At 53.5% G+C, this 230,686-nt stretch carries 217 protein-coding genes, 1 other RNA gene and 3 pseudogenes (1 of these 221 running past the window's edge); 91 read left to right on the forward strand and 130 right to left on the reverse strand.

Going from position 1 to position 230,686, the window contains the following annotated elements; genetic code table 11:
* Positions 1-102: 102 nt before the first annotated feature.
* The 8 genes from DKB71_RS34625 (at position 103) to DKB71_RS34660 (ending at position 5,734) form a co-directional block, all read left to right on the forward strand.
* A complete protein-coding gene (locus DKB71_RS34625; RefSeq protein ID WP_408602220.1) occupies positions 103-765 on the forward strand; it encodes a LexA family protein in 663 nt (220 codons plus the stop codon).
* A 52-nt stretch (positions 766-817) separates the two neighbouring features.
* A complete protein-coding gene (locus tag DKB71_RS34630) occupies positions 818-1,762 on the forward strand; it encodes a hypothetical protein (protein ID WP_408602221.1) in 945 nt (314 codons plus the stop codon).
* 63 nt (positions 1,763-1,825) lie between these two features.
* Complete coding sequence (locus DKB71_RS34635) at positions 1,826-2,509, forward strand: metallophosphoesterase (protein ID WP_408602222.1); 684 nt, start codon at positions 1,826-1,828, stop codon at positions 2,507-2,509.
* Positions 2,510-2,611: 102 nt separating this feature from the next.
* Positions 2,612-2,803 (forward strand): hypothetical protein, encoded by a 192-nt coding sequence (locus DKB71_RS34640; protein ID WP_408602223.1) that lies wholly within the window; start codon positions 2,612-2,614, stop codon positions 2,801-2,803.
* 337 nt (positions 2,804-3,140) lie between these two features.
* The gene (locus DKB71_RS34645; RefSeq protein ID WP_408602224.1) at positions 3,141-3,794 is read left to right on the forward strand and encodes an adenylate kinase family protein; all 654 of its coding nucleotides are present in this window, start codon (positions 3,141-3,143) and stop codon (positions 3,792-3,794) included.
* A 133-nt stretch (positions 3,795-3,927) separates the two neighbouring features.
* Positions 3,928-4,104, forward strand: a complete 177-nt coding sequence (locus DKB71_RS34650; protein WP_408602225.1) for a hypothetical protein — start codon at positions 3,928-3,930, stop codon at positions 4,102-4,104.
* Complete coding sequence (locus DKB71_RS34655) at positions 4,101-4,856, forward strand: sulfite oxidase-like oxidoreductase (protein WP_408602226.1); 756 nt, start codon at positions 4,101-4,103, stop codon at positions 4,854-4,856. Before DKB71_RS34650 ends, DKB71_RS34655 begins: the two co-directional genes overlap by 4 nt.
* Before the next feature lie 125 nt (positions 4,857-4,981).
* Complete coding sequence (locus DKB71_RS34660) at positions 4,982-5,734, forward strand: hypothetical protein (RefSeq protein WP_408602227.1); 753 nt, start codon at positions 4,982-4,984, stop codon at positions 5,732-5,734.
* A gap of 25 nt (positions 5,735-5,759) precedes the next feature.
* Here DKB71_RS34660 and DKB71_RS34665 read toward each other — a convergent pair whose 3' ends face one another.
* Positions 5,760-6,077, reverse strand: coding sequence for a hypothetical protein (locus DKB71_RS34665; protein WP_408602228.1), 318 nt, complete (start codon positions 6,075-6,077; stop codon positions 5,760-5,762).
* A 119-nt stretch (positions 6,078-6,196) separates the two neighbouring features.
* Between DKB71_RS34665 and DKB71_RS34670 the strand changes: the two genes are divergently transcribed.
* Positions 6,197-7,327, forward strand: coding sequence for an ADP-ribosylglycohydrolase family protein (locus tag DKB71_RS34670; protein ID WP_408602229.1), 1,131 nt, complete (start codon positions 6,197-6,199; stop codon positions 7,325-7,327).
* A 50-nt stretch (positions 7,328-7,377) separates the two neighbouring features.
* Here DKB71_RS34670 and DKB71_RS34675 read toward each other — a convergent pair whose 3' ends face one another.
* The 4 genes from DKB71_RS34675 to DKB71_RS34690 form a co-directional block, all read right to left on the reverse strand.
* The gene (locus DKB71_RS34675; RefSeq protein WP_408602230.1) at positions 7,378-8,031 is read right to left on the reverse strand and encodes a hypothetical protein; all 654 of its coding nucleotides are present in this window, start codon (positions 8,029-8,031) and stop codon (positions 7,378-7,380) included.
* 40 nt (positions 8,032-8,071) lie between these two features.
* On the reverse strand, positions 8,072-8,542 hold the full coding sequence (locus tag DKB71_RS34680) for a hypothetical protein (protein ID WP_408602231.1): 471 nt from the start codon (positions 8,540-8,542) through the stop codon (positions 8,072-8,074).
* The gene (locus DKB71_RS34685) at positions 8,539-9,132 is read right to left on the reverse strand and encodes a hypothetical protein (RefSeq protein ID WP_408602232.1); all 594 of its coding nucleotides are present in this window, start codon (positions 9,130-9,132) and stop codon (positions 8,539-8,541) included. The genes DKB71_RS34680 and DKB71_RS34685 overlap by 4 nt, the downstream gene beginning before the upstream one ends.
* Before the next feature lie 65 nt (positions 9,133-9,197).
* Positions 9,198-9,569, reverse strand: coding sequence for a DUF4031 domain-containing protein (locus tag DKB71_RS34690; protein WP_408602233.1), 372 nt, complete (start codon positions 9,567-9,569; stop codon positions 9,198-9,200).
* Positions 9,570-9,786: 217 nt separating this feature from the next.
* On the opposite strand from DKB71_RS34690, the gene DKB71_RS34695 reads away from it, so the two are divergent.
* Positions 9,787-10,845 (forward strand): hypothetical protein, encoded by a 1,059-nt coding sequence (locus tag DKB71_RS34695; protein WP_408602234.1) that lies wholly within the window; start codon positions 9,787-9,789, stop codon positions 10,843-10,845.
* A gap of 62 nt (positions 10,846-10,907) precedes the next feature.
* On the opposite strand, the gene DKB71_RS34700 is transcribed toward DKB71_RS34695, so the two are convergent.
* The gene (locus DKB71_RS34700; protein WP_408602235.1) at positions 10,908-11,183 is read right to left on the reverse strand and encodes a hypothetical protein; all 276 of its coding nucleotides are present in this window, start codon (positions 11,181-11,183) and stop codon (positions 10,908-10,910) included.
* Positions 11,184-11,690: 507 nt separating this feature from the next.
* Here DKB71_RS34700 and DKB71_RS34705 point away from each other — a divergent pair.
* The 8 genes and pseudogenes from DKB71_RS34705 (at position 11,691) to DKB71_RS34740 (ending at position 18,268) form a co-directional block, all read left to right on the forward strand.
* Positions 11,691-12,965: a DUF4116 domain-containing protein gene (locus tag DKB71_RS34705; protein WP_408602236.1), complete on the forward strand. Its 1,275-nt coding sequence runs from the start codon at positions 11,691-11,693 to the stop codon at positions 12,963-12,965.
* A 126-nt stretch (positions 12,966-13,091) separates the two neighbouring features.
* Entirely contained in the window at positions 13,092-13,346 is a 255-nt protein-coding gene (locus DKB71_RS34710) for an Lpp/OprI family alanine-zipper lipoprotein (protein ID WP_408602237.1), read from the forward strand.
* 171 nt (positions 13,347-13,517) lie between these two features.
* Complete coding sequence (locus DKB71_RS34715) at positions 13,518-14,090, forward strand: non-canonical purine NTP pyrophosphatase (protein WP_408602238.1); 573 nt, start codon at positions 13,518-13,520, stop codon at positions 14,088-14,090.
* A 131-nt stretch (positions 14,091-14,221) separates the two neighbouring features.
* Positions 14,222-15,244 (forward strand): annotated as a pseudogene (recA, locus tag DKB71_RS34720) (recombinase RecA); the annotation flags it as partial.
* A gap of 488 nt (positions 15,245-15,732) precedes the next feature.
* Entirely contained in the window at positions 15,733-16,080 is a 348-nt protein-coding gene (locus DKB71_RS34725; protein WP_408602239.1) for a hypothetical protein, read from the forward strand.
* Between the two features lie 88 nt (positions 16,081-16,168).
* Entirely contained in the window at positions 16,169-16,525 is a 357-nt protein-coding gene (locus DKB71_RS34730; protein ID WP_408602240.1) for a hypothetical protein, read from the forward strand.
* A 133-nt stretch (positions 16,526-16,658) separates the two neighbouring features.
* Entirely contained in the window at positions 16,659-17,936 is a 1,278-nt protein-coding gene (locus DKB71_RS34735) for a mechanosensitive ion channel family protein (RefSeq protein ID WP_408602241.1), read from the forward strand.
* A 56-nt stretch (positions 17,937-17,992) separates the two neighbouring features.
* Complete coding sequence (locus DKB71_RS34740) at positions 17,993-18,268, forward strand: hypothetical protein (protein WP_408602242.1); 276 nt, start codon at positions 17,993-17,995, stop codon at positions 18,266-18,268.
* Positions 18,269-18,324: 56 nt separating this feature from the next.
* On the opposite strand, the gene DKB71_RS34745 is transcribed toward DKB71_RS34740, so the two are convergent.
* Complete coding sequence (locus tag DKB71_RS34745) at positions 18,325-19,083, reverse strand: metallophosphoesterase (RefSeq protein ID WP_408602243.1); 759 nt, start codon at positions 19,081-19,083, stop codon at positions 18,325-18,327.
* Positions 19,084-19,262: 179 nt separating this feature from the next.
* On the opposite strand from DKB71_RS34745, the gene DKB71_RS34750 reads away from it, so the two are divergent.
* Together DKB71_RS34750 and DKB71_RS34755 are read left to right on the forward strand one after the other, a co-directional pair.
* Positions 19,263-19,718 (forward strand): hypothetical protein, encoded by a 456-nt coding sequence (locus tag DKB71_RS34750; RefSeq protein WP_408602244.1) that lies wholly within the window; start codon positions 19,263-19,265, stop codon positions 19,716-19,718.
* 66 nt (positions 19,719-19,784) lie between these two features.
* On the forward strand, positions 19,785-21,308 hold the full coding sequence (locus DKB71_RS34755) for a hypothetical protein (protein ID WP_408602245.1): 1,524 nt from the start codon (positions 19,785-19,787) through the stop codon (positions 21,306-21,308).
* Between the two features lie 14 nt (positions 21,309-21,322).
* On the opposite strand, the gene DKB71_RS34760 is transcribed toward DKB71_RS34755, so the two are convergent.
* Positions 21,323-21,547 carry a hypothetical protein gene (locus DKB71_RS34760; RefSeq protein WP_408602246.1) on the reverse strand — a complete coding sequence of 75 codons (225 nt, stop codon included), beginning with the start codon at positions 21,545-21,547 and terminating at the stop codon, positions 21,323-21,325.
* A gap of 175 nt (positions 21,548-21,722) precedes the next feature.
* Here DKB71_RS34760 and DKB71_RS34765 point away from each other — a divergent pair, with 175 nt between their 5' ends.
* Complete coding sequence (locus tag DKB71_RS34765) at positions 21,723-22,127, forward strand: hypothetical protein (RefSeq protein ID WP_408602247.1); 405 nt, start codon at positions 21,723-21,725, stop codon at positions 22,125-22,127.
* Positions 22,128-22,152: 25 nt separating this feature from the next.
* On the opposite strand, the gene DKB71_RS34770 is transcribed toward DKB71_RS34765, so the two are convergent.
* Together DKB71_RS34770 and DKB71_RS34775 are read right to left on the reverse strand one after the other, a co-directional pair.
* Positions 22,153-22,650 (reverse strand): DUF4326 domain-containing protein, encoded by a 498-nt coding sequence (locus DKB71_RS34770; protein ID WP_408602248.1) that lies wholly within the window; start codon positions 22,648-22,650, stop codon positions 22,153-22,155.
* Positions 22,651-22,679: 29 nt separating this feature from the next.
* On the reverse strand, positions 22,680-23,456 hold the full coding sequence (locus DKB71_RS34775) for an SIMPL domain-containing protein (protein ID WP_408602249.1): 777 nt from the start codon (positions 23,454-23,456) through the stop codon (positions 22,680-22,682).
* Between the two features lie 256 nt (positions 23,457-23,712).
* On the opposite strand from DKB71_RS34775, the gene DKB71_RS34780 reads away from it, so the two are divergent.
* The 3 genes from DKB71_RS34780 (at position 23,713) to DKB71_RS34790 (ending at position 25,024) form a co-directional block, all read left to right on the forward strand.
* On the forward strand, positions 23,713-24,240 hold the full coding sequence (locus tag DKB71_RS34780) for a CYTH domain-containing protein (RefSeq protein ID WP_408602320.1): 528 nt from the start codon (positions 23,713-23,715) through the stop codon (positions 24,238-24,240).
* 51 nt (positions 24,241-24,291) lie between these two features.
* A complete protein-coding gene (locus DKB71_RS34785; protein ID WP_408602250.1) occupies positions 24,292-24,522 on the forward strand; it encodes a hypothetical protein in 231 nt (76 codons plus the stop codon).
* Between the two features lie 76 nt (positions 24,523-24,598).
* The gene (locus DKB71_RS34790; protein WP_408602251.1) at positions 24,599-25,024 is read left to right on the forward strand and encodes a hypothetical protein; all 426 of its coding nucleotides are present in this window, start codon (positions 24,599-24,601) and stop codon (positions 25,022-25,024) included.
* A 6-nt stretch (positions 25,025-25,030) separates the two neighbouring features.
* Here the strand turns inward: DKB71_RS34790 and DKB71_RS34795 are convergent, their stop codons facing one another.
* Positions 25,031-25,951 (reverse strand): hypothetical protein, encoded by a 921-nt coding sequence (locus DKB71_RS34795; RefSeq protein ID WP_408602252.1) that lies wholly within the window; start codon positions 25,949-25,951, stop codon positions 25,031-25,033.
* A 158-nt stretch (positions 25,952-26,109) separates the two neighbouring features.
* Between DKB71_RS34795 and DKB71_RS34800 the strand changes: the two genes are divergently transcribed.
* Together DKB71_RS34800 and DKB71_RS34805 are read left to right on the forward strand one after the other, a co-directional pair.
* Positions 26,110-26,481, forward strand: coding sequence for a hypothetical protein (locus DKB71_RS34800; protein WP_408602253.1), 372 nt, complete (start codon positions 26,110-26,112; stop codon positions 26,479-26,481).
* A gap of 70 nt (positions 26,482-26,551) precedes the next feature.
* Positions 26,552-26,905 carry a hypothetical protein gene (locus DKB71_RS34805; protein WP_408602254.1) on the forward strand — a complete coding sequence of 118 codons (354 nt, stop codon included), beginning with the start codon at positions 26,552-26,554 and terminating at the stop codon, positions 26,903-26,905.
* Positions 26,906-26,941: 36 nt separating this feature from the next.
* Here the strand turns inward: DKB71_RS34805 and DKB71_RS34810 are convergent, their stop codons facing one another.
* Genes DKB71_RS34810 through DKB71_RS34820 form a run of 3 tightly spaced genes read right to left on the reverse strand, consistent with a single transcriptional unit; the run spans position 26,942 to position 28,734 of the window.
* Positions 26,942-27,433, reverse strand: a complete 492-nt coding sequence (locus tag DKB71_RS34810) for an NUDIX hydrolase (RefSeq protein ID WP_408602255.1) — start codon at positions 27,431-27,433, stop codon at positions 26,942-26,944.
* A 10-nt stretch (positions 27,434-27,443) separates the two neighbouring features.
* Positions 27,444-28,163: an NUDIX hydrolase gene (locus tag DKB71_RS34815; protein WP_408602256.1), complete on the reverse strand. Its 720-nt coding sequence runs from the start codon at positions 28,161-28,163 to the stop codon at positions 27,444-27,446.
* Position 28,164: 1 nt separating this feature from the next.
* Complete coding sequence (locus DKB71_RS34820) at positions 28,165-28,734, reverse strand: adenylyltransferase/cytidyltransferase family protein (protein WP_408602257.1); 570 nt, start codon at positions 28,732-28,734, stop codon at positions 28,165-28,167.
* 245 nt (positions 28,735-28,979) lie between these two features.
* Between DKB71_RS34820 and DKB71_RS34825 the strand changes: the two genes are divergently transcribed.
* The 3 genes from DKB71_RS34825 to nadE are packed head-to-tail and all read left to right on the forward strand — an operon-like array spanning position 28,980 to position 31,730.
* A complete protein-coding gene (locus DKB71_RS34825) occupies positions 28,980-29,627 on the forward strand; it encodes a nicotinamidase (protein ID WP_408602258.1) in 648 nt (215 codons plus the stop codon).
* A gap of 1 nt (position 29,628) precedes the next feature.
* Positions 29,629-30,882 carry a nicotinate phosphoribosyltransferase gene (pncB, locus tag DKB71_RS34830; RefSeq protein WP_408602259.1) on the forward strand — a complete coding sequence of 418 codons (1,254 nt, stop codon included), beginning with the start codon at positions 29,629-29,631 and terminating at the stop codon, positions 30,880-30,882.
* A gap of 23 nt (positions 30,883-30,905) precedes the next feature.
* Positions 30,906-31,730 (forward strand): ammonia-dependent NAD(+) synthetase, encoded by an 825-nt coding sequence (gene nadE, locus DKB71_RS34835; protein ID WP_408602321.1) that lies wholly within the window; start codon positions 30,906-30,908, stop codon positions 31,728-31,730.
* 92 nt (positions 31,731-31,822) lie between these two features.
* Here the strand turns inward: nadE and DKB71_RS34840 are convergent, their stop codons facing one another.
* From DKB71_RS34840 to DKB71_RS34850, 3 genes are all read right to left on the reverse strand, one after another.
* The gene (locus DKB71_RS34840) at positions 31,823-32,875 is read right to left on the reverse strand and encodes a hypothetical protein (protein ID WP_408602260.1); all 1,053 of its coding nucleotides are present in this window, start codon (positions 32,873-32,875) and stop codon (positions 31,823-31,825) included.
* A 165-nt stretch (positions 32,876-33,040) separates the two neighbouring features.
* On the reverse strand, positions 33,041-35,065 hold the full coding sequence (locus DKB71_RS34845) for a hypothetical protein (protein WP_408602261.1): 2,025 nt from the start codon (positions 35,063-35,065) through the stop codon (positions 33,041-33,043).
* A 181-nt stretch (positions 35,066-35,246) separates the two neighbouring features.
* On the reverse strand, positions 35,247-35,726 hold the full coding sequence (locus DKB71_RS34850) for a hypothetical protein (RefSeq protein WP_408602262.1): 480 nt from the start codon (positions 35,724-35,726) through the stop codon (positions 35,247-35,249).
* A gap of 148 nt (positions 35,727-35,874) precedes the next feature.
* Between DKB71_RS34850 and cheY the strand changes: the two genes are divergently transcribed.
* The 4 genes from cheY to DKB71_RS34870 all read left to right on the forward strand — a co-directional run bounded on the left by cheY (position 35,875) and on the right by DKB71_RS34870 (position 39,103).
* Positions 35,875-36,270, forward strand: a complete 396-nt coding sequence (cheY, locus tag DKB71_RS34855) for a chemotaxis response regulator CheY (RefSeq protein WP_408602263.1) — start codon at positions 35,875-35,877, stop codon at positions 36,268-36,270.
* Between the two features lie 225 nt (positions 36,271-36,495).
* On the forward strand, positions 36,496-37,857 hold the full coding sequence (locus tag DKB71_RS34860; RefSeq protein ID WP_408602264.1) for an SPFH domain-containing protein: 1,362 nt from the start codon (positions 36,496-36,498) through the stop codon (positions 37,855-37,857).
* 104 nt (positions 37,858-37,961) lie between these two features.
* A complete protein-coding gene (locus DKB71_RS34865; RefSeq protein WP_408602265.1) occupies positions 37,962-38,591 on the forward strand; it encodes a hypothetical protein in 630 nt (209 codons plus the stop codon).
* Positions 38,588-39,103, forward strand: coding sequence for a hypothetical protein (locus DKB71_RS34870; protein ID WP_408602266.1), 516 nt, complete (start codon positions 38,588-38,590; stop codon positions 39,101-39,103). Before DKB71_RS34865 ends, DKB71_RS34870 begins: the two co-directional genes overlap by 4 nt.
* Before the next feature lie 154 nt (positions 39,104-39,257).
* On the opposite strand, the gene DKB71_RS34875 is transcribed toward DKB71_RS34870, so the two are convergent.
* The 8 genes from DKB71_RS34875 to DKB71_RS34910 form a co-directional block, all read right to left on the reverse strand.
* Positions 39,258-40,844 (reverse strand): IS200/IS605 family accessory protein TnpB-related protein, encoded by a 1,587-nt coding sequence (locus DKB71_RS34875; RefSeq protein WP_408602267.1) that lies wholly within the window; start codon positions 40,842-40,844, stop codon positions 39,258-39,260.
* Positions 40,845-41,640: 796 nt separating this feature from the next.
* Positions 41,641-42,321, reverse strand: coding sequence for a Bax inhibitor-1/YccA family protein (locus tag DKB71_RS34880; protein WP_408602268.1), 681 nt, complete (start codon positions 42,319-42,321; stop codon positions 41,641-41,643).
* Between the two features lie 113 nt (positions 42,322-42,434).
* A complete protein-coding gene (locus DKB71_RS34885; protein ID WP_408602269.1) occupies positions 42,435-44,138 on the reverse strand; it encodes an inverse autotransporter beta domain-containing protein in 1,704 nt (567 codons plus the stop codon).
* A 106-nt stretch (positions 44,139-44,244) separates the two neighbouring features.
* Positions 44,245-44,439 carry a hypothetical protein gene (locus DKB71_RS34890; protein WP_408602270.1) on the reverse strand — a complete coding sequence of 65 codons (195 nt, stop codon included), beginning with the start codon at positions 44,437-44,439 and terminating at the stop codon, positions 44,245-44,247.
* Complete coding sequence (locus tag DKB71_RS34895; RefSeq protein ID WP_408602271.1) at positions 44,426-45,817, reverse strand: exodeoxyribonuclease VII large subunit; 1,392 nt, start codon at positions 45,815-45,817, stop codon at positions 44,426-44,428. Before DKB71_RS34895 ends, DKB71_RS34890 begins: the two co-directional genes overlap by 14 nt.
* Before the next feature lie 11 nt (positions 45,818-45,828).
* Complete coding sequence (gene smpB / locus DKB71_RS34900; protein WP_408602322.1) at positions 45,829-46,302, reverse strand: SsrA-binding protein SmpB; 474 nt, start codon at positions 46,300-46,302, stop codon at positions 45,829-45,831.
* An 83-nt stretch (positions 46,303-46,385) separates the two neighbouring features.
* Positions 46,386-46,779, reverse strand: a transfer-messenger RNA (tmRNA) gene (ssrA, locus tag DKB71_RS34905).
* A 357-nt stretch (positions 46,780-47,136) separates the two neighbouring features.
* On the reverse strand, positions 47,137-48,387 hold the full coding sequence (locus DKB71_RS34910; RefSeq protein WP_408602307.1) for an RNA-guided endonuclease InsQ/TnpB family protein: 1,251 nt from the start codon (positions 48,385-48,387) through the stop codon (positions 47,137-47,139).
* Between the two features lie 94 nt (positions 48,388-48,481).
* Between DKB71_RS34910 and DKB71_RS34915 the strand changes: the two genes are divergently transcribed.
* Positions 48,482-49,552 (forward strand): hypothetical protein, encoded by a 1,071-nt coding sequence (locus DKB71_RS34915; RefSeq protein WP_408602272.1) that lies wholly within the window; start codon positions 48,482-48,484, stop codon positions 49,550-49,552.
* Positions 49,553-49,591: 39 nt separating this feature from the next.
* Here the strand turns inward: DKB71_RS34915 and DKB71_RS34920 are convergent, their stop codons facing one another.
* Positions 49,592-50,263 carry a hypothetical protein gene (locus DKB71_RS34920; RefSeq protein WP_408602273.1) on the reverse strand — a complete coding sequence of 224 codons (672 nt, stop codon included), beginning with the start codon at positions 50,261-50,263 and terminating at the stop codon, positions 49,592-49,594.
* 126 nt (positions 50,264-50,389) lie between these two features.
* Complete coding sequence (locus DKB71_RS34925; RefSeq protein ID WP_408602274.1) at positions 50,390-51,517, reverse strand: hypothetical protein; 1,128 nt, start codon at positions 51,515-51,517, stop codon at positions 50,390-50,392.
* A gap of 124 nt (positions 51,518-51,641) precedes the next feature.
* Between DKB71_RS34925 and DKB71_RS34930 the strand changes: the two genes are divergently transcribed.
* The gene (locus tag DKB71_RS34930; RefSeq protein ID WP_408602275.1) at positions 51,642-52,283 is read left to right on the forward strand and encodes a hypothetical protein; all 642 of its coding nucleotides are present in this window, start codon (positions 51,642-51,644) and stop codon (positions 52,281-52,283) included.
* Positions 52,284-52,285: 2 nt separating this feature from the next.
* Positions 52,286-53,587 carry a hypothetical protein gene (locus DKB71_RS34935; protein ID WP_408602276.1) on the forward strand — a complete coding sequence of 434 codons (1,302 nt, stop codon included), beginning with the start codon at positions 52,286-52,288 and terminating at the stop codon, positions 53,585-53,587.
* Positions 53,588-53,629: 42 nt separating this feature from the next.
* Here DKB71_RS34935 and DKB71_RS34940 read toward each other — a convergent pair whose 3' ends face one another.
* The 7 genes from DKB71_RS34940 to DKB71_RS34970 form a co-directional block, all read right to left on the reverse strand.
* Positions 53,630-53,914: a hypothetical protein gene (locus tag DKB71_RS34940; RefSeq protein WP_408602277.1), complete on the reverse strand. Its 285-nt coding sequence runs from the start codon at positions 53,912-53,914 to the stop codon at positions 53,630-53,632.
* A gap of 64 nt (positions 53,915-53,978) precedes the next feature.
* Positions 53,979-54,713 carry a hypothetical protein gene (locus tag DKB71_RS34945; RefSeq protein ID WP_408602278.1) on the reverse strand — a complete coding sequence of 245 codons (735 nt, stop codon included), beginning with the start codon at positions 54,711-54,713 and terminating at the stop codon, positions 53,979-53,981.
* Between the two features lie 59 nt (positions 54,714-54,772).
* A complete protein-coding gene (locus DKB71_RS34950) occupies positions 54,773-55,921 on the reverse strand; it encodes a hypothetical protein (protein WP_408602279.1) in 1,149 nt (382 codons plus the stop codon).
* An 8-nt stretch (positions 55,922-55,929) separates the two neighbouring features.
* Entirely contained in the window at positions 55,930-56,193 is a 264-nt protein-coding gene (locus tag DKB71_RS34955) for a hypothetical protein (protein WP_408602280.1), read from the reverse strand.
* A 48-nt stretch (positions 56,194-56,241) separates the two neighbouring features.
* Positions 56,242-56,856, reverse strand: a complete 615-nt coding sequence (locus tag DKB71_RS34960; protein WP_408602281.1) for a hypothetical protein — start codon at positions 56,854-56,856, stop codon at positions 56,242-56,244.
* Positions 56,857-56,902: 46 nt separating this feature from the next.
* Entirely contained in the window at positions 56,903-57,820 is a 918-nt protein-coding gene (locus DKB71_RS34965) for a hypothetical protein (protein WP_408602282.1), read from the reverse strand.
* A gap of 76 nt (positions 57,821-57,896) precedes the next feature.
* A complete protein-coding gene (locus DKB71_RS34970) occupies positions 57,897-58,742 on the reverse strand; it encodes a hypothetical protein (RefSeq protein ID WP_408602283.1) in 846 nt (281 codons plus the stop codon).
* 185 nt (positions 58,743-58,927) lie between these two features.
* On the opposite strand from DKB71_RS34970, the gene DKB71_RS34975 reads away from it, so the two are divergent.
* The 6 genes from DKB71_RS34975 to DKB71_RS35000 all read left to right on the forward strand — a co-directional run bounded on the left by DKB71_RS34975 (position 58,928) and on the right by DKB71_RS35000 (position 64,417).
* The gene (locus DKB71_RS34975; protein ID WP_408602284.1) at positions 58,928-60,931 is read left to right on the forward strand and encodes an AAA family ATPase; all 2,004 of its coding nucleotides are present in this window, start codon (positions 58,928-58,930) and stop codon (positions 60,929-60,931) included.
* Between the two features lie 123 nt (positions 60,932-61,054).
* Positions 61,055-61,867 (forward strand): hypothetical protein, encoded by an 813-nt coding sequence (locus tag DKB71_RS34980; protein ID WP_408602285.1) that lies wholly within the window; start codon positions 61,055-61,057, stop codon positions 61,865-61,867.
* Between the two features lie 207 nt (positions 61,868-62,074).
* Complete coding sequence (fliM, locus tag DKB71_RS34985) at positions 62,075-63,085, forward strand: flagellar motor switch protein FliM (protein WP_408602286.1); 1,011 nt, start codon at positions 62,075-62,077, stop codon at positions 63,083-63,085.
* Positions 63,086-63,173: 88 nt separating this feature from the next.
* On the forward strand, positions 63,174-63,548 hold the full coding sequence (locus tag DKB71_RS34990) for a hypothetical protein (RefSeq protein ID WP_408602287.1): 375 nt from the start codon (positions 63,174-63,176) through the stop codon (positions 63,546-63,548).
* Positions 63,529-63,927 (forward strand): hypothetical protein, encoded by a 399-nt coding sequence (locus DKB71_RS34995; protein ID WP_408602288.1) that lies wholly within the window; start codon positions 63,529-63,531, stop codon positions 63,925-63,927. The genes DKB71_RS34990 and DKB71_RS34995 overlap by 20 nt, the downstream gene beginning before the upstream one ends.
* A 205-nt stretch (positions 63,928-64,132) precedes the next feature.
* Positions 64,133-64,417, forward strand: coding sequence for a hypothetical protein (locus DKB71_RS35000; protein ID WP_408602289.1), 285 nt, complete (start codon positions 64,133-64,135; stop codon positions 64,415-64,417).
* Positions 64,418-64,493: 76 nt separating this feature from the next.
* On the opposite strand, the gene DKB71_RS35005 is transcribed toward DKB71_RS35000, so the two are convergent.
* Positions 64,494-65,375: a metallophosphoesterase gene (locus tag DKB71_RS35005; RefSeq protein WP_408602290.1), complete on the reverse strand. Its 882-nt coding sequence runs from the start codon at positions 65,373-65,375 to the stop codon at positions 64,494-64,496.
* Positions 65,376-65,484: 109 nt separating this feature from the next.
* Between DKB71_RS35005 and DKB71_RS35010 the strand changes: the two genes are divergently transcribed.
* The 4 genes from DKB71_RS35010 to DKB71_RS35025 all read left to right on the forward strand — a co-directional run bounded on the left by DKB71_RS35010 (position 65,485) and on the right by DKB71_RS35025 (position 70,754).
* Positions 65,485-66,405 (forward strand): hypothetical protein, encoded by a 921-nt coding sequence (locus DKB71_RS35010; protein ID WP_408602291.1) that lies wholly within the window; start codon positions 65,485-65,487, stop codon positions 66,403-66,405.
* A 65-nt stretch (positions 66,406-66,470) separates the two neighbouring features.
* Entirely contained in the window at positions 66,471-67,940 is a 1,470-nt protein-coding gene (locus DKB71_RS35015; RefSeq protein WP_408602292.1) for a hypothetical protein, read from the forward strand.
* Positions 67,941-67,950: 10 nt separating this feature from the next.
* Positions 67,951-69,546, forward strand: coding sequence for an FMN-binding glutamate synthase family protein (locus DKB71_RS35020; protein ID WP_408602293.1), 1,596 nt, complete (start codon positions 67,951-67,953; stop codon positions 69,544-69,546).
* Positions 69,547-69,848: 302 nt separating this feature from the next.
* Positions 69,849-70,754 (forward strand): hypothetical protein, encoded by a 906-nt coding sequence (locus DKB71_RS35025; protein ID WP_408602294.1) that lies wholly within the window; start codon positions 69,849-69,851, stop codon positions 70,752-70,754.
* Positions 70,755-70,758: 4 nt separating this feature from the next.
* Here DKB71_RS35025 and DKB71_RS35030 read toward each other — a convergent pair whose 3' ends face one another.
* Complete coding sequence (locus DKB71_RS35030; protein ID WP_408602295.1) at positions 70,759-72,561, reverse strand: hypothetical protein; 1,803 nt, start codon at positions 72,559-72,561, stop codon at positions 70,759-70,761.
* Positions 72,562-72,696: 135 nt separating this feature from the next.
* Between DKB71_RS35030 and DKB71_RS35035 the strand changes: the two genes are divergently transcribed.
* On the forward strand, positions 72,697-73,431 hold the full coding sequence (locus tag DKB71_RS35035; RefSeq protein WP_408602296.1) for a hypothetical protein: 735 nt from the start codon (positions 72,697-72,699) through the stop codon (positions 73,429-73,431).
* A 31-nt stretch (positions 73,432-73,462) separates the two neighbouring features.
* Positions 73,463-74,404, forward strand: coding sequence for a tetratricopeptide repeat protein (locus DKB71_RS35040; RefSeq protein ID WP_408602297.1), 942 nt, complete (start codon positions 73,463-73,465; stop codon positions 74,402-74,404).
* Positions 74,405-74,437: 33 nt separating this feature from the next.
* On the opposite strand, the gene DKB71_RS35045 is transcribed toward DKB71_RS35040, so the two are convergent.
* The 27 genes from DKB71_RS35045 to DKB71_RS35175 form a co-directional block, all read right to left on the reverse strand.
* Positions 74,438-75,304 (reverse strand): ADP-ribosylglycohydrolase family protein, encoded by an 867-nt coding sequence (locus DKB71_RS35045; protein ID WP_408602298.1) that lies wholly within the window; start codon positions 75,302-75,304, stop codon positions 74,438-74,440.
* A 61-nt stretch (positions 75,305-75,365) separates the two neighbouring features.
* Complete coding sequence (locus DKB71_RS35050) at positions 75,366-76,835, reverse strand: hypothetical protein (RefSeq protein WP_408602299.1); 1,470 nt, start codon at positions 76,833-76,835, stop codon at positions 75,366-75,368.
* 58 nt (positions 76,836-76,893) lie between these two features.
* Complete coding sequence (gene trxB / locus DKB71_RS35055; RefSeq protein WP_408602300.1) at positions 76,894-77,841, reverse strand: thioredoxin-disulfide reductase; 948 nt, start codon at positions 77,839-77,841, stop codon at positions 76,894-76,896.
* Positions 77,842-77,899: 58 nt separating this feature from the next.
* On the reverse strand, positions 77,900-78,499 hold the full coding sequence (locus DKB71_RS35060) for a peroxiredoxin (RefSeq protein WP_408602301.1): 600 nt from the start codon (positions 78,497-78,499) through the stop codon (positions 77,900-77,902).
* Positions 78,500-78,592: 93 nt separating this feature from the next.
* Positions 78,593-78,922, reverse strand: coding sequence for a hypothetical protein (locus DKB71_RS35065; RefSeq protein WP_408602302.1), 330 nt, complete (start codon positions 78,920-78,922; stop codon positions 78,593-78,595).
* A gap of 101 nt (positions 78,923-79,023) precedes the next feature.
* A complete protein-coding gene (locus DKB71_RS35070; protein ID WP_408602303.1) occupies positions 79,024-79,296 on the reverse strand; it encodes a hypothetical protein in 273 nt (90 codons plus the stop codon).
* A gap of 24 nt (positions 79,297-79,320) precedes the next feature.
* On the reverse strand, positions 79,321-80,496 hold the full coding sequence (locus tag DKB71_RS35075) for a hypothetical protein (protein WP_408602304.1): 1,176 nt from the start codon (positions 80,494-80,496) through the stop codon (positions 79,321-79,323).
* 54 nt (positions 80,497-80,550) lie between these two features.
* Positions 80,551-80,742 (reverse strand): hypothetical protein, encoded by a 192-nt coding sequence (locus DKB71_RS35080; RefSeq protein ID WP_408602305.1) that lies wholly within the window; start codon positions 80,740-80,742, stop codon positions 80,551-80,553.
* A 496-nt stretch (positions 80,743-81,238) separates the two neighbouring features.
* Positions 81,239-82,069: a hypothetical protein gene (locus tag DKB71_RS35085; protein WP_408602306.1), complete on the reverse strand. Its 831-nt coding sequence runs from the start codon at positions 82,067-82,069 to the stop codon at positions 81,239-81,241.
* 69 nt (positions 82,070-82,138) lie between these two features.
* A complete protein-coding gene (locus tag DKB71_RS35090) occupies positions 82,139-82,969 on the reverse strand; it encodes a hypothetical protein (protein WP_408601191.1) in 831 nt (276 codons plus the stop codon).
* A gap of 142 nt (positions 82,970-83,111) precedes the next feature.
* The gene (locus DKB71_RS35095) at positions 83,112-84,260 is read right to left on the reverse strand and encodes a hypothetical protein (protein WP_408601192.1); all 1,149 of its coding nucleotides are present in this window, start codon (positions 84,258-84,260) and stop codon (positions 83,112-83,114) included.
* Between the two features lie 51 nt (positions 84,261-84,311).
* Positions 84,312-86,141: a LysM peptidoglycan-binding domain-containing protein gene (locus DKB71_RS35100; protein ID WP_408601193.1), complete on the reverse strand. Its 1,830-nt coding sequence runs from the start codon at positions 86,139-86,141 to the stop codon at positions 84,312-84,314.
* Positions 86,142-86,212: 71 nt separating this feature from the next.
* Positions 86,213-86,374 carry a hypothetical protein gene (locus tag DKB71_RS35105; protein ID WP_408601194.1) on the reverse strand — a complete coding sequence of 54 codons (162 nt, stop codon included), beginning with the start codon at positions 86,372-86,374 and terminating at the stop codon, positions 86,213-86,215.
* Positions 86,364-87,209 carry a hypothetical protein gene (locus tag DKB71_RS35110; RefSeq protein WP_408601195.1) on the reverse strand — a complete coding sequence of 282 codons (846 nt, stop codon included), beginning with the start codon at positions 87,207-87,209 and terminating at the stop codon, positions 86,364-86,366. The genes DKB71_RS35105 and DKB71_RS35110 overlap by 11 nt, the downstream gene beginning before the upstream one ends.
* 66 nt (positions 87,210-87,275) lie before the next feature.
* Positions 87,276-87,545 carry a hypothetical protein gene (locus DKB71_RS35115; RefSeq protein ID WP_408601196.1) on the reverse strand — a complete coding sequence of 90 codons (270 nt, stop codon included), beginning with the start codon at positions 87,543-87,545 and terminating at the stop codon, positions 87,276-87,278.
* Between the two features lie 199 nt (positions 87,546-87,744).
* Entirely contained in the window at positions 87,745-88,782 is a 1,038-nt protein-coding gene (locus DKB71_RS35120) for an AI-2E family transporter (RefSeq protein WP_408601197.1), read from the reverse strand.
* 281 nt (positions 88,783-89,063) lie between these two features.
* Entirely contained in the window at positions 89,064-89,498 is a 435-nt protein-coding gene (rnhA, locus tag DKB71_RS35125; protein WP_408601198.1) for a ribonuclease HI, read from the reverse strand.
* 7 nt (positions 89,499-89,505) lie between these two features.
* A complete protein-coding gene (locus DKB71_RS35130) occupies positions 89,506-89,997 on the reverse strand; it encodes a hypothetical protein (RefSeq protein ID WP_408601199.1) in 492 nt (163 codons plus the stop codon).
* A 70-nt stretch (positions 89,998-90,067) separates the two neighbouring features.
* Positions 90,068-90,541, reverse strand: a complete 474-nt coding sequence (locus DKB71_RS35135) for a hypothetical protein (RefSeq protein ID WP_408601200.1) — start codon at positions 90,539-90,541, stop codon at positions 90,068-90,070.
* Between the two features lie 54 nt (positions 90,542-90,595).
* Complete coding sequence (locus tag DKB71_RS35140; protein ID WP_408601201.1) at positions 90,596-91,441, reverse strand: hypothetical protein; 846 nt, start codon at positions 91,439-91,441, stop codon at positions 90,596-90,598.
* A complete protein-coding gene (locus DKB71_RS35145) occupies positions 91,426-92,712 on the reverse strand; it encodes a hypothetical protein (RefSeq protein ID WP_408601202.1) in 1,287 nt (428 codons plus the stop codon). The genes DKB71_RS35140 and DKB71_RS35145 overlap by 16 nt, the downstream gene beginning before the upstream one ends.
* Positions 92,709-93,329 carry a condensin complex protein MksE gene (locus DKB71_RS35150; RefSeq protein ID WP_408601203.1) on the reverse strand — a complete coding sequence of 207 codons (621 nt, stop codon included), beginning with the start codon at positions 93,327-93,329 and terminating at the stop codon, positions 92,709-92,711. The genes DKB71_RS35145 and DKB71_RS35150 overlap by 4 nt, the downstream gene beginning before the upstream one ends.
* Positions 93,322-97,011 carry an ATP-binding protein gene (locus tag DKB71_RS35155; RefSeq protein WP_408601204.1) on the reverse strand — a complete coding sequence of 1,230 codons (3,690 nt, stop codon included), beginning with the start codon at positions 97,009-97,011 and terminating at the stop codon, positions 93,322-93,324. The genes DKB71_RS35150 and DKB71_RS35155 overlap by 8 nt, the downstream gene beginning before the upstream one ends.
* A gap of 120 nt (positions 97,012-97,131) precedes the next feature.
* Positions 97,132-97,512 (reverse strand): hypothetical protein, encoded by a 381-nt coding sequence (locus tag DKB71_RS35160; protein WP_408601205.1) that lies wholly within the window; start codon positions 97,510-97,512, stop codon positions 97,132-97,134.
* Between the two features lie 36 nt (positions 97,513-97,548).
* A complete protein-coding gene (locus DKB71_RS35165) occupies positions 97,549-99,150 on the reverse strand; it encodes a hypothetical protein (protein WP_408601207.1) in 1,602 nt (533 codons plus the stop codon).
* Positions 99,150-99,776: an exonuclease domain-containing protein gene (locus tag DKB71_RS35170; protein ID WP_408601208.1), complete on the reverse strand. Its 627-nt coding sequence runs from the start codon at positions 99,774-99,776 to the stop codon at positions 99,150-99,152. Before DKB71_RS35170 ends, DKB71_RS35165 begins: the two co-directional genes overlap by 1 nt.
* A 10-nt stretch (positions 99,777-99,786) precedes the next feature.
* A complete protein-coding gene (locus DKB71_RS35175) occupies positions 99,787-101,028 on the reverse strand; it encodes a hypothetical protein (protein WP_408601209.1) in 1,242 nt (413 codons plus the stop codon).
* Between the two features lie 138 nt (positions 101,029-101,166).
* On the opposite strand from DKB71_RS35175, the gene DKB71_RS35180 reads away from it, so the two are divergent.
* The 4 genes from DKB71_RS35180 to DKB71_RS35195 all read left to right on the forward strand — a co-directional run bounded on the left by DKB71_RS35180 (position 101,167) and on the right by DKB71_RS35195 (position 103,640).
* Positions 101,167-101,766 (forward strand): YfbR-like 5'-deoxynucleotidase, encoded by a 600-nt coding sequence (locus DKB71_RS35180; RefSeq protein ID WP_408601210.1) that lies wholly within the window; start codon positions 101,167-101,169, stop codon positions 101,764-101,766.
* A 9-nt stretch (positions 101,767-101,775) separates the two neighbouring features.
* The gene (locus DKB71_RS35185; protein WP_408601211.1) at positions 101,776-102,348 is read left to right on the forward strand and encodes an HAD family hydrolase; all 573 of its coding nucleotides are present in this window, start codon (positions 101,776-101,778) and stop codon (positions 102,346-102,348) included.
* 54 nt (positions 102,349-102,402) lie between these two features.
* Positions 102,403-102,951 (forward strand): hypothetical protein, encoded by a 549-nt coding sequence (locus DKB71_RS35190; protein ID WP_408601212.1) that lies wholly within the window; start codon positions 102,403-102,405, stop codon positions 102,949-102,951.
* Positions 102,952-103,028: 77 nt separating this feature from the next.
* A complete protein-coding gene (locus DKB71_RS35195) occupies positions 103,029-103,640 on the forward strand; it encodes a TerD family protein (RefSeq protein ID WP_408601213.1) in 612 nt (203 codons plus the stop codon).
* Between the two features lie 53 nt (positions 103,641-103,693).
* Here the strand turns inward: DKB71_RS35195 and ligA are convergent, their stop codons facing one another.
* Positions 103,694-105,709: an NAD-dependent DNA ligase LigA gene (gene ligA / locus DKB71_RS35200; protein ID WP_408601214.1), complete on the reverse strand. Its 2,016-nt coding sequence runs from the start codon at positions 105,707-105,709 to the stop codon at positions 103,694-103,696.
* Between the two features lie 133 nt (positions 105,710-105,842).
* On the opposite strand from ligA, the gene DKB71_RS35205 reads away from it, so the two are divergent.
* Positions 105,843-107,729 carry a hypothetical protein gene (locus tag DKB71_RS35205; protein WP_408601215.1) on the forward strand — a complete coding sequence of 629 codons (1,887 nt, stop codon included), beginning with the start codon at positions 105,843-105,845 and terminating at the stop codon, positions 107,727-107,729.
* Positions 107,730-107,786: 57 nt separating this feature from the next.
* On the opposite strand, the gene DKB71_RS35210 is transcribed toward DKB71_RS35205, so the two are convergent.
* Genes DKB71_RS35210 through DKB71_RS35225 form a run of 4 tightly spaced genes read right to left on the reverse strand, consistent with a single transcriptional unit; the run spans position 107,787 to position 112,060 of the window.
* On the reverse strand, positions 107,787-108,671 hold the full coding sequence (locus DKB71_RS35210) for a hypothetical protein (RefSeq protein ID WP_408601216.1): 885 nt from the start codon (positions 108,669-108,671) through the stop codon (positions 107,787-107,789).
* Between the two features lie 30 nt (positions 108,672-108,701).
* Complete coding sequence (locus tag DKB71_RS35215; protein WP_408601217.1) at positions 108,702-109,943, reverse strand: hypothetical protein; 1,242 nt, start codon at positions 109,941-109,943, stop codon at positions 108,702-108,704.
* Positions 109,940-111,637: an ATP-binding protein gene (locus DKB71_RS35220; protein ID WP_408601218.1), complete on the reverse strand. Its 1,698-nt coding sequence runs from the start codon at positions 111,635-111,637 to the stop codon at positions 109,940-109,942. Before DKB71_RS35220 ends, DKB71_RS35215 begins: the two co-directional genes overlap by 4 nt.
* 18 nt (positions 111,638-111,655) lie before the next feature.
* Complete coding sequence (locus DKB71_RS35225; protein WP_408601219.1) at positions 111,656-112,060, reverse strand: hypothetical protein; 405 nt, start codon at positions 112,058-112,060, stop codon at positions 111,656-111,658.
* A gap of 54 nt (positions 112,061-112,114) precedes the next feature.
* On the opposite strand from DKB71_RS35225, the gene DKB71_RS35230 reads away from it, so the two are divergent.
* Positions 112,115-112,693: a hypothetical protein gene (locus DKB71_RS35230; protein WP_408601220.1), complete on the forward strand. Its 579-nt coding sequence runs from the start codon at positions 112,115-112,117 to the stop codon at positions 112,691-112,693.
* 450 nt (positions 112,694-113,143) lie between these two features.
* Here the strand turns inward: DKB71_RS35230 and tmk are convergent, their stop codons facing one another.
* The 4 genes from tmk to DKB71_RS35250 all read right to left on the reverse strand — a co-directional run bounded on the left by tmk (position 113,144) and on the right by DKB71_RS35250 (position 117,593).
* Positions 113,144-113,788 carry a dTMP kinase gene (gene tmk, locus DKB71_RS35235; protein ID WP_408601221.1) on the reverse strand — a complete coding sequence of 215 codons (645 nt, stop codon included), beginning with the start codon at positions 113,786-113,788 and terminating at the stop codon, positions 113,144-113,146.
* Positions 113,789-113,887: 99 nt separating this feature from the next.
* A complete protein-coding gene (locus DKB71_RS35240; protein WP_408601222.1) occupies positions 113,888-114,517 on the reverse strand; it encodes a hypothetical protein in 630 nt (209 codons plus the stop codon).
* A 107-nt stretch (positions 114,518-114,624) separates the two neighbouring features.
* A complete protein-coding gene (locus tag DKB71_RS35245) occupies positions 114,625-115,260 on the reverse strand; it encodes a hypothetical protein (protein ID WP_408601223.1) in 636 nt (211 codons plus the stop codon).
* Positions 115,251-117,593: a patatin-like phospholipase family protein gene (locus tag DKB71_RS35250; RefSeq protein ID WP_408601224.1), complete on the reverse strand. Its 2,343-nt coding sequence runs from the start codon at positions 117,591-117,593 to the stop codon at positions 115,251-115,253. Before DKB71_RS35250 ends, DKB71_RS35245 begins: the two co-directional genes overlap by 10 nt.
* 420 nt (positions 117,594-118,013) lie before the next feature.
* Between DKB71_RS35250 and DKB71_RS35255 the strand changes: the two genes are divergently transcribed.
* Positions 118,014-118,406 (forward strand): histone-like nucleoid-structuring protein, MvaT/MvaU family, encoded by a 393-nt coding sequence (locus DKB71_RS35255; RefSeq protein WP_408601225.1) that lies wholly within the window; start codon positions 118,014-118,016, stop codon positions 118,404-118,406.
* Positions 118,407-118,442: 36 nt separating this feature from the next.
* Here the strand turns inward: DKB71_RS35255 and DKB71_RS35260 are convergent, their stop codons facing one another.
* The 4 genes from DKB71_RS35260 to DKB71_RS35275 form a co-directional block, all read right to left on the reverse strand.
* A complete protein-coding gene (locus tag DKB71_RS35260; protein WP_408601226.1) occupies positions 118,443-119,297 on the reverse strand; it encodes a hypothetical protein in 855 nt (284 codons plus the stop codon).
* Between the two features lie 120 nt (positions 119,298-119,417).
* Entirely contained in the window at positions 119,418-119,756 is a 339-nt protein-coding gene (locus DKB71_RS35265) for a hypothetical protein (RefSeq protein WP_408601227.1), read from the reverse strand.
* A gap of 65 nt (positions 119,757-119,821) precedes the next feature.
* Positions 119,822-120,607, reverse strand: coding sequence for a hypothetical protein (locus tag DKB71_RS35270; protein WP_408601228.1), 786 nt, complete (start codon positions 120,605-120,607; stop codon positions 119,822-119,824).
* A 5-nt stretch (positions 120,608-120,612) separates the two neighbouring features.
* A complete protein-coding gene (locus DKB71_RS35275) occupies positions 120,613-121,566 on the reverse strand; it encodes a hypothetical protein (protein WP_408601229.1) in 954 nt (317 codons plus the stop codon).
* A 125-nt stretch (positions 121,567-121,691) separates the two neighbouring features.
* Here DKB71_RS35275 and DKB71_RS35280 point away from each other — a divergent pair, with 125 nt between their 5' ends.
* The 4 genes from DKB71_RS35280 to DKB71_RS35295 all read left to right on the forward strand — a co-directional run bounded on the left by DKB71_RS35280 (position 121,692) and on the right by DKB71_RS35295 (position 127,655).
* The gene (locus tag DKB71_RS35280) at positions 121,692-125,048 is read left to right on the forward strand and encodes a DEAD/DEAH box helicase (protein ID WP_408601230.1); all 3,357 of its coding nucleotides are present in this window, start codon (positions 121,692-121,694) and stop codon (positions 125,046-125,048) included.
* Positions 125,049-125,633: 585 nt separating this feature from the next.
* The gene (locus DKB71_RS35285) at positions 125,634-126,206 is read left to right on the forward strand and encodes a hypothetical protein (RefSeq protein ID WP_408601231.1); all 573 of its coding nucleotides are present in this window, start codon (positions 125,634-125,636) and stop codon (positions 126,204-126,206) included.
* A complete protein-coding gene (locus DKB71_RS35290) occupies positions 126,193-127,086 on the forward strand; it encodes a prepilin peptidase (RefSeq protein ID WP_408601232.1) in 894 nt (297 codons plus the stop codon). Before DKB71_RS35285 ends, DKB71_RS35290 begins: the two co-directional genes overlap by 14 nt.
* Before the next feature lie 230 nt (positions 127,087-127,316).
* Positions 127,317-127,655, forward strand: coding sequence for a hypothetical protein (locus DKB71_RS35295; RefSeq protein WP_408601233.1), 339 nt, complete (start codon positions 127,317-127,319; stop codon positions 127,653-127,655).
* Between the two features lie 53 nt (positions 127,656-127,708).
* On the opposite strand, the gene DKB71_RS35300 is transcribed toward DKB71_RS35295, so the two are convergent.
* Both DKB71_RS35300 and DKB71_RS35305 read right to left on the reverse strand, forming a co-directional pair.
* Positions 127,709-128,746: a dUTP diphosphatase gene (locus DKB71_RS35300; protein ID WP_408601234.1), complete on the reverse strand. Its 1,038-nt coding sequence runs from the start codon at positions 128,744-128,746 to the stop codon at positions 127,709-127,711.
* Between the two features lie 21 nt (positions 128,747-128,767).
* Positions 128,768-129,127, reverse strand: coding sequence for a hypothetical protein (locus tag DKB71_RS35305; RefSeq protein ID WP_408601235.1), 360 nt, complete (start codon positions 129,125-129,127; stop codon positions 128,768-128,770).
* 237 nt (positions 129,128-129,364) lie between these two features.
* On the opposite strand from DKB71_RS35305, the gene DKB71_RS35310 reads away from it, so the two are divergent.
* Positions 129,365-131,908, forward strand: coding sequence for a hypothetical protein (locus DKB71_RS35310; RefSeq protein WP_408601236.1), 2,544 nt, complete (start codon positions 129,365-129,367; stop codon positions 131,906-131,908).
* A gap of 388 nt (positions 131,909-132,296) precedes the next feature.
* Here DKB71_RS35310 and ftsZ read toward each other — a convergent pair.
* The 11 genes and pseudogenes from ftsZ to DKB71_RS35365 form a co-directional block, all read right to left on the reverse strand.
* Positions 132,297-133,253, reverse strand: a pseudogene (gene ftsZ, locus DKB71_RS35315) (cell division protein FtsZ); the annotation flags it as partial.
* A 260-nt stretch (positions 133,254-133,513) separates the two neighbouring features.
* Positions 133,514-133,756, reverse strand: coding sequence for an acyl carrier protein (gene acpP, locus DKB71_RS35320; protein WP_408601237.1), 243 nt, complete (start codon positions 133,754-133,756; stop codon positions 133,514-133,516).
* A gap of 147 nt (positions 133,757-133,903) precedes the next feature.
* Complete coding sequence (locus tag DKB71_RS35325; RefSeq protein WP_408601238.1) at positions 133,904-135,205, reverse strand: hypothetical protein; 1,302 nt, start codon at positions 135,203-135,205, stop codon at positions 133,904-133,906.
* Between the two features lie 140 nt (positions 135,206-135,345).
* A complete protein-coding gene (locus tag DKB71_RS35330; protein WP_408601239.1) occupies positions 135,346-137,895 on the reverse strand; it encodes a type IV secretory system conjugative DNA transfer family protein in 2,550 nt (849 codons plus the stop codon).
* Between the two features lie 129 nt (positions 137,896-138,024).
* Complete coding sequence (locus tag DKB71_RS35335; RefSeq protein WP_408601240.1) at positions 138,025-139,395, reverse strand: IcmP (DotM); 1,371 nt, start codon at positions 139,393-139,395, stop codon at positions 138,025-138,027.
* A 2-nt stretch (positions 139,396-139,397) separates the two neighbouring features.
* On the reverse strand, positions 139,398-139,934 hold the full coding sequence (locus DKB71_RS35340) for a hypothetical protein (protein ID WP_408601241.1): 537 nt from the start codon (positions 139,932-139,934) through the stop codon (positions 139,398-139,400).
* A complete protein-coding gene (gene parM / locus DKB71_RS35345) occupies positions 139,931-140,947 on the reverse strand; it encodes a plasmid segregation protein ParM domain-containing protein (RefSeq protein WP_408601242.1) in 1,017 nt (338 codons plus the stop codon). Before parM ends, DKB71_RS35340 begins: the two co-directional genes overlap by 4 nt.
* Before the next feature lie 141 nt (positions 140,948-141,088).
* Positions 141,089-141,889, reverse strand: coding sequence for a guanylate kinase (locus DKB71_RS35350; RefSeq protein WP_408601243.1), 801 nt, complete (start codon positions 141,887-141,889; stop codon positions 141,089-141,091).
* A gap of 10 nt (positions 141,890-141,899) precedes the next feature.
* Complete coding sequence (locus DKB71_RS35355) at positions 141,900-144,011, reverse strand: single-stranded-DNA-specific exonuclease RecJ (protein WP_408601244.1); 2,112 nt, start codon at positions 144,009-144,011, stop codon at positions 141,900-141,902.
* 104 nt (positions 144,012-144,115) lie between these two features.
* Positions 144,116-146,761 (reverse strand): annotated as a pseudogene (locus DKB71_RS35360) (ribonucleoside-diphosphate reductase subunit alpha); the annotation flags it as partial.
* A 135-nt stretch (positions 146,762-146,896) separates the two neighbouring features.
* Positions 146,897-147,517: a hypothetical protein gene (locus DKB71_RS35365; protein WP_408601245.1), complete on the reverse strand. Its 621-nt coding sequence runs from the start codon at positions 147,515-147,517 to the stop codon at positions 146,897-146,899.
* A gap of 63 nt (positions 147,518-147,580) precedes the next feature.
* Here DKB71_RS35365 and DKB71_RS35370 point away from each other — a divergent pair, with 63 nt between their 5' ends.
* Complete coding sequence (locus DKB71_RS35370; protein WP_408601246.1) at positions 147,581-149,953, forward strand: ATP-dependent RecD-like DNA helicase; 2,373 nt, start codon at positions 147,581-147,583, stop codon at positions 149,951-149,953.
* Between the two features lie 19 nt (positions 149,954-149,972).
* Positions 149,973-150,449, forward strand: a complete 477-nt coding sequence (locus DKB71_RS35375; protein ID WP_408601247.1) for a restriction endonuclease — start codon at positions 149,973-149,975, stop codon at positions 150,447-150,449.
* A gap of 51 nt (positions 150,450-150,500) precedes the next feature.
* On the opposite strand, the gene DKB71_RS35380 is transcribed toward DKB71_RS35375, so the two are convergent.
* Positions 150,501-151,904: a hypothetical protein gene (locus tag DKB71_RS35380; RefSeq protein WP_408601248.1), complete on the reverse strand. Its 1,404-nt coding sequence runs from the start codon at positions 151,902-151,904 to the stop codon at positions 150,501-150,503.
* A 77-nt stretch (positions 151,905-151,981) separates the two neighbouring features.
* On the opposite strand from DKB71_RS35380, the gene DKB71_RS35385 reads away from it, so the two are divergent.
* Both DKB71_RS35385 and DKB71_RS35390 read left to right on the forward strand, forming a co-directional pair.
* Positions 151,982-154,102 carry a RecQ family ATP-dependent DNA helicase gene (locus DKB71_RS35385; protein WP_408601249.1) on the forward strand — a complete coding sequence of 707 codons (2,121 nt, stop codon included), beginning with the start codon at positions 151,982-151,984 and terminating at the stop codon, positions 154,100-154,102.
* The gene (locus DKB71_RS35390; protein WP_408601250.1) at positions 154,083-154,790 is read left to right on the forward strand and encodes a hypothetical protein; all 708 of its coding nucleotides are present in this window, start codon (positions 154,083-154,085) and stop codon (positions 154,788-154,790) included. The genes DKB71_RS35385 and DKB71_RS35390 overlap by 20 nt, the downstream gene beginning before the upstream one ends.
* Here DKB71_RS35390 and DKB71_RS35395 read toward each other — a convergent pair.
* From DKB71_RS35395 to rdgC, 4 genes are all read right to left on the reverse strand, one after another.
* On the reverse strand, positions 154,744-155,172 hold the full coding sequence (locus tag DKB71_RS35395) for a hypothetical protein (protein WP_408601251.1): 429 nt from the start codon (positions 155,170-155,172) through the stop codon (positions 154,744-154,746). The two genes, DKB71_RS35390 and DKB71_RS35395, sit on opposite strands and share 47 nt — an antisense overlap.
* Positions 155,172-155,897 carry a hypothetical protein gene (locus tag DKB71_RS35400; RefSeq protein ID WP_408601252.1) on the reverse strand — a complete coding sequence of 242 codons (726 nt, stop codon included), beginning with the start codon at positions 155,895-155,897 and terminating at the stop codon, positions 155,172-155,174. The genes DKB71_RS35395 and DKB71_RS35400 overlap by 1 nt, the downstream gene beginning before the upstream one ends.
* Before the next feature lie 13 nt (positions 155,898-155,910).
* Positions 155,911-156,366, reverse strand: a complete 456-nt coding sequence (locus tag DKB71_RS35405) for a hypothetical protein (RefSeq protein WP_408601253.1) — start codon at positions 156,364-156,366, stop codon at positions 155,911-155,913.
* Positions 156,367-156,472: 106 nt separating this feature from the next.
* On the reverse strand, positions 156,473-157,396 hold the full coding sequence (gene rdgC, locus DKB71_RS35410) for a recombination-associated protein RdgC (RefSeq protein WP_408601254.1): 924 nt from the start codon (positions 157,394-157,396) through the stop codon (positions 156,473-156,475).
* A 240-nt stretch (positions 157,397-157,636) separates the two neighbouring features.
* Here rdgC and DKB71_RS35415 point away from each other — a divergent pair, with 240 nt between their 5' ends.
* Positions 157,637-158,338 (forward strand): sigma-70 family RNA polymerase sigma factor, encoded by a 702-nt coding sequence (locus DKB71_RS35415; protein ID WP_408601255.1) that lies wholly within the window; start codon positions 157,637-157,639, stop codon positions 158,336-158,338.
* A 112-nt stretch (positions 158,339-158,450) separates the two neighbouring features.
* Positions 158,451-159,173, forward strand: coding sequence for a hypothetical protein (locus DKB71_RS35420; RefSeq protein ID WP_408601256.1), 723 nt, complete (start codon positions 158,451-158,453; stop codon positions 159,171-159,173).
* A 57-nt stretch (positions 159,174-159,230) separates the two neighbouring features.
* Here the strand turns inward: DKB71_RS35420 and DKB71_RS35425 are convergent, their stop codons facing one another.
* Both DKB71_RS35425 and DKB71_RS35430 read right to left on the reverse strand, forming a co-directional pair.
* Positions 159,231-160,046 carry a hypothetical protein gene (locus tag DKB71_RS35425; protein ID WP_408601257.1) on the reverse strand — a complete coding sequence of 272 codons (816 nt, stop codon included), beginning with the start codon at positions 160,044-160,046 and terminating at the stop codon, positions 159,231-159,233.
* Positions 160,046-160,765 carry a hypothetical protein gene (locus DKB71_RS35430; protein WP_408601258.1) on the reverse strand — a complete coding sequence of 240 codons (720 nt, stop codon included), beginning with the start codon at positions 160,763-160,765 and terminating at the stop codon, positions 160,046-160,048. Before DKB71_RS35430 ends, DKB71_RS35425 begins: the two co-directional genes overlap by 1 nt.
* A gap of 109 nt (positions 160,766-160,874) precedes the next feature.
* Here DKB71_RS35430 and DKB71_RS35435 point away from each other — a divergent pair, with 109 nt between their 5' ends.
* Entirely contained in the window at positions 160,875-162,893 is a 2,019-nt protein-coding gene (locus DKB71_RS35435; RefSeq protein ID WP_408601259.1) for a hypothetical protein, read from the forward strand.
* Positions 162,894-162,931: 38 nt separating this feature from the next.
* Here the strand turns inward: DKB71_RS35435 and DKB71_RS35440 are convergent, their stop codons facing one another.
* The gene (locus tag DKB71_RS35440) at positions 162,932-163,846 is read right to left on the reverse strand and encodes a hypothetical protein (protein ID WP_408601261.1); all 915 of its coding nucleotides are present in this window, start codon (positions 163,844-163,846) and stop codon (positions 162,932-162,934) included.
* Positions 163,847-164,059: 213 nt separating this feature from the next.
* On the opposite strand from DKB71_RS35440, the gene DKB71_RS35445 reads away from it, so the two are divergent.
* Together DKB71_RS35445 and DKB71_RS35450 are read left to right on the forward strand one after the other, a co-directional pair.
* Positions 164,060-164,341: an HU family DNA-binding protein gene (locus DKB71_RS35445; protein WP_408601262.1), complete on the forward strand. Its 282-nt coding sequence runs from the start codon at positions 164,060-164,062 to the stop codon at positions 164,339-164,341.
* A gap of 131 nt (positions 164,342-164,472) precedes the next feature.
* Positions 164,473-165,141 (forward strand): hypothetical protein, encoded by a 669-nt coding sequence (locus tag DKB71_RS35450; protein ID WP_408601263.1) that lies wholly within the window; start codon positions 164,473-164,475, stop codon positions 165,139-165,141.
* A 29-nt stretch (positions 165,142-165,170) separates the two neighbouring features.
* Here DKB71_RS35450 and DKB71_RS35455 read toward each other — a convergent pair whose 3' ends face one another.
* The 3 genes from DKB71_RS35455 to DKB71_RS35465 all read right to left on the reverse strand — a co-directional run bounded on the left by DKB71_RS35455 (position 165,171) and on the right by DKB71_RS35465 (position 171,892).
* Positions 165,171-166,145 (reverse strand): ParB/RepB/Spo0J family partition protein, encoded by a 975-nt coding sequence (locus DKB71_RS35455; protein WP_408601264.1) that lies wholly within the window; start codon positions 166,143-166,145, stop codon positions 165,171-165,173.
* The gene (locus DKB71_RS35460; RefSeq protein WP_408601265.1) at positions 166,145-166,978 is read right to left on the reverse strand and encodes a ParA family protein; all 834 of its coding nucleotides are present in this window, start codon (positions 166,976-166,978) and stop codon (positions 166,145-166,147) included. The genes DKB71_RS35455 and DKB71_RS35460 overlap by 1 nt, the downstream gene beginning before the upstream one ends.
* A gap of 3,369 nt (positions 166,979-170,347) precedes the next feature.
* Positions 170,348-171,892, reverse strand: coding sequence for a DNA primase (locus tag DKB71_RS35465; protein WP_408601266.1), 1,545 nt, complete (start codon positions 171,890-171,892; stop codon positions 170,348-170,350).
* A 141-nt stretch (positions 171,893-172,033) separates the two neighbouring features.
* Here DKB71_RS35465 and DKB71_RS35470 point away from each other — a divergent pair, with 141 nt between their 5' ends.
* Positions 172,034-172,666, forward strand: a complete 633-nt coding sequence (locus DKB71_RS35470; protein WP_408601267.1) for a 5' nucleotidase, NT5C type — start codon at positions 172,034-172,036, stop codon at positions 172,664-172,666.
* A 103-nt stretch (positions 172,667-172,769) separates the two neighbouring features.
* Positions 172,770-173,912 (forward strand): DsbC family protein, encoded by a 1,143-nt coding sequence (locus tag DKB71_RS35475; RefSeq protein WP_408601268.1) that lies wholly within the window; start codon positions 172,770-172,772, stop codon positions 173,910-173,912.
* Between the two features lie 91 nt (positions 173,913-174,003).
* On the opposite strand, the gene DKB71_RS35480 is transcribed toward DKB71_RS35475, so the two are convergent.
* On the reverse strand, positions 174,004-174,738 hold the full coding sequence (locus DKB71_RS35480) for an exonuclease domain-containing protein (RefSeq protein ID WP_408601269.1): 735 nt from the start codon (positions 174,736-174,738) through the stop codon (positions 174,004-174,006).
* Positions 174,739-174,797: 59 nt separating this feature from the next.
* The gene (locus DKB71_RS35485; protein WP_408601270.1) at positions 174,798-176,336 is read right to left on the reverse strand and encodes a replicative DNA helicase; all 1,539 of its coding nucleotides are present in this window, start codon (positions 176,334-176,336) and stop codon (positions 174,798-174,800) included.
* Between the two features lie 127 nt (positions 176,337-176,463).
* On the opposite strand from DKB71_RS35485, the gene dnaE reads away from it, so the two are divergent.
* From dnaE to DKB71_RS35500, 3 genes are all read left to right on the forward strand, one after another.
* Complete coding sequence (dnaE, locus tag DKB71_RS35490) at positions 176,464-180,078, forward strand: DNA polymerase III subunit alpha (RefSeq protein ID WP_408601271.1); 3,615 nt, start codon at positions 176,464-176,466, stop codon at positions 180,076-180,078.
* A 104-nt stretch (positions 180,079-180,182) separates the two neighbouring features.
* Positions 180,183-180,824: a hypothetical protein gene (locus DKB71_RS35495; RefSeq protein ID WP_408601272.1), complete on the forward strand. Its 642-nt coding sequence runs from the start codon at positions 180,183-180,185 to the stop codon at positions 180,822-180,824.
* Positions 180,825-180,915: 91 nt separating this feature from the next.
* The gene (locus tag DKB71_RS35500) at positions 180,916-181,983 is read left to right on the forward strand and encodes a hypothetical protein (protein WP_408601273.1); all 1,068 of its coding nucleotides are present in this window, start codon (positions 180,916-180,918) and stop codon (positions 181,981-181,983) included.
* A gap of 77 nt (positions 181,984-182,060) precedes the next feature.
* On the opposite strand, the gene DKB71_RS35505 is transcribed toward DKB71_RS35500, so the two are convergent.
* Positions 182,061-182,492, reverse strand: coding sequence for a hypothetical protein (locus DKB71_RS35505; protein WP_408601274.1), 432 nt, complete (start codon positions 182,490-182,492; stop codon positions 182,061-182,063).
* 199 nt (positions 182,493-182,691) lie between these two features.
* On the opposite strand from DKB71_RS35505, the gene dnaG reads away from it, so the two are divergent.
* The 3 genes from dnaG to DKB71_RS35520 all read left to right on the forward strand — a co-directional run bounded on the left by dnaG (position 182,692) and on the right by DKB71_RS35520 (position 188,483).
* On the forward strand, positions 182,692-184,557 hold the full coding sequence (dnaG, locus tag DKB71_RS35510; protein ID WP_408601275.1) for a DNA primase: 1,866 nt from the start codon (positions 182,692-182,694) through the stop codon (positions 184,555-184,557).
* A gap of 52 nt (positions 184,558-184,609) precedes the next feature.
* A complete protein-coding gene (locus DKB71_RS35515; RefSeq protein ID WP_408601276.1) occupies positions 184,610-186,922 on the forward strand; it encodes a DEAD/DEAH box helicase in 2,313 nt (770 codons plus the stop codon).
* Between the two features lie 370 nt (positions 186,923-187,292).
* Positions 187,293-188,483, forward strand: a complete 1,191-nt coding sequence (locus DKB71_RS35520; RefSeq protein ID WP_408601277.1) for a hypothetical protein — start codon at positions 187,293-187,295, stop codon at positions 188,481-188,483.
* Positions 188,484-188,537: 54 nt separating this feature from the next.
* On the opposite strand, the gene DKB71_RS35525 is transcribed toward DKB71_RS35520, so the two are convergent.
* A complete protein-coding gene (locus tag DKB71_RS35525; RefSeq protein WP_408601279.1) occupies positions 188,538-189,008 on the reverse strand; it encodes a hypothetical protein in 471 nt (156 codons plus the stop codon).
* Positions 188,972-189,745 carry a hypothetical protein gene (locus tag DKB71_RS35530; RefSeq protein ID WP_408601280.1) on the reverse strand — a complete coding sequence of 258 codons (774 nt, stop codon included), beginning with the start codon at positions 189,743-189,745 and terminating at the stop codon, positions 188,972-188,974. Before DKB71_RS35530 ends, DKB71_RS35525 begins: the two co-directional genes overlap by 37 nt.
* A gap of 101 nt (positions 189,746-189,846) precedes the next feature.
* Between DKB71_RS35530 and DKB71_RS35535 the strand changes: the two genes are divergently transcribed.
* Entirely contained in the window at positions 189,847-190,575 is a 729-nt protein-coding gene (locus DKB71_RS35535; protein ID WP_408601281.1) for an EAL domain-containing protein, read from the forward strand.
* Positions 190,576-190,611: 36 nt separating this feature from the next.
* Here DKB71_RS35535 and DKB71_RS35540 read toward each other — a convergent pair whose 3' ends face one another.
* From DKB71_RS35540 to DKB71_RS35560, 5 genes are all read right to left on the reverse strand, one after another.
* Complete coding sequence (locus tag DKB71_RS35540; RefSeq protein WP_408601282.1) at positions 190,612-191,034, reverse strand: hypothetical protein; 423 nt, start codon at positions 191,032-191,034, stop codon at positions 190,612-190,614.
* A gap of 7 nt (positions 191,035-191,041) precedes the next feature.
* The gene (locus tag DKB71_RS35545; RefSeq protein WP_408601283.1) at positions 191,042-193,321 is read right to left on the reverse strand and encodes a DNA topoisomerase 3; all 2,280 of its coding nucleotides are present in this window, start codon (positions 193,319-193,321) and stop codon (positions 191,042-191,044) included.
* A gap of 65 nt (positions 193,322-193,386) precedes the next feature.
* Entirely contained in the window at positions 193,387-194,028 is a 642-nt protein-coding gene (locus DKB71_RS35550) for a lytic transglycosylase domain-containing protein (RefSeq protein WP_408601284.1), read from the reverse strand.
* A 2-nt stretch (positions 194,029-194,030) separates the two neighbouring features.
* Positions 194,031-194,711 carry a DUF1064 domain-containing protein gene (locus tag DKB71_RS35555; protein ID WP_408601285.1) on the reverse strand — a complete coding sequence of 227 codons (681 nt, stop codon included), beginning with the start codon at positions 194,709-194,711 and terminating at the stop codon, positions 194,031-194,033.
* A 47-nt stretch (positions 194,712-194,758) separates the two neighbouring features.
* The gene (locus tag DKB71_RS35560; RefSeq protein WP_408601286.1) at positions 194,759-195,094 is read right to left on the reverse strand and encodes a hypothetical protein; all 336 of its coding nucleotides are present in this window, start codon (positions 195,092-195,094) and stop codon (positions 194,759-194,761) included.
* A 90-nt stretch (positions 195,095-195,184) separates the two neighbouring features.
* Between DKB71_RS35560 and DKB71_RS35565 the strand changes: the two genes are divergently transcribed.
* The 6 genes from DKB71_RS35565 (at position 195,185) to DKB71_RS35590 (ending at position 202,150) form a co-directional block, all read left to right on the forward strand.
* Positions 195,185-197,311: an ATP-dependent helicase gene (locus tag DKB71_RS35565; protein WP_408601287.1), complete on the forward strand. Its 2,127-nt coding sequence runs from the start codon at positions 195,185-195,187 to the stop codon at positions 197,309-197,311.
* 85 nt (positions 197,312-197,396) lie between these two features.
* Entirely contained in the window at positions 197,397-198,380 is a 984-nt protein-coding gene (ruvB, locus tag DKB71_RS35570) for a Holliday junction branch migration DNA helicase RuvB (protein WP_408601288.1), read from the forward strand.
* Between the two features lie 39 nt (positions 198,381-198,419).
* Positions 198,420-198,980: a hypothetical protein gene (locus tag DKB71_RS35575; RefSeq protein WP_408601289.1), complete on the forward strand. Its 561-nt coding sequence runs from the start codon at positions 198,420-198,422 to the stop codon at positions 198,978-198,980.
* A 95-nt stretch (positions 198,981-199,075) separates the two neighbouring features.
* Positions 199,076-199,378, forward strand: coding sequence for a hypothetical protein (locus DKB71_RS35580; protein ID WP_408601290.1), 303 nt, complete (start codon positions 199,076-199,078; stop codon positions 199,376-199,378).
* A gap of 11 nt (positions 199,379-199,389) precedes the next feature.
* Positions 199,390-201,255 (forward strand): AAA family ATPase, encoded by a 1,866-nt coding sequence (locus DKB71_RS35585; protein WP_408601291.1) that lies wholly within the window; start codon positions 199,390-199,392, stop codon positions 201,253-201,255.
* Entirely contained in the window at positions 201,248-202,150 is a 903-nt protein-coding gene (locus DKB71_RS35590; protein ID WP_408601292.1) for a hypothetical protein, read from the forward strand. The genes DKB71_RS35585 and DKB71_RS35590 overlap by 8 nt, the downstream gene beginning before the upstream one ends.
* A 67-nt stretch (positions 202,151-202,217) precedes the next feature.
* Here the strand turns inward: DKB71_RS35590 and DKB71_RS35595 are convergent, their stop codons facing one another.
* The 5 genes from DKB71_RS35595 to DKB71_RS35615 form a co-directional block, all read right to left on the reverse strand.
* The gene (locus DKB71_RS35595) at positions 202,218-202,649 is read right to left on the reverse strand and encodes a hypothetical protein (RefSeq protein WP_408601293.1); all 432 of its coding nucleotides are present in this window, start codon (positions 202,647-202,649) and stop codon (positions 202,218-202,220) included.
* An 87-nt stretch (positions 202,650-202,736) separates the two neighbouring features.
* The gene (locus DKB71_RS35600; RefSeq protein ID WP_408601294.1) at positions 202,737-205,565 is read right to left on the reverse strand and encodes a hypothetical protein; all 2,829 of its coding nucleotides are present in this window, start codon (positions 205,563-205,565) and stop codon (positions 202,737-202,739) included.
* Positions 205,566-205,636: 71 nt separating this feature from the next.
* A complete protein-coding gene (locus DKB71_RS35605) occupies positions 205,637-206,758 on the reverse strand; it encodes a hypothetical protein (RefSeq protein WP_408601295.1) in 1,122 nt (373 codons plus the stop codon).
* Positions 206,755-208,104, reverse strand: a complete 1,350-nt coding sequence (locus tag DKB71_RS35610) for a hypothetical protein (protein ID WP_408601296.1) — start codon at positions 208,102-208,104, stop codon at positions 206,755-206,757. Before DKB71_RS35610 ends, DKB71_RS35605 begins: the two co-directional genes overlap by 4 nt.
* A 1-nt stretch (position 208,105) precedes the next feature.
* Positions 208,106-208,783, reverse strand: coding sequence for a hypothetical protein (locus tag DKB71_RS35615; protein ID WP_408601297.1), 678 nt, complete (start codon positions 208,781-208,783; stop codon positions 208,106-208,108).
* Between the two features lie 68 nt (positions 208,784-208,851).
* Here DKB71_RS35615 and DKB71_RS35620 point away from each other — a divergent pair, with 68 nt between their 5' ends.
* A complete protein-coding gene (locus DKB71_RS35620; protein WP_408601298.1) occupies positions 208,852-209,349 on the forward strand; it encodes a hypothetical protein in 498 nt (165 codons plus the stop codon).
* 51 nt (positions 209,350-209,400) lie between these two features.
* Here DKB71_RS35620 and DKB71_RS35625 read toward each other — a convergent pair whose 3' ends face one another.
* From DKB71_RS35625 to DKB71_RS35640, 4 genes are all read right to left on the reverse strand, one after another.
* Positions 209,401-210,540 carry a hypothetical protein gene (locus tag DKB71_RS35625; protein WP_408601299.1) on the reverse strand — a complete coding sequence of 380 codons (1,140 nt, stop codon included), beginning with the start codon at positions 210,538-210,540 and terminating at the stop codon, positions 209,401-209,403.
* A gap of 222 nt (positions 210,541-210,762) precedes the next feature.
* On the reverse strand, positions 210,763-212,481 hold the full coding sequence (locus DKB71_RS35630; RefSeq protein WP_408601300.1) for a DNA topoisomerase: 1,719 nt from the start codon (positions 212,479-212,481) through the stop codon (positions 210,763-210,765).
* Between the two features lie 14 nt (positions 212,482-212,495).
* Positions 212,496-212,990 carry a hypothetical protein gene (locus DKB71_RS35635; RefSeq protein ID WP_408601301.1) on the reverse strand — a complete coding sequence of 165 codons (495 nt, stop codon included), beginning with the start codon at positions 212,988-212,990 and terminating at the stop codon, positions 212,496-212,498.
* A 14-nt stretch (positions 212,991-213,004) separates the two neighbouring features.
* Positions 213,005-213,484, reverse strand: coding sequence for a hypothetical protein (locus DKB71_RS35640; RefSeq protein ID WP_408601302.1), 480 nt, complete (start codon positions 213,482-213,484; stop codon positions 213,005-213,007).
* Between the two features lie 101 nt (positions 213,485-213,585).
* Between DKB71_RS35640 and DKB71_RS35645 the strand changes: the two genes are divergently transcribed.
* From DKB71_RS35645 to DKB71_RS35665, 5 genes are read left to right on the forward strand one after another with little or no spacing between them, the layout of a single operon-like run.
* The gene (locus tag DKB71_RS35645; RefSeq protein WP_408601303.1) at positions 213,586-213,810 is read left to right on the forward strand and encodes a hypothetical protein; all 225 of its coding nucleotides are present in this window, start codon (positions 213,586-213,588) and stop codon (positions 213,808-213,810) included.
* Between the two features lie 11 nt (positions 213,811-213,821).
* Positions 213,822-214,946 carry a hypothetical protein gene (locus DKB71_RS35650; protein ID WP_408601304.1) on the forward strand — a complete coding sequence of 375 codons (1,125 nt, stop codon included), beginning with the start codon at positions 213,822-213,824 and terminating at the stop codon, positions 214,944-214,946.
* Between the two features lie 9 nt (positions 214,947-214,955).
* Complete coding sequence (locus DKB71_RS35655; RefSeq protein WP_408601305.1) at positions 214,956-215,594, forward strand: hypothetical protein; 639 nt, start codon at positions 214,956-214,958, stop codon at positions 215,592-215,594.
* A gap of 2 nt (positions 215,595-215,596) precedes the next feature.
* Positions 215,597-216,070, forward strand: a complete 474-nt coding sequence (locus DKB71_RS35660) for a hypothetical protein (protein WP_408601306.1) — start codon at positions 215,597-215,599, stop codon at positions 216,068-216,070.
* Complete coding sequence (locus DKB71_RS35665; protein WP_408601307.1) at positions 216,067-218,565, forward strand: DotA/TraY family protein; 2,499 nt, start codon at positions 216,067-216,069, stop codon at positions 218,563-218,565. Before DKB71_RS35660 ends, DKB71_RS35665 begins: the two co-directional genes overlap by 4 nt.
* Before the next feature lie 136 nt (positions 218,566-218,701).
* Here the strand turns inward: DKB71_RS35665 and DKB71_RS35670 are convergent, their stop codons facing one another.
* The 3 genes from DKB71_RS35670 to sbcB form a co-directional block, all read right to left on the reverse strand.
* Positions 218,702-219,082: a hypothetical protein gene (locus DKB71_RS35670; RefSeq protein ID WP_408601308.1), complete on the reverse strand. Its 381-nt coding sequence runs from the start codon at positions 219,080-219,082 to the stop codon at positions 218,702-218,704.
* A gap of 337 nt (positions 219,083-219,419) precedes the next feature.
* Positions 219,420-220,391 (reverse strand): thymidylate synthase, encoded by a 972-nt coding sequence (locus DKB71_RS35675; protein ID WP_408601309.1) that lies wholly within the window; start codon positions 220,389-220,391, stop codon positions 219,420-219,422.
* A gap of 63 nt (positions 220,392-220,454) precedes the next feature.
* On the reverse strand, positions 220,455-222,098 hold the full coding sequence (sbcB, locus tag DKB71_RS35680; protein ID WP_408601310.1) for an exodeoxyribonuclease I: 1,644 nt from the start codon (positions 222,096-222,098) through the stop codon (positions 220,455-220,457).
* Between the two features lie 127 nt (positions 222,099-222,225).
* On the opposite strand from sbcB, the gene DKB71_RS35685 reads away from it, so the two are divergent.
* Positions 222,226-222,585 carry a hypothetical protein gene (locus tag DKB71_RS35685; protein WP_408601311.1) on the forward strand — a complete coding sequence of 120 codons (360 nt, stop codon included), beginning with the start codon at positions 222,226-222,228 and terminating at the stop codon, positions 222,583-222,585.
* 45 nt (positions 222,586-222,630) lie between these two features.
* On the opposite strand, the gene DKB71_RS35690 is transcribed toward DKB71_RS35685, so the two are convergent.
* The 8 genes from DKB71_RS35690 to DKB71_RS35725 all read right to left on the reverse strand — a co-directional run.
* Positions 222,631-223,605, reverse strand: a complete 975-nt coding sequence (locus DKB71_RS35690; protein ID WP_408601312.1) for an ATPase, T2SS/T4P/T4SS family — start codon at positions 223,603-223,605, stop codon at positions 222,631-222,633.
* A gap of 127 nt (positions 223,606-223,732) precedes the next feature.
* Positions 223,733-224,290 carry a type 4 pilus major pilin gene (locus tag DKB71_RS35695; protein WP_408601313.1) on the reverse strand — a complete coding sequence of 186 codons (558 nt, stop codon included), beginning with the start codon at positions 224,288-224,290 and terminating at the stop codon, positions 223,733-223,735.
* A gap of 313 nt (positions 224,291-224,603) precedes the next feature.
* The gene (locus DKB71_RS35700) at positions 224,604-225,161 is read right to left on the reverse strand and encodes a type 4 pilus major pilin (protein ID WP_408601314.1); all 558 of its coding nucleotides are present in this window, start codon (positions 225,159-225,161) and stop codon (positions 224,604-224,606) included.
* A 261-nt stretch (positions 225,162-225,422) separates the two neighbouring features.
* Positions 225,423-225,689, reverse strand: a complete 267-nt coding sequence (locus DKB71_RS35705; protein WP_408601315.1) for a prepilin-type N-terminal cleavage/methylation domain-containing protein — start codon at positions 225,687-225,689, stop codon at positions 225,423-225,425.
* 3 nt (positions 225,690-225,692) lie between these two features.
* Complete coding sequence (locus DKB71_RS35710; RefSeq protein WP_408601316.1) at positions 225,693-225,908, reverse strand: hypothetical protein; 216 nt, start codon at positions 225,906-225,908, stop codon at positions 225,693-225,695.
* 203 nt (positions 225,909-226,111) lie between these two features.
* A complete protein-coding gene (locus tag DKB71_RS35715; protein ID WP_408601317.1) occupies positions 226,112-227,164 on the reverse strand; it encodes a type II secretion system F family protein in 1,053 nt (350 codons plus the stop codon).
* A 2-nt stretch (positions 227,165-227,166) separates the two neighbouring features.
* Positions 227,167-229,662, reverse strand: a complete 2,496-nt coding sequence (locus tag DKB71_RS35720; RefSeq protein WP_408601318.1) for an ATPase, T2SS/T4P/T4SS family — start codon at positions 229,660-229,662, stop codon at positions 227,167-227,169.
* A gap of 288 nt (positions 229,663-229,950) precedes the next feature.
* Positions 229,951-230,686: the 3' portion of a hypothetical protein gene (locus DKB71_RS35725; protein ID WP_408601319.1), read on the reverse strand. Its footprint extends 170 nt past the window's final position; only the last 736 of its 906 coding nucleotides appear in the window; its start codon lies beyond the right edge, outside the window; the stop codon is at positions 229,951-229,953.

Genomic DNA, 230,686 nt, shown 5'->3' on the forward strand with positions numbered 1-230,686 from the left:
GGTAAGCGCTGTAAATCTGTCAATTAATGGCATATGATTGATCCCATTACTTTGACTGGCGCCCCTACGGGCGCCGACCTACAGCCTTATTGCCGGATTCTCATGAGAAAATTAACGCCACGCCAAGAGATGGTTTACAACTTCCTGAAGCAGTTCATCCTGGAAAATGGTTTTCCGCCGACCTGCAAAGAGATTGCTACCGCCATGGAATTCAAGTCCCCTACCGGGGCCCACGATCATCTAGCTAGACTTGAGAAATACGGCTTTCTCCGGATCATCAAGGGCATCAGCCGGGGGATTCAGATCATTGAAGATGGCTCGCCAGTGCAGCCAGCGCCGGTGGCAGGCGATGCCGCTCCATCCACGTCGTTCAGGTCAGCCACCGTCACTCAGATTCTAGACCCTAGAAATGCTGACTTGAGACGCAAAATCCTTTGTGAGAAAACGCGTTTCTACTTCGAGCATCACGAGTTCGTGGAGAATCAAATTCTTGCAGAGGTTACTCGGGTCGATGGTGCCCACGCAGCCGTAAGCAAGACCAAGATGTACTATCACTCGCTCGCTGAAAGCATGCTCACAGGCTCGCCAATGGTGTTCTGGCCACAGATCAGTCCTGCTACAGCGTCCAACGCGGCGTTTGATAGCCAGGCTGACCTGCAAGAGTTCGTTGACCATGTGCGTGACCTGTTCCTGGGTAAACCTGAGGGTTATCTCAAAGACGCACAGGCTCGCCGGCTGGAAAGACCTGGCCGCATGGCCGCGTAATGATTGCCAGCCTTGATCCGGCGCTGCCAGACTGAGAAGAAAAGGTTCAACCATGACTCCAGCTGAGCAGCGTCTCATCAAGCAAGTGCGTAATAATCCGCTCTGCCTTGAGGACATTCCACGCGATCAAATCACCGCAACTGTTGCCAAGGTGATGATCCAGGAATGCCCAGATGTTGAAACGCTGAATCTCGTCCCCGATCATCTCAAGGATCAGCAGTTTTATCTCGACTACCTGTCGAGCAAGGCGATTGAGCTCGATCCGGAAAGGCTCCTGAACGTCCCCAAACCATTTCAGACCGAAGAGCTGCTCTTAGAAGCCATGAAGCTCGACGGCAAATCTGTGGCTTTTATCGATAAATCCCAGATGACCGAACCTGTGCTTGTGGCGGCGGTGTATCAGAATTCTGAGGCGCTTTTCGACATTCCTGGGGCACTTCGCAGCCCTGCGGTGTACAAGTCGGCGCTGAACAGCTGTGACGGTTTTCACGTCTGGGACACATTCCCTGAAGAACTGCGGTCTGAACACTCATTCCAGCTAAAAGCCCTGCATGCAGCCATCCGCCAGGGTGCGTACGATGAGTTTGCCGATGAAATCATCGCCCGAGGCATGTCCGACGAGATAAAAGTCGAGGCGCTTCGGTACCGGCACCAGATGCTGGCAAAATTCCCGGTAGAAGAGCGTATCGAGCTCGTCCGCCAATACACCAGGACACACGACTTCCCCTGGAGTTGGTTTGAGGATAGCGACGACGAATTCCCAGAAGAGCCGCTCGAGCTATTCAAACTCGCCGTCAAAGAACCTTCAGTGGCCAAGCAGATAGCGATCCTTCAGCGCATCGATGGTTGCTCGCTTGAAACGCTGATGCCTATGGCTCGCGGGCCAAAGCAGAAACAGCTCTTGCGAGGGATCTACGGCACCATGGCAGTGGCTTCGCTCCTTAAGCCTGTCGACAACGTCAAAGGTCACTGGTTTAGAGAGGAGCTCGGGGTCTAAGGCCAGTCGCCCACTCCCCGTAGGGGTGCTACCATTCGGGAAATACCAATGGATTGGCACCTCATGATCTGGTTTCTCGGCGATCCACACGGACGGTTCGACTACATCATCTCGGCGATCAAGCGTCACAGGCCTAAGGCTGTCGTGCTTTTGGGGGATATGGAGTGCCCTCTCCCATTAGATCGACTGTTCCAATCGATTCTGGATCTCACAGAACTGTGGTTCATCCACGGCAATCATGACGCGGATGATCAGACGTACTGGGACAACCTCCACTGCCAAGGCCTCAGCCACCGAAATCTGCATGGCAGAGTCGCAGAAGTTGCTGGCATTCGCATCGCCGGCCTCGGCGGAACGTTCGATCAAGCCATTTGGTTACCGGGCCAGCCAGATACCGGCATCCAGAGTTACCAGGACTTCGTAGCATCGCTGGAGGCCAGGCGCACCCCGGAGCCAGTGCTTGAGTCGAAAAAGCAGCGGTTCCTGTCCTCGATTTATCCCGACGACTACTTTGGGCTGGCGCTTGAGTCCGCAGATATCTTAGTTACCCACGAAGCACCGAGCTGTCACCCGTACGGTTACGCGGAGATTGACGAGCTGGCGCAGTACCTCGGTGCCCGGCAAGTCTTCCACGGTCACCACCATGACAGCCTCGACTATCGGGCTTCCTGGCCACATTTAGGCTTTGAGGCCTACGGGGTTCCCTTCAGGGGCATCATGTCCGAGCAAGGCACCCTGATCGACTAGCGCCATCAACGCGTCTTGCCAGTGAGCTTGTGGGCGCCTCCCTCCTCGTTGTTCAGGCCCGCTCTCCCTTGGTAGGCTGAAAGAAAAAGCAGGAGCCTCACCATGGCGCAGAGCAAACCGACTTTTCCATCCCTCAAGGAATGGAAGAACCAGAACCTCGACACCCTGATCGACGAGTTCAGCAAGAAGTACGGCAACAAGATCGACGAGATGGCTGACTTCTTTGAGCACCAGTACGACCAGGCCAAGGCCAAGCATGTTCAGTCCCATGAACCAGCGTGCCCATTGCCTTAACGTACACGACCTTCTGATCTGTATTTTCCAGAGCCATCTGCCACTGTTTCGAACTCAGTGGCAGCCTCAAAATACACCCACGCAACGAACTCGCAATGTATGAGGTCACAATGGGCAAGATGGCGCTATTCCTGGGCGGTTTTCTGGTGCTAACAGTTTTGATTGGTGCCCTGGCTACGATCCCTCCCCCTTAACCGAAGCAACAAACGCATATAATTGACCTCCGTCTGGCTTCTGGACTGGCGACTTAAGAGCTGCCAATATCCCAATCGTCTGCAACCCTTGCTGTATGGGAGATGTACGGGGTTGCGCAGTCACCAGACTTGAAGGATTCATCATGCTGAAGAAAATTGTATTGTTGGGCGCCCCTGGGGCTGGCAAGGGTACTCACGGCGAAGTTCTTTGCCGAGAGCTCAACATTCCCCGGATTTCGACCGGCGACCTGTTGCGTGAAGCCGTACAGAACCGCACAGAGATCGGTTTGCGGGTCGAGGCGCTTATGCCGACCGGGCAGCTCATCTCTGACGAGATCGTCATGGAGCTGCTCGCTGAGCGCCTTCAGCGCCCCGACTGCGCTGAAGGCTTTTTGCTCGACGGATTCCCCCGTACTCAGGCCCAGGCCCGCATGCTGCAAGACGGCAGTGTGGCTGTTGAAGCGGTCATTGAACTGATCGTACCGGATGATGTGATCATCGACCGCATGGCTGGACGTCGAATCCACGCCCCTTCTGGCCGGTCGTATCACCTGACCCTGCGACCACCAGCCAAAGAAGGTGTCGATGACGTCACTGGTGAACCGCTGACCTGCAGACCAGACGATGAAGCTTCTGTTGTGATCAAACGCTTGGCCATCTACCACGACCAGGTCGGCCCGATCCTCGGTTTCTACCGAGGACTACCAGAAGCCCTGCGCCCACGTCTGGCCACGGTAGATGCGGATCGCAATATGCCGGAAGTGCAGGATGAGCTTTTCCGGTTGCTCGATGCATAGACCAGGCCTCACGAAGAACAAGATCAGGGGGCGTCGAGGGTTGACCGGGCCGGCGCCCACTGTTTCGTCTGTACTGCCACCCCGGCACTCACGGGCCATTGGTTTGGCAGGCGGCAGTTCCCCGACGCAGGTCATGCCCGACCTATTACAGCCATTTAACGGCGAACGTATCGTTCATGTCACCGTTGAGCAGTTGAACAGCGACCTGTTGCGGCGGCTGCAAGGCAATCAGATCATTTATCTTTGGCCATCCGGGGTGCCTGCCGGTACCGAAGGCACGCCGACAAAACAAAGAGACGTAGGCGCATGAGCGAAGACACGAAGCTAACCAAAGCGAAGATCCGCTTTGCCGAAGAAGGTCGCTTTCTCACGGGTACCACCTCCACTCCGGATGACGACAGAATCCCTCCCGGCCAGGGCCTAGTGAAGGGCTTCCCGGTGCTCGATCTCGGCATCAAGCCAGATATTGCTCCTGAGCAATGGTCGCTACGAATCTACGGCGCCGTTGAATCTGAGGTGACCATCAGCTGGCAGAATCTGACCAACAACCTGCCGCAAACGGATATCGTCGTCGACATCCACTGCGTAACGGCCTGGACGCACCTGGACTGCAGCTGGCGCGGTGTATTGACCAATGATCTGATGAAGCTGGTCGCTCTCAAGCCTGAGGCAAAATTCGTGATGATTCATGGCTCGGATGGCTACAGTACCAACCTGTCCCTGGAAGACTTCTTGGAAGAAAGCTGTCTGATCGCCCACACCATGAAAGGCGAACCACTCGAACTCGACCACGGGGCGCCGGCGAGACTTGTGCTGAGCACGCTGTACTTCTGGAAAAGCCCAAAATGGATCAGCGCCATCGAATTCCTGACTGAAGACCAACCTGGATACTGGGAGCAGCGGTCTTACCACAATCGTGGAAACCCCTGGAATGAGGAGCGCTACGGCACACCGGTTAAGCCGGCACCGGCGCCAGCACCAGTAGAACTTGCTGAACCAGAACCATTGCCGGCCAGGCGCAAACCTAGTTTCTGGGATGACCTTAAGCAATTTCTGTCCTGATCGAATTATTTTGGCCCAGAACCGTTGACACCGGACGAGGCAATACATAGCATCCGTTTTCGTTTCCAATCCCGCCATAAAAGGAGCAGCCCATGTCTATCTGTTAACTCATATGAGAACTAGACATGCTGGTATTCAGCCCACGCTTCACCCAAGTTTCCATCGATGACCAGGTGCTCACCGACCTGGACGTTCTCCTGCACATCGATGACGAGTTCACCGTTGCCGATGGTGAGCAGCACCTCTTCAACCTGATGTCGATCAGACGTCTCCTCCTCAAATACCCAAACCTGCAACTGCTCAATGGGTGGTCGAAAAGCCTCATCGAGCACGGGCAAAAGCTCGAAATGGCCGTGGTCAGAGACCTACCTGGCACGAGGAAATCCAAGCAGTACGCCCAGTTGTCACTGCAAAAGCACAGCGTACTGAGCCGTTTCGAACTGACGCCGTATTTGAGCGTAACACCCAGGGAAAATGTCCTCGACCTCCAGGGGCAAGTCAGCACGGGAACCGGCATACGGTTCAAAGACGTTTCCAAAGTGGATTTCTACCAGGCTGTCGACTTCTCGGGGATGGGTGACGGGGAAAGCGTGAGCTTGTCGATGACCCGCCTAGCGGATATCTGCTACGCACCCATCGTGTTGGAGCTGGCAACACACGAAGTGATCGAGATAACCGCCAACCAATCCAGGACGGAGCTGGACTACGCGAATACCAAACGGGAAACGATCACCATGGCCAGCACCGACATCTGCCTAAGGGAGGTGATCCACGCCGTGCTGATGGACATCAACCTCGACGATGAGGAGGACTTCAACGAGGAGATGGATCACCTGCGCCGGATGATCAGGTGCCTCAATCCGGATAGCCAAGAGTAACGGTACTGAGCCGGCAGCAAGAGCCTCAGCTTCTCGTGCTATTGCATCCTTGCGCCGGCATCTCAAAGACAATCTGGACTGCAATGCTTGGCTGGTTAAAGCTCGGGGCTCCAGCAATATTGATCTCGCTAACCTTTGCACTTGGACAATGCCTGTCCAAATACTCTTGCGGAGTGACTCTTTCTTTTTTCCATAGACCATCCAAGACGATTAATGGAGCACTCGACACACTGGTCACCACATAGAAGCCCTTCTCTGGCTCACCCCCAACCTGGTAAGCACAGACCGAAGTGGCAGTTACCATAGATAGCGCAACCGCCAGTAATTTCAATGCTGTCTTCATGTTCAGCCTCTGATTGAGAAAACCTACGGCCACAAGAGAGTACCCTGGCCGAGAGCTAGTCAATATACTCCATTTGTTAAAGGTCTTCAGGCCAGTCACCAACATTTTTGAGGTCAACAGTGAACACCAAAGACGCAAGCGCCCCCGTCAATGCAGAAGAGCCCGTAGGGCCGCGCTGGGTGCATGGAAAGGTTTGCGCCGACGCTTATGAGGATCTGCTCATTGCGACTGCCCTGGGCGATAGCCTGGGCCTACCGTACGAGAACATGGGCGGTAAGCGCGTGCGCAGAATCACGAAAGGCCGGCTCAGGCAAAGATTCCTGTTTGGCCGATTCGGTGTGATCAGCGATGACACCGAGCATGCGCTGATCACCGCTCGCGCCCTCCTCGACTCTGCTGGGGACGAAAACGAGTTTGAGCACCAACTCGCCAAACGACTTAAGCGCTGGTTGCAGGCCTTACCGCCAGGTGTTGGCAAAGCCACGCTGATGGCGATCATGTGCATGTGGTTCAAAGCGCCAGCCAAATGCGGGCGACCATCCGCAGGTAATGGCCCTCTGATGCGGGCGCCGGTCATTGGCCTATTCCATGCCGGTGACCAGGATGCACGAGACCGGTTCATAAAGGTCTCGACCAGGATGACTCACTCAGACCCTAGAGCCCTGTTCATGGCTTCTGCGGTTGCCGACATCGTGGCTGCCTCGAACAAAAAGCCTCAGACCTGGCCCGAAATGAGCAAGATTTTCAGGGAGTGCGCGGAGCGTCACGCAACAGAAGCGGACGTGAATCACACCAAGGAGCTCATGAGATTGCTTGAGGTGCTTGATGACTCTCATGCAAAGGTTGCCTCGATTTTCTTTGCAATGGCCAACATCGACTGTGGAAACGGGATTGATGGTTATGTCTATCGCAGCGCCCTGGGGGCAGCGTACATCGCCAGCCATACCCCAAGCGTCCACGATGCGATTCATAACGCGATTCAGCAAGGGGGAGACACCGACAGTACTGCGGCCATCACCGCTGCCCTGAGCGTGTCTGGCGGGGCTCCTTTCATGCGTGGACTAATCGACCATTTACGTGACTGGCCTGTATCGAAGACATATCTTGAGGATCATGCAAAAGCATTGGGCCTACGGGAGAAATGCGAGATCCCTGAGCCGGCCTACGCACCTCAGTTGATCAGAAACCTTGGGGTCGTCCTGTTGGACATGGGCCACATCATGAGGCGTTTTTTGCCACCTTACGCATGATGGTTCCCGGAGAAACAAAAAGGCCCCGATAAAGGGCCTCTTTTGAGCTGTCAGTCGCCACCGCCACCGCCGTCTCCACCATCACCTCCACCTCCACCGCCACCGTCACTATCACCATGGCTATCACCGGAGACCTGGTGACCTGGCAGTACTGGATCACCGCTGGAGTCTCCATTTTTTCTATAAGGCCGGGGAAGGCCAAGCACTCTAGCCTTGGCAATTTGAGACTCTTCAAAAATCCATATTGCACGTTCAGGGGTCAGCTGTTCTGTATGGGTAGTCAGGCCTTCACCTTCCAGGTTGCGGTAATAACCAACACCCACCAGCGCGAACTCATCATCACCTCTCATGACCAGAGCTTGCCGGATCAGGTGCTTGCCATGACCTAGCTTGTCCTCCACGCAAACGAGGATTTTCTCCGAGCTTGATGGCTCAGGAAAGACTTTATCGAACTCAGCCTCATAGTCGTTGAAGGCGGTGAGCATCTTCACCTGCCGCTCAATGTTGCTTTTCTGCAGGTTCAGATACTGATAGCAACTCAGGGCATAGACTGCGGTTACCGCAACCAAGACGATGGTTACAAAGCTCAGTGGATAGTTTACACAGACACCAGCGAAGGCCAGGAAGCCAAACGTCATGATTGTCTTCTCACCGGCTAAGCTGGCGTCATACATTTGATGGAAAAATTCAGGTGAAGTCTTCACGTACATCCTCCGTGGTCGAAAAAACCGCCAACATTATGCATCAATTGACAGCTTTACGCTTACCCGGCCTTCCACCGACCTCCGCATCGATTTTCGCGAGCACCGAAGCTAGCTCGTCAGCCTTTCCTTCATCACCGCTTGCAACCGCCGCCCTGTAACTCGACATAACGCTACCGCGAGTCGAGGCCAACAGGTCAACCAGGTCAGATCGGTCTTTCATCATGGCCTTGTATTGCTGATAGGCATGGTAGGACTGCCCCATGCTCACACTCTTCTGGATCGCGGCGATCTCTTCCCGCGACAGAGGCGAAAGCAGTTGTTCGGTACAAACGAACAACTGACCCTGGTCATGATCAAACCCAAGTGAGAGATCGTGCACGTCCAGGGATGGCGAGCCCCCGATTCGGCCTGGGCTGAAGATTGGGATCTTGAGCTTAAGCTTTCTGACGCGACCACCCATGCTTGGCATCAGCGATTCAGCGAAATCAATCAAATCACCCAGTGTTCTCATGTCGACTCCTCAGCTACGGGGTTTAGCGTAATCGGTGCTCTATTGAGCTCATTCCACTCACTCGGGGTGTTGGCCGCAGCGTCACAATCGCTACAGCTTACAGAGTGCATCGCTATCACCAGCGTGATCCGACTGTGACATGCTTTGCAAGGTGCAAAGCCTTGGTAAGGCCATGGCTTTGGAAACAGGTGGTCAATCTCTGTGGGTGCCGGCTGCTGTGCTTTGAAGGCAAAAGGGTTTGCCATGAGCAGCTTTTGCACCCTTATGTCGTGCTCAAGGCAAAGTTCGTTGATAGCAGGATCAATGGAGGGTTGCTTGAGCAAAAGAGCCAATGCTTTGTTCGTCGTCCGGATGCTTTCGACCAGGGTCATATCAACTGTTACAGCAACTGGCTTTGGAGTGGGCTCATTGGTGATCTGATCGAGCAGATCCAAGGCCTTCTGAACATGCGAGATCTGTGCGGCTGACATCTGAGCGCGGTTCAGATGGTCAAAGCCTGTTGCCTTTGGGTTAGTCCCATCCCTGATGGCGCGAATGGCCACTTTCAGCGATTCTCTGGCGCTATCCACCAGTTTTTTCGTGTCGTTCATCCTGGATGCTGCTCCACTGGAAATGATGCCTGGCCAGCCTTCATGGGTTGGCACAGATGGAAAACTTAAAAGAGGTCACCGACGTAGCCGGGCTCATCCTCCGGCCTTGGCTTTTTGATGATGTATTGACTCATCTCGCGCACAAACGCCTCGTCGTCTTTGTACTGCTCCAAAGCCCTGAGGAGATTCCTCTGCCCTGACTCAGTTCGGTACGACAGCTCTCTGAACGTTATGGCCTCAGCGCCAGCGGCAATCGCCGCCTCTCGTTGGGGAGCCGTAATGTCATAGTGTGGATGGCCACGCGCATCGTGGAACCAACAGCGTTTGATCCCAACCTTCTTGCAAAAGGCATGAAGCTCCTCAAGAGAGTCCGCCGCAAGGTGGAACCGGGGCTTGGATCGGTACATGATGGCGGCGTCGTCAACGAAAACTGCCATTTCACTCCCTACGCACTGTCAATAAATGCAAAATAGTGGCTCAGCGTGCAAGCCCCGAGTAAGCCGACTTGCGTGGGTGATGGTAAAGCCGTCTCGAAGAAAAATCGATGCCAAATCACGGCAAATATTGGCACTCACACCATCAGAAGCGTTTTCAAGTTCTGAATGTCAGTGATATCATAAGGTCATCACTGGAACAATGGATGGAGTTCGTTTAATGGAAGTAGCGGCAGAGCGGGAAAAGCTAGAGTCAAAGATTGCATTGTACCGATGCGGATGGTGGCTATTCATGGTTCTCATGGTCGGCCCTGCATGGTACCTAGCCTCAACCGTTGAAGGCGTTGGATTCTCCAAAGCGGTTGAGATTATCCGTGTTGGATTGTACGGCCTCCATTTCCCAGATTTTCTGGTATCGCTGGTTAGCTATCCAGTCACGGTGCTCGCTACCCTCATACCTGGGTCAAGTGCGCTGCTATTTGCCGTCATGGGACTGTTCTTTTCCTATGGCGCGTTTTTCTTCGCGTTTTTGTACTTTGCCCTGGTGCAGCCCCCAAATTTCTACGCCATGAAGTCTAGGCTTGACCCTGACTGGCAAGCAAAAGAAGACGAGGGTGTTATCGTCAAGCCACTGGCCAGGCCGGTCATGTTTTCCGGCTTCATTGTGTTCTTGCTTCTGACGTCTCTCGCAGGCGAGGTTTTCTATGGCTACAATCGAGCCTCGATAGCCGATGACTACACAGGCACCCTCTTCCTGTATGATGCCAAGGGCAAGAAGACCCCCATCGACGTCAACGTGAAGCTGGCCGTGATCGATCCGGGCATGGTTTACGACAGAAAGCCTGGGGTGAATTCCCGTAGCCTTCACATCGAATTCGACAGTAAAAACGAGAAGTCACTCCAAGCGCTAAAAAGACTGGGGATCGACGAGAAGCTCTTCGCTGAAAACGCTAAGAACCTGCCTTACGACAACGCAGTCTGCTCCTTCACACAAGGAACCTCTGAACACGATGCGCCAGGCTACACATTTGGCACACGGCTGGTTCGCAGCTATCACATCAAAAACAAAAACGATGACTATGACGTCGTAAAATGCCCGACATCGATGCATTTTGGGGTAATCGACTTCAACTACGCTCAGTTCGCCATTGCAGACATCTCCAAGAGCTTCATCATCGTCGCAGACCTAAAACGCGATAGTCGCATCAGCTTTATCCAGCGGATGATCATGGGCCACCGGTACGACGATAATCCTAGAAAATTCTGGGACTCGTTCTAACAGGCCTCCCAAAGAAAAGCCCCCTTTCGGGGGCTTTTTTGTGGCTCACAAATCCAGGTGCTTCAGAAGCCAGGAGCACTTTCGGCTTTGTGCTCACGCTCTAGCTTGCCATTCCAGAACCGCTTGAGATCATCATAGCGGGACGAAAAAGTCGTCGGCTCGCCGCCTGGGACATACACCATCCGAATCTTTTCCCAGTTATTGCGATCTGCAGTATCCAGGTAGATCGCCTGAGCGAATAGCTCGGCTGCATGCGCGTGTAGCCTCAAGAGCTCATCGTAAGCTGAGTGAGTGTCTCTAGCCAGGCGCTGCCCGAAAGAGTCGATCAGCTCAGACATTCTCACATCGATACGTCGGAGGTGATCCAGGACGTCGAGGCTGTGCTTGGGGCTAACGATCTCTTGCGCCGGCCCGTCTGCAACACGAATGTGAAATTTCCTTTCTGGCTTCCCGGAGTCGTCTAACCTGAAGAAGCTCTTAAAATAGTCGTATGGTTGACTCACTGTTAAAACCCGGTACCTGTGGAAAAACGGGCGTCAATATATCAGTAATCATTACAGATGGAGCATTTTTCACAGACCTTTACATTGGCATTATCTATCAATCGTAATGATTCGATAGATCCTGTACACAACCAGCTGATTTGTATAGAATTTTTTTTCCAAATGATGGCAAAATGGATCCTATCGATGATAGTATGATGATACCAAGCTAATGGACTAGGAGTTGTTGCGTGCAAAAATTGAACATGGATGTCAACAGCAATGCATTTTCAGTAAGTGGAAGTGCAGATTCGGCTACTCACAAGCATTTCAAAATACGTTTTATCTAAGTGTGAGTTTGCGATGATGCTGCCATCAAAAGATCGAATAGCCAAAGTAGCTTCCTCCCTAAAGTACGGCTTCTTCGACTTCGAAGTCGTTGCACCGTATCGCACTGATAGTCCATTTTGGGGCTGCCTAGAAAAGCTCGATGGCGCATCAGTTGAACAGCTTGTAAAGCCACAGATGTGGCAGTTCTCACTCGCAATTGCTAGTGTTTTTGAAGTTGAACTTAGCGAGGTTGTCCAGTGCCTTGGTACTGTTGCCAAACTCAGCGCACGAACGACCGATAACGCATGGATCAATGCACTTCGGAGATTCAAGTGCACTTTGCAGGATATCCCCGTTGCCGACAGAACTTTTGGCGTTTGTCGGCAAGCAATCAAAATCAACCCACGCGAATTCTACTACGTTCCAGAGCAATTAAAGTCTAGGGAATTATGTGCCCTTGCAATGAAGAAAGAGCCTGTAATGCTGTTCTTTCTTCCGCTTCACCTGCAATCTAAGTCCCTCTACAGAAAAGCAGTCCGCACGGATGGAAAGCTGCTGACTAGCGTCCCTATCGCGTATCGGTGTGAGGAAGTCTACCTAGCTGCGGTGAGACAAAACGGGCTCAGCATCGAGTACATCTCTCCCCTGGAAATCACCCCAAAGATTGCCAGAGCGGCTGTGCGTAGCAACGGCGAAGCCCTCCAGTACGTGCCTTTTCACCTTGTCACCAAAAGCCTTTGCGATGAAGCGATTAGGTGCGAGCCGTTCGGAGCCGCACTACCCTTCGTCCCAGCTGCCTATAGAACAGAGCGCATGATTCTAAGAGTGCTGAAATCAATGCCTATGGCTCTTAAGCATGTTCCAGCCGAGCAGCAGAGCGAACTAGTGCGGTTGGCGGCTGTGAGCTCTGACGGCATGGCAATTCAGTTCATAGAAATGTGTCAGCAATCCCAAGAAGTCTGCCATAAGGCGCTGGCGAACAACATTCACTGTTGGAAGTATGTGAATCATAGCTACCGTATTTCCGGGCTTCTGCTTAGCGTCAAGATGCGACACAACAGAAAGTACCCCAAGGACATCCAGGATGCTGTAACTAAGCTCGTGGGAAAGAAATGCGAACTGTCTCAGCTGATGGCTAAAGCGTATCTTTCACAACTGGAGCCTCGCGTTGTAGCGCAGCAAATAGGCCCTACAATACGGCGAATCGTTGCTTTGGCTGAAATTTTTGACGGCAGAACATTGGCCGAGATATACCAGCACAACTACAAGATCAGAGCCGCAATTTTCAGGTATTCTCTTGGAGTGTAACGGGCTGTAACCAGTTTGTTGCAGCCCTGCAAAAATAAATCACCCTCGCCCGATTTACTTAGATTTGGATTCCTGTAAGAATAATTTCTAGGCTTATCTGCCTACACCTAATAATAAGGAATACCGATGAAGCGCCTTCTGCAATTCTCCGCTTTGGCCCTGGCTGCCTCCATGGCTGTTGGTTGCACCTCCACCATCTCCAAGGAGACCGAAGCTCGCCTGGTCGCCAACGAGGACGCCACCGCCAAAGCCCAGGTGACCGCTGACTCCGCAGCTCGCAAAGCTGACGAGGCCATCGCCGCCGCTTACGCAGCCAAGCAAGTTGCCGACGAGGCCAACGAGCGCGCTTCCCGCATGCTCGAAAAAGCCAGCCGCAAGTAAGCTGGTTCCTCGAAAAACGGCGCCTGGTGCGCCGTTTTTTTAGCCGCCCCGTTTGGGGCCAAAGCAACGATTCCTCTCCAATGCTCTGCCCGGAAACTTTGACCATAAATTGACAATGAGGCTAGATAACGTATACTCATTGCCCCCTTCCAAGTTACTGTAGGTTCACCGATGGCAGCCCCACTGCTCAGTGATGTAATTCTCACCACTTCGAATCCTCAGAAGATCCATGAGTACCAACGATTTTCGGGCTCTCAGTTGCGTATGGAGCCCGGTAAGGATCTGGATGAGGTTGACGGCACGCCTGACGAGATCATCATCCACAAAGCGCTGGCAGCAGGCCCTGGTCGCATGGTTGAAGACGCCATCATCGTCATCGATGGACAGCCTATGACCGATATCCGCTGGCGGTTGGACGAGCTGCTGAGTGGCGGTGTTCCAGCGAATACCCCTGTTGTCTGGGAGGTGCGCCTGGGAATCCTCCATGAAGGTGTTGTCTACGCCTACCTGGGTCAAACGCACGGTACCGTTGTTCCATACGACGTACCCGGCTTTGGGATCGACCCGATTTTTCACGTTACTGATGCCGGCGCGACCTTTGCCAAGCTTGATCAGGAGGATCGTAAGGATCCCTGGTCGGCACGCCAATTCGCGATGGAAAGCATGATCAATCAAACCCCGTACCTCACCGTCGACGCCTCCTGTATCGAGCCGTGGGCTGGCGCAATGCAAAACCAAGGCTGACGTTGATTGGTCGTCAAACGATCAGCAATTAATGCATCAAATTAACATCAAATTTGTTGACGACCTGTCAATTTATGGCAATAATTGAAGCCACAAACAGGTCATCAGATTTACCGGAGCGCACTATGTCTATGGATCCAAACAAGCTTAAAGCCCTGCAGTCGGCCCTGACTTCGATCAACACGCAGTTCGGCAAAGGTGCCATTCAGCGCCTGGGCGATGCCCCACGTGAACGCATTGATTCGATCTCGACTGGCTCCCTAGGCCTCGACGTTGCGCTCGGCATCGGCGGTTTGCCAAAAGGTCGTATCGTTGAGATCTACGGCCCAGAATCGTCGGGCAAAACAACCCTCACCCTGTCGGTGATCGCTCAAGCTCAGAAGATGGGCGCCACCTGCGCTTTCATCGACGCCGAGCACGCCCTGGATCCTGAATACGCCGGCAAGCTGGGTGTGAACGTCGACGACCTGCTGGTTTCCCAGCCAGATACCGGCGAGCAGGCACTGGAAGTCACCGACATGCTGGTGCGCTCCAACGCCGTTGACGTGATCATCGTCGACTCCGTTGCCGCTCTGGTGCCGAAGGCTGAAATCGAAGGCGAAATGGGTGATATGCACGTAGGCCTGCAGGCCCGCTTGATGTCCCAGGCGCTGCGTAAAATCACCGGTAACATCAAGAACGCCAACTGCCTGGTAATTTTCATCAACCAGATCCGTATGAAGATCGGCGTGATGTTCGGCAGCCCGGAAACCACCACCGGTGGTAACGCGCTGAAGTTCTACGCCTCGGTTCGTCTGGATATCCGCCGCACCGGCGCAGTGAAAGAAGGCGATGAAACCGTTGGTAGCGAAACCCGCGTCAAGGTCGTGAAGAACAAGATGGCTTCCCCATTCCGTCAGGCTGAATTCCAGATCCTGTACGGCAAGGGTATCTACCTGAACGGCGAAATCGTTGACCTGGGTGTGGCCAACGGCATCATCGAAAAATCTGGCGCCTGGTACAGCTACAACGGCGACAAGATCGGCCAGGGTAAAGCCAACTCCGCGAAGTACCTTGAAGAAAACCCTCAGATCAAAGCTGAGATCGAGACCAAGCTGCGCACCAAGCTGCTCAACGTGAACGCTGCGATTGAACCTGTCGCACCGAGCAAAGCAGCTGTGCCGGACATCAGCAGCTACGGTGGTCAGAAGACAACTCAGCGCCCTGTCGAGTCATCCAAGCCGTCGACCGATCAAGCAGGATCGCAATTTGACCGCCTGACTGGTAGCCCGAACGAGCCAGCGGCTGCAGTACGCTCTGAGCCGGTTGCGACTCAAACCCAGCAATCGACCAGCACTCCGGTGTCGACGACTCCGGTTGCAGCTTCGGCATCTGCCGCGTCTGCGGCGCCAGCAGCTGGTGCTTCGAATGATTCGTGGTTCGACACCGCATTTGACAAAGGCGTCCTCACCCAGAGAGGCCCTTGGGTCTACTTCGACGGCGAGAGCCTGGGTAAAGGCAGGGAAGCGGCCAAGGCTGTCATCAAAGCCGATGCAGACATGCACGCAGTAATTCTCGGTCTGATTGCCTGATACGACGCAGTTCACCTACAGCCCTTCGGGGCTGTAGTACGTTTAAAGCCTGAAAAATTGGAGACCTTGGGATGAAAGTAACGTTGAGTGATCTGCACCGGCTGCTGAGAGTCATGGCCAGAAACCTGGTTAAAGGCTCCCTGCACCAGGGCGGCGCCCATTACACGATGGAGGAATACGGATCTTTGGTGAGCCAGGCGCAAGTTCGCTCCGTTGAACTACAGCGTTTGACTCAGGCCCGAGCTGCCGATACCTGGACTGACGGGGATGGCCCGGTGCTGTGGTGGATGCTACCGGTCAGCGAAGCACCCTACGTAGGAACCCCCAGCGACCAGAACTGGCCTGGTACACACACCCACTGGACTCCCCTGCCGGCGCCTACGCTCGAAAGCGTTGCGAAAACGTCAACAATTCAGTAATAATGACAGTTCAGATTTTGGAGACGCCATGATCAAGTCGATCCATGACAGGTACTCCCGATTGTGATGCCACAATCGAGGAAACACCATGTCCAAAACGATCCGTCGCGGGAAACCTTCCCGTAACTACTCGCGCTACACCAAGCTCGGCGTGATCCACCACGAGAACGATGGATTCGTCAGCTGCTACGACAAAAGCTACATCAGTCTCTGGGAACAATTCGACGGGCAGAGCTACGCGAATTACCTCGAGGTGAAGATCCGCGATTATCACCGTGATGGCCGACAAGGTCAGTTCAGCGGGGTACCGCGAGAAGTTCGACGTACCGATGTCCACGCGCAAAAGCTGAAGCATCAACGTGCAATTCGCCGGGCTGTGCAGAGCAACGATTTCGACGTTGTGCTGGCACCGCTGGTCAAGTTCAACAGCTGGCACTACTACTGATCGAAAGCCCGGCCTTCTAAAGAGGTCGGGCTTTTTCATTTCGGTACACTTGACCCGAGTGTCAAGCATCATTTGTGATAAATTGACGCATCCTGCCAAGATCGGCAGTTCTACGCGCAAGGGAAACACTTTCATGCTTGACCATCTGTACCAGGGCATTGCCTGGCTCAAAGGCTATCCTGAAGCCTACACAGCCAGCTTGGGGGTTGCTCTGTTGCTTGTCGCCGGCTTCAGCACCTGGATCCTGAAAGTAATTTGCATCAACGGCATTTACGGGCTCTTCAGCAAAACTCCCCTGGTTCAAACGTTCAAGCAGCTTCCCACACAGGTCATAACGAACATCCTCCATGTGATCCCCGCCATGATCATCATGTATGGGGTGCCGAACATCCCTGGCCTGCCGAAGACTTTCAGTACTGTCGTGGAGAACGTCAGTAGCGCATTCATCGTCATGACTATCGGGTTCGCGGTGTGTGGTGTGCTCGATATGATCAACACTGCCTACCAAACACGCACCAGAGCAACACAGCGTACGATCAAGGGCTACATTCAGATCGCCAAGATTGTGATCTATTGCCTGACCGGAATCCTTTGCATTGCGGCCATGATCGACAAGTCCCCGCTGATCTTGTTTTCCGGTCTTGGCGCCATCGCAGCCGTGGCCATGTTCATCTTCCAATCCACCATAACCAGCTTTGTTGCCAACCTGATGATCTCCACGACAGAGGTGATCCGCCTGGGCGACTGGATCGAAGTTCCTCAGTACAACGCCAACGGAGATGTCATCGATATCGCGTTAAGTTTCATCTCAATTAAGAACTTTGACGCCACGATCACGACAATTCCGATACGCCACTTCGTAGACGGGTCGTCGTTCAAAAATTACAGGGGAATGCGTGAGAGCGGTTCTCGGCGGATCATGAGAAGCATTTTCATTGATCAGAACACCATTGGATTTTTGAGCGGCCAAGATAAGATTGCCCTCTCTCGTTTCACACTCCTCAGGGACTACCTGAGCGTGAAAGAAAAAGAGATTACAGAGTGGAACAAGCACTTGGTTGAAGCCGGCATGGATGAGGTGAACACTCGCAGGATTACCAACATCGGTACGTTCCGGGCTTACCTAGAGCACTATCTGAAGAGTCACCACGGCATCAATCAGTCGATGACGCTTATGGTGCGCCAGCTCGATCCAACTCCCACCGGCCTCCCTCTACAGCTCTACTGCTGGTGCAACACCACCGTGTGGACGGATTACGAGCGAATCACTTCAGATATCTTCGATCATGTGATTGCGATCCTCCCAGAGTTTGGGCTCAGCGTTCACCAGTCGCCTTCTGGCGTCGATATCAGAGCGCTGAAGGGTGATTTGCCAGCCGAGCTAGGGCTGAGTCACGTGCGCAGCGCCTAAGAGCTCACAGGGCCTGCAAAGCAGGCCCCTTATCTAATCCACAAGGACACACTTATATGACCGTACTTACCGCTCACACCCTTCGAAATCATGAGGACGGCATGGCCTACATGATCGAATGCACTCTGGCCACAGTTGCTGGTCTGCTCCTCAAGAAAAAACCACCAAAATTTGAGCTAAGCCGACAGATCACCATCGCTCAGAAAGGGCTCGACTGCCTGGGTAAGAGAAAATATGACAATAGCTGCCCGCGCTTGGTGAAAATCACCGAGCAATTCGATAATAGTGTCCAAGCTTGGGCGGATGACTTCCGCTCGCGCAGTCAACTTTGATCAAAAAGGGTGGTGGCCGTACATGGGTTACCACCAGCATGGCCATTCCCCGCTGATCACGCCTTCTTTCTGAACGTGTCTGTGTCCACGATGAACGCAGGATCGAAATTTATCATCTCCCCTGGATAGCCCCGCTGGTTCGACACAACGCGTGTACCGTACAAGTCGAATTCGGATCTCTGGTGGTTGTGGCCATGCACAAAGAGATCGATCCACTCCCCCATCAAATCTTCCCAGCGGTTAGCGAACGACGCGTCCAGGTGCGTGCCGGCCTCAGGATGGCCCTTGAGCGCCTCCGTCGTCGGTGCATGGTGCACAATCCCCACGGTGTGCCCACTGAAAGGCTCGCTTAACTTCTCCCTGAACCAGGCTTTGGACGCCAGGCACTCCTTGGCAAAGTCATTGGGGTTGATCCGACCGTACTTCGACGTCCTGATCAGTTTGAAGTCTTTAAGCTCCCGAGCGTAAATCGCGGCCATGGGGGCATTGCCAGTGGCCGTGTAGTCCGTCCAGCCCGTGGCGCCGAGGAAGCGCACGTCATCGATGATGACCTCGTCCCGGTCAAGGATCTGCACGTTCGGTGTCTTGGCAGCGGCCTCTCTCAGTTTTCTAAGCGAGTGCACCAGCTGCCCGCCGTAGTACTCATGGTTACCAGGTACGTAGAGCACAGGGCACTGGAAATGCTCGGCAGCCCAGGCTACGCCACGGGCCTTAACGTCAATATCGCCGGCGAGAACAACCACATCCACATCCGTCACCGGAGGAATGAAAACCTTGAACTCATTATGCAAATCCGACAGCACCAGAATCTTCACAGCACACCTCTAAACGCCAGCTTGCATCGAATATATGCCATGTATTGCCAGACGCAAACCTGTACAGAGAGCTCGTTCCTTCGGCGAAGCCGCCTATGCTTAAAAACACTGCTATTTCCACCAAACAAAAAAATGCGTCACAATGACACCACCACCCAATCGTCTTCGCAGGCCACTCAATGGATGTCTTCAAGACCGCTGCAGAAAAAGCACTTACCGCTGGCGCTTCCAAGGGTCTTGGCCACGCATTGTCGCTCAGCTCGTCGACGCTTATGCGCAAGATCCCAGCTGCTCTGATTGTTGAGTCTGTGATTGCGGTCGGAAGAGAGTCGCTGGCGGTTGTTCGCAAAGAAAAAACCATCCTCCAGGCCGCAGATTGCCTTGCCGAGAAAGGCGCTGAGATGGGCGGCGCAACCGTAGGTGCTGCGGTCGGTATCGCTGCCGTGTCTGCCGTGGGGGGTGGCGTCATCATTGCAACCTCAGTCTCCATCGGCACTGCTTACTGCCTCGGGCTGGCCGGGCAAAAGGCTTACCAGACCGCAAGAACCAAGATCAGCGAGAAGGTTAACCAGGGAGTGCTGGCATCAAGCTCTGATACACCCCCTATCTCTCGCATCAAGAATCCAAAGGATTGACCGCACAGGCCGGCATTGCCACAGCCCTTGCTGCCCAGGAATAATGGAAAGAAAAAAGGGTTTGGCATGAGCAACGTATCACCCGAAACACAGAGAAGTCGCGATTGGTCGGTTAAGCGTGGCGTGGAAAGAGCCATGAAACTGTGCCAGCTCGCAGAATCGATGCCCGAGTCCTGCGGCTACCTACCCGCACCGAGCAAGGGTTCTGGTGAGTACAAGAGCTACTGGACTCCCGAGGCCCTAAGGCGAACTATCGAGCTCGATATCATCAGGCAGGCCCAAGAGGTGAACCCCCAGGCGCTTGCGGTCTACAGGGATCACGGTATTCCTCTCGCGATCTTCGAGCGCTATGACAGGTTCCTGGACAACCAGGATCTGTACAACCCGCACGCACGCGAGATCCTGGATCGCGGCAACGAATTCCCGAACCCTCTCGAAGCCTATGGTGCAGCCATTCTCGGCTATGCCAATAAGAGCACTGGTGAGGGTGCCGCTGTTACCAATGCTGATCTCGAAGAAACACTCACAGTTTTGGGTCAGATGGGGGCAAAGCGGTACCTCCCTGATCCTCAATACGCCTCAAAAATGCTGAGGCAGATGGAATTCAATTTCGGGCTGCATCGCAAGAACCCTGAGCGCTACAGGTTCGGTATCGACAAGTACCTCGAAGCTGGTGGCCCTTCGCTTTGCCTGTCCTACGACACGAATCTGTCACAGGAAGAAAGCATCAGCAAAATCATGCGCCGGCTTAAAAACCTGGATGGCAACGTCGGGCAGCATTGCAGCGCAGATGGCTCGGTCGTAAGGGAAACTCAACCGAGTATGGCTCAGGCAATCGACCGTCAGTTTGACCACACTGATTTCTTGTCTGTCACCATGGACGTGGAGATCAGAAGGGGCAATACCGATATTGATCCAGTCCTGGTGTTCAATCGGTTTATCCGGGCGCTAACCAGCGGCGACGTCAGTGCTGTGAAGCACCTGGCCGAGAACACTAACCTGGGTGAGATCCTCAAAGCGATCCATGAGCAATCCAACATCGTCCGGTCACCCGACAAGATTCTCCAGGCCGAGAAGCCGGTCTTCACGCCTCTGATGATCCTGCGTGCCATCGATGGCTCATCCAGGGTTAAGGAGAAGCCTGAACTGATGGTAGAGCTCTTCAACGCGGCATCTGACGCTGGATTGAAGTATTTCCTCGAGGATGAAAAGCACGTCCTGGCCTTGGCGAAGGGATACAAGCAGAAAGGCATGCTGAACCTGAACAAGTTCGAACCCATCCAGGATCTACTCAGGACTCACCTCACAGGCGTTACCTTCGAATCGGCAATGCAACTCTGCGAAAGACATCCGAAGCTAGCTAATCCTGCAGCACTGGATCACGCAAAAACCATGCTTCAAGCTGACAAGAAATCAGCAATGGCTCTCACCTCCGACAGCACAATTGAAAAGATTTTTGCTGCCAATTTCAGTGAGGCGTATCAATCAGTGCTTAAGCTCGCTCCCGAAGACGCGATGCTCAGTGAATGCCCACTCTCGAAATCGTTTGAGTTCCGAGGGAAAGCGTTTACCCAAGCGCTCGGGGTTTAAGTACCAGCCGGCAGTCAATTGATCTGCTGGGTTCTGACCGTTTTTTGCACCAGCTTCATACGATCCATTGCCTTATTGAGTTGGGCCTTCGCCTTGGCAAGGCCCTCCTTCATCCCTTCCTCGGTCTTTGACTGCTCGCCGTAAAAGAGAGCCCTCATCACATCGAGAAGGTGGGCATCGATTATACGAAAATCACTTTCAAGCACTTCGCGTGGTGAAAGGTCTGGGGTCTGGGACATAAACTTCTCCGATCATGTCGGCACTTTTTATTATTCGCCCAGTCTATGTGGTTTCCCGCGTCGAAACGATCCATATCTGCAAAACCGGCCAAGCCATTTGGACTTGCAGCATGGTCTGTACGGATATACAGTGTACCTACGCCCGCATCCATCCATTCAGCGACAGGAGGTTCAAATGCTGGCCAAGGCGTTACTCGCGTTAGTCATCACTGTGGTGACAGGCGCAATCCTTCAGGGGCACATGCCCATGGAGGTGTTTGCCATGCTCGACTTCATCATCCTGGTGATCTTGTTCGCCCCTAAGGCTGATGAAACCATGTTTGACCGTCAGTACACTCGCTACACCGCCTGGAAGGCCGGTAGACCGCCCAGGAGCGAGCCTGAGACACCATCCGAGCCTTGGCATGCCAAAGCGCGTCGAATGCTCAAACGAAAGCCCAGAGCAGCTGAGGCTCCACGCCAAAGCAGTTCCAGGCGCTCGACTCAATCCAGAAAGTCCCCTGACTGGGTTGACCCCTACTTAGATCCCCCAGAGATCAAGGTGCGGGAGAAAACCAGCGACAAACAAAAAGCGGCCTAGGGCCGCTTTTTTATTTTCAGAAGGACTACCCGAAGAGATCGAGCTGCCCCTCTAAGGCACGCCGGTCATTAAACGTCTCGGCGATCCTTGGCCCCTCCTCCATCGGCAGCTTGGGTATCGCGTCGTAGGGCTTTGGCTCCGCGAAGAAATCGTGTTGGATCTCCTCTGGTTGTTTTGGATACAAAGCTTCTTCCTTGGTGATCTCTCCCAGGAAGGCGCGATAGATGTCTCCGTGGCACGCATGCGGCTTACAGAAGCAGCCGAGGATCTTGCCGCGCAGCGATTCAAGGTTGTCCAGGATCCAGAGTCGACGCTCCGGTTCAATTTCCTTGATGTTCGGGATGCTTGGGTAATCAGTTCCTTCCAGCCAGGCCCAGCACGCCTCCATCGCCTCACGGCGGGTAGCAACGATTACGGTGGCCACCTTCGAGCCAGGCAACCCAAAAGGGTTACCAAAGTGCATCTGGTTCTGCCCTTTAGGCCGACCAATGTACTCGTCGTACCTGGCCGTTCCGATTTTCACAACCCTCGTCAACATAGGCTTCGCAAACCTTATCGATGCAGAATTTGGATGGTGCCCGATACTGACACTGAAAGTTTAGAGTCGCCAGCAGCAACTTGAGGTTCTGGTGCACTACGGGACTTGCTGCTGTATGCCATCATTGGGCGCACTCCGTATTGGCCGTCGTAGGCCGGCGAAACATCGCCTACCGAAACATTGACCAGGCCGTAATCGCTACCTCTCAGGAGCTTGGTCGTCACTTCAGCCTTTTGGGAGAACTGAAGAATTGCCTGGGCAGTCAGCTTCTCCTCGACGGCTTTGCGAGCCTGGTCTGAGACCTTAAACGAGATGCTTTCCATCTGTAGGTCAGCTGCGAGTTCGCTAACCAGGGACGAGAGTGCTTTGAAGTCTTGAGATTCAAGATCAATCTCAGCGCGATCACGCCAGCTCACGATCACACCAGGTGCTTCCTTGGCATAGATCGGTGTTGTGCTACGACCGCCACTTGAAATTTTGATGCCCTTCAGCTTCGCCTTACCAGCTTCAGTGCGCTGAAGCTCAAACAGACGATCCATGGCTTGGGTGGTTTGATCAAACGCCTCTTGCGACGTCTTGGAGTCATGCTCAGCGAACAGACGCACCATCATCGTGTCGTTACTGAGCACCTGGTCAGCCTTGGTGGAGAGGTGAACAAGATTGACCTTCGCAGCCTGGCTATTTTCCGAGACGACTTTGGGCGCCGGCGCCGGGGCTTCAGCAGCGATAGCGCTACCTGCTGCCATAGCAGTAGCGAGGAAAAGCATGGACAGCTGTGGGAAACGCTTCATGGATAGCTCCAATTATTTTGATTCCATTCTGACAAAGAGGGATCATGGTCGCAACATATGGCATGAATTGCCATGTCAACCTTGGAGCACCGATTCGATGATGCAGAACCAAAACAAAGCCCTTGGCGTTATCGCCTTCACTCTTGGCGGTTTGCTGGGCCTGATGATGACGGTCGACTATTTCATTGGTCGTGGCATTGATCCTTCTAGCTGCGTCCTCGTGCTCATCATGCTGTTCGTTGGCCCCTATTTTTACATAGCTGCTCGGTCTACCTGTGACCAGAAAGCGGATGTTGAGATCGAGCGCAAGTTTCTGGTCAGCGAGGGCTTCCGTAAGCACATCAAGAAAACCCACGTCATCCGCCAGGGTTATCTGTGTGACGATCCTGCCAGAACGGTCAGAGTCCGTACCATGGACAAAAAGGCCTACCTGACGATCAAAGGCGCCGGCAACGAATCGGGCACGTCCAGGTTCGAGTTTGAGATCCGCATTCCCTACGCTGCGGCATTGAAGCTGGCGGAAATTTGCCTGCCAGGCCACGTCGTGAAAAATCGCCACATCGTGAAGGTCGGCAAGCACACCTTCGAGATTGACGAGTTCCAGGGCGCCAATGAAGGCCTGATCATCGCCGAGATCGAACTGGTAACCGAAGACGAAGTATTCGAGCGCCCTGATTGGCTGTTGGCAGAAGTGACCGGCGATAAGCGCTACTACAACTCGGCTCTGCTCAAGACCCCGTTCAAAGAGTGGCCGAAAGACGATCAAGCAGCTTCCGCCGTCTAAGATCCTGCTATCCTCTGTGGCTAAGGATGTCTGAAGCCACAGAGGTTTTCGATGCTAGTACCTGATCAAGCGATGCTGATTTTTGCGACCGGCCACTGCCGCGAAATGCTCGAGGACGCCCTCGGATGCACCCAGCAGGCCTTGATCGACGATCTTATAGGCCAAGGCATCATCCCCGACACCATCCCTCCCCTACACGCACTCAGGGCGAAAGCCAGGCTCCACGCTGTCCAGTTGTTTGCAAAGGCTGAGCTTTTGAGGATTGCCGGCGTTCGCGATTGAGTCTGTCGGCCCGCACTCGCTATCATGGGTAGATCAGTATCCTACAGAGGATTCTGCCTCCGACCAGGTGCATAAGATGTCCGAAATCAAGTTGCCAAAAAACCATGCGATGACCAACAACCCGCGAATCCAGGCAATACGGGACTTTCTGTACGAGCCTGACGGTGCAGCCGATTTGTCTAAATTCCAGCTCGGCGCTGGCCAGCAAAAAGAACGGAATGAGCTTTTTGCTGCGGTCAGACATGAAATCCCTTGGTTTTTGTCTCCTGGAGTGGGGATCGGCAACAAGGAAGAGAAGAGCAAACGTGCGGTCGAGCTGCTCGCTGCTGTCATCGATGGTGTATCCCACGCTTACCCTGAAGAGATGAAGCACAGTGCTCAACTTGAATTTCTAAGCAATGGCTTTACCGAGCGAAGCGCAGTGCTTAAGACTCTGATCGTCATGGCACCGCAGTTCGAGCACTTCAAAGGTGACCTGTTCAGAATCGATCTGGGCGTATAGGTACCACTACGGACGGAGCTCAATGCTCCATTGTCCCGATGCAATCTGAGCCTCGGCCTCACTGAAGGCAGAGCGACCGTTTTTAAAGCGGGTAAGCTCTGCCTTTAAAGCACGCAGATCGTTGGGACTTAACTGGAAATACTCCTGATACCGCCCTACATCGAGCAGCGAAGCGCGGTATTTCCAATGCGTGTACTTCTCGACATAACCGGCGCTATCAATGGCCTGCAGGATCCTCCCCTGCACTGGCGCCTGGTACGTTAGCGACATATCCCGAATGACCTCTAACAATCGCTGCGCAACACTCCTGCGCGTTCTGCCGACCTTATGAAACACGACACCATCAGCGGTGGATAGCTCAATGAGGTAAAGCGTGGCTGAGAGGATCTGCTCTTGCCTTGCGGCCTCCACGTCAAAATGAGCCGGATGAAGATGACCTCCAGCCACAAGGTCGCGCTTTTCCCTGAGGCGATGCTGAAGGCGCGTGCGGAGCCATGGGTCGAATTTGCTTAGCGAAAGCAAACCCGGCACCACTTGGCCCGTATCGGTGAGTTGATAACCGCCCCTGTAGGCGGGCTCAATGAGCCCGTAGTCTTCCATGCGCCTGGCATGACTGTCCGGACGCCGATGTCTAAGCGACGGGTAATACGGCTTGTCGGTCTGCTGCAAAAGATCCGCGACGATACTCGCCGGGAGCGATAAGCTAAAGTGATCCCAGCCGGGTATGAGTGTCAGGGAGCGTCTGGATTCCCTACAGGTTAAGCCGTCATGGCGAAAATGGTGAATCCTTACCTGGCCTCGTACCGCCACCAATGGCCGTGAGCAGAATGGGCAGACCAAGTCGCCCCTGCCGCTGAATTGGGTGTGGATGTGAACCAGCTCGCCGCTCTTTGCTTTACCAACCGTCAACAAGGGTTCCTGAGCCATCTTCAAGTACACCTATCAGGTAATGGTGTCACCTTCTGGACTATAGAACGGGCTCGCGGGACAAGGAAACTCAAGTCTAAGAACCTTGGCTCGGATTGCTCCCTCGGGCGCTCATTCCCTATCCTGTCTTGTATGAGATACAGCGCTTAGGGGACAACATGAGCAAGCCAGTCGTACTCGGCAACACCGCAAGACAAGTTATGGACGCATGGGCTGAGAAAATCGTGTCGGGCAAGGCTTTGCCTGATCACATTGTCGGTCGTCTCGACACCGGTGGTGGGCTGATCGAAAGGGAGTTTATTTTCGAGGTCTACGAGAAAGTGCCGATATTTGCCGTCATGCAAAACGGTAAAAATATTCGATCCGCCTCATCAGATGAATATACCGAGGTGGAAAACGCGATTACCGCAGGTAGGTTCCACATCTCCGAGTTCAACCCGTCCTATGGAGCCACGGTCGTCATCCATGAATGCACTGGTCGGCCATTGGCGCCGAAGCATCCTGAGCAAGATAACGGGCCCAGCTTCTAGGGATATCCGATTGATCCAGGCGATGCTCCACCCATACGCTGAGAGGATAGATCCTTGCTTTGGAGCAATTATGAGAAAGCCAGCCGTACTCGCCGACAAACCTGAAGCAGTCCTGACTGCCTGGCTTGAGCGCATCACTGTTAAAGGCGCTCAACCAGGTCATGTGGTCGGTCAGATCATGCCCGGCGACAGGTTCGTGTGGGAAGTAAGGGGTAAGCCTGAGCTCGCCGTCCTTGAGGGTGACATTGGCATTCGCCAGGCTTCGCCGGCAGAGTACAACGAGGTTGTTGATGCCATCGCCAAAGGACAGTTCCAGATCTCTCAGTACAACCGAGGGACTGACAGCACCGTCGTGATCCACAAGGCGACGGGACTCCCATTGCAACCAAGACGTCCAGAGCTCGACGACAGCCCTAGTCCGTAAGAGCTAGGGCCAGGCAGCCTTCGGCTGAAGGTGCGACTACAGCATTGCCCAGGCAGACAGGGTATGCGAGTCAGTGATCTTGCCGCCACGAATCAAGGCTTTCAGCTCGTCTCCGGTGAAAGCCTCGGTGCCTTTTGTCTCCCCGTCCGTAGTGGTCGTAACCTGCACCGCATCTACAGCCAGATAAACCTCAACGGAGCTACCGATCAACGAGGTGTTGGTGTGCACTTTGCCCAGGAGCGCCCAAGATTCTGACGCATAGCCTGTCTCTTCCAGCAGCTCGCGCTTGGCGGTCTCGAGCAGGGTTTCGTTCGGCTTACGGCCACCACGTGGCAGTTCCAGGGAATCCTGGTCGATGGCACCACGATAGTGATCAACCAGCAGGTACTGGCCCTGAGTGTTCCTGGCAAGGATCACAGCGGCATTGACCTCGTGCTCTTCCTTCACGATGAAGTACTTACCGCGCTTGATCACGTCAAAGAACGGGGTTTCCAGCAGGGTTTCAAAAGCTTGAGTTGGTGCGTTCATGTTTTACGCCTTAGTCATCTGACAGTGCACGATCAAACTCGAAAATCACTTCCGGCTTGAGCTTGAGGTATAGGTTTTGTGGCCGGCCCATGGCTAGCTGGACGGTTTCGTCAGTCAGCGCGATGAGCTCCGCCTCGATCATTTTCTTAACGCGCTGAACAATGCTGGTCTTGCCCTTGGCCGGGTTGGCGCCCCTGACGACAGAGAACAGCGTGACCACGTCAGTCATGGTGAACTTCATCGGCAACATCGAAAAACCGATGCTGGTGTAACGGAATTTACCGGCGAGACGCGATCTGATTTTAGAAACCAGGTCGTTATGATCGAACGCCAGTAGGAACCCCTTCTCGCTTACAGAAACCAGGTCAACCCATTTCTTGTCGCCTTCTCCTTCGGCTTCGACCGAGTCATCAACCATGGCCATGTAAACCGTAGTCGTGGCCCAGCCCCTTGGATCACGGACAGCGTTGCCGACAGTTACGACCTGCTCGCAATGGCTGACACTGAAGCCAACCTTACGGGATCCCAGGAGCCGCTCAATCGCAGCTTCAAGGCTTTGATCCTCGGTGTCCCCGTTGATGATCAGTCCAGGCAATGCCCACTGACCGAAATAAGGCTCATCAGGGTTTTGACGCTGGTGCACCAGAATTTCAGCACGGCCAAGCTCGCGATTGAATCGAAGGATTCCGACATCGACCGACTGGATGGGGCCTCTTCGTTCTTCGCTCACTTTATGCACTCCTCAATTGTTGATCAGACGAAATCCGTCCAGTATCAGCGAAAACAAGGTAGTCCGCCACGCTCAGGCCTGGGGCTATCCAATCCGATGGGATGTCCCCACCAGCCTTTAAAGCGTCGCGGATCATCGTGCTGTGAACGTTGATGGTCTCAGGCATCGTAATGACCGAGAACTCGTCCATGATGGCCTGGTACCCATAGAACGTGTGGAACACCTTTTGGTTGTCCTCACCCATCACCAGGGCAACATCCTTCTTGTCCAAGCTGAAGCGTTCGGCGATGAAGCGAAGCAGGTCAATGCTGAAAATCGGTGACTTCTGCTTGAACAGCTCGCGCTCACAGGCGTCGACGACCAGGCGCGGTTCGTTGAAAACCCCGACGATCTCCTCAAGCCACTGAACACGAAGGTCAAAATCCACCATTTGCTTACCGAATGGGTGGGCAAACGAAGGCACAACCAGTACGTGATCTGCCTGGCACAACAGTGACGCCATCACCTGCGCGTGTCCTGCGTGTGGAGGATTGAATGCCCCTCCGTATACCGCCAATTTCACTCTGTTCATGCCGCCCTCCTTTTGAGACATAATACGCGTCACGTTCTTTGTCGTCAAACTAATCATCGCGAATTATGGTTTCAGGCAATTCTCCATAATCCTGCAAACCACCTATATAGAGGCGCTGCACAAGGGTGACTCCGCAGCTATATAGAGGCATGGAGAGACACTCGGAAATATTTTCAATCCGCCTGTTGACTACTTAATACGTCTCGCGCATTATGTATCTCAAGACGACAGCGGAGGCACATGAAATGAACTACCCAATTTCCCAGATCGCTAGTTTTGACGTAGATCCACAGTGCGGCTTCAGCCCGCTGTGTCCAGATGAACTGCCGGTTCCTGGTGGTGACGAAATCGTCCCAGCGCTGAACTTCATGGCCACCCTCGCCGGCTTCCGGGTTGGTAGCAAAGACGCCCACAGCCCGAATGCAAAATGGGTTGTCGCTTCTCACGCTGAAATGGGTTCTCCAACAGGCCTTCCGCACGCAGACAAGACCTGGGTTCCACACTGCGTTGTTGGCACTCCGGGCTTTGAACTCCTCCCTGGTCTGCCGAAGGTCACTGAATATGGTTTCATGATCTACAAGGGCCTGGAGCTCGACTTGCACCCATACGGCGCTGTCTACCACGACGATGCCATGACCACCGGGGTAATCGAAGTACTGCGCTCGAGGGGGATCAAGCGAGTGATCGTCGGCGGACTTGCTCTCGAATATTGCGTGAAAATGACGGTGCTGCAATTGCTTACCGCTGGGTTTGAAGTGATCCTGTTCCTTCCGGCCTGTCGAGCCATCAGCCAAGCAGATGCTGAGCTGGCGCTGACCGAAATGAAAAATGCCGGTGCGATGCTGGCGAACAATAACGATGAATTGACCAAATTTGCTGGTGAGGGGAAATAAGATGAAAAGTGAAAGTGCTTACAGCTACAGCAGTCAGCCCCAGCCTCTGATCCAGAGCTTGCTTGACACTGACTATTACAAGATCACCATGCTGCAGGCGGTAGTCCACCAGTTGCCTCACGTCGATGATGTTGAGTACAAACTAATAGTACGCTCCAAGGAAGATCTTACGTACCTGATCCCCGAAGTGCGTAATGAACTGGAAAACCTGGCTAACCTGGAGGTTCGTGAAGATGAATCCCGGTTCCTCTTTGACTCCCGGTTTCGCGAATACCTGACTCCTGATTTCCAACGCTTCCTGAGCCTGTTTCGCTTCAACCTGCGCTACGTCCACGTGTCGAATGAAAACGGTCAGCTGGCTATCCGTGTCCGTGGCCCGATGGCGCACTGCATGCTGTTCGAGATCCCTGTTCTGGCCACAGTGAGCGAACTGCGAAACCGCCACAAGTACCCAGATGTCCAGCTTTCCCAGGTGCGTGAACGCCTGTACCAGAAGTTCGAGTGGCTCGAAAAGAATGCTTCCAAGGAAGAGCTGGCGGACTTCCGCGTTTCGGACTTTTCGACTCGTCGTCGCCTGTCCCACCTGGCCCAGCGTGAAGTCGTCGACATCATGCGCCGTGACTTCCCCGGTGTGTTTGTCGGCACCAGCAACCCGTCCCTGGCATACGAATTCAATCTGCCTCTGATCGGCACCATGGCCCACGAATGGCTGATGGTTCACCAGCAAAGTGACTGCCGTTTGAGCCACAGCCAAAAAGCTGCACTGGAAAACTGGGTCAAGGAATATCGTGGGCGCCTGGGTATCGCCCTCACCGACGTCTTCTCGACCGAATACTTCCTGAATAAGGACTTCGACCTCTACCACGCTAAGCTCTATGACGGATTGCGACACGATTCGGGCTCGCCGTATCAGTGGGCCGATTTGGTGCTTGCCCGATACTCTGAGCTTCGAGTGGATGCCAAGGCGAAGGAATTAATGTTCTCGGATGGACTCACCTTCGAGAAGGCGCTGAGCATTCACCGACATGTTAACGGTCGAGCCCGTGTCGGTTTCGGGATCGGTACCAACCTGGCGTGCGACGTCGAAGGCGTAGAGCCTCTGAGCATCGTGATGAAGCTGGTACGAGTTCACGGCGAGCCGGTTGTTAAATTCTCCGACGATCCAGTCAAGAACGTCTGTGAAGACCCGAGCTTTCTGCAATACGCCGCAAGTGTTTTCGGCATCAAAGAAATCAACGACAAGGTGACCATGTAATGAGCGCTAATCTGCAATCCGATATGACCATCACCCCGGCCACCCGCATCGCCCACGAACTGAAGGTCAATCAGTGGACTGATGATGCCAAGGACGCGGCCCAAGAAATCGTGACCCGCGTAGAGTTCCTTAAAGAGCGCGTACGGGCCACTAACACCAAAGGCCTGGTGCTGGGTATCAGCGGCGGCGTCGACTCCACCACGGCTGGCAAGCTCTGCCAGATCGCGGTTGAACAGCTGCGGGCCGAGGGCTACGAAGCGAAGTTCTACGCGGTACGCCTGCCCTTCTACGTCCAGCGCGACGAAGAAGATGCTCAGAAGGCGCTGCGTTTCATAAACCCGGATGAAACCCTGACCGTCGACATCGGCCAGTCTGTGGACGCCATGATGGGCGCTTTGAGCGGCCAACACTCTCGCGACGAGCACAAGATTGACTTCGTGAAAGGGAACGTCAAAGCACGTGCTCGCATGATCGCCCAATACGCAATCGCCGGCGACAGAGGCTGCCTGGTTGTTGGCACGGATCATGCTTGCGAGGCTGTCTTTGGTTTCTTCACCAAGTTCGGCGACGGGGCGGCAGACCTGACTCCAATGTCAGGTTTGGTCAAAGGCCAGGTTCGTCAGATCGCGCTGGCGCTGGGTGCGCCAACTGACCTGGTGCTGAAGACCCCAACCGCCGACCTCGAAGACCTCGACCCAGGAAAGCCTGATGAATTGGCCTACGGCTGCACCTACGATGACATCGACAACTTCCTGCTCGGCAGGCCTGTCTCTGATGAAGTAGCCAACTTAATCATCGACGCATACGCCAGAACCGCACACAAACGTGCCCTTCCATACGCGCCGTAAGCGATGGTCGTTGTGCACTTTTTTAGGGGGTAGAAACGGTAGGGTAGAAAAATCGAGGCGCTAGGCGCCTCGTTTTTTTGTCTGCAAAACGCTTAATGAACCGTATTACCAGAAGCACCAATCTGACTCATACCCCAAGCTGTGATGAGCTTGAGGTCTTCGTCATAGAGCTTCAGTGGCTTCGTGGATGTCAGCATATCCTTCAGCCCAAACGCATCTGAGAAAATCTGGTCGATGCTCTTGGAGCCCATGTACAGTGGAAGCTCTGCCCACTGGCCGTTCTCGTAAGCCAGGCCCCATATGGTCGCCATCCCCTGGCCATCGCTCTTGCGGATGGCGTGTGGTCGATGAGCTACCAGCAAAGCCCTTCCCTTCTGGATCGAATCATTTTGGTAGTGCTCAACAAAGCACTTGAACGCCGGAATCAACGACCCGAATTTTGGATTGTCAAACATGAATGGCGCCAGGAATACCGGAAGCTCTGAAGTGCTATCAGCGATGTAAAACGAAGGCCTGCCTGGCACATACCTTTCAAAATACCTTTTGCTATCAACCTTGAATCCGAGGTAATTGAAGGCGAAGGCATATGATTTTGCGCTGATTGGGCTGAAGAGCCACATCCTCTCCATTGGGGAAATGTCGACGCCATAACGCATAAGACTGACGTCAGGTGCTACCTGATAGCCAGCTGACGGAACCTTCTCATCGGTTTTGGGGAAGTAGGGTTCAGGCTTGAACTTCCCATCAAACATCTGCCCCTTTGGGAATGGGAACGCCCTGGGTGACGCGTGTCGACTGGATATGAGTTGCTCGACCACCTGCGCGGTGAAAGCCATGGAGAACCCATGGGTCAACAGCACACGGTTGAAATGAACCATCAGGTTAACGGTGTCATCAAGCTCCCGGTAGAGCCATTGGTTTTTTATTTTTTCCACCGCCTTCAGGTATACGTTCTCTCCGAGCTCCTTTTTGTCAGCCAGCATGGCCTCACGTTTACCGATCTGCTTGTGCAAACTTTCTGTGGTCGGATAGCCGCACATCTCTGCGTAAATACCCAAAGACTGTTGATTGGTCAGGCCGGTAAATTCAGAAAATCCCGCCGCCCAGTCCTCCGTATCCTTGATGCTAAGCGCTAAGCTGATCATTCTGCCCCCTGCCCCATTGGATGCCCAAAGCATCAAATATAGGCCATCACGAGGCCTGGAGAATGGTTTCAGATCAAAATGACTTCAGCATTCGTCGCGTACGTTCTCTGGTAGCGATTACGAATCTCAGGAGTTTGGCCCTGGATCCTCCAGGGCCTTGATAGGTCAATTCGTCTGGACTGAGTCCAAGTGCTCACCACAGTACGCAATAACCAGCTTGCCTTCGATCACTTCGAAGTACAGCCGGATCGAGTGCTGGGTGCCGTAGTTCCGGCCAATACCAATGTGGCGCTCGAACAGATGCGTCTCCCCGTTATACGAGAACTCGCGAAGGGATCGCAGCCGGCGATTTTGGCGAACGCCATCCGATTCCTTAGCCTTGTACGACTTGCCAAAGATCTTCCGCGCCTCGGCATCCGGCACACCGGAGTTGAGCGCATCGAGGTAGGCGAAGACCAGCCGGTCAACCAATTTGGCCAACTGGAAGCCGAGCTGAAGGTTGTCCGCTTCCAGTGCGGAGCGTTTCGCGCTAGGAAGAATCACGACCCGGTCGGGAGCAAGCTGCTCGAAATACAACAGCGTCTCGATAGGCTTGGGTTCCCGGACACCCGTGATGATGGCATGCAAATCGACAGGGATATCCAGCTCAGGCTCATCATCAATGGGCTCATGCGGGGTGAAAGCCATGCGTTGTTTGAGCAGGTGGTTCTCTTCCTTGACCAGGCTGATCTCATTGCTCAGCTTCTCCACAGTAGCCTGCACAGCCTCAGTCGCTTTGACCTGGTTATCCAGTGTGGCCTGGAGCCTTTGAGACTCCGTTTGAACTCGTTCGAGATCCTGACTTAGATCAGGGTATGTCGGAGTGACTGGAACAACCTCAGCTGTGCCCTCAACGATCCGAGCGATATCTTCCCGCAGGCCAATGCTGCACTTCATGATTTGAGCAAAGAGCGTTCCAAGGGAATTTGAAATTCTCTCAAACGTCCCAGTGTGTACCTTAAGGTCGGCAGTGAGCGAACCGAGCACTTCGACGTCCGAGGCCGGCTTTAGAATTTCCTCGGAGATTGAGGCCTTAAGGGACTTGATTGCACGAAGCGACTCCTCAAAAGGTGCTCCATCATGACTTACGAGCGTTGAAGTCGCCGAGCGGTCTGTCGTGTATTTATCGACGACGGCAGCAAGATCTTTCGAAAGCGGAGGAAATTCTGGCAGAGGCGTGAGGGTTTCAAGGCTGCTGAGGGCCTCAATCCAGCTGGCTTGCTTAACCATCAACCCGGACATTTCAACTTCCTGGTTGAGTCTGCGAATAGCCCTCATCAGGTCATTTTCATCACGCTGGATTTGGTCACGCATGGCGATGACAATGCCGGGTTTGCGGTTCTCACACATGCTCAGCAGAATCTGTGCTGAACTCACCAGCTCGTGACCGGAAAAATTGCCGCCCCGTGCCGGCGTGCTCTCACACAAAAACTTCAGGCAGTTGCGCCAGAATTCAGCGAACGGGATGTTCTCGGGAGGGTTTCTCAGATCGACCTTCACCACCAACTGGAGATCTTCTTTGTAGGCTCTGTTGAAGCCAAGGACAAATCCCGATTGGCGCTCCATCAGCCAGTTGTACTCTTCGATGAAGTCATGGACGAACTCGCCATCCTCCATGTGGAGGTTGCACAGCGCGGCGTTTACGACGAAGTCAGCAAGATCTCGCTCTACCCGACCCAAGCCACGGTAGAAATCGATGTTTGTATAGGGGGCAAGCAGATCGACCATCTGCTTAACAACCTTCTGTGAAAAGTCCAGTGCGTACTTCCTGAAATCTATTTTCCAGGATGGGGCGATTTTCCCTTTGTGGCCGGCTAAAGCTTTTGTGTGCGCCGATAGAACCCATCCACTCCAGTCGTTTGGGTCTAGTATCCCTTCGCTCCTCAGCATCGCTCTCGACTCATGTGAGCAAAGCATCATGGCGATCATCGACTCAGAACCGATTTTACGGCGCATCTCGCGTGGGTAGTCGGTCAAGCCATCATGTTTTTTGAGCTTGTCAGCAAGGGCACGTATTCCATGCTTTCCACCCAGCACCATGGCCCACAGCTGTTCGCTGCTTGAGGTTAGCAAAAAACGGTCAGGCATCAGGCAGCGGTGTACACCGTGCTCTAGCGCTACTTCATTCAGTTCGGCTTTATCGTTGAACATCGGTAACCCTCAGGTTAGAGAAAATCGTGAGATTAAGACGCGGAATCGGGCAATTTGGCCGAAGGGTCATCATCTCGACTATGAGGGAAAGAGGCAAGACATTACATTGACGAAAGCCCCTGATTCATTGATTTTTCTTGGTTTTTCCGGCTATACCAGCAACTCACACACCCAGGATAAGTCACGGGCTGACTGAAGGCTCAGAAAATGACTTTTCAGGTACCAGCGTGTGACGCTCTACGAGCATTTGCTCCAGCGCGACCTTTGTCCATTTCGCTGCCCTGGGCACACAAGATCCCAACGCATCCCGATAGTCAGGATGTCGCAGGCTTAGAGGGTCTTGGAGGTACGCTTCAGCGCCGAGATCTTTCACGTCTGCCTGATCGTGGTTAAGGTCAATGACCTGGCCGTCCAAGACGACGAACACGTGCTCATCATTCCCGGCAAGCCGGCCACCGAAAATCTCCCTAGCGATCAGAGCGGCAAATTTGCAGCTACCTGAGCGGTCATCCAATGCAGGGACTCCCCTCTCCTCGCAGCGCTCATTCCAAAGGCGGGCGGTGACCTCCCTGGCAATTGACATCGTCTGCTCGTTGAGCGGCGCATTTGCCGGGTAACAGCGCATCAGATCAGCACGCGACATGCGCTTAAAAGTTGGCATGGATATACCTCTTATATATCAATTTAATACAACTATCAGTTTGATATTGAGTTGGTTGGCCAATGTAGAAATTTCGCTCCACGGCCTAGTAACTACTTGAGAAATAACATAGATTCTCCATTTTTAACATCCAGCCAGTGGGCAGATTATGATCAATAAGAACATGCGTTTCTTGGTCGTCGACGACTTTTCAACGATGCGCCGTATTGTGCGGACGATGCTGCGCGATTGCGGCTTCACCAACGTGGAAGAGGCAGAAAACGGCGCCGATGCGCTGGCCAAGCTCAAGGCCAGTAAGTTCGATTTCCTGGTCTCTGACTGGAACATGCCAGTCATGACGGGCATTGAGCTCCTAAAGGCTGTGCGAGCCACTGAGGGGCTGAAAGATCTGCCGGTGCTCCTGGTTACCGCCGAGGCTAAGCGAGAGCAGATCATCGAGGCTGCCCAGTCCGGCGTGAATGGCTATGTGGTGAAGCCCTTCAATGCCGTGACCTTTGATGAAAAGCTCAACGGCATCTTCAAGCGCCTGGGTTGGGCCGAGTGACAACTTGATGGCAATTTATAGTCATTGGCTAGTGTCAAATTGACTGTCAATTAACAGCATTAGTTAAGGTTTTAACACCGGCATTTAATTGCATATGTCGGTGTTTTCATTTGCTATTTATTGACATATGATCCGCCGGGAAATTTGACAACTTACATATCTTGGTTAGATGCAGGCATTTTGATGCCCTCTAGCTGCAATATCACACTGTCCGGTGGGTAACTTATGTCGATGTACGATAAACCTGAAATGTCTGGTTTTGCCAAAAAAGGCTTGAAACTTGCGGGTCTTGCGGCCATTGGTCTTGGTGCTTACCTGACCATCTTCAACGGCTTCTTGTACTACAACGAAGCGGGCTATCAGGCGCACATCCGGACGGTATGGGGTGAAGAAAAAGTCGTCGACACACTGGGTTACGCCATTAAAGGCTGGGGCGCAGTAACAGCATGGCCTCGAGAGATGACTGCTCAGTCTGTTTCTGATATCGCTACTCTGAAAACGAAGGGCGACATCGACGGACTAGGTGCATCTTTGATCACCTCTTTCCCAATCACGTTCCTGGGCGGCGTTACTGCCACTGTCGACTCTAACGTGCGCATCATTTTGCCGAAGGGCGACCAGTTCCTGGCTATCGCTCGGGGCTACAGAAACCCTGAGAACTTCATCATGCAGGCCTTGATTCCGAGCATGAAGAATACGTTGCAGTCCACTGCTCAGATGATGACGGCGGACGAGTTTTACTCTGGCGGTCGCTCTGAGTTTGCAAGTAATTTCCGGGATCAAATTTCCGACGGTATCTTTCTCGTAAACCGCCGCGAGATCACTAAGCACAACCCTAAAGCATCAAAGACAGCGATCTTGCAGGCGGGCACTGAGCAAGGTGAGTATGGGGACAACAACACAACTAAGTTCGTAACTGAGAAAGTTCTTCGTGATGGTCTACCAGTAAGACTTGATCAACAGTTTCGTAAGTTAGGTGTAGTTGTGGCAGAAGCAAACCTGCTCGATATAGATCCGAACAAACAATTCAAGGATCGGATGGTTAATGCGCAAAAAAGTCAAGCGGATCTTTCTCTCGCAAGACTTGATCGCGCAAAAGAAGAAGAGCAAAAGCGTCTAGTTACTGCTCGTGGTGAACGTGAAGTTGAAGAAAAACGTCAAAACGCTTTGAAAGAACAGGTTGAACAGACGACTTCAGCTGAAACTAAGCGCCAGTTAGCACTTATTGACGCTGGCCGTGAAAAAGAGCGGGCCGAGATCGAGAAACAAACAGCTGCCATTTCCTACGACAAAGCAGTGATCGAAGCCCGCACTACCAAAGAGCTGGCGGACGCTGAGGCTTACGCCAAAAAGGCCCTGATCACAGCTGACGGCGCGTTGAAGCAAAAGCTGGACGCTTGGGTTGAAACCAACAAAGCGTGGGCTGACGCGGCTTCCAAGGCCCCTGTGCCTGGCATCATGATGGGCGCAGCCGGTTCTTCGGGCGGTGGCGCTGGTTCCCGCCAGGCTGATCTGAATGACTACATGCAGATCATCGCGGCCAAGAGCCTGAAAGACCTCTCGCTGGATCTCGCCGTTAAGCAGTAATCGGCACTAGCGATAAGAAACCCAGACTTCGGTCTGGGTTTTTGCATTCAGATGCGTAAAATATGGACTTCAGCCGGGATCACTTCATAAACAATGAGACGTTAATGCCTAGTTTGAAAAAAATAGCTTTTGTCGGCGCCATTTCATTCGCCGTATCCGGGCTGGCTTCGATGGCGATTTTTGCCCTCGGAGACAAGATTCAGAATGATCACCTGGAGCAAGTGAACGCCCTCACCGACCGGTCAATCGAGCTATACAAAAAGGTGACCGAAGAAGGAAACAAGGAGGCTGCGCATGAACTGCAGGAGATGGCCAAGACCAATTTTTTCGGAGCTGTGATCTTTACGGCCCGCCTTGAGAGCAAGGCCGGAAATATCCAGGTTCGTGACCAGTACATTCGAAATTTTGTGAAAACCGGATCGGATCTCGATCTCTACCTGGTACTCAAGCAGTTCGATTTCGTTTTCGATGATGCTGGTGCAGCTGAGTACATCCGCAGAGCCTACGACACCAACGGCAGATACAACGCTGAGGCCATGAAGGAACTCGAAACGTTGTTCGTTCTCCAGGAGCGTGAGGCTCTGAAGGGATGCTACGATAGCCTCTCAGCGAGGTTTAAGTCCCTCGAAGACGATCAGATTGATCGGTGGGAGCTATGGCGCTCCATTGCACATCAGCGCTTTGGTTGGCCTAAAGGCTCCTGCACACTTCCACCCACGCAGGACGCAGCATGATCAACATCAAAACAGAAAGTCACGGGCTGTGCCCTTCCTTTCCGGCCACCTCTATCGATACACCCCGCATAGCGTTTGTAGAGCCTGTAGCAGGCCGCCAGCCGGTTCCTATCAGAGAGGGAGGTCTACTTATCGTTCCGGCCTCAGATCTCAGCCTGGAGGCCGTCAGAGGCGAATGGTATAGCCCGCTGCTGGGGTGGGGTGAGCCATTCTGCAGTTGGGCAAAGTCTAAAGCCCTCAAGCGGTCAATCCGCCAGGGTGAATACCCAAATTGCCCGTTATCGTTGACTGACGCGAAAGTCGTTTTAGCCTTCTTCGAAGAGTTACGACGCGCCGGCTGCAAAGAACTTACCATCAGCTGCGAATACGGCAAGAGCCGCTCGGTGACCACGGCCAACGTTCTGAACTCGTATCAACGCGGGGTTATGGTTTCTGTTGAGCAGGCCGCAAAGGCGACCCATTTCAACACGATGTTCTCCATTGCTATCCCCGATGTGTGGCCGGACAAATAACTCCACCAGCCTCTGGCCTGGGAATGAGTACATCTAAGAATCAGGCCATCAAAATGTAAACCGCTCCTAAAATCCCGATCAAACCTACTCATTTCGGTTTTTGGGGTCGACCCCCGAGCGCGCTTTGGGGTCTGATGGCTGAGGCACGTTGCGTCTAGAAAGGTAGACTTTCCAGACTGGCTGATATTTGGAGGCGGAACAATTTTGTCCGTTTCCTAGCTTCAACCCGCGTTGACGTGTACCACTTTCCGTACGCTGACATGGCCTTTTTGAGACACTTGGCTTCATCTTTCCGGGCATCCTCTGGCGCCTGGAAAGTGCAAGGTCGACGCATGACAGGTACAACACTTTGGCGCGGCAGGCGATCTTTCAGGCCCATGCCGCGACGAGCAATTACCAGGCCTGCGGCCTGGTGAACACTGTTATCTGTTTGGTTCAGGTACTTCAGTTTGCCGATGAAACTGGTGTAGGCCGGGTTGATCACGATCACCTCGACACCTTCCTTGAAGGCGCGGGTTTCCAGGATCACACGGAATTTGCGGTACACCAGTGCGCTGACCACCTTGTTCAGCTTGGTGTCGCCGGCCCGGCCCTTCTGTAAGCCCTGCTTTTTCACCCGGAAATCTAGATCCTCGATCACCAGCGGCTTGCCGGCGAGCTTGGCCTGGGCTACGACCTGCACCGCTGCCATTTGCAACGCGGTCGCGGTCTGCGGGCTGGTGACGTCATGGTCAGTGCGAAACACCAGGTCGGCGCAGCCGACCTTGTTGCCCTTGCGGTCGACCTCGGTCACTGCCAGGTGGTGGTTGTTCAGGTCGATGCCGATGGCGCCATTGATCCGATCAGTGGTGATCGTCTGGCCACTACGTTCGGTGGTAATCAGCACGCGCCAGCCACGTTTTTCGTCGCGGACGAAGCGATAGCTTAGGGCCTGCCCAGCCGCTTCCAGGTAACGCGATTCCTTGTCCAACGGCCCAACAAACTCAGGGTCTTTGGCCCGCAGGCGGTAGTCCGCCTGCAGCTGCTTGCGCAGCCGATTCGACTGCAAGGCTTCATCCAGCCAGCGCCGGTCATGACTGAAAGCTACGTCGGTGACGTAGCAAAACTGGCCATGCTCGGCCTGCAAGGCGTCCGGTAGGCGGATTTTCAGGGTGTACAGGTCATCATCCTGCGGCAGCAGCACGCAGCCCTGGCAGCCGCTGTTCTCGTCTTTGGAGCCGAGCACGAAGAACTGGCTGCTGCGCTCCCGGCGCCACAGGTGCTGCCACTCCGCGTGGCTGGTCAGGCCGTTCTCGACCAGGTTGAACTGCTGGCGGAACAGCCTGCGGCTGCCCATGCAAATCGACGGGCGCTTGGCCTCGAGCTGGCGCTCGAAGTCGACTTGGCGGGCCCGCAGGCGCTGAATGCGCACCTGGTGCTGGCGGATATTGTCCAGCAACCGGGCCTTTCTGCCCGGCAACAGGGCCCTGTCCAGCAGGGTGCGTTTCTGCTCGATGCGCTTGGTTTGCCCGGCGATTTTGGCCCGGCACTCGGCGATGTAGTGTTCGAGGTTGCTCAGCTGCGAGTCGATCTTGCCATCGGCATTTCGACTCAGGGCGTTGAACTGTCGCCCGGTGATTCCGTGCTGCTTGAGGAAAGCGTTTTTGTCGACTTTCTCTCCCTTCGAACGGTTCGCTATCGCCACCCGCTCCAGACGCGAATAGAGCTCGGCATAGGCGTCCAACGCGGCGATCACGGACACGTCAGTACCACGCGGGAGGCGTGTCTGAATCGTCGTGGTTCGGGTTGGAAGCTGTATATTCATACAGAAACCATAACGATGAATTGTCAGGCTGTCAAATCCTATGCAGCAAGCTGCCGATTTTTCCTGGAACGTGCGCCGTAGAGCTTTGCGGAGAACACGGTCATGAGTTCGATGACATCGGCGACAAGTCGGTTTTCGACAGATGTATTGACCGCTTCTTCGAGAATAACCACTTTGGAACAATGAGTAGGTTTCAACGGAAATTCACGCTACTGCTCAAGCCCTCCTGGCGAGGCATCAACCGCTGAATGAGTACGCCAAAAACGTAAACACCTTAGGCGCATTGGGTGGTGATCTTACGCATCTCAAAACGACCCAAAAGTGAACGTGTAAACAGCTGTCTCAGGTCTCAACCCCGGTGAACACCGGGCATTATCGCCGCTGCTCCTACGCCCTGTTTACGTTTGCTCATTTGGCAGGATAAGTCCCGTGGTTTACGCCAATCGCGAATGCAAAATATGCTGTTTTCCCGCTTTGACAAACCAGAATGTAAACCAGAAACCCAGCGCTCCAACGGATAGGTCGCCATAAATCTTTTGGCTAATATTGACACCCCAAAGAGAATTGGGTACATTACTCGGACAGGCCCAAGGTTTTCTCCGTTTCCTAAGCCTGTATGCCAAGTCCGTTCCCCAAGCTTCCACGGATAAGGTTGCTCCACTCGCTTACCTGCGAACCCTGCTACACGAAATAAGGCGCCGAAAGGCGCCTTTTTTCGTTGCTGATCAAGCCGTCATTTGTTGCCTGAGAATGAGCTCAGAATGCTTAGGAGGCTTAAAAAAAGGTTATATATTGACACGTATAACGAGACACACGCTAAAACGTAGTTCGTTTGCCCGCCATGAATGATCGCGCTCGTCTCGAACAGAATCGCAGCACAGGAGAACAGGACGAAGCCGACTGACAGCGCCAGATGCAGACCAGGGATCTGGAAGATCATGCCCAGGATGACGCCGGCCAGTAGCACGACGAAGCCTGCGACCAGGAACCCACCCAGGAAGCTCATGTCCTTACCGGAGCGTGTCACATACGCTGACAGCGATAGGAAGGCGACCGCCGTCATCAGGAAGGCGTTGGCGATGAGCGTTCCGCCGTTACTCAGGTGCAGGACGCTGTTCAGGATCGGGCCGAGTGAGTAGCCCATGAACGCCGCGAGCAGGAAGGTGAACAGGATCGACTTCCCCGAGTCCTTGGTCTTGTGGATCATGAACAACAGGCCGTAAAAGCCGACGAGGGTGATGATAACACCCGGATGCGGAAGACCCAGCTGCTGAGAGATCAGCGCCGCGATGGCAGTTACGCCAAGGGTGGCAGACAGAAGCTGGTAGGTTTGGCGCAGAACTTTGGAAAGCCCCGCGCTATCAAGATTGTGCGCAGGAGCAGAACCCCTGGCTTTACCAAAATGGGTGGCCATTCTATTGGATCTCCACAGTTGATGACCGAAACACGGTCTCGCTAGTGTCAGTCTATGGATGCCAGGCGTACGGATCAAGCAACGTTGTGTTACCGATTTTCACAGAACAATTGCTAGATATTGGTTTCGAACACTTCCCCCGGTGTGATCGGATTGCGGTTATCGAGTGCCAGGGCGGAGTTCGACTCTATGATGGTGCCGAGCTGGGCAGAGGCACCCTGCGGCTCTTCGACGGTGATCAGAACCTTCTGCGTGGAGCTGCTTGCCACCTCAAGGATTGCCCTGCCGTCCCTACCCGTCTTCACGTCCTTCGACATGACGTCTGCATCCCCGCTGACCCGCCACCGGATCTCGCTGTCGGGCACAGGCTGCCCATCAGGCCCTTTAAGGGTCGCAGTGAACCCTACAATCGTCGAGCCCAGTAGTGCACTGACACTTACTGATCGTTCGATAGTGAGCTTGAGGGAATCAACATAAACCTGGAGAGGGTTGGACTGCACAAGGTTGCCGGCACCGTCAGTCCCGACTGCTTTGAGCGTGTAGCTATTGGACGCCCCTGCCCTGTATGGCGGAAGCCTCAGCCCACCATTGGCCCCGCCGCCGTAAACGGTTGCATAGGGGCCAGCAGTGCCCACCCACGTCACATTCTGAATCGAGCTACCAGATACTGTGATCGGAAACGACATCACTGAGCCGGCGACCCCATGCAGCTCTGTTGGGATTTTTATCGACCCTTCTGCGTTGCGATGGTAGTCCAACACAACGTCGTTTCGCCTGGCAATGAGGTCATAGCGTGCATTCGATAGCAGTCGACGTGATTTCACTGCTCGAGGAGAAAGTTGTTTTTCAATCGGCGTCCCCAGCTCGAAGCTCAGTCCCACCGTGATGAACGTCTCCGAAAGCCCGTCCTGGCCACGTTGGTAATCAGCACTCAGCGATACAAGAGGAATGGGTGTATAGCTCATACCCACCGTGGTGGATCTCGGGTTCTTCTGGGTCAGCGTATTACCAAAAAGCCCGACATCAGACCCGTAGTACTGCTCATAGATAAGTTTGGAGCCGAGCTGCGGGTATTCAGGGAGGAATGCCTCAGCCCTTAGATCCCAGCCTGTCGCGGAGCGCTCGCTGCTGCTTGCTAAAACACTGTCCCGATCCTCGCTCAACCGGCGATAAGCGTTTCCAGAAAGCTTGAGGTAATCAGTCCAGGCCTCAGCACCCAGACCAAGCCGTGAGTTACGGCCTGTGATGTCCCGGTCGTAAAACGTGTTCATCCCGAGCATCCAGCGGTCAACTGAACGGCGTAGGCCCAGCCCTACATTGGCGATACTGCGGTAGTCGTCGGCACCGAGGCTTGATCGTCTCATCCCCATCTGGGTGAAAAACAACTGCTCATTGGTATCTACAAGAGGGAGAAGCAAATCGAAACTGCCCGTGCGGTATCCGTCCACCCCGCTACCCATGGCCAGCTCTGCGGTTGCATGATGCCTGGAGAACCACTCCCTCACAGCTGAGCTGGCGCTAGAGTTCGCAAGACCGGCCACAGCATCCTGTAGCTCCTCGACGCCATTGGCCTGGCGATTCAGTCGGCTCCCTATTGGACGCCAATCCAAACCATGCCACAGGTCGTGGAATACTCCCTGCCGTCTTTCCGGAGCTTGCATAGCCTCAGCGCCGGGCTTGTAACCAAGATTTGGAATCGAATAGGCGTCTTGATCATCGTCGATGACCAGGCGATCCTCACCGCCGCCAGAGAATATGGAAGCGTGTGCAGTACCCGGTGTCGTGACAAAAGGAATGGCGGTGGCAAAGGTCAGCAAGCGTAGTATCCCGCCGACCCGTCTGGGAATGGTCACAATCAAAAGCTCGGAATATCGCCCGGCGCTACTTTGTGGGCGACGGGCTTCTCAGTGAATTTTGGCAGGATTATTGGAAAAGGGAGTCCAGCACAGCCACGCCCTCTTCTACCGCCTTGATCCTTTCGCTCAAATACTTGAGGCTTTCGAATCCCTCTTGTACGAGTGGCAATACCTTATCGATATCTTGCTCAATCGCACCGAGCTGCTCGACGCCGGCGCTCAATCGATTGAGGTGGCTCATGTAATCTTCACTTTTGCTCATGCTTGACCGCCTTTACTTCAACACTGATGGTGCCGTCATGCAGGGTCACGTCAAGGTGATCTCCGACACTCAGGTCTGATACGTTACGAATGTACTTCTCTTCGGTTTTTACGAACCCGTAGCCCCTGGCGAGGATCTCGACCGGGTTGATGCCCCTTAGAAACGCTGCGTTCCTCTCAACGTTCCTCTGAGCCTCTGTAAGGCTCGCTCTCGCATTCCGGAACAGATCCTCACGCAAGCGGTTGATCGTGTCCCTGTGGAGCTTTGTGACCGTGTGAGCACGATGGCTGAGCGTACGCGCCAGATCTTTTACCTGGGCGTCAGCATGATTAACCGACTTTGTGGCGCCGTTGACTAATGCAACGTGCTTGGCATTCACCTGGGCCTTGGCCTGCTCCAGTTGGCGGGTAGCCTTTGACACCAACAAGCTTCGCAGCATTTGGCATTCTGACTTCGAGCGGGTAACCACCAGGTTGGCCAGGGAGAGTAGCTTCTGGAAATCGGCCTTCGCTCGTTGCGCGTTCCGTATGATCGTGGTGCTGATATGAGCACCCAGAAGGCTTGGTGTGGCGAAGCTGTGATTTGCGACTTCGTCGATGAGTACCTTGTCCCTCTCGTGGCCAATGCCGACCATGATTGGAACAGGAAATCTGCAGATAGCCCTGCACAGGCGCAGTTCATTGAGCTGATAGAGCCCGGCTTTGTCGCCCCCGCCACGAATCAGCACTACGGCGTCGAAGGGTTCTACCGTCTTGTGGATTTCCAAGATTTTGACCAACTGACCAATGATTTGGTCGCCTACGTTGTTACCCTGGAAGGCCGATGGGAAGTAGTGAAACTCACACAACCCTAGAGACTGAAGCTTGTCGGCGCCGATCCTGAAGTCACCAAGACCCGCAGCCTCAGCCGGGGCGATGACTGCCAGGCGGCAGAATTCAACGGGGCTTTTGAGACTGCGGTTCAGATCCCATTCACCTTTGGCTTTCAGGCTGGCACGAAATTCATTGAGACGGGCCTCCATGTCACCAACGGTGAAGGTAGGATTTATGTCCTGGATATCAAGTGACAACCCATAGATTGGATGGAACGTCGGGCGGGCCTTGAACAGAATCTTCATGCCCTTGGTAAGGGGCCGGCCAGTTACCTTTTCGAACTTGGCCAGCAGATTGACGTTCTTCTCCCAGATGGTGCCGCGCCCTTTGGCGACTTCCCTCCGGTTAGCGTCATACTCGACGAGCTCGAGGTAACGGTGTTTGCCGTTACCCACCATCAACACTTCGGCAGTCATCCACAAGCCGTCAGTGAAGAGCATGCCCACGGCTTCTTTGACAAGGCCCAAGACCTGACTTATCGGTGTGCCGGCAACGTCCTCACTCATCGAAAAGCCCCTTAACCCTTACGGGCCATCTTGGTGGCTTGCTCAATCTGCTTTGCAGCATCCCGCGCCTTCTCGGTGTCACGCTTGTCGTGGTTCTTCTTGCCCTTGGCCAGGCCGATGGTTGCTTTTACCACGTGCCCTTTCCACTGAAGCGAGAGCGCCACACACGCGTTTCCGCGTTGTTCTACGGCGGAGACGATGCGATCCAGCTCTTTGCGGTTCAGCAGGAGCTTGCGAGTGCGCAGTGGATCGGTTTCCACATGCGTGCTGGCGGTCTGAAGCGGCTGAATGCTGCAACCGATCAGAAACGCCTCGCCGTGCTTGAGCACTACGTAGCAGTCGACGATCTGCACCTTGTTGGCGCGGATGCTTTTGACTTCCCAGCCCTCTAGCTGGATGCCTGCTTCAAAGGTCTGCTCAATGGTGTAATCGTGTCGAGCCTTACGGTTCTGCGCGATCATGGACTGCTGTGTTTCCTTACTCATATTTCGGAATCTCTTGAGATCAGCCATTTGTTATCGGGCGGAAACAAAAAAGGCGCCTTGCGGACGCCTAGTTTGTTGAATTTTGGTGGAGTCGGGGGGATTTGAACCCCCGTCCGCCAGTACTCCGCTGTCGGTACTACATGCGTAGCCATGTCTACTAAGTTAATCCGCAGCCGCCCGATTGGCAGGGTGCTTTGGACGAGTTACGTACTTTTTAGCCCCGTTGTCCGCAACGTACTCGGGTGGCGATCCTGTTCTGCATGACGATCACTTCGGGTTTACAGGCATCCCCTAGTGATCGCTGGCACCGAAGTAGCCAGAAGGGCGTGTCAGCTACCGTTAGGCAGCGAGACGGGCACCCTCGAAGGTATTGTCATTGGCAACTATAAGAAGTTGCAACAGTGGATTTACGAGTTCTGTTACCAACTCGGCATGCACCTAAAGTTTCATCACCGGCGTCGAATCCAAAACGACCCCATGGACGGAACTATAATCATGTATTGCCCGACCGTCAATAGATGATCTATTAATTTTTTCGCTTGGCTGCTGATATCATCGAAAGTAGAGCATTCGAGGACAGGCAATGACCAGCATCAGACCCAACCGCAGGATGGAAAACGGTAAATATGTCGTCTACAACAAACTCTTATTCAGCGGCGTCCTGTTCGCCGGGGGACGCGACGGGTCTGAGGTCAGACCCACAGACGAAAGCTTTGCCGAGATCAAGCATCTCGCAACCCAAGAGGGCACTGCCTTGATGGCATTGACATCCTCCCCCACCTCGACCTGTTGGTCGCCGCCTATTGGCGGAAAGGAGGGGGATTCTCTACGGCGTCAGGCTGCTTGCGCGGCCTGCTCGCTTCGATGGGTTCCTGCTGCTGACGGCCTGACAGCGCCGTTCACTTCACAGATTATCTGGCCAATGTCCTGACCTTTGAACGGTTTCAATCCGCGCTCACGGATGTTCTTCGCCGCAACCAAATCAGCATTCTCGGTGTGGCCGCAGGCCACGCAGAGAAACAGGCTCTGGCTTTTTCGATTGTCGGCACTGATGTGCTCGCAGACCGGACATTTCCGGCTGGTATTCGCCGGTGGTACCGCCACCAGCCAACCGCCTTGCCAGGCCGACTTGTAATCCAGCTGACGGTCAAATTCGCCCCAGCCCTGATCCAGGATCGCTTTGTTCAGGCCAGATTTGGCTCGGACATTGCGCCCCGGTTCTTCCAGGGTGCCACTGGCAGACCGACTCATGTTGTTGATCTTCAGGTCTTCGACACACAGCAGCGCGTGGTTTTTGCTGATGCTGTGGGACATCTTGTGAAGGAAGTCGTTGCGCACGTTGGCGATCTGGTTGTGGATCCTCTGAACGCGGGCTTTCGCCAGTTTCCAGTTACTGCTGAATTTCACCTTGCGGCTCATCTGGCGTTGGGCTTTGGCCAGGCGGCGCTCATGCTTTTTGAAACTATTCAGAGGCTGCACAACCTGTTCGGCATGCCCATCCCACAAGGTAGCGAAACGTTCGATGCCGACGTCGATACCCACCGCTGTCGCGGATGGGTGGCGCACCTGCGACACCGCTCGCTCTGTTTGGATCGAGACGTACCAATGACCGGCCTTGAGGCTGACGGTGCAGTTCTTGACCAAGCCTTCGACCTTCTGGCTTTTGCGATAGCGCAACCAGCCCAGTTTCGGCAGGCAGATACGCTCAGAAACCTGGTCAAGCTTGATCGATTTCGGTTGAGGAAAACGAAAACTGTCGCGGGCACCTTTCTTTTTGAAGCGCGGAAAATCTGCACGTTTTTCGAAGAAATTGGTGTAGGCCCGCTCCAGATCCTTGAGTATTTGTTGCTCTATGTCGACAGAAGCTTCGGCGAGCCAGGGCGTTTCTGAGCTGTTGCGCCAAGTGGTCAATTCTTTGCAAAGGCCGGCATAGCCCAGTTTCTTCTGACCTTCGTTGTGGAGAGATTGCTGAAGCGCCAGGCCCTTATTCCAAACCACGCGAACGCAGCCAGCGAACTTGCGTAGCAAAATACGCTGTTCTCCGGTTGGCTCTAGCCTGAATTTGTATGCCTGAAGTCGCTTCATCATTAATACTGTTTGGATATACAGGTCAAGCATATCACCGCTTCGCGGTGTGCGCTATCCCTCACCGCCCTGAAGGACGGAGCTTCCCGCGCTCTTGGTGAAGCTTGAGCACGACGCGATCAGCTGGGCAGTGAGCAACATCCACGATCAGCAGTATTTCGAGCAAATCCAATACCTGCTCAACTCCCATCGGCTTATGCACTCCCCTACCAGGTCGCAATGTCATGAGCAGGCTGAACGTGACGGTGCTGCGCTGGCCGCTGACTCCGTGGGATTCATCGCTGGCTTAAGCGAACGCGAAGCCCAATATCTCCAGAAGGAACTGGTCATTAGGGACGATAGCGCTTTCTTGACTCTCAAGGACATTTCAACAGCCCTTGAAGAGCTCACAGACGAGGTAAGCCGTCACGGCTTTAAGATAAGGGCTGTCTACGACCACTACCAGACAAGTAAAGACGCGTTCACCCCTGACCAGGCGTTGGCTATCAAGCGTGCGGTTGGTTTGCGCTGCCTGGCCGGCAAGACGGCTTTCAAGCAGATTCGCTCAATGCTCAGGGAAAAGCACAAGCTCTCTGAGAGTCAGGTGCAAAATGAGTTTGCCGATGCCCTTGGCACGCTTGAATGGCTTAAGCCACGCGATTTGGACTTCACAGAGGCCGTCTACGACGGAAGGATCACGATTGCCCGGTTAGCTGCGTTGCGTCCTCTCGCCTCTATCCTGGAAAAGCTCATCGATGCTCCAGCGCGGCCTTTGACTGCAAAACACCTCTGTCACCACCCTTCCCTTATTCTGACCTTGGCGCAAACCTGCAGCGGTGAGCTTGCCACGCGGGCGGCACTCTATGTTTCCCAGGCACTGATGAACCCAAAGCTGCATGGCAATACCGCGCTGCGTCCACTGATTGAGAGGTTGGAGGGGTATAGGAGCCATCCAGAAGTGCACTTCAACCTGTGCATGCTCAAGCGAGCGAATGGCTTGATGACGACGGAGGATCTGAGGGGGAGGCTTAAGCCATACAAGGATGCTGCATTGGTAACCGGCTTGAACAAAGTCTTCAAACACCCGGCAGACCTGACCATGGCGCTAAATGAGCTAGCGATTGCCATCCCGCCTGCACTGCTGCGGCGGAATGGGAAGTCGTTTACGCAAGATCTTGGTGTGTAGAGAGGTCGTAACTCCAAGGCCAGCGGCCTTGGCTATCGCTTAAAGCTTACTGCCCAGCACCTTGGCAATCGCCTCAGTGCGCTCCATGTTTTGTCTGATTAGACACTTCGTCAGGTCTTCGAAGTAATAGTCAGGGTTGATCAGGGCGCGAATGTCGTCGGACAGGGCGTCGATCTCAGGCTGAAAGAGGCTTGGCTGGGTTTCCAGGTAAAGCGCGATGGTTTCAAGCGGGAGGTGGCGATAGACCTGGGTCACGTTCCCCTGGGCTCTCAGACGCTTTACCAGGAGATCGAGGGCACCAGGAAAGGCGTTGCTTGGTGCTACACCCTGGAGGAACTCAGCAGGATCGAAATCCCACTTTTCCCCGCCCGTAACGATACGCTCTGCCAACGCTGCCCGGATCGGTGCGTCCAACTGCACCCATGCTGCACCGTCAAAAATCATGCAGCTGTAGAGCAACCTGACCGGCATGCCCTTCTCTTCGACCCAGTCAATCAGCTGCTGGTTGCCAGCGGCACTGTAGATCAGCATTGCCAGGATACGTGGAGAGGTGCTGCCGCTGGAAAGGTAAGCCTGAACGTTTTCCTTGCAGGTGCGCTTTTGCAGCATAGGATCGATCAGATTATCAAAAGCCTCCTCGTCCAAGACCACCGGGTCATTAGGGTGAAAAACCTTTGAGAGTGCCCGATCCAAAAGCTGAAAATCGTACATAAACCGCCCATTAACTAAGGGATCCCCACCAGGGTCGCAGGTGGGGTTCATTTCTATGACAACCATTCTAGAGCAATTCAAACATTGAGCAACAATTGTCAATCAACCAGAGCCGACACCGCTCTGTTATAGCGAGAATTCCAGGGGTTCCAGCTCTTTGGTCACCTTCACTTCGGGTACTGCTTTGATGCTGCCCACGAGAGAAGATTTGGTCAGGCCACAAGTGTCTTCCAAGGACTTGCCGTGCTCACTGGATAACACCCAGTCCCCACTCAGCAAGACAACAGATTCGCCTAGGCCCTCAACAGAAGCGGATCCGTTGAACCACTCGTTTAAACTGATCAGACCACCTGTCAGCACGTTATCCGAGAGAGGGTCGATGGTTTTCAGGTCATTGGGGGTCAACGTGCCGACCCAGCAAGGAAGTACCCCACCATTCCCACCCGCGTTATCAAAGAAATCATCCAGTTCGCTGAGGTCTTTGAACACAGGCCCAAGTGCATTGATAGCTGGGTCAAGCGTCGGATCTTTGATTCCGGAGATCCAGGCATCCATCAGCTCGCTATTGCGGTGGTCGAACCCCTTGAACTCCATGAAATCAGGAATCGATACTCGCAGCAGGTTCAATAAAGCCTGCTCACCACGACCGGGATTCTTGCAGTCTTGAATTTCTTCAGCGGAAATGTCGAAGTCCGAAAGACCGTCTTTTCCTGGTGTGTACCCAGGAACGAACAGCATAGGGATCTGCAGCTTGCCAATGGCATCGTAAACCGTCGACCAGTCGTGTCCTTCCATTTTCTCCCTGGTAACGGAGCGGACTTCATCAAAGAGCTCGTCAATGTCAGCGACTGGGCCATCATGCTCCTCCATTGCCTCGTCAATCGCTTCATAGAGCTTTGTGAAATCGGTGTCCTCGTATAGGGCATAGTCATGCTCATTGTGCTCACAGTCCTCTCCATTCAGAGCTAACGCAAGCGCATCCCCCAAGACATCCTTCCACTGTGTGTAAGGTGTGTCGCTGCTGATGGCTTCCCGAGCGTCCTTGCGATACTGCGCCAAGGCTTCACCAACGCCATCAGCCAGCGTCCTCAGCTTTTTCTGGTCGAGATCGTGATCGATATGCTCAAAGCGAAGACCGTACTTATCTTGCGCATAAGCGTCGATAAATGGGGCCAAGCCGGTCACCCACGATTGCGAGCACATCGGATCTTCGATGATCATCTCGTGGCCATCAAACTCAAATTCGAGCGTCATCTAAACACCTGTTATCCAAAAGATTTCTACCAGTATGCGTGTGGCGCAATTTAATCATCAATAAGTATTGCGGCAGCTACAAATCCATACCTAAACTGTAAGATATCGCATTCAGGACACCATAATGACCAGCCTCAAAGCACTGCCCCAGGAGGTTCTCGAAGAACTTTATCTGACCATCCCTAAATCCATCCCTCGGGACGACATCGTCAATGCCCTGGTTGATGACGAAGGGAAGCGGCTGGAGCTTGAGAAGGTCGATGGACACACGATCCGGGAGCACCTGAGCGACTACAAGCAGCGCCTGCTTGGGTTTAGCACGATCAGCCTGGCTGAATTGGCATACGAGACGTGCGTGCTCAACGACACGTTTGACCCTGCGACGAACCAGGTATGGCTTGACCGTGCCGGCAAGTACAAGGTTAATCCAAATGACATTTACCGTCATTTGTTCGCCGATGGCGTGTACGCCCTCAATGAGAAGATCCGTGGGTTCGCTGGTACTGCCGCAGAGCGCCGCGATATCAGGCGCCAGATCGAGCACATTTGCTCAGAAGGACGCGGTACCGTGAGCCTGGGCATGGGTGAAGTAGCAATCACCTTCAGCGCGGACAAGAAAATGGCCAAGGTCAGCAAACAAAGCAAAGATATTGACGATGTGATCGGTCATGTCGACCGGGTCAAGGGGGCTTTCTCCCAGTTCGTCGAGCATTGCCTACCAAACACACGTCGTGAACGCGATTTCACGCCAACCATGGGGTTCTAATCATGCGGCTGAAAGAGAACGAAGAGCGGTACATCCTGGAGAGTGCCCTGCCCCTGCTGCGTGCAAAGCTCGACAAGATCAACGAGAAGCTTCAAGCCGCCAAGATTCCGCAGATCTCGCTCACAGCCGGCGAACCTCACATCAGAAAATTCCGCTCAGGTATGTTCTTCGGCGGTCTGCCTGTTGTGAAGGTTGAGCTTTCCAGGGCCGTCGCCGCGCCTATTGGTGAAGTGAAAGTTCTCGCATTGACGAAGATCGATAACAAGACCGAGTTCATGGAGCACAAGACCTTTACGAAGCTGACCCCAGAACAGGATGAGAAAATCCGACTCGCTGAGGCGCCATGCTTGTGCGATCACTGCAATCGGAATCAGAAGAGGGTCTACATTTACACCCTTGAAACCCCGGACGGCGTGAAACGTGTTGGCAGTGGCTGCGTAGAAGGCTACACCGGCTTTAACTTCAAGATCTGGCAAGCCGCATACGAGAAGGCGGTGGAAGCCGTCGACAAGTACGTAGAGATCGATTTTGCTGCTGTGCAGGCGCATTCGGTTCTACCCGTAGATGCCTTCATGTGCGAAGCCGCATTGCAGACTGCAAAATACGGGTACCAGACAAGAGCCGACCACGGTATCTCCACCGGGCAGGAAAGCTTCAGCGAGCTTACCGTGAAATTCGATGCCCTAGAGGCCGGCGAGTTTTCATACCCGCCTGAGACTGTCGAGCTGGTCGAGAAGGTTAAGGACTTCTTCCGCGAAACTGAGTTCGACGTGACAAAGCGTGATATCGACTACTACGCCAACATGCGCGCTCTGATGCAGTTCGGGCATCTGACTACCCGCCAGGCCAGTCTATTGGGCAGCACCATTGTCCATTACCAGACCCAAATGGCGAAGAAGGCGAAGGTCAAGGATGGACAAGAACTCGGTAACGAATTCTTCGGCACCGTGAAGGATCGCATCCCCCTGAAAAACCTCAAGGTCGATAGCGTATGGGCTGATCACGGTCAATTTGGCCTGACGACCAAAATCACGATGTTCGACGATAAGAATCGCATGTTCGTGTGGAAGGCATCTGGTGGCTTTGACGTCAAAGCGGGCGATGTTGTTCACCTGGTAGGCACCATCGCAAAGCATGAGACCTGGCACTCCAAGAAATTGGGCAAGGACATGCTTGAAAACTCGCTGCAGCGCTGCAAATTCCACACTCTGGAAGAGATCGATGAACTGATCAGCGCGGCAAACTCGCCGAAGGCCAAGCGTAAATCGAAGGCGCAAGCTGTAGAGCTTCAGCCAAGCGTGTAGAAGCGCAAAAAACCAAAAACCCCGCCTGGCGGGGTTTTGCTTTTACAGCTTCGGATCTTCGGCAATCCCCATCGCTCTGAGGAGTACGCTCTGGTGGCCATTGTGCTGAGCCTCCCGGATGAGATCTCGCAAGAAGCTGTCGATGTCACCTGACCGGAGCAGCATGCGCATGTGGCGTAATTGGTGACCCATCGCCAAATGCTCGTTTGCACCCAAAGCGCGGTAACTGCTCGGCGTATCCTGGACAGCAAGGAGCATGGGGACTTTATGACTTGAACACAGTGTCATCAAATGCGAGATGCACTCTTCAATTTCCGCATTCGGCATTGGCCAACTCCCCTTCTTTTTTACATCATTCTACCGTTTATCGGGGGAGTTATAAAGGAAATGGTCACACACCAAGTTCATGCTGAAACAGCTTAACTTTCATCTCTGGAGATAAGTGTTTACGCCAGTTTTTTGAAAGCTCCATGTGTTCCTGAAGTTTCAACAGATGGTGCAGGTCAGAAGTATTTTTGAGAAGGCGCTGCTTCTGTGGCGCCGTCATCACCCCGGACGCAACGACAAAGTAGCCTCTGATATCGCTTTCATCTGCGCGCTTCACCAGATCAAAGCCATCGGCGTAGTCAGGAAAACTGAATACTCGTTTCCACGGCAACTTGTGACTCTTAGCCACGCGAAGGATGAATTTCTTGGAGAACTCGTTCGGCTCCCGCGTGTAGTCATCGAAAACCCTTCGAAACAGGTTCTCGCCTGGCATAGCGCCTCTGTCGAAGGCCTCAGACGCCATCTCCCAGTTTTTTATCTGTACCGGGAAGATCAGCGCCCTCAAACCTTCATCGGGGCGCATGCGCTTCGGTAGCGCGTCTGAGAGCTCATGGAGATGGTCAGTGCGGAAGGCTTGGGCCTGAATGTCGTCGATGATCTCCCAAAGCGAGTTTCTGGCCTTTGGAACCTTCAGGTATGCCTTCAGGAAGACCCAGGCGTCATGCATGGCGGCAGCGAACATCACAGCCTGATACGACGTATCATCGGTTAAAGTTGAAACAAGCTGTCGCATAAAGGCAGATTTTTCTGCCTTCTCTAGCGTTCCAAACGTTTGCAACGGCACATGATCGACAAACATGGAACAATTCCCAGCAATCCTTTGGTCGAGGATAGGAACCATGCTTTCAGGTGTCAATACTAGACACCCAGGTCTACCCTGAATTTAATGGCCTTGTCGGTAAACTTTTCAAGTAAACGCACAGGAATCGCATCTTTTACGATCAAGTGCTCACGCTCCTCCAGCTTAAGCGAATTGATGTACTCTTTAGCAAATCCTCGTTTTTCCATTTCCTCGATATGGTCAGCATCGATTGAGTAAGGAATAATCACGTTTCGGATTTGCTTCACATCCGAGTACTCGTTCTGGATCATCCGCATGTAGTGATTTTGTTCTGTTGGGCTGGAGTATCGATCCGGCCCTTTCATTGACGTGATGCGATCCAAGTACTTGGCGTGTTGGGGAGTACCAAGCAATTTGGTCTTCAATGCGAGCGTAAACAGCTCACGTGGCGCTGGGCTGTCCGTGTAATTGAACAGGCGCGGTAACGGCAATGGAGGTAGATCGTAAAATTGCATCTCCCCTACCAGCTTGCTGTAGTACCGCTGCAGGTGCGGTGACATTTTGGCCGGGCTCTCGGGAATCATGGCAATCACTTCACTCCAGGAATCCCCCATCGACCTTGCCATGTCTCTGAACATGTTGTGCCCGTGCTGTTCAACACCTATTCGATGTTCATCGTGACGGGCATGCTTCTCCTGGTGTTTGGTATAGCGCGTAAAGCCAGAAAATATCCCAAGCACGGCAAGATCTCGCTTTTCAGGATCCATGGCGCCGGCAAGCCAGTTGCCAGACAACAGGCCAGGAACCTTTAGGCAGCGGACAGGATCAAGTGCGAGGAGCCCATTGAGCGTCTCGAATGAGTCGGTCGCGCTGAATGAGAAATTCGTCGTGCGCTCTCGATGGGCGCTTTGATTCCTGAAGTCAAAATTCTCGAAGAACCTCATTGGCTCGGCGTGTATGGCTTCAGCCCATACCTGCATGCAGCCTTTGTGTTCGTCGAAACGACCTTTTTCGCAGAGCTCCTGAAGAAAGCTCTCTACCCGATCCAGTGCTTTACCGTGATGCAACCAGAATGGAGCCTGCCGCTGAAACGCGGTGACAACGCCTTTTTGGTGCTTCAGCGACTCAAGCTCATCAGTCCTGATTTTCAGGTTCCCCATGCGCTTGTCGTAGAGCTTTTCCATCTCAAGGGCGTACAGAGGATGCTGAGTTATGTTCCAGGACATGATGGACTCTATTTCGGTGATCTGTTCCTTACAATGTACGGGCTGAGCAGCCATCGCCACAACCCGAGCAGGTTGGTCAGGATGAAGGTGCATTCAAGCACGAGCAGCCCATGGGCCTGTGACAGGAAAGCGTAACCAGCAATGCAGGTGCTACTGATCAGGAAGCTGATCCAACCAAAGGCTGAATACTTCGTGTTGCTGGCCACAAGTGCCGCACCGAACACGCCGGCGACGGTACCTGTCCACTCCAGGATTTGAACGAGATCAGTCATGATGTTCTCAAAAGCAAAAGCCCCTCGCGGGGCTTTTGCTGGGTTTGCTTACTTAGTACCAGGGCCGGCACCACCTGGTGCACCTGGGGAAAGAGTATCCAGCTCGTTGTCGGTGTCGTGCTCAAGCTGCTTGTTATTCTTCACGTCCTTAAGCGCGTCGTTGACTGCGCCATCGGCAGCATCGACCTTGGCCACGGCGCCATTAGCCGCAGCAATCATGGCGGGGTCGCCAGTGCCGAACTCCGGAGTGGACTTGCGACGAGTGATGAAATCAACGAGCTTTTTGAGCAATCGCATGATGGCTTTGATGGTTTCCTCAACCAGAGGCATACCTAGCTTGCCATTCATACCATTCATACCCTGCATCGACTGGGAAGCCATCATCGAACGCAACCGGTCGGCTTCCGTCGACGTGGTTTCGATTGTCTTCTTGTCGGCTTCAGGATCGACATCAGTACCGTTCTCTGCAGCATCGGCCACGCCTTGCTCGGAACCTTCCAGCTCCTCCTCAAGTTTCTTTTTCATTTTTGCGAGGTCATCGAGCGCTGGATTTGACGCGAGGTCACCACCGATCTTGCTGGGATCCGTACTGGCGGGAACATCACTGGTGCCAGCCATGTCATTCTGCTTGGTCGGCGAAGTCGGTTCAGCGGTAGTGCTCATGTGAAACCCCTTTTCTTTACATTACAGCACAGGCAAACAGATGGACTCAATTGTCACCTGACGATTCATCACCTTGTTCGCTGTCTGCATGCATGGTCTGCTTGGCTTTCACTTCATACGACCATAGACCAGCATCAAGCCATCCACGACTCATCATGGTGAACATCGGGCGTAACACCTTGTCACTCGCTGACGGGAACGTCTCGGCCATCTTGGAGAAGTCCAGGAACATGAACTTCCATAGCTGGCAATAGTTTCCATTCGTTTTGGCGCTGCCGATCTGGTACCGGGTTTCTGCATCCAGACCACCCAGCCATTCTCCGGCGAATTTGGAGAACACCAGCTGTGCATCAGAGTCATTCACACCAATCGGTAAGGATCCGGCCATCATGCGCTTGGTAGCATCGATCTCGTCATCCAAGGCCTGGGTGAACACGGTGTCATCAACTTCTGCGACCCATGGCGCGTCAACCGACATCAATATGCTGAAGTCAGCCGGGATGTAGCGACACATTGACGGATCATGCTTGCTGTAGAACTTGGCCACCTGCGACATAAGCTTCGCTCGGTTAACCAGCGCGTCCCTTCCCATCACCCCCGGCGTAAGCCTGATTGACGCAGTAAGGGCTGCCAGCGACTGCTTCGCGTACTTGTCCGGGGCGTCGGTGACGTCATCAGCCTTAGCGCGTTCATACGCCATTTCAACCAAGCGTTGGTACACCTGCTTGTCGGCAAGGAATTTTTTGCTTTTGGAGACCAACTCATCCGCCAAAGCAGACTCGACCGGCATCATCGCTTCGACCAGGGCTGCCTGAGTTTTTTCAATGAGAGGAAACAGCGCAGCAGAGTAAGGAGCTCGGGGGTCTTTTGCTGCGCTGTTTTCAGGTTTGGCTTGGCCGGCTTCGGGTGTAGTGTCTGCCGCTACGGCAGGAGAACTCACTGCCGAAGCAAGTAAGATGGCCAACAGGGTCTTTCGGATTGTAGGTGCCAAGAAATGACCCTCTCCACAGCGTGAAAAGAGCCATTATTCCCCTGGATACCTAGCGCGTCAATTGATAGCCAATCCCGTAGGCGGGCTTTTTGGCTTCATCGGAGCGAATAACCGCTTTGACCCCAAAGTCTTCCATGTTGAAGCCGAGGCTGTTGACCAGGCGCATCTTCGATGTGAATTCGCGGCACTCGCCGATGAGATCTTCTTTCGAGATCCTTTTCTTGGCGATCTGACCCGCAAGAACAGCACTCGCGACACCCTGGACTTGCTCGATTTCAGTCGTGAAGAACTTCTCGACCCATGGCTTGTGATCCATGTCGTCTTTACCGAGGCCCAGAGACTTCAGACCAAAGCGCCTGACCATCGTCGCCATCCCTTCCTGCATGCGTTCCTTAAACTTCGCGTCTGGATCGAAGGCCTTAACCATCTCTTTCCACAGCGTTGGAACACTGCCTGGCATGCCAGCGGTTACGGCGCGGCTCAGGAAGTGGCTGACTGCGCCCATTCTTGCGCCCTGGTCACGGTACATCTGCGCCAGTTCATCGGTCGTGATCAGCGCGGAGTGGTCTTTAAGGAAGACGCGCTCCTTGGAACCAAGCGTGTGCAGGTACTCAACAACCCCGTGGCTGTTGGATGCCTCGGCCAGGGCCAGGAAGACTCTGCGATGGTCTGCCGGCGCACCGTTCATCCCGCCAATGGCCTGGATGAATACCTTGCGCTGCTCGTAATGCTTTGGGTTCTTCCAGACGTCGGAGTTGAAAACCGAGACCAGAACTTCGTGAAGATCCTTCAGCGAATTGTTGTCGTAGACCTCTGGCAACCGGTGGGATTGCAGGCGAAGGAAGATCGCTTCCACTTCGTCGTCATCAAGCCTGAATGTTCTATTTGTATGCATATTTATCACCCCTATCAGCAGTATGTCTGAGGATATCGGGCCAATGGAACCAGTTTTTTGCCACTTTTTTGAAAATTCCCAGGGCTCCCTTTAAGCCACCCTACCCTGAAGCCTATCTATAACGGTACGCATATATTGACAGCCCCTTGAATCAGTGAATAATCCGGGCATTCCTGGAGATCCTAATGTCACCATTCATGAAAAGAGCGTTAAAGGCCCTGGCCGTAGGCTTGCTGGTCGGTACCATTGGCCTGGCAGGCAATGAGGCTTGGAAATACTACAACCCCGTAGTCGATCCCGCAGATCAAACCGTCGCGTCGTATGACATTCGTCCCGCTGATGAGCTCTTCCTGATGAAGGGCAAGGCTCTGGACAACGTCAGCCAGATTGTCGTTGTTGCAGGAAGCCTCTTCAACGAGAAGCAGATCCTGATCAAGAGCTCTGACAGCAGTCGGGTTCTGTTCTACCCTGCGCTGTCGTACGAGGCCTACAACCAGTATCAAGAGCTGGTGCTCAAGCAATTGATCGGTTCAAAGCCTGATATCGACTATCGGGTAACCGGCTCCCTTTCCGGTGTAGGCAAGATGCTGGGCATCCCGTATGACCCGGTTGGTGAGATTGCGAAGCAAACGGCCAAGAGTGCCGGCGATGCACTGATGCCGATCGTTTCGATGATCCTCATCTTCGTCATAGTGTTCACGATCATCATTTCCCTTCAGGGCAATAGTCTTTCGAACAAGATGGAGAAGACTGACCCGAAAGACATCAAAGATGACCTCGATGACCTCGTAGGCATGAAGGATATCGTCCAAGAGGTTCTGCAGCTTGAGGAGATGCTCCGGAACAAAAAGCTGTTTGCCGAGTTCGGTATCGACAAGCCTCAAAACCTCATGTTCACAGGCCCGGCAGGTTGCGGCAAAACCATGCTGGCGCGTTGCTTGGCCAAGCGCCTGAACCTCAACCTCTACTACGGCTCGGGTGCCGGTTTGGAGAGCGGTTATGTCGGGGGCGGCCCGAAGACACTGAAGCGTCTCTACAAGAAAGCGCTACGACACAAAGAAGGCGCAATCATCTTCCTGGACGAGGCTGAAGATCTTCTTAAAGCCCGTAATTCCCCAGATCGCCGGCGCCACGAGAACGACACGTCCAACACGTTCCTGTCCCTTCTGGACGGCGTTGCAAAAGACACCAAGGTCATCTGGATTGTCGCAAGCAACTTCTCCGAGCAAACCGCCTCGATGGATCCGGCCATGATGCGCCGCTTCCCTCACAAAATTAACTTCCGCCTACCTAACCAGGCTGAACGTCTTGAGCTGCTCAAGCGACTGATCGAAAAGCGTGCGCCATCGAAGGTTGATATCGACATCAATCTCAACCACCTGGCCACCATCAGTGCGGGCATGAGCCCGGCCACCCTGGATACCCTGATCTCTCGGGCCAGTTTGATCGCGATTCAAGAGAAAAGCCTGATCTCTCAGGATCGCCTGGTCAGAGCCTTCGAGCGCGTAGCGGTTGGTTTGACTGATCGCGCAACAACTGAAGGCATGGAAGAAGATCGTCGTATCATCTCCGTCCATGAGGCCGGTCACTTCATCATGAGGCTTCACAACACCCTCTTGAAAATCAAGGGTGATCTGACCAAGCTCCCAGAGCGCTTGGACACCATCAAGATTTCGACCGAGGCTGTCTCTCAGCACAACGCTCTTGGCTTTGTCCTATCCAAGAACAAGGACAAGCCGCTCAGCAGCCGGGATGAGTACGAAGATACCCTGACGGAGCTTTACGGTGGCGTGGCGAACGAGGAAGTAACTTTCGGTGAAGCTTCAGTCACTGCCGGAGCTCGCGACGACATCGCCAAAGCAACCAGCTTGCTGGACACAATGTATAACGAGGTCGGCTACTACAGTAACGCCAAGCTCAATCTGAAGGTTCTTGGCAAGGCCGGTACGGACGTTGGCCAAGCTCGCCTGGAAGAGATCAAAGACTCTTCGGTAACGCTCTACCTTCACTGTAAAAATGTGCTTACCGGCTACGTAGATCTGACCCAAATCATTGCTGACTCCTTGATGGACAACTACGTGCTGACGCACTCGGAGTTGATCACCATCATCGGCAAGTACTTCGACGAAAAACCGGATTCCTTGGCGATCTACCACGGGCGAGATCTGTTTGAAGAGGCTCTAGCCTAGGTCTCATCAGAACCCTACCAAAGCGGCCTACGGGCCGCTTTCTTGTTTTCGACATCCGGACTCAGCCATGGCATGATATCGTTCTGATACAAAAATCCATTGCATGAGGCAGAAGGAAAATTTATGGCCGCAAAGCACAACCAGGCCAAATACGTACTGTATCCACGCATGTCGGATAACGTACTCGAGCAGATGCGCCGGGGCGGCGAACAATTCAACAGAAAATCGTCTTTGAAGGAAGTCCTCAAGACCTTAGTCGTTGAATTACCTGACTTTATTCACAGTTTAGACTGGAAAATTTTGTCAGAAGAATACTTCGTCAAACGCCAGGGCTCGCATATCATCCTCCCTGAATCCACTACCCTACTCAACACGATCTTGAAGGGTGAGATTCCAGAGCCGACGAAAAAATTCTTCCTGCCATTCGATGGCTTTACCGTTGCCGCGCCAAAGCGATATTCCTTCAAAGGTATCGAGCTGCCCGGCTTTCAGGTGGTGATGATGCCCTACCTCAAAGCCAAGCAATTCACTATCCATCCTTGGCACGATTATCTTGAAATACCCCGCCCAGATGGTGTCATCTCCGACGAGGCCGGCGAATCAGATCGCTGCCTGGCGCTGACCTATCGCGATGATTCGGACATGGGGTATGTCAGATCCCTGGTGACTGAAGACAAATTCGGGAAGATTCTTCGTTGCGAAACCATGGAAGAGTACCGCGAGATCGTGGGTGATATTTCCACCTTCGAAACCTACACGCTGAACGAGCGTGAACTCTCCATCCAGTGGCTCGCCTTCAAGCTGGTGATCGGTATAGGCACCCGTTTTGGCGCAACAGATGGTGAATGCATTACCCCTGGGTTCCCAGGAACTACCCCTCCCCAGCTCCTCAATCGACGTCCTGAACACAACCCTCAGTACAGCACGTTTAGATGAGTTCCAGGGCCGGCTTCCCGTGGCCGGCCCGAGCTTTAGAGGGCTCGCCCGCAGCCGCGCTTTGCGCTAAAGTAGCGACCTTATCAGCATTTCAGCAGAACTCATCGTAAGAGTTATTGCAGGGATGCACGCCATGCCGGCGCTTTTGGAGCATGGACTCGATTTGAGTTCGCCCAAAATTTTTGGAAATTACCCGGTGAGAAACTGATGACCCAGAACATGCTATCTCAGGAAGAAATTGACGCGTTAGTGCTGGGAGATGACCTTCCTGATGTCGCAGTAGATAAGACCTCCTCCAGCAGCAACGTGAGGCCTTATGACGCAAACACCCAGCACCGTGTAGTCAAAGAGCGGCTCCATGCCCTGGACGTCATCAACGAACGCTTCGCTCGGGAATTTCGCAGCGACCTCTTCCACCTACTACGCCGCACCGCCGACATCACCGTTGAATCCATTCAGTACCAGAGCTACCTGACCTTCTCGCAGTACATGCCCACCCCGATGAACTTCAACCTGGTGGCGATGAAACCATTGAGAGGTAATGCCTTGATGGTGTTTCCTTCAAACCTGGTCTATGGGGTAGTCGACAACTTGTTTGGCGGCGATGGCAAGCTGATCATGAAGTCTGAAGGCCGGGACTTCACCCCTACCGAGCACCGTATCATTGGCCTCCTGCTGGAGAAGGCCATCCGTTGCTACGAGCACGCCTGGAATGGGGTGTATCAGATCAAGATCGAGGTCATTCGCTCGGAAATGCAGCCGCAGTTTGCTAACCCGACGAGCTCATCGAACGAAGTGGTGGTGAACTCCACATTCAATCTGGAAGTGGGGGATTTGCGTACAAAATTCAACATCGCCATCCCTTACCTCATGATCGAACCTTTGCGTGCCCTGCTCAATGGCCCCTTGGAGACCAACCCTGAGGAAGAGCGGCACTGGCAGGAACATCTGGCTATCGAGCTTCACGAAACTGAAGTCGAGATCGAAGCTCCCCTGCTCGACATCGACATGACTCTGAGGGCCTTCACTGAGCTGAAGGTGGGTGACTTCATTCCGGTCGATATCCCTGAAATTGTTACTGCAAACGTACAGGGTATACCGGTTATGCGGTGCGAATTTGGCACCCTGAATGAGCAGCGGGCCCTGGTGGTTCAAAGCCTCGTTGACCACCGGGATGACCTGAAAGCCAGTTTGTTTGACCTCATGCCTAGACAATAGGGCTATATTGACAAGTCAAGGCAAAGGGGTTTCACGAGAATTCACTCATTTGCTACGCTTGAAATATTGGAATTGAGGAGTGCTTACCATGGCAACCATGAAAACCCCACGCAACAACCTTGAAGTGAACGTAATGCGCGGCGACAACGACATGCTCGAGGAAATCGATGCTGTCTACGAGATCTGCGATGCTGAATTCGGAAACGATCCTCGCATCCATGAAAAGGTCTCGGGCTTCATTCGCGAAAATCGTCACCCAGAACCTGCAATTGCTGAGTACCTGGTCGCCGAAGTCGCACGCCTCGCCAAGCGCGATGGCCTGGCGTCCGGCACCAAGCCTGAGAACTTCAAAGCGATTGCCGGCCAGTGCGCCGCTGACTTTAACGAAACGCTCGGCGTCGACATTCGTCGTGAACAGAACCGCAGCAAACGAGTTGTCGACCATGCACCAAGCCCGTTCTGAAGGATCTAAGGGTCAGACCCAGGGTTACACAGCCCTGGGTTTGATCAACACGCATGCCGATGAAGCCAAGCGTGCTGAATATCCGATCCTGCAGGTTGTCCGGGATCCAGGTACTGGGCGCCTTTACGCCCACGAACCTGAAACGGATCTCTCCACCTTAGGCCTTGAGCCGGGCGATGACTTTGGTTTGACTCCAAACTCACGATGGGAGCACAGCAATGGTTCGGCATACCTCTGCCACGGGGTGGCAGCTGTGACCGGTAGCATGAGGCAGGCCCACCCTCTTCTGGTGGTCTACGAAGACAGCTCGAACGGAAAGCTCTGGGGGAAGAGTATCAAGCGCTACCTCCAGGGAATGACTCAGGTTTCCCAGGGTTGATGGCTACCTTGATTGAGGTAAATTGACACTTGAGAGCCGACCCATTTGCCTCCAGTGGCGATAAATGGTGAGGGAACCCCATTGTTGACTGGATAACAGTGTCGGGTGAGACCTCAAGTAAGCCGCACGAAAGTGCGGCTTTTTCATTTTCCAAAGTAAAACGATGCTGTATATTGCCAAAAAACAATAATAACAGCGTTGTGTTATGGAACTCTTCAAGCAAAAAGAACTTCACTCCATTGTGTTTGGCTTGCGTGTGCACAAGCCTGATCGCGATGAGTCTCTGTGCATTGTCATCGTGACTCTGTTTGCGATGCTGATACTGAATATGGCATTCCCGATGCCGATCACCTGGTTCTTCGTCGGTGTGATCATCATGACGTCAGCGTCTTTGGACTTGATCTCCCCACAAAACAAGATCTCATCCTTCCTGTCCGGGCTGATCATTGGGCTCAGCGTAGCCCAGCTGAATTTTCTCATTCTGCGTTGAGTCCTGATGTCGCAACCACGGTTATGGCAAATTATCAGCCACCAATAATTTGCCCATAAGCCACGGTCTAGAGCGCTTACACCGTTAGAACTAAGCCTGGCCGGTAGTGCCGATCTGGCTCGTTAGGTGGGTAGACCTTCATGTTGCTGACGCAGTGAATACCCGACACTTCTTTGTCGTGGTTGTAGTGCGTGTGTCCGAAGACCAGAAGGTCTGGCTTGTAACTTTCAATGATGGTTTTGTTCTGGCTTAAAAAGTACGGGTGCAGGGGTAATGAGCCGTGCGCCAGTTCCGGCATCATGGGGAAATGCGCCATCAACACCTTTTTGCCAGGCGTCGAGTTGTGCCATCTCTTGTAGGCCCCCACACTTTCGATGTTCAAGTCGATCATATCGCGGGCCGTCAGCAGATGGTGGAAGGCCTCCCCACTGTTCTGCCAGTACTGCTGCCCCCTGGTCAAACCGTTCGCACGGTTCAAGGCATGCAGCTTCTTTTCCGCCTCTGCCGGCGACAGCTCGCAACCCAGAATGAGGAAGAAGTCGGCGATCATCTTTTCAGTCGCGAGCGCTTCCTGCATATGGTCGCTGCCCAGGGCGGCAAAGTTCGTCCACCAAGTGGTACCCCAGAAGCTGACATCTCCAATGGTCACGCCGTCATCCTGGAGGAAGTAAAGGCCCGGCTCCAGAGCGAATTCAAGACGCCAGCGATCCTCCAGATCCTGCATCGAAATGCCTACGGCCTTCGTGTGGTAGTACTCATGATTGCCAGGGGTTACCAGCACTGGGCAATCCAGTGCATCGCGTATCATCCGGCAGAGCCGCAACAGGTCACCACCGTTGGTGGCATCGCCGGCGACCAGAAAGACGTCCACAGCGCCTCGCGGTGGCAGCAGATCATAGATCTCGGGCAGCGCATCCGGATCTTCAAGGTGGCAGTCAGAAATGAGCCCGATTCTCACAGGAAATCCCTTGTGTTTTGGGGTTAAAACCTGACCGGAACGCTAGCTTAATTTGCATGTATTGACAACCCAGGCTAACATCGCGGCTCGCTCACCTGAGGCCTGGAAAATGCTTGACCTAAACGCTGTGGAACAGCAAGATTTTTCCCTTACATTAAAACGACTCAACGCCCTTAAGGGTAAGCTGCCAAAGGCTATCGCGGACTTCATCAAAGAGTCCGAGATCCTCTCGTACGTAATCCAGTTCGACCCTTCTCCTAACCTCAGCTACACCAAGTGGCTGATGACGCGTCTATACCGCAACCCCGCGAACATCGCCGGCGAAATCCAAATCAGCAACGCTGGCTCGAACCGCGTCCGTACGCTCCTGGCGGAATTTGACGGTATCAAGCACAAGCTCGAGGTCAAAGACCGCGACATCTTCAACTACAGAACCATCGAGCAGTTGGAAGCTGTGCTGATCGAGCAGCGCAAAGGCCGCTTCAAAGCATCGAAGAAATACCTGAAACATTTGGATATCCACGAGACACTGCTGGATACCCTCGTGCACACCTGCGACGGCCTATCTGTTCATCGCCCGCGCAGCATTGAAGACGTCATCGTCATGACGGGTGGCGACCAGGCTTTCGACCTGCGTGGCGATGCCGTCTACAGAATGCTGTCCCGTATCGGCGAGGTCTACGTCTTCAACACCGACTACGGCCCTCTGGTTGGCGCCCTGCCGGCCCAAGGCGAGAAAGGCTACGTGGTCGACTGCACTGGCGAAGCGGCCATGTTCGAGGACGCTCTGAACCTTCACCAGGATGTCGACTGGGAACGTGCTCCAGAGATCCTGAGCTTGATGATCAAGATCGATCCAGCACTGCCCTTCGACATGGAGCTGGAAGTTGTCGAGCCCTACCAGGTTGCTCTGACCCAGTTCCCGCTGATCCTGCATGAAGATCGTGCCATCCCGGACGAGTTCCTGCACGAGTTGATGGAAGATCCTGTGATCGGTAAGGCCATCAGCGAGAGCCTTGAGGCCCGCTGAATCACTGTGAAATCCATAAGGGGGCGTCTGCCCCCTTTTTAATAACCATAAATTGACAGGTACCCATGACCAGATCGCTCAAGCCCCCGTTCCCCTTAGAAAACGTCGACGCCTCGTGGCTACCTCCTAAGATGGTCAAGTACGTAGCTGAGTACTTCAAAAATTTCATGTTTGACGAGGAAGAGTTCCTCTATCACGCAACCAGCCCGCACGTAAAAAAGAGCTGGGCCCAAAAGCGTGTCGTCGAGATGCACCAAAAGCTGAAAGAGAAGGGATGGCTTGAGCTGTGGTGCCTTTCCCTGATGGCTTATGGGCTTGATCCCGACGTGATGATCAAAGATGGGCACTACGAGAGCGGTTACATAAGCGTCGGCACGACGGCACTCGATGTGATGCTGCCAGAAACCGCGTTCTTGCATTCAAATGCAAAGCTGTTGGAGCTCTTGGACACCAATGCCACGAAGCTTATACAGCACGCGATTGCTGGATTCAGTGCACCTCGATCTCAAAAATTCAGCTTCGAACACGAGACGCAAATCCGGGCGCTGCTGGCGCTGGCGATCAACCAGAAGTCTGAGAACTTACCCGAGCTCGTTGAGGCGGCGACCGCTCCACCGATGACAACCAAGGCGGTTGCGGAGGCGTTTGCGCTGTACGGCTCCCCTTCTTTGCAAATCCTCACGGTCGCAGGTATTCAACTCACGGAGTGGAAGCATGCACTGAAGGGGGAAGGCACAAGACTGTCGAGAGGGTTTATGAGTGACTTCATCAGCTGTCTCGTGAACTGTGCATATTACTGGATCCTCGCCGGCACACCTGTCACCGACGCCGTCAGCGAAGTTCAACGCCGGCTTGAGTGTCTCGTACCTCTTCTCTTCCCAGGGCGTAAACCAGACGCCTACAAGGCCCACATACGCAATCAGCTGGGTCGTCTCCTTGCCAGGCATCCCGATGCCTGGGGCTGCTTTGGCTTTAAGGCCAGCGAACTGCTAGGGCCTTCCGTGCTTGACCATCTGGAGAGCCGTCGCGACGAAAATGCCTACACAGACGTCCTTGAGGGATTTCTGAGTGGCAGGACTGGCAAGGATTTCCAGAAGTTTGGCATCAAACAATTCAGCAAAAGTCATCCTGAGATCCGAGAACCCATCAACGTCGTACGCACAGGCTCGCGGTCGTCAGCCTGGTCGAGTCCGGATGGCAAGTATGACTCTGTCGCCCCACTGCTAAACCTGATGAAAGACCATGACATGTACCACCCCGTGCTAAAAGGCACGACTTCAGTGGACATCCTCACTGAGGGTAACTGCTTGAAAATACTCATGGAATTTCTGGAGACAGGGAGTCAACATAGCAAGGATGGATCCATGAGAGCCATTGAACGCTTCCCAGGTCTTGTCGATACAGTCCTGCCCAAAATCACGACTAAATCGCAAGCCAAGCGGATGGCGTCAATCCACCTCATGACCGCTGCACAACTGGCCACCTTCTCGCTTGAATTGCGAGGGGCCATTTTCCATACATCACTAGGCTTATAAGAAGGGTTAAATGTTGAACATGTTTCTCCGGCACCTGGTCTTCTTGATCTGTTTGTCCGGTGCGCTGCTTTGTGCGGCTGGTTGGGTGTATGGAGACCTGAGTTTCTGGTGCATGACGCCCTTCCTGGCGCTTAGCTTGCTCGGTATCTACGATCTCGTCCAGACCAAGCATGCGGTATTGAAGAACTATCCGTTGACCGGGCACATCCGCTACATGCTCGAGGGCATTCGAAGTGAGATCCGGCAGTACTTCATCGAGGGCGACCACGAAGAATTGCCGTTTAGCCGTTCTGCCCGTTCGATGGTGTACCGCAGAGCCCGTAACATCAATGCGGATAAGAGCTTCGGCACCCTCGACAACCTGTATGACCCAGCTCACGAATTCATCGCTCACTCTACTGCACCCGTTAAAGTCGATCCTGCGAGCCTTCGCGTTGTCATCGGGGGGCCTGACTGCAAGCATCCTTATTCGGCATCGCTTCTGAACATCTCCGCAATGAGCTTCGGTAGCCTTAGTGCCCGCGCCGTCCAAGCCCTGGGTAAAGGGGCAAAACTTGGCGGATTCGCCCAGGACACAGGCGAAGGAGGCCTGTCGAAGTATCACTTGGAAGCTGGAAACGACGTTATCTGGGAAATCGGTAGCGGCTACTTCGGTTGCCGCAATGAAGACGGCACTTTCAACCGAGACACATTCGCAGATAAAGCGAATGATTCGCGGGTGCGGATGATACTCATTAAGATTAGCCAGGGCGCAAAAGCCGGAAAAGGTGGAATTTTGCCTGGCGCCAAGGTGAGTAAAGAGATCGCAGAGGTGCGTGGTGTGCCAGTCGGGAAGGACTGTATCTCGCCTGCCGCTCACTCCGCGTTCGAAGGCCCTGTCGGGCTTATGGAGTTCGTAAAGGAGCTTCGCGAGCTGTCTGGCGGCAAGCCGGTGGGTTTTAAACTCTGCGTGGGGCGCATGGTTGAGGTTGCTGCGATGGTCAAAGCAATGCTTCATACCGGCATCACACCAGACTTCATCGTGATCGATGGCTCTGAAGGCGGTACAGGTGCTGCTCCAGAGGAGTTTTCTGATCACGTAGGCATGCCACTGCGTGACGGCCTTCTCGTCGTCCACAACCTTCTCAGAGGCGCCGGCATCCGCGACAAAGTCAAACTCGGGGCTAGCGGCAAGATCATCAGTGGATTCGACATTGTCAGGATCCTTGCTCTGGGGGCAGATTTCTGCAACTCAGGGCGCGGATTTATGTTTAGCCTTGGCTGCTTGATGAGCCAGAGTTGCGGATCTGGCAACTGCGGAGTGGGTATTGCTACCCAAGATCCTCGCCGTCAGAAAGCACTGAATGTCGAACTCAAAAGCGGCATGGTTGCCAACTTTCACAAGAACACGATGTACTCGCTTGCTGAGATCATGGGCGCTGCCGGCATCAAGGAAACGAGCCAGATCACCCCTGACAGGATCATGCGACGGGTGTCGGACAGCCGCATCATCCCCTACTCCGTTATGTACAACATCCTGCATCACGGGGAGTTGCTGGAGGGGCGTGGAGCACATCCGGAATATCGAGAGCTGTGGGCTGCGGCCAGGCACGACAGCTTCGAATGATCTGATCTGTAGTTGCTGATCACACCCCAGGCCATGTCCTGGGGTTTTTCATTCCGGCGTCGACCACAGGATGTTAAGATAAAACCTCGAGTGTGCATAAGCCTCCCCGCTCGCAAAAACCAGATGAGGCCCGCGTAGCGCCGCCCAGGGCCAGTCCGTAAAGGACAAGTACTGGGACGGTTAGGCAGCGGCTAACCACGAACATCGATGCGTAGCCGACCAGTGCCTGGCACTGAATAGCGATTGCACTGCACCTCAGACATGACAATAATGCGCATATATTGACAGTCGACTCGATGCGCATGCCTGTGACCCCTTTTCAGCTCTTCCAGATTACCGGGAACGAATGCAGAGCTCTGCCAGCCTTCCGGCCCGAGTTCGAGCGCCAACTCCAGTCCCTCGTCGAACATCACCTGACCACGCTTCTCAAAGCAACTTTCCTAGCCTCTGAATACAGCACAGGCAGTGAGCACGGCGGCAGGATCGATACTCTCTCCGTGGACGAGTACGGGGCGCCTCTGATCATCGAATACAAAGTGGACGAGGATCGGTCTGTCATCAACCAGGGGCTTTTCTACCTGGATTGGTTGGTGAAGCATCAAGCTGAATTCCAGCTCCTGGTGCAACAGGTGTGTGGTTTTGAAGCTGCACAGAAGATCGACTGGTCAGGTGCTCGCGTTCTGTTGATTGCCGAGTCGTATGCCAAGTACGACCTCGAAGCAGTGGCTCATCTCGACGCGAATATCGACCTGGTCACCTATTCCTGCTTTGCAGGTGGGCTACTGTCACTGGATACGGTGGCATCGAAAAGACGCCCGAACTACCTGATCAATCGGAAGCCGGCAACTCCAAAGCGTCCTGTTGTATCAGTGGCAGATTCTCTGGCCAGAGCGCCAGAAGAGAAACGTCGCTTGTTCGAAAAGTTCGTTCGCGGGCTTGAAGAGATTGCCAGCGACCTCCTGGTTGCAGACAAAGGCTCCTACTTCGAGTTCGGCCAGCTCTCACCGCTGGGACAGATCAGCATGACCACCACCCAGTACCCAAAGCTCCTCTTGGAGCTTTTCTGCAGCGTTGGCGAGTTGGAAGACCCCAAGCTGAACCTGAGGTCGACCAGGAAGGGATGTCAGTGCCGGCTCACCGACGATCTGGCGTGTGAGCAGGCACTTGAGTTGGTGCGATCACTCTACGCCCGTGCAGAGCGCCTGTAAGCGCTTAAACGTTCAGTTCTAGGGTGAACAGTTTGCCCACCTGATTGAGCGGCATCAGGTCAACAAATGGCTTCAATTGCTCACTGCTGAAGATCTCCCTGATCCTTTCGTACTGCTTAGGCGTTTTTGCCGCCTTGACTGACGCTTCAGGCCCGTAGTGCTCAATTAGGGTCTTATACAACCCACTGCCGTTGGCCTTCGTTGCCAATTTCAGGGCTTCATAGCAGTCTTTTGGACGATCAATATTTGACGGCCAGGCATTCATGCTGATCAGTTTGCGGTAGTAATCGAGAAAGAGCCTGTCTTCTTTCGGCGCCTCAAACACGCAGCCTTCACTTCCATTAACGAATTTATACCCGCCGTCGTAGAGGACATTCAGCTCTTCTGCCGTGATCAAAAAGCCTCTTGCTGGATCATGAAGCAGCCCAAACCTTTGGTTTCCTGCCAAAATGCTTTCTGGTGAGAGGTGCTCTGCATAACGCTTGTACAGGTTGATCCAAAACTCATCTTTGAAGGCCGCGAAAATCTTGTCCGCATCCTTGTTCTTTGCGGCGTAATCAAACAGCTCCCATGGGTGCTCATTTTTTATAGTCCGACGAGGGCGCTCTACCTTGTCGTGCTGCGCCTCACAGTATGCAGTCAGAATCTCAGCCGGAAAGAAGTCATCAGCGTAATCTACCGCCGCTTTCATGGCGTGTGGATCTATAGCGCCCAGCTCGAAAAACTCGAGACACTTCACATCCATGGAGGCCAAGCAGTAACCAGGCGGAATTTCCAACCCCATGTACTGGGTGTCTGAAAGCATTTTCAGTCTGCAGGTTTCTTCTTTCTTGAACGTCGTTTCAGCATCTGAGCTGTCACGGCGAATGAAGGATACATACAGATCTGTGCAAGGGAGCTGATCGAGCAGTGGGCATGGCTCACGACCGTTGTTCAAGTCCACGACATCAGTCATTGCCTCTGGCCTGGCGATATCGTCGAAGGAAATCTCGACCCCACTGCACGCGATTCGCTTTACAGCGCTGTACAGCTTGATCTCATCGATGCCTCTGACCTCCTCGGGCTTCACGTAGGCGAAGACACGCCCGTGAATCTTTGGCAGGGCCGAGACCTTGTGTTGATCGGCGAACGCAATGAGCAGCTCAGGATTATGGATTACACCCGCATCGATTCTGGGAATAGCGCCACCAAAAGGTGTTGGCTCTGTCTTTTCGCAGGCCTCCAAGAATTCATTTTTTGCAAAGCGCCCGATCATTTTAAACAGATCAACCCTTCCCTGTTTCACGGCATCAACCATGTGCGCTACAACAGCTTTGAACTCCTCGATGTTGGCAAAGTTCTTTCTTGGCTCAAATTGATGTTTCACTTCGACATTGTCTGCTTGAACTCGACCATTTTCAGGATCAAAAGTGATGATTGGCGCGGGCCTGCCAGAATTCACCAACAGGTTAACTATTTCAAAGTCACCCTTGAAAAACGCCGAGTACAAAACATTTCCGTAATTCTTGTTTAGTGCGTCAACAGATTCCTGGAGCATTGACCGTTTCATCCATGGCAATTCCAGGCATTCGAGCAAGTGCTTTGTCGCAGATTGATCCTGCGCCGGATACGCCGACACAAAGATATCCTTCACCCAGGCAGTTTTCGACCTGTAAGCTTCAACAGCGATGACATCCCTGACGTAATTTTGATCCTCTTCGTTGGCCAGTGGCACGATGTTATCAATCAGCGCTCTGACCATCGGCTCGTCAAGATTGTCGATAGCCTCTCTCAGGATGGATTTAAGAGAAGAGTAGGAACCGGCCATGTTGGAGCCTCGAAATGAGTATTTCTCATTCTAGGAGGCGCGAAAGATCAGTGTCAATTCGCTATATTTGTTGGGCATTTGACATACTTTGCCTATGCCCGAATAATCGTTCGTTTACATAGTCATGAGCACGTTATGCGCCTTCAAACAATAATCATCGCCGCCCTCATGACGGGCGGGTGTGCATCACACCAAGGTCAATCATCCCTGTTCGGTGAAAGCAAACCCAACCGTGGTATCCCGGTCGTCGATAAAAGCACCCACATCTTAAGTCCTGTGGTGATGAGGGGTGCTGAGGTGATCAGCAAGCCTGCCTACAGGGAGGCCGAAAAGCATGACCAGTTGGCTCAGGCCGAGGTCTTTGTGCCTGCCCCGCCGATAGCCTCCACAACGTTTACCGTTAATGAGCAGCCCGGCCAGCTAAGCCAGGCCGAGTTGACTGCGCCAGCCCCGGCCCCGGTTAAAGCGGATACTCCAGCCACAATGCAGGCTCCAGATGCTGCTGAGTTCAAACCGCTCGTAGTGTCCCAACCCCCTACTGTGGTGAAGACACCGGTCGACGCAAAACCGAAAATCAGCGCTGCAGAAAAGGCCGAGATCGACAGGCTAACGCTGAAGTATGCTGAGAGCGACGTCAACGCGGCCTACAAGCTCGCGAAGCTGCTCTACAAAGTACAACGCAATGAAGAAGCCGATGTGGTTGTCGACTACGCCGCGAGAAACAACAACGTCCCGGCCATGCTCCTGTACAGCGAGCGACTACTGAGCCAGGGCGACCTAATGAATTCAAACCAATGGCTTGAGCTGGCTGCAGACGCTGGCAGCAAAGAAGCCAAAGCGAAGCTTGGAGAGGGATCCCATGTCAATTAGTTGCATTCGTTCAAATCGGTTCGGCATTGCGATGGCCGGCGCGTTGCTCGTGGCCGGCTGCCAAACCACCCCGCCGACCAACATCGTCCCAGTGCTTGAGCCTGCACCAGCGCCGTTACCAGTGGAACCTCCGGTTGCAGAGCCACAGGCTGTGATCGATCCGCCACCGCTGGTGACTTCAACAGATCCATTCGGCATCGCCCTTCCTGTCCAAACGTCGCTCTCAAGTGATGAGCTCTATGAGCAGGCCAAGGCGCTGATGGAAGGTACCCCTACGGATGAACAGAAGGAATCGGCAGTCGTGTTGCTGAATCAATCTGCCGAGCTGGGCAATTCCGAAGCGATGCGTGTCTTGGGCCTTCTCAAGCTCAAGGAGGGCCCGGAGCAGGAAGCCCTGGCCATCGCCCTACTCGAACGCTCCGCGACCAACAGCGTACGTGCCATGCGGCAACTGGGGATCCTTTACGGAAACCTCAGCAACCCGCACCTCAACAACCCGCAGAAAGCCTTCGAGTACCTGTCGAAAGCCTCGGCCATTGGCGATGGCGAGTCGAGCTACTACCTGGCCAGGCTAATGCAGCGTGCTGGCCGGCCAGATGAGAGCAAGCGACTCTCAGCTCTGGCGCTGGAGCAAGGCTATCTCACCAAGGAAGGAAAGGCCCGCAAGGCGGTCGCCGAGCAGTCTGAAGGTGTTCTGAAGTCCTTTTCGTTGCAGCGCCAGGCGCAACGTGGGGATCCGGAGAGCATGTACCAGTACGGTAAGATGCTCCTCAGCAGGCAGGCGCAAGGCAGCCTGGTAGGCTACGAGCACTCCGCTGACTACGAGGCTTACTACTGGTTTAAACGGGCTTCGCTGATGGGTGACGAGAAGTCCTCATCCCAGGTGGCAGAGATGGGGGAAATCGAAGCGATGATGAGCAAAAGTCGAATGACTTATCAGAAGCTCGATAAGGTTCTCACCGGCAGGCGGTAACTAATGGGGCGCCTTTAGGGCGCCCTTTTTGGTTCAACGCTTCCCGATTTTCAAGTGCACCTGAACGATTTTCAGCAAGGCTTTAAGGCCTGGAAGCTCCATCCCACCCGGCTCCACCTTGCGGCCATACAGTTTCTCAAACTGGCGCACGACTCCCAGCAATTTCAGACAATGCCTACCAAGCATCTCCTCCCCCTGCTGCCTCAGCTTGTCAGGGACGCCGAACCTCGCCTCAGCGATACCACCGGCAATCGCACACAGGGTGTCAGTGTCACCGCCCACGTGGAGCCCGTTTCTGATGACTTCTTCGAACGAATTCGCCTGGAACACACAGGATAGAGCGGCTGGAATCGTGCCCTGGCACGACACGTCAAACTCGTACTCTCTGTTCAGCTCATCCAAATCCAGGCGCGTCTGGTACTCGTAGTAGTCATTCATGACCTCTTCGACCACAGAGGCTTCGACTCCATTGCGGAACATGAAAATGGCCAGGGCTACCGCCTGAGCGCCCGCAAGACCATGGCTATGGGCGTGAGTCACGGACGCTGTTTGCTGTGCTTCGATCATAACGCGCTGAACGCTTTCAAACGCCCAGCCTACAGGTGAGACGCGCATAGCGGCGCCGTTGCCCCAGCTGTAGTTGGGTTTGATGTAATTCGTGGAGACCTGAGCCCATTCCATGAAGCTTGGCCCGTACCCGTAGGTTGGGTACTGACGGCAATATTTTTGATATAAGTCGGTGTAGTTTTGATGCGTGATAACGGCATCAGCCGTTGCAATCGTCAGGATCGAGTCATCCGTGATAGTGGATTCAGGCCTGAACAGCGCGGAATTGCGGTCTTTCTCTTTTCGGAACTCCCAGTAGGAACCGGCGATGTCTCCAATAATCGCACCAATCATGCTTGCCCTGCCCTTTATTGTTTTTGGCAATTATCAGACTTTGTTTGCCGTTTTGAAAGCGTTATACACCCAAGTCAGCAGTGAACGCTCGAGCAGTGTATTTCTTCAAGGCAGGATCCTGGCAGATCAGCTTACCCAGGCCCCATTCAATCGCCTTCTGTACACGGAGCTCCGTTCGGAGAATCTCGCTGGGCTTAAACACACCATGTTCAAGTAGGCACATAACGCCGACTGGCGAGGAAAGGTCTTTGTTTGTGGCCCTATGGCCGGAAAACAGTTCGTCAGCAGCATTCATCAACAGCTTGCGCTGATTAAGGCGCACTGCAAGCGCAACCTTCCTTCGGATGATCGCTTCAGCATCCTGTTCGCTTATCTCGGACGCTGAGTCTCTATTGGCCTCGTGATACGAAGCGAACTGCCCAGCCAAGCCCAAGTCATCGCAACGCAGGTAATCCATACCCGCGTAGTACTCGCCGAGCTCCAAGTGCTTGGCCAGCGGATCCATTGCTTTGGTTCCAAATATGTCCTGGTACCCTTTTTCCTGAAGGCATGTCCGATGGGAGTCGAGGAAATTCTTAGTCGCCTCGGGGTTAACGAAATTCTGGATTCCCCTGATCCACGACGACATGCAGTACCTCACGGTGTCGAGCGCATCCTCCTGGCTCACTCCGCATTCAATCAGGGTGCTGGCGAACACCTCGGGCTCGTCGAATACGGCATCAACGGTTGCATGAAACCTTCTTAGATTGCCCCCACGGTAGGCCATGACAGACAGTGCGGCACGTTGATCTGTCGTCAAGCCAACTATCCTGGCTGAACCCTTGATAGTGTCCCAATCAGATCCGAACTTAGTCTGCCCTGTGGTTTCAATCCTGTGAGAAGCCAGCAGCTGTCCGTAGTGGATGAACCCTTCCGCCACCAATGCTCTTAGCGCCTCTACTGGCTTGTTGAGCGTTATGTCCTCGAATCGCTTGTACAGCAACGAGGTACACGCCACCGCATGCATTTCTGGCCCGGCTGTAAGCTTATCGAACCAAGCGCCGGCGTAATCATGCATCACCGGTGAGGCGCATAGGTATGGCAGGGAGTATGACGACGACAGGACTGCTGCAAAGATCTCGGCCTTCGCGCTGGAGTGATCAGCCTGGTCACCGCCACTCTCCAGGCTGACAGCAAATGCCCGCTTGAATAGCTGATCAAGCCGCACGAATCCTTCTTGTGGATCGTTACTCTCACTCTTGAGGTAACTCTCCACACCTGTGTAGTCAGGCATGTAGTGATGACACTGAGTAGCAGAGCACCACGGATAATCGCTGCCCAGTGAACGGCCAATAATTCCGGCCAGGTTGATACCTCGATCTAAAAATTCCTCGTGGAGCTTGAATTTGTCGACCTCTGATTTCTTCAGCCTGGCATGCAGCTCCTCCAGCAACTGTGCTTCGAAGACAGCCGGCTGAGCACCCATACCAGCCTTTGCTTTTCGCAGAATGGTTCCCACAACGACACGAACCCCGGTGACCACTTTTTTCATGCAAAACCTCAAAAACGAAAATGCCCAGCGTATGCCGGGCAATGTTCATACAATGATTTCAGTTCATCGTATCCAGGTACTTCTCGGCATCGAGTGCTGCCATGCAGCCGGCGCCTGCAGAGGTGATGGCTTGCCGGTACACGTGATCAGCAACATCCCCGGCAGCGAAGATGCCTATAACGCTCGTTGCGGTAGCGTTGCCCTCGCGACCACCCTGAACTATCAGGTAACCGTCTTTAAGCGCCAGCTGGCCTTCAAACAGGGAAGTGTTTGGCGTGTGGCCGATGGCGATGAATACACCGTCGACGGTAATCTGGTCGCTGGTGCCGTCATTGTTCTGCAAGCGGGCGCCGGTGACTCCCGTCTTGTCGCCCAGGACTTCGTCCAGGGTAGCGTTGAGCTTCAGCTCGATCTTTCCTTCGGCAACTCGGGCATTGAGCTTATCGATCAGGATCTTTTCGGCGCGGAAGGTCTCGCGACGGTGGATCAGGGTCACCTTGCTGGCGATGTTGGCCAGGTACAGGGCTTCTTCCACAGCAGTGTTGCCCCCGCCGACCACAGCCACAGGCTTGTTGCGGTAGAAGAACCCATCGCAGGTTGCGCAGGCCGACACACCCTTACCCATGAATGCTTCTTCCGATGGCAGACCCAGGTAACGAGCGCTGGCACCGGTGGCGATGATCAGGGCATCGCAGGTGTACGTTGCGCTGTCACCGGTCAGGGTGAATGGCTTGCCGGCGAAGTCCACCGCGTTGATGTGATCGAAGGCGATTTCGGTCTCGAAGCGCTCGGCGTGTTCACGCATACGCTCCATCAGCGCTGGGCCAGTCAGTCCATGCGGGTCACCTGGCCAGTTATCGACCTCGGTAGTCGTGGTCAGCTGACCGCCAGCCTGTACGCCGGTGATCAGCATCGGTTTGAGGTTTGCCCTGGCCGCGTATACGGCTGCTGAGTAGCCTGCGGGCCCAGAGCCCAGGATTATGAGCTTGCGATGAATGTGGGGCATTACAAGAGCTCCTACAGCTGCACCACTCACGGTGCAGCAAAGTTAAAAACAGTGAGAGTTAAAGCGACTTGGCATTCTCGGCCAGGTAAGCGGCGACACCGGCAACGTCAGGCTTCATGGCCTTCTGGCCAGGTCTCCAGCCCGCTGGGCACACTTCACCATGCTCTTCGGTGAACTTAAGCGCCTCAAGCACCCGGATGACCTCACCCACTTCCCTGCCAAGCGGAAGGTTGTTTACCACTTGGTGCTGCACGATACCCGCCCGGTCAATCAGGAAGGTGGCTCGCAGTGCGACCCCATCGGCGTGCTCGACACCATAGGCTTGCGCGATCTCATGCTTGATGTCGGCCACCATCGGAAAGTTGATTTCGCCAATCCCGCCCTTCTCAACCGGCGTGTTGCGCCAGGCGAAGTGTGTGTACTGCGAATCCACAGATACGCCAACCACCTCAGCACCCAGGGCCTTGAACTCTGCCAACCTGTTCTGGTGGGCGATGATCTCGCTCGGGCAGACAAAGGTGAAGTCCATCGGCCAGAAGAACAGCACTACGTACTTACCCAGAAGGCTCGACAGCTGAAAGCTCTCGGTGATCGTTCCATCGCCCAGGACAGCGGCGGCAGTGAAGTCAGGGGCTTGCTTGTTAACCAAAACACTCATGATTGAACTCCTTGTTTCGATGACCAATTCTTAAACATACGCCATCAATTGACAAAGACATTCAGATCAATAGTGTCGATAGACAGTGCCTATTTACTGAACTCGAATGTTGATTTCCAAGGCATCTTCCAGGCTCAGACTGGCCTCGCGGTGCACATAGGCCTCACCCACAAGCTCAGACACAATCAACCGGCGTTCACCGCTGAGTTGCAACGTCATCGCATCAATTCCCTGGAAGGCTATGACCACAGGAGAGTTCGGATTGAAGAGGTAGATTGCGCCATCCTTCGATACAGCCAAAATTCCCTCGTTAAGGGGGAACGACCCCAGGTGGGGTGGCCAGATGATTGCCGCAAATTGCCCATCAGCATTGGAACCCAGGGCAATGTCAGCCGGTACTGTGTGTGTTACATCCAGGATCATTCGGTACCCCTTTTCAAACCGTGATTTTAACATGCGTAGCCCACCGATCCCAGACGAAAAACCCACCTCGAAAGGTGGGCGGCGTGTGTAAAGGACAAGCCTTACGGCGCAAACGTAGGCCGTGCTCCTGCGTGATCACGGAAAGCGCGAACCTCCCGCCTCAGGTGCTCTTCGCCCTTGGCAAGAACCTCATTTTCGAAGCTTTCACCGTGGTGCCTCTTAAAGGCCTCGATGAAAACGCCGAGATCATTGTCGGTTAAGCCGGTGACTTCCTTAACCAGCTGACCATTGAGGCGAGCCCTTTTGGCCATCACCCCTTCTAGTTCAGCGATCTTCAGGTCGTATTCTGCCTTCGCCTCCGGGAAGTACGCCATGACACACCTTCCCTATCGAAAAAACTAAACTCCCAGCTCCTGGGTGAAGACCTTTCCACGCTGTCTTACGCTGAGCTTTGGCAAGCATTCTTCCCAGTTCAGCTTCGCGTGGAGGGATTTGACTTTAGAGGTATCGAGGCCCTCGATCAATGACTTTCTGTCAATCATTGTATCAACCATGTCACGGTACAGTCCGTAGGCTCCATTGAAGTTTACGGTGACCCCCAACTGGCCCATTATGAGCCCGTGCAGAGTCTTCTGTTTGCTCCCTGGATTGAGTGCCTCGGAGATCTGACTCAAGGCTAGATGCAGTTTCATGAAGGCCGGATTCATGAAAAGGCCTGGGTTAACATCAAGCGGTTCGTTGAACAGCCCCAGCACCGATCTCTGTAAAGCGGCTACCTGACCACTGTCCTTGTGAAGATTGCCGAACCAGAAATTTAAGCGCTTAGCATCACCTGCGACCTCGCTCTGCAGGTAATCAGCGACCACTTTATCCAGGGGCTCGCCGGCATAGAGAGGCTTCGCAAGCTTCTGGGTAAACTCAAGCGAGTCCAGGAGGTAATCCGGGGCTTTCATGAACTCACCGCTCCAGATCGCGATATTCTCCAATGGGGCCTTGGCACTGTGGATCAGAGCAATCAATGGCTTGCTTTGCGACCAGGTATCGCCCCGTCCGTAGAGCTTCATGACATCGTTGAAACCCTTCTTCGTGTTCTGGGAGAAAAACAATGCGCTCTCCCCCTCCGCCGCAATAGCCAACAGGCCGGAGGCAACTTCAATCCGCTCCATTTCCCTGCCGTAGAATTTGGGATTGCTCCCGATCACCATCCCGGACGGAGTGAAGCCAGTGAAGAATTTTGAAAGAGGCTTGATAGCCGCATGATCACCGAGCTCGTGGAGCTTTCGGATGGGATTGATTGATGGAAATTGCCAGGTGAACTTATCCGGCCACTTCGCAATTGCTTCGGCATCGTACAGGCTGCCCATCAAATGGACTTTGCTGTCGACTGAGGTCAAGCCATGCATGGTCTGATGAAGGGCGCAGGCATCAGCGATTTCCTGAAACTGCCCGCCCCGGATCATGTCCATAACCCGGCGCTCAATCGCAGCGCAGAGCTCTGGCTCGGGATCCTGGAGGTTTCCCAGCATGTTGAGTTGGTCAACGAGTGGGATAGCGTCGAACTTTGATCTTGTCATGTAAGTCTCCTTTGACTTTAAGACTATCAAAGGAGACTGCCCCAACAGAACTACTTATGGCTTGTTCACGCCAATTTCGTCGAGGTACTGCTGGTACGCTTCTTCACGAAGGTTCGGCTGTTTCAGGCCCTGATAGCGGTTCTTCGGCGCCGGCAGAGGCTCTGCTGCGTAAAGGAGAATTTCATTCCCTTTCGCATACTCATACGTTTTGTTGAGGAGGTATTGGCGCAGGTCTGCTTTATTCATTATTAACTCTTTCGGTTAACTTTATGGTGCGATTTATCGTGTCTGGGGAACAACAAGATTTTCGCTTATTACTGAATTATAAATTGTACAACTTGGCGAGGTCAATATATTGGCTTTGTTGGGGGTGTAATCGCTCAATTGCGCGAAGCGCCTACCAGCGGGTGCGGCCCAACCGGGCCTTATAGCCACGCAAGGCGTCGAATAGCTCAGCTGCACCTACGCGTTCAGTCAGGTTAGCCAGGGTATGGCTGGCGCCACGTCTACGCGATTACGCAAAGCGTCCTAAACTCAAGGGGGCGGCAGATTGTAGCCAGTCCAAGGACTCGAATCGGGGGACACCCCTTCCCTGTTCCGGGTGGAACAGTCAGGGGTGGGACAACCGCTTCGCTCGGACGGCAAACGATTGAGGGTGTCTGGAGGATTTCTCAATCAAAAGATAAGGCCCTTGCGGGCCTTGTAGCCAATCCAAGGATTCGAATTGGTATCGTCTGAGGAGTTATTGGTCGGCAACCACCAAACCAGCCTTTTCGCTTGCGGCCTGGATCTCGAACATATCGGTCATCAGGTCGTTCAGCAGAGGTTTGTTCTGAACGATGATGTTGATCATACCCACAGTATCAGTTGGGCAAGCATCTTTACGACCACACAGTTCCAGGAGGCCTTTTGCGGTTCTGTGGCCGATGGAGACCACGCCATTTTCCTTCAGCGCGGCATATCTTTGCACCATTGGAAGGCCGGCAGTCTTGCCGGAATTGTAGGCATAAGCAACCTGAAGTCCACCTGCAGTCGCTTCATCAAGCATGACCTTGAACTGGCGAGCAGTCAGCTTTTTGCTCAACTGCCAAGCTGGGTTTGCTGCTTTGACGTAGGCTTTAGACCCGATCACGTAGGCGTTTTTGCAGTGGATCGCCTCGTGCATCAAAACACCCTCATCATTCTGCGCCGCATCAGTGGTAAAAATGATCCCACAGAATTTTTGGCTCGGGGTGTTCCCTGGAATTCCGCCGCCAGTGATCGCGTAAGCCCTAACTCCGTTCTCAGGGCTCATTTTGTCACTTACTTTATCAATCAAGTAAGAAACAGTTTTTACATTCAAACCAGTCTTTGGGTAAGCCTCATAATCCATTTTCTTCAGGATGCGTCCACGGTCTTTTGCCGGGATGAACACAGGAACAACTTCTGGTGGCAGCAGGTACTGAACTTTCTTGTACAGAGCGTCACCTTCTGAGCCAGCCTCGTAGATGTTCACGGCCTTGGCCGGCGCTGCCGTAGCCAGCCCAAGTGCTAGAAGTGCATACCTCATGAACACTGATTGGAGCTGAGCCATGGGAATCTCCTATTCGAAGGCTCTACAGCCAATTCGAATCCTTGGACTCGAATTGGCGTATTCGTTTACTTATTGGTCAGACAACACTAAACCAACTTTCTCGCTCGCTGCCTGAATCTCGAACATGTCGGTCATCAAAGCATTCAGCATGGTCTTGTTCTGAACAATGGTGTTGATCATCCCCACGGTATCAGTAGGGCAAGCATCTTTACGACCACACAGATCCAGCAAGCCCTGGGCTGTTCTGTAACCTATGGAGACCACACCATTCGACGTGTGGCTAGCGTAGGCTTTTACCATCGGCAGCCCGGCAGTTTTGCCGGAATTGTATGCATAAGCTACCTGAAGACCACCAGCAGTCGCCTCATCCAGCATGCCCATGAACTGACGGGCAGTGAGTTTTTTACTCAACTGCCAAGCCGGGAAGGCTGCTTTTTTGTAAGCATCCGTACCGTTCACGTAGGCGTTCTTGCAATGGATCGCTTCATGGGTCAGAACGGTTTCGTCTTTCAGAGCAGCCTCTGAGGTAAAGACAATGCCGCAAAAACGTTGACGCTTATCATTACCTGGAACCTTATTGCCAGTTAGCGCATAAGCTGCAACACCATTCTCCGCAGTCAGTTTTTCGCCAATCCGATCCATGAAGTACGAAACAGTGTTCACAGTCAGACCAGCTTTCGTGTAAACGGCAGCGTCCATGTCTTTAAGAATACGCGCCTTATCTTTCAGCGGGATGAAAACCGGCACTACTTCTGGCGGTAGCAGGTACTGTACTTTCTTATACAGTGCATCACCTTCCGAGCCAGTTTTGTAGATGTTTTCGGCATGGGCCGGCAAAGCTGCGGCCAGCATCAGAGCTGGAATCGCTAACTTCATCAATACTGTTTTAAACCGGGCCATGCTGAATCTCCTATTTGTTATGTCCAAGTATATAGTTTGTTGATTTTCTGTCAATACATATCTACTGTTATTTTGACATCAATAGCACAAACCAATTCGAATCCATGGATTGGCTATAACCCGGCCCGGATGGGTCGGTATTTCAGACTCCCAATTCACTGTAGAACATCCTGCCTTTCTGCTGTAATTCCATATTTGGGTGACCTCCAAGTGTTTTGGCGCTTACACCACAAGCTCTCAATTCATCAAAGATCCGATGCTGCTGGACTGGTGTGGCATAAAACAACTCCTGGTGATGCTCTATGAAAACCTTCGCCCATGGCTTTCGTGGCGGGGCTAGCCGCCATTCATCTCCAGCCACCAGATTCTCCATCCAAAATGCAGCTGGCTGGTGTGGTACCACAGTAGATTCCAAGCGCTTATCAATCGATTCACTGGATACCCTGGCCGGGCGATTGATCCATAGGTGTTTCACATGATTTTCAGAGATGCCAAGTGGATCCCCCGCGTGGATCTGATCGATGTCCAGGCCTAACAATTGCGAATAATTGTCGGCATTCTCAAAAAAAGCGAGTAGCTGCCATTCTGGCCAACTGGTGCGACTCTCTCCTGACATCGCCAGCACGCGCTCTACCGGAAACACCTGGGAGGCCGTAAACCGCCGCTCACCCACCAGATTGGACTCAACGATGCCAGACACTGCGCTGAGCCATATGGCCTCTCTCACGCGGGCTTCAGAGGCGCTGATCCAAATATCTGCACGAGGATCCGCCACCGATAACTCAGCACTTACAGCAGATGTCAGCAGCTCTGGAGTATCAAGACCCAGTAAGCTTTTGAACGCCCCCCATTCGTCTCTGGTAAGAGAGGCTCTACCCCGCTGGGCTAAACGCAAAAATACCAGTCTGGAATGCGGGACAACATCCTCGAGAATGTCATTCAAACTGAACTTCAACCGTTCATGCAGGCGAGACAGCAGCCTTGGCCCTTGGCCAAGAACATCGATCAGCTCCTTGAGGATCCCCTCCCCTGATTTTCCCTGGGAGGCTTTAAGCAGCCCATACAGGTACCGGTCGACCGTTACATCCTCAACCGAACGACCCCAGGCCGGCTTTTCAGTCACCTGATCCAAACGACGCAACTCCTCACCGAAGGAAAGCCAGAAATCAGGCTGCTTCGCGTTAGAGTCAAAAAGGAACGTGTCGGGATCAGTGTCTGGATTCGCCGCAGAATAGGACTGAAGGCTTGGCATCACGTAATGATGTTCAAACCGACTTTCAAAGGATTGCATTGATGAAGTCCCTAAAACGAAAGAGCCTGGCGCTAGGCCAGGCTCTCTAGGTTAGCCCATCGAGGGCGTGTCATCCATGATCTTGGCTCGCTGTGTAATCTCGTTCATGTAGAGCTTCATCGCCTTCTCGTCCGTATTGCTCGGCAAGGCCTGCGTCTCGATCATGTTCACAGCTGGAACCACCTTGCTCGACGCGTGCTCAACGCCCGTCGCCAACTTGGCAACATGTTCAGCGCCGGCAGCCGGGCTTGGCATGTCGATCACCAACTTCTGGTGATCGAAGATCAGGTTAGGGTTGTCCCCGATGATCTCTTTGTTGGTTTCGTACACGTGGTTCACCAGCTTCTGGATCTCCGCATTGCTGGCCTGGCCACCGTTGGCTTCGAGATGACGCTCAGCGATCTTCCACAGGCTGTCGCCGTGCTTCACCTCAACTGTTGGAGCAACTGGTGCTGAAGGTGCCGCTGGTGCCGCTGGATCAGTTGGCGTTGCACCTGCCACCGGAGTTGCACCGGCTACCGCAGGATCAGTGCTAGCCACTGTGTAACCAGCCGCAGAGTTCGCCGTTTCAGCATTATCCAGTGCAGCAAAGGACTTCGCTGGGTCAACACCATCGACAACACGTGGATCAACTGCCTCAGCAACAGAGCGCAGATGGTCAGATGCAGCCACACCAACGCTATGCGCCGCTTCCGACGCCACAGTTGCCGTCGTGTGAGCCACTTCCGTCACCGCAGCTACCGAGCTGTGCAGCAATGCGGCACTGTTCTCGGCAACCACATGGGCTGCGTCCTTCACGAAGTCGATGTTACCCAGAGCGACACCCAGGCCGACCAGGGCAACAACCTTACCTGCGGTTGCCCACTTGCTGTTGCTTACGGTCTCAGCTACGCCCTTAGCCTTATCGACCTTGGCGCGGACTTTGGCCTCGTCGATGTTGAACGTCTTGCTGACGAACTTGACCGACTTGTCTTCGAGCGTTTTGGCCAGGCCTTGCACGGTTGGGTTCTCGGCCAGTTTCGACGCGAGGAACGAGATACCGGTAACGCCGGCCTTGGCCACGATACCGCCCGTTGCGCAACCCACGATCAGGCCAGCCCATTTCAGCGAACGCTGAACCTTGTCGTTGCCGAGTGCCTCAACGATGGTCGCCTTGTGGCTCTTCAGGCGATCCAAGATGCCAGGGCCTTCGGTTTCGAAGTGGTAGTCATGAACCTGAGACATTGCCCAGTGATCCAGAACATCCTTCGGCATTTTGCTGATGGTTTTCTCGTCGTAGCCGGCCTTGACCATCAGGTCTTTGCCCGACTCCAGCTCAGCAAGCGCCTGCGCCTGCTTGGTGTACTCAGGGTAGGCTTCGAGCACCACCTTGGACATTTCTGCGCTCAGCGCAATGTTGCCCAGCGTCAGCGGCAGGACATCTTTCGAGTGCTTACCGAGCTTGTCGGAAACAGCCTTGATACCGACTTCTTCGTCACCCTTCTTAAGGGCACGAAGCCAGACGATTTGTGCAGTCTTGATCGCGGTGGCATCTGCCATGTCCATTGGCTCGGCCAGCTCATCAAGCGGCGTTGGAGGATTCAGCTTACGCTTGGAGTCCTCGACGTGCTGCAGGCCTTCTTCCAGGAGCGCTTCTTGCTTGGCCTTGAAGCCGGCGATCATTTCTTCCATACGAGCATCGTACTCTGCCTGACTTTTGGCAGCAGCTTCGTTGGCGATCTCTTCAGCAGTTTTGCCTGGTGCAGGCTCGGCAGCTGGTGCCTCAGGCACAGGCACGGCGTTAGCGATTGCCTGGACTGCTTCGTCAACAGGCTTTGCCGCGACCTCCTCCACGGAGACTGGCTTAGACTTATCTTCACTGATGTTTTGAGCCTGGCTCATGGAGTAACTCCTGTTTTTATTATTCTGCGTACTATCAGCCTACCATAGGCATTTTTGTCAATTGAAGCGTTTTATTTAGCCGGCATGTTTTCTTTCGGCGATGCCGGTAAGAGCCCAAAAAACGAATCAACAATATCTGCTGCCCTGTCAAAACCGTCGAGCTTTTGACCCACTTCTTTGAACACATCCTGGACTTCACGTTGCTCTGGCGTGGCTGGCTTATCACCTAGCATTTTGCATTCCTTCGAAAGAGTAATTGGCCTGTTTTTGCTGTAGTTTTGCGAGGCCATTGTACTCCGGATTCCCTGCCGCGATCACCAGTTCACGCTCGATAATGTTCCTGCGACGGTCGATACCGGCTGCAATCGATGTCTTGATTCCCTGGGCACCAAGCCAACCATCCACCCGCTCAAAGCTATCGACCAATCGATCCATCTTCTTGAGGTAAATCTGGTTGATGCCTTTCGTAACTGCGGTCGCAGAGAAACCAGCTCTGAGCGCCCAGGCAGCGCCAGCCTTGGCCTGGTAGTGACTCGATACGAGCCCCTTGTTCAGCGACTTAACCGCCACGCTGACCTTAACCCTGTTCTCTTTGCTCGGGTCTTGCTTAAAGGCTTCCATGGCAGCTATGAGCTTCCTGGAACGTTTTTCAACTTCAATCGAAGAGTCGACAATTTTACGGAATGTCTGACGCATTCTCTTCGTCAGCCAGTCATCGACCATTGCTCCCAGGACGGTGCCGTAGGGCCGGCGAGCTTCATGCGCCTGATGCAGAGGCTTGTTCATCCGGTTGGCGATTTCATTGCGAGCCATCAGCTTCGCAGCAAAGTCCAGGTTGCGCTGGGACTTCGGTATCAGCGCTATCTCCGCCAATGCGTACTGATCAAACCGACCGTGAAACTCGAAAGAGATGCTCAGAATCTCCTCAGCACAGCCCTGTAAAACCTGTTCAAGATCGTACTGGCTGATGTCTTGAGGACTAACGCTCATGAGCGCAGCCAGCTCGTTGTGGTTGCGCTTAACGAAATCGGCCAAGGCCGTCTGGAAGTAGGGATTGTGGGCAGACATCGAATTTCCTCATGTGCATGCTCAACAATTGCACATGAGGAAGGGTGGCATCAAATGCCCGTTTGCTTAAGCGGCAGCCTCTGCCACCTGGCATGACTCGAGCAGGCCGAACTCCATAGCCTCTTCGGCCTGGCGGTGCTTGATCGATTTGGAGTGGTCGGGTGCTTTGCACATACCGCAGCTGCAGATAGTCCGGGTCTGGACGCGCATGCCGATTTCGCGAGGAGTGAGAGCGCGTTCCTGGTACCAATCGCGCTTCACACGGTCTTCCATGCGGAAGGCCTGCTTACGGCGCATGCCACGGTTACCACGAAGTTCGCTTTTGAGCTGATCCATACTGATACCCCTTAATCTGTGTTAAGTGCCGGGTTTCGTCGCCTTGCAGCTGCCCCCTTAAGGCAATGCAGTTGGTTTCATAGGATGCGGAGAAAGTGGCGACCACGATCCTAATCAGTGAGGTCAATTTACCACAAATGTTCTGGCAAATAAAAAGCCCACCGCTGTGGGTGGGCCTTTCACCAGCAAAATCAGCTGATCACACCTTGGACTTTTGCATCCAATCGTTCAGCAAGCTGTAAGCCACAGCCAACAGGGTTGGGCCAAGGAAAATGCCCATGAAGCCGAAGGCTAACATGCCCCCGAAAATGCCGATCAGCACCACGATCAGCGGCAGAGTACCGCCACGGCTGATTAGGATCGGTTTCAGAATGTTGTCGACACCGCTGACAACCACAACACACCAGATACCGAGGAACGCCGCCATACCGTATTCGCCCTGGTACGCCATCCAGCCTACAGCCGGCAGCCATACAAGCGGTGGGCCCATCGGAATCAAGCTCAGGAAGAATGTCGCGATACCAAGGAACAGTGCCCCCGGAACGCCGGCAATCGCAAAACCGATCAGTGCCAAGACAGCCTGAGCAGCAGCCGTACCGATAACGCCGTTGACCACGGACTGAATGCTTGACCCAACCAGGTTCACGTAGTGCCCTGAGCGGCTTCCAATCAATCGCGCCAGCAGGGCATTCACAAAACTAGCGATCTGCGTCCCGCTACGGTAGAAAAAGAATACCAGCACCAAGCTCAAAGCAAGTTCTGCCATCCCACGGCCTACCTGGGCAGTGCGGGCCAGCAACCAGGTGCTTACGTCGCCAGCATACGGACGGAATCGCGCAATGATGTCTGCCCCCTCCTTGTCTACCCTTACCCACACCTCAGTGGCCTTGGCGCCCACCAGAGGGACGTTGTTGAGCCAAGTAGGCGCCGGTGGCAAACCATCGACCCACAGCCCCTTGATCAGCTCCATAGCCGGCCTGGTGTGCTCACCGATGTTGATTGCAAAAAAGAGCAGCGGCACGGCGACGATGAGTACCCAGAAACCAGTCAGCAAGCTTGCCGCCAGAGTTTCGCGGCCATTGCATTTGCGAGTCAGCCACGTCATCACTGGCCACGTCGAAAAGGCCAAGACACTGGCCCAGAACAAGGCAGGCAGGAATGGCGCCAGCACCAGGAAACTGGCTACCAGCAACGCCAGCAGCAAAATGAGTGAGATCACTCGGTCGTTCAGGGACATCCAACAAACTCCGTCAATTAGTGGGCTTCGTTTATATCACGAGACACAAAGAATCCACAGAAAAGGCTAATTCTGGGGACTTTGTACCATCCGGCACTTGCGCAGAATCAAAAAAAGCCCCAGAGCGGGGCTTTCTTGCGTCATTTCCGGCGTGAGCCACTCTTGTCCCGATCTCCAAAGCCAAAGACCAGGCGGTACAAGAAACAAATCAGGAAAATTGACGAACCTACCAAATAGCTAGCGATTAGGAAGCGAGCTAGCTCAGGGTGCATACGTTGACCTCACTGAAACTCTGCGCAGCCCAGGTTCGCCAGCTGGTCGGCTCGCTCGTTACCTGGATCGCCGGTATGCCCGCGCACCCAAAGCCACTCGATGGAATGGCCGGCAATGGCCGCATCCAGGCGTTTCCACAAATCCACGTTCTTCACCGGCTCCTTTGATGCCGTTCGCCAGCCGCGCTTCTTCCAGCCGGCCATCCACTCGTTGAGGCCTTTGATCACATACTGGGAGTCTGTGGTCAGTTTCACCTGAGAGCCTGCCGGCAAGGCCTCAATGGCGGTAATTGCGCCCAGCAGCTCCATCCGGTTGTTCGTGGTCAGCTTCTCTCCACCGTGGTGCTCGGTCGTTACGCCGTCTACGGTTAAGACGACCCCCCAACCGCCCGGCCCAGGATTTCCCTTGCAGGCGCCATCGGTATACGCGACAACTTGTGGCATCGGCACCTCAGTGCAAGATCGAGCGAAGCGCGATGTCGGCTTCTCTCAAAGAAACGGAAAATTGTGAAGGCTGGGCCGTGTGGAGCCCATCGCAGTGGAAATCTTTGAGGGACAAGCCCTGACTTCCGATATTCGCAAAGCCCAGACCATGTTTCTCGCACATTTCGGACGCAAATGGTCTTACTTCATGGTTGAAGTACAACATGAACCCTTCATCGCCGTGCCGTTCTTTACGGAATCCGCCCACTTCACCTTTGGAATCGGCTTCGAGCAAAATGCTGTTGATTACAGCCTCGTCGATCAGACCATCTTCCTCTTTAACCCGGTTAACGAAAAAGAGTGGAAGAGTGTCCTTCTGATCAGGATCTTCGTTGAAGGCCCTGAGGTCTTTCAGGAAGCGTTGGGCGCTAACACTGAGTGTACTGCCCAATTGGGACGAGTTAACCTCTTCGCCAAACTCTACAAACTGGCGAAGTATTTCATGCTTCGATACGGTCATTGGTTGATTCTCCATTACGGCCCCGATTATAGCGGTTCTACGATGGCAGTCAATTGCCATCAAGCAGACACTAAGGGGCAATTTCCTGAATTATTTGGTACATGATTCTGGCATCTTCCTGAGAGTTATTCGGGAACACTCTCTCCAGAGCTTCTTCGTAGATTGCGGCGACTACGTCTGCGTCAAAAACGTCGGTGATGATCACAATCTCAAACGCTCTCTGTACGCCTACGTCGTTGAACAGCTTGTCGACCCACCGCTTGTCGGAGACAGCATCGATGAGAAGGGTCTGCCCCTTGAATTCAAGGTTCATAGAGCGGCAGACCAGGAAGGGATCATGCCCATCATCGATCAGTTTGTCTCGGCTGAGGCCGTGAAGCTCCTCGGCTGCATCATCCCAATGTGTCCAGTATTCGAGTGGACAGATGATGCGCCCCCAGCTTCTCCCTTCAGGGCCTGCGACTCCTATGCTGACTGGGAAAGAGCCCTTGTCAGCTTCGGATCCTGAAGACTCGACATCCATGACCAATCTCAAATTCGACATCTGGGAATCACCCTTCCTAGGCAGACAAAACGTTACGCTCGACAGTAAACTAAATCAGTTCAGCATAGGAAGTGATTTTTTCACTAATCGCTCTTGTGGTAGAGCCTTTCCGTGCTTTTTTATGACACTCCAAATTTGCTGTAGCGAGGGGTCAACTAGATTGTCTAACACCCCTACAGCACCAGAAATTTGAAGAGCAAATCGTTCGGAGTTGCCTTTCGCCACTAGTGCGTCAAGCTCGCCTGTCGGAGGCGCGACCATCGAGACAAATCCTGGTAGCGATTTGGCAATGACGATGCCCTGCGGATCGTAGTCAACGAAGGCAAAAACCGGAAGTCCTACCGCCTCCAGCAACGCCTTGGAATTATCGTTCTGGTAGACAGGGTCTCCCCGATACAGCACCAGAGGATTACCCTCCAATCCTTGGATCAGAGCAACATGATCCGAATCCTCGAAGCATTCCCAGTTCTCAATCACCAGCACCGAGTCGTGCCGGGCGTGCTCAGCGACCCAGCGCCAATTGACGTCAAGGTTCGATCCCGGTGGGAGCGACAAGCTACCATGAGAAAACATCAATGGCCTGTCGACCAAGGTCTTGATTGCCACGCGCTCATCTCGCACCCGGCGACTCGAATCCTTCTCGTTGTTGCTGATTTTTGAGGCTTCAGCCCGAGTTAGATCGTTCAAGGTGTCAGGATCTGTGCGCCAGTCCATACCTCCCTGGGACATCAAGAAACCCTTGATTCGCTCAATCTCACTGAGCTGGAAAAGGCGCTTTGTACCCAACCGACGCCCTAGACCATACTCTTCGCAAAACTCCTCTAACCCCTTACTGCAAGGGTACTCTTCACGACCCCCTTGGCAGATCAGCAAGAGCGTCTTCTTCAGGCTCTTTTGCATGCACTTATATCCCAGACTAGTACGTTCCCGCTTCTCACATCCTCGGGCTCAGTCATCCGAGTGATGGTCAGACCGTCGATCAGCGGAGCGCCTGCGTTTTTACGGCTATCGATGGTGCTCATCAAGCACAGCAAAGTTATTTTTGGGTCGATGGTTGCGAGTTCCGGCGTCGAGGCAAGGAACTCTCTGGCCGAAACAGGCTTCTCTGAATCGTTCGCCGCTTTCAGGTAGTTGATGATCGCTGCCTCTACCGGAGTGACCTTGATTTCCACGACCTCTACCGCATCGTCCTCGATCAAGACCCCAACGCTCCTCACCTTACGAGGGACTGCATTGAGAGACGGGATGGTGCGAGCGGTATCAATCAAACCTTCACTGATTTCGTCGCGGCTCAAATCCGGGCTGGCTGTAATCGCAATCCCAGAGGACAGGTAAGCCCAGTCCGGAATGTACGGATACTCTTCCGCATCACGGGGTTGATACCCAGGGTTCTTTTGAAGGAACAAACCCATCGAACGAATTCGTTTGGCGACCTGGCCGATTTTGCGCTCTTTATCCAAGAAGGCTTTCAGCACACTGGTAATATCGAGCAAGATCGCACGCCACCCGGACAAGCGATCCACAATATGGCGATAGTACACAGTGTTCAGCGGTTCAAACGCCAACGACGATTCTAGAACATCCAGGAAGTCACGATTCTGCAACGCTGTAAGCGTGTCATCGATTTTCTTCATCAACGACAGGTAATAATCATTCTGTCGCAGTTTTTCTTTGTAGGTCTGCACATTGGCGAAGTTGTTGTCGGTCAGCATTCGAACACGCATGAGCAGGCCATCAACCTCCTCCGACATTTCAAACACAGCGGCGTCGAAGTCACTCAGGTAGATTTCTTGGTCATCTGTACGACCTTCATCTCTCGCCTTACTGAACTCCTCGACCAAAGTACTTAAGCGGTAAATCTGATCCGCGAAATTGGAGGACACGGTGTAGTTACGGAACCGCTGGAACACCTCATCGAGATGCTTGCTCAGCGTGCTACCCAGGCGGAAGGACTCCTCCCGCATACCGTCTGGACGCATGACGCGGAACTGTTGCAGCCGGCGAACTGACTTTTGGTTCTGCTCAGTCAGCCCAACCGTACCCCCGCAGTAGGCATCGGCGATGAGGTGTCGGTCTTTGTACAGCATCTCGATGTACGCCACGATGTCATCATGGCTTTGATTGCCCGTCCGCGTGCCGCCCTTCCCCGTCGCCTCAATCAGCTCGTTCATGCCGAAACCTTACGAGCATCGAACGCCTCGTCTTCCTGGCTGATCTGGTCGTGCTGCATCAGGAAGCCGATCACTTCCTGAACGTATTCAACCTTACCGGTGAACTGGAAGATCTCCTCCTCCTTGTTCACCTCCTCCAGGTAACCTTCGTTCTTGAATTTCTTCAAGATGCGCTCAAGCCGCTGGCGATCCGAGCCGTCTACGGCAATAGACTTGGTCTGGTTGGCTACCATCCTCAGCGCCTCGGTGAGGCTTGGGTTCTGCGCGATGATGTTCATCATCTTGTTCGTCTCGACCTTCTCACCGGGCGAGATCGCGTTGTCATCGCGAGCGGTACGCATGACCAAGTCGAGGAACGAAATCAGGGGGCGCAGGTTGTTTTTCAGATCCACGAACAATGCCTTCGCGGCCTTTTTGCCTTGATCGTCCAGGTCAGCATGCGTCACGAAGAACGCCATCTCCGATCCGGTCTTGGCCAGGCGCAAGTCGATCTGGCGCAGGTAAGCATCAACCTTCGCAAAATTGTCCGCGTCACTCAGGTAGGTGTGACCGTCATGGAAACTGACTTTGCAGATGAACTTGCCGGAGATCAGTTGGGTAACGATACGGTTAAACATTGGCGGCTACCTCGTGAAGGTTCAGCTCATTGCTGGCAACGACCGTGGTCACAAGGCGACGGTCAGCGTCGATGCTGTACGCATTTTTGAACAGCATGAGTGTCTCTGCGTCCGGGTCAGGGAACGCACTCACCAGGGTGATGTTGTTCTGGCTCAGGAGCTTTCCAAGACCATAGATATTGCCACTATCGATTGCCTTCAACTCGTCCAACGACCAGACCAGGTTGATCGGGACGTTGCGGCGGATACGGTTCAGGAACGCGATGAAGATGATCACCAGCACGAGATAGGACAGACCGTTGGAAGACACGTTGTCCAGATCGGCAGAGTTCTTGAACGTCCGGATGTTGCCGTTTTCTACGACTTCCCCGCGTATCTGTACCAAATTCTTGAAATCGGCGTTGATACCGTTTTTCATCTCCCAGTGTTCCAGGAGACCTTCGAGCATCTGCACGAATTCCATATCTGGCAGGTCATCGCTCGCGATAGACCAGTCCCGACGCGCATCGACCAGGCGTTTCACAGTCGGCCAGAATTTCAGCTCGTCCACGGTCGAAATGATCGATACCGTCAAGCCGGAGAGGCTCTCGAAGCACGTGCTGTTATCCAGGTACTTCTGCAGCTCACGGTTAAAGCTGTTGATGCGGTTGCTGAAGGTGCTCAGCTTACGGTGGAACAGTTCGATCTCAGCAGTGATGGTGCGGACTTCAACCATCAAGATCTGCTTCATATCGCTATGACGCGTTTCGAACCACTCCTTGAAGATCTCCAGCCACTCCAGGCCAGTGTCAGAAGAGACACGTTTTGCCGCTTCCTGCATGTAGTCGAACGGCGGAGTGTTGATCTGCTGGTTAAAGCTTTTCCTGATCTGCTGGACGTAGCCACTGATCTTCTTGAGCAGGGACTTCTCAGCCTCGAGCGATTCACCCAGCACGGACATCAATGCTTCGGTTGTCCAGGTTGGGTCGTAGGCATCAATTGCCGCATCGGTAAAGCCAGACAGACGCTCCAGGCCCAGGGTAACCTGGCCCGCCTCTTTGGCCAGCGAGGCTACCAACTGATCGGCAGCAGTAGCGGTCGCATTAAGCTCTTCGCTTTTAAGTTTCCACGCCGCTTCGAGTGAAGTGATCTCACCTGCCAGCGCAGCCTCTTTGGCGGTCGCCGCTTGTGCCTGCTGGTCGTAGCCTTCGCGCAGCGGATACTCGTTTTTAACCCACACTTTGTACTGGGTCACTACCTGCCAGGCGTCACGGCTCAGCTGGAGTTCCGCTTTAAGGCGCTCGTGCTCAGTTTTAAGCTGGTTGATCTTGTCGACGTCAGCACCTTCCTTACGGAGCGCCTCGTCGCGTTCTGCATTGCATTCCTGAATCGCGTTGGAATGCGCCAGCTCGCGGTTGCGGAGCGCGGTTGCGATTCGGGTCTTACCACTTTCTCGATCAGCTACAGCTCTCGAGCGGGACTGGGTAAGAGCGTTGCGGCGCAAAGCCTTCTCTTGGGAGAGGTGATCCTGGAACTGGCTCAATGCATCATTGGCCGCATCCAGATTGGCTTGAGCTTTAACCAGAGCAGCATCTGCCAGCGATTGGGCTTCGCCGAGACTCTTTTTGTGTTCAAACTTCAGGGCTGTAAGCTCAGTCTCAGCGACCTGAACCTGCGAAATCGCCTCCAGTCTGGCTTTGGCAGCGTCGTTATCCGACTTGGTAGCCGCTTTCAGCGCAACAGCGATCTCCGCCTTGTCACCTTCGCACTTCAACTTACCAGCTTGCAGGCCGGACAGGACGTCACGAGCTTCTTCGATCTGGGTAAGCACCAGGCTTTCATCGGACAGCTCGGTAGGCTGCAAGACATCCAGGTCAATCCGAAGGCCGAAGATGCTGTGAGCATTTTCCACCAGTTCTGGATTGAGGTCGGTACGCTGGAGAATGTCCTCACGCAATACCTTGGCAATATCATGCTTCCATTCCGGCAGCTCGTTACGCAGAAGGTGCAGCAACGTGCCTTCTTTTGGCGTGTGAGCAAGCTGGATTTGTTCGATCAGCGTTTCCTGTTCACCACTTTTCTTGATGTGCTTGAGGATGGCTGCGTCGACCGCTTCGTCATCCTTGCGGACACGCTCAAGAGCCTGGGTTGCAACACGGTTCTTCTCAACGGCTTCGTCACGCACGCGGCGCAGCTTGGTAACTTCGTCGTCTTTGGTGTTCACCCGCTGGATTACATCCGCGTCAGCCTGTGGCCGGGCCGCGTTTTGGCGGGCGGTACCGAGCTCAATGCTTGCGGCCTGGACTGCGTTTTTAAGCGTGACGTGTTTAGCTTGTGCGTCGGACTCCGCTTTGGCCTCTTGCTCTTCGTAGAGAGCCTCGGCCTTGGCGATCAGGTCTTCACACAGCTGAGCGATGCTGTCGATCTCGGCGCGAAGGCGCACACGGTCGCTCTCAAGCTCGCCAGCGAGGTTTACCTTGATCTGCTCATACTTGGCCCCAATAACAGCGAAGGAGCCCTCCAGCGCAGCCAGGCGGCTTTCAATGGTCTCCAGATCAGACTTCAACTGCTGGGCATTGTCGACACGCGCAATCTTCCCGGTGATGTCATCAGCCTGGTACTGCTCATAGAGTTCAGTCAGAGCCGTAACCTTGCCGGTCAGCTCTTTAACTTCGATCTCGGCCCGAACGCGGTTTTTCTCGATTTCGGACACGCTTTGGGTGTGCTGTGATGCGCCAGTATCGCGGGCCTCACGAGAAGTTGTTGCGGTTTTGCTGGCTTTAGCCTCTTCGGTGGCAAGATGGCCGGCCAGAAGCTTCAGCTTGGATTTTACGCCCGACAGGGTCTCGCGAACCTGACCGTAGTTTTCACGCTCCTCTGCGGCCTTGTGCATCACAGGCTGCATGCCCATGACTGCGGTGTAAGCGCGGTAGTGACGTGGCCACTCTTCGATCTTGCGACGGTCACTGCGAATGCTTTGTGCGCTGTCGGCGCCGGCGTCTTCGGATACACAGTCGACAACAATCGACTGAAGCACCTCGAAGTTGGCTTTACGGGAGAACATGCCGAGCACGATCTTATCGACGTGGTTCAGCGGGGTACCGTAGCGCGAGAAGGCATAGTCTGCGCTCAAGCGCTTGATGTAATCCTGTTGCTTGCGATCAGACGAGCTCGGCTTCGAGTACTGAATCACAGCTTTGTAGTCGGCGTAGTTCTCGATCTGGTGCAGGCTGCACTCGACACCCAGCTCGCTCAAGCGGGCGCGGAAGTCGCGGTTTTTGACCAGTTCGTCGTTGTCGAGCACGAACAGCTTCTTGTCATACCCGCTGCGGACAAAGCGGTAAAACACCTTGTCGCTGGACGTGTTGCTGTAGGCCACAACCAGGCGCAGAGAGCCGTCATCACGCTGGTATTCGAAAACGATGTAACTCGTTGCGTTCGGCAGGTAGTACTCGATGAACGAGTCTTTGCCTGGCGAGACCAGCTTGTTCGGGTTAACCCCGTAAAACAGAGGCAGGAACTGAAGCATCGAGGTCTTACCACGACCGTTACGACCAGTGATTACAGCACCGCCATCGGTCACCAGCTCAGTGATACGCCCCTTGGCCAGGGAGTCGATCAGGAAGACTCGATTGATCTTGAACCCACTTTGGGTATCGGCCTTGGCCGGCATCATAGCGTTGTGACCGTCAGGCAATTCCACGGTGCTTTCTGTACTGGTGTCCATAACCTACCTTAACGAAAAAACCCCTCATGAGGGGTATGAATTGGAATGATGTCAATATACAGCAATTGTTGCTGAAATTAAAGACTTTCCGGGGTTTTACCAGTACGTATAGGCGGCATTTTTCATGAATGGTTCGAGCAGCAGATTGTCCTCGCTGCCCGTCTTCAGGGCAGAGAGAATTTGCTGTCTGTGGGTACGCCGCAACGGGCGTTCGCAGAACACATTCGTGAATGCGGACGGGGCTTTTCGCATAGCGTTACGCGAGAGTGGCTGGCCTGCGTCGGAGTGAAGCTTGATTCGCTTCATCTCCAGGAAGCCCTGGTAAGTCTTGGCACCTTTGATCCAGCGGCGGACAAAGAGCGAGGAGTGATGAGTAGGGTTGGAGGCTGCCCGCTGGGTTTCCCGTTCAAAGCCAACACGGTTCTCAAAGAACCAATCCTTGAATTGCTCGTCCCGGCGCCTAAGCGTTCTAGCCATGCCCTGCTCTACCCCTTGTACCTTGCTCCCTCTACTTTAAATGCAGAGATCCTCGGTAAACAACTTTTTGCGCAAGTACAGGTTCTTCCAATTGGAATCACGAACAAACTCCTCAGTGAAGATGTCCGGGTAGAGCTTCGCAAAGGCGTCAAAGGTGACCGGATCGAAGTTCCTGATTGCGTCCATCGTGCGTGGATCTTTCCAGGTGCTGAGGAAATCGTCCCTGAGATGAATTGCAATCACGTGGCAATCTGGCTCCGCATGGCCGTAAGCGATGAGCTCCAGATGAGTCAGGTGATCGCGCTTTAACTCCAGCAGGTCGTACGCATCAATGCCGTGGTGGTAAATCATTAGCGCAGACACAAGCTTGGTCGCAGGCTCATGCGTCTTCAGGGTTGCGATGAGCTCTTTCTGCCTTGTCAGCAGCGCAAAAAGTACTGCGTTACAGTCGATCTTCAGCGACTTCATGAACTGTAGAGCGTCTTCTTCCGTCATGAATGGCTCTGGTACTGCGGTTCCGGCGATATCCCGAAGCTTGTTCAAGAATGCAGCGCCACCGTGTTCCGCCACAAACTCCGCCACCGAAACACCGTTAACCTGTAGAGCCCTGAGCAGCATTTTCCCGCGCTTTTCGCTCAATGGGTGTTCCAAGGCAAACCGGCGTCGAACTGAATCGTTCATCGTCTCTAGCAGCGAATGCCCCGCGCCGCGAATGCTCTCAAGGTCGAACGATTCGACGTCGCCCAAAATGCTATGGTGCACCGTAACCCTTACATCCAGGCTGTTGCACGCTTTGTGGTAACGCTCGACGTCCACCTCGTACAGCGCCGAGAGGATATTGGTAGAAGCGGTTTTTTTGAACACCTGAGTTGCGAGGTCAACAACCCGATCATCAGAGTCGGTCAACTCCGGGTTCGGGTAGTTGTACAGCTCACGCTCCAGCTTAAACATTTCCGGAAATTGCGCCATCCACCTCAGTGCCTCTTGGGAGCCCTCTTTCCCTCCTACTGCACTCATCAAGCACAACGCATCAGTCACTACAGCGCCATGGCTACGTTCGCTTAATAGGTAACCCGATTCCACCATGTTCTGGATGAGCCCAGAACAAATCCGTGTAGCCATCGACGCCAGCGCCAAATCCTTTTTACTGGTCGCCCTGTAGGAAACGTGCCCCTCAGGCTCGTTCAGTAGGTGCCCCATCATCTGCGCCAAGCCGTTCTCGCTGTCCACGATGCCGCCAGCTTCAACGCACTCAATAGCGTTGTAGATATAGGGCTTTTCGGTACCACCTGAGATCAGGAATGAGAGCCCGGCCAGGATCTGCTCTTGCAATCGAATTGGGTTCGGGTTGATGCTCAGGCAGTGATGCAGAATTTTGGCCTGTACTACGTAATACAGCCGCCGCTCAAGCAGAATACCAATTTCAGTCTGGATCCTTTCCCGCAAGATTGATTGCTGGGCAATCGAGATGTCCAGGGCCTGAAACTTCGCTGCAAGATCTGGTATCAGCTCTTCCAGCTTTGTGGCTGCTTTATCCTGCCTGGTGAAATTGGCGTCACTCGTTAATACGCCGATGAGGCTCTTCAGCTCCATTACCTGGAGTGCTGTATCGCGGATCTTTTCCCTGGACGAGAGCATCAGAAGAAGCCCTTTCCTGCGTTGACGTTGTTCAGTGAAGGCCTATCACGCCAAATGCTCTCCGACCGTCCAAACGCAACCGGCAGCAGCTGAGCGATGTTCTTGGCGTCGTCGATGCCCCGGTGTGCCGTGCCCACAAACTGAAGGTTTTCGTAGCGCAAGGCTTTACCCAGGCCCGGCGAGTGCCGCTTCAAGCCCAAAGCATCCGCGTATACCTGCTTCACGTTCAGGTGATTTCTCTGAGAGATACCAGGCGCCGGCAGCTTCAGTAGCGATGCATTGCGATCAAATTGCTTTTTGTCGTAGGCACCCCAACTGCCCCAGCCGGCCACTGGGCCGAAGGACGATGCGCACTGCTCAAGCCAGGCATCAAGTGTAGTCATCGCCTCTGCGAATCCTGGAGCTGTATCGACGTCACTCTGAGTAATAGTCGTCAGCTTGGTGCAAAAAGCGGACAGTTGTGGGTGCACAACTGGCTTGATGTACGTCTGAAACTCAGAAATGATCTTTAGGTCTTGATCGACGAGGCAAGCACCAATCTCGATAATTTCCATTTGGTCGCGATCAAATTGTGGTTCATCGCAGGTGGCCTCAAGATCAATGAGGCAGAATGTATTGTTCGACATTTTAGTTCCTTTAAACTCCTAGTTCCAAAGTGAATACCTTACCCTTCACGGCATTGCTTTTCAAGCGCGGAAGTATTGATTTATCTGATGTTTTTTCATATAGCTTTGCCAATATGTTGTCGGCCTGATCATCTTCGAATCTGCAAACCTGCTTGATGACTTTTTCCATTGGAAGTGACTTTAATAGCTCACCTACCATTGTGTTCACGTATACAACTTTCGGGTCTTCATAGTTGCACAGGTCAACAGCCAACTCAGTGAGAAACCCAGACTCTCCAAGCTCTTCAAGATCCATTATCTTGCCGGCGCCCTGCCCCAGGACTCCGCAATAGAACAACTGAGCGGCCTGTCGAGTAGAAAAGTTAATTTTGCCTACGATTTCAGACATGAGCTCGCACTGGCTGGCATGGTGAGTCTCAAAATGGGCGTCGATCAGGTTCCGTGGCAGTAGCGCCAGCGACGTAAGGTCGCGCAGAAACTCAAGCCCAGACGTTTCGATGTATGCCATGACCTTCGGAAGCTCCATCAGCCCATCATCCCAAACCGTATTGAACGTCACACCGATACCCTGCTGGGCTCTCGTACGACCATCGATTGAGAACATGCCAAGCAGCTTTTCATGAATTTCACTGAAACTCATTTCCAGGGTTCCGTGAATGTTCTGCCTGACCTTGTGGCTGTCTTCATACTTCTGCAACTGAAGGTAGATTCTATCAAGACCTCGCTTGCTTTCTCGAAGTGCTCCAGCAATCCTCTTAACCATCTTAGGATCGTCGGCTTTTACGTATTCCATCAGCTTTCGCTGTTCATTCACGGTATGGAAAACCTGATAGATATCAAGAAACTCCTTGCTCTCAAAAATAGCGAAATCATCAAGTGGAACGCGCCGCAGCTCTGGAAATTTGACGTAATAGCCGCACTCAAAACCATCCATGTGATTGTTAATCGCTTGGCGGTTTGATCTTGCAAGTGTCCCGACCACCCATGTCACCATTGATTTATAGTCAGGCGCCGGAGCCGAAAGGGAGATCGCTATTATTTTCTCAATGGCACTCTTATAAACCTCGCGATCCATCGTGGGGAAAAGGTGCTTGGCCTCTAAAAGCTCTTCTGCCGTATGACCTTCAGAAATCACGAGCAAAATGAAGTCCTGGCACTGCTTGATCAGTGCTCTCACCCCTTCCTGTTCAATTTCTGGCGGGGAGCCCAGGTCGTGGCTACCAAGCGAGAAAACTACATTTTCACTGATCATTTAGCTTGTTCCGAAGGTCTTGTCATGGCCCAGTATAGGCCGTGCGCCAGACCCCCAACAAAGGGAAATCGCCCACCCCGGCGACATTTTCTATGATATGTTCTTCCTTTCTAAGAGCGTTCACATAAGGCGCCGACCATGATTGATCTCACTGGCTTTCCTATCTCCAACGCAGCACACAGCTCTGATGTAGGCCGATGGCACATCGTCGGCGCTCGCCGCAGACAATCGCTTGCAGAGCACTCGTTCAACGTGCCAATGTTTGCCACCTACCTGGTCGCAGCTGTCCACCCTGAAATCAGCGAGAGCGATCAGTTGCTGATGCTCTACGGCGGTATGTGGCACGATCAGGCGGAGAACAAGTCCGGTGACATCCCAACGCCGGCCAAACGTTATGTCGAGAAGTTTTTCCCCAAGGGGCAATCTCCTTTCGATGTCCTCGATGCTGCCATGTGCCCTCCCTACGCACGGCTCAAGACCAAGCTCGATGGGACTTACCTCGAAGTGATCCTGAAGCTGGCGGACATTATGGATGCTGCTCACTTCATCTCGACTGCAGGTAACGGAAACGAAGCAACACGCATCTGTGAAGAGCGTTGTAGAGCGTTTGCATCCTATGTCGACATAGGCAAAGCTAAGTGGCCCGAGCTAAACTGGGACGGCGCCCACACGGTGCTGCATGACTTGCTACACGGCGAGCCAGAGAGCCTCTCTTTCGATGAACTCTTAAGCCATTGAGGTTGGCCAGTGAAACGACTGATCATTTTTGACTTGGACGATACGCTGCTTCACGCAGAGCGTAAGCCCTTCGATCTGGCTCAGCTCCAGACCGAAAGCTTCTATATCGCCGTTCGCCCCGGCATAACCTCGATGCTGGAGCGTTTGTCGCCCCATTATGACTTCGTGATCTGGAGCAACACCGACCGGGCCTCCATCGATGAGAAGATCGCCGACGTCTGGCCCAAGCATATCCCCCTCGTTGACATCTTCTGCGATAAAAACAGCAGCAAGCGCCACAACAACGGCCAGGGTGAGCATTTCTTTAAGGAGGTTTGGAAGGTCATCAAGCGCCATCCCCAGTACACACTGGGCTCGGTGCTTGGGATCGAGGACAAGCCGGAAACCTTCGTGCGCAACTACGGCAATGTGATCCGGGTGTCACCCTTCTCCGGAGCCCCTGACCGGGAACTCGACGACCTCACTGATTATTTGCTCTCAATTGCCACGCACCCAAATTATAGAACGCTGGAGAAGCGGCACTGGAAAGCCGACCTCCGAAGGGCTCGGTATTACGAGGACGAAGAGACTCCGAACCCATAAGCTCAATTTTGATCCACCGCTACCGCCCCAACAAATCCTTTGCATAGGTGCCCCATGCTCGCACAGCCTCAACATCCCATTCACTACGCCTTCGGCATTGTTAGTCATGCTCCATCCGTGATGGAGGCTTGGGTTCACGAGCGCCTACTGATCAAAATTCAATACCATGTGCTCTACTTGGCCGTATTCTTCTATGCCGGGTACATCTACGCAGGTATGGGTATGGCCACCGATCTCGCGGGGATTGGCATCCTGAGCACCTTCCTCATGTCACTGCCGGCACAAGTCCTCAACGGAAAAAAATTCAGCCTGGAGCTCGTCAGCGACTCTTACTTCAACGCGGTGTTGGCTTTCCACGGATTTTTTCTCACGTATTTCATCGCGTACAACATCGTCACCCTCTTGGCCGCGTATTTCGGATCCTGGACGCTGGGCACGAGCAATGCCCTGATCTCCCTATCCACCTCCCTCATGATCGGGTACAGCATCCAGCTGGCGGTCACCTCGAACTACAAGCTCAGATGGTTCTTTGTACCCCTGGTATCTATCGGTCTTGGGTATGGGATGTTCAGAGCGCTTTCCACAGCTGGACTGCCTCATTAAAACGATTGCAAAGAATTGCCAAAACCTGCGGAAATGGTAGATAATTCAGGCTCAATCAAACATGGAGCAGTACCCAGATGACCAATGTTGTCGCGAGCATTTCGCTTAAGAAGAAGGAAAAACTCAGCCTGCGTAAGGTTGCTCCAGGTCTGAGCCGTGTACGAGTTGCCATCACATGGCGTGCCGTCCAAGGCCAGGAAGTCGACCTCGACCTGAGTGGGTTTATGCTGAACGATAAAGATCGCATCCTCACCCAGCAGGACTTCATTTATTATGGGCAGGAAATCTCTCCAGACGGCTCTGTCCATTACCTGGGCGACAACCGCAAGGGCTCGGTGGATGACGGCAGTGGCTCGCTAGGTGACAGCGAGGCAATCAAAGTAAACCTCGACGACGTCCCGGAGCGGGTCAAGCGAATCGTCTTCGCCGTAACCATCGACGGTGCTGACGAGAAACGCCAGAAGTTCAAGCACGCCTCTGAAGCTGTCGCTAGACTGTTCAACGACGTGACCGGTGCCGAAATTGCTCGTTTCCCTCTGGAAGGTGATTTCAAAGAAGATTCGGCCATGCTGATGGTTGATCTGCATCGTGAAGGCGACAGCTGGGACTTCAACCCGATTGGCCAGGGTTTTAAAGGCCACCTCGGCGACATCTGCAATTCATACGGCCTGGACATCGGTTACAACTGATTTCCTCAGCCATAAAAAAAGGAGCGCTAAGCGCTCCTTTTTGTTGCCTTTAGTTAGCTTAGAAGCGCCAACAATCCAGCCTCGTCGAGTCTATCAACACCCAGGTCTTTGGCGGTCGTCAGTTTCTTACCGGATTTGCCGCTAGGATCAAAACCGGCGATCAGCGCGGTGGTTTTCTTGGAGACCGATCCGGATACCTTCGCACCGCACGCTTCCAGCTTGGCTACGGCTTGATCGCGGCTCATTGTTTCCAGAGTCCCGGTGATGACATACACCTTGCCCGCCAGAGACGTTCCGCGTGCCGCTTTGGCCTGCAGGACTACGCCCAACGCAAACATGCGCTCAGCCATCATGCGGATCTGTGCGCCAGGCGCCAGCGCCTTCAGGATCGAAGTGGCGGTGATGTCGCCAACGTCATCCAGGGCGATCAGATCTTCGTAGGTCGCAGCACACAGCGCATCGAAGTCAGCGAAGTTCAGCGACAGAATCTTGCTTGTGCCCAAGCCTACCTGCCGGATGCCCAATGCGAAGATGAAGCGCTGCATGGTTGGATTCTTGGCAGCTTCGATAGCCGCGATCAGGTTGGTAGCACCCTTCTCTGCATAGGAAGGCAGGCTCAACACCTGGTCAACCGTAAGTGCGAAGACATCGGCAAGATCGTGCACCAGGCCCATTTCGCAAAGGGCCGAAACGGTGCTTTCACCCAAGCCGTCGATATCCAGCAGGGTACGACCGGCAGCGTGCAGAATTTTCTCTTCGCGCTGGGCCGAGCAATTGTAGTCGCCAGTGCAGTATAGGGTCGACTTGTCCATGATCGTTGGCGAGCCGCAGCAAGGGCATGCTGTTGGTGCCTCAACGCGCTTGGCATCAGCCGAACGCTCAGCTTCAACCACGCCCATGAAGTGAGGAATCACGTCGCCGGCGCGATGGATGATGCCCATGTCATTGATGTGCAGGTTGTAAAGACCAACGCGCTTGAAGTTGAACAGCGTTGCATTGCTGACGGTTGTTCCGCCAATCGCTACTGGCTGCAGGCGTGCCACTGGCGTCAACTGCCCAGTACGACCTACCTGGGTTTCCACGTCCAGCAGTGGGGTCATGGCTTCTTCAGAAGGGAATTTCCACGCCCGCGCCCAGCGAGGCTCACGAGACACGAAACCAAGCTCCAACTGATCGGCAATGGCGTTGACCTTGAACACCACACCGTCGATGGCGTAATCAAGGTCGGGACGCTTTTCCAGGATCTCAGCATGAGCCTTCTTGGCTTCCTCGAAGCCTTTAACGATCTTGATGTCCTTGGTGACCGGGATACCCCACGACGCAAGGGCCTCCATCGCCTCAGTATGAGTTTCGAAGCTCTTACCTGGGGCCTGTGCCAGCACATAGGCGCAAAACACCATAGGTCGTTTAGCAGCGGTGCCCGAGTCCAGCTGACGCATGGAACCAGCTGCGGCGTTCCGGACGTTGGCAGCAGGCTTGATGCCGCGCTCGATCAATTGCTCGTTCATGAGCTCGAAGCCCTTACGAGACATGTACGCCTCACCGCGCACTTCCAGAAACGCCGGAAAGTCACCTTTCAGCTTCAGAGGAACGTTGCGGATCGTTTTGACGTTGTGCGTGATGTCTTCGCCGGTGCTGCCATCGCCGCGTGTGGCCGCTTGCGTGAGAATGCCATCGATCCATTTGATGGAGCAGGCCAGGCCGTCGAGCTTTGGCTCTACAGAATACTCGACTTCATTCGCCCCGATCTCATCACGAACGTTGGAATCGAAATCGATGAAGTCCTCGTCGGCGAAGGCGTTACCCAGGCTGAGCATTGGCACGTCATGGGTTACGGGCGCCAGCTCGCTGACCTTGTACCCGCCAACCTTCTGGGTCGGTGAATTTTCGTCTGCGTATTCCTGGTTCTCACGCTCCAGCTTCAGCAGGCGCTGGAATTTCTTGTCATAGTCCGCGTCCGTGATTTTTGGCTCATCGAGGACGTGATAGTCGTAGTTGTGCAGTTCTAGTTCTGCACGCAGTTGCAGGATTTCTTCCAGAACGGAGTTTGGTGCGGATTCGACTTCCATTTGCTTCCCTTGAGGATGGATTTTACCCTGGAAATGCTACCGTAAATTGGATTTTTGTCAATTCATGCTTATCGTTGTGCGAAAGCCTGATCCAAAGGGATAATGCTTAAAACTCTTCCTTCAGGAGCCGCACATGGCCGACTCGATTGATACCGAGATTTCCAACCTTCTTCAACGGGCACTGAAAGAGGGGCGCGAGGACGTCGCTAACGCATTGCGTCACCTTACCCCGGTTTCCGAACTGGCGAAGTCTCTCGCCACCACTTTGAAGCCAAGCGCCCACTTCACTGATGAATGGCGCGGCCTCTTAACCCGCAAGACCTACGGCCTGTTGGATGGCAGGGCTCTTACCTCCACAGCGCTGATGCAGAATGGGGAGTACAGAGAGTTCCTGCTCAAGAAGCTACAAGGTCTGTCAGGGCAGGAAAGTGCTCACCACCTGACCCACGGCCTCATCTCTGCTGGCTTGCACTCTGAGGCGCTTCAGGGGCTCTCCAGCGATGAGGAGATCAAGTCGTTCAAGGCGTACTTCCAACAATATCTGAATAATGTCTTACCTCACTCTCAGTTCTTGTTCTACACCGAAACCGGTCAAGACCACTCGAACACACGAGATACCATCAAAATCCTGGACATGCTGGACTTGGATTTTCCGTCGACCTTCACGCCGTCTAATTATCCCGATCCAAAAAACGACAACACCAAGCCATGGGGTGATCAGCGCATTGAAATGAACATTGAGCTGGTCGGTTCAGTGATGACAGAGCTCAAGCTTTCTGTGCCTCAGCTAAGCACTGCACCTGGTGGTGGCTACAAGTGGTTGGAAGCGGATCTTCCAGCAGCTGTCACCCTGGAAAATCAGCGTGTCCAGAAGCTTGGCGGCTGGCACAAGGAAAACTTCCCGAGGTTTCTGCCTGTGATCGTTCCTGAGTCAAGTCTCGGCGACATGTTGGCACAAGGGGCAATTCCAGTTTGCCCACTGAAAACCGTTCATTTCACGTCCAACCGGGGGGCCGGCTTTGACACGACGGAGCCAAGCAGGGAGTTTGTTCCGGTAACGCCGAATCATAGGGTGACGGACAAAGATATCCGCCTCGCGTTTTCATTCTTTCCTCCCCAACTGGTAACCGGCCTTATCGAGAACGACTCACAGAGTCTGGTGATGATCCCGTTACAAACGATCCCTCTGCTCGCGCCGACGAGTCCAAACATCGCGGATTCACTGAAGGCTGCAGTACGATTCCATCGACCAGAGTTGCTGATCAGTGATCAAAGCCGGGTGACCGGTGATTACACGAAAAACAGCCCGCTACCGCTTTACCTCAAGGGCTTTAAGATCCGGCAAGGGGAATACAGCCACCTGGACATCACTGACAACCTTAGCAGGCACCCTGATTTTATCGATTCACTCCTGCCTGCTGAGGTAGACAAACTTGCCAAATACTTCGTAGTCAAGAAGGAGTACGGTCGGGATTTCAATAGGTTCTATGTAAATGAGCAAAGCGGTTTGACCACCCCTGAAAACGTGGCCCTGGCAAAACGCTCGATTGAAGCCCTTACCAATGCAATTGGGTACCCGCCAGCCGTTCACTATCGTGGATCACCGGAGTTCATCAAGGCCCTGGCAGAAGCCAAAGTCTACAGCTGTGACCGCTCCATATTCAGCAACCATAAAAATATGAGTGGGGACTGGTACTCCACTGCTGAAGGCGTTCGTTGCGGCGGCACCATCGGGGAGACTGGCGGATTCGGCGAGTACGCTGATATGCCGTTCGACGAGCTGGTCATTAAGGGTACTCGCTTGAAAGACCCGGCCACCGGCTTCAACAAGCAGAAACAGGTCATCCTAGGCATCCTCGACCGCTACCCGCTTGAGGACGTTGTAGGCCTGGCGAAAACCGATGCTCAGTACAGGTTCCTGATGGACAACTTCGACCTGATGCCGGTAAGGCACTTGCTGCCGAAGCGCCTTGAGCTGGTTGTGGCTGGTAAGCAGTTCTCGAGCGAGCTTGGGTTCTGATCAGCGCGCTCCAAACGACAACGCTCCCCTCGGGGAGCGTTTTTGTGCCTGGTGACTTCAGATGGCCAGGGAGTGCATGAAGGCTTTTGCGCGTACCTGCAAACTTTGGATGCTCTCCACAGCCGACTCCAGGCCAAGCTTAAAGGCCATCAACCTGAGCTCGTCAGTGTTCAGTTGATTGGTGATCGCTTCGTCATCCATGGCAAGGATCTCGCCGATAACCACCACGGCAGCGCTACGGTGCTTGGTTACCAGCTCCTCGCTATCGCCGTCGAACTTAGACCGCTTGATCATGTGCCTCATGACCGACGCCCAGTTATCCGGGGTGCCACGATAGCCGATACTGGCAGCAATGTTCTTAAGCACTACGTCCTTTGCCCTTGGGGTAACGGCGTACTCTCGCGCCCGGCTGAAGGATTGGTTTGAACAGTGCACAGATACCAGATCTTCAGCATAAGGCTTCCACAGTACCGGGATCTTCACCAACACCTCGTCATCCAGGGAGGCGAAGACCTGCAGCATGGAATGCTTTTCCGACCGCTTCAGCATCTGCCCAATGATGTCCAGGCCAAGCTTGGGCCGGTCATTGGTCAACGCGTGGGTAAGGCTCGATTGCCAAAGATCGGCAGTCGTCGTCTCAAGCGCGCCCTGGAGCGACCACATCTTGAGTTGCGTCCTGGCGAACGTTTCAGACATGTACTTCATGGTGGACAGGAAAACTCCCTTCCCCATACCTGTCGTTCGAGTCACGGTGTCAATCAGGGCCCTGTAGGCGCCCTCGTCCACGTCGTGACAAATGTCATGACCACTGACCAGCAAGGTCTTACTGATACCCACTGACCTGTATGGGTTGGAGGCGACATTGAGAATCCATGCGTCGAATTCACCGTTCAGCCTGCTCCCAGGACTCAGCTTGCGGCCAATTTCTCCACTTAACGTCACACCAACCTCACAATCTTGTTGTAAGCCATTTCAGACCCCCAGCTCTTGGGTAAATATCCTTGCCTGACCCACTAGCGATGCCTTGGCCTTCCAGCTCACGTCATCGGTCATCTCGGACATTGCAGCTGCCAAATCTGCTGGCAGTGCGCGCTTAAAAAGCGTCTGGGGAGGTATGCCATGAAATAACTTTTCAATGTCTACCTTGAGCGTATCAAAGGAGTCGCCCATAGGTCTCCTCCATTGCATCTCTTTCGCAAGCGAAGCCACCTTATCGATGGGGTTCAGGCCAGCACGGTAATCATCAGCTGTCAGCTCAACGCCGGCGTCTTTGGCTTGGCACAACAGGCTGGCCATACCGGTCATCATGCCCCACAGCTTGCCCTGCCTGAGCAGCTCTACAGGCTTGTTGATGGAGTCAATGTTGAAGGTGTCGAGCGCGAACCTCACTGCCGAATTCCAATACGCCAGGTTGTTGGCCTGGTTGAGATGCTCGCAAAGCGCCTCAGAGCTCTTCCAGAAGCTCATGACTGCCTTATTTAGGCTCACGGGCCCCATCGTCCCTTTGCCGGCCTGTACGCGGCTCAGCAGCTCCAGCTGGAGGGCTATGTCGCCACCTCGAGTTGGAACCATGATGTCAGGGGCGTCTTTGGCAAGAACCTGCTTAAGCGAATCAGACATTCCCGCATACACGACCTTAAACAGATCGAGATCCTCAGTCTTCAAAAGCGTTGTGGCAATAAAGGGCATATGAAATGCATCTTTGATCAGATGCTCATACCCGCCGCCAGGCTCCATTGGCCCGGCGTTCAGCGGCTCAGCCAAGACCTGTGACAGGCCCTGACGCACTGGCGACTCGAGCCACTCAGCCGGCTTCATGCGCTCCATGGCTTTGGTGCTGGTGTGCACCGTCAGCGACATCGAGTTCTGGAAGCCCACCAGGTCATCCTGCGACTTGGGGAAAGCTGCCGGGAAGCTCTCCATGGCAAACCTCAGAAACTCAGCCGCATGGCGCCCCTCCCCCAGTTCTACTAGAGCGCTGCACAGGAAGAATGGATCGAGCCTTCCCTCAGAGCGATGCTTGGCGGAGGTTTCATGGGCCTCCAGCTCTGGGTACAAAGCTAGGGCACGATCATAGTTTTCAGCAACCGAGATCGGCGTTTCATTCAGGCGCCACATGACATCACGCGCCAGGGCCAGACCCATTTCAGTCCTGAGAGGGTCGTTCATCAGGGCCGGCTGGCCCTGGCTACGCTCTTCTTTGCGGGCTGTCATATGGAAAGCTCTCCCTGGTACTCGTTGTGCTCTCTCCTGGCGGGGGCTCTACGCTTCTCCTCCACCTGTGGCGCAGGGATGGTGAAATCCACCTCGGCAGCCGCTTTCTTGAACGCCTTGACCAGGGTCATTTCCCCGATCTCATCGCGCATGATTCGACGCAGCTTGAACTCACCGGTGGTGAAGGATTCGCCATGGTGGGAATGCATCACGTGGTTGAGTTCGTGGTGCAGCACGTCAATGATGTCAGGGATCTTGAACCCTTCTTTACGCACCATTTCAGGGTTCAGCATGATACTGATGCGGTTATTTTGGGTGTCTTTAGCGTTCAGTCCGACAACAGAGCCGTAAACGAACCCAGGCTGAATCAGCAGATCATCCTGGAAGAATTGCCCCTTGGCATCCATCTTGATCCCAAGTGCAGTCCGGTAGCTCTCGTTTTCCAGGAGCACGCTCATCATCTTGCTCCAGCCGGCAGCGATCTTCGCATTGCGCTGCAGGCTCATACTGCTGGCGATCTGCGCGGAATGCGTGTGCGCGTTCTCCCTGCTCGTGTCGGAGTCGGAGAATTTCACTTTGAAGTTCGGCGGGTACCACTGACTTGGGATCTTGCTGATCTTATCGTCAAGCTTGCTTTTGATGTCCTTGACCTTGTCCAGCAGCCCGGTGAAAGGATGCATGGCGTCGAGCGAGCTGATTTCATCGGCTAGCGCGTTCAACTTTTCCATCACGGAGCTTGCGGTCATGTTGAGGGACGCAGCCTGCTGCATTACCTCGTCCTGCTCCGCCTTGGATAGGGACTCGAATCTTACCGCCCGCTCATTCAGGGTCAGATCGATATCCCCGCTGAGCTTCAACTTCTCGCGGTCGTTTGCAAGATCTTGCATGATCTTGTTCAGGATCTCGGTCTTATCTTTGCTCAGCGAATCCCGGTTGGAGGTCAACATCTCCAAGGAATGCCCTTTTAGCTCAAGAGCCCCGTGGAAAGCTGCGCCATCAGTCCACAATCTGGACTTAAACATCGCGAGTCCATTCATCCTGACCCAAATCGTGGACGTGGATGAGTAAGTGCTCTCGTAGTCGCCGAACGTAAGGTGCCCCAAAGCGGTTTCAAGTTTGTAGGGCTGAGGGGTTTTCTTGGCGGTGAGCGTCTCGCCGTTCAATGTGACTTTGATGTCTTTGCCGAGGTTGGAGGCTGATACCAGCTCGCGTAGGGCCTCTTCCATGCTCCAGGCGCTGTTATCCTCAGTCGTCATCTCGACTTCAAGGCGTACACCCTTACGGACGTCAGCGACTTCCTTCCAGCCATATTTGGCGGCGGTGCCCACGACCTCGAGGTTCTGAGTTTTGATCTTGTAGTTGAGATGCGCAAAGGCCAACAGAACCTTGGCATACCCGAAGCCACCGGTATTCCCATCCTCTTTCTGGCTCCCGCCCATCTTGAGGAACACGTTGATCAGGACATCCTGGTTCATGCCCTTGCCGTCGTCATCACACACGACCAAGAGCTTTTTAGCGTCATAGTCCTGCTTGATCGTGAAATCGATGTTTTTGGCGCCAGCATCACGAGAGTTTTGCAGCGCTTCACGGGCCCATGCCAACTTGAAGTCGTTGTAGGAGAGCTTCTCCTTTACGAAGAAGTCGCCTGGTAGCTGAATGGTGCCGGCCTGGAGTTCGGTGTCTGGGGTATGCATTTACGGTTTCTCTTATTCTTATGGGCTTGGTGTTTGGTCTTTGGCCGGAGGCAACAGGCCTGAGGAAGGATGCTTTTCGATGAGCTTCAGGTGGCGCTTATCAAAGGCATCGACCGTGAACCCTTCTTTCTCTGAAAACCCAATCGTGAAGGTTTCCGCGACAAGCCCTTCGAAATGCTTTTCAGCGACTCTGGGCGCTAATTGATCTAGCACCTCCTGAATCAACCTAGCCGGATCCTGAAGTCGTGCCAATAATTGCTCTTTGTTGTCAAATCGAAGCCGGTACGCGACCGATTCCGAAGACACAACCTCACCAGGTTTCCAACGCTTCGAGAAATGCTGTGTGAATTGGATGAAATGGGGCTTTCTCCCATAGTCAAAACCGAAGTGTGCCATCACCGGTGCTGGTTTGATCGCCATCATGGAGTCCTCTGTATTACTCTATTCTGAAGAGTGAGCCCATAAGGAATCAAGGAATTGACGGACTTACCGAGAGAAACTGGTGATGAGCTTAAAGCCTGCATCGCCGCGACAGCCCTTCTTGAGTCTGTCTTGCGCGGAAACTCCCGTAACCTGCTGGTCATGATGGACGAGGTTTATGAGGCCTATGGCGCAACGTACCCTATGTCCCCGGTCGCCAGGGTCATGCTTAAAGCCAACATGGCAAGGGCCATCCTTCATCAGTCGACGTCCGGCTCATACCGTGAGCGGGGTATCTTGCTCTGTGGCGAGATCTTGAGCATTCTGAATAGACACGACGCCTTTGACTCGGCCCGTGGCGCCCTTTCCACTGCACAACGAGACGAGTTGAAGCGTGCTTGCGACCTGATGGTGCGGGTCGGCCTCTCACAACACGATTATGTCTTGAATGAGCTCTCCATCCACCCACACATGGAGGAAAGTTCGGTGCTTGTTGAGCAGGCCCGCATAGAGCGAGCAATAGCGCCGAACATTGGATCGCCACAAATGCCCGAGGCGTTCAAAGCCGCCCACCGGGCGTACAAAAGTCTACAGAACAACGGGCCGAGAGTTGAGGCCCTGGGAATGGAGAGGTAAGGATGGACGGGAAGCGCCAGGATCGACTCGCAAAGCTTGTGCCGAAGGTAGGGCCGGATGACGCAGGGAAACTCTTAGGTGAGTCAGGTGAGTGGCGCAACTTCGCTCGCCGCATACAGCGCCACCCTGCGATCCTGGAGGAGTTAAAGGCACGCCAGGCCCACCGGTGCCCTGTATGCAATTGCGGCCTTGAGGGGGCGCTGACGATCCATCACGTGTCGTACATCAACCGATGCGTTACCACGGACACTATTGAGCTCACGCACGCTACTGCTACGCGCTCCGAGCGGACTGTTAAGGCACCTCCCTGTGCCGGGTGCCCATCCATGGCCCGCTGCCTTGGCTTCTTGGCCCTCGTTCATAACGCGTGTCACGTAAAGATTCACGCGCATGAGAGGGTTCTAAAAGGAGTCGCTACTTCATCGCAGGGCGATGCCTGAGCCGTACGCTTTAAGCGGGCAGTTGCAGAGCTTCAGTCAGAATTTTGAAGATGTCCTGGTGGACTTTCTCGATTGGCTGCTCTGCATCGATGTTGCACCAGCGCTTGTGGGTCGCCGGCGTTTCGTTTCTCGAGATGCGCAGGTAGTTCTCCCGCACTTGCTTCATGAACTCAAAGCCGCGAAGTTCGAACTTATCGAGTGCAATGCCCTTGGCCACTCTCTGCTCTGCCATGCGTTTTACGCTGGTCTCTGGGCTGATATCCAGGAACAGCACCAGATCGGGCTCGAGAAGGTAAGGCTGGCAAATGGCATGAACCGCCTCCAGCTCAGTTTGAGTTTGCTTCTGGTAGGCGAAGGAGCTCGCATAATAGCGTTCGCTCAAAACATGGCTACCGTTTTCGAGCGACGGGATGATCAGGCTCTGGGTGTGATCGCAGCGGGCACCGTAGAAGCCCATGACCTCGCAGATTCCTGGCGTAACGTACTCTTTCGATGTTACTACCGCTCTCAGCGCTTCAGCGTAAGGCGTGCCGCCCGGCTCACGCGTGTGCACAACACGCTGACCTTTCGAGGCCAGGAAATTCATAATGGCAATTGATGCCTTTCCTTTCCCGGCTGCTTCGATGCCTTCAAGCACAATGAGTTTGGACTGCATGACTGATCTCATATTCTGATTTGGTTTGTGCGCGACCTTCCTGTGTCGTATGCGGATGAAAAAAGGGCCTGGAATCCAGGCCCTCTTCGCAAGAGAGGTTTAAACCTCTACTGGCTCGTCAGGCTCGCCAACCGAACCGGCTGGGGCAAACAGCTCGACCAGGTTCTTTTCTTCCGGATCTTCAGCAACCGGCGCCGGGGCAGCTGCGGCCACCACTGGAGTTGGAGTGTCGATGATCGCGGCTGGGATCAGTGGCTTGGCTTCACCATCCAGTTCTTCATCGTCGTCTTCTGCCGAGATCTGGATACCGATCAGGTTGGACAGGTCGCCAGATTCAGTCAGATCCTTCATGTCGGTCGGGATCTTTCTCAGGCCAGCAGCCAACGCTTCCAGCGAATCGGCAATGGCCAGGTTCGAGTGAGCGTAGGATTCTTTGTAGGACACGATGGTAACGATGCCGATACCCTCGATGCGAGCACGCATGGTGATACCGTTGGCGTCCTTGCTGACCTTCAGGCCGTCACGGCTGCAATCGATCCAGGCGATGCTCGGAGCCGGCGCGAAGCGGATTTTGACCTTGGCCTTTCCGGCGAGCGAGGCTTCGAAACCGTCGACGTGGGGCTTCATCAACGTCAGCAGAGTTTGCTCGTCCGGTGCCATGGTGCTGACGGCGGCGAAAACGCTGGTGATGATTTGCCACTGCTGTTGCTGCTGCTTATTGAGATTCATCGTGGGTATCCAGGAGGGTGTATGCAAAGGCCTAAGGGCCAGGTCTTAAATTGGTATCAAAACCGAGCCGATATTTTCACATATATTGACAGGCCCGGCTAGGAAGATCAGGTTTCGATAAACCATCTGATGGGGAGTGCTTTCATCGCGATGCAGGGGCCGGATTGCATGGTGACTACCTGACCCATATTTTCCAGGGCTTTGGTAACCAAGCCCGCACCAGCAAGGGGATGAGCAATACTCGAAAAGCCGGCGCCGAGGATGTATCGAGAGTGGGCTTCAATTTCCAGCTTACTGCCGATGAGCCAGGCTTCGCCACTGCGTCCGAGGGAGGCAATCATAGTGTCATGAAGCTCAAGAGCCTCTTCCAGCGCGCCTGGCTTCCATTGGCAAAGCACAATTTTTTCTGCCGGGACTTTCAGTTCATCATCGATGGTCATGAATTGCCAGGCGTTGGATACAGCTTCGGCCTGGATAATCCAGTGTTCCTGAGGCTCACCATCGGCGTTTAGCCTCGTGGTGAGTCTTAACGTACCGTTCAAACTGACATCGTCAGGAAGCTTGTCCACGAAGATGACCACAACCTTTTCGGCGCCAATCGGGACAACCCCGGACAACCCAGGAAAAATCCTGTGAGTCATGATCGGGGCGCCAGCAATGGGGGAATACAGCGGGTCGGCGGCGATAAAGGGGCTCTGAAGCCCCTTGGCAACCATTAACCCTTGGTCATTGATTAATTCCACGTGTAAGCCTCTTCAATCTTACGGCGCATGGTAGTGGTCTTAGCCGGCGTGGGCAAGATGCGCCCAAGCAAGACCGAGCCCAAATTCCAATCATCATATCGACCATCGGTAAGGGAGGCAGTTAGAACGTCAGCATCCATCAGCGCCTGGGAAGGTAGGTTGAAGTTCGGCTTATGCCCCCTCTCCTCCAGCAGCTTATTCTCAATCGTGGCCAGGCTGATCAAGCGCCCCATTGCGAATCTGAGGTGTTTGTCAGCATCCCAGCGTAGGAGCCCGTGAGCAGCTTGTACGCCTGCCGCATGAAGCTTATCTCGCTCGCCCACAGGGGCATGGAAGTCACCTGTACCCACTGTGCCAGTGTTGATGAGCCCGATGTTCTCCATAGTCTCAAGCGAAGGCATGTAGTTCGCACGCATGAGGTTTTTGATCGCAGAAGAGGCCAGCGAGCCCATGACAGCGCCAGTGCCACTCTTCATTGAGGCAAATGGATGCAGGATGCCATCCTTGACTTTCGAAAGCTTTCTGGAGAAACGCTCTGGCTCGAAGTGAACATCGATACCCACCGGCGTGGTGCCGTTACGTGCCAGCTCCTGTAGGGCTTCGTTCTCGATATTGTCTTCAAGAGCGGAGAGCATGAACCCGATAGTGTTCTCTCTCACCTCCTCCTGAGTTTTGTAGGCATCCGCGAACATTTTGTGAGGAAAATTTGTCGTCAGACCGCCATCGACCAGTCGCATGTTGTCGACTTTCATGGCCTGGAAGACGAATGGGAGGTTCATACTGGCCCTGACAGCCTTTTTGATTGGCATGTCAATATAACTGTGATGTTCAGAGGATGCTCGAACGAAAACTGGCTTAAAATCGCCGCCGTTATCGTAGTCACCGGTGCCTGGATCTGGCTCGCGGGCCACTGTGAATTCTTTGTCACGAGTCAGCTTACGCTTAATGTTGCTAGGGGTGATCGGGTAGTAACTGTCGGTTACGGCTACGCCAAACTCCTTAAAGCCGTAGTCGGGATTCATTTCACCCAAGGCCTTGAGCTGGGTGAAAGTGATATTGCGCATCTCCGTGAGCGTTCTGATCGGAGGATCAAGCCTCTCGAGGTGGGCATTGCTCACCTGTTTCAAGCGTTCCTGGATGATGTCCCCGATGAAATCTTCGACAGAGTCGCTGTTCTCGAGCGCATAAGGTCGTTTTACCCTGACACAGGTCAGTGCAGCCTGGAATGCTTCGCTACGACCCAGCAAATCATGGAAGCCTAGGGCTCCTTGCGCAATTTTCTTTGAGTGCAGGTACTTATTGAATTTGCCCATGGCAATGTCATAAATTTCCTGCAGGCTCATTTTGCAAGTAGGGTGCTTACCCTCCTCGATCAGCCTAAGGTCTTGTTGGACTCTTGAGTCTCCCCAGTGAGTCCAGGTTTTCACCGACTCCTGGGAGTGATGCGCAAGCTCTGGCAAAAGGAATTTGCTCGCGAACTTGGACAGCATATTGCCTTCGTGCCACTGGTGCTCATCGAGACTCTTGGATGAGATGGCATCGACAAGCTTTGTCACTGCCTTGAATTTTACAGTGCTCTCTGCGTAGAACTGAGCGAACCTCGAATGCTTCACGATCTCGTGAATTTCGCCGGCTGAGTAACCCAGGGCAATTGGGAGCCCCATCAGGGCACCTGCGGAGGTACCGCCAATGCGCTTAATGCCTTTGAGTAGGCCTGTATCCTCCAGAACTTCCACAATCCCGGAATAAGCCATGCCCTTGGCACCACCACCTTGAAGTATCAGAACCTCTGGTTGGCGGCGATGACCGTGCTCCATGTCGTATTCAAGGCGCTGAGTCATTTGCTCTGCACGCTCGACACTTTCCCCAAACATCCCTTCCAGATGCTGCGTTATGGTCTGGGATTGGTTCATTTCTGTAAGTGTTGGGTTTGCTTTCTGCGATGTTTGTGCAACGACGATCTGAGCGCGCCTTAAGTGAAGGACTAGATCGTTGAAATCGTTGAGGATGTGCTTGTCCCCTTGCTTCAGTCGTGCATGAAAGCGTGAGAAAAGCTCGTCACCTGGAGAGTAATCAACGGACGGATCACGATGCTGTCCATGCACTCTATCGATAGAACAAATGTCGTGGATCGCGTTGTTATAGATCCTTGCTCGATACTCAGGATTTTGTAGGGTAGAAATGATGCCTGGGGCAATGTCATCAAGCGCAGCGATCAGCTCGTTTTCAGCTTTAGAAATGAAAACAGCCAACTTATGGGTCGTGTACTCTTTCAGGTAAGTAAGGAGAGCGTGCTGACGAGCTTTCTGGACTCGCTCTAGGATATCTGCCATGAAATGCCTCAAGACCCGGTTTTTGTTATTTGAATATTAATGACACGGGCCATTAGAGTGAAGCAAGCACCCAAGCGCCAAAATGAAGCACTTTAATTGATAGCAAAATACTGGTTTTCGGAGCTGTGAGGCATGTGCATCCATCCTGAAATTAGAGACCTCAAACCTAAATGAGAAGCAGTCTACAACTCCCGCAGAAGCACCTTAGCAGACTAGCAATTACGACAGACCCAGGCCTCAGTGCCGGTGATTGGCCACCATTTTGATGTTAAAAAATGCCAAATTACTCGCCTATTTCAACAAAGTAACTTTCCTGCAATAAAAATCACAGGTCATTCTCTGCCATTCATTTGACACTATTTCGCCTCAATCCTATATTTACAGCATCTATCATAACGCCATGTATTTGGAGTTGCTGCAATGAGAAGCCCAATAGGAAATTTGAACTCGCTAAAGGCACAAAGGGATGCCTTGTCAAGACGTATCGACAAACTTGAGAAAGACAACGAGATAATCACCAAATTTGCACAGAAAGTCATGACTGAAGCCAAAGAGCTTGGTATTTCAAAGCGCGACCTTGCTCTAGCGATTGACCCAGAATTAGACCGTAACCGTGGCTCTAAAGCAGATAAAATTGCTGATCTGATTACCGACTCAACCAAACGTGCGCCTAGAAAAGTGAAGTGCTACACGAACCCACACAATGGGGAAAAAATTGAAACAAAGGGTGGTAACCACAAGGGCCTGAAAGCCTGGAAAGACGAATACGGCGCCGCCGTAGTAGAGACTTGGGCCAAGTACGTACAGAGTTAGCCAAATTGCAGAGGGCTGCGTGTCAGCCCTCTGCAGTTATTTCGCGTAGGGGTAGATCGGCAGCGTCTTAATCAGAGGCTCTTCGGCAAGTTTTTTGTCTGAGCGCGTGCCGCGATTCGTTCTTTTCCAATCATCTTTCACAGGCAGCGAAAGCGTGTGGTTTATTGCCTCAGGTCTCTCGTTGAGAAACAATATAGGCAAGAACATTGGAATGGTTTTAGTGAGATTTGATTTTTCCCTAAAGATGTTGGCTTTATAATAACCAGCCAATGGCGTCACCTTAGCTAGAGTTTGCCCTTTAGGAAGTCCCTCAATAAGATCATAATCGGCCTGATAACCATCACTATCAAAACCAAGCGATTCAAGCTCAGCGAGAACTTTTTTGCGTGTCATTCTCTTGATGCTTTTACCACCAGACGAATAGGAAAACCCTATGGTATGAGGCTGGTAGTCAAGCACTGGAATATGACGATTGCAGAGTCGAAGAGAGAGTCGACCAAGCCCGAGGTCTGACAAGGCATTGCGAGTTACTTTGTTTTTCCAGGCTTTGGATGGCGCATCATCACCCCGCCCTTTGACGCGGTCTTGAAGGATCTGGACTGCGGCCTTAAATCTATCCTTGCAGAGATTCACGTGCTGAGCGAGCGCCAATACTCGCTCATCTACACCAATCGCACCGATACAAACGGTGGTGTGCCGGCCATCTGCAACACCTGAGTTCCACAGGTTTCCAATCGCTGATGCTGCATGCTCAACACCAGCGTCACCCGTCAAAAACTCGCCTGGGGATGAGGCAATGAAGGTTTGACTCGTGTGTTTGAGTTCATCAGTTAGTTCGACCAGAGCCAGCTGCAACTGATCGTAGCTATCCTTCAGCAATATGATTTCCAATTTTCTACCCTCAGCTCCAAGCTTCGGGCCGATCCTAAACTGGAAATCTCAATTTGTATAGCCATAGGCCACAAACGAAAATGCTCGACCGAAGTCGAGCATTCTGTGACATCACATAACTCAGCCGTAGGCTCGAGCGATATCAGGTACTTCGCCGGGGATGATTTCCTCGCGCATAAGGGTCAGAGCATTCGAACACTTAAGCCCGATCCTTGCTGTGCCCTTCGGAGCTTCTTCCTGCTGTTGACCTGCAACCTCAGTCGTGAAATGACGACGGCCAGTTGCGGTTACTTCTACCAAAGTGATCATCACGCCTTCACGTGCAGCGGCAAGGATCTCTTCATCGGAAGCTTTTGGATTAGCGGTAACAAAGATACGCTCACCAACTCTACGAGAAAGCACCAGGCCAGCACCAGCGACAGCTGTATTTCCCTCAATTTTCACTTTTTTACGATTCACGGCCTTACTCCTGCCTAGTAATTGGGCCGTATCTTGACAGAAAAACGAATGTTGGCAATACATTTCTATTGTTTGGTCTCATCACCCTCAGAAGCTGGCTTTTTGGCATTCTTTGCAGGTGGGCCGCTACGAACCGTTTTCTTCATCCCTGGCCCGGTTCGCTGCCAAGGTTTCGCGTTCGCCTGCTCTGCTTCAATCCGGGCTCTTGTGAGCATGCTTTTGGCTTTTGACCCAAGGGCTACAAGCATGTCCTTGTGTGAATGGTCTGGAGTGATGATTGCTAGTTGTGCGCAAACGGTCTGGATTTGGTCGAAGTCATCAGCGAACCACACCACCTTCTCCATGTAGGTGTAAACCGACACAATCCAGGCCTCATGACTCATTTCATGAAAGATAGCCAGTGCCTGCATCGACTGTTTCAGCTTAAGGAGCCCGTCTGCACTCAAGAAGCCCTCAAGCCTCGCCCAGAAGCCATTCGGGATAGGCGCAATGAGCGCAGCCGAGCGAAGCATGGCCACGAAATCCTCACCGCTGATCAATGATTTCTCAAACCGCTTCAGGGCAAACTTTAGGGCCTCTGTGTGGATCTGCTGAAGACTGGTTGGAATGCGCCCATTGAGCCCATTACGTGCAAGCCTGCAAATCTGATCGAAGGCGCAGAACCTTGCCCTGACGGTCAATTCTGCGAAGAGGCGATCCTCCTGAACATTGAGAAGCTCGGCCCTCACATCACCCAGTAAAGGCTCACAGGCTACAGGCTCCTTCCATGGGTACGCATAGACGTAATAGGCCTTCCTTGACCTAAGGATGAGCGACAGATCAGCGTCTGTATAGGTCACCAAATCAAACATCGAGCTTACCTCGCGGTTTTTTCGGTCTCCCAGACAACAGGGATGGCCGGTTCCATATAGTCCTGCCTGCGGCTGCTTTGACTGCCCGGCAGGCGTGTTAACTCTTGATGTGATTCAGGCTCGGGTTCCACTTCCAATTTTGGAGGTTGCGCCCCAGAACATTCGTCATCAATTGACATGAATTTGAAGGTTGGCCTGAACGTGCACTCAATCCCGGCTTTTCTGAGCCTACTTTCGGCGGTTCCGCAGGTCAGGATAGGCTTGGCGTCGTCTTTTACGCTGACTAGGCCGTAGACAACGTGAGAGGAATCCCTGGTATCACGGGCGAATATGGTGAAGTCCTGGCGCAGCTGGGCTTCAACCTGTTCTTCCGGATTCCCGCTGTTAACGACACATATGGCGAAGATGCCTGGTGGGATTTCCTTGTGCACGCCGGCGTCGGCCAGCAGGCTTGCTATGCCGATTACCAGGCGATCAACCTGCAGGATGATGAACTCTTTGAAGGCTGTTTCCAACTGATGCGTTTGCAGGATGTTCAGCGTGTCTTCTGTGGAGACAACGTTGCGATCATCAGAAAACTCAAACCGCTCTACCTTGCGCATCTGGCGCCAATCGCACCTAAGGCCAAGCTCGGCACCCAGATCTACAAGCCCCTGGCGAACGCCTGTGCGCTCACAGAGATAGGACTCAACCTGAACCGAATAGCTGATGCGCCCCATCGTGAATCCGATATTGAGCGAAAGCGGATACTCGTCCGGGATATTGAAGTTCAGGCTCAAAGTCCCGTAATTGCCCATACACATGGCGTCTTCAGGCCTAGGCAACACGATTTGCCTCGGGTCTTTTCCGCTCACGACTGCGGTATGCAGGTCGCTGTAGGACTTACGGTGAAGTGATTCCAGAATACCGCGAAAAATAGCCTCTCGGAGCTGCTCAAACGACAGGGCAATTGCGGACATTACAACCTCGCATTTTTTCTTTTTATTTAGCCATGTAATCCCAGTTAAATCCAGTGTTTTGACCTTGCCATGATATCAATTTATTAGTATACTTTTTGCCAATAGCCAGCCTAACAATGGGAAGCATGATGCTCTGGTTCGATATTAAAGGCGCTTCACGCGCTATCGCTTACGCGAATTACCATGCAGTAAAAGGCGGATTGATTATCACCGCCAATGAGCAGGACGCTAAAACACTTCGTCAAGAAATGGCTTTCTTTGAGCCTAGTCTTGAGGGACGTTTGATTTATCTTCCTGATAGCGAAACTCTGCCATTCGACCTTCAGAAGGCCCCTGCTGTCATCATGAGTCAGCGGGCGCATGCTTTTAATCGCCTCGTAAGTGGTGACGCCTCCAACTTGGTAGTGATCCTGTCAGCAAGTAATTGCATGCGTATCATTTCCGGGCCATCGTTCTGGACAGGTCAGGTTAAACATCTGACCCCAGGCGTAAAACTATGCGACTTCTTCGGTGATCGACTTCCACAGTCCCTGAGTGCGATGGGTTATGAATATGCCCCACGTGTAAAGAGCCCAGGTACTTGGTCTCGTCGCGGTCTGGTGCTCGATATCTACCCAGTGGGTATGTCCATTCATGATGGTATTGCCGAGCACATGGCAGTCCGCATCCTGATGAACCACGATGAAGAAATCGTCAGCATTCGAAAGCTCGACACCCTGACTCAAGAATCCACAAAACCGGTTATTGAGCAATTTGATCTCTTCCCTAACCGGGAATACGCAATCACGAAAGCATCCTGCGAGAGCTTTCGCCGGGCTGCGTTCTCTGCGCATGAGGAGCCTAGGTCGACCGAGAGTTACAAGTGCGTCAGTCGCCAAGAGGATCACCCTGAGCTGGCTTCGTGGATCGCGCTCCCCAATACCGACTACACGAATGTGTTGGCCATTGCCCCTGGCGACTCCGTCATTTTTGATGGTGACGCTGAGGCAGCATTCCAGCGCCAAGCCACTCTCGTCGAAAGTCGTCATCTCGATGTTAAAGACGACAACAGCCGGCTGTGCCCTCCGACTCACTTCTCGTGGTTGAGCCCTGAGAGCGTCCATGAAGCACTGAAAGGTAAGCAGTATTGCCGCCTTGAGCGCACAGGCGGCGCCAGCGGCATGGAGCGACCAGGTACACTGAGTGCTGCGGTCGGCCTGCTGAAGACCATGCTCTCTGATGGCGTCCCTACTCTTTTCGTCATGAAGAGCCAGGTTCGCATGCGCAACATCGGCACTATCTGCCGCATGTGCGCACACCCTGCCTCTACGGTGCCTAGCTTCAACGCATTCCTCGAGAACCCTAAGGGTGTGGCGTGCACGCACGGTGACCTCATAGAGGGCTTCTCAGACCCTCTGATCGGCTATCGCGTTGTAACCGAGCCAGAGGTTTTCGGTACCACAATTGAATCTGCCGTTGAGGAAGAGCTGGGCGCTCACCAGCGTAAAGTCATCCTCCAGGGTCTGGGTGATATCCAGATCAACGATCCGATTGTTCACGCTACAAACGGTATTGGCCGATTCCTGGGCTTTGAAGTGCTTGATCTAGGTACTGGCCTGGAGGATCTGGTTAAGATCGGCTACGCAAACAAGATCACTGCGTTTGTTCGGGTGAATGACCTTGATTTGATCTCTCGTTATTCGGGCGCAGAGCCTGAAAAGGCCCCGCTGACCAAGCTCGGTGATGAGGCCTGGATGAAAGGCCTGCACATTGCTCAGCAAAGCGCTTTTACAGCCGCCCGCGAACTCATTGCCATGCGTAACATCCGTCAGCGCTCTACCGGCGTTGTGCTGGATCCGCCAAACGAGCGTTACGTTTCTTTCTGCGAAACCTTCCCTTACGAAGAGACCAAAGATCAGAAGCGCACCGTCATCGACATCATCGAGGATCTGACCTCCGGCAAGCCGATGGATCGCCTTGTCTGCGGTGACGTTGGCTTTGGTAAGACAGAAGTTGCTATGCGTGCAGCATTCCTGGTCTCCAGCCAGAAGCACCAGGTCTCCCTGCTTGCCCCGACTATCCTGCTTGCCCAGCAGCACTACGAAACCGCGTGCAAGCGTTTCGAAGACACGCCAATCAAAATCATGCTGGCGGATCGAAACTCACTTTCTGCGAAAGAACTGAAAGCCATCAAAAATGGTGAAGTCGACATCTTGATTGGTACTCACCGCATCCTTCAGGCTGACGTCGAGTTCAAAAGCTTGGGCCTGATCATCGTCGATGAAGAGCACAAGTTTGGCGTCAAACAGAAAGAACTTCTGCGCAGCATGCGTGGTAGCAAGCATATGCTCGCGTTGGCCGCGACCCCAATTCCCCGGACTCTGGGCATGGCAATCTCGAAAATTCGTGAGATTTCCATCATCGCAACTCCGCCAGCAAGTCGGCTTTCTGTACGTACACTGGTGCGTCCACATAGCAGCAGCGTGATCCGTGAAGCTTTCGCCCGTGAGATGTCCCGCTCGGGTCAGATTTTCTACCTTCACAACCGCATCGAAGACATGGATGAGTGCGTTGCCGTCCTGCAAGGGATCGCTCCGCAGGCCCGCATCCGTAAGCTTCACGGCAAGATGAGTGCCGATGAGCTGACCAGAATCATGTTTGCCTTCCGCAACCATGAATTCGATGTACTGGTGAGCACAACAGTGATCGAAGTAGGTATCGACGTACCTAACGCCAACACCCTGATCGTAGAGGACGCGGATAATCTCGGCCTGGCGCAGCTGCACCAGCTTCGTGGTCGGGTTGGGCGGTCTAGCACCCAGGCTTACGCATACCTTCTTAACTCCGACCGTGAGGATAAGGTCAGCAACCGCCGCCTGAAGGCTCTAGAGCGTGCCAGCAACCTTGGGGAAGGTGTTCTGGTTGCCCGTCACGACATGGAGATCCGTGGTATCGGTGAGATTCTGGGTGATGAGCAAAGCGGGCACATCCACAACATCGGCTTTACGCTCTACATGCGCCTACTGGAGCAGGCAATCAAGGCCATCGACCGTGGTGAAACCAACCTTGATAAATCGATTATTCTGAACCATGTCAACATGCCGATCTACGGCAAGATCCCACCTGAGTTCATGCCTGACAACGGCGAGCGCCTGACGTGGTACCAACGAATGATGTCCAGCGAGTCGATCCAGGAGATCAATCAGAACGCCAACGAGCTCCAGGATCTCTACGGCTACGTGCCTGGTGAAATCTATGAGCTCAAGCGCTCTATCTCCGAACACATCGCCGCTAAGCGCTGGTGCATCTCGTCCCTGAAAGACGTCAAAGAAGGCGTGCTGATCCAACTTCACAACGAGAACGAACTCAGTGGCTTCATGATCGTTCTGAGCCAAACCTTCAAAAAACGCTTCAAACCTGCGGAAAAAGAACGCACTTTCATTGTTGAAAATGCGAGCATCAGTGAAGTCGCCGACGCCATCCTAGCTGGCACGATGGTCTAACTACATGGATAAGCCACGCACTCTGTTGAAGAGTCGTGGCTTCCAAAATGGGTGTCGATGATCATTCGCGGCAAACTGGGTGAGGATATATCCCGCATCTAGTTGATCATAATTGTAACGAATGAGCTTATCCCGCATTTTCATAACTGCGCCGTGATAGTCTTCTTGCAAATATGCCTTGGAAGTTCCTGCTGTGTAATAAGCGTCTGAATCAGACATAGATACTTCTGTCGAAATGCGTATACTGCGCACCTCTTCGCCGTAACACCGGAAGACGCCTACTAGCGAAAGGAATGCGGCGTCCACCACCAGTGACTCCCCTGTCACCTCCAGTGTAAGGTCTCCATCGCTAAGCTTCGTGCCTGGCCTGAAGCCTACAGGGCGTGAGGCCTTTACCAGCCACTCAGCCATAGCATGCCAGGCGCAGTTTGTGAACAGCTTAGAGCGCGATGAGCCCAGCTGGTTCGTCTCTTCAACGATGTATCCGAGCTTCAACTGTGTTGGAATCATTGAATTTATACCAATTATTGTTGACACTTTCGGGGCATCTGGGTATAAAACGGTATATTACTTGGATTAGAGATAATGCAGCAGTTCTCTCACACTAGCACGGATTTTAACATTCATACCACCGTGGCGGTGGGCAGGAAGCTTATGACGATTAAGGTCGGGGAGCTTGCTGCAGCCGAATTCTACCACGACGATTTCCACGGCATTATCAAGGATATCGCTGACCCCCTGGTACTCTCCACGATCCTCGATTTCGACCGTGTGAGCGTTTGGGACATGCCCCTGGATGAGGGTGGGATGTTCGACAGCATCTGCAGCTACTTCAAGGAAAACGACTTTGAAGTCCTGGCTGAACTGCTTGAAGAAAACAAGGCTCGCATCTTCGAAACAGGCATGCCGGCGCTGGCTGAACAGTGGGATGCAAGCATCCAGGAACTGCTTTACACACGCGCTGCTGAAACCGGGAAGATTCGTACTCCTCGCCAGGAGAAGCACTTCGAACTCGTCCTGCGCAAGGCGAACCCACTGCGTCATCGAAATTCACGGCACCCGCTTGCTAAGCATTTTGTCGCAAATGTTTGGCCTGAACTCCACCAACAAATGAGATCGCAGCTTTCGACCCCTCAGGTGAGAAATGGCTCTTTTTGATCTGCCGCTGTACGAAGGGCTACCCTTAGGTTACACCGTGTTCTTTGTCTTGATTGGTGCGGTTATCGGTAGCTTTTTCAACGTTTTAGCGCTTCGATGGCCCGCCTATCAAATTGCTAAAAATGACGGTGAAGCCGCACTCTGGATGTGGTTGAGGGACTTGAAGCGTCAATCGCTGAAATTCAAGTCCCCCGTCGAAATGCCATCCCTGATGTCGGGCAGGTCACACTGCCCACACTGCAATACCCCAATCCCTCTGTACCTCAATATCCCCATCGTCAGCTGGCTAATGCTTCGCGGCAAGTCACTTTGCTGCTCTAGGCCAATCAAATTCCAGTACCTCGCTTTTGAGCTGATCGGCGCCATCATTTTTGCTTCAATAGCCATGACGGTAGGGCCTTCGATGTACGGCCTTGTTCTTGGTTGCGCTCTCATGGTGCTGTGCCTAGCTGCCTGGATAGATGCAACTGAGGGATTCATTCCAGATGGATTGTTGTTCAGTGGCTTAATACTTGTCTACACGTTGGCAATGGGCCCGCATTGGATAAACGTAAGCCAATCGTTTGCTTTTCACATGACGTCATTTTTCGCCATCATGATTCCCTTTAAACTGATCTCCTTAGTTCGCGGTCAGGACGGAATGGGCTATGCAGACTTTCACTTGATAGGCCTGTGCGGCGCACTTCTTGGGCCAAAGATTGGGTGGATGGTAATCCCCGTGATTCCACTGCTGATCGCTACTTTTTTTGTATACAAATCTGGTCTTATCAAACGCGGGCTATTTGTTTCTATTGTTGGTGAGTCAGGAGTTCCAGCAGGGCCTGCAATCGTTCTCTCCGCACTAGGCATTACCGCGCTCATCGTGACTGGCGTGCTTTAAGAATAAGGTTCGTTTCAATCACTTACGTGCAGGTCATCCAGGGCCAGTGACCTGCACGTTTGGCTCCATCTGCAATATTCGTGGCTTCATTTGCCATAGCAAATGCCTCAGTGAACCTCGCGCCCGCCTTTTCCAAAATCCAATATTGCCAATCTATTGCCTTGAGCATGCTTGAGGCACCTCTGCGGCTCTGCAATAATCGTCATGTATTGCCACCCGCCGAGGTCACCATGAAAAAAATCATTGCTACTGCGCTCCTGTGTCTGTTCCCGCTGTTTGCTATGGCGGACATGTCCTGCCTGGGGATCAAAAACTACAACGATCCGACCGGTCAGAAAGAAGAACAGACCAAAAGCGGCTACGAGGAAAATCAAAACCCTGCAGCTGACCTGTTGGGCTGCTTTTCGAGCGTGAAGGATGGGCTGGGCGCCGGCGTTGTCAAAGGCGAATGCGGTTGCAAGCAAGCCGTTAAAAAACTCTGCTCGTTCAACGTCAAAAAGAAACGAGTGTCGGCCTCTGGCGGTGCGGATAAGGCCTGGTGCGCGGTGTTTGCACCCTGGGCGATCTGACCAGATTTGCGATAGAAAAAAGGCGCCAGAGGCGCCTTTTTCATTGATTGCCGTTAGGCCTGGCCACCCAGGGCCAACTCGACGTAGCAATCCTTCAGGCGAGCGTAGAGCACATCCATGCCCTCCTCCTCCGTCCAGGTCTCCATCAGGTCTGCCAGGTAAACGTTGTCTTCACGCCCCATCCAGATCTTGATGTAGGTTCCCTGCTTGTCCCCGTTATGCTGGCGGAACAGGTTCAGGACGTTCTTGGCCGCGTACATGCGATACAGGCTGGCAAAACTCAGGCCGATGTCCTGCATGATCCGGCGATACAGCTCGAAGTTGATTTTACGAGCGCAGCACAACGCAACCATCAGATCCATACGCTGGGCGGCGTCCATGTCATCGAAGGTGTAGCTCTGGCCGTCAAACTGGATCGTGGAGGTGCTATCACTCCACAGCGACAGAAGTTTGAGTCGGGCGGCTTCAGGCTCGTTTTCGGCGCGGGCGATCTCGCTCAGGAGGAAGTGGGCCATGTCGACCACTTCAAGCATCATCTGCTTGATGTCCATCTGCGACTTGAGAGCGGCTTTGAATTCTGGCGGATCTTCTGCGTTGATTTCAGGGCACGCTTCGTCAGGCAGCACCTTGCGGCAAACAGCACGATACAGAGCAAAGCTGACCCGGCCCTGAGCACACAGACCCATCAACAGATCCATCAGCTCCAGTCCTGGCATTTCCTGAATCTGGTAGGTCGTGCCGTCAAACACAATTTCAGTCGGCTCTTCGTCCCAGCTTGCCTTCAACGCCGCAGGCGATGTGAAGGTGGAAAGCATTTCAGTCAGAATGCGCTTGAGATCGGCCTTCAGCTGCTGCTCGTCTCTGGATGCTTTCTTCCACCACTTGTAGTTGGAGTGCTCAATCAGCTTGCTGCATTCCACCATGGCAGATCGCAGGCCGTGATGCTCGTAGTCGTCAACCAGCTCAGCGCATTCGACAGCCGCAGCACGCAGGTAGCTGTGGCGGTTGGTACGCCAGGCAGGATCGAAAACGTCGTTCAATTTTTCTTGGTACTGCAGCATCGTGCCGAGCATAGGGTGGTTCAGAGACATTGTAGGGGTATTTCCTGTAGGTTAATTTGCTGGTTTGTACTGATTTTTAAGCGCAGTCACTCTCGCTTTAAGCTGTGGGTTCTCCGGAATGTTCGGGGCCAGGATGCGCAGACCCTGGGTGACGTCCCAGTTGGTCAAGAGCATTGCATGGAAGGGGATGTAACCATTGGCCACGTAGACCTTGTACAGGTCATGGGAGCCATCGATAGGGGCGACGTAAGTCATGACCTTTTCAGCATTGGTCATGTCTTCAGGGCTGAGCTTCTGCATCTGGCGCGTAATCGGGTCACGCATTTCGATTTCGGAGACGGGGGTGATGACTTCGGCAAAGCTGCTCATGGAAAGGCTGAGCAAAACCGACGCAAGTAGGATTTTTTTCATTGGTCTCGCGGGAACCTCAAGAGCATTTGAGGTAGGGATAGCCTGGCAGTAAATGCCCCAACCCCGCCCCTCCTTATGGAAGCTATCTTGTGATCAAGGTCGAAACCCACAAAGGGCCGACCTTCTGAGAAGAATTACAATATATTGTCTAGCCCTCGAAAGGTCAATCCGTCAATTTACGCCAATTGTTTATTGGCATAAACTCACTTTTTCCCACGGAAACCCATAGGGGTACCAATGCTCGAATTCTTCTCGCGAATTCTGCCTACAGGGGTTTTGTCTCCAAACCGCAGGGGTCTTAAGCGTTACACCCTCGAAGCCAAATACGTAGCAACCCAAAGCCGCTCGATGACTCGCATCCCGTCCGAGTCTCTTACCCAGAATTTCCAAAACCTTCGAGGTCGCACAGACAGGGAAGCCCTGCTGCTCGCGTTCGCCATCGTTGTTGAGCTGTCCGACCGTTTTCTGGGGATGCGTCCCTATGAAGTCCAGATCGTAGGCGCCTTGGCGATGTGCGATGGCCAGATCGTTGAGATGGCCACTGGCGAGGGCAAGACCCTTACCGCTGCCTTAGCGCTGGCCTGGCATGGGCTTCACGGCTGCGCCCGTGCGATGACGGTCAACAGCTACCTAGCCAAGCGTGACGCCATTCGGCTTTCGCCGCTGTATGAGGCCCTGGGGCTCTCTACAGGCTACATCAATGAGTCGATGGGTAAGGAGCTGCGACTCCAGGCCTATCAATCCTCTGTCGTCTATGGCACGTCCAGCGAGTTTGTCTTTGACTACCTCAGAGACAACCTGGTCTACGACTACAACCAGCTGCTGCAACTGACACATGGCTTCATCATCATCGACGAAGCAGATTCCATTCTGATCGATGAAGCCCGCACCCCGCTGGTTCTGTCCGGGGAGGGCACGCTCGACGTAAGCCTCTGGACGGATCTCAGGGATTTTGTGGCCACCCTCTCCTACCAGGCGGTGAAAGAGGACACTCGCACGCAGCTTGAGCGCACGCTGCTCGATAAACACGAAATCGGTTCAGACATTGGTATCGATAACAAACACCAGGACGCCTTCGTCTCTGAGCAGGCTATCTCTAAAGTCGAAGAGTTCTTCATTGCCAAAGAACTGATCGCAACAGCAGCCGAGTTGTGGCAGCCATCGAAGTCTTACCTGTGGCGGGCATTGATCGCCTCGGTTAAAGCTCGTCTGCTTTTCCACCGCGATAAAGACTACATCGTGCGCGATGGCAAGGTCGTGATCATCGACCAGGAAACCGGGCGGCTCTCCAAGGGAAAGCGTTGGGGTGAAGGTGTGCACCAGGCGATTGAGTGCAAAGAACAAGTCGCCATCTGCGCTGAGACCATCGAGCTTGGCCGCATCGCACTGGCCAACTACATGAGCCTGTACAGCACCGTAAGCGGAATGACCGGCACAGCAGCAACCGTGGCAAAGGAGATCCAGGATCTCTATGGGCTCAACGTCATTCCCATTCCCACACACAAGCCGCTTATCCGTAAGGATCTTTCTGACCTGGTCTTTACCACCAAGGAGGCCAAGCTCAACCAGATGGTTGAGGACGCCAAGGTGATTCACGCGACCGGACAGCCGATCCTCATCGGTACCGGCAGCGTTGAGGACTCCGAGATCCTCTCCGCCCGATTCACAGCTGCACAACTGCCGCATAGCGTGCTTAACGCCAAGCAGGACGAAGCAGAAGCCTCTGTCATCGCACAAGCTGGCCGTTTGGGCGCGATCACCATTGCTACCAGTATGGCTGGCCGGGGAACGGACATCATTCTGGGTGGGCATACGGCTGTCCTGGAAGACGAAACGCCTGATGAGGTCATCACCTCCCAGCGCCAGCAAGTATTGGATGCTGGAGGGCTGTTTGTGATGGGGTCGGAGCGACTTGATGATCGCCGGCTGGATAAACAGCTCGCAGGTCGGTCAGGGCGCCAGGGCGATCCTGGTACCAGCCAGTTTTATGTATCGCTCGAAGACCCGCTGATGCAGAATTTCGGCGGAGACACGCTTAAGGCATTCTTCGGTAGGGTCGGGGTTGGTGAAGGCGACAGCGTTCAACACAGCATGGTTGATAACGCGATCTTGAAGGCTCAGCGGCTCAAGCAGTCGATCTACTACGATTCTCGCAAGAACGGACTTAGACAAGACTCCGTGATCGATATGCCCCGCAAGGTTATCTACGCCATCCGCAAGCAAACATTGCTGCTGACTGACGAAGAAGCGCTGGCGCTGATCAAGGAACAAGTCGGCCCGAACGTAGATCGACTGCTCGCCGTCTATTGCGACGACTTCGTCACTCAGGAAAGTGATTGGGATCTGGATGGGCTCAAAGCCAAGCTCCAGCAGTGGGGACTAGCCGGCCATTGGTTCGACAATCTCTACGGGATGTGTGCCGGCGAAATTTTCCAGGAGAAGCGCCTTCGTGATGAGTTGAACAAGTGGATCAACTTCGACCTGACTGCGCGGATTCCACAAGGCATCTCGAAGGACGCTGACGCTTGCAGGCTATACCACCTGATGGCCATCGACAATCTGTGGCGTGCGTTCCTTGAAGAGTCGGAACTGATCCGTACGGGCATTCACCTCCGTTCTTTTGCCAACGAAAAGCCGGATCTTGCCCTCAAGCGTGAGGTTTATAAGCTGTTCCAGAAGATGCAGGATGAACTGCCGGTGGTAACACTCGACTTCGCCTATGGGTCTATCCGCCAGGCCGAGATGGAGCTCGACGCCGGGCAACCAACAGAAGCCGCGTAATTCTCCAGGCAGAAAAAAGCCCAGCATCTGCTGGGCTTTTTCACTTCAGATGTTAAACCTGTTCTTGCTTTTTACGCAGGAACGCAGGGATATCGAGGTAATCGAGATCCAAGGTCGTCGCAGGCTTGGTAATCGAGTTTTGCTCCCACTGATCCTGCTCTTGGGGCAGGTGCGGGTGATGATTACCGCGAGAACGGGGCTCGCTGTGGGGCTGGTACGAGCCAGGGTTCAACGTACGGGCTGGTTGCTCGTAATGCTGAGGCTGAGGCTGGTGGGCTGGCTGCGGGGCGGGGCGAGCATGCTGTTCGGTCTCAGCGTGTGCCAGGCTCGGGCGGATAGCGGGAATACTGTTGGCGGCAGATTGCTTTTCAGGCACTGGCGTCAGATCCAATCCTGTAGCAACCACCGTCACGTGCAGCTCATCACGCATGTTCGGATCGACCACCGTGCCGACCTTAACTACCGCATCGTCGTGCGCGAAGTCTTCGATGATCTGACCTACAGCCGAATACTCGCCGAGCGAGAGATCGGGGCCTGCAGTGATGTTCACGAGGATGCCCTTGGCGCCCTTCAGGTTCACCGTTGCAAGCAAAGGGTTACGGATGGCAGCTTCAGTGGCCTCACGCGCCCTGTTGGGCCCTGTAGCTGTGCCAGTGCCCATCAATGCCAAGCCCATGTTGCTCATGACGGCTTTGACGTCGGCAAAGTCGACGTTAATCATGCCTGGGCGCTTGATGATGTCGGAAATACCGCGCACCGCACCGCACAGGACATCATCCGCCTTGGCGAAAGCAGAAATCAGAGATGCATCTTTGCCCAGCAGTTCAAGCAGCTTTTCGTTCGGGATCGTGATCAGTGAGTCAACAGTGTCGTACAGCTCTTTGATCCCGGCGTCCGCCAGAACTCCGCGTTTTTTGCCTTCAAACGGGAAAGGTCGGGTGACTACCGCGACGGTCAGGATTCCCATTTCTTTGGCGATAGCTGCGATAACCGGGGTTGCGCCTGTCCCCGTTCCGCCACCCATGCCGGTCGTGATGAACAGCATGTCCGTATTGGTCAGAACCTCAACGATTTTTTCACGGTCTTCAACAGCCGCTTTTCGACCGATATCAGGGTTTGCTCCGGCACCCAGGCCTTTCGTAAGGTTAGCGCCGAGCTGGATAGTCTTTGTCGAGCCAACGCCCCGCAGTGCCTGTGCATCTGTGTTGGCACAGATGAAATCCACACCTTCAATGCTGTTTGCAGCCATGTATCGCACTGCGTTGTTACCACCACCACCAACGCCGATGACTTTGATCACAGCACCGTCGTCGGTAACACCACCATCCTGCACAGTCAAATTCATGTCTCTCTCCTCGAGCCCTGCGAAATCCGATAATTGTTCAACAGTGCTGTTAAGCCGTTGCTTCGACGTCGCGTCATACTTTGGCCGCGATTCTGTCAATATATACATTTCATTGCAAGCGAAAACCCTTGAAAAATCGGGTTTCCGATGCGCGTAGTTCCGTTAGGAGCAGGCCTTCCAGGGAAGGAAATTACGACTCTTAGAAACCGAAAAACCGCAGGGCGCTCTCACGTCCTACGGCTTTGGTGCATCGGGGAGGCTTAAGCGGCCTGTTGTTGCTTCTCGATGTACTCGATGGTCGCTTTTACGTTGGTCAGGGCATGCGCCTCTTCGTCAGGCACTTCCACTTCGAACTCTTCTTCCAGCGCCATTACCAGCTCAACGACGTCCAGGGAGTCAGCACCCAGATCTTCGGAGAAGTGTGCTTCCAGACTGATTTCGTCTTCCTTCAGGCCCAGCTGCTCGGCGACGACTTGTTTAACGCGGGATTCGATGGTGCTCATATTCAGTACTCTAGCTCTAAAAATGGGGGATCCTCCCCCGAAGGAACGCCATCCTAGCCTGTGATTTCAAACATTTCAACTAAATTGACAAACTGACACAAGAAACAAAAAACCGCCCCGTAGGGCGGCTTCGCTTACTCTGCCTGATTAATATTCAGGGCTCGGTTCTGCTGCACGACGAGGCGTGAATTCACGCGGCATCACCGGGGCGCTCAGCTCCAGCGTACGACGGCATTCCTTATCGAGCTCCAGGACGTTGCCGATCACCTTGCCGAACTGGTGCATGCTGCCCAGCAGGATATCCTTCAGCTCCTTGGTTTCCGCCGTCCGGATTGCGATTGGCGCTGCAAGGAACGCGTTCTGGTTGGAGAAGTTCAGGTGCGGCGAGTTGTAGAAGGACTGGTCGACATAAGACTTCAGCTGTTTCGGAAAGACGTTTTTCTGCCATTCCTTGTCGTACTTGGCGTTCGATTTCGGGCCGCAGTTGATACGCTGTACGGGAATGACTTCAATTTCGAAACCATCACGTCGCATAGCCTTCAGCCAGCCTGAACCCTTGCCGATGAAATCGTCCCAAACCCTGGTTACCGGTGGAACGGACTTGTTCTTGTAGTCGTACTGGTGATTCAGACGGCGCACACTGTCGGCTTGGACGATCATGCTGTCGCGACCAGCCTTGACCGGGCGCATGATGAGCCCACCGTACATGCCATGACCGCTGTTGCTGTCGATCAGCTCCAGCATCGTTGCACGGGCTTTCGCCTCGTTGCTCAGGTCAAGCGTTTCAATACGGCGGTACTGGACGTCAACACCGACAAACCATTTCCGCGAGGCGCCCCGGTACAGATCCATGACCAACTGGAAGCGCTCAGCTTCGTAGTCGAGTACATCGATTCCGTCGATTTGCTCAGGAGGGGTATCCATCGCCGCCGCAGCGAGCAACTGCTGATTCATCTGGATCAGCTTCTGTTTTTTGTACTCAACATCCGCGTTGAACGGCATCACGAACGTTTGTTCCAGGTAGCCAACACCCAGGCGGCACTGTGGCGAGTCGTCGAATTCCTGCAGCACAGACAGCCAGTTGGAGCGGTACAGGCGCTTTTCAGCGTCGACAACAGTTACCTGCTCAGCGAGGAAAGCACCACCGGTGCGAACAGTTGCGGAGTTATCGGTCGATGCATTGCAAGGCATTTGCGCCCGGCGCCCGGTGTCTGCAAGCAGTGCGACAGTCGGGGTGATCAGATCGGACTCGGTTTTTGCAGCTTCGATGTAACGCTCCGGGGGTACGACCATCAGCGTAAAGGGTTCGCCGGCCTGGTCTACGCCCTGGATAAAGCTGGTCTCGATGCTCTGGCCAACCACGTAGTTTTGCGGGTAGCCGACGAAGCCTTTTGTCTCGCCTTTGCGTAGTGCTGCAAGGCTGCCAACAATCTCTCGTTTATCAGACATTTCTAATTCTCTGTTCAAGCAATTGATGGCCCATTATCCCAGCTGAAGCCCTGAAGAATCAAGGCAAAATGACATTTTATGCCTATTGTTTTAACCCCAAACAAAAAGCGCCCCGGAGGGCGCTCGCTTCACTGATGGTCTCAGTTGCTGCCTTTGTTCTTCTCGATCTGCCTGAGCATAAGCTCCAGGGTGTTGCGCACGTTCTCAGTCGAGAGCTTTTGAGGCTGAGGTTCTGCTGGGTACTGGATCCTCTCGTCGATGATCTCCATGCCTCGCTTGGCCTCACTCATTGCCTCAGCAGGGCTCAGGCCGCGTTCACGCTCAATCCTGGCCAACTGGTTGATCGGCAGTGCTTGTTCCTGGTCGGCAGGCGACATAGGCACTGGAGACGCCTCAATCTGCTCTCTGACGGTATCGGTGATGATATCCGACAAGGACAGAGAGATTTCCTTCGCCGCCGATCTTATGGCGTTATCAGCGCCGTCTGGGGCCCTCATGAATGGCAGACCAGATTGAACCACCTCCTCCAGAGCCTCGTTGCGCTTAGGCGGCTCTTTACGCTCCGTCGTAGTCAGCACCGCCTCTGCCTTCCGCTCAACAGCTGTCTGGGCCGGGGTTGAAGCCGCAACAGGTTCCTTGGACAGGCTAATCGTTGCATTCGGCCTTTGGCCGGCTGGCTGTTGATTCTGGCTTGGCTCATCGCCTTTAAGAGCCCGAACGAAGTCTTCGTCCAGCAGACGCTCCTTGTGCTCCATCATGCCGAATGCGATCTGGCTGGCCAGTACAGGATCCTGTTTGCGCTCAATGCTTACCAGGTAGGCGTTGAAGAGCGCCTTAAGGCCGCTATCCAGCTCCAGGCCTCTTACACGATTCGCATCATTGCCCTGCTCAAACAGCTTGCTGATGGTGGTGCGTGAGTCGTTGATCCTCTTGACCATGTCGCGGCTCGGAGCCCTGACCATCAGCATCTTGTTGATACGGTACTCGGGCGACTTGTGCGGCTCGGTGAAATAGAGTTTGCACCTAACCAGCAGGTCAGCAAAAATTACGTGAGCATCACCTGGCTTTTGGTTCACCAGATCTCGCACGTTGATTCGCTTCCTTCTTTCCGAGCGAGTTTGCTGAGTATCGGCGTACCCAGAGATCAGTTCGCCTTTCATCTCATGACCAGAAGTAGAGGCTGTTTCACCCTCGCCACCACGATCAACTGCTAGTTGCAAAGTTTCACCACTATCTTCCAACTTCATGAAGATTTTAATGTTGGTGTTTGCAACTACCGACTTAGCTTCGTCCTCGGAACCCTTCTTAAATGAAGGGAAATCCTGCCCCGCAAAAACAACACTCATACCCAGGCTTCGGGCCTGCGCAGCAACTACCGAGAAGCCCTTCACGCTGTAGTAGCCGTACTCATCCATAATAAGTAAGAAGGGAACATTGGAGTTTGTTGGCTTCGCATCCATTACTTCTTCGTGCGAACCTTCAACCTTTTCACCAAGTGCTGGAGCAAGTGCACTTCGCACCCCGGCAACCACCAACTTACCAAGACCAGAAAGAGCATCTGGATCCTTCTCGAGGGCCGGGAGCATAACAAAAAGGATTCTTCTGTTGTAGACCAAATCTTTGTAGTCCACCTCCCCGAGGGGTGCGTCGAAAATATGTTTATACGTAGATGACAGCTCTGATAGTACACCAGTTAGCTGCATAATGAGGTAGCCATGTTGCTCATAGCACTTAGGCGATATGTTTCCGCCCATTGCCTCTTCCATGTTAAAGCCTGGAAGTTCCAGCAGGTATTTATTCAGAAGTGTAATTGCAATCTCTGGTAGATCTTCACGCTGGGTGAAATCAAAGATCACGTCGAGTGGCATCGAGTCACGGATCGTGCCCACGTCCATGTTGATTTCACCGGAATCCCTCAGGTATACAAGGGTTTGGAGCACAGCTGCCAGCAGCGCACTCGCTCGGTTTTTCCACATGTCGTCGCCGCCACTGTCAGGCATCAAGCTGACAATCAGCGACCTTAAAGTTTCGGCTGGGCCATAAGCAAACGGGTTGTTAGTGTTTGAGAGTCGTGTTCCGTCGTCCTCTGTATTGCCACTCTTAGAGCCAGTCAGGTAGTTGATCACCATCAGGTCGTCTTCACGCCCTAGGCGCCTAACCATGGAGAATACGAGACCAAATACCGTAGTATCGCCCTTTCCGTCGACGTACATTACGCCAGAACCCATCAACAGGGCTTGGTAGAACAAAGAAAGCAGGAATCGAGTCTTCCCGCTTCCGGTCGAACCCATAACTAGCATATGCGTCCGTGCATCGTCGTTACTTACCCATACGGCTTCCTGGGTAATATGATCGTTACCAATAAGGATGAGACCATCACCGACTTTACCGGTTTTAGGATCTGGACTATCAGGGTCGATTGGCCGACGCAGCGGGTACTTCCGCTCGTACTTCTTCGCCATCCCGTACAGGAAAAGACTGATGAATATCAGGAGGTCTGATGTCGAACTAACGCCACCATACCCGACGATACTTCCGAAGGTCACGACGGCTGATAAAAAGCCAAAAAACATGACTAATGGGCCACCCGCAAAAGCGAACGTGTCGCCAATGCGGTATCGCAGTGGTCGAATCTCCCGCCCCATTAAATTGGGGTCGAGATCCGCATTTTTGGATACGCCATGTACCATTGTCACACCACTCTTATTATTATTTTGTGGCTTGCTTGCCTGGGGCTGGGCGTTGACTTCAAAAATCAGGTCTAAACGGATCCAGCCCTTAAAACACTACGCTCCACCTCTCCTGATGAAGCTTACAGATCAACCCCAGTCGTCTTTGCCCTTGGTCGCGCCAGCGCGGGGATCGAGCTTGAGAGCCACCCTGAGTGCCTCGATTGCCTCGGTTACCTCTGGGTGAGGGATGGCAATTTTTGCCTCCTTCTCCAGCAGCCAGTGAGCGAATACGCCGGCTGACTCCGTGAAGGCCACCTTTTTGCCCACACAGTTGAGGGCGTACCACAAGGTTCTGTTCTTTCCTTTCAGCCAACGCAGAGATGAAGGAGCAAGCGTTGCACCCTCCCTGGCAGCTTCCAGGAGGCTCATCAAGGCTGTGTAGGTGTAGGCGTGCTTCGAGATGCGCTCTTCGGACATGACATGCCGCAGGGTCGGCTTGAAGTCTGGATTGCCAACCATTGTCCGTAGATCCACTTCCTTAGGTGTCCAGGACGGGCCGTTCTTCTTGAACCCGCCATCCACGTAGGCAGTCAGCTTCTCCGCCAGCGCTTTGTGGGAAGCAAAATCGCGTTGAAACTTGAACGTTGGCTTATCCAACGTCGCCGGATCAGCAGTCTTGATCTGCTCAGCCGTGGCGTACACCTTAGACTTGATGCGGAATTCATAGGCCTGCTTGGTGTAATCGATCATGATCGGCAGAACTTCTTTCTGCTTCACCAGCATTTTGTTCCTGAACAGATCCAGAAGGTTTCGCTCATCCGCAGAGAGGCGGTTATACCCCTGGTAGAGTGGCCCCATCTGGGTTTCAAAGCTCTTACGCGCCAGCTCGTCATCAAAACCCTTGGCGCCATCCCAGATGGGCTTGGCCAACGATTTATTCTGCTCTGCTGCCTTCATCAGGCCCACAGGCGGTATGCATTGAGAGAACTGGCGCTCACCCATGGCCATCGAGAACTCGTAACTCGAAGGATCGTCAGGATAGAAGTCCAGCGGGGTCTCTTCAGGGTGAATACCCAGGAAGCGCTTGTTGTGCGGGAACGCCCTGATCATTTTGACCAGCAACGTCTCCATGTCGTACTTGACGGTAACGTTCTCGGCCCGATCCATGATCCTGAATCCCCAGATCATCAGGAACGCTGCTGGTACCCAACGGCCCCAGCGCAGGTAGATCGAGTCGAACTGGCTGGTTACCGAGGCCGTAAGATCTTTTGGATCAGAGGTCAGCAGGAAGTCGAGCCCAGCGTTGAAGCTGTTCTCCATGTACTTCTGCAAAAAGTCAGGGATCAGGTACGCAAACGTCCCAACCTCAATGATCCGCATCCAACGCCAACCGCTGGCATACACCCAGAACAGCTGAGTCGCTGCCCAGTACAGCAGACAGAACAAAATGAGGATAATGATCCCCCATGTTTCCGTACCGCTCTGATCAGGCTGTCCGCCGCCGCCTTTCTGAGCCATGCTTACCTACTCCCCATCTGCTGCAAGATTTTGAGCGTGTTGAATTCCTCATCCAGATCGAATTGGCTTTCGTCATGGGGTGATTGTTCAGCCGCGTCATTTTTTGTTATTTGTTCTTGCTCAGAACCCACGGTTTGCGCCGGTTCTGCCTCACCCTCTAAGAACACAGGCGGAACTTCGAGGGTTCGAGGCGTGCTTGCTGCTGGCGAGCGCACTGGAGGCGGCTCTGCCGGCGCTTTAACGCTACCCTCCTCCACGCCCTCAGCATCGTACGTACGTGGCTCAGGGGCGGAAGGGGACGGCAACCGTGGCTGGCCACGTCTCTTACCGCTGCTCACCTTCAACGCATCTGGGTTTCTTACCGAGAAGTAGGCTTGCTCACCGCTTTCCTGGTAAGCCATTACCCTATGGCCAATCAGACACATCTGAACCAACGCCTGCTTTTGACGTGGCTCCCCAGAGATGCCTTCCAGGTAGATCAGAAGGTCACGGTGGGCATCATCTTCGTCGTAAAGGTTGATGGTTCGTTTGTGTCTCATTTTCGGGTGCCCATCACAAATTCCGCGTACTTCGCCATGCCATCAGCGTTGGCGTGCACTGCGTTCTCGGCCATGATCTGGTTTTTGAACCAATCTTGGATGTGGCTTTCAATGAATTTGCTGGTGCCACCGATAAACCTGACGCTCTGAATATCGTGCGGGTTTTTGAGTTTTGCCTTGATCGTCGACTTCAGGGAGTTAACCGTCGTCACAACAGCCGAATTTACAAGGCTTTGGACATCAATTGGTTGGCCATAAAACATGACGCTACCAGTATCAATGGCCATTTTTACTTGTTCATCTGTCGGCTCATTACCATCAAAGACATCATACAAACTGTCTTTGACCGCATTCACAATCGTGATCATCCCGACGTCTTCAGTTGTTGACCTGGCAAAGTCCAAGTCCCAACCTTTTACAACAGCGATGTCCGTTGTTCTGCCACCAATATCAATGATCGCAGTACGTTGAGCGACACGATCATTGTCCATGACCAGGCGCCCGCTCTCGTCGCGGTAGATAACGTAATCCACCCAACCGGCGATGGCTTCGGACAGGACGTCGTGGCGAATGATTTTCGGCGGCTTGTAGCCGTCCAGGCCCACTACGTCGTTGCGCAGAAGGTTGGCTTTCTTGAGCTTGATCAGGGACTTGTTCGGCTCGCCCTTCAGGTAGAAGCGCTTAAGCGGCAGGCCAGACACCAAGACCACTTGGTGCGTGTGATCGAGGCCGGCAACGCGCATGGCATGGGCAACAATAGCCCTGTTTTGCGCACTGTATGGGTATTCATCGAACGCGTTATCTTCAGCGTTCTCGATATCACCCAAAGAGAACTGGCCTTCTGCTGTTTCGTAAGAGAAAACACGGCTTTTCGTGCCGTTGATAGAGATTCTCTTACTTAGGCCACTCATCGCACTCGATGGAATGGTGATGCGATGACCGGTCGAAAGAGTGCCTTTAGCATCACGATGGCCGTCATCCATCCCAAGATAGATAACTGAATCCGTTGACATTTATTATTCTCGTTATTTGTGTCAATGCAGAGAATATAAATGAATTCGCAATAGTCTACAACCGAGAGCTAAGTGTGAATTTTGATATCTATTTAGTATCAATTAAAAGCCCACCTAGTTGGTGGGCTTAATGCGCAGGTCTCAGAAAGAAGGGCTTGGGCATCCGTCCTGATATCTGATCTTTTTCTGTATCTCCGCCATCGGCTGCATGATGACTTTGAAAAACTCGGCTGGTGTTGCCGGGTTCAAGTGTTGCTGCTCGATGAGTTCGGCGAGCTTCTCTTTCGAGTACGCCTCAAGCTTCGAAGCGGGCCTTAGCGTCCTAGCCACTGGCGTGAATGCCGATCCCCCCTCGTGCATGGCAACGAGGCTTTTGATTGCCTGATCCTGGCGATCTTCCAAGTGCAGATTGAGAAACGACACATCCCAATCCCAGCGGGCCATCCATCCACGCTCTTGGGTCAGCATGGTGTGAAGCCTGGTGGCCTCTGATTTGGGATCAAATGCCTTGCCATTCTGCTCTTGGTTGGAGATCCGATTGAAGAATCGCTCCATCAGAACCGCGTTATCCGTGTGGATGAAGGCCGAAACAAGGTTGTCACCGTTCGCAAGCGCGATGCGGTTGATCGATGACACCCCTTCTGGTTCCAATACCATGATCACAGAGCGCCCCATGTCGCGTATGCGCTCGACTTCGAACTTAGGTACCCCGTAGCAAGCGCTGTGGGATGCGACGTGCTCCACGAGCACTCCGTCAGCCACGTAGCGATCAAAAGTCTCCTGACTGACAAAGTGGTAATCCTTGCCATCCACCTCCCCCGCCCGCATCGCACGCGTCGTGACGCTGACAGCCTCATCGAAGGCATCAGTCTTGGAGAGCAAAGACGCCAGGGTCGTCTTACCGCTCGTGCTCATACCACTTAAAGTCAGGATAAAACTCATGTCACGCTCCTCAGAATGGTGCTGCGCCATCCCCGATGTTTATTGTACGTTTAGGCTTTTCCGCATTCGCCTTGATCTGCTGAATCACCGACTGCATGTCTTCACGCAACTGGGCGACGGGATTGGACATTTCTCTCTTGGCCAGTCCCAGCACCTTCGTGCTCTGTGGTCTGACAGGATCTGGAGCGTCGGAAACCTTCTCGTCCGGGACATTGGCAGGTGTCTTTACCGGCTTAGCGACTTTCTCGACGGTCTGTTCCATTTCGAGGGTGGTATTTACAAACTCTGGAGCCTGAAGCTGTCTCACCATCAACTGCAGGGTCTCGACCCCACGGAAAAGGTTGATGTCCAGGGCGAATGAAGCTTCGAACTGAGTCCCAGCCGCCTTACTGACTGGGGTCTCCTCGCCATTGCAGCAGCCAAAAGCGATGGCATCGAACACTGCGTCTGGATGACCAACTACGTGCACCTTCATCTTGAAGTGCTTACCACTCAAAATTCTGGCCTCTTCCGCCATCTGGAGCTGGGCATGAAAAACAGGCTCTGTAAAATTTTGCCCCCATGGGCCCATGTCCCTGATCTCGTGAGCCGTTTCAAGGGTCATGTACTTAGGGTCAAGGTTGCGCATATCTACGTCGATGGAGCCAAGCAGATCTTCGTCAGTGAGCTCTGCACTGACCAGTCCATTGAACTCACTCATGAACCTAAGCAGATTTTTATAGGGCAGTGCCAGTCCGGCAGCCATAGCGTGCCCACCAAACTTTGAGAGCAGGTCGGGATGCCGCTTGTACATTTTGTCCAGGAGGTGCTTCAAGTGCACCTTGATGTGAGAACGAGCGCTGCCCTTGATGTCGCAATTTCCAAGCTTTATTTCAGCCTCTGTAATCTGCTCCTGGGGCGCATTGGCCATTACCAACTGCATCAACTTCGCCCGCGCTTCTTCCGCAGCCGGCGTGTCAGTCATGCAGATTACGGGACGGTTCATCTTCTCTTTGATCCGCGAGGCTACAATTCCCACCACACCGGGGTGCCAGGTCGGGTCATGCAGTACCGCTCCTTTCACTGACATCAGCCCGTACTTCTCAATGAGCAGATTTGCATCAATGACGTGGTCTGCCTCAATGTCCCGTCTCGCCTTGTTCAACTCATCCAACCGAGCAGCCAGGAGTTGGGCTTCGTAATGATCCTGCGTCAAAAGGCAATTTACGCCAATCGTCATATCTTCAAGCCGGCCAGCAGCGTTGATGCGAGGGCCAACTGCAAAACCAAAATCCTGCGCAACTACCTTCGTGTAATCTTTTTTCGCAATGTCGAGTAGAGCCATGATGCCCGGTCGAGCTTTCCCAGCCCTGATGCGCTCTAGGCCAGCCTTAACCAATATTCGATTGTTGTAGTCAAGGGTCACAACGTCTGCAACAGTCCCTAGGGCCACAAGATCGATCAGAGGGAGGATGCTCGGCTCAGTGACGCCCATTTCCTCGAAATACCCCACCCTTCTAAGGTGAGAGCGCAACGCCATGATGTTGTAGAACATGACACCGCATCCCGCCAAGTTCTTGCTCGGGAAGGTGCAAGTCGGCATGTTCGGGTTAACGATAGCGGCTGCATCTGGAAGCCCCTTATCCGACACCAGGTGATGATCGGTGATGACCAGTTCACAAGGGTGCGAAAGTGACTTTACTGTATCTGCACCATCCAGGTTAGCGATCCCGCTATCAACCGTTACGATGAGATCCGGCTCAAGCTCGCCAGCGAGCATCACGATAGACGGCGTCAGGCCGTAACCATGAATGCTTCGGTCAGGGATCAGGAAGTGGACATCTTTGAATCCCAATGTCCTGAAGCCTTCCACGGCGATGGCCGATGAGGTAGCACCATCACAGTCAAAGTCGCCAATGACGACAACGCGGCTCTGCAAACGGAGATGCTTTTCGTAGACTTCAACAGCTTCATGCATATTCTGCAGGGCAAACGGCTCGATCAGCCTCGCCAGGGAGTACTGCATTTCTGCTATCGATTCGATACCACGGTTGATCAAAACCCGGTTGATGAGTGGGTTTGCGTGCACCTGGGCATTACTGCGAGGTTGCAGCTCAACAATGGGTTTTAGCTCAGCAGCCATGACAATATTTCCGAATTCTATTGGTATCCATTATCCGCCAATGAAAAGCCCCGCTACAAGGGCGGGGCTTAACATTTACCAACAATTGCCTATCAGCTTTGCTTAACAGCGTTCAGGGCGCCGGTATTGATGGTCGACTTCTCGGTGCTGGTCGCAGCCATCGCACGGAGGTAGTACGTGGTCTTCAAACCACGGTACCAGGCCATGCGGTAGGTCACGTCCAGCTTCTTGCCGTTAACGCCGCTGATGTACAGGTTCAAGGACTGAGCCTGGTCGATCCACTTCTGACGGCGGCTGGCCGCATCGATAATCCACTTCGTCTCGACTTCGAAAGCCGTCGCGTACAGATCTTTCATCCACTGGGGGATGCGCTCGATCTGCTGCACGGAGCCATCGAAGTACTTCAGGTCATTGACCATCACCTGATCCCACAGGCCTTCGGCCTTAAGGTCTGCAACCAGGTACGGGTTGATGACGGTGAACTCGCCAGACAGGTTCGATTTCACGTACAGGTTCTGGTAGGTCGGCTCGATGGACTGCGACACGCCGGTAATGTTTGCGATGGTCGCGGTCGGCGCGATGGCCATGATGTTGGAGTTACGGATACCAGTTTTGACCTTGGCACGCAGCGGCGCCCAGTCAAACGTCATGGACTTGTCCATTTCGATGTACTTGGAACCGCGCTGCTCTTCCAAAATGGCCATCGAGTCGTACGGCAGAATGCCTTTCGACCAGAGAGAACCCTCGAAGGTCTCGTAGCTGCCACGCTCCATTGCGAGGTTGTGAGAAGCTTCGATAGCGTAGTAGCTGATCGCTTCCATGGAGTTGTCAGCGAAGGTAACCGCGCCTTCAGAACCATAAGCAATGCGCTGTTTGTACAGTGCGTCCTGGAAGCCCATGATGCCCAGGCCCACCGGACGGTGTTTGAAGTTCGAGTTTTCCGCCTGTTTCACGGCGTAGTAGTTGATGTCGATCACGTTGTCGAGCATGCGCACGGCAGTGTTGACGGTGCGCTGAAGCTTAACCAGGTCAAGCTTGCCGTCGACGATGTGGTTCGGCAGGTTGATCGAGCCCAGGTTGCAGACCGCGATCTCATCTTTGTTGGTGTTCAGGGTGATCTCGGTGCACAGGTTCGAGCTGTGAACCACACCGACGTGCTGCTGTGGGCTACGCAGGTTGCAGGGGTCTTTGAAAGTCAGCCATGGGTGGCCGGTTTCGAAGAGCATGGACAGCATTTTGCGCCACAGGTCTTTGGCCTGGATGGTTTTGAACAGCTTGATCTTGCCAGGGATCTGGGACAGGGCTTCGTAGTGCTCGTAGCGAGCTTCGAAGGCCTTGCCAGTCAGGTCGTGCAGATCTGGCACTTCCGATGGTGTGAACAGCGTCCACTGGCCATCGTCGAAGACGCGCTTCATGAACAGGTCAGGGATCCAGTTGGCAGTGTTCATGTCGTGCGTGCGACGGCGGTCATCACCGGTGTTCTTACGCAGCTCCAGGAACTCTTCGATGTCCATGTGCCAGGTTTCAAGGTAAGCGCAGACAGCACCTTTGCGCTTGCCACCCTGGTTTACGGCAACGGCGGTGTCGTTCACCACTTTCAGGAACGGTACCACGCCTTGGGACTTGCCGTTGGTGCCCTTGATCCACGAACCCATTGCACGAACAGGCGTCCAGTCGTTGCCCAGGCCACCAGCGAATTTGGACAACATGGCGTTGTCGTGGATGCCGTGGTAGATACCCGACAGGTCGTCCGGAACGGTGGTCAGGTAGCAGCTGGAGAGCTGTGGACGGTTGGTACCGGCGTTGAACAGGGTCGGAGTCGATGCCATGTAGTCGTAAGACGACAGCAGGTTGTAGAACTCGATTGCGCGTTCGGTTGGCTTGTCTTCTTCAAGAGCCAGACCCATCGCAACGCGCATCAGGAACACCTGAGGGCGCTCATAACGAACTTCGTTGTCGTGTTGGAAGTATCGGTCGTATTGCGTTTGACCGCTGAGGAAGTTGATCTGGAGATCACGCTCACCAACCAGTGCTGCCCCGAGCTTTTTGAGGTCAAAACGACCATCAATCAGTGCCGGGTTGATTTGGTCGATTTTGACGCCGTGCTCCAGTGCTTTGACCAGATCTTCGCCGTACGACCCTTTTTCGGAGACGCCCAGGAGTTCACGCGACTTCACTTTGTGGAACTTCATCAGCAACCGGGAAACCACATAGGTGTATTCCGGTTCTTTCTCGATCATTGCACGCGCAGACATACGCAGCGTTTCCAGGAGGTCTTCCCAGGTAACGCCTTCGTAGATGTTGCGAATGGTTTCTTTCGCAATGTGCTCGGCCTTAACACCCTTTAAGCCTTTGCAGCAGTCGCGCAGGTAGCTGACCAGGAACGTCAGCGTCACAGGGAACGCTACGCCCTTCTCATCAACGCAGTTGACCTTTGGCATGTGGGCTTCAGCAGCGCGAAGCCTGGTGCGCTCTTCGCGGTAGAGAATGTACGAACGGGCAACCTTTTGCTCGCCGGTCAGCATCAGGCCCTTTTCAACCAAGTCCTGAATTGCTTCAACCGTAACGGACTCGAGGTTCCTGCAAGTCTCAACGACGCCTTCGATGATCTCGTTGACCATCAGGATGACGCGTTGGGATTCACGGGCCTGGTTACCTTCGGCGTCGATGAAGGCTTTCATTACCGCTTCTTTGATTTTGTCACCGCTGAAGGTGACGCTGGCGCCATTGCGCTTGACGACTGTGATCACTGGATTGCCTTTGGTTGGTGGCCTGTTAGAGGCCCTTGCTGAATTCGGTACTCTGACGACTCTCGAACCCTCAAGGGTTTCGAGTTGAGCAGAGGGTCAATATATCACTATTGTTACTCTCTCAGGCAATGGGGGTCAGCCCATTTCTAACCCTCGAAACATCCCATGGAAGGGGCGCCAGGTGCCTACCTGAGCCTTCTTTGCCTCCTCTAGGGCCTGATCTAGCTGCTCTCTTTGCTCTTCGGTGACGATGCCCAATTTAGCGTTCGGGACGACCATGCCCTGCTTGATTAGCGACTGAGATGCCGTTACACCGTCTCGGTCATAGGCATCACAGAACGGTACAACGTGGCTGGTGAAGTACCCGTAGCATTTGAGGACAAATTTTTTGCCCACTACGGTCTTTTCGATGGCTTGATCGACTTCCTGCTGGAAACCGTCATGGGTAAGGTCTGCGCCCTCCTGGACTGCACTCTCAACCCCGGCGAATCTGAACTGAAACACGAACGGATCCGGGATGGCGTTGTTGGTACGGGAGGTTTCAACGAATTTCTGCACAGCCTCAATACCCGCAGCATCCCCAGCCAGAGGTTGTGCCCAGTAAACCAAGCTGTAAGTCTTTTCGATCACCGTAACGGCGACCTCTAAGGGTTTATCGAACATGGCAATTCCGCCCATCATCGAAACATCAGCTGGAGACGCAAGAGAAAGTCCCGAGTAGAGCAAAAAAACACAGGGGATAAGCTTCTTAAGCATGACCTCTCCCTTTCTTTGTATGTATAGTTTATGAATAGGCACGCATTGTACCGGAGAAGTTTGATGGGCAGAAGCCATGACAAAGGGGGCGCCACATTTGAAATGTGCAGCACTTTGCCGGCCTATGGCCACATGGATTACGAGCATGCATTCCAATTTGAGCGAATGATTTCGACGGATACTGCATTAATGCTCTCCGTCTCTGCAGTAAAATCAACAGAAATGAAAGGTTTTGCCTGGGCCGCTGGCGGCTTAGAAGACAAGCTCGTAAAAGTTAAAGTTCCACGAAAGGTTAGTTTGACCAAAGATCAAACTTACGTATGTTTATTTGACGCAGCTGATCCGTCAGATATAGAAAACGACATAAACCTCAAGTCTGTACTCCCATATGAAGAATGGGGAATTCCGCGAATCATCCAGCAGACTTTTAAGTCTTGGCGCCTGCGGTTTCTTGGGAATCGCAATCTGAACACCTGGTATCAAACCCATGGTGAGCAGGCGTTCATGATGCTCGACCACCACCCAGACGTGGTCGCAAAGCTGCTGCATCTGAACAAAGACAAGCTGCTGAGGCTTCAAAACGAGGTCGCATGCCTTAAGGGTAAATGGAATCACCTTAAGCACCTGCTTAAGCACAATCTTACCCTGCAAGAAGCCGAGCTGGTCACGGATCTGCTCAGCGCTCAGGTCGATGAGACCTCAAAGAACGACCCGTTCCTACTGCTTACTGTGAGGAACTTGACCAAGGATTTCAGGCACCGCTACTTCAACGCTATGGGTGTCTACGAAAAGTGTAAAACCGATCTGCCGGCGATGATTTCCGGGTACCTGGATACCCACCTGATGAAGAAGGGCGATACAGCCATGCTCCTTCAGGATGCGATCAAGGAGGCGAGTGACGCCCTGCAAATCAGCAAGGCTGTCATCGAGTGCACTATTGAAAACATGATCACCAATGGTCAGGCTCGCCTGTACGTGCTCAACGGTGAAAACACTGTCTCGATGGGCAAGCTGCTGACCGCAGATATCGCCGTTGCAGAGGGGCTTGCCGCTCGCGACGAGGACAACAATGAAAACCCCGTCTGGATTGAGAGCTTTCCAGTCAACTACACCCCGGACGGTCGCAAGATCACGCTCAATGTCGAGCAGCAGGTTCTGATCCAGACCGTGTTCGCGACCAGTACCAGCGTCTGCACAGGTGGGCCAGGAACGGGTAAGTCGACCGTCATGAAGTCCCTGATCCGCGAGCTACGCCGCGTTAACCCTACGGGCCGTGTCATCCTGGCGGCGCCTACAGGAAAAGCCGCCAGGAGGCTTACAGAGGTCACCGGGGAGCCAAGTCAGACTCTCCACAAGTTCATGGGCATGACCCCAGGCAGCAGCCCAGCGCTGGACAGCTTCAATGAAACGGACACATTGATCCTCGATGAGGCTTCCATGATGGACTTACACCTCCTTGCCTCTGCTCTTAAGCAGACAGGCAATCGAGGACGAGTCATCTTCAGCGGTGACAAAGACCAGCTGGCTTCCATCGATACCGGCGCGATTCTCCACGACATGCTCACGTCGCGACACCTTGCTGTTGCTGAACTCACAGAGCCTCAGCGCCAAGCCTTGTTAAGCGACATCGTTACGGCCTCGTATGCCATCAGAGATGGGAAAATGCCGACTTTCCCAGGGCCTGCTGGTGACTTCCATTTCATCGAGGCTGACACCCCAGAGGAGATCAATCAGCGGATCCAGGAGCTTTGCGCTGACATCATTCCAAACACCTATGGCATTCCCCTTAAAGACATCCAAATCTTAGGCGCGATGCGAAAGGGCGAAGCTGGCATCAACAAGCTGAACGAATCCCTTAAGCCGATTTTCAACGCCACGTCGCTGGACTACGACACACAGAGCCGAAACCTCGGTAGCCAGACGTACCATGTCGGCGACCGAGTAATGCAGCTCAAGAACCGTTACGACCTGGATGTCCAGAATGGTGAAGTGGGTACGATCATCGCTTTTGATGAAAGAAAGAAGGCGGTAATTGTAGAGATCGAGGATCGGTTGATTCCGTTACCATTCGATAACTACCCTTACATGACACATTCATGGGGCATGACAGTCCACAAAAGCCAGGGCTCAGAATACCCGTGTGTCATCATGAGTCTTCCAGATGATCACTCTTACATGCTTGATAGAACCATTGTTTTTACTGGTACTACACGAGCAAAACAACAGGGATTTATTGTTGGTAGCAAAAAGACACTTCAGGAATCGATCTCTAAGATAAAAACCAGAATGACCCACCTGCCCTTCTTGATTGCAGAGAAGATTTGTGAGCGTTCGCAACACCAGGTCTTTCAAAACCTGGCAAAAGATAGTAAAAAGGTCGCAATTCCAAAACCTATCCATAGAGTTAGGGCTATGGATATAGATGTGCCTTTTTAATAGGCCTTAAGGGTCTAAGTTGCTGCAAGAATTTAATGTTGGAATGCTAGCGCTACTGATTTTCCCCCTGGTACTTATCCTCGATTTCATCTTGGGTAGGTTGATCAGGAACAGACGTAGAAATGCTTTTGAGAAGCTGAAGAAAAAGGGAATTGGCTACCTCAAATCAATGAGCTGGCAGGATTTCGAGAGATTCTGTGCGCTCCACTTCAAAGCCGAGGGCTACAAGGTAGAGATGTGTGGGCTGGGAGGTGCAGATGGCGGGATGGATCTGCTTCTGCGCAAACGCTGGAAGACCACGCTGGTTCAGTGCAAGCACTGGAAAGCCAAGGTAGGCGTAACCACGGTTCGTGAGATGTTTGGGGTGATGCACGCTCACAAGTTCGACAACGTCATCATCGTGGCCCTTTCGGGGTACACGAAAGAGGCTGAGAACTGGGTTGGCAATAAACCCATAAAGTTGTTGAGTGGCCCGGATTTGCTGAAGTCCATCTGATCGCCATGAAAAAACCGCACCTAGGTGCGGTTTTTCTTTGCCTGGTGAACCTCAGTTCATGACAACCAGCATCAGGCTTGCGGTAACGAGAGCGCCGACAAACGCGATGATACCCAAGGCGGTCTTGATCTGGCCGTTTTCGACCATCAAGTGACCATTCTGGGCCATCGTCAATTTGTTGTTATTGTTCAGCTCAGTGACCTGCAGACGCAGCTTCTGGATCATCGTCGTGCCCTGAGCCTTCATCTGCTCAAACTTGCCGGTGACCTGAGCAAGGCCATTTTCAGCCCGGCGCCTGGCAATGTTTTCGGCTTTCAGCTCATTACGCAGCTTCTCGACCTCTTGCTTCCGAATTTCCAGGCGCTCGTGCAACACAGCAAACTCAGCAGTCCCAGATTTCTGCTCAACCAACTCTCGCATCTGCGATTCCAGCTGAGAGATCTGCTGGTTCAGTTCATTGATGTTGAGCTGGTAGATGCCATTCTCTTCTTTCAGCAGCTCGGCGCGTTTCTGCGACTGAGTCAGCTGATCATTGAGTTCAAGAATCTGGGTTCTGATGTGATCTTCAGCCAGTTTCGCAGCTTCGAGTTTGGTGTTGAGCTCGGCCATCACTGCTGAATCGACCAGATCGCCGGTCTCAACGCGCTGCTTATAGGCTTCGACTGCCTGTTCTGCGACTTGGCGAGACTGAATAGCTGCCTCGATTTTTGCTTCGAAGGCGGCACGTTCAGATGCGGTACGCTCGTGGAATTCAGCTTCCAGGCGCTTGCGTTCATTTACCAGCTCTTGAGCTGCTTCTTGCTCAACCTGCTCGGCCCGCATCGCCATTTCACGCGTGACTTGCTGAATCCGAGCGGCGCTGTCTTGCTGCAGCGTTTTGGTAGCGGCCTTGAGATCAATGACCTCAGTATTCGCCTTGTCCAAGTTGCGCATCAGCTCATTGGTCTTGGATTGAGACTCTTCAATCCTCGACGTGTATTCACGACGCATCTCGATGATGTTGTCGTTCAGTGCTTTTTGCTTGGCACCGTGGAATTCGGTGGCATCGCCTGGCAAACGACCAATAAGCTTGGACGCTTGATCAACCTGTTCGAGGATGTCTTCGAAGCTGCTGTCGTTCATGGCGAACTTGGCGCGGTAGACAAACGCTTTGGCCTTTAACTGGAAGTCGTTCCAGTCTAGGCCCAGGCCATCTTCCCCTTCGGGCTTGCTCACCAGCGATTCTAGTGTAGCGTGACCGAGGTTTGCGGCGTGGCTGCCAAAGAGCGGCGCGATAGGGGCAAGCATTGCCTCAGATACGGTAAGCCCACACAAGGTAGCCACCTTCTGAACGACCATGTCCCAGCTGAAAATATCTAAGGCGCGACGTGCTCCTTCGACCTCAGCCCTGGAACTTGAGTTTACTCGGGCAACTTTAAGGTCATGAACCACTGATTTTGCGGCAGAATCTTCCATTTATGGGCTCCGGGAGGTGACTTCGCGCTCTTGAATATATACAATGAATTGACAACTGGGTCAATATGGAAATACCAATGGGGTTCGACTTATCGCTCATGAAGCCTGTCATGAAGTCTGTTTTTGGCTTCGACGACTTCAGAGAACTTCAAAAGCCAATTGTCGAATCTGTGATGAACGACAACGACACTTTGGCCATCCTGAAAACATCGGGTGGTAAGAGTCTTTGTTACCAAATGCCTGCCATCTTCCGTGGCGGCACGACTCTCGTAGTCAGCCCCCTCATCTCCCTGATGAAAGACCAGGTGGACGCCCTCATCGCGAAGGGTGTTCCTGCTGCTTACGTCACATCAGGACTATCCCTAGAGGAAACACGGGCCCGCTATGATGGCCTTGGCAAAGGTGAGTACAACCTGTTCTACGTCTCACCAGAGCGATTCAAGGATCAAAATTTCCTCCAGGCTTTGGTTCGCTCGCCCGTGTCCCTGTTCGCCATTGACGAGGCCCACTGTGCCTCTCAGTGGGGCCACAACTTCAGGCCAAGTTATGCGAATTTGGGAAACACGCTGGACACACTCGAAGGCCACCTGCGCCGAAAAGTGCAGCGGGTTGCGTTTACCGCGACTGCGAATGCAAGAGCTCAACAAGACATCGTTGACATGCTCAAGCTTCGGTCGCCGGATGTCCACATCCAGGATTTCGACCGGGAAAATTTGAGCTACGCCGTCGTGATGGCGAAGAAGTCCGACCGCACCCCTGAGATCATCCAGGCACTTCAGGAGCATCGTTCGGATGGATGTACGATCATCTACTGCGTGACAGTCAAAGAGGTCGAGAAGCTCTACCAGAAGCTCAACAACGCTGGCGTTGACTGCAACCGATACCACGGGCGACTCGAAACCGAAGAGAAGAACGAGATACAAGATCAGTTCCTCGCCGGCGAGATCAAAGTCCTAATTGCCACAAGCGCCTTCGGTATGGGCGTCGACAAGTCTGACGTTAGGCTTGTCATCCACGCTCAAATGCCAGGATCCCTCGAGGCCTGGTACCAGGAAGCTGGCCGAGCTGGTCGTGACGGTCTGCCGGCCAAAGCCATTCTGTTCTATCACGATGCAGATAAGAGCATTCATCGATTCTTCATCGGACAGGGAGCCCCTGAGGGCTATAAGATCGCTCCCATCAAGGACATGATCCGCAAGATTCTGTTCTTGGGCCCCTCCAGTCTCGATGCTCGTCTGATTGCCATGCACTGCACTCAGCAGCTGGCAGTCATCCATACCGTTATGCCGGACAGCGGTATTCGCCTGGTTGAACTCACGCGTAACGATGTCATCGCCACCATCACCCTTCTGAAGAACCAAGGTGAGATCGAGGAGCGCGACGGCCTATTCGCCCTCGGTAACTGGCAGGAATCCAACGAGTACATCTGGGTCGACGAGGTTAAGCGCCACAACTGGCTCAAATTCAACGCCATGTGCTCTTGGTGCGAGACCAACCTGTGCCGGCGCTGGCAGATTCTCCGGTATTTTGACGAGCGCAAGCCTCACTACTACTGCGGAAACTGCGACAACTGCGAACGCCGGGCTATGTCCGTGGTGCAGACCAACAACATGGTTGAGAAGGCCGTCCGACCTTCCACGCTCATCGCTATGGCCAGCGCCCTGGATTCGATCTCAGAGGCTCACCAAGCGCGTTGGATGCACATTCTCCTGGGCACAATGGAGGTCAAGTTACTCACCGATGCGGAAACCGAGGTTTCGGGCCGCTTCCAATGGCACGCCGTTGGCGATCTTAAGCGCTGGGAGCGGAGCCTCATCGACAATGGCGTCCTTGATGAAAGCCACAAATTGACAGATAAGGGCGTTGAGTGGGTTGAGGGGCGCATTGATGTCCCTGTTGCGAAACCACCCGCCCCGGCACCAGGTGCCAAACCAGCGGTCATTGTGCCACCGCCTGTGATCGAAGGCCGTGTGAAGATCTTGCGTGCCTGGCGTAAATCGACTGCCTTCCGGGCAGACGTCAGTGAAATGCAGATCATGACCGAACCCCAGATCCACAAAATCGCGAGCCTTGAGTCCGTTACTGCAGAAGCCATGTCCCAGGCCGGCTTTACCGAAAAGTGGCTGGCAAACCATGCCAAGACCATCCTCAAAACCTTCGAAAAACATGAAAGGCAGAATGACTGTGTCCTCCAATAAATCCTTTGCTGGTATCGGCGCCAGGAAAACGCCGAACACAACTGAAATGCCTATTGGCCGGATCATGGGCCAGGTCGCCCGTATCTTGGTTTTGGAGCGTGGCTACCAGATGACCGGTGGCCGCGCTGAAGGTGCCGACGAATACTTTGAGGCCGGGCTCGTTGCTGAAGGTCGTAACGCCATGGAGGAAGGTCTGTTTAAAGGTTTCCTCCCCAATCGCCCATACAACGGTCACACCGATGGCATCCTGATCGAGAACGAAGAGAGCAACGCCAGGGCCCGGCAGATCCTCATCGAAAACAAGGTCTACAACCACAAGCCAGGCTCAAAAATCCCGAGGTTTATCTCCCTTGAGGGAAAGGATGCGCTCAAGCTTTGTGAGCGAGAGCTGCAGATGCGCGACCTGCACACACGCACGGTTTACCAGATCCTACGTGAGTACCTGAATGATCCAGTGCGTATGGTGATTTGTTGGACTCCAGACGGTGCCACAACGCTTGATGAGTACACGATGGGGGTAACTGGAGGGACTGGCATTGCTATCGCCCTGGCAAGCGCCTTAGGCATTCCTGTCTTTAACCTCAATCGACAGGATCACCTGGATCGCATTTGCGGGTTCATCGGTATTGAGTCGCCGAAGCTTACTCTGCTGCCTCTGGAGAATCCTGCTCAGCCCGCGCTTTTTTGATGACCTGGAACAGTTGGGCGGCTTCAATCGAAGCCATATGCCCGACCCCGGCCATGTCAACCAGCCTGACCGGGTAAGCAATTGCCGCTGGATCAAGTCCAAGGAGTGTCCAAGACCTCCCCTCTTGATCCAGCACCATGTCACCGGGCTCGATCAGAATACCCAGCCCCAGCTTTGTCGCATGTGCAATCCAGAGGTCAGCCCAGTACTTCTCTGGGCTATCCGCATGCACACTCAACCGCCAGTGCAGCACCGAAGCTTCCAGCGCCACATGGCCGTCAGGGATCACCACGCCATGCTTAGTCGCTACTTCCGCCAGGGCTAGCTTTGCTTCTTCGTAGAAGGCCTGAAGGCTGATAACTTTGGTGGCGTCCTGTGTCATTACCATGAACGTCCCGGCGCATGGTTGGGCGTGATGTCGTGGTACGCGTCAATGAAGTCCGCATACCTGCCCTTCCAGTAATTCATCGCTTCCTGACCGACCATGCAGCCATCAAGGTTCAGGCGAGTCACCTTCGCAAAGCGAAGACGCTGGGTCTCGCTGAACTCAACGTAAGGTGCTGCGCTGGATCTCCCAAGCTTGCACACTTTGACAGGTTGATTGTCCGGCCCGATGGGCGCGTAACCGTTGGCCAGCAAATCTTTTGTAGTCATAGGGCGTTCGCCCTGGTACCTGCGAGAATCGGCAATTTGATAGCCGCTGTTCGGCTCTGATGCGTAGGTGATCTTTTGTGCACGCACACGCTGCAGATCGACCAGGGAGTCCTGCTGATAAATCAGGCCGGTGGCGCCAGAGCGGCTTACCGCACTCTTCCACTCGTAGCTGCGCCCCATCTCAGTCCACCTCAACAAGTTGAGACCGACCTCGCCCCATCTATCCCCGTAGGTGGATTGATTGGAGTACGAGCTCCAGACCTTGAAAACCTCAGCCGGCGCTGAGTTGGAGTACAACATGCGTGCCGCAAGATTCTCCGAAGACTTGGCGTCACTCGGCGTCTCGGCCAAGTTGACCAGGTCATGCTGGATGGTCATGTGCGAAAGGATTCCGGCATGCGCCGAAATGCTGGATAAACTCAACAGCGAAAGGAGTGCCAGGCGCTTGATCATGTTTTCTCGACCGTTATTTTTGTTGTTCTAGGGTCTTGGTGATGCTCATCAGCTTCGACATCACTCGGCGTGCAGCGCCGACGAACGCCTGATCGTTGCGATTGATAACAATACGACCGCCGATATCACATACAGCGATGTCCTTTCCAATCAGCAGAATTTCCTGAAATTCCCTCGTATGGAGAGACTCATCCACTCGGAAAGCTGCGAAATTCTTGTGCCTACTGAAAGCCGACAGCATCGGGTGATCTTTGATCACGACGGTGAAAGAACCGCCATGGCCAGAACGACTGACGCTAAGCCACTTCAGCAGAGCCTGAGAGATCAGTCCGGGCTTACCAACTTGCCCCTGCACGCTAAAAAAGTACAGATCTGAACTGCTCATCTCGGCTTCGGACAAAGCCATGCTTATTTTGGCTTCCTCAACAATGGGGAATTCAAAGTCCTCATTGTTATCTTGGCTACCCATACTTATACCTCCGGTTATCCCGGCAATATAAACTGGATCAGGGTACAAATCAAAATAATTGCCAGTCCTTGAAGGGACTGGCATTCACGGTGGCAATTGATCAGCTTTATTCGTCAACTTCCGGATTCAACTCGCCACCGAGTGCATCCATCAATGCATCGACGAGCGCACTGACCTCCTTACTCATAAGCACTAGGTCGCCGGCGAGCTGTTCCAGGGGCTCTGACGTGCCGTGGTCGAGATCCTCCAGCGCCAGATCAGTAAGGGCAAAGCTGGTGATCATGAAGTCTTCAGACAGGTTGAAGGAGCATCGCTCTTTGTGGCTCAGTGCGAGCGCAGTGACACGCATGCCATCTTGGAGGTAACCCTTCAGGCGTGGATCCTCAAGCGTGACCTTGTTGTACTTGATTGTGCCTGTATCGTCTGTCAGGCCGCACTTTTGGCCGGCAACCAATGGCTCCGGCGCCTGATTTTCGGCGAGCCAGAAAGTCAGTTTTTTACTGACATCATGCTGAGGCCGCAATGGGAAAAGCATCTTGTTGGAAATAGCCGGTTTAACCATCTCGGAGATGCTGGCGGCAGTTTTCGCTGAGCTGGAATTGATGACCAGAAGCTTGGCTTTGGTATCAAAATAAATCCAAGTCTCCTTGGTTTGCACAAACTCTTCGGCAGATCGGATCAGGCCTTCACGCACCATTTCCTCTGCTTCTTTACGCTCAGCGGTCTTGAGCCTGCGGCCATACGAAATCTCTTTCGCCTCGATGACTTTGCGCAACTTCGTTCTGACCACAGCAGGCGGGATCTTCTTTTCTTCTGACATCAGGCAGAACAGGTGGCAGCCATTTACGGTCAGCACCCGGCTCGGAGAGCCGTAGAGCCGGGCAAAACCGGCGGTGAATTCCTGGCTTGGAAGACAGTGCTTGAAGGGCATCGAGTTCAGGTGCCCTTCCAGGGTCTCGAGGTTCACTTCACCAGGTACGCTGTAGATACTAAGATTCTTGAAGATCATTGGTTTAATCAACGCAGGCACAGGCTATTCGCCATGGGGTAGCACGGCGCTTTTTGCGCCCCGGCCTGCAACCTCCGTGGTCAGGCTACCTTGTCAATTCATGTGTATTATCTTGCTTTTCAGCCGAATGATCTGCCTTCCTCAGCAGATCGACCCTTGCCTTCAACGCCGTCCTGCTCTACATTTGTCATCTATTGACAGGCGTCTGAATTCGACGATCATCAAGTCTATTACCCGTGTCAAAACGAGTCAATCTGTTAAGTGAACACCCCCACCACCCGTTCATCACCCCACAAGACTACGCTGTGGGAGGGCCATCAAGCCCTTGCTATGCGTGTCGTAAATGACTACTGCTTTCGCACCGAGCTTCGCGAGGATGCAGTGCAGGAGGTTTCGCTCGCCTTGTGGGAAGCTATTCAGGACTGGGACGCCAGCATGGAGGACACCTTCGCCCACTATGCCTGGCTCTTGATGCGTCGGAAATTGCTCCACTACCTGGTAAACAAGGCGACCGACAGGCCGCGTCTCTCCAGGCCCGAGCAAGAAGTCGTGAAGAAAATTCGCGGCTATCTGACAGCCGGCCAGATGCTCACATGCCAGATTATCGATGAGCTGGGGGCACAGGAGAAAGTATCTCGGTTCCGGATGCGTCAAATCGTGGGGTACTGGTATCAGTCCTGTCTGAGCCTGAGCGCAAGCACCTTCACAGTGATTTCTGAGTCCTTTTCCGACGAGGAAGATCACGATGAGGAGGCTCGCCTCAAAATCCTCGACAACGCTCTCCAGGCGCTACCAGAGCGCGAGAAAGACATCATCCTGGCAAGATACCTATCAGACCCAAGGAAGACACTGGTCGAGCTCTCTGGCCTACTCGGCGTATCCGTCGAAAGAGTTCGGCAACTTGAAGCCAATGCGCTCAAAAAGCTCAGGATTTCAATGGCTGAATCTGAAGAACATATGTGAATTATTGACAGCCTCTTGGCTGAGCGCTGGCAACACCTGATAATACCCAACACATACCCAGGCACTGACGCCTAGCAATAGCTGAACAATTTAACCCAATGAGGTTTTCCGCATGACGATGGATTTCCGTGCATATCGGGCTGGTACAGCCCATAAAATCTTCAGTGAGTGCGCGGATATATCGCGCTGCTTTCAGCTTATCCCAGCACCCGACGACGATGAGCAGAGCGAAGCATCTGTCTCCCACATTTTCAATCCACCGAAGATCCCTTGCACCTCCCGCTACCACGTGACCTTCTCACCACGTAGCTCGGTAAACGCTGACTTCCGTGAGGATGCACAATGCGATTTCGGCATCAGCCTGGATTCGCCGGCTGACCTCAGTGCACTCGATCAGCTTTTTAGCCAGATTGTTGAATTTAACGACCGTGTTGAAGCAGGCCAAATCGTAGGTCGGGCCAGAATCGAGCCAACCATCAAAGGCGAGATCTACGGCTTCACAGCCAGCGCATACTGTTCGTCCTGGGCATCTTCGGTCGTAAACAGCAACGGCCAGAGCCAAGATAGATACCTGCGCAACCTGCGTACCCTCGTCCATCATTTTAACTTCGGTTTGATGATCAAAGGGAGCGTCCGTCATGTCGGCACGTTTACCCTGAATGCCGGCATGAAAACGGTGCTGAACATCGCACACGACCTGGCCGTTATCCGTGCACTGCTGGATGGTGTACCGGAAGACAAAATCAGGGCCATGCAGCCTAAAAAGCTCGCCTTCAACCCAACTATTTCCGAAATCATCACTGGCCAGTCGCGGCTGGAGCTGGTTAAGGGTTGATCGAAGCCGGAAAGAAAAAGGACTGCTGAGCAGTCCTTTTTTGTGGGAAGTGAGTCCTTAAGACTTGAACATCTCAAGGATCGCATCAGGGCTTGCATAGGTCGGCTCAACAACGGGAGCTGCCTCCTCGTGCAGAACAAGCTCTGGGTTCAGCAGCAGCTGGCGGTAGTAACTCTTGAATCGCTGCTCAACGTCCCGGTCATAACCACGGACTCGCAGGTCATGTCCGCCGATCTTACCCCTCGCCTGCTTCACAAGCGGGTGGATGACCGCGTTAGCCTGGGTCATGAGTGCCATCGTCCAAGCCTCTTCAACCAACGGGGCATTGTCTAGACGCACAGCCAAAATCGCGTCCTGGAATTCTTCGAATTTTGGCATGAAGGTTCGGAAGAAACCCGATGCGCTGATCCGTCTGATCGTAGTTATCAGCTCAGCTTCGGTGACGCCCATCTCCTCGAACTTCTTCAGCCACACGCGCTCTTTAACCAGGGCGTCCATACGGCGTTCACCACGCCACTGTTTGGCGTAGTTCTGGCTAAACTCGGTATCCAGTTCGAACCAGGCCTGTTTCATGGCCTTGGCATAGTCCGTCACTGGATAAGACTGAAGCAGAGTCGCCATTTGAATCAGGGCTTCGATGGTTGGAGGATAATCCTCGAATGGCTTCAGACCAACCATGAGCCAGGCGCGTACAGCTTTGAATGCTTCGGCGCTGATTTCCGCTTTTACCAGCGCGGTACTCAAGGTGCTGGCCAGCTCTGTCTGCACGTCTTCGCCGTAGGTGGCTTTCAGCAGACCAAGGCTGTACCGGGATTCGATTTGACGGCAAAAGCGTGATGCTTCAGCGCTGACGTCAAGTTGCATATCACTCATCAGTAATCGTCCATTTTCGATGCTGCACGCTTGGCAATATCGTCGACAGATTGCTCAACGACCTTCCGCGTAGGGTTGGCTTTGATCCACTGAGTAATCCAGTACGGAAAATTCGGGATCGTTGGTTTGTCTTTGGAGTTACGCAGATCGTCAAACATCAAAGACAAGCTCGAATCGATACAGAGCTCTGGGTAGGTCTCTTTAAGCTTGTTGATCATACCCTGATCAGGCTTAAAGACGATGCCGTCCACCCAGTAAAAAGCAGATGGAAGCCAGCCTGGGTATCCAGACGCGAGCGCTTCTTTTCGCTTGTTCTTCGGGATCACCTCAGCAACCTCACTGACGATGGAGGGGCCAACAGCCTCAAGCCGCAAGGCGTGCGCCCGCTCAACCGAAGAAATTTCCTTGATCGCTTTAAGCGTATTTCGCTTTTTCTTCTTGCCCAGCGCAATGGCTGAGCCCGAGATTGACTCACAGACCAGCCGATTACCGGCCACTCCATTTTGAACGTCCCAGTAGCGAAGCTCTTGCAAGCGATCAATGGCGTTCCAGATCACTGATTCAGAGAGTCCCCACGCTGCTGACCACTTTCCAACATCCAGGGCAATGCTGCCAGCTGGGGTGCAAGAGAACATCATCTCAGTGAGCTCTCTGGCAACAGATCTATCGGTAAAAGTCGTTGTATTGTCGGCCAGCAGCTTCTTTAGGTCGTCCGTCATGGAGCATCACCTGTCAATTTATATCGATTAAGCGTCAGATGGTCACCGCACCAAGCTTTATCATACAATGGTGGGATGCCACAAACGGGCCGAGAGCATATAGTTTTCCATGGAAATAGACAACACGACTGCTACCGGGGACGAAACCATTGTCCTTTTCCCCCGCAGCTATAACAAACGGGGCGACGAGCGCCTGCATTCCGTTCAGGGTTTAACGCTGGATGGTCGCGAGGTTAACGTTAAGCTCAGGATCGATGAGTCCATGCTTGGCAAAGAAAGCACGCCGAGCATCGCCGAGTTTTCCCGTGAAGACGTAAAGGCCAAAAACCCCTGCTTGGCCACGCCTGACAATGCTTTCGATAACCGTGAAGGTGTTCTGCTGTTCACCGGTTGCGAGGTCGAGGGCGAGAACCGTAAAGGAATTCCGACCTTCACCGCCAGGTGGGCTTATGTGCTGGCCTCACACTCAGATGATCAAGACCCGGTGTTCGGCCTGGGCCGCGTAGTCATCATCGCCGACAATCAGGCCGTCAAAGCGATCCATACTGAGCTTGAAGACCTCGAAAAGCTTAAGCCTGTAGGCTGGGAAGCTATCGCTGAGCGAAAGCGTAAAGCCCTTAGCGACCCGCTTAAACTCTCGTATTTCGGTCATCTCTACCAGGATGCCGAAGAAAAGAGCTTTCCCATCGCGAACCGTGATGAGCTCACAGAGTTCGCTGATTCGATTTTCACCTCCTACACGCGCAGCGGTGTGGTTGGTGGCGTCCTTATCCGGCTTAAGGACGAGAATGGAGCGCTGATTCCAGGGTTCAGTACCGAGGTCTTTCCTAGGTGGATCAGGCAAAATACCTATCAAAGCGGCTCTGACGTGATGAAGTTCTTCTTTCGGGCGCATGACCAGAGGTCGACCGAGAATGGGGCTGCTACGTTCGTGGCGATGCCCATCAAGCGGTATGCATGTGGCCCATCGTTCAAGAACTACTACTTCCTGAAGAAGCCGGACGAATCCCTACAGAAGATCCGCAAGCATTTCCTTATCAACAACGAGCCAACGGTATCGCGTATCGCTTTATCTCTAAGCCTTCGTCAGGAGAGCGGTGAGAGCTTTATGCTCAAGTACTACCCGCTCACCAGCCCGATCTCGTCGGTGGCGACTATTGGCGAAGAGCCGCCACCAGCTGACGAAGTGCTCATAGCCCCAATCAACGGGCTGGCACAGATTGCAGACTCCAGCATGCGTCCTAAAGTTGGTTTATCCACGACAACATCACTGGATTTCCCGACCTGGTATCAACCCCTTGTCGTCGATCCATTGGCCTTATCGCCTATGGTCAGGCCAGAGCTCATTCTGCAATACCAGGAGGAGCCTGAACCAAACCCTGAGCCTTTACTTGAAACTGAGCACCCCGCTGCCGAATCCACGGAAAGCGTAGGCCAACCTACGGTTGGGAGCGACGATAGCCCTGTAGATCCGCCTGACACCCCGGTTCTCGAAGTCGCGCCGGCAGAGGAGCCCCTGGAACCCCCTGTAAGCGTAGAAGTGCCCGAGCCTACCGCTGACGCCTTCATCACCCCAGATCCTCAGAAAGAGCCCACAGAGGAGCTTCCAGAGGCTGATTCGGAAGAAGATGACCTATCGGGGATGTTTAGCGACATAAGCGAGCAGGAGATTGAAGAGGCCGACAGGGCTGCTGCTGAGATCCTCGCTGCAGTCGCACTCGAGCCCGCTCCCGATGAGGAGCCAGTCGCTGATCAGGATATTGAGCGGTCTGAAACCTCAGACGTGCATACCAGTCCCTCAGTTGATTCGGCTGAACCCATTTCTGTCGCTGAGGTGGACACGACACCGGCGAATGAGGAACAAACTACATCTATTGACGAATCGAGCCAGGAACAGGTTGGTCAGGCTGTTGTGGAGACACAAGCACCTGAGCAGCCCATTGAAGAACTGCGAATTATCGACACATCGACAGAAGGCCAGGCAGATGCTGGCGCTCACAATGGCGTGATGCTTTCTGAATACACGTCGACCTCAAAGCCGACCAGCACGGAACCTGGTGCCGCACCGGCAGCCCCTGAGAAGAAGAGTGCGCTGGCTATGTTCCTGGAACGACAAGGCCTCCTATAATCGGAGGCCTTTGATGGCGGCTGCAGCCAGCACATGCGTTATGGCTGCGGCCCGTCGTAGGAATGCTCCTTGACCTTAGGTCGGAACATTTCAGGCCCTACGTTCAGGAGCATGCTCCCCTTCTGCCACTTGTTCTGAGCGGCAACAAGCGTCTTACTGACCTCGACGTATTCGTGATATTCCTCAGGATCAATACCCACGCCGATGGCAGTGTCCTTGCATTGCTGTAGCTTTTTCTCAAGCATGTTCACCAGGATAGCTGTTGGGCCATCACGGAACTTGTAGTCCAGCCGGTTGCCTTTGGGGCTGATGTGGAACAGCGCCGTAACGACCTTCTGCTCCCCTACAACCTCAACAAACTGAGCCGGCTCCCCTACCCGCTTAGGCTGAAGGAATACGCCTGGAGCACCGTTCTTGCGGTTGTCCGGATCCCCCGGAATGATCACGTTGATGTAGGCCAGCTTGCCATTGTCCACATCCTTGTCGACCACGTTTAGCTGAATATCCTTTTTCCTTGGCATCACCGGAATTACGTCGTCACCCACCTTGAGCAAATGGCCGGCGAGAAGGGAAACATCCTGGCCATCCTTCTTTTTGTAAAGGACATGCTCGCCCAAGTTGCGCATCTTCTCGTTAAACACCAAGTAGGTATTTGGCCTTCCCGTTTTCCTGGCGTGCATGCCGTGCTTGATCCCCTCGCCGATCAACACACTCCAGTCACCGACCATCAGCAAGCCCCTCTCATCAATCTGAGGGATGCGGTTCCCGTCCTTCGTTTTAATCGGTTCGTGGATTTTTACCAGACGAGTGGAACCATTCGCACGCTTGATCAGGTACGCGTCATCACCAGAAGGCTGCGCCTCCCAGCCCTGTTTCAGCTCGCCAGGCCATTCGTAAATCATTTCGATAGCTTTGGCCAGTTGCTTTTCTTTAGGCCGCTCGATCCCACTCATATGGAAACCACTCGTAAATCTCTCATACCGCTACTATGAATGCTGAGGATCAATGGAATCAAGAAAATGACGTTAAAAAAAGACCATAAATTGACATTTTCAGGTTGACACCCCTTTGCTCAACCCTATAATCCCGGAGAAACATGGCAATACATACGTAATAGCCAATGTTTGGCGTATTTTGCCAATATTTACCAATCGTTTGGAGTTCACATGAGCAAGCAAGTTCTGGTTACCGCCATTGCCGAAAAGACCCGTCTGCCGCGTAAGGACGTTGCCGCTGTCCTGGATGCCCTGCCTGCTGCCCTGGTTGCCGAGCTGGACGCCAGCGCCACTAAGCGCGCTGTCCTGCCGGGCGTTTGCTCGATCAGCAAGGTGCACAAAGAAGCGCGCATCGGTCGCAACCCTCAGACCGGCAAGCCTCTGGAAATCGCTGCTCGCGACGTTCTGAAGCTGAAGCCGGTCGGCGAAGTGAAGAAAGCCGTCGAAGCCTGATTTAGGCTGCGTCACTGAGCCCCCTCATTGAGGGGGCTTTTTATGCTCTGCCCGTAGACACCAAACATTTCTTGTGAATTGACAAGCTCTGTGGTTTTATTACACATATATTGTCACGCGAGTCCTGGTGTATGAATACCCTTGATCTCGATTTGAAATCACTCAAGTCGATTGAATCCGCTCTTCACGAAGACCTTGGCCTGGTTAAAGACCAGCTTCAGCAGGTCACAGCAACAGAGAGCCCTGAGGAATTCACCCAACTCAACACACTGCGCCTCAAGCGCAGCATCACCACCTCCGTTCTCCATGACGTTCAAAGCAGAATCAAGATCGCAAAGGCTCGGGTGTACGAGCAAAAGTTCGTTTCTATTGCGAACGAGCTTTACCCTCAGTCAGTTGTGACCACGATCCCTCCGGAGTTCAAGCCAGAAGTCGATCCGACAAACGAAATTCAGATGCTCGAGCAGACTCGGGTCTTCGTTTATCAGAAGCTTGAGTCCGCTGAACTGAGCAGGATGGAATTTGAGGATGCGATCAGGCTTCTCCCCTCTCCTGTCACCCCGGATGACCTGCATCACCTTTCTAAGCTCCAAGAGCAAAAAGAGCGAGCAGAACAGTACTTCAACAAGCAAAGCGTTAAAGTTCTGCGTATCAGAAAGCGGCTTTACAACCTGTATTCCAGGTTAGCTGACCGAAAGATTTATACACTGACATTGGCCAGATTGAATGCTGAGCAGCATGAAACTGTTGAAACAAGGGCTACATTAAAGCCCGTTCTCAGAAAGAGAAAGCTCACATAAAAAAGCCCCCTCAGTGAGGGGGCTTTTTATTACACCTGGAAAAAGCCGTTTAGCAGCTTTTCAAACTCTTCGAACTTGTCTGCCGGGAGATCTTCACTACTTACCGAAACACGAAGTTCAGTAGGTGTTCTGACCAATGTGCCAACCGCAGTGCCGTTAACTTTCAGCACGCTTTCCTTGTTTACCTTTTCACGATTGCGGGTCGCTTTGGTAACAAACTTGGCCTTCACCTTTTTAACGATCTCTCCCCGGCTTTTCAATTTCCCGGAAAGGTAATCTGCCATCAGCTCCAGAACTGCTGCCGTTACTTCATCAGGGTTCTGGTCAGCAGGCAGTTCTCTGTAGATTTTCTCGAGATCTGCTGCATCATTCCGTTGAATGGCGTTTGGCTTTACCTCAAGGAACTCCTTGATTTCTACCGGCATATCACCGAATTTTTTGAACTTGTAATATTCTTTTTGTTGAATACCAAGTCCGGTACAGATCTGCTCGGTGGATTGCTCCTTATCAAGCAGGTGCTTGATGGAGATCCATGTTTCGTAGTCGTACGTTTTTTCGCGATCATGGTTTTCCGCATGACAAACCAGGATCATTTCAAGGTCAGTTAGCTCCCTGATAACACCACGAATCTTTTGGCCTGGATTCAGTCGCGCCGCACGCCACCGGCGTTCGCCCCAGATAATCTGGTAGCGATTGCCGACCTTACGAACACCAATCGCCTGGACTTGCTTGTTTTGCTTGATGGATGCAGCCAGCTTTTCGATGGCTTCTAGATCGAACTTCCTCCGGTTCTGGTATGGGTTCGGATCAATATCATGGCAGTCAAACTCATGAATATGCTCGCCATCTGCGATCTTCTCGCTTTCAGGTACGGTGCTATTTTCCAAGTAACTGGCAGCGTTTTCATCCATCGCTTGCGCTAGCTTGTCAGCCTTCGAACTACCACCAGACTTTCGAGCGGCCTCAACCCTGGAGCGCATATCATTGCCGATAGCAGCAGTCATTAGGCCACCTCTTTGTGTTGGGTGCTTTCAATAATGAAGTCAGCCAGCTCACGATAACTGTCTGCAATAAGATTGTTCTTACCAGGGCCAACAACAAACTCTTGCGTATACGTATTGTTGTCTACTTCTTTTCGCTCTGGAATGTAAACATTGATACGTTTTACGCCGCCAATTTCTGGCTTATCAATTTTCATACGCGAAACAGTAGTCCGTGTATCAATTTTGTTAAGAAGAACACCAAGAATGGCCTGGTTCGGATTGTGCTTTTTCACAAACTCCATTTCTTCGGAGTTCATCATGTTCACGACGCCCTGATCCGAATAGGAACTTCCGTCAACGACGAAGATGAGGTGCGTTGTTACGGATAGAGCGATTTTTACAGCGGTATCCATTGTTGGTGATGCATCAATAATGATGTAGTCGACAGTACCGTCCAATGAATCCAATGCTTGTCTTAGGCGTACGACGATTTTGAGAATTTCTTCATCGCTGCCATGGGCCTTAGCTTCTAGTGCCTTCTTAATCCCTTTATCTGAAGGGATCAGACCAACATTATTAAGTTTCGTCCCCCAAAGAATGCAGTCCTGGATTTCGAGATTAGGGTTGGTCAAGAAGCTGGAAATTGGGAAGCACTTTTCCGAAGACCCTTTGACTTTGATGTGGAAGGACGAGTTGGTGGAATCGTCGAAGTCCAGGTAGATAACGCTCTTACCCTTTTCGCTTAGGGCTGCGGCTTCGTTGAGCGCAGTGGTGGTTTTCCCCACACCACCTTTGTTGTTAGCAAACATCAGAACAGAAGTTTGTTTGAATTCGTAAGGTACTGTCGTATTCACTTTTTGCCTTCCTTAGGGTTTTGGCTTAGATCGTCGTTTTCATCTAAGCATTGTGGGAAAGTATAACGGCTATAGGGAATATCGTCAAATCGTAACACTTATAGATTTACCGCTAAAACGGTTTTTTTCAACCTCATTCGGAATTTCCGACTACCACTGCCCCGCCCTTCCCTTCCATTCCCCGCACGAAGCTATTCCGCCGTCACAGATTTCTGAGTCGCAATTTCCGACTCGTCCGCCAACAAGGTTGATCAGATGGTAGCGTGGACACAGCAACGGATTTTGATCTGCGCCCTTCCCTCTCGACTGCGCCAGCACGATGGCCAAGCCTTTGATTCGACCAAGGAAAAACCGTTCGGTTCTCATCCGGAACTCAGTCGGAATTTCCGACGCGTGCCGGTACGCTGCCTTATGCGAAGCCAGGTGGCGATCATTGGAGCGACTTCGCATGCCACATTAGTCCACAAAAGACGCAAATTAGGTGTTTCTGATTTTGCTTTGTTCTGTTTTTTGGCGCCTGTCACCGACGACAATTTAAAATTGGAAAACCCAAAAAACACGGAAAAAACAAGCTTTCCGGTCTGTTCCCGTAGAAGCATCCAGAATTTTGATTCCCAGCCATCACAGCTTATGGCGCCGGATCATCTTCGCGGTAATGAGCAAGTCGGAAATTCCGACTTGTCACTAGCGTGCTTGGTTAGGTGGTGGTACTGGAACACGACAGCAACAGTCGGAAATTCCGACTTGGCTACTCCGAGATTGGTAGGGAAGCCTGCATCGGAGCCCGGCACATTGTCGGAAATTCCGACTCGCCATGACCTCTGATCTCTTGCTCTACTACTTCGTCCAGCAGCCGGTAGTCGGAAATTCCGACAACACGGCAGAACTTAGATATCAATTTGATATGCAGTCTAAACGACGATAGTAGATGACTGATAATCATTCTCATAGAAGCCTGCGCAGAGTTGGCTGGTTCCATTTGCGTTCAGTCAGTCAAACACACAGGGCAAGTTGATCACATGGCAACAGGTGGTGGGATGGATAGCGAGTTGAAGCCCACTTTTGTTCGGCCCATCTGTTTGGACGGATCAACAATCGATACATCGAGGGCCGAAATGCGCTGGCAACCGATCCTGGTCGGTGCATTTAGGTGCGCACGTCATCTATGAAAAACACCCGCATGAAGGCTTTGACCAGACAACCCTCAGGGTGGCCAATGCGAAAGTTGGCTTGGCCTAGGCGATGCCGAGTTCACCAGATTGGATGCAGTGGAGGCGCATGCACATAAAGAAGCACCAAAGAAGGCTGCCTGATTGGTTAGACAAAGACGCTTTCATCTCAACTCAAAAGCTCCACTGCGTTTCAGCAAGGTATCCAGACCCTTAATAGGTGCATGCATAAGCCACGTATCGCCGAATGCCGAGCAGTCGTACCTGGTGTGTTGATGATGGCCGGCGAACGATTGGTCGAGTTGCAGACAAGCTCTTCAAGGTCGTGCCAGCCGGCTGACGGGCTGGCCGACGAACTACAAGCTGAGTTCGTGAATGAGCCTAGGGCGCAGGATGCCTCCAGATCGGTGTTTTCGTCGCGGATCTGTGACCGCCATTCTCAAGACCCAAACCACACCTACCTGAAAAGAGTCCGCACGATGCAAATGATCCAGTGCGCACAAGGCAACTCCAAGGTTGTCGAAGCAGCCGGAAGCAGTTTCCAGGTTAGCTTGTTTGGCTCCAAAGTGGCCACTCTATGAAGCCTGGTACGAAATGAGGGAGTGTTCTACACGAGGAGGTGTGCCGGGATGATGATGGATCGGCAGCGCTTTACCGTGAATCCATGATCCACATAGGGCAGCCTGGCACCTGATTTTGATCATCAAATCTTCAGACGCTAACTCGTGCCAAGCAGCAAACCAATTCCGGTACTCATCAGTTTCATGCGATGGCTTCACCCTGGACACCATAACCGCACTCATGACTGACCAACCAAGCTCGTTCCAGGACTGCATTTGATTTGCTGTGGCCCATGGAGCTTCTCTGATTCAGAGGTTGATCAGGCCGTGGATGATCACTTCTTGAGACCTACTGCATTCCCCGCACTGCATCGCAATACCTTGCGTAGCCACCTCGTTTGGTGCCCGAGTCGGAATTTCCGAATCTCAATTTTGATGAAGTACGGGGCAGGCCTTCAGTCCTGAGCGTGCTCAACTGAGAGGCTCGACAGCCATTGGGCCAACCGTTCCATCATCGCACTGGAGGCTATTCAGGTAGGGAGCAGGGCATCATGATGCATAGCTGGGTGCCGTCATTGCTCCCATATGAAGCCCCAGTGGCAGCCTGGTTGGGTGCTCGTGGCAATGGCCGGAGACCGTTGACACCTATTTGCCCTCCGGAGCGAGTGATGCAGCCCATGGTCAAAGAGGGCCATTTCAGGCGAGTCGGAATTTCCGACTGCTGATTTTGATCATTATTTGATCGAATATGGGCGAAAACACTCTATATTGGCATGTTATACTGTATCTTTCGCGAGTCGGAAATTCCGACTTTCTCCCTCGTTGGTGTGTCGGAAATTCCGACTCCACCTGGGGTGCCTCACCATGAAACAGCCGAGTCGGAAATTCCGACTACCCACCATGACCCCATGCCGGGCCATGTCGAGTCGGAAATTCCGACTGCTCCCCAACAATCGACGTCCTTGAATCGAACCTCCGTGTCTGCTCCAAATGGTCATTCAGCGCACGACCTGGGTTCCATTGGTGGCTCTGGTCTTGCTGCCACGGTCAACCCGATGGAGACCATTTCAAGCAGTTGGCGCCCACCATCATGAGAGGGTGTCACTGCCGTTGTCGGAAATTCCGACACCGGATACTGGGTGCCTGGGCGGGCCAACGATGTCGGAATTTCCGACTTAGCCACTGAGACAGATCATCAATCCGGGAACCCCTGACCTACCGCCTTGAGACAAGATCGCTTTCAGGCATCAGCTATAGGCGAAGGATTGAGTACGCGAAAGGGATGGGTAGTCTTACTGAGAGCCTGTCGGAAATTGCGACAAGCTCCATTGCTTTGAATCTTCGGTAGGGAAGGGCGACTACGCAACTCAGCAGTCGTAACAAAAGCTTCGAGCAGAAGCCGCTAGGTCTAACTCTGATGGTCTTGAAGTAGGCAGCGGGTGATGGGTGGCAACGGAAATGATGAGAGCAGAACCTGGCTCATACCAACATGCCAACCCTTCCGTTAAGTGGAAGGCAGGGGTCTATGGTGAGTGCGATATTCAGAGTCGGAATTTCCGACTGCTTTGTATGGGGTAGGGGAGAGTGGTGCGGAGGGGGTAAGAAGAAACCCACCCTCAATAGAAGGTGGGGATAACGGTTTAGGCTGGAGTCGGCTCGTCAGATTTCTTTGGCACTACTTCTTGTGGGATACGAGTCATCGACTCGATCAAGAAGGCGCTTCGTGCAAAGGTAATTTTCTGCGGGTCAGCGTCTACATGCTTATCCGAGAAGAGTCTCTTTAACGACTCCACGTCCTGTTGGATTGCCGTCCAACCTTCAATGCTTGGCTTGTGCAAAACAGCAGACTGGTAGCCGATCTGATAGTTGACCAAGGCTTTTGCAATCTCTGGGTACTTCGGCTGCGCAGCTTTCAACTCATGCTGCAATACCAGTTTGACCAGGGTCTTAATGTCGCCAGTTTTGATGAAGTCGCGAAGGTACGGCTTATGCCTTTCCTTCAAGACCTCGTACTCTGTCTTGGTCTCGTTCTGCCGGGTTTTCAGGTCACGATCATAATTACCCATCGTGGTTTTCTCTGATGGCTTACCAGGAAGGTTTTCAGTTGTGTAACTGATGCTCGCCCAGCGCACCAAACCATTTAGCCAATTCTCAAGGCTAGAGCCGTGCTCCTTCTCGAACTTTTCGTAAGCTTCTGGGGCGTACTTAAGCATGCCGTCAATGATCATGCCTGGGAGCTCGGCCATGGTGTTACCAGACTCCAATCCCCTAGCGCCTTCAACGTTTGCAACTTGAAACGCGAAGAGGAGGGTGGATTTCAAATCTACCTTTGGCCCCATCTTGGCGATTTCCCTGGCGGTGATACTCAGAGCCAGGTTGTGGTTAGAACCTGCAAGCCGGTAAGTGTCGATTGCAAATTTATGCCGCTCACTCATGGTCGCCCAAGACATGTCGATTTCATCGGCAACAGCATCGTAACGGCTAACCGATTTGCCAGAGAAATGATTGATCGACTTCACTTGGTTGGTACGTGAAGTGAGCCTGTACTTGATTGGCCTGTCTTGGCGTAGAAGAGCTTCCTTGTCGCCAGCGAGACTCAAAATTTGCTCGAGAGAAATCGGCGATCCGCGCTTGTGGAATTTTACAGGATCAATTTCCGAGTTCTTGTTGTGGCTCGGGTAGTAGTAGAACCGTGAAGGGTTGCAGCACGAAGGATCAAGCTCGATGCGCGTCTTGAGCGCTTCAAAGCACAGTGGCCAGTTATCGACCAGGATAGGCTCCATGAGTCGAACAACCATGCGATATTTCCACGGCTGATCCTTGGTGAAGTTGTGAGTGGAGTACACCAGGTATTCATACCCAGAAAAAACCGACTCAGCCTTCTCGAGTACTCCAGGTTGGTCAAGATCGATAACCAGCGATGTAATCGCCTCGATATTCACGTCGCCACGGTGGTGGGGCTTGGAACCTTCCTTTTTCGGGTACAGCAGTACGCATTCCTGCTCGGGCTTCATCAGCACAGGCATGAAGCCAGCCCCGTCCTTTGCATGGCGGATATCGTGGGTAGAAAGCCTGTCCTTGAATTCTTCCCAAGAAAACTCGCCTTCACCGTCCCACACCTCAGTGTCAGCTGCTTTTTTAAGGTCGACCAGGAACAGGAAATCAGGGGCTTCAGGAATGTTCATTTGGATAATCTCGATTGCTCATCCATTGATCATAAAATCTGCAATGTTGATGGCGCAAGGAAGAGAGGAACATTAGCCGTAAATTGACATTATTTCCGACATTTGGTATAAATTGACGCCCATTTTTTAGCGAGTATTGTCATGAAGCCGTTTGCCGTCGACCTGGACGATGTTGTTGGTGTCCTCAAAAACGCTCTTTTTGCGAGCCTCAACAGCAGATTCCCTCACGTTCAGCCCCCAGAAAACTGGACTACATTCAACGTTGCAGACCTCTATGGGATCACCCTGGAGCAGTTTCTTGATGCGATTATTGATGACGGTTTGCTGTCCTCAATACCGCTCGCTGAAGGCGCTCTCGCAGCCCTGAAAGCGATCAAAGATTCAGGTCGCCCAATCGTACTGATCACCTCACGGGGCTACCATCCGGATGCTTATGCGGTCACCAAGGCATGGTTGGAGCTGCATGGCGTCCCTTACGACGACTTGATCATTGTGCCCGAGGGTATGAACAAGGCTCAGGCAGCTGCTGCCCGGTACCCAGGTGGGTTCCTGTACATGATCGACGACTACCCGAAGAACCTGGATGACATGAAAGCTGCCGGCCTTGTGAGCCACACGATCCTGATCAACCAGCCATGGAATCAGACCCGAACTGACTTCAGGCATGGTGTATCGCGTTTTGACTCGCTCCACAGTTTCGTCGAGCAACTGAAAGAGCACGCGTTCAAGACCGAACTCGTACTGCCTGAGCGTAGTGCTGAACTCACTTTTTGACAGAAACATATGTGATATATTGACCATCGGTTTGTCCTATGCTTTAGACGATCATGTGCCTGGGTCTCTTGTACTTGGGCTGTGACACATCAGAGGTTAATCGATGCAAAATATCAGCAAATCCCCGGCTGCTGAGGGGAAGGGTTCTTACAGTGCGCTCGCACGTAACATTGCCATCGTGGTTGCTGCCCTAGCGATCACTTACTCCCAGCTTGCGCCCCACTTTGGTGACAAAGGTGAAGCAAGCAAGGCTCAAGAGCCAACTCCTGCAGCTGTAGCCGCTGTGGCCACCGAAAGCGTCGATACTGTCGCTACTCCACCGCAAGCTCGCCCTGTTCCGCCTGGCGGGCTAGACATCGGCTCTGATGCAAATGCCCAGGCCTTCCGTGACTTCCTGAAAGCAAAAGCCGACGAGATCAACAAGGCCGGCCCAGTTGTATACGTGCAAGATGGAGAGCCTGTGGCGAGCACAGCGCATTCGAGCACTACCAGGCCGCAACCTGAGCTCGGAGAAAGTCATGTAACGCCTGGAACAGCCCCACAGGCGGTCACAGCTACTCAGCCTGTCAGCAGCTCAGCACAAACGACGGAATCGCCGGACGGGACTCGTTGGACGAAGCATCCAGCCCCGTTCGTTGACCAGCAAGCCCTGGCTAGCATCCAGGAACATCGCGAAGCCGTGGCAAAGTCTGGACAAGTAGCTGTCGTGAAGATCGGCACGTATCCTGATGGGATGCCAATGCCGGAGAGCGTTAAGCGCGAACAAATCAGAAGCACACTGAGCACCATTCCGGACGAGTGGACGGTGACCTACAAAGCGCCAAACGAAAAGTTGCGCATTTACGCGTTCACCGACCCGACCTGTCCGTACTGCAAAAAGCTACACAAAGCGCTGCCGCAGCTGTTGGAGGCGGGGATCTCGGTTCACTACCTGCTGTACCCTCGTGATATGGCAACAGTACCGGCTGGCCAACTCTCTGATGGTGCACACAACCTGAAAAATGTGTGGTGCGCCGTAGACCAGGTCTCGGCCATGAACGACGCTTTCGCGGGCTACAGGGTTCCTGAAGCCGACTGCGCCGCTCTGCCAAAATCGCTGAATCGCCTGCCGGCGCCAGTGCCTGACCATTACAACCTCGGCGACATGTTTAACGTGACAGGTACGCCGACGCTGATGGCCTCGAACGGAAAGAACCAGGCTGGCTTCGGTACCGCCCAGCAAATCATCCAGGATTTCCTCGACTGATTGTCACCGGGCAAAGAAAAAGTGCGCCTTGGCGCACTTTTTTGTTTCCGCTGATCCTGGAAGCTCCTACAAGGCGCTCAGGGAAGCGATATCACATCTCGAAGGCATCGGAGAGGCAGGCACCTCCAGAAGCCTTGCGAATGCGTTGGCAGAGCTTCTCGTGGCGCTCACGGTCTTCACCAGTGAGGAGAGTTCGCTTAAGCGACCCTGGATTAACGCTAACGCGCTCAGGAGTAAGCTTTGGCCCCGCCAACACCACACGGTTATCAAACACCATGCGAGTCTGTTCGATGGTCATGACCTGGTAGACAGCAGCCAGAATCTCGGAGTCGAGGAGGGCGCCGTGAGCCTCACGCTCAATCTGAGCGTCTCCAAGCAGCCTTCGGTTCAACTGATCCAGGGTGGCGCCTTGACCATACTTGGCCCGAGCCAAAGCGAGGGTGCACGTGAAAGGGATGCCCATTTCGACCAGCGTCGGCTGTCCGAGGCCCTTAAGTTCGTCTCCGATGAAACCAACGTCAAACGGCGCGTTGTGGGCGATAAGCCTGCTGCCGGCGATGAACTCAAGCATGCGAGGGACGATGTCTGCAAAAATCTGTCCGCCACCACGCTCAATACAGTCCGAACGGGTCAGCTTGTGAATTTCCCAGGCTTCCTCGGGGACATCGCGCTGTGGATCAACGTATTCGTGAAATTTACGGCCCGTTAGACGTCCGTTGATCATTTCAACAAGGCCGACCTCAACGATTTTATGGCCTTCATGGTAGTGGATGCCGGTCGTTTCGACGTCAGCGAAAATTCGCCGATCATCTAGATGTGTCGTCACTTTACGTTATCTCCAGCGCTGGCAATTTTGTGCCATTGTTTCATGTGAGCCTACGCCAATTAAAGCGGAATCCACTCATCATCGCGATCTGATTGCTCCGAAGGGGGTGCATCCCACGGCATAGTCTCACCCGTCCGTTGCAAGAAGTCGTCTGAGTCACCAATCTCTGCAAAACTGCTCGCGCTAGGCAACTGCTCTACCTTTTCTTTGCCCTTGCGCTGCGGGTGTTGAGGTTTTGGCTTGTTTTCCGCTAGGTGTTGCGCAGTCGATGAGTCCAGGTTCTTGAAGCAGGACTGACCGTTCTTGAAGTCGAGATACACGGTACCCAATGGGCCGTTCCGCTGCTTGGCGATGATGATTTCAGCTACACCCTTGTGCTCGGTTTCTGGGTTGTAGACTTCATCACGGTAAACGAACGCAATAACGTCGGCGTCCTGCTCGATGGAGCCGGAGTCACGCAGGTCGGCTGGCATTGGGCGCTTGTTGGGACGTCGTTCCAGGTCGCGAGAAAGCTGGGACAGCACGATGATTGGCACACCGAGCAGCTTGCCCAGTTGTTTCAAGCCCCGACTGATTTCGCCAACACCCAGATTGGGGTTACCTGCGTAAATCGATGAGAAGCGCATCAGTTGCAGGTAGTCGATCATGATCAGCTTGAAGGGCTTCTTCTTGAATTGCCTTATGGCGCGAGCGCAAAGCTGCTCAAGCGTCAAACCAGCACTATCATCGATGAAGATTGGGGCCTTCTTGAGCCTTTCCGAAGCGAGTTTAAGCTTCTCAAGGTCGCCGATCTTGAGCTTGCCGCGACGAAGATCCTCGAAATCAATCTCGCCCACACTTGCGACAGAGCGCTGGAAGATCGAGACGCTAGGCATCTCCAGGGAGAACACCATGGTCGATTCGTTCAGGACGAGCGACACATACTCGATGATGTTCATGGCAAAAGTGGTTTTACCCATTGAAGGGCGACCACCGATGATAACAAGGTCTGCAGGCTGTAGGCCGGCCAGCAGGTCATCCAAATGCGTAAAGCCAGTAGGCACACCAGGTAGGGCCTTACCAGACGCCCTTTCCTGGAACTCGATCATCCACTGGTCGCACACATCACCGTAGGAGCGGATGGTATCGCCGTTGGACGCCAGGCGTTGATTGGCAACCTGGACTCCAAGTGCCATTTTCGAGAGCCCGTCTTCAACAGAGGACTTAAATTGCACCAGATCTACAACGGTTTGCTGCATGTCCTGGACAGCATTGCGACGGACGGCAATTTCCCGCAATTCTTCTGCCATTTTGGCAACGCTGGCAGGGGCGGGGAGCTCCGATAGCGTTTCCATGAGATACGATTCTACGAACGCAAGGCTCGCAAATCGGGACAGTGCAAGCACTGCTGAAACAGGGTTATGCAGCTTTCTTTCGCCATGCAACCAGGCATAAACCTGACGTGCAGCATCGTTAAAAAAGTCCCCAACCTCAATGAATTCGGCCACTTGCTCATGAAGACTTGGCTCATCAAGCAGGGTTGCGATGATGCTCTTTTCTAGAGGAGCCGCACGCTCCTTAAAATTTGCGACGCCGTTAGCGTCAACGAATGATGTCATGGGCTCCTCGGGGGGTGTTGCGAAATGGGCTGGGGGAGTATAGGGTTCGCCCTCGAATTGTCAATTGATTGCAATTAGTCTCCTCTGTCAACCTGTAGGGACTATTTGATCCCAAGGAGTGCTCAGTGTGAGCTTTGTCCACCTATCTCTTCACTCAGATTACTCCCTTCATGACTCGCTGGTGCGCATCAAGCCACTCATGAAAGGCGTGGCTGCTGCGGGAATGCCGGCAGTTGCAGTGACCGACGATAGCAACATGTTCTGTGCCATCAAAGCCTACAACGCTGCGATGGCCCAGGGCGTGAAGCCCATTATCGGGGCTCAGGTACAAGTCCAGACGAGCCGTACAAGTACCTCCCTGATTACCGTGCTGTGCCGAAACAACGACGGCTACTTGGCGCTGAAGGAAATCATCTCTGATGGCTACCTGACGGCGATCCGCGACAAAGAAAAACGCCCAATCATCCCTCTGAGCTGGTTCAAGGGGAAATCTGACGGTCTGATCGCCCTGTCCGGTGCACGAGACGGTGAGATTGGCCGCTTGCTGCTGAATGGAAGGGACTCAAGCCACATCATGGATTCGGTCTCCGACTTCCATGAGATCTTTGGTGAAAACTTCTATCTCGAATTGCAGCGCATCGGCCACGGTGCTGACGACCGTTATGTCCAGATGGCCGTGGATCTTGCAGTGGAAGTAGGCCTGCCTGTGGTGGCTACCAACTCCGTGCGATTCATGGAGAGCCAGCAATTCAGAACCCACGAAATTCGCCTGGCTATCGCTCAGGGCAAGACTGTGAAAGACATGCAGGGCGAGCTCCATGCCGCATGCACACAGCATCAGTACCTGAAAACCCCGGAAGAGATGATCGAGTTGTTCTCGGACATCCCCGAGGCTATCGAAAACACGCTGGCCATCGCGGCACAATGCAGTGTGGATTTGACGCTGGGTAAGAACTACCTGCCGAGCTTCCCCGTCCCTGAAGGGATGAACGAAGGCAAGTTTCTCGAGCAAATGTCCTTTGATGGGCTCGAAGTTCGCCTTCGTGATTACTTCAAAACCGACGACGTTATCGCCGAGCACCGCCAGGAATATGAAGATCGGCTCCGCTTTGAGCTCAACGTCATCAACGAAATGGGCTTCCCTGGCTACTTCTTGATCGTCGCGGACTTTATCCGGTGGGCGAAGAAGTCCGACATCCCCGTTGGGCCGGGCAGGGGGTCGGGCGCTGGCTCACTCGTTGCGTACGCTCTCGGGATTACCGACCTCAACCCTATTCCTTATGCGCTCCTGTTCGAACGGTTCCTGAACCCAGAACGCGTTTCCATGCCCGACTTCGATATCGACTTCTGCATGGACAAGCGGGAACTGGTTATCGACTATGTGGCCGATACCTACGGTCACAACGCCGTAAGCCAGATCATCACCTACGGCACAATGGCTGCGCGGAGCTCTATCGCTCACGTGGTAAGAGCCCTTGGTCTGCCGTACCGGACGGGCAGGCATCTGTCCAACTTGATCCCCAAAGATCCTGGCATGACCCTGCAAAAGGCCTGGGATGAAATCGAAGAGATCAGGATCCTCTACAGCACAAACTCAGAAACCAAGCTGGTGTGGGATGAAGCAAAGGCTCTGGAAGGCCTTACACTGCATACCGGCAAGCACGCTGGTGGCGTAGTTATTGCCCCGCGAAAGCTGACCGACTACACGCCGACACTTAACGATCCTGACGGTTCAGGCCTTGTATCGCAGTTTGACAAAGACGACGTTGAGGCAGCCGGCCTTGTAAAGTTCGACTTCCTTGGTCTGCGTACACTGACCGTAATCGACTATGCGCTGAAAACCATTAACGCAGATCGTGCGAAAAAAGGGCTATCGCGACTCAACATCGCCGACATCCCTCTTGATGACAAGGCCACGTACGCTCTGTTGCAGCGATGCGAGACCACTGCCGTCTTCCAGCTCGAATCGGCTGGTATGAAAGAGCTGGTCAAGCAGCTCAAGCCCGACTGCCTGGAAGACTTGATCGCACTTGTGGCGCTGTTCCGTCCGGGCCCGCTGCAGTCAGGCATGGTTGGCGAATTCGTTGACCGTAAGCACGGAAGGGCAGAGGTATCTTACCCGCATCCGTCGCTTGAGCCGATCCTGGAGAACACCTACGGGGTTATCGTTTACCAAGAACAGGTGATGCAGATCGCCCAGGTGATGGCCGGCTACACCCTCGGTGGCGCGGACATGCTGCGTCGAGCCATGGGTAAGAAAAAGCCCGAAGAAATGGCCAAGCAGCGCCAAATCTTCGTCGACGGCTGTGTTGGTAACGAAATTTCGGAAAAGCTGGCAGAGTCCGTATTCGACCTTATGGCGAAGTTCGCAGAATACGGCTTCAACAAGTCGCACTCCGCTGCCTATGCCCTGATTGCATACCAAACGGCCTACCTGAAAGCACACTTCCCTGAGCACTTCATGGCAGCCGTACTGTCCTCGGACATGGTTGAAACCGACAAGGTTGTCCGGTTCATCCACGAATGCCGCAGCATGGGCCTGGAAATCTGCCCACCTCACGCGAACCACTCGAACTGGCACTTCACACCGCACGAAGGAAAAATCCTGTACGGCATGGGCGCCATCAAAGGGTTTGGTGAAGGTATCGCGCAGAACGTGATCGCCAACAGGCAATCGAATGGCGAATACGAGAACCTGATTGACTTCCACTTCCGCAACCAGCTGAACAAGCGCGTTGCTGAGGCCTGCATTAACGCAGGAATGTTCGACTACACCGCCATGGATCGCTCCGAGCTGTTGGCTGTGTCGCCGCTTGCCCAGGCAGCCGGTAAACAACTTCGGGCGTACTCTGGCCAGGGTATGTTGTTCGACATGGACATCCCGCCAGTTCCAAGAATTGCTGTAGAAGCAATGGAAACTGACATTCGCCTGGCTGGTGAGCGCAAGGTTCTAGGTCTTTACTTGACCGGTCACCCATACGAACGTCACCGCCAAGCACTCAAGTCCGCACTCACCGCGAGTCTGGCGCAGCTCATCACCAACGTTGAAGACGAAACCATCGAAAAGGAAGATCGCTACTACAACGTAACGATTGCAGGGCTTCTGACCGACTTGGACGTAAGGCAAACCAAGGGTGGCCAGGCCTACTTCAAGCTCGATGACGGCACCGCTCGATTGGACTGTACTGTGTGGCAGAAAGAGTTCAACGACTACCAGGCGTTCCTCAAGGACGATAACCTGGTCGTGCTCGAAGGTCGCGTCAGGTTCAATGGCAAAACCAAGAAAGTGTCGTTGATGACCGACAGCGTGCAGCTGCTGGAAACATATCTGCAGAGCCAGTCGGGCAGGGTAGTCGTCAAGCTTCCCGAAGGGGCTAACGTTTTCCGCGAGATGGCCAAAGTTCACGGTCTGGCTTCGCTGAATGACGAAGGCACGATGCGGGTCTACATCCAAGGCCACGGTGAAACCGAGCCTAATGAGCTCCCTACGCCGCCAATCAGCACCAATGGCCCAGCCATGCAGAAGTTGGTGAGCTTGTGGGGCGACAATGTTAAGATCGAGTACGTCAAACAGCAGACTCGTACAGTATCGCGCAAGGTTTCCAGCGATATTGCGCCAGTTGCTGAGATCGAAGACTTGGCCAAGCACCGAGCAGATCTTCGGTTGGAGCTGGAAAGGGCTCTGCTGGACGCTGACGCCGCGATGAGGGGCAATGCTGAGTCCGTACCCAGTTTAGACTGATCGTTGCTCCAGGGGGGCCTAGCATGAGCGACAGGCCCCCTTTGCTTGGTTCTACATCACCAACACTGATTGTAAAAAGGAGATGCGAAAGCTGAGCTCCCAGGATGTGGTTCACTAAACGCTGGCAATTTATGTCCAATGTTAAGTGCGATTCAAAAGTCCCTTCTGATAACGAGAACAAGATCGCCTGGTGTGCAGAGGGCGAACGTCGAGAGGAAGAGTTCATCGAGTTGATGAACCGGCATACCCACCTTAAAGTCTCCCTAAACCCCGATAAACACAAGAACAAATACGCCCCAGACCTCATTGTCTCCGGATACGGGTTATGCGATTTGAAGGCAGTACAGACGCCTTTCTTCCTGTGCGGGAGATCAGGCTTCGACCCCTACTTCACCATCACGCTCAATACCAAAGACATCTATCGGTACCGGGAGAAATACCCTGGCCTAACGATTCTGTTCTGGGTCACCTGGCCTGAAGGCATCGATGGCGACGGTAGATATAAACCTGCGCCTTACAAGTGGGCCGTGTATGAGATCAAGATGACCACCATTCTTGAGATCATCGACACTGGTCTTACCCCCTATCACCCCTATAAAAACCGGCAAAAATTCAAGACCAAGCCAGATATGCAGGCCAAGGGAATGGATGACCACGGTAATGCGCTGGGGAGTTACTTCATCGACGTCAGGTGGATGGAGCCAGTGGCTTCAAGCCTGACTCCACCGAAACTCGTATTAACATAAGGCCATTATTGACCACTTTCATAGGGCTGGGTATATTCTTCTAAAGCTGGCGTAGAACAGCCATATAATAATAAGAAGAGGCCTAGCCCAGATGAAGATCTTCGCTGACGAGATCAGGGATCTTATTGCGGAAGCATTTCCCGCAGTCGATTTGAACCAACGTGACATGAAGATCACCCTCCGCCTTTTCGGTTGGGACGGACAGACATCTTGCAGCCTGCAGCAGGCCGGCGATGAGTTTGGACTCACCAGGGAAAGGGTCAGACAGATCTCGAAAGCCATCGCTGTAAATCTGGCTCCTTACGCACACAAACACCTGACAACCCTTCCAGGCTTGATCCAGGCCATCTCTTCGCTGGCGCCATCCAGTGCCCGCAGAGTCGAGCAGGTTCTCAGCGCACAAGGTCTCGCCGGCACCCGGATCGAGGGCGTACTCAAGGCCGCATCACTGTTTGGCATGCCCGTAAAGGACGTCAAAGTCGTTGAGGAGTGCCAAAGCAGCCGTTTCCTGATCACCCCAGGCATGGAAGGCATCGCTCAGAAGATCAGCGCGAACGCCCAAAAGGCCTGCACGCACTTGGGTATGGTGCACATCGACACCTTGCTCTACTTGTTGCCTGACCTACCAGAAGCCGAAGCAAGATCCTTCATCCGTGACGTCATGAGCGAGCGCCCTGACGTGGCCTGGTTGGACGATGAGCATTACTGGGTCTGGCTCAAAGCAGCACCGCGCAATCGCTTGATCACCGTCCTCCACAAGATGCTGTCCGTATTCAGCAGCACGACCATTGAATTGGTCGTTATAGGTGCCAACCGGTACTTCATCAAAGGTAAATCGAAAGCCACCATCACAGCGCCGGCGAGCGTTCTCCGGGCCTTCGTCAATGCCTGGGGGCAGGCAACCTGCTCAGAAGAGGGGAGGATCCGCAAGACGGCGAGCTTTAAGTCCAAAGCCAAGCTCTTGCTGTTCGAGAAAAGCCTCGTTGACCTGATCTGGGACACCCCGGAAAAGATCGCCCGCGAGAAGTACCTGGAGAAGTCCCTGGTGCCCGGCGTCGGCAACCCCAAGAAGTACACCTTCTCAATGAACCTGAATCACTCTCCGCTGCTCACCAAGGGCGCTAAGCGGGGCGAGTACATCACAACCGGGTTTGTTTGATTGCAACAAAAAGGGCGCCCTTTTAGGCGCCCTTGATCTTAAAGCTAGCCACCGGCTAAAGCCGGGGAGTACCGAGCCTACGGAAAGGCCATGCTACGTACCAAACCCTCTTCTTCCGTATCAGCCAGACGATTTTCTGTACTGAACAGCGACTCAAGATCTGCCATGGCAGCCCGAACCGCAAAAGGGTTCGGGTGAGCGTCGACGACCTCATGAAGATTTTCGGCAATGTAGTTAAACCGGCCATCTTTAAGGTGCAGCAGCGTCTGTATGGCGCGTTTGACCAAGCGATTGGTTAATCGGCATTCGGTCGCTGTCCAGTCGATGACCACCGTGGCGGGCTCATAGCCACGCGCCTGGGTCTCGCCCCACATTGCGGCAAGGCCCTCTGTGTGGTGAGCATGATAGAGCTCGGCCCATACCGCTGGGTCTCCGCTGTTGAGAGCAAAGTACTTATCAACCCATGGCTGCAGCAGGGTCTGGTTACGAGTACATACGAGATTGGTCATCAATTGGCTTCCTGCAAATAGGCGGGGATTCGAGGCAGGCTGTGCGCTCGAAAACCACTGAAATTACTGACCTTCCAGGCTCTGTTGGCCCAAATCAGAAGGTCATTGAGAATTTTGGAGGGGGCAGATGCTATGCAGTGGACTTGATAATGTCAATACAGTATAAATGTTTCCCCAATTTTCCCCCTGGTACGTCACGATGAGTAACTCAAAAGACCTGGATCGGATCCCGCAATCCGTCATTGACGACCTGATCTCGCAAACCGACATTCTGTCGACAATTGAGCGTGACGTTCACCTCAAGAAATCAGGTCGGGATTATGTAGGGCTATGCCCGTTTCACAAGGAATCCACCCCTTCCTTCACCGTTTCGCCAGAAAAGCAGTTCTTTTATTGCTTTGGTTGTGGTGCTGACGGCAACGTTATGAAGTGGTTTGAAGAATTCCACAAAATGTCATTTTTGGCCGTTTTGCAGGACATGGCGGACAAGGCAAGGACTGACCTAACTCCGTTCCTGCGAACCGCCAAGCTCGACGCAAAAGTGGGTTTCAACGTACTGCCGGCGCTGGGGAAAGCGAAGGACTTTTTTCAAGTCAGCCTGCAAGACAACAATCCAAAATCCAAAGCCGGGCTGGCGAGGGAGTACCTTGCCAGCAGGATGGTCAGCGACGAGCTAATCCAACGGTTCAACATCGGTTTCGCCGGCTACGGCAAGATGATTGTGGATGCCCTGGTGGAATTCCAAGACCCGCTGATCGAGGCCGGCGTACTGGATCGAGGAGACCATGGGGTGTTCTCGAAATTTCGGGACAGGGTGATCCTCCCGGTACGGGACTATCGAGGAAAAACCGTTGCCTTGACGGGACGTGCGCTGCTTAAAGAGGACTCGCCAAAGTACCTGAACAGCAAAGAAACACCCCATTTTAACAAGACAAACGTGATCTACGGCCTTTTTGAATCACTTCAGCATTTCGGGGTAACCCAGCTGGAGAGACTGGTTATCGTGGAAGGTCAGTTCGACGTTATCGCACACCACATCATCGACATGCCCGCTGGTGGAGTGATGGGCTCTTCGCTGTCCATTCAGCAGCTGAGGCTGATCAAACGCTACACAGCCCACGCCACCTTCGTTTTCGACCCGGATACTGCCGGCCACAAAGCGATGATGCAGACCTGTGCATTGCTGCTCGAGGCCCTGACGGACGTAGATGTACGCTATGACATCGTCGTGCTGGTGGATGAGGATCCACATACCCTGATTACAACGCAGCCGGAGGCCTACAAGGCAGCACTGAGTGAGGCGAGGCCTTGGCTTGACGTACTCATAGACAACATCCCAGGAGCCGACAGAATCGATACCGAGGCTGGCCAGATTGAGTACGCTACCGCCGCCGTGGAGCTGATCAGCACTGCCAGGGATCCATTGCTCCGCCACCAGGCACTGGAGAAAGCCTCGGCCAAATGCAGATTCCCAGTAGCAACGCTCAATGAAAAGCTAATGAGCCTGCCTCCAGCGCGGTCTGGCCAAGCCAAACCGAAAGAAAAACCGACTCAGTCAATGAGTGAAGTCTCTATCCGCTTGGCACGCATGATCTGGGACGAACCACAGTGGAGTAAGGCCATCGAGGATCCTCAGCTATGGATTAGCCAGGGTGATGAGCTCACCTCGATGATTGGGCTATGGGCTCAGGGATACCGGAACGGCGACTTCGATGCTTCGCCAACCGAAAAAGAAGCAGAGGATCTTGCTGCAAACCCAGCACAGGCTTCGAAGATCAATAAGGCCAGGCGGGCGAGGGGAGCTGCAGCGGCCTTCGGGCGGATGGTGTCCATGCTCCCTTCCCATTACATGGAGCTGCTGATGCGTGGCGAGCCAGAGACCCTGGAGTCGTTGGCTATCAGCCTGTCTTGGCACATCACCTCCATCTGCGCAAAGAAAGAGATGCAGGAACTCACCCAAAAGGCCGGCCTGAATATCATCACCGACGAGGAGCGCGAACGCTTCCGAGGGCTGGTCGTAACCATCCAGGTCGCCGCAAAGCGCTCCCGGTCAATAGATACCTAATGTCAGCTCATTTGGTAGACTGTCAATATAACGAATAAAGGATTCCACCTAAATGTCGGCTGAATTTTCTGCAAACCTCATGTCCCGCTTGCTGAAGCTGGATATCGAAAAGCCTTCGGATCTGCTTTTCAACCTGCCAACGGGCTATGACAACTTCATGATCCCGTTGAAGAACGTGGGGTCGCTGAAAAAACTGAAGCATGGCGACTCCTTCTACGCCACGCTCAAGCTTGAGAACGTCAAGCTGTCGGTCGACATCAACAAGGAGAAGAAGGAGAAAGGTCAGTACGTTAACGAAAACGGGCAGGCCTACTGCATCGTTGAGTTGAGCGACGGCCTGAGCAAGATTTCTGGCTTTATTTTCGGGCGTCTTGAGCCCTGGATCGAGCTGAAGAAGACGAGCACCGGGAAAATCATCCATGTCTCGGGGAAAGTCGGCCATAAGGACGGGTTCACCAACCTGAATGCCCTTGAAATCGTTCCGATGAGCGACAGAAACCGCATCGTCGCTCGATATAGGGGCAAAGAGAAGGTCATCACGCCGCAGAAAGTGGCCGATTCTGTCAAAATCGCCCTCCTGAGCCACACCAGTGAGGCTGTGGAAGAGATTGTCGACCGCCTGGATGAAGATGAAGCCAGCATCTTGCGAAACTCCATGCTGGACTTCCACTCGCTGAAGAACCTGCTGCACACCCTGCACATGCCGAGAACCATTGAGGATCTGGAGCGAGCGCTGACTGGAGCCAGGTACCTCAACTCGTACTACGAAATTCGCAAGGCCATCGCCGCAACAGAGCGTAGCCCGTCACCGGAATCAGCGATCCCCCTCAACAGGACGCTCATTGCGGATCTGGTCAAGAACCACAAGTACACGCCGACCAAGGATCAGCGCCAGGCGATCTGGGACATCGTGAAGGACTTGTCGGAAACGACCCCCATGGATCGCCTGCTGTCTGCAGACGTAGGTAACGGTAAGACGTTGGCCTATGGTATCCCAGCGGCCTACGCCTGCTGCCAGGGTAAAAACGTGGTGGTTCTGCTGCCTACTGAGCCGCTGGCCGGCCAGGTTGCGAAGGAAATCAGGGATTGGTATCCGCAAGTTAAGGTTCACCTGGTCACCGCAGGGTTCAATGACGAGGTTAAACAGGGTGAAATGCTCGTAGGCACTACTGCGGTGCTGACCTGGCTTAAAAACCATCCTGAGTGGAAAGCGGCGTTCGCCATTACGGACGAACAACAGAAAATGGGTACTGCACAGCGAGATGCTCTCAATAGCTTGGGCACCCACGTTCTGGAAGCCACGGCCACGCCGATCCCAAGGACAATGGCTCAAACCATATTTGGTAGCAAAAAAGTCACTCTCATCAAGGATTGCCCGGTCAAAAAGACCATCCGCACCCGCTTGATCGGCAACACGAAAGACGACAAGTTCTCTGCCCTCAATACGCTGAGGGGGTGGATGAAGGAAGGTAAAAGGGTCGCAGTCATCTATCCTCTGGTGGCTGAACAGCAAGCACACTTCTTTCACATCAAGGCAGAAGGCCTCAAAGAGGCCGAGAAGATCGCCAAGCTGATGAGGGCGGCCAGTGTCACCGTTCAGAACGTTAAGCCTGTGCAGGAGGCCTCAGACGTCCTCACGGAGCTTGATGACAGCGCTTCTGACGGGTTCATCGTCGAAATCCACGGTGAGGACGTCGCGTTCAACCGACTTCAGAAACGATTCGCAAAATACATGAGCGAGTTTGCCGATAGCTGTCGGTACCTGGGCGCTCGCGTAGACGATGAATTGTCACAGAAGAACAGAACCACTATCGAAAGCGCCGCTCAGGGCTGGGAGAAGCTCTATCCTGGGCGTGTAGCCGTGATTCACGGTCGTTCCAAGCGTGATGCCAAAGGCAAGATCATCGAGTTCATGAACAACGGTGGGGCCGACATCTTGCTGTCGACCACCCTGGTAGAAATCGGGGTGGATATCAAGAACCTGCACGCGCTGATGGTCGTTGGCGCCGAGAAAATGGGGGCATTTACCCTCCATCAGCTGCGAGGTCGTATTGCTCGACATGGTGGAGAGGGTGATTTCATCATGATGGCCGGCTCGAATATCGATGATATTGATCCAACTGCCCGTGAGCGTCTGGATCTGCTTGTCAAATACACCAGCGGTGACGATATCGCGCTCTACGACATGGAGCAGCGTGGTTTCGGCAACCTCAGCGCCGGTGGGGCAGCGCAGAAAGGCTTCGACAACGGCCTGTTCCCTGGCTTGAAGGTTTCGCCGGCTGAACTCGACCACTTTGTTAAGCAAATCCACCAGCGGCTTAAAGCAAAGCGCCAAAATGGTGCAGTGATGGAATTGGCCGGATAATTGGCGCTCAATTTCCGTCTATTGATGAGGGTTGTTGATATCAACTCTCATTAAAGGCAAACAATTACCAATAAATGCCTGTATATCCATACAGGCTTTTTTACGGATCCAATGATTGCCTTATATTGTGACCGCCCATCTACAAATGCATGAAATTGAGGGAATTCCTGATACCTTTTAGGAAATTTCCTATTGATTTATGTGACCTATGCCGCTTTCTAGAGGGGTTGATGTCAATTTACCCTCTTTTTTTAGTCAGTTGTATTGACAGCTTGTCAAAACACCGATATAAAATTGGCCATACACGAATATTGTCAGTCAAATGATTTGGCTTATCCGAGAAGATCTCGGAAAACCCATGGAGGCGGTTATGAGCAGGGTTGTACAAACCATGAAGAAAGCGGAAGCAGGAAAGAGCATTGCGTTGCCCGAGAACTTCGAGGCCGTATCGCAACGCCTGTCTACTCTCGGTGACGATGTAGATCAGATGATCTCTTCTTTGACCAGCCGAGTTTCCCCGAAAACCACTTTGGACGATGCACGTCGTGAGGTTCTGAAGGCCAACCTGGAGCTGGAAGGCCTGAAACAGCAGTACGACGATACATTGGGTCTGGACATGGTAGGCCCTAAAGCTCGCCCAGCACTGATTGCCGTCACGAAAGTACGTGACGAGCTGGGTCAACTGTTTCACACCTACGAGTCTCGTTACGAAGCCGTCCGTGATGCCATCAAGGAAGTAACTGGCAAAGTTGACCAAAAACACATCGACGAGCTGACCAATCTTCAATCCCTGCTGAAGCAAGAGGGCATGAAGATCCAGGAAATGCTCAACGAGACCCCTGAGCTCGGCATGACCCTGGAAGAGTGGAATGATCTGACCCCGGCTGAAAGGCGTGGTCTGCGCAATCCGGGCCGTCCAAAGCCACCAATCGAATCCCAGCTGATCAAAGCGACCAAGCGGGTTCATGACCTGGTTGCAACGGTCAACATGCTGTCCAAGGGTAAAATTCGCACCGTCGAGGCGGCTATCAAGGGTATTGAACTGACCCGTCGTGGCCGTCCTCAGATCAGCGAAGTCAGCAAGCTTGACCGTAAACTGGCCATGCTGGTGAAGCGCCTGGAAGACATCGCTCGCAATCCAAGCAAGATGCAAGACCTGAGGAAAGCTCGCTTGATCGACCAAATCGAATCGCTGCGTCAAGAAATCGAACAGCACGACCAAGGCCTTACTGGCGTTGAGTTGCATAGGCGCCAGCTGGAAAAACTTAGGGCCAAGCATCGCGATCTGGTTGTCGCGGAAATTGGCGTCACCGGCCAAGAACAAGCAGCCCTGTTGCTGAATACAGCCCGCAACGAGGCAGAGCAGCTGGTCGTGATCGACAAGATTCGTGAGCTCGATCCAGAAGCTCGTATCACCGTGACCCACAAGGTGAACCCGGCTCAGACGATGGATCGTTTCCACCGCCTGCGTAACAACGGCCTGCTGAAAGAAGCAGAGCTGGCGGAAGTCGACGAAATCGAGAAGGCGCTGAGCAACTACGGCTTCTCCCGGAATCGCTGATCGAAACGCAAAGAAAAGCCCAGGCATAACCTGGGCTTCTTTGTTTCTGGACTACTACGGTTTCTTTTTGAGCGAGCGGTAGTTGATCATCACGCTGGCTCCAGGCTTCTTGAGCCAGTAGAAGTGCAACCAGTAACCACGGGTCAGCAAATCGCCCAGGATCGTGTTCTCATCGCGGGTTCTGATCACGTGGGCAGCGAACCAACCAACGACCATGCCCAGCGTCATGGCGATGTAGCTCATCCACAGCGGGTAGATCTCAATCCTCCCGTTGGCGATCAGCCGCATGCCAATCTCCTGCATTTCCTTTGTCCAGCCGTGCGAATTCGCATAATCGATCCAGAGGAGGGGAATGGTCGACTTGGCGATGATCGGGATGAACGCAGCAGCGACAAGCGCAATTGCGACCAGCACCAACCCCAAGCCAAAGAGCAGGCGGATCGTTGCCCGACGCTTAAGGGCTGACTCATAGAGAAGTGCATCATCACTTACGAGTTTCGCAGAGTTTCCACCAGACCTTGCCATGTAGTGCTCCTTTGTTTTATGTCAATTAGACTGTTTAGTTCGACAAATGGCAAGAGTGCCGGCCTGTCGAAAACTGGCCCATGATTTATTCGCGCCGAACTAAATAAGATGAATCTATTGCCGCTTTTGCCGTAGACCCTGGGCGGATTCTCTACGGCTAGTGATGAAATATTCAAACGGATGTCTTCAACACGCCAGGATTCCCTTTCCCCCATCAATCCAATAGCACGTGCGATATCTAGCCGACTACCAAACATTGAGAGTAACTGCGCTCTGGTGCCCCTCGAGCTGGTCATTTTTTGCTTTATGTCTGCCCACGTACCCCTTGCTGGAAGAAGAAAGTGGGTAGCCACACACAGATGGTTGCCCACCTGTACCTCGATAGCCACTGGAAGCCCCTGGAGCAGGTCTCTGAGCGTTGATAGCTGCTCGTCTGACATACCGCTCATCCACTGGCCTACGAGGCTCTGAACGGCGTTTCCTTGCAGCTTGTCAATGACCGCAGCTTCATGGGGGCCTACCAGCGCCAGAACCCAAGGCTTTTCAAGCCATTGAATCGCATGACGAGACTCTGGCGTGAATCCCAGGAAGTTTCCTAGCAGAACCAGCTTATCCCTGGACGGTCGGAAATCCACCTCCGTCAGCAGGCTCTGGAGCCCCTGGAACTGCCCTGCGACCTCACCGACACAAAAAATTCGCCCTGTGCCGGTGGCTTCAAGCCTTTGAATAGCGACCATCCATCAATTTCCCGCAATTAATATAACAAACTTTGAAAAAACCGCGCCTAGTCACAGAACATCGAGAGCATTACCATCAAAGAAAAAAATGGCATTAAACGATGTTTAATGAACTCGAATACAAGTATCAGCCCATAGTTGACCTCAATAATTTGGACGTCATTCGCCAAGAAGCGTTGCTGCGGACGAAGGATGTTGGTGATATCGCTGGGCTGATCGGAACAATGGAAGAAAATGGCTCAATTGTTGAGCTTGATCTCCATACCATTACTTCCGCAGTGTCACTGCTGAACGAAATGCCCAGTACACCGGTGCCGATTGCGGTGAATATGTCCGCACAAAGCCTGGACAGCTCGGCTTTCCAGCACGAGGTGATGTCACACTTGGCCGAAAGCAACAGTGCCGGCCTTCTCAGCATAGAAATCACAGAGACATCACCCATTAAAAGCCACCTGGTGGCTGGACTGTTTGTGCGAAGGCTCAAGCAACACGGCTGCAGCGTGGGCATGGATGACTACGGGGACGGTTTCTCGACGCTGGCGCTGGCTGAGAGCATGCAGGTGAATTACCTCAAGCTGTCCTCCAAGCTGACAACCCAGGTGTTGACCTGTGAGACCGCCCAGAAGGCCGTCAGGGAGGCGATAAGGGTTGCTGACATGCTGGGCATCCCAATTGTGGCTGAACACGTGGATAACGCAGAGCAGCTCGTCTGGCTGCGCAATGCAGGTATAGCTCATGGTCAAGGTTGGCTCTTTGCCAAGGCAGGTGAGTTGATTACGTGCCCTGATGACTTTACGAGTGACCTTCGAAAACGGCTTGGATCGATTTAAAAAACGCCCCCTGACGGGGGCGTTGTACTTCTGGCGTTACGGTTTCAGCTTTTGAGCGCCCTTGACCTTCTGCCCATTCTCAAACTCGAAGAAGTCCGAGAGGATCCGGGTCATCTCAGCCCAGGCTTTCGGGCTTTTGGTAGCCATTTTGGCTCTGCCAGTCCCGATCCCAGCCGATGGGAAGACAATACGCTTCGTCTTGGCCAGCTTGTAGAGCTCTCTGAGGCGAGCTTTCACCGCCTCGATCTCATCAGGTTGATCAGTGAAGTACGCGTCGTCCTTGGTGGTCGGCTCCCGTTTGGTTGGGATGCCAAAGGCATTGGGCTCATCGCGGATCTCAGCCTGGCCAGCGCCCTTACGCTTCCCGGCACCCTTGAGATTGTCACCAAAGACAAAGATTTCGTCCGGATTAGCGCGGCACATCTCAACGGTAATGGTTGCTTCGGTACGAACCTTCATCTCGTTCTCACCTCCGCCCTTTGGTTGAGGTTGGCCTAGCCGCCCCCCTTGAAGTGCTGGCAGAGCCGGATGAACCGCCCTTACCACCCTTGCCTGACGAATCCTTCTTCTTCAGTTGGGAATCGATGAAAGCTTTGCAGCTCATCGCACGTAGGAAAACTTCTGGCTTTGGTTGCTTGTCAGCAGGGAGTTTTGCGGCGAGATCCTTCGCAAACTTCAACTGCTTCTCGGACGGTGCCGCATCCTTCATGAGCGCTTCAAGCTTCGGCTTGTGCAAGTCAATGAAGGCACGAATCAGGTGGCTGTCCTGCTTCTCTTCATCAGTTGCTTTGACGCCGGCAGCCTCTTCGACCTTGGCCAGGAAGTTAACCTGAGCCTCACTCATCTGGAACGGGCCGGTCTGCACAGGGCGTGCAGTGCCACCCTTGCTGACGAAATCGGTCAATACACCGTCATTGGCGGCTGCGACGTGCTGACGGACAAACTCTTCTTGTTTGCGAACAAACTCTTCAAGCCCATTACCCGTGGCCTCGATCTCTTTCAGCATCCGCTCAAACAGGGCCGTCAGGATCGGGCTGCGCACTTCATTCGGTACTGCATCAACCAGGCGGCGTCCCAGTGGCGTACTGATGATCGCCTTGCCCTTGACCTCCAGGAACTCTTTACGCTTGAGCTCCGTCATGATCGCGGCTCGGGTTGCCGAAGTACCAATGCCGTCACCGTCCTTGAGCATCTTCTTCAGCTCTGGATCGTCGACGAAGCTATGGATGTTCTCCATCGCCTTGCCCAGGGTACCTTCAGTGAAACGATCCGGAGCCTTGGTTTTGACCGCCTTAACGCCGGCGCCAGTGCATTGCACGGCATCGCCTTTCTTGACGCTAGGCAGCATCTGGGTCGGTTCTTTGCCTTTTTCGTCGTCTTCGTCTTTCGGGTAAACGTCTTTCCAACCGTTCACCGTGACGGTCTTGCCCGTAACGCTGAAGCGTTCACCGGCTGCTTGCACGACGATTTTGGTGCTCATGTACTCGTGCGCCGGGTAGAACTGGGCAAGGTACGAGCAAACGATCAGGTCGTAGAGGTTGCGCTGAGCAGGGGAGAACACGGAAAGGTCACCGATGTGCATCGTTGGGACGATACCGTGGTGAGCCGTTACCTTGGAGTCATCCCAGGTCTTGGACTTGATGCTTGGATCCGCGCCGGCCAGCAGTTGCGCTGGTGCTCCAACGTTCTGTCTCAGCGCCGCCAAGATGCGCGGGGCGTCGGCGAACTGCGATTCAGGCAGGTACGGGCAGTCAGTACGCGGGTAGCTGGTGAACTTGGCGTCGTAGAGCGCCTGGCAGATTTTCAGTGTCTCGTCGGCGGAGTAACCGTATTTCTTCGACGCGGCGAGCGTGATGTCGGCCAGGGAGTAGCATTTTGGGTGATTGTCTTTCTTGGCCGTGTGGCTATGTTCGACAACCGTACCGTCTTTGCCTTTGACCAACGCAACGAGCGCATCAGCCTCCGACCTGTTGATCAGGCGCCCGTCATAGTCCAGGCCCGGCTGATCGGCCTTGAAATCGAGTTCGGCGATGAACTGACCGTTGATGTGGGCAAACTGGCCCTTGATCTTGAAGTGGTCGACCGGCTTGAAGGCTTCGATCAGACGGTCACGCTCTACCACCAGGGTGAGGGTTGGGGTCTGTACCCGACCAACAGCGAGTAGGGCATCACCACCGCCGCGCTTGGCTCTAAGAGTGAAAGCACGCGTCAGGTTCATACCGATCAGCCAGTCAGCACGGCCACGACCCAGCGCCGCAAGGCCCCAGCTCACGAAGTCCTTGTTGTCTTTCAGAGCAGCAAGAGCCCGCTTAACGCTGACGGAGTCCTGGGCGTTCGTCCAGTAACGGGCGACTGGCTGGGTAGCGCGGAAATGCTGAATAACCACGTCGACCAGTAGTTGGCCTTCCCGGTCAGGGTCGCCGGCATGGACGATAGTGTCCGCTTTTTTCAACAGCCCACCGATGGCATCCAGTTGCTTTTTGAGGTCAGCTTTGGCCTTGGTTTTCCAAACGGCAGGGATAATTGGCAGATCCCGCTCACGCCAGACCTTGTTTTTTCCGGATCTGTTCATCGGAACGTCATCGGACAAATAGGCGTCAGGTGGCGCCTGTTCGAACATGTGACCCACGCACCAGGTGACGTAATCGGATCCGCACTGGAAGAAACCGTCACCACGACTGACGGAACCCAGCTCAGCGGCGATTACTTTTGCTACAGATGGTTTTTCAGCGATAAACAAACGCATTTATTTGCACTCCTGTGGCCTGGCAGGGCGCCTGGTGGAGGAGGGCACGGAATTCAAACGTTTCATTAGTCAATAAACCTCAATGTTTTGCGCCGGTTGTCAATGGCGACAACCCTCGGCTTTTGCGGCTCTTTTCGCGCAATAGAACGACCCACAGGTGCAGTAACCACCCCTGGATTGTTATCTATGATCTCTTCCAGCTTCGAAAGAGAAGGCACAACCATGCTCGGGTCTCTACCCCAATTTGTGGTTCTACCAATTGCTTGGGCTTCGCGACCATTGCGGCTGGCGACCAGAAGCCTGGTATAGGCCTCGGCTACCTTGCGCAAGTAAACGGCACGAACGCTGGGTGTCTTGGAGTGGTAGTTGCCAAGCGCCAACCAATATCGACCACCTGTGTCTTTCATGTGCTTGGAAATCAGCCAGGCAGCGGCAGCGATGTTTTTGCACGGATCAAAGACCAGCTGCCGAGCTGAAAATCTGAGCTCAGTGGCTATGTCCTTCAGGTGAATCGTATTGATCTGCGCGGGGCCCAGGTCAAAGGATCGATCCGTATTTCTGCGGATCGTCCCTATTTGCCCACCCTCGACAGCGAGTATGGTCTTGAGCATCCACGGCGAAACCCCCTCGTACTGCCTGGCGGCAGCCGTGACGCAGTAATCCACCTGCATCATCGTAAGGGGCTGTTCTACCGGGAAGTCGCCCATGTTCAGCCTCTCGACGCTTTGCGGGATCTTGGAGCTCTACTGGTGCTTTTGCCAGTCTCGAAGATATCGATACCCAGAATTTCTTTCATCAGCCTGCGCTTTTGAATGTATTCCGGGGTTTTGAAGCCCTTCGAGTCTTCGACCACCTCGATACCGTCGTTCAGATACACAAAATCAGCCACGTAATTGCTGATATGGATACCGCCAGCATCGAGGGAGTACTTAACCTGTCGCCTGAGATCGGAAATGACGCCGGCCCTCAGCAGCAGCTTCAGGGAACACCAACGCTTATGCTCCTCCATCGAATCGAACGTCCCTTCGGTGGTGTACACCTTACGGGCGCCCATCTTGTTCGGAGGCCCGATTCTGATGACATCACCAGAAGCCTGCATATCGCGAAGCGCGGCAGCAGGCGTTCGTGAGGAGGGAGTCGCCTTTTCGACGGGCTCGCCCGGCGCCTGCGCTTTGGCCTTTTCAGGCTTGAGCTTTGCCGTAGCCAATTTGTCTACAACATTGCCCGCTTTGCTTTTGGCCCTAGGCTTCTTTGCAGGGGCGGCAGCGCTAGCCCCGACATTCTTCTTGGCCGCATGCTCAGCACTCTTAACCAAATCAACCATGGTCGGTTTGGACGCAGCGCCAACAGGCTTGCCAAGTGCATAAGCACGAAAATCAGAGACGGACATCGACTGGACGTCGGGAAGCTTCAGGCCTCGAAAGGCGGAGGCTCTCATCAGTCGTCAGCAAGCATTACGGTGTTCAGAATGGCGCGACCAGTTGCACGACGGCGGGCGTTTTCAGCCTTCTCCCAGTCCTCCATGCAATCTTTGTCACACCAGCGGCGTGGCGCTTCAAGCGGGGCATCGCAGTTATGGCAGCAGCCTTTAGGCTTGGGCGAATCGACTTGGGCGTTGCGAGCTGCGGCCAGGCTCACTTGGAGGAATAGTTCTTCGGACTCGGCGGCCTGATCTGCTTCGTTAGCCATGGTAAACCTTGCTGTAAGAGGATTTTCATTAATTGAACAGGCGCCCATCAGTGGGAGAATGCCTGGTGTCAGGTATTCTTCCATTGAAGTTTTACAGTGTCAATATATGGCTATTGTTAAGGTTCCGCGTTTGGTGCGATCATAGCCCAAAGGAAAGAAACCCGGAGCAATGCCGTGAGTGAAACGATTACCCTCAGTCAGATTAAGAGTCTGCCAACACTGGATGACCAAGTCGGCTTACTGATGGATGGGTTGAATCCTGGCCAGCTCAAAGCAGCAATGACCTTGCAGGGCGCAGTAGCTGCTATTGCCGGCGCCGGCTCTGGCAAAACTCACGCATTTACTCGCCGCATCTGTCACATGCTCCTGACTGGCATCCCGGCGACCCAGATCTTCGCGGTAACGTTCACAAACAAGGGCGCCGCTGAGATTGTCGAGCGTCTGGAAGGCATGATCGGGCCAGATTCCCAGTTCATCGCTGCTGGTACATTCCACTCCCTGATCTACCGCCACATCCTCAAGGCCTACGCAACTCACCCATACCTGGCCAGCATCAACCTGGATATGAACGAGTGCGCCATCCTCGACGAAGACGAGGCCGATACACTGCGTGATGAGGCGATCAAGTCCCTGGATGAAAAACACCAGGAGATGATCAAGGCCGAAGGCTGGGCCAAAAGCATCAAGGCTGAGATGGAGCAGGCCCGTTCTAGAGGCCTCACTGCTGAAGCTTATGCCAAGGAAAAAATCGGGTTTGGCGACGAGAATGACATCCTCTACAGGATCACGGTCGACGTTTGGACGCGCTATTCCGCCCTTTGCCGCGTAGCCAATGGCATCGACTTCAACGACATTCTGGTGACCGCCCTGTCGTTGATGAAGAAAGACCCAACGGTCGGACAGGAATTGGCCGTCAAATTCCGTTACCTGATGCTCGACGAGTATCAGGACACTAACCCTGTTCAGATGCAGATCATCGACGATATCGCCAAGCACCACGGCAACATCTTCGTCGTAGGTGATGAAAAGCAGGCGATCTACTCGTTCCGTGGTTCCGATATCACCATCATCCTGGAATTTAAGAAACGCTACCCGAACGCGGTCATCGTCGAGATGGATTACAACTACCGCTCAACAGGGCCGATTCTTGAAGCCGCAAACTGCATTGCCAGGCACATGAGCCAGCGAGTCACCGATGGCCAGCTTCTGCCAGGACTGGACTTTACTGGGCAGAGTGTCGCCAAGGTGTCCCTCGTTGAGTTTGAAAGCGACAGGGAAGAGGCCCGCATGCTTGCGATGGCCATTCAGCGAGACCTGACAAGGGGCGGGATGAAGGGCAAGGACATTGCCGTTATCTACCGCTCAAGGCTGGGTAAGGCCCTCATCGAACAGGAGCTGGTGAAGAAGGGTATCGACTACCACGTAGTGGGCGACATCTCGTTCTACCAGCGAGCTGAGGTCAAAAACGCCATCAGCCTTCTGCGCTATACGTTCCGCCCGTGGGATAGCGTTGCCACGCTCCGGCTGCTGAAAAACACTTCATTCGGAGTATCGGACGTCAGCGCCAAGAAATCCATGGCGCAAAACAAGCAATCCGCCAACGCCTACCTCGTCGAGCTGTCAAACAAGACGGGCGCCAAGAGCAAGCCGACTGCCGTTGCGCAAAAGTTAAAACCGATGCTTACCGTGATGCAGGCTGTTCGCCGGCTGGTTGCATACGACGAAGATGCAGACTACATCCGCAGCAAAGTAGAGCGCCTGTGGGAAATCTACATGAGCGCCAACGTCAAGAAAGCCGCCGAGAAAGATAGCGGCCCGCTCGATGAAGCTACCGAAGCACGTATGACGAACGTCAAGTTCCTCTTCGACCGTTTCTTCGGTGAGCTTAAGGCCGGGCGTAAGCCAGAGGATATCCTCGACGAGCTGGCCATGATGAGCGACGGGAAAAACCAGACCGAGCGCGACAAGCAAAACATGGTCAACCTATTGACGATGCACGCCTCGAAGGGTCTGGAGTTCCCGTACGTATACCTGCCGTGCATGGATGATGACACCACGCCTGGCCAGAAGAACGATCCAGTTGAGGACTTTGACGCACTCGAAGAAGAGCGCCGGATTGCCTATGTTGGCTTCACCCGCGCACGGATGAAACTCTCGGTGAGCTACGCCAAGAAGAAAGCCAAACACGGCAAGATTCTCGATGTGAAGGCCTCACCATGGGTGCGCGAAGTTAGCCTGGGCACGAACAACCCAATCCTGAAGTACCGTGCCGCCGCCAGCCTTCCAAGCCCTTCAAGATAGGCGCGTTGCGAACAAACGACTTCTCTGCAATGCCTGATACACCTCAATCGCCGTCCTTGGATGGCGATTTTCTTATGACCAACCAATGGATTCTCGGATGACCCACGACGCTGTAGATGATGAAGTAATTTCAGACAAAGCTTTGCGTCCACTCACCCTCGCTTCTTTCGCTGGCCAACCCGAAATAGTGGAGCAGCTCGAGATTTTCCTGCTCGCTGCGCAGCAGCGGGGCGAAAACCTTGAGCATGTATTGTTTTTCGGGCCTCCAGGGCTAGGAAAAACCACCTTGGCCAACATCATTGCCAACGAAATGCAGGGCCCGTTCACCGGAACGTCAGGCCCGATGCTCCAGAACGCCACAGAGCTTGCCCCCATTCTCGTGGGCCTGGAGCCAGGCGCAGTGCTGTTCATCGATGAGATCCATCGCATGCCGATCCAAGTGGAGGAAATCCTCTACTCGGCCATGGAAGACGGCTTCCTGGACATTCTGATCGGTGAGCCAGAGAAGAAAACCCTCCGAATCCAGCTCAATCCCTTCACGCTGGTGGGTGCTACCACCAAAGCCGGTAATCTCTCAGCCCCGCTGATGGATCGCTTCGGAATGACTTTCCGTCTCCAGTACTACAGGCTTGATGATCTGACCAAAGTGATTTTGAATGCAGCCCAGAAGCTCGACATCGACCTGAACCAGGCTACCGGGGAGATGATTGCCACCCGCAGCAGGGGCACCCCACGGATCGCGCTCAAGCTGTTGCGCCGGGTTCGCGACGTTTTGCAAACGAAAGGTTTGTCAGGGCAGGATGAAGAGGCAATCGCCAAGGCCTTTAAACTGCTTGGAGTAAACGACAAGGGGCTTTCGTCTCAAGATCTGTCCTACCTTCGTACCCTGGTGGAATCGTTCTCTGGCGGGCCTGTAGGCCTCAACACGATGTCTGCGGCCCTCAGCGAGGACACAGGCACGATTGAGGACACCATCGAGCCCTACTTGATCCAGGAAGGCTACATCCAGCGGACGGCGAGAGGGCGAGTCACTACGCCATTGGCGCAGCTGCTCTTCGATAAGCTTTGAAGCAACGTCCCTACAGCCACATACCAGAGGCCGCTAAGCATGCAATACGCGCAGTTCAATATCGACGGTCATAAGATCCTGCTCGACGTCAGCGAGAAGCACTCCCTGGACAACCACATGGACAGCCTTGTGGAGCTGGAGAAGCCAGCGGAGGAATCCACTCCCTTCATGGTTTGCTACGGCAGCTACCGACCACAGCCTGGCATCAGCGATGAGCAAGCTGTAGAGGATCTGTTGACTGCAAAAGACCACTGGCTTGGCCATGTTAACGGCGCCGACTGCCATATGATCGCTTTCCATGATTTCGAGGCGTGCCCGGTAGAGCGTCTGGGCCATTCGACGAGAATCCCTTTCGCTGCCGTGATTCAGGCAAGCCCGGAGATCATCGAAGCCATTGGATCTGACAAGTCGGTACGGGCCGTGAGCGCCTTCTTGCGCTATGGCGATGTCTCAGTCCCAATCAATGTGCTGAACAGGCCGGGCATCATTGCCCTGAAGGGGATTGAAAAACGCCATGGCCAGCAGAGCATCACTCTGGCCAACTGGCGTGAGCACATCGACCCTGTTCGCGCAGTGAGAACATCTCAGAAAATTGCCTGAAAGGGCAGTAATTTCAGGCATAAACAATTACCATGTATTGACGTTTTGCCAATTCATGTTAAATTACTATCACCAACCAAACAGGTATTCCCTCCATGGAACAGAAGAACGAACAGGCCCAACGTCTCAACGCCATCAATGAGCGCGAGAAGAAAACCAATGATTCCGTGATCCGGATGAGGACTAACCTGGAAAACGTCCAGGAAGAGATCCGCAAACTCAGCGCACAAGCCATTGATCTTTACGGCTCCGATGAGGTCGGCGTTCTTCGCGAGCGTTACGTCACCGATAACCAGGAAAACGAAGCCGCTATTGCAGCTCGCGACGAGTCGGTGACCCTGCGTGCGCAGTTGGTCAGCACTATTGAAGACAACACAGCTAAATTGCGCTTGAACTGAGGGATATTTTGATGAAAGACCTTCGGCAAACGGTTCGGCAGCTTGTTGCAAAGGAAGTTTCTTTGCGCCAAAAAGCTCAGAGTGCTCAAGACGAACAGGCACGCATCAGTGGCGATATTGCCGAAGTTGACCGTCTGCTGAGTCGAAAAGATGAAATGCTGGCGACCCTTCACGATGCACAAGTTGAAGCTCAAGCCAAGAGCAAAGGGATGTTCGAAGAGCTGCTTAGCTCTTTGGTGAACGAAGTCATGCCGCATGTGGCGGACAAAGTCGTGTTCACCAGCACCATCTATCAAAATAAGCCGAGCCTGGACATCGACATTGAGGTTGATGGTGAGCTGGAGAACGTAGCAGAAGACCAAGGCGGCTCCATCGCCAATATCATCGCTATGGGCTTGCGCTTCATCGTACTGGCCCGCCACCCGAACCGTCGCGTATTGCTGCTGGACGAAGCCGACTGCCACCTGCGAGAAGAGTACATCCCTGCGTTTGCGGCAGTGATGGGCCAACTAGCTACCAAAATGGGTATTCAGGTTCTCTACATCAGTCACCACAACCCAAGCCACTTCATGGGCTATGCGCGTGTACTGGAGCTGTACCGAGAAGGGCGGGTTACCCACGCCCGTATTCTCGCAGAAGAATCCCCGCAGCCAGAGGGCTACGAGCCTCCTGAGACTGCCCTGCGCTACGTCAGGCTGAAACACTTTGGCCGGTTGCAGAACGCCCTGATCGAGCTGTCCCCAGGCTTGAACGTCATCACCGGCGACAACAACCTCGGCAAGAGCAAGCTGCTCCAGGCGATCACCGAGTTGTCGGTCAACAACGCCAAAGAGCGCCGCATCACCCACAAGAAACCAAGTTTCGAAGTGGAAATCGGCATCGAAGAGGGTATGAGTATCCACTGGAGCTATAAGCGCTCGGGTAAAGAAAAAACTCTCATTGAGCTTCGCAATGAACAAGGTGTGGCTGTGCATTCCTCGACAGACGGGAAGGGTGGGGCACCTGATTGGTTGAACACCTACCTGGCGATGTCTCCTGTGAACGGCCAGAACATTCACTACCACAGCCAGAAGCTCCCGAACTATCTGCTCGGTGATGAGTTCACCTCCATTGAACGGGCAAAGATGCTGCCGCTAGGTCGCGAATCACGTGACGTCATGCAGATGAACAAGCTGTTCAACGCAGATGTAGCAGCAGCTACGCAGGATCGCACTCGTCTTCTGCGTGACCTCAACAAGCAGGATAACTTGGTCGCGGCCATGTCTTTGATCCTGGAAAATCAAATTGACCTGATTGCTTTGCAGGAAGAATGTGATCGCCTGCTGTCTTTCAGGCAAGACATGGTTGAGATGAAGGAGCTGATTGACCGGCTCGAGCACCTGAAATTGCTGGAAGAGATGTACCTTACTGGCCTGGATACACTGGAGCGGGAAGTAGTAATCCCGGTCGAATTGAAGCCAACCAGCGAGCTAGCCGCCATTATCGAGCGTTTGGAATGCCTCAGAGCAACAGCTGCCGCTCTCGAGCCAGTTTGCAATATTCCGCCCGCAGTACCGGAACCTACCCTGCATGACCTATCCAAGATTACGGATATTGGTAAGCGGCTGAAGGTACTGCGAGCGCTGGAAAAAGAGCTTTCTCGGGTCGATGAGCTTCCAGAGGCTATCCCAGCAGAGCTGAAAGACCATAGCGATCTCCTAAAAGCCATCGAAAGTCTCGAAACGCTGAAGGCGCGTATTGCGCGTGGTGAAAACCTTATCAAAGGCGCAGAGGACGAACTACTGGCGATTGCTGCAGAGAAGAAAGCAGTCATCGACGAACTGGGCGGCATCTGCCCTACCTGTGACCAATCCATGGGAGACCACAGCCATGACTGATGAAATTCTGAGCAACGTCGAAACCAAAGTCATGGCCGGTTTCAATGGGGCAATGGTGATCGGTGACCCTTGGTTGGGCTCTCCGCGCCGCGTTGGCCGCGTGGATAACGCCTGGGATGCGTCCTTCTCCAAGCTGGAGCAGGCTCTGAGCTTGGCCAAAGAGCGCAACCTGATGCCAATCATCGTGGGCGATATGCTTCACGAGTCCCGCGACATTGGTCAGCTGTTGCCGATCATTAGCCTACTGAACGGAAGCCGTGCACTGCTGATGCCACGCAACTCCCGCTGGCAGGAGCAGTCTGCATCGCATATTGCAGCGATCCTCAAGGCCGCTGGCGTCGTGCAGGTCGTAGGCGCCAGTGCGGACAAGTTCCAGCTGAACATCTCGCGCAATGGCAAGATGAAGAGCATTGTCCTCGAGTCCTATACCTCGTGGGGTGGCCACGTCCGTCTCGATCCGGGCTCTACCGCCTACCTGAAGGCTGCCGGCATGGATGTCGCAATCATGCAGAGCAGTGCGCTGCCGCAGCTTGAAGGTGATGAAGATGGTACCAGGATCGTCGCCGGGCGCTTGATTCGACTGACACCGGTCGAAGAGAAGATGAAGGTCAACGTTTACGCGATCACCCTGGACGGGGTGGAAGAAATTCCGTTGAACGTGCTTCCGGTGGTCTTTTCCTCCGCCTCGGTTGTTGCTGACAACACCAACACCGCTTTGAAACATGACAGCCAGTTCGTAGAAATGCTGCGCAAGACTGCTGTTGAGAGCGCAGAGGAGGGCGGTAAAGAGAGCGTCATCGCCCTTTGCGACAAAATCTGCGATCAGCGTAAGAGCGACGACTGGATCCGCGCCAAGATGCTGCAATTGGCAAAAGATGCTGTCGAGATCAACTGATCAAACAAAAAATCCCGCTTCGGCGGGATTTTGCTGTTCTGGCAATACATGTGAAAAATTCGTGAAATCAGCTGGCTAAATCCATCGGTTCATACCGACGCGCTGGGCGCTTGAGGACGTGGCCCTCAATAGCCTTCCAGCCGGCTGAACTGATGTTGAGGATGAGCTCGTCTGAGTTTGCCATCGAGAAGAAGCCCTTTTCAGCCAATTTCTGGGCGACATCGACCAAACGCTGGTCTACCTGGATGATCAGGGTCTCGCTGGCCACCCGCTTAAGCTGACGCACTTGCCCGGCAATGCTGCGCAGCAGATCCAACTCGGTATCAGGTGGAATCACAGTAAGTGCCTTGTAGCACTCCAAGCCCTTAAGCACTGCGTCGGCTTCAGACCTGGCGATGACCCTGAAAACCCAATGGTTGTCAGGAAAATCATGCGTCACAGGCTCTGCAAACCACTGATTGGCTTCCGGATCGAAACTGGCGTAGTAGGTTTCTCTCATGAGAATTTTCCCTTTAATCCAGCCCCTCAAGAAGAGGAGCGGATTCTAAAGTGTTGCTCCTGGGTGTCAATGGCCGACCGAGCCCATTCAAAGACTCGGTGCGTTATCCCTGTCTTTGCTCTTACTGAAGGCCCGCATGATCAGTCTTACGATCATTTCCAGCGCTTTCGCGAGGGTTTGCATGGTTGCTTGAGCTTCCCTGGCCATCTCACCGATCTTTCCAGGCTTCTTGGCGGACTTATCGGCCAGATCCTTCGTTGCCTCAAGCTCCCTGGAAGCCTTTCTGAGCGATTCCACGACTTCTTCCGTAACCTGACCCTCACCAGCCTTAGAAAGCCCCTTGGTGGCCTTGTCCAGGCCTTGGATCGTGTCAGTCAGCTTCGTCCAGCCCTTCTCTTGCTCCGCAGTAGTGAGCGGTTGGCCATTTTCTCCGGTACCAGCCTCCAGCAGCCCCCTGACTTTCGCCAGTTGGTCGGCATTCGAGTTGATCCACTCTGCTCGCTGAGCGGGATCCATGTTAATGGCCGAGGATGACGGTTTGAATACATTCATCAACCCACTACCAGCACTACGCAGCCCGCCGAAAAGTGCGTTTAAGCCCAGGTCAACGGTGTACGACGGAGGAAGACGGTTCATGCCACCCATACCGCCCATACCCATACCCCCCATGCCGCCACCCGCACCCGGAACGCGCTGACCGGCCATTGCCTTTTGCTTTTCGACCTCGAGTAGACGCTTCAGCGCTTCCTCGCCAGAGATAGAGCCTTTGGATTTACCAGAGTCATTCTTCGGTGTGTCTTTTTGAGCATTAGGCTTCGATGGTGACCGTTCGGCGTCCGCCTTCGGCTCGGTCTTATCCGTCTGCTCTTTTCCGGTCTTGGCTCCTGGTGTCTGGCCAGGCTTAGGACTTTCAGGTTCAGACTTTTTGGCCGGCTCAGTCTTGCTTTGCCCTGGGGTGCTCTTAGGCGCAGGGGTGGCCGACAGATCCATATCTGGCTGATTGACGTTGAATTGGATAGCCACTTCATCCGCCTTCACAGCTTCGGACTGAGGTTTTTGATCATCGTAACCAACAGGGTCATTCGGGAACGGAAGCTCATCCCCGCCTTCATCGACCATCCTGGCGCGTCTTGGCTTCGGTACCGGCGCCTGGGAAGGCTCTACCGTGGCTTCACCAGTTGGCTCAGTGACAGCAGCCACGACGGGCTCAGCTGTTTCAGGAGCGGGGAGGTCGGCTTGTTCACCCGTAAGGGTGGCTGGCTCTCCCTCAAGAACTGGTGTTTCCTCAACGACAGGAACTGCCGGCGCGTCCTCAACGACAGGAACCACCGGTGTTTCCTCTGCATTTTCAGGAGCTGGAGGCGTAGCCTGCTCTGCGGAAGCAACGACCTCCCCAATAGGAGCAACCGGTTGGATTTCAGGTTCAATCATTTCCGCGACAGGTGCCTCTTGATGAGCGGTCTGGGCTGATGCCGCATTTTGTTGTTTTCTTTCCAGGCGTGCTCTTCGCACCACTTCGTCGAAATCTTCGTGATCTTCGACCCACGTAATCGGCGGGAGGTCAGTACGCCCTTCGAGGGCGGACTTGAGTGGAATTCGCTCCCGGACGGTGGGTTCCACAGGTTCGATCTCGTAGACTTTAACCAGGTCTGATCCCTCTAGGGCGAGCGCTGCGTCCTCGATGTCATTTTTTGCTTTCAACTCAAGAACCGCGTCGACGGTGGAGGTATCAACCACCGTGTCGTTGAAGATGATGTTGAATTTGTTCCGCGCCTCATCCGTGAACTCGATCCTGTAAGGCGTCTTTAGGATACCGAGCAACCCGTCCTCTTTTTCCTGCAAGACGGCAGACACGTAGTTGCGTGGGATGTCATGTCGACGATACACAGCCTTCGTACTACGGTTCACCTGACTCATAGTAAAGTCGCGCAGCGCCCAATCGGACACGGCAAATGCCCTGACCTTTACGGCAGACCAGTCGAACTTGATGTGATTCTCGTCACCTGACTTAATTTTGTGCTGCTTGTGATAGGCCTGCAGCCTGTCCTTGAAGAAGATTCTGCGGTGCATGGCCTTTTCGCCCTTCACATTCCAGTGAAGGTCATAGGGCGTGCCTAAGCTTGGCAGCTTAAAGCTAGGATCCATTGGAGCGTATTTGTCCTTCATTTCCTGAATGACATTTTTCTCCGCTGCAAGGATCTCCTCCAGCCGCGCCAGGGGTTCTGCAAGCTCAGGATGGCTATCGAGGTATGCCTGACGATGCGGTTCATCATCAACCTCACGACCAGCAGTGATCTCGGCATACACAATTTGCCCGTAAGGGCCCCAGATCAGCTTGTTGAGCTTATTGATCTCGGCATCGTACTGGTTCATTGCACCAGTAGAATCCATCAATTCCGCAACATGCAGACGGACTTCGTCAGCACCTTCACTCTGCCAAACGGCGGGAATAACGGATGCTGGAATGTCCTGCACTTTTGGAGTGACCGGGAAGTGCTTACTGTTCTCGAAATCGTAGAGCCCATCGATACCGCAATAGGCCAGAAACTCTTTCACCAGCAGGAAGTCAATCGAGTTACCTCGCTTGTAGGCAGCGTGAGCTAGGTAAGGCTCAATCTGGTCGATGATTTCCTTGCTGACGCCGGCGTCCTCAAGAATTCCGAACGTCCCACTCCAGCTGATCTGCGGGCGATCAGTCTTACGGCTGATCTGGCCTTCGTCGTAAATGGACTTGAACTGGGGATGCATCCGATCATCGCAGCGAGCGATGTGCTCTCGGATGAAATTTTGCGTGTAAGACGCACCACGCTCAACGTCAGCCGGGCTCGGGCGAAGGATGTCTTTATAGTAATAATTGACACCGATACCGAGAGAAGAGGGGATTGCCCAACTCCCAGGAGTGGCTTGTTCAGACATGGTCATCTCCAGAATGCTATTTAATCATTCTCTTCTAGGAGATGACCCAAGAGCAAATAATGGTTAAATGTTTAACCTTCTTTTGCGGCTTTTTTATCGAGCCTGGAAAGATAGATATTTAGGATCATCCGTTCTTTGATGAGCTGCGACTTGTAGCTCTCGATTGCCTGGTTGACCTTGAGGCCCTTCATGAGCAGCGCTTCCTTTGAAACCTCACCGGGTGTGGTGTTGTTGTTCAGCGCAATTCGGTGGATCCAGGACTCGCCCTCAGTCGAGATTTCTTCTTTGTCATCAAACATCAGCGTTACGGGCATGCCCAACGCCATGAGCTTCGAAGGCTTCGTGGGGTCTAGGCTTGTGCGCAGCGCAATCTGTCTGGCGATAACGGAGTTCGGGACTTCGATTGCGAGCTTCTGCCGCATGTCCTGAACCACCTCACGTTCGTTCGACGGATCCTGGTCGGATTTTCGAACGAATGGCGGATAGGTAAGCCTGGCCATGTTGAGGGCCATGTCTAGCTGCTCCGCGTCATAGGACGGTGCGATATCAGAAGTTACCAGTAGCAGGCTCGGATCATTTGCCTGAGGCCCTTTACCAGCATCGATCCAGGCCGTGCGCTTGTCGATGGCTGCTAATTCTTCAGCAATGAACTTCTTGAGGGCCTTCTCGCTTGCAGTTTCTGCTGACTGTTTATCGCCAGGTGCATCAGCCATGATCGACCCAGGTACCAACGAAGAAACGGCATCCTTGGCTTTCTGGTAAGTTTCAAGCGAGCCGGTGCTAACGATGCCAAGCTGCTCAGCGATGGCATCCAAAATGCCGCCTTCTTCACAAAGGGCATCAGAAGCAGCGCCTTGCACGCTGAACGTCTCACAGGCGTTCTGAAGGGGCTTTGAGTCTTCTTCCTTCTGGAGGTTGAAAACGTCAGCAGCCTGTTGCTGAACACGAGAAATCCAGTTCGCCGCGCCGTTGTTGAAAGCGTCAACGCGGCCTTGGGTATCGTAGCTTCGGGCCTGGTCGAGCGCCTGGTACGCCGCAGTGGACTTCAGGAACTCCAGACCACGATTAATATCATCGGTGACCCGCTGTTGAAACTGGGCGAGATCGGTGTTTGGTACGATGAAGGCATTCGCGGACGAAATTGAGCCGGCCAGAATGGCTGCTCCAAGCAAACCCTTTGCAAATTTATTCATGTGAACTCCTCCGGAACTCCCTCGTTCCTGGCCGCAATCAGCGAGTCAGAAATCCCCCACAGCCAGGCCAAATGCCGCCTTGCACGCTCACCCACTTTGTCGAAGTCGATCTCGACATCAGAAAGCGGAGGCTCAAGATCATCCAGACGCTCCATGAACTTCTCAAAGAAACGAGAGGAATCCAGGACTGGATTTTCTTCAGCAAAACGCGCAACAGCTTCAGGACTCAGGCTATGCATCTCAGTCAGGAACGTATTCGCAGCATCGTTCCAACTGCGGGCAAGGAGCATGTCAATTTCTGCGATATAAGCAGAATACCACCTGCAGGTATCGGTGAACGATAGGGGCGGGGTGGTGAATTTGCCGAATAGACCTTTCACGATAGCGCGGGCGCGGATGTACAGAGCCTCACGATCAGCCCCTACGTAACCGACATCCATATCTTCGACAGCATCCTCGAAGCGAGACAGCTTCATGTCTGGGTCGGTGTAGAGGTACTCGATTGGCGGCAGCTCCTTGATTGCCATCTCACGATAAGCATGCTCGGCAATTTCTAGGCAATGTGGCAGGGAGGTCTGAAACAGATTCTCCTTGTCCGTGATCTGGGAGCGCGTACTCCAGTTGAAAGCAAGCTCGTTAGCCATTCCTATGGCGATCTTCTGCAGCTTAAGCGTCACTTCTGAGGGCGTGAATGAGCACCACATGGACTCCAGGCTCAGCTGGCTCTTCAATGCTGCCACAAACAGGCCAAGACGAACGTTAAGCACGTTGTCAGCACTGTTGTAGTCGGCGCTGGCATTCTCGAAGTCGCTGCTCGAGAGCATCCACTGCTGGGAAATCTCTACCAGGCCTTGGACGTCTTCGATTTTATTTGTCCGGTAAAGACCGGCTAGGTTTTTAGCCAGGGAGCGCCGCTGGTACCGCAACATGATGTCGCCGGCGTCTGCGTCGTTAACCTTGAGGCATAGGTCGACCAGGGCAAGGTGCTCTTTACAAGCCGTGCCTACCTTGGAGCGAAGCTCTGCATCGCTGAGTTCAGGGTTTCTGAGCAGCTCACCCAGATAGAGGGGGGAGGCTTCGACAAGGGCCTGCAGGAAGCCCTGGAGCGCCCTGTAGTACTGAATCCGATCATACCCCTCACCCTGTTTCTTGCTGCTGGTAGAAGGGGGTTCAGACTTAGCCGCTGGTGCGGAAGGCCGACCACTACCGTAGGAAGGCTTGCGATCTGCCCCTTTGGGTGGAGTAGGCGGTTCCTCGTCACCCAGTCCGTCCAGGAAGCTCAGCGAGACATCATCGTCATCATCGATGATGTGACTATTCCTATCAGACCTGCTCCCGGACGCCATATTAGACCCCATGACTCATTTCGGAGTCGCGGTCGCGACGGGCTTCCAGCTGCTTGAAGAGCTCGTCTGCTTTGACCCGTGCAGCGTTGAGGGCTCGAAGCGGAGCGTGATCTCTCAGGAGACCGTGGATTTCGTTGACCGATAGGTATTCAGCCGAGAGCAGGGGAATGCACTGCCCCTCGGTGTACTCGACCGTCTGCTTGAACGTCTTGTGGATCGTCATGTTCAAGTCTTTGGCTTTGAGCAGCTTGTTTTCGCGATCAATGTCAAAGCACTGGATGATCGCATGATCGATCAGCAAGCCTTGGAGCCCATAAGTCAGGGTTGCGCGGTCAGCCACGGGGTGATCCATGGTCTGTAGGGTGTTCGGATCCTGGCGCTGTGCCTCGGTAAGTCTGTCGAACTGAGAGATCTCGAACCCAGAAGCCGTGTCAGCTTTGACGGTGTAGACGACATTTGGGAACAAACGCACGCCAAACCCCAAGATGCAGAGCTCCTCAGCACGCAATGCCAAACGCGGCAGAAAAACGTACTGATGGGTTGCCGCTCCAAGAGGGTATTTAGTGCCCCCGACGACAACCTGGTAACCGTCTAAATTCAAACGTTGTAATGCTCTCATAAAGCCATCTTCGATAGCATATACATCTTTGAGAGTGACGGAGTCATCCGGGCTCGACATGGGTCTTCCCTTGAATTGTTTTATAATTAATCCTACTATCTGGCTAAACAATTGACAAGAAAAAGTCCATGGCCAATCAAAGCGCTGCAATTGAAGGTAAAACCCCCGAAGAAACCCTTCTACTTAATATTGGTCATGAGATCATGAATTTCAGGGGTAACTTCCCCAAAACCTCGTTGAAGCACACTTTTGTACTGAGCCCCTACGGCTCCGGCATGTTCGGTCTGATGCCCAGGAATGGTCAGCTGTACTTCGGGATCCCGCAGCGCTTCTACGAGAAATTCAAGTCATCGAAATGGATGTACGCCGCGAGGGTAAAGGGCCAGGCTGGTCTGTTCCTGGTGATGTCCATAGGCGCGGGCAACGCCCAGCACGATATAGGCCTCAGGATTTTCGTACGCTCGCTCAGGCTGGCCGCGCTTGATGAGACCATTAAAACGCTACGAGCAGTTCCAATGGATAAAACCGGAATCACTCGTGAAAGCGATGTCTTACAGGGGTTTAACCTAAAGTTAAGACAACTTGATAACTTTGAGTGGGAAGAAAAGCGTAATACAGATTACTGAAAACAAAAAAGGCCGGTTTCCCGGCCTTTTTAGTGCTTTGCGTTTGGCGAGTTAAGCCAATTTGTTAATTTTCGCTGCGAACTTGTTAAGAGCACTGATAGCCACTTGGAAAGCGTCGGTGCATTCAGTGATTCCAGCAGCAATTTCAGTAATCAGCTGCTGACTTTCTTCGATCTGTTTGTTCTTCGATTCAAGTTCCGCAGCTAGGTCACCCAAACGCTCTTGGAACAGCTTCTCGACAACAGCAGCAACAGTCATCGAAAGTTCGCTCAGCGGGTTGATCTCGCCTGCTTTTGGTGCGGCAGCTGGAGCTTGAGCGACTGGTGCTGGTGCTGGTGCTGGTGCTGGCGCCGGGGCTGCGGCAGCTGCGGCAGGCTTGGCTGCTGGAGCTTTTGGTGCAGGAGCTTTTGGTGCGGGAGCCGGCTTCTTGGCCGTTTGAGCCTTCTTAGCTGCTGCAGGGGCGGTAGCCGGCGCTTCCAGGGGCAAGCTCGCCTGTTCGGTGGCTTTTGCTGCTGGCGCTGCTACAGGGGCTGGTGGAGCCTCTGGTGCGACTGGGTTCAGCAGCTCTGGGTACTTGGCATAAGCCTCATCAGTCAGCTCCCAGGTGTAATCACTGATGATGTAGGAGTCAGTGACCAAGCCTTCAGCCTTCATTTCTTTCAGCAGGCCTTCGACATCACCGAGTTTTTGGACGATTTCGGACTTCATCATCGGCTTGATGGCCAGAAGACGAAGAATCTCCATGCGCTTGTCTTCGCCAGTCAGCGGCGTGGCTACAGTTGCAGGTTTGTCAGAAGGGCGGAGCTGATGGACGTTCGAGGTAGCAGAAGTACCTGCGGAGGCTTTTGCGGCGGTTGGCGCTTTTGCTGCGGTTGGCGCTTTGGCGGCAGTGCCTGTTTTGGCCTTGGCAGCACCAGCTTTTGCGGCTGCTGGTTTAACTGGAGGCTTGGCCGGCGTTGTTGCGGCTGGGGCAATAGCGCCTACCGACTCAAGGTTTACAACGAATTTCGGGGCCGACTGCTCGTCGTCGCGTAGCTCAAGGATTTGGCCGTTGCTAACCATAAGTTTAAGGAACGGAGCAGCACGGTTACGAAGCGTTTTGGCTGCCTTGGCGATCTGATCAGCAGTCATCGGCTTTTTGCTTTTCCGAATGACGGCAAGCAGGTCAGTAGTCTCGTGATTCTTGCGCATGATTTGCAATCTCCAAGGCTCGCTAGGTGGAATCGGTGATCACCGCCGCCGATGCCTTCAGTTTTTTCGGTTATTTCACCTATTCGACGCGATACCCGATTTTTGATCTTCTCGGTAAGCGCTTGTGCTCGAAAGGTGCAGTAAAATCAATGGTTCTTGCGACTATTATATGGCAATCCTAGTGTGCCACAACCCCTTTAGAGCAAAAAAGTTGACAGCCTGTCAATACATGCCAAATGTATTGGTATTTTCAGGAATCTCTTTCGCAACACCTTGTTTTTCAAGGGTTTTTTCTTGGCCGACTTGAACAGATACTGGTGCTTCAGCACCGTTCCCGCCTAGCAGTACAGGGTTTTTCTTCAAGATTTCCCACGCTTTTGAGAGCCGAGTGCCGATTGAAGCGTCTTTTTGAACGTCGGCGACAACATTCTCGATGGAGCGCGCTGCATCACGCGTGAGCAGCTCTGGAAGGCGCCTCATGACCTTCTCGATCATGATTTTTCCCCTGCCGTTCACCGTTCCGTAACGGTCGAGATAGCTTGCGAAGGTCTTTTCAGCCAGGCCGAACAGGGTTGATGGCCTTCCAAGCCCCATTTCACACAGACGTTCCATGACGATCTGGGTGGTTGGATGCGACCATTTTGAGACAAGCGCCTGAGAAACCTCAGGAGGCCGAGTGATCTCGTGCCTCAACGGATCCTGCTGAAAGCCGCTGTCATCGGTGTCTCTGACGAAGAACAGTTTCGTGTCCCAAGCTCTGAGCACCTGGGCCCATTTTCGACTGGCATTGTCGTGATCGTCGAGCCGGCCAATTTCACGGGTATATTCTTCGCTCGGCGCACCAATCTGGACACTATGCTGGGCAATCACCCTCAGAACAGCCTGATCGATGGACAGATAGCTCGCGGGGATGGAAGCAGCTGGAATGTCTTCAGTTAGCGGCAAAAGCGCCTGGTGAGCGTCATAGGAGCGCTCCAGGCGTTCGCTTTGCCGGGCAACCGCCAAGTCTTTATCGAACTGGACGCTTTCCTTGCCGGCCATCCGGTCGATCCATTTGAGAGCAACCTCGCCCAGCGTTCGACTGTCAGTCCTGGGGTAGCTCAATATTCCCTTTTCGTAACTCTGCTGGATTGAGGTTTGAATCTCAGTAGGGGAGTGCGGAAGCCCCCGCATACATAGGCTTAAAGCCTCTGGGCCTGTAAGGGGTTTGTGTTCAAACTGCATCGCCTCAGAGCTGACCGTATGCACCACTGGCGCGGGCAGCGCGTGGAGAATCCCTACCAGGGTGTCTGCATGGATCGCTTGGGTCGTATCGAGCCGCACGATGGCATTCCAGCCATCTGCCAATTTCTTACGAATAATGACCGCTTCACCAGGTGATTCGAAAAGGCTGGAGACTAGAGGCGTAACAACGCGACCAATGCTTAAGCGCCAAGGATCCTCAGGATCGTGGAAGGTGTACCCCAGCAGGCGATCTAAGACCCTACGTGCTTTGGCCGCTCGCACCATGTTGGTATCAACGGGGCCCGCTTTCGATAAGGCACGCTCAATATCCTCAGGAGTTATCGCAGGGATATGGACACGCGTGACGATCTGAGGCTTGGATCGCTGGCGCTGGGCGTGCACACAGAGTTCTTCGACCTGGCTGGCGATCAACTCGCCTTCAAGGTCACTGTCGGTTGCGATGAATATCTCATCCCCCTCGGCTAAGCGCTTGATGAGCTCAAGTGCGCGCCCAGGATTCTTAGGCACCCAATGGATCTGAGACGAAGTGCCAGGTTGGCTCATCATTGCCGGGTCGAAACCAAGCGCATCCTGAGGTAAATCGAAAAGGCGACCATAGGTCGCCAATACTTGATCACCTTTGAAGCTAAGGGTCTTCAGGGCCTTTTTAAAGGTTTCCTTCTTTCCAGAAGCTTCAATCACCCAGATTCTGGACATCAGCGGCCACTAAATCACGGGATCAGCGAAGGAACGCCGGATCCAGTGGATGGGCCCGCGACCTTGTCGTAGTTTTTCTTAACCGCGTCACCCACATTGATCCCACCCGACGCTTGAACACCGATGGTATCAATAGCCACGTTGTCGACAGCGGAAACCGCTTCGCTCGCAGCTTCCTGCATTTTTTGGTTAACGGCATTGACGGTATTACCAGTGATGTATTTAGCGACCTCACATGCACTGATACCGCCACCTGACAGACCAAATCCTGGAAGACCAGGCAGATTCAAGCCAAGATCACAGCCGGCATCAGGGTTCGTGTAGACGAAAGGGTTGTTCGTCAGGCTTGGCGTTTTATTCAGGTTTAAGCAACGGTCTTGAACCAAACTGCCGTAAACCTGAGCCGCTTTATCCTTCATCGTTTGGCAAACGCCGGCAGACGCCATGCCACTGCTAAGGGCAAGTCCAGCAAACACTGCAGAACCCACCAGGAATTTCGTCATTTTCATAGATTGAAAGCTCCTTAGCTGGCCTTCAAGGGCCATTGAGAGACCATTCCCATCGCCTGGCGGGTCTGCATTACGGCCTTCACGCGGTCAACCATGGCGCGTGCAAGTTCGTAATGAATATGGTCGGGGATATTGTTGATGATGTTCAGGGCTTCAAGGTGGCACAGAGTGCCCCAGCCGATTGGGCCATCTTTGGCCTTCTCGTTGAGCCAGTGGACAGCGAAAATGCTCTGCATCAGCGGCATGCTGGCCAGGAGAGGGATAAGCTTGACCAGGAGATCCTGATTTTTGCTATCAAGGGGCATCATGGCGACGTCGGGCAGGATTTGCGCCATCTTGATGAAAAGCTCTGGCATTTCATCGAAATTGTGTGTGAAGCGCTCTTTCTTTTCGAGGTGTTCAAAAAGGGCTCGGGTGTCTGGGTGCATTTCATTCCAAAATGCCTTCTGGGCTTCTGGAGAGAAAAGCATGTAAGACATAGACGTATCAGTCATCTACCTGCGCTCTAGTTCTTGTTTTTCATATATTGAATCATTGACTGGCAAAATACCAGTCCGTATGATCAAGAAACAATAAAAATAAAAAAGGCAGTCACATGTCTGATATCCAATTAGCCATCAATCCGACACGCGCTTACGACTGCCAAACTGTCCTTGATTGCCATGATCGTAACGCCTCCTACCGCGCCCACTCCCCATCCCGTTCCGAGGTCGAAGCCTCTATTCAGGGCCTGAACCGCTATTTCGTTCAGCATTGCCGCGAAACGACCCGTGTTCGACGCGGCAGGGATATGCAGCCGTCCAAAGAATTCTCCGCCTAAGGGAACCGCCGATGAAAACCAGGAAAAGTTTCAAAATGAGGCCGCTTGTAGCTGCTTTTATTACTGTTACAGCGCTATCAGCTTCTTTGCCGGTGACTACTCCGAAAGCCAATGCTTTGCTTCCTGTTACTGACTACGCCAACTACGTTCAAGCGTGGTGGTCGGACATGAACCGAAGTTTCGAAGCAATGAAAGAGCAATCAATCCTTCTGAATACGCTGAAGTCGATTGGTACTTACTCAGAGATGATGGTCGACAACGCGAACAACGGTTTTGCTAACGTTATTGCACGTCTCGGCAAGGGCGAGGAAGAACGACAGAACCTTGACCAGCTCGAGAAATCGATGCCGGCCCAGGACGCCTGTTCGACCATGACTGTCTCCTCCAACCTGGGCGATGCCGTGTGTGATGGCCTCGACGCCATCGCTGCGGCGGTCTCCGGGCGCTCTGGGAACAACAAGATGTCCACTGGTGGTGGGAGCTTCGATTGCACGGCCACCGAGTGCACGCCCAAATCTGATCCACCCACTGCCGATGAAGTTAACAAGAAGAACAGTGTCGACGCCGTAACTGTCGTAGACAAATGCAAAGAATTGTCAAACGGTAGCGGTGGCTCACTGTGCAACGTACCGAGCCTGATGTTCAACGCGCCTGGCGGCACGCTTAGCAAGGAAGAGTACAAGGCAGTCCAGCTGCAGATCGAGCTGGCAGGGAACATAGAGAAACCCGTCCCACACGCCGACGCCACGATCAAGAAAGACTCGCCTCAGTTCAAACGTGCGGTGGCGCAGGACTTGCGCAGGGAAAACGTCCGGGAGTCTGCTGTAATGGCGCAGACGAACCTGAACATTCTCATGAACGGCACCCTAGAGGGCGACGTTCGTAAACCTGGTGAAGTCGAGTCCCTACAAAAATACCTGAACGAGCGTCTAGGCAGCGATAACTGGGTTTGTGAAGTAACCAACAGTTGCGGAGGGGCCACGAAGTATGTGCCACCTGCAGAGCTTGAGAAGCGCAAGATCCAGATGGACGCCGTGATGCTTCACATTGCTCTCCAGCAATACAAGTCCTCACTGCGCACCGAAAAATACCTCACCGACATGGCGCTGATGGAGATTGAACCAGTCGGTAAATAAGGCTCGATGATGAAAACTATAAAAACAACAATAATTTCAGCAGGCCTTCTTCTCTCCACTCCCGTCTTCGCGGACGGGGGCGTGGATGTCGCTGGCAATTTTGCCGTATTGTTCGATATTGCGGCACTCGTAGCCTTCGTGATTGGCTTCTGCCTGGTCGGTACCGGCCTCTACTCCCTTTACACCTGGGGCAAAGGCCAGAGCCAGAAAACAGCGGGTTCTGCAATCCTGACCATGCTCGTTGGTACCCTGTTGTCATCTGTTGGGTGGGCCTACCAACTGATGAAGGGCTCAATCATCGGTGACAGCACCGAGGGCGTAAACATAGAGAGCGGTGGCTCGTTCAACCTAGCCTTGGACAGCGCAGCTGCCAGCGCCTCGGCGGCGATTCACGCCTCAGGCTTCGGCAAATTCATCCCACAGGACACGGTGAAGGTAATTATCGCCTTCGTCTTCTTCGTGGGATTCTGTGCCTTCATTTCCGGCGTCTACTCCCTCAAGGACATAGGCGACCAGAGGGGAGGGCAACATCCGCTGCTATCTCCAACGGTGAAGATCATTGGTGGCGTTCTCTGTATGAACATCACGTGGTTCGGCTGCTTCGTATCTGCGCTTCTTAACATTCCAGCACTTTGCTCCGGGGGCTAACCATGGGCTTCATCAGCGACTCGCAAGAACAATTGAAAAAGGCCCTTACCCCTAAGCTCAACTGGAAAGGCGCAGGCGGTGCTGCCAAGGGGGTCTTCACTAAGAAGGCGACTGCAGCAGTGATCATGAAGAGTCAAGAGGAAGGCGAATTCGCGCTGCGATATCGAAATCTGCGATTCACTGCGATGTCATCGGCGTTTTTCTTCGCAATCGCCCTGGTGTCCATCCTCTTCGCGTCCAGCTACAAGGATTTCTTCTTCTCCTTGATGGCCAGCATTTTGTTCGCAATGTTCTATTTCAGGTACAGCTTCATGCTTTGGGTCTGCCGTAACGGTTGGCTTAAATGGGCGTCACTGAATAACACCGTTAGAGCCACCGGCGCCGACTTTATTCGTGCCGTTTCTGCCGATCCGGCAGAGCTACTGCCCTTAGCACTCCCAGAGAAGCCAGCCCAAGAGAAAGGAGCATCAAAATGAGAAAATGGATCGGGGGACTGCTCGGCTCTGCCGTTCTGCTCCTTACTCTCTTCAGCGCGACACCTGCCATGGCCGAGAATATCGACCAGGCAGCCGCTGAGGGCTACATGACACACATCATGTCGATGCCGTATGACGCTACCGATTTGGCTGATAAAAGCCTTGTACGGCTGTTTGGGGGCTTCATCTTCGAACCGTTCGGCGGCGCTCCAGGTGACCCACCTACTGTGCTGGCGAAGATACTTGGCTACACCAACATCGTTGCGATGATCTTGGGTGTAGTGATCATGGGCTACGTGATCATGGCTGGCGCACTGAACACTGCGGCTTCGGGCGAGATGCTAGGTCGTAGCTGGTCGAGCGTGTGGCTGCCACTAAGGACTACCCTGGCATTCGGTATGATCATGCCGTCCTCCAGTGGTGAGGGCACGTTCTCCGTCGCTCAATCGCTAGTGATGTGGATGATTATCGTCGGTTCAAACTCAGCCACCTGGCTGTGGGAGAAAGGCGCAGCAGAGCTTGCAACCGGGACGCCGGTAATGCCGACGACTGTTCGTTACGATGCGAACGCGTATACGCCTGTAATTGACACTGTTTTTTGCGGTGCGGTGAGAGACAAGCTAATCACCAGAAAGGACAAACAGGTACCGGTGATTGGGACGCTATACAAGAAAGATAATGACGGGAACGTGACCACAAGTCCTCTGAATTACTCCCAGCTGAGTGGCCTTGATCTTACCGATGCCACAAGGATTGTACTCTTTGGTTGCGGAACTATAAATTTTGCGATTGCAAGCCAAGCCCTCGATAACACATCTTTAGAGAACGCTGACCAAGAGAGCTCTGGCTTTTCCCAGAAGAGCGCAAAATGGGAGCGAGCCCTGCAGACGGCTTACAACAAGGCAGTTGCGTCTGAATTTAAGAACGTGCTTACCGCTGCTGTGACGACTTCGACCTTCATTCTCGATAAAAACCTGAATGGGAAGGAGATTGACTCTGCAAACAGCCAAGGCCTTGAACAGGCCACTAAGATGAAAGAAAGCATCGAAGAGGGCGCAGTTAAGTATGCGGACGTTTCCAAGGCTTTTGATACCTTCTACGCCAACGTAAGAACCAAGACGACTGCTGGTGGTGCTGACGCAGGCTGGAAGGAAAGTATGACCAAAGGCGGATGGATGCGCGCCGGGGCATGGTTCTTCGAAGCTTCGAGGCTGCAGGGATTTGTACAAACGCTTCTTGGAGGTCTTGACGGTACGACAAAATACACTCCGACCTGGGCCCTGGAGAGCACTTGCAGGTATAACAGCTCTTACAGCACGTGTGCCGCTCAAAACGAGGAATTCCAGTCTTGGATGACAGGGATGAAATTCATTAAGACTGAGGCTGCCGAGAAGAGCCCGCCCCAAAACACCATCACGCGAACCGGAGGGGTCGCCAAGATGGAGCTCACCACAATGGCTGATGGTGACGTAAAACAACTCGATGAGAATGCTACCGATACGATCTCCGTGAGTGTCGCGCAAACCTTTATCGATGCGTTGCTATGGTTTGGTGAAGACGATGTTCGTGGTTCCAGCGGCTCTACAGGTGGAAACAACAGCGACAACGTGACCGGTATGATCTCCCCGTTCACCACGGTATCTGGTATCGGACGGGGTCTTCAGCAGATTACGGTCACCATCTGGGCTGCTGGTTTGGCGACAGCTGGTCTGCTTGGGCTGAGTTCTGACCCTGTTGCCGGCACAATCGCAAGCATTTTCTCCTTGGGCGCTAAAGGTGCACTGGCTGGTATGGCTCAGTACATGATGGGAACCCTGGCACCTGTTGTTGCAGGTATCGGCGCCCTGGCCTTTATGCTGGCATTTGCCATCCCGTTCATGCCGGTAACTGTCTGGATCATGCTGGTGTGCGGATACTTGGTGACTGTTATCGAAGCAGTCGCTGCAGCGCCTCTGGCTGTGATTATGCTGGCCACACCGGAAGGTGAGGGTATGAGTAGCGGCAACTTCACCAAGGCCCTCCAGATGGTCAATGCGATCATTCTGAGACCGACACTATCCATCGTCGGACTGTTCGCTGCCATGACGCTGTCATACGCCGGCTTCGCAATCATGAACGATCTGTTCTGGAGCGTAGCGAAGCTTACGACGGACATGAGTATCTTCGAAGTCATGGCATTGATCTTCATCTACGCATCCCTGGCATTTAAGGTGTGCGAGTACATGGTCTCGGTGATCCACAAGATCCCGGATCAGATCATGGAATGGATGGGTGGTGGTATGAGCAGGCCGTTCGGTGAAGATTCTGCTGCAGCTGACGTAGGCAGCTCTCTGAAACAAAACGCTGGTGCCGCAGGTATTACCGCTGTCGCAGGTCTCAAAACGGCAGGTGGCATTGCTCAGCAAAGGATTGCCAAACAAAGGCACGCAGAGTCGCTCAGCGCCATGTCAGGCAAGGGCGGCGGGAAAGAGGAGCCCCCGAAAGAAGGCGCATAAACAAAAACCCCAGCGAAAGCTGGGGTTTTTTATTGTGCCGGGCTCTTAGCCACCGCAAGCGGTCGAATTAGGCTACTTACTCTCCAACGCATTCCACAGTCGAAGCCCGCTATAGCCACCGCATACGGTCGAATCGTTAGCTAGCCTTGAGTAGCTCGCTCACTTCAGTTTCGGCGGTGGTTTTCTTCCGACCAAAGGTTGGAAGCTTGAAGATCGGAGGCTGCACCAAGGCGAAGAAGAGGAATGCCAAAATCACCCCTGCGTGTGGCAAAAGCATCTCACCGGCCATCACTGCCAAAGAGCTGCTTGCTGGGAGAAGTTGAGCAACGAATGCAACGACTGGCTTCAGAAATTGAGCCATCTCGTATGGGAATAGCATCATGTTTTGCATATTCATCAACGAGACCTTCATTGCTTCGCGGTAAGAGAGCCCATCAACGAACCCCGCAAGGATGAACGAAGGCGCCATCACCAAAACCATCGCCAGGAACCACACAACGCGGTAGAGAATACCCATGGCTGAAACTCCTAAACTTTTTGAGGGAACCTAACGTCATGTCAGATTTTGCCCTTCTTGAGCTCAATTATAAGAACTATTGAAATCTTGTCAATACTTAACCATTGAATAGTTTTAACCGCTCTATTCAGGCAGTTACAGGCTTTGGTTTGACTACAAATTCATTGTAAAGCGCGAAGTTATGTAGGCGCTTTCAGCGAAGAAGCGAATAGGCCTAAAACACTAATCCCAACCCTGACAATTGTGCGAGAGAACAACTTTTCGATGCTGGCATGGCTAGAAGCCGGGGAGGGCAGCGCAGATACAAGAAGGGCGCCTCGGTAGGCGCCCTCTGGGATTAAACGGCCATGGCTGCCGTTAGTGGGGCGTGGTGCTGATAGTCTTCGAGAATGAAGTCTGACGGCTCGATCAGATCCAGCCACTCAGGCTGGTACACACCGGTCTCTGCGAACGCAGGTACACGCCCACTGATTCTCAGGCGTGGCGAGGCGTAAGGCTCACGGTTGAACTGCTCATTGACCATGTCCAGCTGGTTCTCATAGATATGGGAATCACCCAGCATGACGGTCAGCAAGCGAGGGGTATAACCGCTGAGGTGCGACATCAACGAGAGCAGCAGACCGGCCTCGTGGACATTCAATGGTAGCCCTAGGCCACCATCGGACGATCTGATGAAGAGGGTCATCGAGAGCTCTTTCAATTCCTTGTTTGCATGGAACTGATACAGAAGATGGCAACTTGGGAGTGCGATCTGATCCAGTACCGCAGGGTTCCAGCCATGAAAGAGGATTCGACGATCTTCCGGGTTGTACACGATCTTATCCAGGCACTCGCGCACCTGGTCGATCTCCTTGAAGAGGATCAGTACGATCTTGTCATCGACCAGGCGCTCGGAAATGATCTCGTAACCCCTGTCCAGGGCATCGTTCAGTTGCGCTTCGTTAGCAGCCGGGATTTGCTTGTAGGCTGGCCACTTACGCCATTGGACGCCGTAGATGTCGCCCAGGTGGTCAGGGCCCTCACGGTAAGGGTTTTCCAGCCACTGCTTGTTCTCGTTGGCGTTCTGATCCCATACCTTACAGCCAAGCGCTCTGAAGCCCGCTGCAGAGCTCTCAGCGCGTAGGAAGCCCACAAGCTCACCTGCGCCTGTCTTGACGGCCAACTTGCGCGTGGTCATCGCTGGGAAGCCTTCCTGGAGGTCGAACTTAAGCATCTGGCCAGGGGCGCTGATGGTTCGGATGCCAGTACGGTTTTGTTGCCACTTGCCGGTAGTCAGCACGGTCTTAAGCAAATCGAGGTATTTCTTCATTCTCAGGCTCCAAAAGAAAAAGCCTGGAGGAGGGCCCCCAGGCAGTGCGTGTCCCCTCAACCCTTAACCGGGCTGATAGCTGACACTGGTTTGGCCGTGACGGTCGGCGCGGTTCTGTCTGTCCTTTTCCACCACACCGGAGTTGTTCGGTGTAGCAGCTTCATCCAGACCTTCCTCGGCTGCTTTCGTCATATGGGCGGAAAGCTGCTTTAGGGTGTCGATTGTCTTCAGGGAGGTTTCGATGTGAGCCTCAAGCTCCACCAGGGCCTTTTCCTGGACGTCGGTCAGGGCAAATTTCGCTCTCACCTCGGCCAATGTCAATTTATACGAATCGATGTTGATCTGTTGCTTGCCTTTTGGCTCTCCGAACCAGGTACGCTCCAGATGATCTACCCATTCCTTCAGCTCAGGAGCCGTGAAGGTTTTCATGGCGAGCACTTCGTCAGTGAAGTTTGCCCATTTCGCACGAAGGGCCAGCTCGAACATTCTCAGGCGGTCTTTAGCCTGTTGGTCACACAGCTCGAACGGGTCAACTTTGACGATGTTCGGCAGGCCAGTCTCATTAGGGCCTTGGACGCCCATGGTACGCTGGCGGCTGCGCAATACACTTTCATCCCGACCAATCATGCCCAAGCTGTAGACCCCTTGGTAGACATCACTCGGTGGAGGGAAGTCTGAAACCATGGCCTGCTGGAGTCTTGCGCGGAAAGCTGGATCTGAAGCAATGATCTCGGCATGCTTTTGGCACTGCGCCAAGTTTAGGCCGGCACGCTCGATCAGGTCACCACGACCCCTGAAAACAGAAGGATCAGCAATCAGCGGCGCCTGGTTACTCGCTACGCTGCGCACGCTGGTGATCGACTCACCTTCTTTGAGCTCAGCCATCGAGGTGAAGATCCGGCGCCTCAGTTCTTCAGGGGAGAGGCCCAGCAACTCAGTAGGATCCTGACGAAGGTCGATGCAATGCATCTTACCGGCCTGGAATTTGTCCTCGATCACAGGGAGCATCATGGACACGCTGCCCTGCTCACGCGGGATGTACCGGTCGACGATAACAAGCGGCTGAAGAGCATTCAGCTTTGCTGCAACGAACCTCTTGTCGGACAGCTGCAGGAAGTAGTCCCAAAGTCTCTCGTTTCCAGCCTTCATCTTGCGCATCAGCTCGACGGTGGCCTGGCAGTCAAAGCGGGCATCGTGCGCATGGGTAAGGTCGATGCCGTTTTCGCGAGCCATGTCGCCAAGCTTCATCGAGATGCTGCCATCAGGCTTGACAGGCCAGTTCATGATCTCTGGGCGCAGCGCATAAGCCAGCATCGTGAGCTGCATGATGTCAGAACGTGAATTGCCATCCGCCCACTCGTGGTCATAGCAGTCGAGCATTGTCCGGAAGAAAAGATTTCGGGCGACTTCATCGTCGAATTTACGGGTGTTATAGCCCGTCATCATGGTGTTCTTTCCAGCCTTGAACCACTGCTTGAGGTGGCCAGCGGCTTCGAATTCGGTCATCCCGTTTTCGATGAGTCCAAGGATCGAGATGCCGTGGGTAGCGAAGGCGTAAGGGTTGGGAACAACGTCCAAGCGAAGCTTGATGTCCAGGACGATCTGGTCGCCCTTGATGTAGTTCAGATCCTTGTCGACCGCCATACCAGCGACCTGGATAACCTGGTCTGTAGCTGGGGAGAGGCCCGTTGTTTCCGTGTCCCACACGGCCAGTCTCGTTGGTATGCCCAAAGTTGTCTCCGTCAATATAATAAGTTTGTTGGAAATGGATAGGTTTCATTTCCTGTCAATACATATAGAATATCATGACACGCTGCTTTTTTGGAGTCTCGCCATGCAGATCATCCCACTGAAAGCGAAATACCATCTCACTGATGATGACATCAATAATCTCAGTGCGTGGATCGTGGATGGACACTCGCTGGTGGACATTTGCGAGCACTTTCAAGACAAATTGACACCTGAAAAGCTCTTCATCGTGGCCGACGTGATCGCCCGCGAGATGTTCGACCTGAGCTTGCAGGAGCTGTGCCCCGAGCTGGTGGCCGAGCGGCGCCGGATGAGCGTACTGCGCTACCAGGAGTGGCAGTCCAAGAAGGTTGGCCAGAAGCTGATGTCGCTCGTCAGAGAGGTGCTGGAGGATCTCAGCCTGTTTGAGATGGAAATCATGTCGGTCGCCCGACAAAAAGCCTGATCCAGCGCCATGAAAAAGGAGCCTTTCGAAGGCTCCTTTTTTTGTTCAGTCAATCGGCCTGAGGTCAATTGGCTGATTACTTCTGAACAGGTTCTGCTGGTGGTTCAGGTCGTTTTTGAGGGTATCGAAGGAGACCGCTCGTTGCTTGATGGTACCGACCACCGATTGGGTGTCCAGCAGGGCGCTAAGCCTTGGCACGGTGCGGCCCTGGCCGTTCTTGACCAAGGACTGGTGGATCGCCACACGGAAACTGGAAGCCAGTAGCTCGCGAACCTCCTCGAGAGGCATTTCACGTGAAGCGAAGGAGCACAGCCTGAACAGCGACTGGATGATGTCACCTGCGTGCATGGTGATCATAACAAGTCGACCGTCCACAGCAGACCTCAGAGCCACTGCAGCGGCCTTGGAGTCGCGTATCTCGCCGATCATCATCATGGCCGGCGTCTTGGCCGGGTAAGCCCGCAGAGCGTCCTTGATGGCTCCAGAGAGCTCTTCCTCACCGGTGATGCTGCGCTGAAGGCAGTAGCCCTCGCCATGGAAGCCCTGAAGGGGCATTTCAACCGGATCCTCGATGGTGATGCAGATGCCGGCGAACTTCGTAAGCCGATCAACGATGATCGAAGCCAGGGTGGTCGATTTACCGTTGCCTGGGAGGCCGGAAACGATGATAAGACCGCCTTTGAGCAGGCGAGGGGAGAGAAGCTCACGGCTGATGACCGGTGGATAGCCACAATCCTTGAGCGTCATGATCTTGTTGGGCATGCGCCTGAAGATGAACATGTCCCCTTCATGGGTCGGCATGATGTGGCAACGAAAGGAGCGCCCGTTGAAAGTGACGGTGCTGTTATTCAGCCTGGTCTTACGAGCGGCATCGACCAGCGCCACTGCCATCGTAAACATATCGGGTTGAAGTGGCTTCCTTCCTGGAAAAAACACACCATGGCGAGGCTGGTCACCTGGTAGATAGAAGTCGGTGATCTCATCTATGTCCATTGGTTTTTGGATCAATGAAGCATCCATGGGGAACCTCTATTTATTGTTATTCTTCTGAGGCAATTGATGTCCTTTGTTGATCCATTTTAAGACATCACGCTTAGCTTTCGAGCATAAAAATGGCAGGTTTCCCTGCCATTTCTACGCATCACGATTACTTCGACATGAAGTTCATCGTGACTTTTGCGGTTTCCGAGGTGCCACCGCAACCGGCCACCGCTGCTGCGATAGTCGTGTAAGCGCCAGTAGTGGAGGTAGGCGCAGTGCCTTTGGTGCCCTTGAGAACACTGAAGCTCTTGTAGGTCTTGGTCACGATGTCGGTGCAAGCACGAGCCGGGATATCGGCCAGTTGGATGTAGAAGTCCGAGTTCGCGCCGTCGCCAGTCATTGGGCCAATTTTCACAGCAGTGGCATCGGAGCTCCAGGAGTGCTTGAGCTCGTCGGTGTCATCCACACGCATGGTTTTTGGAACGTTACCGAACGCCGCCACAACCTGCTCGTCGAGACCCAGGTAGTGCCCCTGAGAAGAGAACTGGTTGCGGATAACCGAGGTCAACGAGGTGAGACCGGAAACTGTCTCTTGAACCTTGGTCGACTGGTTGGCGGAGTTGTAGTAGGTCAAAGCACCGATGGTGATGATCGCAATGAGCGCTACCACCATGATGATTTCAATCAGCGTGGCACCGGCCTGCCGCTTGAAGTTCAGCTGCATAACGAACATCCTCTTATTGTTATTTTTATGTGTTTGTTATGGATACCAAAATTAGCACCAAGATATTTCTAGCACAAGAGAATTAAGCACAATTTTGCAACATCCCGACGAGCGATTTTGCCGTGCTTGTATATGTAAACATTCGCCATCAGTCAATCCGTTAACTTGAATGGTTAATAAGATCAAACAGCCACGAACTTGTATATTAGATAACTGGAAAAGCGACAAATTCCGTCAAACCCTTGAAAAAGAAGAGGGCGGGAATGACATGATGCCATTCCCGCCCTCGATTTCTTCACCGATCAGTGGTGGATTACTTCGACATGAAGTTTACCGTGACCTTCGCAGTCTCGGAGGTACCACCACAGCCCGTCACACCCTGGGCGATGGTTGTGTAGGCGCCAGCTGCGGAAGTTGGAGCAGTGCCCTTGGTGCCTTTGATCACACTGAAGCTCTTAAAGGTCTTGGTCACGATGTCGGTACATGCACGAGCTGGAATGTCAGCCAACTGAATGTAGAAGTCCGAGTTCGCGCCGTCACCAGTCATTGGGCCGATTTTCACAGCGGTCGCATCAGAGCTCCAGGAGTGTCTGAGTTCACTGGTGTCGTCGACACGCATAGTCTTAGGGACGTTGCCGAAGGATGCGACAACCTGCTCGTCAAGGCCCAGGTAGTGGCCCTGGGAGGAGAACTGGTTGCGGATAACCGAGGTCAACGAGGTGAGGCCAGAGACAGTCTCCTGAACCTTGGTCGACTGGTTCGCAGAGTTGTAGTAGGTCAGCGCACCGATGGTGATGATCGCGATGAGAGCCACCACCATGATGATCTCGATCAACGTAGCACCAGCCTGGCGCTTAAAGTTAAGCTGCATAGCTAACATCCCTTTATTATTATTTTTATATGGTTGTTCTGACTACAAAATTAACATCAATACATTGCCGCCACAATATAAAAAACAACTCGAAACATCCGACCTGTATATTTAAAACAATAGAAAGCGTCAACTTTAACTTGGTTGGTTAATTCAATCTAGCCGCGCAGAACACCTGTAAATTCAGGCTATTCGGCCAACCGAAAAACAGGCCGACCACATTTTTCAAGAATGTAGTCGACCTGGATGAGCAACCGAATGTTAGAAAATGTCTTGGTTAGAAATATTTCGAGACAGTGGGGCTATAGGGGAGGTAGATGATGGCAATTTATGCGCCGGCTCATTTTCAGCTGACATTGCACCACCCCGATCATTCTTGTGTTCCGCCAAGGCTTGCTTGGCATTCCCTTGATAGGTCATGGCTGAAAGCAAAATGACGGAAAGAATCGCGATGACCATAACAATTTCAATCAAGGAAAAACCGGTTTGAATGGATACCTTTGACTTCAAAACAAAACCATTTCGCATAAATCAGAAGCTCTCTAGGTTGGAAATGGAACCCGATGACGAGTGGCGCGGAGCTGTCTTGTCAATACTTGTGGCTTCTTGACGGGTTGCGGAGCCTTCCTTGCCGTTTTCAATCATCCGCGCCTGATCTGAGGCCGACACATAGAAAGTCAACGCTCCGAAAGTGATGAGCGCCATGAGCATCACCGCCGCCATGACTTCAATGAGCGTGCTGCCCATCTGACAACCTCTGGGTGAATCGATTTGTAGTGCAGGCCAAGCATTTGAGTGCAAAGTGAGACCCCTTTCACGAAGAAGATACTGCGCCCATGCACCAGCAAACCTGAGGAGCAGGATATGGGTCGGACGCCATTTGGCAATATTAGCAAATTGTCTATACAAAAAAAGGATCCCAGTGGGATCCTTTTTTGCCGAGCCTGGAATCAGTTAACCTGTTGGGCCATCGCGTTGGATACGGAGAAGAACGCGTAATACACCCAGCCTACATAGCCTGTCACTCCAAGAAGGGCAACACCGTTAAGCATCCCGGAGATCGCTGAGATCTTCTCAATGCTTCGGGTAACCGCCTGGCGACCGATCTCATAGATCGCTGATTGGAAGTTTGCGTTGTGGGACATCATGTACACACTCACCATCATCTCGCTGGATAGCAGGCCTGTGTCGAGGGCCTCGCCCAGGGAGGCGCCATCAGCCATGTTGTGCACCATCTTGTCCAAGTGGCGACCGATGTAGGGGCTAGAGAGCTTTCTCATGTCCTCCAGCGCCGCTACGAAGGGGATACCGGACTTCATCAGGGCTGCCAGGGAGATCAGCAGGTTCGCGCCGTGGAAGGCCTTGTAGAAGCTGTATGGGGGGAAGTAATCCAGAAAGTCCCTTACACGGCCATTGAGCCTTGGTAGCGAGTAGCTGATAGCTATGCCGAGTAGGGTGAGGACGATCACGACGATCCACCAGTCATCCCGGACAAACGTCGCCATGGAGTTGAGCTTCTGTGCTGGCCCTGGCCACAGCGAAGGATCCATTACCTCAGCAATTTTGGGGATAATCGCAACCGAGAAGAAAAAGATCAGGCCGCAGAGCGCCAGCAGCAGGATCGCTGGGTAAGAGAGCTTGCCGAAGATCGTACCCATCATGGATGACGAAGCGTCCAGAGCATCGATCGTGTTCTTCATACCCGTTACCGGGTCACCACTTCGCATACCAGCCCGGATCGACATCACCTCACTCGTTGGCACCCAGAAAGCGAGCGCCTCAGAGAACTCAGTACCGGATGACATTTTAAGGCTAATGTCATCGAGGATCTTGACCTGGAACATCTGGCTGCGTGCGCCGGCCTTGATGATCGAGGCGGACAGCAGCTTCACGATATCGTTGATAGGGATACCCTGGCTCAGGTAATCCACGAACGACTGGTACATCTTCCTGCGCACGCTGGACGTGAACTGAAGACGGTTAAAGCTTTCAGAGATCGACATTGTCAGACACCACTATCGTTATTGTTATTGTCCGGGCCGCCGCTGGCATCATCCCCTTGAGTTGGGGGATTGTTACTCTTTGCAGTATCGGTTTCGCCATTCGAGGAGCGGTTTTCGCCTTTGTCTTTTCTAACAACGAAGGTGCTGACCGTTGCCGGCTTACCACCATTACGCTTATTGGAGGCCGACTGCTCTGATTTGAAACGCTTCTGGGCTTCAGAATTCGGGGCTGAGGACGCGGTGATGAAGGCATGATCCACGGGCACCAGATGACCCACCACTTCTTCTGGTGATACGAGCTTCATCCTGGCCTTCTGGTCATCCGTCATTGCCTTGTAGATCGAAACGATCCTTGACCTTGCTTGCTCGTCGAGAGATTCATTGCGACCGCCAGAGCCAAGAGCATCACCCGAGAGTTTGCTGCAGATCTTAACCGCGACATCCAGGTCTCGTAGGGCCGGAGAGGTCTTAAAGACGTTCTTCTGCAGGATCCTGATCAGCTCAATGGCAAGCACCGGTAGCGGCTCAGCTTCGACCACAGGGATCTCTTGAGGCTCTTCAACACTCACCTCGGGAGCGACTGAAGGTTCAGGCTCTACCAGAACAGCCTCAGGAGCCGATACAGGCAACGTCGGGGGCTTCACCTCAACCAGTGCAGGGGCAGGGGCAGATTTCGTGAGAGAGAGCCCCTGAGCGTCCACAATCTCCGTTGGAGGCATGATGATCTGCTGAGGCTCAGCACCAATGATGTGCTCTTCAAAGATATCGGCAGTCACCTGGAAGTTGGTGATCAGCGGCAAGCCGAACTCAGCCCTGACGGAAATGTCGAGCTCCTCCAGGAACGTGATCTGGTCGAGCTTAAGCTCAACGTCACGTAGATCGGTCTCACCACGGATCGCTTTTAGCATGCCGTGCTCAAGGGCTATTTTCCCGCCTTTACGACGGTAGTGCATCAGCGCATCGGAATCTCGCCTGTCACGGAAGCACTTGAGCATGTAGGTATCCGGCAGGATGACCTCTGCCGCCACAGATCGCCCGATCAGACCAGCGGTGCACTTAGGGCACCCGTCGTTGTTGGTGAAGCGCAAGGTCTTCTTGAGCGAAGGATGCATGTACTTGTGGACACGCTCCACAAACTCTTCGTCCTGGTCGTTCTTGACGCGTTTTTGCAGTTCATCGACATCGTACGAGCAGTGCGGGCAGAGTTTCTGAAGGAGCGTTTGATAGATCAGAGCCGAAATGAAGTTCTGTCCACCGAGTACGTCATCGTTCACGCCGTTGGAGCGCAGACGAGCGATGATGTCGATGCCGCCAGAGGCGTGCACCGTGGTAAATACCTGGTGACCGGATTGAACCGCATGGATCAAAAGCTCTGCCGAAGCCTCATCTCGAACCTCGCCGACCATCAGGATGTCTGGGTCTGACCTCATTGCCGCCCGGACAACCGAGGCGAATGGGTTGACCGCCGCATCGCCGGCTTTGGCTTGTGATCGCGACCGTACAACAGGAACCTGAGTCGCACCAATCAAGAGATATTCAGGTGGATCCTCTACCGTGATGACCTTGATTCGACCTTCGTAAAGCTCAATTTTTTCACCGAGCATGGAGTTCAAGGAGGTCGACTTACCGGAACCGGTCGTACCCGCCATGATTACCGCGCCCACGGGCTTGGCCACCGCTCGACGGATATGTGAAAGGTGACGTTTTTCGTAGCCCAGTTTATCCAGGGACACGCGCTTACCGTCCTGGCCCATTTTCAACAGACGCATGATCATGTCGAAGCCGGCAGGGTAGGCCGGAATGGTTGCCAGACGTACACGAAGTCGGAGCGACTCGCTCAGCTCCCGGTCGATGATCGCGTCCTGAGGTTTGGCGTCGTCGAACGTCGTGTCTTTTTCGTCAGCGATTACCTGGTAGATAACGCTCGCCATTGTACGGGCATAGCGTACTGGCCAGGGCTTGAACTGGTAGAGGCTGCCGTTTTTACGGAAGCGGACTCGCGCCTCGTCCCGTCTAACCTCGATGTGGATGTCAGACGCATCTGCGTCCACGGCAGATCGTAAGAGGTCGTCGAAATCGAGCTGAATCTTGGTGGCAGCACGTAGCTGCTCTTCACTCGACTTTGACGAGCTGCCGGATTCGTAGATGATCGCGAGGATTTCAGGGTTCGCAAGGATCTTCTTCCGGTTCAACCCCAGGCGATTGATCTTGGCGGAAATGGCCAAGTAATCATCATCGATGCTGTTGGAATCAGCCTTGTTTTTGTTGATTTCAGTAGAGCAGACGATGACGACATCTTTGCGCTCTTTTGCGATCAACAATACTGCGTAATTCTTTTGCAGCTCCGCCGACAACTCGATGGGGCCACCGGCAACCGACATCACACTGGCATGGATCGGAATGTCGTCTTTTTTGACGAGTACCTTAATGTCCGGCCTTTTGGGCTGATCTTGGCCGGCAGCACCTGTCGGAGCCGCTGATGGCTGCGGGGTCTGCATCGCTAACTCGGCTGCAGACTTTTGGACAGGTCTGTTTGGAAGAGCTGTAGGCGAGGGCGCTTGGCCCTGACGAGCAGGGGTAGACGGGGCCTGCCCACGACCTTGAACAGGTTTTGGCGGGCTGCGTTGCTCTACGGTAGCCGCAGACTTATCCCGGCTCCAAAAATTAAATCGACCCATTCCTGCTCGCTTTTTTTATTTTTATATGAGTACAGGTTTAACGCAATATACAGCAAAACAAATGAGGGGCAAAAGCCCCTCATTGGATTTAACGACTACTGAAGAGGATTAGAATCCAGGCGGTGCCATCATTGTCCCACCTTTAAGGCCAAAGTTACTTGGCTGTACCGGAGGTGGTACTTGCAGATTAGGCATCGACATACCAGCTGGCATTGCTGCTGGTCGGCCCACAGAAGCACTTCCCCCACCACTACTTAACCCCCGTGGAAGGGATCCGGAACTAGCAGCGGCACCTTCGAAAGAACGACTGTATGCCTGATCTTGGGTGGTCAGATGAACAGTTCTTTTCTTGCCTTTGTATTCAAACGTCGCAGCAGTATCGGTTGCCGAAACCATCTTCACACCGTTGTAAACATCATCGCCAACCTGGGCTTGAACAACGCTGTTTTCGACGTATACGGTGACGGTTTTTTTGTCGCCGAACCCATAAACCCGTGTCACAAAGATCTTGTTCAGCTCTGCCATATCGTCAGTTTTTGGCTGAGCGAGAACCTGGTTTGCCATCTGGGAAATGGCGTTCGAGGTAGCCCCGAGAGGTAGGCCCGTGAATGGGTCGATGGTAGCCTGAGAGCCGTAGCCAGGAGCCCCCGCGCCATCTTTCGCGGCTTCAGGGTTGGTGACCTTGCGCATTTCAGCCTTGGTCTTGGCCTGCTCAAGCTCAACCTTCGCGAGGTCGTTTTCGGCCTGCAGCAACGCCTTTTTACGGAGCAGTTCATCCAGCACTTGGTTATGAGCGCCGGATTTGTCGATTTCGCGAACCAGGTCAGCAGGAAGTTTGCTGGTC

The organism is Pseudomonas sp. PLMAX (genome assembly GCF_046042685.1).
Lineage (GTDB): Bacteria > Pseudomonadota > Gammaproteobacteria > Pseudomonadales > Pseudomonadaceae > Aquipseudomonas > Aquipseudomonas putida_AE.

Coding starts and splice junctions, on each gene's coding strand:
- DKB71_RS34625 (WP_408602220.1), top strand. CDS start 103: ATGAGAAAATTAACGCCACGCCAAGAGATGGTTTACAACTTCCTGAAG.
- DKB71_RS34630 (WP_408602221.1), top strand. CDS start 818: ATGACTCCAGCTGAGCAGCGTCTCATCAAGCAAGTGCGTAATAATCCG.
- DKB71_RS34635 (WP_408602222.1), top strand. CDS start 1,826: ATGATCTGGTTTCTCGGCGATCCACACGGACGGTTCGACTACATCATC.
- DKB71_RS34640 (WP_408602223.1), top strand. CDS start 2,612: ATGGCGCAGAGCAAACCGACTTTTCCATCCCTCAAGGAATGGAAGAAC.
- DKB71_RS34645 (WP_408602224.1), top strand. CDS start 3,141: ATGCTGAAGAAAATTGTATTGTTGGGCGCCCCTGGGGCTGGCAAGGGT.
- DKB71_RS34650 (WP_408602225.1), top strand. CDS start 3,928: ATGCCCGACCTATTACAGCCATTTAACGGCGAACGTATCGTTCATGTC.
- DKB71_RS34655 (WP_408602226.1), top strand. CDS start 4,101: ATGAGCGAAGACACGAAGCTAACCAAAGCGAAGATCCGCTTTGCCGAA.
- DKB71_RS34660 (WP_408602227.1), top strand. CDS start 4,982: ATGCTGGTATTCAGCCCACGCTTCACCCAAGTTTCCATCGATGACCAG.
- DKB71_RS34665 (WP_408602228.1), bottom strand. CDS start 6,077: ATGAAGACAGCATTGAAATTACTGGCGGTTGCGCTATCTATGGTAACT.
- DKB71_RS34680 (WP_408602231.1), bottom strand. CDS start 8,542: ATGAGAACACTGGGTGATTTGATTGATTTCGCTGAATCGCTGATGCCA.
- DKB71_RS34685 (WP_408602232.1), bottom strand. CDS start 9,132: ATGAACGACACGAAAAAACTGGTGGATAGCGCCAGAGAATCGCTGAAA.
- DKB71_RS34690 (WP_408602233.1), bottom strand. CDS start 9,569: ATGGCAGTTTTCGTTGACGACGCCGCCATCATGTACCGATCCAAGCCC.
- DKB71_RS34695 (WP_408602234.1), top strand. CDS start 9,787: ATGGAAGTAGCGGCAGAGCGGGAAAAGCTAGAGTCAAAGATTGCATTG.
- DKB71_RS34700 (WP_408602235.1), bottom strand. CDS start 11,183: ATGTCTGAGCTGATCGACTCTTTCGGGCAGCGCCTGGCTAGAGACACT.
- DKB71_RS34705 (WP_408602236.1), top strand. CDS start 11,691: ATGATGCTGCCATCAAAAGATCGAATAGCCAAAGTAGCTTCCTCCCTA.
- DKB71_RS34710 (WP_408602237.1), top strand. CDS start 13,092: ATGAAGCGCCTTCTGCAATTCTCCGCTTTGGCCCTGGCTGCCTCCATG.
- DKB71_RS34715 (WP_408602238.1), top strand. CDS start 13,518: ATGGCAGCCCCACTGCTCAGTGATGTAATTCTCACCACTTCGAATCCT.
- DKB71_RS34725 (WP_408602239.1), top strand. CDS start 15,733: ATGAAAGTAACGTTGAGTGATCTGCACCGGCTGCTGAGAGTCATGGCC.
- DKB71_RS34730 (WP_408602240.1), top strand. CDS start 16,169: ATGTCCAAAACGATCCGTCGCGGGAAACCTTCCCGTAACTACTCGCGC.
- DKB71_RS34735 (WP_408602241.1), top strand. CDS start 16,659: ATGCTTGACCATCTGTACCAGGGCATTGCCTGGCTCAAAGGCTATCCT.
- DKB71_RS34740 (WP_408602242.1), top strand. CDS start 17,993: ATGACCGTACTTACCGCTCACACCCTTCGAAATCATGAGGACGGCATG.
- DKB71_RS34750 (WP_408602244.1), top strand. CDS start 19,263: ATGGATGTCTTCAAGACCGCTGCAGAAAAAGCACTTACCGCTGGCGCT.
- DKB71_RS34755 (WP_408602245.1), top strand. CDS start 19,785: ATGAGCAACGTATCACCCGAAACACAGAGAAGTCGCGATTGGTCGGTT.
- DKB71_RS34760 (WP_408602246.1), bottom strand. CDS start 21,547: ATGTCCCAGACCCCAGACCTTTCACCACGCGAAGTGCTTGAAAGTGAT.
- DKB71_RS34765 (WP_408602247.1), top strand. CDS start 21,723: ATGCTGGCCAAGGCGTTACTCGCGTTAGTCATCACTGTGGTGACAGGC.
- DKB71_RS34775 (WP_408602249.1), bottom strand. CDS start 23,456: ATGAAGCGTTTCCCACAGCTGTCCATGCTTTTCCTCGCTACTGCTATG.
- DKB71_RS34785 (WP_408602250.1), top strand. CDS start 24,292: ATGCTAGTACCTGATCAAGCGATGCTGATTTTTGCGACCGGCCACTGC.
- DKB71_RS34790 (WP_408602251.1), top strand. CDS start 24,599: ATGTCCGAAATCAAGTTGCCAAAAAACCATGCGATGACCAACAACCCG.
- DKB71_RS34795 (WP_408602252.1), bottom strand. CDS start 25,951: ATGGCTCAGGAACCCTTGTTGACGGTTGGTAAAGCAAAGAGCGGCGAG.
- DKB71_RS34800 (WP_408602253.1), top strand. CDS start 26,110: ATGAGCAAGCCAGTCGTACTCGGCAACACCGCAAGACAAGTTATGGAC.
- DKB71_RS34805 (WP_408602254.1), top strand. CDS start 26,552: ATGAGAAAGCCAGCCGTACTCGCCGACAAACCTGAAGCAGTCCTGACT.
- DKB71_RS34810 (WP_408602255.1), bottom strand. CDS start 27,433: ATGAACGCACCAACTCAAGCTTTTGAAACCCTGCTGGAAACCCCGTTC.
- DKB71_RS34820 (WP_408602257.1), bottom strand. CDS start 28,734: ATGAACAGAGTGAAATTGGCGGTATACGGAGGGGCATTCAATCCTCCA.
- DKB71_RS34825 (WP_408602258.1), top strand. CDS start 28,980: ATGAACTACCCAATTTCCCAGATCGCTAGTTTTGACGTAGATCCACAG.
- pncB (WP_408602259.1), top strand. CDS start 29,629: ATGAAAAGTGAAAGTGCTTACAGCTACAGCAGTCAGCCCCAGCCTCTG.
- nadE (WP_408602321.1), top strand. CDS start 30,906: ATGACCATCACCCCGGCCACCCGCATCGCCCACGAACTGAAGGTCAAT.
- DKB71_RS34840 (WP_408602260.1), bottom strand. CDS start 32,875: ATGATCAGCTTAGCGCTTAGCATCAAGGATACGGAGGACTGGGCGGCG.
- DKB71_RS34845 (WP_408602261.1), bottom strand. CDS start 35,065: ATGTTCAACGATAAAGCCGAACTGAATGAAGTAGCGCTAGAGCACGGT.
- DKB71_RS34850 (WP_408602262.1), bottom strand. CDS start 35,726: ATGCCAACTTTTAAGCGCATGTCGCGTGCTGATCTGATGCGCTGTTAC.
- cheY (WP_408602263.1), top strand. CDS start 35,875: ATGATCAATAAGAACATGCGTTTCTTGGTCGTCGACGACTTTTCAACG.
- DKB71_RS34860 (WP_408602264.1), top strand. CDS start 36,496: ATGTCGATGTACGATAAACCTGAAATGTCTGGTTTTGCCAAAAAAGGC.
- DKB71_RS34865 (WP_408602265.1), top strand. CDS start 37,962: ATGCCTAGTTTGAAAAAAATAGCTTTTGTCGGCGCCATTTCATTCGCC.
- DKB71_RS34870 (WP_408602266.1), top strand. CDS start 38,588: ATGATCAACATCAAAACAGAAAGTCACGGGCTGTGCCCTTCCTTTCCG.
- DKB71_RS34880 (WP_408602268.1), bottom strand. CDS start 42,321: ATGGCCACCCATTTTGGTAAAGCCAGGGGTTCTGCTCCTGCGCACAAT.
- DKB71_RS34890 (WP_408602270.1), bottom strand. CDS start 44,439: ATGAGCAAAAGTGAAGATTACATGAGCCACCTCAATCGATTGAGCGCC.
- DKB71_RS34895 (WP_408602271.1), bottom strand. CDS start 45,817: ATGAGTGAGGACGTTGCCGGCACACCGATAAGTCAGGTCTTGGGCCTT.
- smpB (WP_408602322.1), bottom strand. CDS start 46,302: ATGAGTAAGGAAACACAGCAGTCCATGATCGCGCAGAACCGTAAGGCT.
- DKB71_RS34910 (WP_408602307.1), bottom strand. CDS start 48,387: ATGAAGCGACTTCAGGCATACAAATTCAGGCTAGAGCCAACCGGAGAA.
- DKB71_RS34920 (WP_408602273.1), bottom strand. CDS start 50,263: ATGTACGATTTTCAGCTTTTGGATCGGGCACTCTCAAAGGTTTTTCAC.
- DKB71_RS34925 (WP_408602274.1), bottom strand. CDS start 51,517: ATGACGCTCGAATTTGAGTTTGATGGCCACGAGATGATCATCGAAGAT.
- DKB71_RS34930 (WP_408602275.1), top strand. CDS start 51,642: ATGACCAGCCTCAAAGCACTGCCCCAGGAGGTTCTCGAAGAACTTTAT.
- DKB71_RS34935 (WP_408602276.1), top strand. CDS start 52,286: ATGCGGCTGAAAGAGAACGAAGAGCGGTACATCCTGGAGAGTGCCCTG.
- DKB71_RS34940 (WP_408602277.1), bottom strand. CDS start 53,914: ATGCCGAATGCGGAAATTGAAGAGTGCATCTCGCATTTGATGACACTG.
- DKB71_RS34945 (WP_408602278.1), bottom strand. CDS start 54,713: ATGTTTGTCGATCATGTGCCGTTGCAAACGTTTGGAACGCTAGAGAAG.
- DKB71_RS34950 (WP_408602279.1), bottom strand. CDS start 55,921: ATGTCCTGGAACATAACTCAGCATCCTCTGTACGCCCTTGAGATGGAA.
- DKB71_RS34955 (WP_408602280.1), bottom strand. CDS start 56,193: ATGACTGATCTCGTTCAAATCCTGGAGTGGACAGGTACCGTCGCCGGC.
- DKB71_RS34960 (WP_408602281.1), bottom strand. CDS start 56,856: ATGAGCACTACCGCTGAACCGACTTCGCCGACCAAGCAGAATGACATG.
- DKB71_RS34970 (WP_408602283.1), bottom strand. CDS start 58,742: ATGCATACAAATAGAACATTCAGGCTTGATGACGACGAAGTGGAAGCG.
- DKB71_RS34975 (WP_408602284.1), top strand. CDS start 58,928: ATGTCACCATTCATGAAAAGAGCGTTAAAGGCCCTGGCCGTAGGCTTG.
- DKB71_RS34980 (WP_408602285.1), top strand. CDS start 61,055: ATGGCCGCAAAGCACAACCAGGCCAAATACGTACTGTATCCACGCATG.
- fliM (WP_408602286.1), top strand. CDS start 62,075: ATGACCCAGAACATGCTATCTCAGGAAGAAATTGACGCGTTAGTGCTG.
- DKB71_RS34990 (WP_408602287.1), top strand. CDS start 63,174: ATGGCAACCATGAAAACCCCACGCAACAACCTTGAAGTGAACGTAATG.
- DKB71_RS34995 (WP_408602288.1), top strand. CDS start 63,529: ATGCACCAAGCCCGTTCTGAAGGATCTAAGGGTCAGACCCAGGGTTAC.
- DKB71_RS35000 (WP_408602289.1), top strand. CDS start 64,133: ATGGAACTCTTCAAGCAAAAAGAACTTCACTCCATTGTGTTTGGCTTG.
- DKB71_RS35010 (WP_408602291.1), top strand. CDS start 65,485: ATGCTTGACCTAAACGCTGTGGAACAGCAAGATTTTTCCCTTACATTA.
- DKB71_RS35015 (WP_408602292.1), top strand. CDS start 66,471: ATGACCAGATCGCTCAAGCCCCCGTTCCCCTTAGAAAACGTCGACGCC.
- DKB71_RS35020 (WP_408602293.1), top strand. CDS start 67,951: ATGTTGAACATGTTTCTCCGGCACCTGGTCTTCTTGATCTGTTTGTCC.
- DKB71_RS35025 (WP_408602294.1), top strand. CDS start 69,849: ATGCCTGTGACCCCTTTTCAGCTCTTCCAGATTACCGGGAACGAATGC.
- DKB71_RS35030 (WP_408602295.1), bottom strand. CDS start 72,561: ATGGCCGGTTCCTACTCTTCTCTTAAATCCATCCTGAGAGAGGCTATC.
- DKB71_RS35035 (WP_408602296.1), top strand. CDS start 72,697: ATGCGCCTTCAAACAATAATCATCGCCGCCCTCATGACGGGCGGGTGT.
- DKB71_RS35040 (WP_408602297.1), top strand. CDS start 73,463: ATGGCCGGCGCGTTGCTCGTGGCCGGCTGCCAAACCACCCCGCCGACC.
- DKB71_RS35045 (WP_408602298.1), bottom strand. CDS start 75,304: ATGATTGGTGCGATTATTGGAGACATCGCCGGTTCCTACTGGGAGTTC.
- DKB71_RS35050 (WP_408602299.1), bottom strand. CDS start 76,835: ATGAAAAAAGTGGTCACCGGGGTTCGTGTCGTTGTGGGAACCATTCTG.
- trxB (WP_408602300.1), bottom strand. CDS start 77,841: ATGCCCCACATTCATCGCAAGCTCATAATCCTGGGCTCTGGGCCCGCA.
- DKB71_RS35060 (WP_408602301.1), bottom strand. CDS start 78,499: ATGAGTGTTTTGGTTAACAAGCAAGCCCCTGACTTCACTGCCGCCGCT.
- DKB71_RS35065 (WP_408602302.1), bottom strand. CDS start 78,922: ATGATCCTGGATGTAACACACACAGTACCGGCTGACATTGCCCTGGGT.
- DKB71_RS35070 (WP_408602303.1), bottom strand. CDS start 79,296: ATGGCGTACTTCCCGGAGGCGAAGGCAGAATACGACCTGAAGATCGCT.
- DKB71_RS35075 (WP_408602304.1), bottom strand. CDS start 80,496: ATGACAAGATCAAAGTTCGACGCTATCCCACTCGTTGACCAACTCAAC.
- DKB71_RS35080 (WP_408602305.1), bottom strand. CDS start 80,742: ATGAATAAAGCAGACCTGCGCCAATACCTCCTCAACAAAACGTATGAG.
- DKB71_RS35085 (WP_408602306.1), bottom strand. CDS start 82,069: ATGGCTCAGCTCCAATCAGTGTTCATGAGGTATGCACTTCTAGCACTT.
- DKB71_RS35090 (WP_408601191.1), bottom strand. CDS start 82,969: ATGGCCCGGTTTAAAACAGTATTGATGAAGTTAGCGATTCCAGCTCTG.
- DKB71_RS35095 (WP_408601192.1), bottom strand. CDS start 84,260: ATGCAATCCTTTGAAAGTCGGTTTGAACATCATTACGTGATGCCAAGC.
- DKB71_RS35100 (WP_408601193.1), bottom strand. CDS start 86,141: ATGAGCCAGGCTCAAAACATCAGTGAAGATAAGTCTAAGCCAGTCTCC.
- DKB71_RS35105 (WP_408601194.1), bottom strand. CDS start 86,374: ATGCTAGGTGATAAGCCAGCCACGCCAGAGCAACGTGAAGTCCAGGAT.
- DKB71_RS35110 (WP_408601195.1), bottom strand. CDS start 87,209: ATGTCTGCCCACAATCCCTACTTCCAGACGGCCTTGGCCGATTTCGTT.
- DKB71_RS35115 (WP_408601196.1), bottom strand. CDS start 87,545: ATGGATCAGCTCAAAAGCGAACTTCGTGGTAACCGTGGCATGCGCCGT.
- DKB71_RS35120 (WP_408601197.1), bottom strand. CDS start 88,782: ATGTCCCTGAACGACCGAGTGATCTCACTCATTTTGCTGCTGGCGTTG.
- rnhA (WP_408601198.1), bottom strand. CDS start 89,498: ATGCCACAAGTTGTCGCGTATACCGATGGCGCCTGCAAGGGAAATCCT.
- DKB71_RS35130 (WP_408601199.1), bottom strand. CDS start 89,997: ATGACCGTATCGAAGCATGAAATACTTCGCCAGTTTGTAGAGTTTGGC.
- DKB71_RS35135 (WP_408601200.1), bottom strand. CDS start 90,541: ATGTCGAATTTGAGATTGGTCATGGATGTCGAGTCTTCAGGATCCGAA.
- DKB71_RS35140 (WP_408601201.1), bottom strand. CDS start 91,441: ATGCAAAAGAGCCTGAAGAAGACGCTCTTGCTGATCTGCCAAGGGGGT.
- DKB71_RS35145 (WP_408601202.1), bottom strand. CDS start 92,712: ATGAACGAGCTGATTGAGGCGACGGGGAAGGGCGGCACGCGGACGGGC.
- DKB71_RS35150 (WP_408601203.1), bottom strand. CDS start 93,329: ATGTTTAACCGTATCGTTACCCAACTGATCTCCGGCAAGTTCATCTGC.
- DKB71_RS35160 (WP_408601205.1), bottom strand. CDS start 97,512: ATGGCTAGAACGCTTAGGCGCCGGGACGAGCAATTCAAGGATTGGTTC.
- DKB71_RS35165 (WP_408601207.1), bottom strand. CDS start 99,150: ATGCTCTCGTCCAGGGAAAAGATCCGCGATACAGCACTCCAGGTAATG.
- DKB71_RS35170 (WP_408601208.1), bottom strand. CDS start 99,776: ATGTCGAACAATACATTCTGCCTCATTGATCTTGAGGCCACCTGCGAT.
- DKB71_RS35175 (WP_408601209.1), bottom strand. CDS start 101,028: ATGATCAGTGAAAATGTAGTTTTCTCGCTTGGTAGCCACGACCTGGGC.
- DKB71_RS35180 (WP_408601210.1), top strand. CDS start 101,167: ATGATTGATCTCACTGGCTTTCCTATCTCCAACGCAGCACACAGCTCT.
- DKB71_RS35190 (WP_408601212.1), top strand. CDS start 102,403: ATGCTCGCACAGCCTCAACATCCCATTCACTACGCCTTCGGCATTGTT.
- DKB71_RS35195 (WP_408601213.1), top strand. CDS start 103,029: ATGACCAATGTTGTCGCGAGCATTTCGCTTAAGAAGAAGGAAAAACTC.
- ligA (WP_408601214.1), bottom strand. CDS start 105,709: ATGGAAGTCGAATCCGCACCAAACTCCGTTCTGGAAGAAATCCTGCAA.
- DKB71_RS35205 (WP_408601215.1), top strand. CDS start 105,843: ATGGCCGACTCGATTGATACCGAGATTTCCAACCTTCTTCAACGGGCA.
- DKB71_RS35215 (WP_408601217.1), bottom strand. CDS start 109,943: ATGACAGCCCGCAAAGAAGAGCGTAGCCAGGGCCAGCCGGCCCTGATG.
- DKB71_RS35220 (WP_408601218.1), bottom strand. CDS start 111,637: ATGCATACCCCAGACACCGAACTCCAGGCCGGCACCATTCAGCTACCA.
- DKB71_RS35225 (WP_408601219.1), bottom strand. CDS start 112,060: ATGATGGCGATCAAACCAGCACCGGTGATGGCACACTTCGGTTTTGAC.
- tmk (WP_408601221.1), bottom strand. CDS start 113,788: ATGCAGTCCAAACTCATTGTGCTTGAAGGCATCGAAGCAGCCGGGAAA.
- DKB71_RS35240 (WP_408601222.1), bottom strand. CDS start 114,517: ATGAATCTCAATAAGCAGCAGCAACAGCAGTGGCAAATCATCACCAGC.
- DKB71_RS35250 (WP_408601224.1), bottom strand. CDS start 117,593: ATGGCAGATATCCTAGAGCGAGTCCAGAAAGCTCGTCAGCACGCTCTC.
- DKB71_RS35255 (WP_408601225.1), top strand. CDS start 118,014: ATGAGAAGCCCAATAGGAAATTTGAACTCGCTAAAGGCACAAAGGGAT.
- DKB71_RS35270 (WP_408601228.1), bottom strand. CDS start 120,607: ATGTTTGATTTGGTGACCTATACAGACGCTGATCTGTCGCTCATCCTT.
- DKB71_RS35275 (WP_408601229.1), bottom strand. CDS start 121,566: ATGTCCGCAATTGCCCTGTCGTTTGAGCAGCTCCGAGAGGCTATTTTT.
- DKB71_RS35280 (WP_408601230.1), top strand. CDS start 121,692: ATGATGCTCTGGTTCGATATTAAAGGCGCTTCACGCGCTATCGCTTAC.
- DKB71_RS35285 (WP_408601231.1), top strand. CDS start 125,634: ATGCAGCAGTTCTCTCACACTAGCACGGATTTTAACATTCATACCACC.
- DKB71_RS35290 (WP_408601232.1), top strand. CDS start 126,193: ATGGCTCTTTTTGATCTGCCGCTGTACGAAGGGCTACCCTTAGGTTAC.
- DKB71_RS35295 (WP_408601233.1), top strand. CDS start 127,317: ATGAAAAAAATCATTGCTACTGCGCTCCTGTGTCTGTTCCCGCTGTTT.
- DKB71_RS35300 (WP_408601234.1), bottom strand. CDS start 128,746: ATGTCTCTGAACCACCCTATGCTCGGCACGATGCTGCAGTACCAAGAA.
- DKB71_RS35305 (WP_408601235.1), bottom strand. CDS start 129,127: ATGAAAAAAATCCTACTTGCGTCGGTTTTGCTCAGCCTTTCCATGAGC.
- DKB71_RS35310 (WP_408601236.1), top strand. CDS start 129,365: ATGCTCGAATTCTTCTCGCGAATTCTGCCTACAGGGGTTTTGTCTCCA.
- acpP (WP_408601237.1), bottom strand. CDS start 133,756: ATGAGCACCATCGAATCCCGCGTTAAACAAGTCGTCGCCGAGCAGCTG.
- DKB71_RS35325 (WP_408601238.1), bottom strand. CDS start 135,205: ATGTCTGATAAACGAGAGATTGTTGGCAGCCTTGCAGCACTACGCAAA.
- DKB71_RS35330 (WP_408601239.1), bottom strand. CDS start 137,895: ATGGTACATGGCGTATCCAAAAATGCGGATCTCGACCCCAATTTAATG.
- DKB71_RS35335 (WP_408601240.1), bottom strand. CDS start 139,395: ATGGCTCAGAAAGGCGGCGGCGGACAGCCTGATCAGAGCGGTACGGAA.
- DKB71_RS35340 (WP_408601241.1), bottom strand. CDS start 139,934: ATGAGACACAAACGAACCATCAACCTTTACGACGAAGATGATGCCCAC.
- parM (WP_408601242.1), bottom strand. CDS start 140,947: ATGTCAACGGATTCAGTTATCTATCTTGGGATGGATGACGGCCATCGT.
- DKB71_RS35350 (WP_408601243.1), bottom strand. CDS start 141,889: ATGAGTTTTATCCTGACTTTAAGTGGTATGAGCACGAGCGGTAAGACG.
- DKB71_RS35355 (WP_408601244.1), bottom strand. CDS start 144,011: ATGGCTGCTGAGCTAAAACCCATTGTTGAGCTGCAACCTCGCAGTAAT.
- DKB71_RS35365 (WP_408601245.1), bottom strand. CDS start 147,517: ATGCTTAAGAAGCTTATCCCCTGTGTTTTTTTGCTCTACTCGGGACTT.
- DKB71_RS35370 (WP_408601246.1), top strand. CDS start 147,581: ATGGGCAGAAGCCATGACAAAGGGGGCGCCACATTTGAAATGTGCAGC.
- DKB71_RS35380 (WP_408601248.1), bottom strand. CDS start 151,904: ATGGAAGATTCTGCCGCAAAATCAGTGGTTCATGACCTTAAAGTTGCC.
- DKB71_RS35385 (WP_408601249.1), top strand. CDS start 151,982: ATGGGGTTCGACTTATCGCTCATGAAGCCTGTCATGAAGTCTGTTTTT.
- DKB71_RS35390 (WP_408601250.1), top strand. CDS start 154,083: ATGACTGTGTCCTCCAATAAATCCTTTGCTGGTATCGGCGCCAGGAAA.
- DKB71_RS35395 (WP_408601251.1), bottom strand. CDS start 155,172: ATGACACAGGACGCCACCAAAGTTATCAGCCTTCAGGCCTTCTACGAA.
- DKB71_RS35400 (WP_408601252.1), bottom strand. CDS start 155,897: ATGATCAAGCGCCTGGCACTCCTTTCGCTGTTGAGTTTATCCAGCATT.
- DKB71_RS35405 (WP_408601253.1), bottom strand. CDS start 156,366: ATGGGTAGCCAAGATAACAATGAGGACTTTGAATTCCCCATTGTTGAG.
- DKB71_RS35420 (WP_408601256.1), top strand. CDS start 158,451: ATGACGATGGATTTCCGTGCATATCGGGCTGGTACAGCCCATAAAATC.
- DKB71_RS35425 (WP_408601257.1), bottom strand. CDS start 160,046: ATGAGTGATATGCAACTTGACGTCAGCGCTGAAGCATCACGCTTTTGC.
- DKB71_RS35430 (WP_408601258.1), bottom strand. CDS start 160,765: ATGACGGACGACCTAAAGAAGCTGCTGGCCGACAATACAACGACTTTT.
- DKB71_RS35435 (WP_408601259.1), top strand. CDS start 160,875: ATGGAAATAGACAACACGACTGCTACCGGGGACGAAACCATTGTCCTT.
- DKB71_RS35440 (WP_408601261.1), bottom strand. CDS start 163,846: ATGAGTGGGATCGAGCGGCCTAAAGAAAAGCAACTGGCCAAAGCTATC.
- DKB71_RS35445 (WP_408601262.1), top strand. CDS start 164,060: ATGAGCAAGCAAGTTCTGGTTACCGCCATTGCCGAAAAGACCCGTCTG.
- DKB71_RS35450 (WP_408601263.1), top strand. CDS start 164,473: ATGAATACCCTTGATCTCGATTTGAAATCACTCAAGTCGATTGAATCC.
- DKB71_RS35455 (WP_408601264.1), bottom strand. CDS start 166,145: ATGACTGCTGCTATCGGCAATGATATGCGCTCCAGGGTTGAGGCCGCT.
- DKB71_RS35465 (WP_408601266.1), bottom strand. CDS start 171,892: ATGAACATTCCTGAAGCCCCTGATTTCCTGTTCCTGGTCGACCTTAAA.
- DKB71_RS35470 (WP_408601267.1), top strand. CDS start 172,034: ATGAAGCCGTTTGCCGTCGACCTGGACGATGTTGTTGGTGTCCTCAAA.
- DKB71_RS35475 (WP_408601268.1), top strand. CDS start 172,770: ATGCAAAATATCAGCAAATCCCCGGCTGCTGAGGGGAAGGGTTCTTAC.
- DKB71_RS35485 (WP_408601270.1), bottom strand. CDS start 176,336: ATGACATCATTCGTTGACGCTAACGGCGTCGCAAATTTTAAGGAGCGT.
- DKB71_RS35495 (WP_408601272.1), top strand. CDS start 180,183: ATGTGGTTCACTAAACGCTGGCAATTTATGTCCAATGTTAAGTGCGAT.
- DKB71_RS35500 (WP_408601273.1), top strand. CDS start 180,916: ATGAAGATCTTCGCTGACGAGATCAGGGATCTTATTGCGGAAGCATTT.
- DKB71_RS35505 (WP_408601274.1), bottom strand. CDS start 182,492: ATGACCAATCTCGTATGTACTCGTAACCAGACCCTGCTGCAGCCATGG.
- dnaG (WP_408601275.1), top strand. CDS start 182,692: ATGAGTAACTCAAAAGACCTGGATCGGATCCCGCAATCCGTCATTGAC.
- DKB71_RS35515 (WP_408601276.1), top strand. CDS start 184,610: ATGTCGGCTGAATTTTCTGCAAACCTCATGTCCCGCTTGCTGAAGCTG.
- DKB71_RS35520 (WP_408601277.1), top strand. CDS start 187,293: ATGAGCAGGGTTGTACAAACCATGAAGAAAGCGGAAGCAGGAAAGAGC.
- DKB71_RS35525 (WP_408601279.1), bottom strand. CDS start 189,008: ATGGCAAGGTCTGGTGGAAACTCTGCGAAACTCGTAAGTGATGATGCA.
- DKB71_RS35530 (WP_408601280.1), bottom strand. CDS start 189,745: ATGGTCGCTATTCAAAGGCTTGAAGCCACCGGCACAGGGCGAATTTTT.
- DKB71_RS35535 (WP_408601281.1), top strand. CDS start 189,847: ATGTTTAATGAACTCGAATACAAGTATCAGCCCATAGTTGACCTCAAT.
- DKB71_RS35540 (WP_408601282.1), bottom strand. CDS start 191,034: ATGAAGGTTCGTACCGAAGCAACCATTACCGTTGAGATGTGCCGCGCT.
- DKB71_RS35545 (WP_408601283.1), bottom strand. CDS start 193,321: ATGCGTTTGTTTATCGCTGAAAAACCATCTGTAGCAAAAGTAATCGCC.
- DKB71_RS35550 (WP_408601284.1), bottom strand. CDS start 194,028: ATGGGCGACTTCCCGGTAGAACAGCCCCTTACGATGATGCAGGTGGAT.
- DKB71_RS35555 (WP_408601285.1), bottom strand. CDS start 194,711: ATGTCCGTCTCTGATTTTCGTGCTTATGCACTTGGCAAGCCTGTTGGC.
- DKB71_RS35560 (WP_408601286.1), bottom strand. CDS start 195,094: ATGGAAGAATACCTGACACCAGGCATTCTCCCACTGATGGGCGCCTGT.
- ruvB (WP_408601288.1), top strand. CDS start 197,397: ATGGATTCTCGGATGACCCACGACGCTGTAGATGATGAAGTAATTTCA.
- DKB71_RS35575 (WP_408601289.1), top strand. CDS start 198,420: ATGCAATACGCGCAGTTCAATATCGACGGTCATAAGATCCTGCTCGAC.
- DKB71_RS35580 (WP_408601290.1), top strand. CDS start 199,076: ATGGAACAGAAGAACGAACAGGCCCAACGTCTCAACGCCATCAATGAG.
- DKB71_RS35585 (WP_408601291.1), top strand. CDS start 199,390: ATGAAAGACCTTCGGCAAACGGTTCGGCAGCTTGTTGCAAAGGAAGTT.
- DKB71_RS35590 (WP_408601292.1), top strand. CDS start 201,248: ATGACTGATGAAATTCTGAGCAACGTCGAAACCAAAGTCATGGCCGGT.
- DKB71_RS35595 (WP_408601293.1), bottom strand. CDS start 202,649: ATGAGAGAAACCTACTACGCCAGTTTCGATCCGGAAGCCAATCAGTGG.
- DKB71_RS35600 (WP_408601294.1), bottom strand. CDS start 205,565: ATGTCTGAACAAGCCACTCCTGGGAGTTGGGCAATCCCCTCTTCTCTC.
- DKB71_RS35605 (WP_408601295.1), bottom strand. CDS start 206,758: ATGAATAAATTTGCAAAGGGTTTGCTTGGAGCAGCCATTCTGGCCGGC.
- DKB71_RS35610 (WP_408601296.1), bottom strand. CDS start 208,104: ATGGCGTCCGGGAGCAGGTCTGATAGGAATAGTCACATCATCGATGAT.
- DKB71_RS35615 (WP_408601297.1), bottom strand. CDS start 208,783: ATGTCGAGCCCGGATGACTCCGTCACTCTCAAAGATGTATATGCTATC.
- DKB71_RS35620 (WP_408601298.1), top strand. CDS start 208,852: ATGGCCAATCAAAGCGCTGCAATTGAAGGTAAAACCCCCGAAGAAACC.
- DKB71_RS35625 (WP_408601299.1), bottom strand. CDS start 210,540: ATGCGCAAGAATCACGAGACTACTGACCTGCTTGCCGTCATTCGGAAA.
- DKB71_RS35630 (WP_408601300.1), bottom strand. CDS start 212,481: ATGTCCAGAATCTGGGTGATTGAAGCTTCTGGAAAGAAGGAAACCTTT.
- DKB71_RS35635 (WP_408601301.1), bottom strand. CDS start 212,990: ATGAAAATGACGAAATTCCTGGTGGGTTCTGCAGTGTTTGCTGGACTT.
- DKB71_RS35640 (WP_408601302.1), bottom strand. CDS start 213,484: ATGACTGATACGTCTATGTCTTACATGCTTTTCTCTCCAGAAGCCCAG.
- DKB71_RS35645 (WP_408601303.1), top strand. CDS start 213,586: ATGTCTGATATCCAATTAGCCATCAATCCGACACGCGCTTACGACTGC.
- DKB71_RS35650 (WP_408601304.1), top strand. CDS start 213,822: ATGAAAACCAGGAAAAGTTTCAAAATGAGGCCGCTTGTAGCTGCTTTT.
- DKB71_RS35655 (WP_408601305.1), top strand. CDS start 214,956: ATGAAAACTATAAAAACAACAATAATTTCAGCAGGCCTTCTTCTCTCC.
- DKB71_RS35660 (WP_408601306.1), top strand. CDS start 215,597: ATGGGCTTCATCAGCGACTCGCAAGAACAATTGAAAAAGGCCCTTACC.
- DKB71_RS35665 (WP_408601307.1), top strand. CDS start 216,067: ATGAGAAAATGGATCGGGGGACTGCTCGGCTCTGCCGTTCTGCTCCTT.
- DKB71_RS35670 (WP_408601308.1), bottom strand. CDS start 219,082: ATGGGTATTCTCTACCGCGTTGTGTGGTTCCTGGCGATGGTTTTGGTG.
- DKB71_RS35675 (WP_408601309.1), bottom strand. CDS start 220,391: ATGAAGAAATACCTCGATTTGCTTAAGACCGTGCTGACTACCGGCAAG.
- DKB71_RS35685 (WP_408601311.1), top strand. CDS start 222,226: ATGCAGATCATCCCACTGAAAGCGAAATACCATCTCACTGATGATGAC.
- DKB71_RS35690 (WP_408601312.1), bottom strand. CDS start 223,605: ATGGATGCTTCATTGATCCAAAAACCAATGGACATAGATGAGATCACC.
- DKB71_RS35695 (WP_408601313.1), bottom strand. CDS start 224,290: ATGCAGCTGAACTTCAAGCGGCAGGCCGGTGCCACGCTGATTGAAATC.
- DKB71_RS35700 (WP_408601314.1), bottom strand. CDS start 225,161: ATGCAGCTTAACTTTAAGCGCCAGGCTGGTGCTACGTTGATCGAGATC.
- DKB71_RS35705 (WP_408601315.1), bottom strand. CDS start 225,689: ATGCGAAATGGTTTTGTTTTGAAGTCAAAGGTATCCATTCAAACCGGT.
- DKB71_RS35710 (WP_408601316.1), bottom strand. CDS start 225,908: ATGGGCAGCACGCTCATTGAAGTCATGGCGGCGGTGATGCTCATGGCG.
- DKB71_RS35715 (WP_408601317.1), bottom strand. CDS start 227,164: ATGTCGATCTCTGAAAGCTTTAACCGTCTTCAGTTCACGTCCAGCGTG.
- DKB71_RS35720 (WP_408601318.1), bottom strand. CDS start 229,662: ATGCAGACCCCGCAGCCATCAGCGGCTCCGACAGGTGCTGCCGGCCAA.